Below are 222,845 nucleotides of genomic sequence, written 5' to 3'. Positions count from 1 at the left end.
GATTTAGTGAGGTTCGTCGCCGTTCGGTTCGTCGCTGGTCGGCTCATCGGCCGGCGGGGCGTCGGCCGGAGGCGTGTCCATCGCGTCCGGGGTCGGCTCAGCCGTGTCCGAAGCGATCGGGGGAGCCGACTGGATGTCCGAGGCGCTGGCGTCGACGACGATGTCGGCGCCGTCCTGACGGATGCCGGCCAGCGGCACCGGACGGACCTGGCCGTCGGCGGTGCGGACGGTCAATTCCTGACCGGCGGCGCCGTTCTGGACGCCGACCAGCTTGCCGATCTCGGTCCCGTCGCTGCTCTTGACGGTCGCGCCCGGCGTCAGGGTCAGGCTCTGGGGTTGAGCCGCGGCCGCCTCAGCGGGAGCCGGTTCGGGCGTCTGCGGCGTCGTGGCGTCCTGGGCGAAGGCAGGGGCGGCGATGAGGAAGGCGCCGGCGATGCCGGTCAGCAGGGCGGTCTTGCGGATCATGAGAAACTCCTGGAAGGGCGAGCCCGGCGCTCGCGAAAAAATGAACCCTTGTGAAGGCCGATGGTTTCCCCTGCCCTGAAATGACCTTTTACTCGCCCCAAACGACCGATTCCTGCTCATCGGAGAGCGATTGACCAAACCGGGTGCAAAACACGACCCCTGGCGGATCACGCGTCGTCTGGCCGGACTGGTCTATGAGCTGACGCCGCAGATGTTCGCGGTCGCCACCTTCCTGCTGGGCGGGGCGATGCTGCTGTCGGCGGTGACCCCGGCCTTCAATGACCGGCTCAACGCCTTGGGGCGGTTCTATCCGCCGTTGCTGATCGACCTGTCCCACTTCGCCGCCAGCGTGACGGGCTTCATCCTGCTGCTGATCTCGGCGGGGCTGTGGCGGCGGCGGCGCGGAGCCTACTATGCGGCTTTGGCGGTCCTACTGGTCGGCGCGGTCTTCTCCCTGCTGAAGGGGCTGGATTGGATGCAGGCCATCGAGATGAGCCTGGCGGCGGCCCTGCTGGCGCCGTGCCGCTCGGCCTTCAATCGCCGCTCGCGCCTGGGGGAGCCGCTGCGGCCGGGCTGGCTGCTGATGCTGGCGGCGGCGGTGGCGGCCATGCTGTGGCTGGGCTTCTTCGCCTATCGCGACACGGCCTACACCGACGAGCTCTGGTGGACCTTCCTGGTCGACAAGCAGGCCTCGGGCTTCCTGCGCGCCGGGGCGGTGCTGGCCTTGCTGACCCTGGCGGTGGCGGTGCGTTCCCTGCTGACCGCGCCCGGCGCGCGCAGCCATGGGCCGGCGGCTGCAGCGGACGTCGAGCGGGCGCGCCAGGCGCTGGAGGTCGCCGAGGTCGCCGCGCCCGAGGCGGGCCTGGCCCTGCTGGGCGACAAGGCCCTGCTGTTCAGTCCGTCGGGCCGCAGCTTCATCGCCTATCGCGTGCGGGGGCGTCGCTGGATCGCCATGAGCGAACCCGCCGGGCTGAGGAAGGAGCGGCTGGAGCTTCTGTGGTCCTTCGCTCAGCTGGCCGACAGCTACGGCGGAGCGGCGGTCTTCTATTCCGTGGGCGAGGGACTGCTGGCCGACCTGGCGACGCTCGGCATGGCCGTGCGCAAGGTCGGCGAAGCGGCCGTGATCGACGCCGCTCATTTCACGACCGAGGGCAAGGGCAAGCAGAGCTTGCGCACCGCCGTGAACCGGGCCGAGCGCGAGGGCGCTGGCTTCGAGGTGGCGCCGCCGGGCTCGGCGCGGCCGCTGGAGGCCGAATTGCGCGCTGTGTCCGACGCCTGGCTGAGGCATCACAACGGGTCCGAGAAGGCCTTTTCGCTCGGCCGGTTCGACATCGACTATCTGGACCGACAGGCGCTGGCGCTGGTGCGCGAGAACGGCCGCGTCGTCGCCTTCGCCAACCTGTTGATCGGCGCGGGCGGGCGTGAGGCGATGATCGACCTGATGCGCCATGATCCGGAGGGGCCGCACGGCGTGATGGACTATCTGTTCACCCGCACGGCGCAGTGGGCGCGGGACCGGGGCATGGAGCGGCTGGACCTGGGCATGGCGCCCCTGTCGGGCCTTGAGGACCGCCGCATGGCCCCGGTCTTCGCCCGCGTCGGCGCCCTGGTGTTCGAGGAGGGGGCGCCGTCTACGGCTTCCAGGGCCTGCGCGCCTACAAGGCCAAGTTCGGCCCCGACTGGCGGCCGAAATTCATCGCCGCGCCGCCGACCACGCCCCTGCCCCTGGCCCTGCTGGACGTCGCCCTGTTGACCAGCGGCGGCTGGCCGGGGCTGCTGGGCCTGAAGAGGTAGCCTCGGCGCACAAAAAAGGCGGCCCGCCACGGGCCGCCTTCCTCGTTTGGACAGAACGCCGGGTCAGTCGGCGCGGACGCGCTTCTTGCGGAAGGAGGGGTTCAGGACCTCCTTGCGCAGGCGGATCGACTTGGGCGTGACCTCGACCAGTTCGTCTTCCTCGATATAGGCGATGGCCTGTTCCAGGCTCATCTTGCGCGGCGGGGTCAGGCGCACGGCCTCGTCCTTGCCCGAGGCGCGGACGTTGGTCAGCTGCTTGCCCTTGATCGGGTTGACGTCCAGGTCGTCGGAACGGCTGTTCTCGCCGATGATCATGCCCTGGTAGGTCTTTTCGCCGGCGCCGACGAACATGACGCCGCGATCCTCCAGGTTCCACAGGGCGAAAGCCGCCGTGTCGCCGTCCGAGTTGGAGACCAGCACGCCCTTCAGGCGGCCCTCGATGGCCCCCTTGTGGCCTTCATAGTGGGAGAAGACGCGGTTCAGCACGCCCGAGCCGCGCGTGTCGGTCAGGAACTCGCCCTGATAGCCGATCAGCGAGCGCGACGGGCACTTCAGCTGGATGCGGGTCTTGCCGGCGCCCGAGGGGCCCATGTCGGTCAGTTCGGCCTTGCGGGCCGACAGCTTCTCGATGACCACGCCCGAGAACTCGTCGTCGACGTCGATGACCACGTCCTCGATCGGCTCCTGGCGCTCGCCGTTCTCGCCGGTCTGATAGACCACGCGCGGGCGGCTGATCGACAGTTCGAAGCCTTCGCGGCGCATGTTCTCGATCAGAACGCCCAGCTGCAGTTCGCCGCGACCGGCGACCTCATAGGCGTCCGAGCCCGGCGTCTCGGTGATGCGGATGGCGACGTTGGCCTCGGCTTCCTTCAGCAGGCGGTCGCGGATGACGCGCGACTGCACCTTGTCGCCTTCGCGGCCGGCCAGCGGGCTGTCGTTCACGCCCACCGTCATGGAGATGGTCGGCGGGTCGATCGGCAGGGCGTCCAGCGGCTCGGTGACGTCCATGGCGCACAGGGTGTCGGCCACGGTGGCCTTGGACATGCCGGCGATGGCGACGATGTCGCCCGCTTCCGAACCCTCGTCCAGCGGCTGGCGCTTCAGGCCGCGGAAGGCCAGGACCTTGGTGATGCGGCCCTGTTCGATGGTCTTGCCGTCGCGCGACAGGGCCTTGATGGCCATGCCCGGAACCGCCTTGCCCGAGTGGATGCGGCCGGTCAGCAGGCGGCCCAGGAAGGGGTCGCTTTCGATCAGGACGTTCAGGATCTTGAACGGCTCATTGACGCGCGCCTGGGCGGCGGGGGGCGGAACGTGATCCACGATCAGGTCATACAGCGGGTGCAGGTTCTCGCTCGGCTGGGCCAGGTCCAGCGTCGCCCAGCCCGAACGGCCCGAGGCGTAGATGACCGGGAAGTCCAGCTGCTCGTCCGTGGCGCCCAGGGCGGCGAACAGGTCGAAGGTCTCGTTCAGCACGCGGTCCGGGTCGGCGTGGGCGCGGTCGACCTTGTTGATGCACAGGATGGGGCGCAGGCCCATCTTCAGCGCCTTGGTCAGCACGAACTTGGTCTGGGGCATGACGCCCTCTTCGGCGTCGACCAGCAGGACGCAGCCGTCCACCATGCCCAGGATGCGCTCGACCTCGCCGCCGAAGTCGGCGTGGCCCGGCGTGTCGATGATGTTGATGCGAGTTTCGCCGGCCTTGCCGTTCCACAGGATCGACGTGCATTTGGCCAGGATGGTGATGCCGCGCTCGCGCTCCTGATCGCCGGAGTCCATGGCGCGCTCGGTCGTCGCCTCATTGGCGCGGAACAGGCCGGACTGGGCCAGCAGGGCGTCCACCATGGTCGTCTTGCCGTGGTCGACGTGGGCGATGATAGCGACGTTACGAAGGTTCATGTCGGGCTCGGGCGGACTGTGTTCGGTCACGGATGGGCCGCGCCGCTGCAAGAAGATTGCAGAAAAGGGAAGGGTTCGGCGCGCCTCTTACAGGGATGCGGGCCAAAACGCCAGTCCGGTGCGCGTTCGACTGATCAACCCAGCGGCATGACGGCCAGCACCCCCACGGCCAGCGTCCCGATGAGCAGGGCCGACAGGGCGGCGACGGCGGCCACGCGCGGTCCGGCCCGCAGCACGGCGCGCGGATCGACCATCAGCCCCAGCGCCGCCATGGCGATCAGCGTCAGGGCCGAGACCGAGACGTGCAGCGGCGGCAGGATCGCTTCCGGCAGCCAGCCCAGCGATCGCACGGCCATCAGGGCTAGGAAGACGAGGATGAACCAGGGCGCCATCTGATGCAGCTTCGGCCCGCGCCCGCCTTCGGCCTGTTTCGAGCGCATCAGGCCCAGGATCAGGCAGACCGGCCCCAGCATCAGCACGCGCACCAGCTTGACCACGGCGCCCGTCTGGACGGCGGCCAGGCCGGCGGGCGCGGCGGCGGCCAGCACCTGCGGCACGGCGTAGACGGTCAGGCCCGCCAGCACCCCGACCCGCGTGGCGTCATTGCCCATCACGGCGCCGACGACCGGAACCAGCAGCACCACGGCGATGCCCAGAACGGCGGTGAAGCCGATGGCGGCGGCCACGTCCTGGCCCTCGGCCTCGATGACCGGGGCCACGGCGGCGATGGCCGAGTTGCCGCAGATGGCGTTGCCGCAGGCGACCAGCAGGGCCATGGCGTGCGGCAGGCCGAACGCCCGCCCCAGCGCATAGCCGCCGACGATGGCCACGGCGACGACGCCGACGATGGCCAGCAGCAGCCAGGGCCCCAGCGCCGCCACCGCCGCGCCCGAGACCGTAGCGCCCAGCAGGGCCACGGCGACTTCCAGCAGGGTCTTGGCGCTGAAGGCGACGCCCGGCGTCCACAGCGACGACGGCGTCCAGACCAGGCGCAGTCCGGCCCCGATCAGGATGGCCAGGACCAGGCCCTCGATCCACGGATGTTCGAACAGCCGGGTCTCGACAATCTGCAGCCCATAGGCGACGGCGCCGATGGCGGCGGACAGGGCGACGCCGGGCAGCAGTCGGGCCAGGCCCGTCAGGCGGCGAGAGGGAGCGGCATGATCGAGAGCGACGGTCATGCGGTCCTTATCCGCTCCGTCATCTGATCGATCCAACGCGTAGTTATGGACTTAACAATCGATTTGATCGATCAATAAGCCATGACGCTGGAACAGCTCCGCATCTTCGTCGCCGTGGCCGAGCGCCTGCACATGACGCGGGCGGCCGAGGCGCTGCATCTGACCCAGTCGGCGGTCAGCGCGGCGGTCAATGCGCTGGAGACGCGGCACGGGGCGCGGCTGCTCGACCGGGTCGGGCGCGGCCTGGCGCTGAACGCGGCGGGGACGGCCTTTCTGCCGGAAGCCAGGGCGGTGCTGGCGCGGGCCGAGGCGGCCGAGCGGCTGCTGGACGAACTGGCGGGGCTGAAACGCGGGTCGGTGCGGCTGTTCGCCAGTCAGACCATCGCCGCCTACTGGCTGCCGCCGCGCATGGCCGCCTTCGCCCAGAGCCATCCGGGCGTGGAGCTGCATCTGTCGATCGGCAACACCCATCAGGTGGTCGAGGCCGTGCTGGGGGGCGAGGCGGAACTGGGCCTGATCGAAGGCGCCGAGGACGCGCCCCGGCTGGAGCGGACGCGGATCGGGGCCGACCGGCTGATCGTGGTGGCGGCGCCGGGGCATCCGCTGGCGGAGCGGGAGCAGCCTCTGGCCGCGTCGGATCTGAAGGCTCTGGACTGGGCCTTGCGCGAGGCGGGCTCGGGCACCCGCAGCGAGTTCGAGGCGGCCCTGCCGCGCGGCATGGCCGCGTCGGACCTGAAGACGGCGCTCGTGCTGCCGTCCAATGAGGCGATCCTGACGGCGGTGGCGGCCAGCGCCGGGGACGGCGGCGGGCTGGTCACGGCGATCTCGGAACTGGCCGCCCGGCCCCTGATCGAGGCGGGGCGGCTGGTCCGCCTGCCGCTCGAACTGCCCGAGCGGCCCTTCTATCGGCTGCGCCACCGCGAACGCAGCGCCAGTCGGGCGGCGGAGGCCTTCGCCGCCGCCCTGTAGCCGGCTTGAATCCTGGCCGCCCTAGACCTTGGCCGCGCGGCGACGCACCCAGGCGTAGAGGGCGTAGGTCAGAGCCGCAAAGGCGATCAGACCGGCCCACATGGCGGGCCAGCCGCTGTCGGCGGGCAGCAGGGCGAAAGGCGCCTCGTCGCGCGTGCCGACGATGACGGCGGCGGTGAGGACGCCGAACAGGCTCTCGCCCACGATCAGGCCGGACGCCAGCAGCACGCCCATGCGGCGGGCCACGTCGGCGTAACGGGTCGACTTGACCGCCCGGTCGTACAGCCAGCCGCAGACCGCGCCGACGACCAGCATGGTGGTGACGGCGGCGGGCAGATAGACGCCGATCCCGGCGGCCAGCGGCGGCAGCTTGATCCGGTCGTTCGTCGTGCGACGCAGGATGACGTCGAGGATGATGACCAGGACGCCGACCACGGCCCCGATGCCGATCAGATCCCAGCGCAGGTCGCCCGAGATGACGCCCTTGGCCAGAGCCGAGATCAGGGTCGCCTGAGGCGCCGCCAGGGTCTGCGAGCCCTGGACGATGGCGGGCGGGCCGCCTTCGAAGCCGAAGGCCTGGTTCATCATGTCCAGCACGAAGGGGATGACCAGGGCGCCGGCCACCACGCCGACCAGCAGGGCCGTCTGCTGACGCCAGGGCGTGGCTTCGACCAGCTGACCGGTCTTGAGGTCCTGCAGGTTGTCGTTGGCGATCACGGCCACGGCGAAGACCACGGCGGTGACGATCAGGGCGAAGGCGACGATCGACGGATCGGCCGGAACCCCGGCGATGGCCAGCACGCCCAGCATCAGCAGGGAGGCGATGATGATGGCCAGGATGCCGACGCCCGACACCGGGCTGTTCGACGACCCGATCAGCCCGGCCATGTAGCCGCAGATGGCGGCCACGGCGAAGCCGATGACCACGACATAGACCAGGCCGCCGATCACCAGCAGCGGGGCCGATCCGGCCAGGGCGGTGCCCTGGGCCACCACGGCCAGCAGGACGGCGATGCCGACCAGGGCGGCGACCGAGATCAGACCGACCAGCTTGATGGGCATGTCCTGCTCGGCCAGCTCCAGCGTCTCGCCATGGGCGCGGCGCGCCTGGGCGGAGATGGCCGAGGCCAGGCCGGCGGCCAGGGGTTTGGCCAGCTTGGCCAGGGTCCACAGGGCGGCGACGCCGATGACCCCGGCGCCGATGAAGCGGACCTCCTGGGCCCAGACGCTCATGGCCAGGCCCTCGGCGCCGGCTTCGGCCGCCGTCGTGGCGGCGATGGAGGGCACGCCGTGGGCGACGGCCCAGGCGGCGAACTCGGGGGAGGTCAGGATGGGCACGAAGATCAGCCAGGCCAGGACCAGGCCGAACAACTGGGTCAGGCCGACCGCCAGCCCGATCAGGTGACCGGCGCCCAGCAGCGCGAACTGCATGGAGAAGCCGACCCCGGTCGCCCCGCCGCCCAGCGCCGCGGGCAGGCGCAGGAAGGCGGCGGTCTCGGCCGCGAACACCCGGGCGGCGGCCAGGAAGCCGAAGAGCGCCGAAGCGATCGCCCCGCCGATGACGACGAACAGGCCGGAACGGTTCTCGCGGACCGCCTCCTCGGTCTGGTCCGCGCCGGGCGAACCGACCTTCAGCACCTCGGCGGCGGCGACGCCCTCGGGGTAGGGCAGGCCGCCCTGGACGACCAGGGTCCGGCGCAGGGGAATGGAGAAGGTCACCCCCAGCACCCCGCCCAGGACGCAGATCATCACCGACTCCCAGAAGGGGAAGTTCATCCACCAGCCGATCATCACCAGACCGGGGAGGACGAAGATGATGGCGCTCATCGAGCCGCCGACCGAGGCGACGGTCTGGACCGTCATATTCTCCCAGATGGTCGAACCGCGGAACGCCCGCAGCAGGGCCATGGAGATGACCGCCGCCGGAATGGCCGAGGCGAAAGTCAGGCCGACCTTCAGCCCCAGATAGGTGTTGGCCGCCGTGAAGACCGCCGCCAGCAGACACCCCAGGATCAGGGCGCGGATGGTCAGTTCTATGCGTTTGCCGGTTCCGGCGGGGGTGTCCGTCATGCGGGAGCCTCGTGAATGTGCGGCGAGGCTAAGCCTGAAAGCCGGGCTGTGACAACGGGGCGCAGGCTAGTTCAGGACGCGCCGGGAATCCGGCACGTCCAGACTGAAGGCCGGAATGGCGGCTTCGAACATCCGACCTTCGGCGTCCTGCATGAAATAGGCGCCGACCATGGAGCCCGAGGGCGTCGTCAACGGACAGCCCGAGGCGTAGGCGTAGCTGTCGCCCGGCTCGATCAGCGGCTGCTCGCCGACCACGCCGGGGCCGCGCACCTCCTCGACCCGGCCCAGGGCGTCGGTGATGGTCCAGCGCCGGGCCACCAGCTGCACCGGACCGCCGCTCAGATTGACGATCTCGACCTGATAGGCCCAGACCCAGCGCCCCTCGGCCGGGTCCGACTGGCCCGCCAGGTAGGAGGGGCGGACGCGAACGACGACGCCTTCGGTCTCGGCGGAGTAGGCAGGAGCGGAGTGCATGCGCTATATGCAGCCCGCCGTACGCGGGGTTCAAGCGTCTGTCGTCGCCGACAAGCTACACAGACGAGAAAATCCGTGTGAGAACAGGACGGCATGACCAGCTTTCAGATTCCCGCCCGCTCCGGCATCCTTCCCTTCCAGGGCATTGAGACCCTGATCGCGGCGGGCGCCATCGCCTCCGACACCCCGTTCGACGTCGATCAGGTCCAGCCCGCCAGCCTGGACCTGCGCCTGTCGGACCAGGCCTGGCGCGTGCGCGCCTCCTTCCTGCCCGGTCAGCGCAAGGTCGAGGCGCGCATCGCCGACGTCGCCATGCACGCCATCGACCTGTCGGGCGGCTATGTGATGGAGAAGGGCTGCGTCTATATCGCCCGCCTGCAGGAGCGCCTCAGCCTGCCCAAGGGGCTGAACGCCCGCGCCAATCCGAAGAGCTCGACCGGCCGCGTGGACGTCTTCGTGCGCCTGCTGACCGATCAGGGCGGCAGCTTCGACGATGTGGATGAGGGTTATGACGGCCCGCTGTATCTCGAGATCGCGCCCCAGACCTTCTCCATCCTGGTCAAGCCGGGCACGCGGCTGAACCAGCTGCGCCTCAAGGCGGGCGAGCCGCCCAAGCTGGAGACCCGCAGCGTCGGCGTCGACCTGCGCGCGGGCGACAACGGCGTCGTCGGCTATCGCGGCCGCCGTCACGCGGGCGTGGTCAACATGGACCACATCGACGGCCACGACCCGCGCGACTTCTGGGAGCCGCTGACCCTGCGCCGGGGCGAACTGCTGCTGGATCCGGGCGAGTTCTACATCCTGGCCTCGTCGGACGATGTGGAGATTCCGGTCGATCAGGCCGCCGAGATGACCCCCATCGACCCGTCGGTCGGCGAGTTCCGCGTCCACTATGCCGGCTTCTTCGACCCCGGCTTCGGCACGGACGAGGCGCACGGCGCAGGCTCCAAGGGCGTGCTGGAGGTCCGCACCCACGACACCCCCTTCCTGCTGGAGCACGGCCAGATCGTCGCCCGACTGGTCTATGAGCCGCTGACGGAACGCCCGTCGCGCCTCTATGGCGAAGGCGGCAGCCACTACCAGAGCCAGGGGCTCAAGCTGTCGAAACACTTCCGCCCCTGGGGCTGATCTGCCCTTCTCCCCTTGAGGGAGAAGGTGGGCGCCGAAGGCGCTCGGATGAGGGGTGTGAGCGCCGCGGTCAGCCGATCGCGGCGCTTTTTCTATGCGCCGCACGACGAGCGACGCCGCCGCCACCCCTCATCCGTCATGCTTCGCATGCCACCTTCTCCCACAAGGGGAGAAGGGTCGTTCTGAGCGCATCAGGTCAGCTTGTTCGCCTTCCTCAGACTGGGGAAGACCCTGGCCCAGACCCCGGTCGCGGCCAGGGCGCCGAAGCCGCCGAACACCGCCGCCCCGATGGGGCCGAGCAGGCGCACCATGACGCCGGAATAGGCTTCGCCCAGTTCGTTGGAGGCGCCGATGAACAGCATGGACACCGACGACACCCGCCCGCGCATGTGATCGGGCGTGGCCAGCTGGATCAGGGTCTGGCGGATGTTGACGCTGATCATGTCCGCCGCCCCGCCCAGGAACAGCACCGCCCCTGACAGCCAGACGCTCTTGGACAGGCCGAAGATCAGGGTGCAGACGCCGAACACGGCCACCGCCCCGAACATCCACCGCCCGCCGTGACGCACGATGGGGAAGCGGCTGAGGTAGAGGGCCATGATCAGCGCCCCCACCCCGAACGAGGCCCGCAGTAGGCCGAAGCCGATCGCGCCGACATGCAGGATGTCGCGCGCGAAGATCGGCGTCAGCAACGCCACTCCGGCCAGCAGGACGACGACCAGGTCCAGGGAGATGGCGCCCAGGACGATCTTGGTCTTCCAGACATAGGCGAGACCTTCCCTGACCTGCTGCACCGGGCCCAGTTTGGACGGATCGACCTGGGGCTTGCCTCGGGTGCGGATCAGCAGGAAGCAGGCGACCGCCACCAGGAACAGCCCCATGGCCGAGGCGTAGGCCAGGGGCACCGACAGGCCGACGATGACCCCGCCCAGGGCCGGTCCGGCGATGGCGCCGGTCTGGAAGGCGATGGACTGGGCGGCGATGGCGGGCGGCAGGGCCTTGCGTCCCACCACCATCGGCAGGAAGGCCTGGCTGGCCGGGGCCAGGAAGGCGCGCGCCGCGCCGAAGACGGCGGCGACCGCCAGCAGGCCCCACAGGGGCGGCGAGCCGTGCAGCGCCATCATCAGGAAGGCGCTCGCGCACATCCCCTCGACGATGATCGACAGGGTGACGGTGTGCTTGCGGTCGTGTCGGTCGGCCATGGCCCCGGCGGGCAGGGTGAAGGCCAGCAGGGGCAGGAACTGGCACAGGCCCACCAGTCCCAGATAGAGGCTGGCTTCCTCGATCGGATGGTCGCGCCGGGCGATCTCATAGACCTGCCACAGCAGGGCCGAGGACTGGATCTGGATGCCCAGAACCGCCACCATCCGGCCCAGCCACAGCAGGCGGAAGTCGCCGATGCCCCAGGGGCTGGACGGGCCGCCGTCATGAGAGGAGCCGGGCGGGGGTCCAGGCGGCAGCGGCGGCTGGGGCGGAAACGTCGGGGCGGAATCGATGCTTTCGGTCGTCACGGTCGTGGTGCGTCTTCAAACAAGGGGCGCTGTCGCGGCCGTCGGGCCTTCTCGCGGGTGCGCGATATGCCTAAAGCATAGCGGCATGAGCGCCGCATCACATTCCGTCATCGATCCTGTCGACCTGACCCGCGACCTGATCCGCATCCCCTCCGTCACGCCGGCCGACGAAGGGGCGATGGACGTGTTGGAGCGCGCCCTGACCGGCCTGGGCTTCACCTGCCGCCGCATGGTGTTCGAGGGGCCGAGCGGCGTGGGCCACGACGCCCGGATCGAGAACCTCTACGCCCGGCGCGGGACCGCCTCGCCCAACCTCTGCTTCGCCGGCCACACCGACGTGGTGCCGATCGGCGATCTGAAGGCCTGGAGCGCCGGACCGTTCGAGGGCGAGACCCGCGACGGCGTCCTCTATGGCCGCGGGGCTGTGGACATGAAGGGCGGCGTCGCCGCCTGGGTCGCCGCCGTCTCGCGCGTTCTCACCCAAGGCGAGATCGAGGGCTCCCTGTCCTTCCTGATCACCGGCGACGAGGAAGGCCCGGCGCTGCACGGCACCAAACGGGTGGTCCAGATCCTGGCCGCCGAGGGCGAGGTGATCGACGCCTGCGTGGTGGGCGAGCCCTCCTCGGCCCACCACCTGGGCGACATGATCAAGGTCGGGCGGCGCGGCTCGCTGAACACCTGGATCACCGTCCACGGCAAACAGGGCCACGTCGCCTATCCCGATCGCGCCGCCAATCCGGCCCCGGTCATCGCTCGCCTGCTGGCCCGGCTGGACGCCCATGTGCTGGACGACGGTTACCCCGAGTTCCCGCCGTCGAACCTGGAGATCACCACCATCGACGTGGGCAATCCGGCGACCAACATCATCCCGGCCGAAGCGAAGGCGCGGCTCAATATCCGCTTCAACCCGACCCACACCGGCGACGGTCTGATCGACTGGCTGAACCGCGAGGCGGGCGCGCTTCAGGCCGAGACCGGCCTGCAGATCGAGCTGGAGCACATGTGCTCGGGCGAAGCCTTCCTGACCGAGCCGGGCGTCTTCGTCACGGCGGTGCAGGACGCTGTGGAGGCGACGCTGGGCCGCCGCCCTGAGGCCTCGACCACCGGCGGCACCTCGGACGCCCGCTTCATCCGCGCCCTGTGTCCGGTGTTGGAGCTGGGTCTGGTCGGCCAGACCATGCACCAGGTCGACGAGCGCGTGCCCGAGGCCGATCTGCGCGCCCTGAGCGACGCCTATGAACGCGTCATCACGACAGTGCTGGAGCGTTTGAAGCCCTGATCCGCCGGGTCATGTCACAGCCCGATGGTCTGTCTCGTCATGGAGGGACGCGCACTCAAGCCACAGGAGCCACGACATGACACCGCGCATCGCCAACCCCGCCAAGGCCGCCCCCGACGTCTATCAGGCGATGGTGCGGCTGGAGCAGGCCGTCGCCGCCAGCGGCCTGGAGCACAGCCTTCTGGAACTGCTGAAGATCCGCGTCTCGCAGATCAACGGCTGCGCCTATTGCCTGCACATGCACACCGCCGACGCCCGCAAGGCGGGTGAGAGCGAAGTACGTCTGCATCTGCTCGCCGCATGGCGGGAATCCTCGCTGTTCAGCCCGCGCGAACGCGCCGCCCTGACCTGGGCCGAAAGCCTGACGCGCATCGAACAGTCTCAGGCGTCCGATGCGGACTATGCCGTGTTCAAGGCCGAGTTCAGTGAAGCCGAGCAGGTGAAACTGGCCTTCGCCATCGGGGCGATCAACGTCTGGAACCGGCTCGCCGTCGGCTTCCGCTCGGCCCATCCGGCAGGCCCGGCGCGTGTCGCGGCCTGATCCCTCGACCGAAGTCTTCGAGGTGCATCGGCCCCGGCTGACGCGCCTCGCCTACCGTATGCTCGGCTCCCTGGCCGAGGCGGAAGACGTGACGCAGGAGGCCTGGCTCCGATGGAGCCGGGTCGACCCGGCCGAGATTCTCGAGCCCGGCGCCTGGTTGACGCGCACCACCACCCGCCTGGCGCTGGACCTGCTGAAATCCGCCCGCGTGCGGCGCGAGACCTATGTCGGCGCCTGGCTGCCCGAGCCGCTGATCACCGGGCCGGAGGCGGACGCCGAGGTCTTCGCCGATGATCTGACCCTGTCCCTGATGACCGCCATGGAGCGGCTGTCGCCCCTGGAGCGCGCCGCCTTCCTTCTTCATGACGTGTTCGAGGTCGGCTTCGACGAGGTGGCGACGACGCTGGAGCGCGATCCCGCTTCGGTGCGGCAACTGGCCAGCCGCGCCCGGCGCCATATCCGGGAGGCCCGCCCCCGCTACGCCGTGGAGCCGCAAGAGGGCGAACGCATCGCCCGCGCCTTCTTCGACGCGGCGCGATCCGGCGACATGGCCGCCCTCGGCGCCCTTCTGGCGGACGAGGCGACGCTGAAGTCGGACGGCGGGGGCAAGGTGATCGCCTTCCACAACGCCATTCAGGGCGCGCCGAAGCTGTTGCGGCTCTATGCGGGCCTGCACCGCAAATACGGTCAGGAAGGTTCGGAAATGCTTCGTCCCGTCTGGATCGACGGCCTGCCCGGCTACATCAGCCTGGAGCGCGGCCGCATCCTGCAGACGACGGCCCTGACCATCGTCGACGGCCGGGTGGTCGAGGTCTTCATCACGCGGAATCCGGACAAGCTGGCGCGCATCGCCGCGCTTCTGGACGGTAACTCGCCGCCGGCGTCGGCCTAGCGGCAGGCGTCGACCCATTCGGCGTCGGTCAGCGCCGCCATCCGCTCAGGGGCGATGCGGACGGCCGAATGGATGGCGCCGGCCGCCGGGATCACCACGTCCCAGGCCTTCAGCGAGGCGTCGCAATAGACCGGCAGGGGCGTCGCCAGGCCGAAGGGGCAGACGCCGCCGACAGGGTGGCCGGTCACGCCCTCGACTTCTGAGAGGTCCAGCATCCTGATCTTGCCGCCGAAGGCCGCCTTGGCCTTGGCGTTGTCCAGCCGCGCGTCGCCCGCCGTGACCAGAAGGACGACGCGGTCGCCTGCGCGCAGGGACAGGGTCTTGGCGATCTGGCCCGGTTCGACGCCGTGGGCGGCGGCCGCCTCGGCCACCGTGGCGGTGCTGACGTCCAGTTCGATGACGGCGACGTCGGGCGCCTTTTGCGCGAAGAAGGCGCGGACGCTGTCCAGGCTCACGGCTTTTGCGCCGCTTCCAGCCGGGCGATGCGGCGGTCCATGTCGGCGACCTGATCCTTCAGCCGCTGCGCCTCGGACGCCATGTCGACCGGCGTGCCGTCGTCATAGGTCAGCTGCGCCCCCTTCTCGATCAGGTCGAGGCGATACAGGGCGGTGACGCGGGTCGCCTTGAACCGCTCCAGCTCGCTTTCCGGGGAGATGACGCGGGCCATGTCAGCGCGCCGCCACGACGATGACTTCGACGAGGTAATCGGGCGTGGCCAGCTTCGCCTCGCAGGTGGCGCGGGCGGGCGGGTTGGCCGGGTCGACCCAAGCGTCCCAGACGGCGTTCATCGCCTCGAAATCGGCGATGTCGGCCAGCCAGACCTGGGCCGACAGGATCTTCGTCTTGTCGCTGCCGCATTCGGCCAGGATCGCCTCGACCTCGGCCAGGGCGGTGCGCGTCTGGGCGGCGACGTCCTCGCCCGGCTCGCCGACCTGTCCGGCCAGGTAGATGGTCTGGCCGTGGATCACGGCCTGGCTCATGCGGCTGTCGGGCTGGATGCGGGTGATCATGACGGCTCCTTGCGCTGAGGCCCGGACTTAACGCGGCGGGGCGGCCGCTCCAAGGACAAAGGCCGGACGCCGCGCCGTCTTCCTAAACGCGAAAAGCCGTGTCACAGGAAGCGCCATGGAAACGATCCGCATCGAGAACCGCATCGGCGTGCGCGCCACGGCCGAACGCCTCTGGGAAGTGCTGACGGACTTCGGCGGCTGGAACCGCTGGAATCCGCATGAGGTCGAGGTCGAGGGCGCCCTGGGCTTCGGCGCGCCGATCAGCCTGACGGAACGCCTGCCGGACCTGGGCGAGCGGCAGGTGCAGGCGAGGCTGGGCGAATGGGAGCCCAACGCCCAGCTGGTCTGGATCGAGCGTCGCGGATTCCTGTTCCGCACCCTGCGCTACTATGAGATCGAGGAGCTGGAGCGGGGAGCCTGCATCGTGTCGCACGGCACGGTCTTCACCGGCCTGCGCGCCGAACTGTTCCATGACAAGCACCGCCCTCGCATCCGCCCGGCCTATCAGGCCATCAGCGAGGCCCTGAAGCGGACCGCCGAGGAAGGCTGAAACGCCTAGCCGCCCTTCATCATGTCCTGGATGTTGATGATGGCCGGGCCCAGGATGACCACGAACAGCACCGGCAGGAAGAACAGGATCATCGGCACGGTCAGCTTGGCGGGCAGGGCCGCAGCCTTCTTCTCGGCGGCGGCCAGACGCAGATCACGGTTTTCCTTGGCCATGACGCGCAGGGCCGACCCCAGCGGCGTGCCGTAGGTCTCGGCCTGGGTCATGGCGGTGGCCACGGCCTTGATGCCCGGATGCTGGGTCCGCTTGGCCATGCCCTCATAGGCCATGCGCCGGTCCGGCAGATAGCTGAGCTCGGCCGAGAGCAGGGACAACTCCTCGGCCAGTTCGATCGACTGGCCGCCGACCTCCTGGCTGACCTTCTGGATGGCCGCCTCGATCGACATGCCGGACTCCACGCAGATCAGCAGCAGGTCGAGCGAGTCGGGGAAGGCGGCGACGATCGACGCCCGCCGCTTGTCGATCAGGTTCTTCAGATAGATGTTCGGCGCATAGAAGCCGACGCCCGCCGCCCCGACCACGAAGGCGATCAGGGTGGTCAGGGGCAGGTCCGGCCTGACGACGCCGAACAGATAGAAGGCCGTCAGCGCCATCAGGATGAAGGGAGTGGCGAAGCGGAAGAAGTAGAAGGTGTTCAGCGGCCTCGGCCCGCGGAAGCCCGCCTGGATCATATTGTCGGCGACCTTGGGGTCTTCCAGCAGCTTCATCAGGTTCAGCCGGGCGACCACCCGGCTGCGGAAGCTGTCGTCGGTCTGGCGCAGGCTGGCGCCTTCGCCGCCCGCCGCGCCGCCGCGCATGGCCTGGCGCGAACGGCGCCGCAGTTCCTCGCGGCGCTCGGCGACCGCCTTCATCCGCTTGTCCAGGCGCGGCCCGCCGTCGACGAAGGAGGACAGAAGCGTCAGCACGCTGGCGAAGACGGCCACGCCCACCCCGATGCTGAGCAGGTTCTGCGGGTCGGTGATGAAGCGCATGAAGCCGTTCACGGTCGTCGCTCCCTCGTCAGAACTTGAAGTTGATCATGCGCTTCATCACGAAGACGCCGATCGCCATCCACATGCCCGCCCCCATCAGCATGACCTGGCCGCGGATGTCGGTGAACATCAGCAGCATGTAGCTGGGGCTCGAGAGCATCACGAGGATCATCACCGCCGGAGGCAGGGAGGCGATGATGCCGGCCGAGGCGATGGCCTCGGACGACAGGGCCTTGATCTTCTCGACCATCATCCTTCGCGCCCGCAGCACCGAGGTCAGGTTGCCCAGGGCCTCGGCCAGGTTGCCGCCCGACTTTTGCTGGATGGCGATGACGATGGCGAAGAATTTCAGCTCCGGCGTCGGGATGCGCTCATACATCTTGTCCAGGGCCTGGGCGAGCGTCAGCCCCACCCCCATGCCCTCGACCAGCAGGCGGAACTCCCCGGCCAGGGGCTCGGGACTCTCGCGGGCGATGATCTTGAAACAGTCGTGCACCGGCAGGCCGGTCTTGATGCCGCGCACCAGGATGTCGACCGCATCGGCGAAGGCCAGGGAGAATTTCTTCATCCGCGCCTTGGCCTTGAAGCCGACGATCCAGCGCGGCAGGCCCAGGCCTGCGGCCACGCCGCCGCCCAGGACGATGAGGATGTTGGCCCCCAGCACGAAGGCCAGAAACGCCCCGACCAGGCCCGCGACCACGCTGATGATGACGAAGGTCCGCATCGACAGGGTCAGGCCCGCCTGCTTCAGCTTGGCCGCCATGGTCAGGCGCGCCTTGCGCTCGCGCCGATCGACCTCCTGAAGCTGCTGCAGGATCTGCTTGCGCCGGGCCTCGGGCGTATTGGCCGCAGCGGCGCGCTTGGCGCTCGCGGCCGCCTCGGCCCGAACCCCGCCCATGGTCTTGGCGCGCTTGACCGCCTGGCCTGAGGAATCGTCGCCGCCGACCAGCACCCAGCCGACGCCGCCGATGGTGATGAAGGCCAGGACCGCCGCCAGGATGGGAAGCAGCATCGCCCTACTCCGCCGCGTCCAGGGCTTCGGCCAGTTCGCGTTCCAGCCCGTAGTAGCGGGCGCGGTCCCAGAAGCGCGGACGGGCGATGCCGGTCGAACGGTGACGCCCGGTGATCTTGCCGTGCGCGTCCTCGCCGGTGATGTCGTAGACGAACAGGTCCTGGGTGACGATGACGTCGCCTTCCAGCCCCACCACCTCGGTGATGTGGGTGATGCGCCGGCTGCCGTCGCGCAGGCGCGCGGCCTGGACGATGACGTCGATGGAGCCGACGATCATCTCGCGGATGGTCTTGGACGGCAGGCCGTAGCCGCCCATGGTGATCATGGATTCCAGACGGCTGATCGCCTCGCGCGGGCTGTTGGCGTGCAGGGTGCCCATCGAACCGTCGTGGCCGGTGTTCATGGCCTGCAGCAGATCGAAGGCCTCGGGACCGCGCACCTCGCCGACGATGATGCGTTCGGGGCGCATCCGCAGGCAGTTCTTGACCAGGTCGCGCATGGTGATTTGGCCCTGGCCCTCCAGGTTCGGCGGGCGGGTCTCCAGACGCACGACGTGCGGCTGCTGCAACTGCAGCTCGGCGGCGTCCTCGCAAGTGATGACGCGCTCGGTCGGGTCGATGAAGGCCGTCAGGGTGTTCAGCAGGGTGGTCTTGCCCGAACCCGTGCCGCCCGAGATGACCAGATTGCATCGCGCCGCGCCGATGACGCCCAGCACCCGCGCGCCCTCGGGACTGATGGAGGCGAACTCCACCAGGTTGCGCATCGTCAGCTTGTCCTTCTTGAACTTGCGGATCGTCAGCGTCGGACCGTCGATGGCCAGCGGCGGGGCGATGACGTTGACGCGGCTGCCGTCGGGCAGGCGGGCGTCGCAGATCGGAGAGCTTTCGTCGACGCGACGGCCGACCTGGGACACGATCCTCTGGCAGATGTTCATCAACTGGCCGTTGTCGCGGAAGCGGACATTGGTCAGTTGCACCTTGCCGCCGACCTCGATGAAGACCCGGCCTGCGCCGTTGACCATGATGTCGGCGATGTCGTCGCGCGCCAGCAGCGGCTCCAGCGGACCATAGCCGAGGACGTCGTTCAGGATGTCCTGGACCAGGTGCTCCTGCTCGGCCACCGACATGGAGACGTTCTTGATCGCCACCAGTTCGGAGACGATGTCGCGGATTTCCTCGGACGCCGCCTTCTGGTCCAGCTGCGCCAGCTGGGCCAGGTCGATGGTGTTCATCAGGGCGTTGAAGATGGTGGTCTTCGTCGCGTGATAATAGTCGCTCTGCTCGCGCACGATCTCGGCGACGGCCTGGGCCTTCTTGAGCTGCTCCAGACCCGGCGTGGCGCGCGGCCCGGCGCTCGAAGGGGCGCTGGGCGCAGGCTCGGGCTTGCGGCCCAGCAGTCCGTCCAGGGCGTCCAGCCGGTCGCTGCGCGGGGCGGCGGCAGGCGGCGGCGTCAGAGGGTCCAGGTCGTCGGCGGAGAAGCCGTCGACCGGCTCGGGCGCGGGACGCGGCTGCGCTTCCGGCGCGACGGCTGGGGCGGGCCGCGGCGCGGCGGGAGCGAGGCCCGGTTGTGCTGTCCGCTTGCCGAACACGACCTCAGGACTTCTTGCTGAACAGGGAGCCGAGCAGGGAGCCGCTTCCCTTGGCGGCCGGCCTGGGCCGGCCCGCCGCGCGCGCGGACGCGGCCGGCAGCTCGCGGCGCGAGACGATCTGGGCCAGGGTCTCGAAGGCCTCGGCCGCCTTGGTCCTGGCGGCGGCGTCGACGATCATCTGGCCGTTGTTGGCGGCCGCGCCGAACACCTTGGCGTCGAAGGGGATGCTGAGGCTGGGATGGACGCCCAGGGCCGCGCCGAAGTCCTTGGCCGGAATCTCGGGCCGACCCGGCATCCCCACCTGATTCAGCACCAGGCGCGGCGGGGCGTCGTTGGGACGGCCCTGCTTGATCAGGTCGATCATGTTCTTGGCGTTGCGCAGCGAGGCCAGGTCCGGGGTCGCCACCACCACCACCTCGTCCGCCGCGATCAGCGCCCGGCGCATCCAGCTCGACCACAGGTGCGGCAGGTCCAGCACCACGAAAGGCGCCGTGGCGCGGATGCGGGTGGTGACCTCCTCGAAGGCCTCGGCGCCGATGTCCCAGTCGGTCTCCAGCGTCGCGGGCGCCGCGAACAGGCTCAGCTTGTCGGTGCAGCGGACCATCATTCGGTCCAGCAGGGTGGCGTCCAGGCGATCGGGCTGGCTGAGGGCGTCGGCCACTCCGTTCAGCGGGTCCTGGTTGAAATCCAGCCCCGCCGTGCCGAACGGCAGGTCATAGTCGACGATGACGGTGTTGACGCCGATCCGTTCGCTCATGGCGTAGGCGGTGTTGTGCGCCACGGCCGAAGCTCCCGCCCCGCCGCGCGCGCCGACGAAGGCGATGGTGCGGCCGACGAAGGGCTGGGCCGGGTCGGCGAACAGGCCCCCGATGGCGGCGATCAGCTGCAGCGGCTGGACCGGCGCCACCAGATATTCACTGACGCCGCGCCGCATCAGTTCGCGGAACAGCAGGATGTCGTTGGTCGCGCCGATGATGACGACCTTGGTGCCCGCGTCGCAGACCTGGGCCAGCTGGTCGATCTCGGCCAGCAACTCCTGCGGCGCCTTCAGGCTCTCGACGATGATCAAGGGCGGCGTCGGCTCGGCCTGATAGGCCTCGATCGCCGCCTGAACGCCGCCGAGGCGGATCTGGGTCGTAGCGCGCGCCATGCGGCGGTCCTGGCCTGCGCGCTCGGCGGCGGCGGCCGTGTCCTGACGCTCGGCGAAGATGTGCACGCCGATGCGGGGGATCGACACCTCGACCGAGGCCGGGCCGCCCAGCGTCAGGGCCGTCGACGGCTCCAGCGCGGGCAGGGCCGCCACCACAGGCTCGGCGGCGGCAGGGGCGGACACGGGCGGTTGCGACCGGATGGCCGTCTCGGTCTCGTCGCGCATCCGCCCGACCGGATCAAAGGCGTCCGCCGCCCGGTCCAGGGCCGCAGGCGCGACGTTCGGCGCGGGGTGCAGGTCCATGAAGTCGTCGTCGAGATCGAACCCGTCGAGGGCGTCGAAATCCTGTGTCGGGAAGGGCTTGGGCGCGGACGTCATTGCACCGCCTGCGAAATCTTGGTCTGCGAGATCAGCGCCTCGCGCTGGGCGGCGGTCTGCGCGCCCTCGCGATAGGCGTCGAACACCACGGAGCGACGGCCCGCGTCGGCCGGCGTCATGGCGCGCGGGGCGACGATGTCGCGCGGATCGGCGATCTGGGCGGCCAGGTTGGCGGTGACGGCGCACCCGAAGTTGGAGGCCGATTGATTGTCGCCGGTGCGGCCCAGATTGCCCCATTGGGCTCCACACTGCGGCACGACCGCCTGCACGGTCTCGAAGCCGACCAGGACCGGCGCCCTCGGGTCCGGCGCGGCGTAGCCGACCAGCTGGATGCGCTCGCCGGGCACGCCCGCCGCCTCGAACGCCGCCTTGACGTTCCAGGCCGCCTGGGCCGCCGCCGGATCGCCGCCCGCCGGCGCCTCGATGACCAGGACGGGCGCCCCTTCCATGGCGAAGCGCCCGACCAGGGCGTCCAGGGCGGCGCGCTGATTGGCCGACAGGCCGGTCTCGTGCACCGCCAGGGCGATGCGGTCCAGGCCCGGCTCGACCTGAAGCGAGAAGCGCGAGGTGGGGGTCAGCGGCGGCTCGCCGCCCAGGCTGGCCGGGCCGCCCACGCAGGCCGACAGCGTCAGGCTCAGGCCCAGAACGGCGGAGATGGAGGCGGTGCGGATCATGGCGCTCACTCGATCACATAGCCGACAGGACCGCGCCAGCCGGCGCCGGGCTGGGCCGCCGGGGCGGGCGAGCCGTAGACCTGGTTCAACTGGCCGAAGAAGATGGTCTGGGCGTCCTGGGCGATGCGCAGGCCGTCGGCGGGGGTCTGCATCCGCCCCGGCGACGTCGGGTTGACGATATAGGGTTCGACGATGACCACCAGTTCGGTCTCGCCCATCAGATAGTCTCGCGACCGGAACAGCTGCCCCAGGACCGGCAGATTGGTGGCTCCCGGCAAGGCGTCCACCGTCTGGCGCGTGGATTCCTGCAACAGGCCCGCGATCATCATCGAACCGCCCGACGGAATCTCGATGGTGTTCTCGCTCCGCCGCACGGACAGGCCCGGCAGGGTGATGGAAGACGGGGTGCCTGCGCCGATGGTCAGCCCGCCCTGCGGCGTCAGTTCCGACACCTCGACCTTGACCTGCAGGCTGATGCGTCCCTCGGACAAAACCACGGGACGGAAGGCCAGAGCCACGCCGTAAGGCTTGTATTCAACCGAAATCTGACCTTCGCGGTCGCGTCCCGAAGGCACCGGGAATTCTCCGCCGGCCAGGAAGTTGGCGGCCTCGCCGTTGACCGAGGTCAGGTTGGGTTCGGCCAAGGTCCGCATCAGACCGACGCGCTCAAACGCTTCCAGACAAGCATTGGCGTCGGTGCCGGTCGCTGTCTTCCAAGCGGTAGAGGCGACATTGCTCAGAACATTACTGAGGCTGGTCGATTCCGTCGCGCCCGTGACCGTACTGAGGACATCCGTGATGGTGCTCGCCAGGCTCGAACCGGTCGAGGTGGTGAAATTTCCTGTCGCCATCGCGCTGCTTAGAGCTTCCAGAGCCGTCTGCCCCGTGAGCAGCGTGGGATTCCCCGCAAAATCCGTAACCATGACGGCGCCGGGCGCGAGGCCATTGAACGTCAGGGTACGGCCATCGGACGTGGTCAATGTCGTGATGTTGGATACTGACTCGCTCAGCCCCGCCGTATTGGTGATGTTGCCTGATGCATTGGTGGATGCGTTCGTGCCGCTCGTCTGGCCCTGCATCGTTTCGATCGTCTGCGAATGGTTCGTCGTCCGCGCGCCGTTCTGGCCATAGCAAAGCGCTCCGCCGCCGCCCTGGACGCCGTTCACCCCATAGCTGGAGGCGCGGCCGAAGCCGTAGGAGTGGATGCCGTTGTTGCGAAGAATATCCGTCGAGACGCCTAGCTGTTTCAGGACCGAGCGCTGCACCTCGACCACGCGCACCTTCAGCGTCACCTGGTCCGAGCCGGCGACGGCGATCATGTTCATGACCTTTTCAGGGGCGCTGACGAAGGCGCGCGCCACCTGGGCGGCGCGGTCGGCCTCGGCCGGGCTGGCGGCCACGCCGGTCAGGATGATGCTGTCGTTGACCGCCTCGGCGCGCAGGTTGGAGCCCGGCGCCACGCGCGCCAGCGTGTCCTGAAGCGCACTGACCCCTGCATCGACGCGAACGCGCAGGGCCAGGATGGTGCGTCCGCCCGCATCCAGGAAGACGGCGTCCGTCTCGCCGCCCGCCAGGCCGATCATGGTGATCCGCCGGGGCGAATGCAGCATGGCCTCGGCCACGGTCGGATTGGAGATGATGACGTCGCGTGCATCGGTCGGCAGGTCGACGGCGAAGGAGGTCCCGCGCGGCAGATTGACCAGCTGGGGGGCCGAGCCTGCGGTGATCGCCGCGCGCGTCTGGGCCCTGGCGCCTTCCGACGCCGCCGAACCGCCCAGGGCGATCAGGGCGGCGCAGGCGGCGACGGCGAAACGATTCATGCCCGATAGCCTCGTCCTCATGGCGTCGTCACCGTCTCGACCTGGCCCTCGCGATAGATTTTCACGACCGAACCGCCGCCCGCCGCGCGAGCGCCTCGAACCGCGCCCGGCACATGGCCCGACGGCCCGGCCGTATCGGCGTAGGAGCGCAGCACCAGCGACAGGTCGCCTTCGGACTTGGCCAGGGCCAGGACCTCGGCGTCGCGGCCGGTCAGCTCCAGGGTGGCGGTGGCGCCGACCACCGCCTTCTCGTCCTCGGCGGCGCGGGTGCTCTGGTCGATGGCCAGGACCTTGACGTTGCGCATCACGGTGGCGGCCGAGTATCGCGTTCCGCCGTCGTCGCCCGAGCCCTTGACCTCGCGCGTCAGCAGGACGTCCACCCGGTCGCCAGGCAGGATGAAGCCGCCCGCAGCGGTCTCGACCGTGACGCGGATCGCCATGGCCCGCATCCCCGGCTCAAGATAGGCGGCCATGTAGCCGCTGTCCCCGGCGCGCACGATCTTGCGCGCCACCAGGGGCTCTCCGGCCAGGACGGTTTCGCGCACCACGGCGCCGATGTAGTCGCCCTTGGCTCCCGGCGTGTTCAGCTCGGCGACGGCCTTCATGGCGCGCTCCACCGTGGCGCTCTTGCCGTCAGCGGCGGCGTTCTCGGCGGCTGCGCCTTCCGCCTTGGGCGCCGGCGGCGGGCCGTCGGTGATGAAAAGAGGGTTGAGTTCGTCGACCGGCCAGTCCTTCCAGCTCAGGTCGGCCTCGGTCAGGCGTCGGCCCGGCTCCAGATCCCGCGCGGCGACCAGCACCCGAGCCATGGGCCGCGTCTCGACGGCGGCCGATGCGGTCGCTGTCGGCTGTCCCGACGATCCCATGGCGCGCACGACCAGGGCCAGGCCGATGGCTGCAAGGGCTGCAACGCAGATGACGGCGATCTTGGCGGGTTTCATCCAGTCTCTCCGGCAGACGCGATCGCGCGAACCCGGATGATCCGCCCCCTGCCTGTCAGGGATAATGGCTTGTCATGGTTAACGCGCCCCTAAGCTCGGCGCTTTAACGAACGGCGTCATCAACCCGCGATGAAGGCGGTCATCAAGGGGCTGGACGGATAGGCGAGCAAGGCGCCGATGGCGATGGCGACGCCATAGGGGATGTCGCCCTTGGGCTGCATCAACCGCATGACCCAGCCGGGGCCAGTCTGGGCGAAGAAGGGCAGATGGCTGCGCGCCGTCAGCAGCAGCAGGCAGAAGCCGCCGCCGGCGAGCGCGGTGAAGAGAATGAAGGGCAGGGCGCCTGAAACGCCCATCCACAACATGGCGGCGGCCAGCAGCTTGGCGTCTCCGCCCCCGATCCAGTTCGCCGCGAACATCCCCATGCCGACGATGAGGGCGACGGCCGCCAGAGCCGCTGAAACGCCCACCGTCGCCCAGGGCAGACCCAGCGCCAAGGCCGCCGGAAAGAAGCCGACGATCAAAAGGCCTGAAATCCAGTTCGGAATCTTCATCGTCGTCAGATCATGCAGGGCCGCGACGACGGCCAGAGCGGGCAAGACTGCCAATAGCGTGAAGGAGATCGCGAGCATGCGTAGATCCTACGGCTTCATCTCTTAAGGCGCGGTTTCTGTAGTCGATATGGCGCATGAAAAAGGCCGGGACGTGAACGTCCCGGCCTCTTAGCTTTGTTCAAAGCAGCAAGCTTATTCGGCGCTATTAGCGGCCGTCAGTTCGCTCTCGACCTTACCGAAGGTCGCTTTGAGTTGACCGCTCATCAGGCTGATGGCGCCGATGATCGCCACAGCGATCAGAGCAGCGATCAGGCCGTATTCAATGGCCGTGGCGCCGGATTCGTCTTTAGCGAAGCGCGTGATGAAGTTGCGCATGTCTTGTCTTCCTTTGTTCAGTAACGAGCTGATGACCCACTATCAGGGTCTTCGGTTTTGCCCGCTTGACCCCCGTTTGCATGGCGACAATGCGTCCACGCCTCTTAAGAGCGAGTAAAATCTAGCCGGTCGGCAGAAGAATTGATGGTTACTGCGCCGTTTACTGAAATTCGCGTTTCATTTCGACGTCGATCTCGAATTTCAGGGTTTCTTGACCTTTGAGCGTCAGCTTCGCGTATGGCGCTCGCGCGCGCCCGTTCTGACGCTCTCGGAGGTCTCGCCATGCGCCCTGCTGCTCTTTTCGTCGGCCTGGCCGCGACGCTCGCCCTCGCCATGCCGGCTTCGGCGCAGGACCGGCCGCTCGACGTCAAGCTGGACCAGGCCACGCGGGTGCAGCTTCGCGCCCCGGCCGGTTCGGTCATCGTGGCCAATCCGCGCATCGCCGACGTCGCCGTGACCGACGCGCGCACCCTGTTCATCACGGGCAAGAGCTACGGCCTGACCGAGATCATCGCCGTCGACGCCTTGGGCCGCCCGCTGTTCCAGCGTCAGGTTTCGGTCAGTCCCGGCGAGACTGGCTCCGTGCGCGTCTGGCGCGGAGGCGAGGCGGTCGAGGTCGCCTGCGGGACTCGTTGCGCGCCTGCCGCGCGCCCGTCCACGGCGCCCTGACTCCATGCGACGGGGGCTGGGTTTGATGCGAGGTCGGCGACGCCGTGAGGGCTCCACCGCCGTGGAGTTCGCCCTCGTGGCCTTCCCCTTCTTCGTCCTGTTGTTCGGCATACTGGAGATCGGCCTGATGCTCTTGGTCGACGCCCTGGCCGAAACCGCCGTCTCCGACGCCGGCCGGCAGATCCGCACCGGCCTGGCCCAGGAACAGGAGCTCGAAGCCGAAGACATCAAGGCGCGCCTGTGCGCCAACATGGGCGTCTTCTCGCGCGATTGCCCCGGCCGCGCCTTCATCGACATCCGGGTGGTTGACGGCTTCTCGACGCCGCCGGACGCAGACCCGTTTAAAACGGGGGCCTTCGACCCTGGCGTCCTGACCTATCAGCCCGGCGGTCCCGGCGATCGGGTGCTGGTGCGCGTCTGGTACGAACATCCCATCGTCACCCCCTTCATCGCCCAGGCCGTGTCGCGCACCGCCGATCGTCGCGTGATGCTGACCACCACCCTGGCCTTCCGCAACGAGCCCTACAAATGAGACGCGCCGCGAACATCGGATTGTTGCGCCGCCTGTTGCGGGACCGGCGCGGCGTTTCTGCGGTCGAGTTCGCCCTGATCGCGCCGGTGATGATCATCATCTATTTCGGCCTGGTCGAGTTCAGTCAGGGCTATATGGCCGAGCGTCGCGCCAGCCACGCCGCCTCCATGGTCGCGGACCTGGTGGCCCAGTCCGGCGGCACCAATATCCGGGACCTTGAGAGCACCTTCATGATCGGGGACATGATCATGCGCCCCTTCTCGTCCGCCCCCCTGTCGATCCGCGTCTCAAGCGTCACCGTGGATGCGCGCGGCGTGGCCACGGTCGAATGGAGCCGCGCCAAGAGCGCCAAGGACCCAAAGGGCGGCGACATCATGCCCGCCCGCAAGCGGGGCGATCCCATCGCCGATCTGCCGCCCGGTCTGATCACGGACGGCCAGACGGTGATCCTGGGTGAAACGGACTACCGCTATCGGTTGTTCATCCCGGATGTGATTCTGCCCAAGGATATTGCGTTCAAGCGCAGCTACTATCTCCGCCCGCGCACCACCGACCGGATCGCCTGCGCCGACTGCCCCGTCTGACTGGGCGGCCCTAGCCGACGAGGGCCTCCTTGAGCGCGCGGAACTTGGCCTCGGTCTCCAGTCGTTCGGCGCGCGGGTCGCTGTCGGCGACGATCCCCGCCCCGGCCAGGGCGCGCCAGCCCCAGCCGAGCACCGTCTGCTCAAAGGCCGCCGTGCGGATCAGGACGGAGGCGGTCAGTCGCGCCTCTTCGCCCAGCCCCCAGCCGAACAGGGAGCCGCACCACGGCCCGCGCGGCGGCTCATGGCCTGCGATCACCTTCATGGCCTGATGCTTGGGCGCGCCGGTGATGGAGCCGGGCGGGAAGGCGGCCTCCATCACTTCGGCCGGACCGACGCCGTCCGCCGCCTGAGCGCTGACGGTCGAGACCAGATGGTGCACCGTCGGATGGCTCTCCAGTTCGAACAGACGCTGGACTTGGACCGAGCCGGGCCGGGCCGCCTGCGCCAAGTCGTTGCGCATCAGATCGACGATCATCAGGTTCTCGGCCCGGTCCTTGGCGCTGGCGATCAGTTCCGCGGCCAGGGCCGCGTCCCGGACCGGGTCGGGATCTCTTGCGCGGGTGCCCTTGATCGGTCGGGTCTCGATGCGGCCGCCAGCGCCGTCGAAGGTCAGGAACAGTTCGGGCGAGTTGGACGCCAGCGCTCGTCGGCCCAGCCGCCAGAAGGCGCTGTAGGCCGCGCCCCGCTCCGCCGACAGCCGCAGGAAGACGTCGAAGGGATCGCGCCCCGGCTTCAGCGTTCCGGTCCAGGCGCGGGCGATATTGGCCTGGAACAACTCGCCCGCGCCGATACGGGCGATCACATCGGCGACCGCCGCCTCATAGGCCGCGCCCGAGCCTTCCTCGCCCGCGCGATCGCACGGCGGCGGGGGCGGCGCGACCGACGCCGCCGTCTCCAGCCATCCAGCCGCCCGACGGACCTGAAGACGCGCCGCCTCAGCGTCGATCCCGCGTCCGATGGTCTGCACCCGCCGCTCGCGATGGTCGAAGGCCAGCAGGGCCGGATAGCGGGCCAGCATCAGGTCAGGCCAACCGCCCCCGCGTTCGCCGGTCGCGGGCCGCGCCCCGGCGTCATAGCTCATCAGCCCGACGACGCCGCCGCCCGCATAGGCCGGATCGCGCAGGCGCTTAAACAAGGTCCCGTCGTCGACCCGCCCGACGAAGGTCTGGTCCGGCTCGCAGGCGACGAAGGACCAGCGCCCGCCGTGCGCGTCCGGATCTCCGGCGCCGGCCAGCAAGGCCAGGGCGCCCTCGCGCCGGCTCAGCCCCGCCGCCGTCGCCAGGGGCTCGCGCCAGGGATGCGTCTCGACAAGGCGCGCGGGCAGGGCGTTCACGGCGCCAGCCGCGCCCGGATGCGGTCGGCCAGGGGCGCGTCCACGCCCAGCACATGCTGCAGGTAGCCGCCGACCGAACCGCTGTGCGCCGTGATGGCCCGATAGGCTTCGTTCAGATAGGCCGCCTCGACGCCCAGGAAGGCGACCACGGCCCCGTGCGACGCGGTGCGGCCGGTCATGGCCGTCAGGCGACGGGCCATCTCTTCGGCCCTGCCCTCCAGGTTCACGGCCCTGTTGGTCTCCAGATAATCCGCCATCAGGTCATCCTGCGCCACGCCCAGCAGGCTGTGGGTCAGGGCCGCCAGCAGGCCGGTCCGGTCCTTGCCCGCCGCGCAGTGGATCGGCACCGCCCCCTCGGCCTCGCCCAGCAGGCGGAAGTAGCGGCCGAACAGATCGACATGGGCCGCCTCGAACGGCAGGCGGCGATAGGTCTCGGTCATGAAGGCGCGGCCGGACGCCTCGGTCAGGTCGGCGGTCTTCAGAAAGGTCAGGTGCGGCGCCTCGCCCCCGTCGTCATGACCGCTTTCGATCAGCGTCCCGGCCCAGCCGGGCGGGCGGCGAGACGGCTGGGCGCGTCGCTCGCTGGGACGGCGCAGGTCGACCACGGCGGCCAGCTTCAGCGCCGCCAGCCGCGCCACGTCGGCGTCGGTCGCCCGCGCCTGATGCGCCGCGCGATACAGCCGCCCGCGCGCCAGCAGGCGGTCGTCTACGACGTAGCCGCCGTAGTCGCGGAAATTGTCGATGGCCTCAAACGGCCAAAGGCGGTCGCTCATGACCGCCTTTCTTAGACTGTTCGACGGGGGGCGCCAGTCCGGGCTAGCGCCCCGCCACCAGGACCGACATGGCGTCCAGATAGGCGAGGAAGGCGTCGCGGCCCGTCTCGGTCATGCTGGCCCGCGTCAGGGGTTTGCGGCCCTGGAAGCTCTTGGACACGGCGACGAATCCCGCCTCCTCCAGCTTTCGCAAATGCACGGACAGATTGCCGTCCGTCGTCTGCAGTCGAGCCTTGAGCTCGCCGAAGTCGGCGCTCTCCACACCGGCCAGACAGGCCATGATCCCCAGGCGCACCCGGCCGTGGATCACCTCGTCGATGCGGCCGATGTCGAAGTTCGAGGTCTCGTCCTCGACGTTCATCTCAGCCCGCCTTCTTCGTTGCGCCGCGCACCAGGATCAGTCCGGGCGCGAGGGCGACGGCGATCAGCAGGACCAGATAGACCGGATAGATGAGCAGGGGATCGCCCAGTCCGGCAAGCACCACGGCGCCGGCGTAGGAGATCAGGCCCACGACGTTGAGCCAGGCCTTGCGGCTGATGGCGGCCACCACCATCCAGGCCGAACCGTAGGCGCCCATGACCACCGTCGGCATCAGGGCCATCACGCCCCAGTCGCCGGTGCGCCAGCCGAAGACCATCAGAGCCGTCCAGGTGACGAAGATGCCGTAGCCGATGGCCGACCAGGCCGCGCCGACCGACCGGTTCATGGCGCTGGCGCCGCCGCAGGCGCTTTCGATGCGGCGGATGAGCACGATCAGGGCGATTACGAATACTGCGGCCGCGCCCAGCCAGAGCGACAGGCTTTCCCAGCCGCCGTTGGGGATCTCGGCCCAGCACCATCATCCACTGGCCGACCGTGGCGGCCCCGAAGATTACGGCGGCGGCGACCAGCACCGATCCGCCCAGAAGCGGCGCTCGCCGTCCCTCCTGGGCGAGGGCCTTCATATAGGCGATGTCGTCGTGAACGGATTGAACCTGGTCGCGGGTCATGGCGTCTCTCCCTGCCTGTTGTGCAAAAGGTGAGCCAAGAACTTTATGATGTAAAGTTCTTTTTCTGAGACGGGACGCGCTGGGCGGCCTAGACCTTGGCCATGCGCGTCGCCTTTCATCACATCGCCTATGAACCCCTGGCCATCTGCAACGCCCTGTCGATGGAGCGGCTGGAGGCCTCCGTCGCGCGCGCCGGGCTGAGGTCTGGCGCGACGGTCATGGACATCGGCTGCGCCTATGGCGAAGTCTCCATGCGTCTGGCCCGCGTCTTCGACGCCCGCGTGACGGCGGTGGAGCTGGACCCGGTCATGGCTGACGGCGCCGCAGCGCGTATCGCGCAGGCGGGCCTCCTGGACCGGATCACGCTGCGGCGCGAGACTTCCGCCGCCGCTTTTGATGATCATGCGCCGCTGGACCTGATCGTGGCCATCGGCTCGACGGAACCGGCCGGCAAGGGGCTGCGTGAACCCGTCGCCGTCTTTTCCGCCCTGGCCGAACGCCTGGCTCCGGGCGGCGCGCTGTTGTGGGGCGACCTGTTCTGGAAAGACGAACCGCCCGCGCCGCTTCGCCAACTGGTGGAAGCGTCCGGCTACTATGTCCGTCACGACGAATGGCAGGCGGCGGCGCGCGCTGCGGGTCTGGAGGTCGTTTCGGCCGAAATCTCCGATGAGGCGGAATGGGCGGTCTATCGCGCGGGCATGGAGACGGCGATCGCCGACTGGCTGGACGCCCATCCTGATCATGCCGATGCGCCGACGGTCGCCGCCACGGCGAACCGCATCAAGATGATGTTCGACTTCGGCGCCCCCTACTTCGGCTTCGGCCTCTAACTCTTCCGGAAGACCTGAAGGGCCGACGCCCCTCCCCATGAAGGGGAGGGAGAAGCCGCGCTCAAGCAGCGCGAGACCGCGTCACGAGCGATAGCGCCCTTATCTGAAAGGCGGCTCGTCGAAGGCGCGCAGCTTGCGCGAGTGCAGGCGGGTTCCCTCGGCGCGCAGCAGGTCCACGGCCTGGATGCCGATCTGCAGGTGCTCGGAGATCGAGCCCTCGTAGAAGCGGTTGGCCTGACCCGGCAGCTTGATCTCGCCGTGCAGCGGCTTGTCCGAGACGCATAGCAGCGTCCCGTAGGGCACGCGGAAGCGATAGCCCTGCGCCGCGATGGTGGCGCTTTCCATGTCGATGGCGACGGCGCGGCTCTGGTTGAAGCGCAGGGCCGACTTGGAATAGCGCAGCTCCCAATTGCGGTCGTCGGTGGTGACCACGGTGCCGGTGCGCAGGCGCTTCTTCACCTCTTCGCCCGGCGCGCCCGAGACCTGCTTGGTCGCGTCATAGAGGGCGCGCTGTACCTCGGCGATGTTGGGGATCGGAATGTCGGCGGGCAGGACGGCGTCCAGCACATGGTCGTCGCGCAGATAGGCGTGGGCCAGGACGTAGTCGCCGATGGTCTGGCTGCCGCGCAGGCCGCCGCAGTGGCCGATCATCATCCAGGCGTGCGGACGCATGACCGCCAGGTGGTCGCAGATGGTCTTGGCGTTCGACGGGCCGACGCCGATGTTGACCAGGGTGATGCCCTGACCGTCCGGCCGCGTCAGGTGATAGGCGGGCATCTGATGCTTGCGCCAGGCGGCGTCCATGATGGCCGCTTCCGGGTCGTCGGTGGCGCGCGTCACGACCACGCCCCCGGCGCAGGACAGGCTCTCATACGGGCTGTCGGGATCGGCGATCTGGGCCGTCGCCCAGCGCACGAACTCGTCGACGTAGCGGTGGTAGTTGGTGAAGAGGATGAAGCTCTGCACGTCCTCGACCGGCGTGCCGGTGTAGTGCCGCAGCCGCGCCAGGGAGAAGTCGGTCCGCAGGGCGTCGAACTGGGCCAGCGGATGCTCCTCGCCCGGCTCCCACAGGCCGTCGGAGACTTCGTCGCCGATATGGGCCAGTTCGGTGGTCGGGAACCAGCGGGCGATGGCCGCCGTCATGGTGCGGTCCAGCACCACGTCCGAGCCGTCCAGCACATAGGGGAAGGGGATCTCCTGATCCGACGGCTCGACGGCGAAGGTCGCCCCATACTCCGTCGCGAGCAGGGTCAGCTGATCCAGCAGATAGGTGCGGAACAGGTCGGGCCGGGTGATGGTGGTCGTATAGACGCCGGGCCAGGACAGGCGGCCATAGGCGCGGGTCTCGAGGTTCTGCGGGCGGTCGCCGTACCAGGTCACCGTCAGGCGGGGGTAGGCGAACAGGCCTTGCGCGCGCGCCTCGGGGTCGGCGCGTTCGCCGGTCGCCAGGAAGGTCTTTACGGCCTGGCGCAGGTTGGCGACGGATTGATTGTAGAGGGTTTCGAGGCGGTCCAGCGCCGCCTGGGGGGTCATCTTGTCTGTCATGGCTTCCTCTAGCGGAAAACCGTGACCTTGGCGAGACGGGGGAAACACGCCGACATGACAGTTGACCGCCGAGGGTTAGCTCAACGCCTCGCGCAGGAAGGCGACGGCCTTCGTCAGATCGTCCGCCGCCCCGCGCCAGACCGGCGCCCCGCCTCTCGCCCCCTCGTAGGCTGAAGGATCGGTGAAGGTCGCGTCCGGCTTGTCGGGCGCGCCGAGGGCGGCCGCCGCCCGCACCGCTCCGGGCGCGCCGGCCGCCGCCAGATAGCGTCGGTCCAGCGCCAGCATCAGGGCCGCGCGACCGCCTTCGCCCAGGCCCAGAACGCCGATCCGTCCGGCGTCTCCGCCCAGATCCTCGGCCCGCCGCGCCGCCCAGGCGACGGCTGACGCTCCATCGGCGATGAAGGCCGGATAGGGGCTGCCCGGCGCCGCCCGTCGGTCGGCCAGAGCCACGACGAAGCCTCGCTCGGCCAGGTCGCGCGCCGTTCGTTCATCCGCCGCCCGTTCATCCTCCGCTTGGGGGGCTCCGTCCGACAGCAGGATCAGGATAGGCGAACCGTCCGCCCGCGCCGGACGATAGAGGCGCAACGTCTGACGCGGATCGGCGCCATAGGCCGTGCGCGCCGTACGCCAGCCGGGCGGCCCGAGTGGAACGGGCGCCGACCCGCCCTCGCCGATCAGCGGCGCGCAGGCTGCGGTCGCCACCGTCGCCAGCAGCGGCGCCAGAAGTCCTCGCCTCGTCATGCCGTCTCCCCCGGAAATCAAAGGGGCGCGGCCCTGTCGAACCGCGCCCCGAAATCAGGTCGAACCTTACCGGGCCAGGTGCTTGTCCAGCCAGCCGAAGACCTCATTGTGCCATTGCAGGCTGTTGGCCGGCTTCAGCACCCAGTGGTTCTCGTCCGGGAAGAAGACCAGGCGGCTCTCGATCCCGCGCCGTTGCAGGGCGGTGAAGGTCGACAGGCCCTGCGAGGTGGGGATGCGGAAGTCGAGATCGCCCTGAACCACCAGCATCGGGTCGCGCCAGTTCTGGACGTGATTGGCCGGGTTGAACTTCTGATAGCCCTCCCGATTCTCCCACGGCGTGCCGCCGTATTCCCACTCGGTGAACCACAGCTCCTCGGTGCCGTAGCCCATGCCGAAGGTGTCGAAGACGCCGTCGTGGTTGACCAGGCATTTGAACTCGCCCGGCCAGTTGCCCGCGATCCAGTTGATCATATAGCCGCCGTAGGAGGCGCCGAGCGCGCAGGCGTTCTGGCCGTCCAGAAAGTCATACTTCGACTGGGCGAAGGCCCAGCCCTTCTGCAGGTCTTCCAGCGGGCGGTCGCCCCAGTGCTGGCTGATGGCGTCGGTGAATTCCTGGCCGTAGCCGGTCGAGCCGTGGAAATCGATCATCACCACCGCATAGCCCGCGCCCGCATAGGTGCCGGGGTTCCAGCGGTAGGACCAGGAGTTGCCGAACGAGCCCTGCGGCCCGCCGTGGATCAGGAAGGCGACCGGATACTTCTGACCCTCGACGTAGTTGGCGGGCTTGATGACGTAGCCGTGGACCGTCTCGTCGTTCCAGCCGGGGAAGCTGAACTGCTCGGCCTCGCCGAAGGCCTTGGTCGCCAGCTGCGGGTTCACATCGGTCAGGCGGCGCGGCATCTCGCGGCCGCGATAGGTCTTGAAGAACAGGTCGCTGGGCGAGGTCAGGGTGTCGACCGCCATGACGAAGCCCGAGGGCGTCTGCTGGAAGGCGCCGACGTGGCCTTCGCCCGTCAGCGGCGTCACCACGCCGTTGCGCGCGTCGATGGCGAACAGGCGGGTCTGACCGACATCGCCCGCAGTGGCGTAGAGAGTGTTTCCGTCCTTGGACCATTGCAGCGTATCCGCCGAACGGTCCCAGTTGGCCGCGATCTGGCGCGTCTGGCCGGTGGCGACGTCGCGCAGGAAGATCGAGAACTTGTCCGCCTCGAAGCCCGGACGGGCCATGGCGCGGTAGGCCAGGGTCTGACCGTCCGGCGAGAAGACCGGGCCGGTGTCCCAGGCCGGGTTGGACTCGGTCAGATTGGTCAGTTGGCCTGGCGCCGATACGGCGACGCTGTAGAGGTCGAAGTTCGTGCTCCACGGCTCGCTGTTCCCGGCCTTGCGCGCCGAGAAGACCAGCGACTGTCCATCAGGCGCGAAGGTGAACTCGCTCTCGTCGCCAAACGGCTTGGAGGGCGTGTCGCCGTCAAAGCCCTTGGTCACCCAGACCGGCTCGCCGCCCGCCTTGCCGTCGGCGCCGATCGACTGGACGAACAGGTGGTTCTGGGTGTGGTCGTTCCACGTATCCCAGTGACGCACGAACATGCGGTCATAGACCTGGCCGGTCGACTTGCGCTCGGCCTCGGTCTTGCCGCGCGCGACCGAGGCGTTCAGGTCGGCCGCATCCGGGTAGACGGCCAGAGACACGGCCACGGCGTCGCTCGCTGCGTTGATGCGATAGGCGTTGACGTCGGTCGGCAGGGCCGTGACCTGCGTCGCCGTCGCGCCCCTGTCGGCCGAGACCCAGACCTGGCTCGAACCCGAACGGCCCGACAGGAAATACAGCTTGCCGTCGGCGCCCCAGCGGGCGGTGTTGGCGCCGCCTTCGGAAATCGCCAGCTTCTGCGGCTGAGCCTCGCCCTTCAGGCCCAGGATGTAGAGGGCGCTCGAGCGCTTGTTGGCCGCCACGTCGGTCTGGGTCAGCGAATAGACCACCCACTCGCCGTCCGGCGATACCTGGGGGTCGCCCAGCCGGTTGGCCGAGATCATGTCCTGATAGGTGAAGGCGGCGCGGGCCTGGGTCGTCGCCGGGGCCGTCGCTGCGGCCGGAGCGGCGAGCGCCCCCTCGGCCAGGGCCGGCAGGGCCGTAGCGGTCAGCAGGGCGGCGGCGCTGAGGCCGGACAGGAGGTGGGGCAGGCGGCGCATTCAGGCGCTCCTCATGCGGATGTGAAGTCTGGCCGAAGGCCTAACACCGCCGCGCGCCGCCCGCAAAGCCTCCTGTTTAAGGGGCCGTTTGCTGACCTTCCTTCGTCCAGTCGGCCGTCCAGTCCAGAATCTCCTGCTGCCACTCGACCCAGGTTTGCGGCTTGAGCACCCAATGGTTCTCGTCCGGCACATGGACGAAGCGGCTGGGAATGTTCAGCCGCTGCAGGGCCGAGAAGGTCGCCAGCCCCTGCTCCATCGGCACCCGGAAGTCCTTGGAGCCGTGCAGCACCAGCATCGGCTTCTTCCAGTCGCCGGCGTAGGTCTCGGGGTTGTGCGCGTCATAGACGGCCTTGCGGTCCCAGGTCGCGCCGCCGAACTCATGGATGAAGGTCGAGATGTCCATGGCGTTCATCAGTTGCGGCACGTCGAACACCCCGGCGTGGTTGACCAGGCAGCGCCACGGCTCGTTCCACTTGCCCGCGATCATATTGACCATATAGCCGCCGTAGGAGGCGCCGAGCGCGCAGGCCCGCTGGCCGTCGATCCAGGGATTGGCCGCCAACGCCGCCTGCCAGCCCTTTTGCAGGTCTTCCAGCGGACGATCGCCCCAGTGGTCGTTGATGGCGTCGGTGAAGGCCTGGCCGTAGCCCGGCGAGCCATGGAAGTTGACCATCACCACGGCATAGCCCGCCGCCGTATAGACCTGCGGATTCCAGCGGTAGGACCAGCTCTCGGTCCAGGGCGACTTGGGCCCGCCGTGGATCAGATAGACGGCCGGATATTGGCGGCCCTCGACGAAGCCTGCGGGCTTGAACACCCAGCCGTGCGCCGTCTCGTCGTTCCAGCCGGGGAAACGGATCTCCTCGGGGCGCGGCAGGTCGATGCGGGCCAGCAGCTCGGCGTTGTGCTGCGTCGCCTGACGGGCGGTCTGGCCGTTCTTGGCGATGAAGATCTGCGTCGGGGCCGTGAAGCTCTCATGGGCATAGGCCAGAACGCCGCCGACCTCGTCGAAATCACCGACCGAGCCGATGTCGGTCAGGGCCTTCACCGCGCCGGTTCGGGCGTCGATCTCGAACAGGCGGTTCTGGCCTTCGTCGGCGGCCGTCACGTAGAGCGCACGGCCGTCCGAACGCCAGGTCAGGCCGCCGGGGCCGCGATCCCAGTTCGTCAGGGCGCGAGCGTTCGCGCCGTTCGCATCGGCCACCATGACCACCGGCTGGTCGCCGCCCACGTTCTCGCGCGGGGCGGCCAGCCAGGCCAGGCGCCGTCCGTCGGGCGACAGGGCGGGCGCGCCGTCCGGCCCCGAATGGTCCGGGGTCAGGTTGACGGCGGGACCGCCGTCCAGGCTCAGGCGATACAGGTCGCTGTTGTTGGTGAAGGGCGCGCGGTCGTCCTGCATCCGCGTCGAATAGATCAGGGTCCGTCCGTCGCGCGAGAGCGTCAGCCCGCCTTCGCCCACGCCGACGTCCGCATCCAGTCCGGCGGTCAGATCGCGCGGCGCGCCCTCGGCGAAGCCCGAGCCGTTCAGCGGTTGCAGGAAGAGGTGGCTCTGGCGTCCGTCAGCCCAGCGGTCGAACACCCGCAGCGGCATCCGGTCATAGACCTGCTGGGTCGACTTGGCCCGCTCGGCCAGTCGGTCCCTGGTGCAGTCCAAGGTCTCGCAATCCGTATAGACCGACACGCCCAGCACCAGGGCCTTGCCGTCCGGCGTGAAGCGGAAGCCCGACACGGAGACCGGAAGCGTCGTCGCCTGCGCCGCCGCCAGACCCTCGCGGTCCGCGCGCCACACCTGGTTCGATCCGCCGCGCGACGACAGGAAATAGATCGACTGCCCGTCCGGCGCCCAGCGCGCGCTCGAGACGCCGCCGTCGGAGATCGGCAGGCGACGCGGCGCCGTCGCGCCGTCGACGTCGGCCATCCACAGGCCGGTCTGGTTCTTGTTGCCGGCCCAGTCCGTGGTGGTCACGGCGTAGATGACGCGGCGTCCGTCGGGCGAGACGCGCGGATCGCCGACCCGTTCCATCGTCGCCAGATCCTTCAGGCCGAGACGATCGGAAGCCGGGGCCTGGGCCGAAGTCGCAGCCGCGACCGGCGTTTCCTGCGCCAGCGTCGGCGTCGCCGCCAGGCCGCCCGCCAGCAACAGCATCTGGACGGCCGCCGCCGTCATCCAGTGTGATCGGGTCATTACGCTACACTCCCCCCAAAGAATGGTCAGGCTTCCTGCATAGGGGGCCGTTCCCGCTTCGCCAAGCGGGATGGCGCTTGCCCGCCGCCGCCGCCTCGGCGACAAGCAGGCGATGAGTCCGGCTCTTCACATCGTCGACGTGCTGATCGCCGAGCGCGCGCCCCGGCTGACGGGATCGGCCGCCTGGCCCTGGCGCGGCCCGCCCTCTACGGCCTGCTCGACTACGCCAAGGCGCGACGCATGGCCGACGCCATCGGCCCCATGGCGGGGCGCCAGGCGCTGGACTATGTCTCCGACCTGCTGGAGTTGACCGTGCGGACGGCGCATCTGGATCGCCTGCCCGCCTCGGGCCGCTGTCTGGTGGTGTGCAACCATCCGACCGGCATCGCCGACGGCCTGGCCGTGCATGACGCCCTGCGCACGGTGCGAAACGACCTGATCTATTTCGCCAACGCCGACGCCCTGCGCGTCTCGCCGCGCCTGTCGGAGACCGTCGTTCCCGTCGAATGGGTCACGGCCAAGCGCACGCGCGAGAAGACCCGCGCCACGCTTCAGGCGGCGAAAGAGGCGTTCGAGGCCGAACGCTGCGTCGTCATGTTCCCGGCCGGACGTCTGGCCCGCGTCGGCCCGAACGGTCTGCTGACCGACCCCGAATGGGCCGCCACCGCTGCCTCCCTGGCCCGCAAATACGAGGCGCCGGTGATCCCGATCCACGTCGCCGGTCCGACCAGCCGCCTGTTCCACCTGTTCGACAAGGTGTCGCAGGAGCTGCGCGACATCACCCTCTTCCACGAACTGCTGAACAAGAAGGGCCGCGCCTTCGACCTGATCGTCGGCCGCCCCATCCCGCCGCTGGCCCTGGACGTCGACGCCCAGGCCGCCACTCTGAAACTGAAAACCTTCGTCGAGCGGATCCTGGCCGCCGATCCTGACGCGACCTTCGCCTGATGCCCTCCGCATGACGACTTTCGACCTTCCCGACGCCGACGCCACCACCCGCCTCGGCGAAGCCATCGCCCCCCTGCTGGAACCGGGCGAGGCCGTCCTGCTCTACGGTCCGCTGGGCATGGGCAAGTCGACGCTGGCGCGGGGCCTGATCCGCGCCCTGACGCGCCCCGACGAGGACGTGCCGTCGCCGACCTTCACCCTGGTCCAATTCTATGAGAGCGACCCTCCCATCGCCCATTTCGACCTCTATCGCCTGACCCGGCCCGAGGAAGCCTTCGAGGTCGGGCTGGACGAGGCGCTGGACGAGGGCTGCGCCCTGATCGAATGGCCCGAACGACTGGGCGACGACCCCGGCCGGATGCTCGGCCCCGACCGGTTGACGATCACCATCGCCGAGGACGGCGAGGGTCGCCTTGCGACCGCAACTGGCGCAGGCTCGTGGGAAGCCAAACTGAAGGAACTCCATGTCTGACCGCGAAGCCCTCCGTCTCGACTTCCTGCGCTCGGCCGGGCTGGCCGAGGCCGTCCGCGCGCCCCTGCCCGGCGACGCCTCGACGCGACGCTACGAGCGGCTGACCACGCCCTCGGGCGCCTCCCTGATGCTGATGGATCAGGCCCCCGCCGCCGAAAGCCGGCCCTGCGATCCGTCGTGGACGCCGGAACAGCGCCACGCCCACGGCTGGAACGCCGTCGCCCGCCTGTCGGCCGGACGCATCGAGGCCTTCGCCGCCGTCGCCGCCCATCTGAAGTCGCTCGGCCTGTCCGCGCCCGAGATCGTCGCCGTCGATGCTCCGAACGGCCTGGCCCTGATCGAGGATTTCGGCGACGCCCTGTTCGCCCGCGTCATCGAGGACGGCGCCGACCCCGCCCCCTCTATCGCGCCGCCGTCGAGGCCCTAGCCGTCCTGCACGCCGCCCCGATGCCCGGTATCCTGACCGGCCCGGCTGGCGACTGGCCGCTGCTGCCCTATGACCAGACGGCGCTGCAGGGCGGGGCCGACCTGTTCGTCGACTGGCTGCCGAAACTGATCCCGACCCTCAGCTTCGACGAGGCCGCCGTCGCCGAATGGCGCGCCGCCTGGGCCCCGATCACCGTTGCGGGCGAGGCGGGCGCGACCGTAATGGCCCACCGAGACTATCACGCGGAGAACCTGATCCGGCTGGACGGCAGGACCGGCGCCGCCTCGGTCGGGATGATCGACTTCCAGGATGCGGTGAAGGCCCACCCGTCATGGGATCTGCACTCCCTGCTGCAGGACGCCCGCCGCGACGTGGCGCCCGAGCTGGAGGCGCTCGTTCTCGACCACTATTTCGCCCTGCGCCCCGAGACCGACCGCGAGGCCTTCATGGCCGCCTACGCCGGTCTGGCCGCCCTGAACGAGGCGCGCATTCTGGGGATCTTCGCCCGCCTGATCGCCCGCGACGGCAAGCCCCGCTACGCCGCCTTCATGCCGCGTATGTGGACGCACCTGAACGCCAATCTGCAGGCGCCGGGCCTCGAAGCCGTCGCCGCCTGGATGGACCGCCACGTGCCGGAGGATGTGCGTCGATGAAGACTATCGCTCTCTTCCTTCTCCCCTCGGGGAGAAGGTGGGCCGCGCAGCGGCTCGGATGAGGGGGCTCGTTCGTCCAAGCTCACCCCTATCGTCTGATCGCGCGCCCGACGCCGCCCGCCCCCTCATCCGTCATGCTCCGCATGACACCTTCTCCCCCGAGGGGAGAAGGATCGGAGAACGCGCATGACCGCCCCCACCACCGCCATGGTCCTCGCCGCCGGGCTCGGCACGCGGATGCGCCCCCTGACCAACGATCGGCCCAAAGCTCTGGTCGAGGTCGGCGGCAAGGCGCTGATCGACCATGTTCTCGACCGACTGGCCGAGGCGGGCGTGACCGACGCCGTGGTCAACGTCCACTGGTTCGCCGACCGGCTGGAAAGCCATCTGGCCGCCCGCACGCGTCCAGCCATCACCATCTCCGACGAGCGCGCCGAACTGCTGGAAACCGGCGGCGGCCTGAAGAAGGCCCGCCCCCTGCTGGGCGACGGCGCCGTCTTCGTCGCCAATATCGACAGCGTCTGGATCGACCGGGGCGATGCTCTGGGCGACCTGATCCGCCTGTGGAATCCCGCGCGCATGGACGCCGCCCTGCTGCTGGCCTGGCGCGAAGGCTCCATCGGCTTCGAGGGCGGCGGCGACTTCTTCCTCGGCGACGACGGCGCCCTGACCTTCCGGGACGAGGCCGCCAGCGCGCCCTACGCCTATATGGGCGTCCACATCACCCGGCCGGACTACGCCGACCACGGCCCCGATGGTCCCTTTTCGCTCAGCCCCCTGTGGCGCGCCTCGGCCGCCGAGGGTCGCCTGTTCGGCTGCGTGCTGGACGGCGACTGGATGCACGTCGGCGACCCGCAGGCGCGCGACGAAGCCGAGGCGCGACTGAAGGCGGAGACCTGATCATGACGGGGGGCGCTTCGATCCGTTCGCCGGAAGCGGGCCGCGCTGGCGCGCCGTGCCCGCCTGGCGGCCCTTCCTCGAAGACATGGCGGCGGGGGTGCTGAACTGGCTGGGCGACGCCCCGCCCGAGACCCTGACCGACGCCACCATCCTGTTGCCCAACCGCCGCGCCGCCCGCGCCTTCTCCTTCGCGCTCGGCAAGCTGGCGGGCGAGCGCCCCGTTTTGCTGCCTCAGGTCCGCCCGCTCGGCGATCTGGAAGAGGACGAGCCGCCCTTCGCGCCCGGCGAACTGGGGCTGGACCTGCCGCCCGCCATCGCCCCTTTGACGCGCCGCTTCGAGATGGCGCGCATGATCGCCGAGGATTTCGAGCCGGGGATGAAGCCCCTGCGCGCCCTCGAAATGGCCGATGCGCTCGGCGCCTTCCTCGATTCCTGCCAGCTTGAGGAAGTCTCCGACCTGTCGCGCATCGCCACCCTGGCGGAACAGGATCTAGCCGAGCATTGGCGCGAGAGCGCCCGCTTCCTCGGCCTCGCCGTCGAGGCCTGGCCCAAGCGGCTGGAGGCGCTGGGACTGGTCGATCCCGCCTGGCGCCGCGCCACCCTGCTGCGCCGTCTGGCCGAGGCCTGGGACGCCCGCCCGCCGCAGGCCCCTGTCATCGCCGCCGGGTCCACCGGCACCGTTCCCGCCGCCGCCGACGTGCTGAAGGCCGTCGCCAGCTCGCTGCAGGGCGTGGTCGTCCTGCCCGGCCTCGACCTTGATCTGGCCGCCGATGCCTGGGACCGCATCGACGACCAGCACCCGCAGGCGGCGCTGAAGGCTCTGCTGGCCCGCGCCGAAGTCACGCGCGAGGCCGTCCAGCCCTGGTTCCAGCCATCGCTCGACCCCGCCGTGGAAGCCCGTGGTCTGGCCCGCCAGCGCCTGATCAACGAAGCCCTTCGCCCTGCCGAGGCCACCGACGACTGGCGTCGCGAGATCAAGCGCCTTCGCGCTCGCTCGGCCGAGGCGGGCCGCGCCGCCGACCCCATCGCCGAGGGCCTGTCGGGCCTGACCGTCCTGTCCGTCCGCGCCGAGGAGGAGGCGGCGACCGCCGTCGCCCTGATGATGCGCGAGAGCCTTGAGCAGCGCGGTCCCGACGGCCGCCCGATCACCTGCGCCCTGGTGACGCCGGACCTGCAACTGTCGCGCCGGGTCGAGGCGCGGCTGGCGCGCTGGGGCATTGTCGCCGACTCCTCCACCGGCCAGCCGCTGTCGCGGATGACGGCGGGCGTGCTGGTCGACCTCGGCGCCCGCTTCCTGGCCGAGTCGCTGAAGCCGCAGACCCTGTTGGCCCTGCTGAAGCACCCGCTGGTCCGCCTTGATCTGGGCGAGACCTCGCTGCACGAGGCCGCCGAAGCGCTCGAGGAGCACGCCCTGCGCGGCCCGCGTCCGCGTCGCTGGTCCCAACTTCAAGAACGCCTGCTGAAGGTGGCCGAGCCCCGGCGCGGCGGCCTGCCGTTGGCCGACTGGAAGCTGGCCCGGCTGAAGGGCGCGCAGACCCTCGCCGACCGGCTGGAGGCGCTGGCGACCGCCCGCCCCTGTCCTCCGGACGAGGCCGCCGGCACCCTGACTGCCCTGATCGAGGCGCTGGCGGGTCAGAACGCCTGGGCCGGGCCGGATGGCGAGGCGGCGGCGTCCCTGCTGTCGGCCCTGATCGAGGGCGGCGGCCCGCTGGGCGACACCACGCCCGCCGAGTTCGCCGATCTGATCGCCGCCTTGCTGGCCGAGACGACGGTGCGGACCGGCGGCGCCACCCATCCGTCCCTTCGCATCCTCGGCGCCATCGAGGCGCGTCTGGCGCGGGCCGACCGCATGATCCTGGCCGGGCTGGAGGAGGGCGTCTGGCCCAACGCCGCCCCGGTCGATCCCTTCCTGTCGCGGCCGATGCGCGCCGCCCTGCCCCTGCCCGCGCCCGAGCGGCGTCTGGGCCAGACGGCGCAGGACTTCGTTCAGGCCGCCTGCGCCGACGAAGCCGTTCTGGTCCACTGCGAGCGTCGCGGCGGCCAGCCCGCCGTGCGCTCGCGCTGGCTGTGGCGGCTGGAGATGCTGACGCGCGGCGCCGACGCGCCCGACACCCCGGTCAAGCTCAGCGCCCCCGAGGGCGTCGCCGACTGGACCGAAGCCCTGGACGCCCCGCCGCCCGGCCCGGCCCGGCTGGCCCCGCGCCCGGCCCCCACGCCCCCGGTCGAGCGCCGCCCCCGCAGCCTCTATGTCACCGGGGTCGAGCGCTGGGTCCGCGATCCCTACGCCCTCTACGCCCGCCGCATCCTCAACCTCGAACCGATGGAGCGCCCCGGCGCCTCGGCCGAGGCCCTGGCGCGCGGCAACGCGGTGCACAAGGCCATCGAGCGCCTGACCGAGGACTGGCCCGACCTGCTGCCCGACGATCTAGACGCGGTGATCGAGCGCCTGCTGCTGGAGGAGCTGGGCGCCCACGGCTTCGAGGACGCCGCCATGGCCCGCGAGGCGCCGCTGGCCAGGAACGCCGCCCGCTGGCTGGCCGGGTTCGAGACCGAGCGCCGCGCGCGCGGCGTGACCCTGCTGATCGAACAGCAGGGCGCCCTGACCTTTGAGGCGCCAGGCGGCCCCTTCACCGTCAAGGCCTACGCCGACCGCATCGAGGTCGGCGCCCTGTCCGCCGCCGTCATGGACTTCAAGACCGGCCAGGTTCCGAGCGCCAAACAGATCAAGGCGGGCTTCGCGCCCCAGCTGACCCTGACCGGCGCCATCCTCGCCGCCGGCGGCTTCAAGGAGACGAACGGCCCCGTCGCGCCGGAGGAGCTGACCTATGTCCGCGTCGTCGGCCGCAAGAAGGCGGGCGAGGTCGCCGTGCGCGCCGCCGGGCCGGAAGCGCAGATCCTGTCCGACGCCGCCCTGCAAGGCCTGATGGCCCGCGTCGCCGAGTTCGACCGGCCGGAGACGCCCTACCTCTCGTGGGCCGCGCCTCATCTGATGGGCAGCTACAGCCCCTACAACCTGCTGGCCCGCGTCTGGGAGTGGCACGTCATCGGCGGCGGCGAAGAAGGAGAGGCGGAATGAACCTCCACGTCCGGGACGGCCTCAATCCCCAGACCCGCGCCGCCGACCCGGCCCGCTCGGTCTTCGTCACCGCCAACGCCGGATCGGGCAAGACCACCACCCTCGTCAGCCGGGTGGCGCGCCTGCTGCTGGGCGGCGCCGCGCCCTCGGCCATCCTGTGCGTGACCTACACCAAGGCCGCCGCCGCCGAGATGCAGGCGCGCCTGTTCGAGACTCTGGGCAAATGGGCCGTCATGGACGACGGCGAACTGTCGGCCGAACTGGCCAAGCTCGACGACAGCGACGCCGGCGCCCTCAACCCCGCCCGCCTGTCCGAGGCCCGTCGCCTGTTCGCCCGCGCCCTGGAGACGCCCGGCGGGCTGAAGATCCAGACCATCCACGCCTTCTGCGAAAAGCTGCTGCGCCGCTTCCCCATCGAGGCGGGCGTCTCGCCGCGCTTCACCGTGCTGGAGAACGAGGCGGCGATCGCCCTCAGCCACGCCGCGCGCGAAGACCTGGCCCGCGCTGCTCTGGCCGACGCCGAAGGGCCGATCGGCGAGGCCTACAGCCATTTCGCGGTCGAGCTGGACTGGGGCCGCTTCCAGGATCTGCTGGCCCTGATCGAGGCCAAGCGCGCCGAGCTGACCGACTATGTCGCCCGCGTCGCCGACGGCCGCGCGCCCGGCCCTTACGTCCTGACCGGCGCCGATCCGCAAAAGACGCCCGAGGACATCGAGGCCGACTTCCTGCGCTGGCTGGACCGGGGCGAGGTCCGCCGCATGGCCGAGCTGATGGCGACCGGCTCCAAGACCGACAAGGACCGCGCCGCCGAACTGATCCACGCCCTCGACCACGACTGGAGCTTCCACGGCCTCGGCGTCGTCTTCCTGACCGGCTCCGGCTCGCCACGCAAATCGATGGCGACCAAGCAGGCGCCGCCCGACGCCGCAGGCTGGCTTGCCGATCTTCAGGACAAGTTTCTGGCCGCACGCGACCAGCTGCGCGCCGCCAAGGTCGCCGACGACACCATCAAGCTGCTGACCCTCGCCAACGCCCACGCCGCCCTCTACGAAGCGGCCAAGACGGCGCACGGTGCGCTGGACTTCTCGGACCTGGTGGCGCGCACGGTCGAACTGCTGACCGTGCGTTCGACCGCCGCATGGGTGCTGTACAAGCTGGACGGCGGCGTCGACCATGTCCTGATCGACGAGGCCCAGGACACCGCCCCCGAACAGTGGGCCATCATGCGCGCCCTGACCGGCGAGTTCTTCACCGTCGAGGGGACCGACCGCACCGTCTTCGCCGTCGGCGACGAGAAGCAGTCGATCTACTCCTTCCAGGGCGCCCGGCCCGAGCGGCTGAGGCAGGAAGCTCAGGTCTATGACAGCCTGATCACTGAAGCAGGCGGGGCCTTCGAAGGCGTGCCGCTGGAGACCTCCTACCGCTCGACCGCGGCGGTGCTGTCGTTCGTGGACGCAGTCTTCGCCACGCCCGAACGCGCCCGCGCGCTGGTCGGGGAGGCGGGCGAGATTCCGCACCATACCGCCGCCCGCCTGGGCCAGCCCGGCGCGGTCGAACTGTGGCCCCTGTTCATCGACGAGGCCCCGCCGGAGCGCGACGCCTGGACCGATCCCGTCGATCAGGAAGGAACCGCCAGCGCCCGCAAGCGCATGGCCCAGACCCTGGCGTTGGAAATCAAGCGCCAGGTCGAGACCGGCGCCGTCGTCTTCGACAAGGGCGGGACGCCTCGCCCCTGCGGTTACGGCGACTTCCTGATCCTGGTCCGCCGTCGCGACGCGACCTTCGAGGAGATTATCCGCGCCCTGAAGGCGGCGGGCGCGCCGGTGGCGGGCGCCGACCGGCTGAAGTTGTCGCAGCACATTGTCTTTGACGACCTGAAGGCGCTGGCCCGTTTCGCCCTCTTCCCCGGCGACGACCTGACCGTGGCCGAGGTGCTGCGCGGCCCCTTCTGCGACGTGGACGAGGACAGCCTGTTCGAGCTGGCGGGCCGCGAGAAGCGCGACGGCCTGTGGCGCGAACTGAAGCGCCGGGCGGACGAGCGACCGGAGTGGGGCGGGGCGCTGGACCTGCTGCGCGCGGCGCGGAGCGCCCGCGATCTCGATCCCTTCGGCTTCTTCTCCCGCCTGCTGAATCGGATGGACGCGACCGGCATTTCAGGCCGCGCCCGCATCCTGACCCGACTGGGCCGCGAGGCTGAAGAAGCCATCGACGAGACCCTCAATCAGGTGCTGGCCGCCGAGGGACGCGGCGGGACCGATCTGGAGACCTGTCTCGCCCTGCTGGAAGCCGCCGATGTCGAGGTGAAGCGCGAACTGGAAGGCCCGCGCGGCGAGGTCCGCGTCATGACCGTTCACGGGGCCAAAGGGCTAGAGGCGCCGATCGTCATCCTGCCCGACACGACGATGAAGGCGAAGGCGCAGGGGCCCTCGTTGATGCCCGTCGCCACCGAGAGCGGCGAAGCCTGGCTGATGTGCCCCGGTTCGTCGAAGGAGGACTGCCCCGCCTCGGCCGACGCCCGCGCGGCGCGCGAGATGCGGGTCGCCGATGAATCCCTGCGCCTGCTCTACGTCGCCCTGACCCGCGCGCGCGATCGGGTGATCGTCATGGGACGCGGCTCCAAACGCGCGCCCGAGGCCGGGGACTGGTGGTCGGTGATCGAGAAGACCTTCGACCGACTGGGCGATCAGGTGCGCGAACTGGACGGCGGCGTCCGCCGTTACGGCGCCGATCCTGACAGCCTGCCCGCCGCCGTCGCCGCCGCCGAGATGCGCGCGGAGGCGCCCGACTGGGCGCGGACCAACCCGCCGCGCGCCGCCGCCGCCCGCTTCGCCTCGCCCTCGCAGATGCAGGAACAGAAGCGCATCCCGGCGCCGTCGCCCTTGGCGCGCGGCGAAGGCCCCGGCGCGGGTCTGGGCCGCTTCCGGCGCGGCGACCTGATCCACCGCCTGCTGGAGCGCCTGCCGGACCTGCCGTCGCCTGACCGTCCCGACGCCGCGCACCGGATGCTGGCGCGGGAGCGCGACCTGACCGAGGATCAGCGCGCCGAGATGATCGCCGCCGCCTTCGGCGTTCTGGACGACGCCCGCTTCGCCCCCGTCTTCGGCCCCGGCAGCCGCGCCGAGGTCGCCCTGACCGGGACCGCGCCCGACCTGCCGTCCGGCGTGTCGATCTCGGGCCGCATCGACCGGCTGGTGGTCACGCCCGAGCGGGTGCTGGTCGTCGACTTCAAGTCCAACCGTCCCGCGCCCGATCTCGTCGAAGACGCCGATCCGGCCTATGTGCTGCAGATGGCGATCTACGCTGCCGTGCTGCGCCGCCTCTATCCAGACCGCGCGGTCGAGGCAGCCCTCGTCTGGACCGACGGGCCGAAGCTGATGGCGGTTCCGCAAGCCCTGATGGACGCCGCTCTCGAAAATGCGCGTTGATTTGTCGGGGATTCTGCACCCACATCTGTGCCTGAACGCCGGAAATTCAATTCGGCGCGCCACTAAACGCGCTCAAGCAGCGAGCGACCGCGTCGCGAGCGTAGCGCACCAAAGGAGAGCCATTCATGGCGACTGTGAAAGTCACCGACGACAGCTTCGACGCCGACGTCCTGAAATCCTCGACCCCCGTCCTGGTGGACTTCTGGGCCGAGTGGTGCGGTCCCTGCAAACAGATCGGTCCGGCGCTGGAGCAGATCGCCGACGAACTGGCGGGCAAGGTCACGGTCGCCAAGGTCAACATCGACGACAGCCCCATGGTCCCGTCGAAGATGGGCGTGAAGGGCATTCCGACCCTGATGCTGTTCAAGGACGGCCAGATGACCTCGATGAAGGTCGGCGCCATGCCCAAGGGCAAAATCGTCGAATGGCTGGCCGAAGCCGGCGTGAAGGCGGACTGACACGACATTCTCCCTCCCCTCCATGGGGAGGGTGGCTGAGCCCGCAGGGCGAAGTCGGGTGGGGGCGGCGTTTCGAAAGAGGCGCCGCCTTTTTCTTTGCCCGCTTCGCCCAGACCCTCCCCACCCGGTCGCTTCGCGACCACCCTCCCCATGAAGGGGAGGGAGAGGCGGCGCGTTTGCTTATACGGGCCAGGTCTCGCAGCTGGCGCCCAGCACCTCGCCCGCCAGATACAGCGAGCCGCAGATGACTACCCGCCCGGCGCCCAGGGCCAGCGCGCGCTCCAGCGCGGCGTCCACTGATCCCGCCGCCATGGCGCCGAAGCCGCGTCCCTGGGCGACGGCGGCCAAAGCCTCCGGCTCGGCGGCCGTCCCCTCGAAGCCGACGGTGAAGACCTGGGCGTCGATGCCCTTCAGCGCCTCGAAGAAGCCGCCGGCGTCCTTGTTGGCCAGCATGCCGACGATCAGGGCCGTGGGGCGCGGGGCGCGCGTCTGGCGGTCAGCAAGGGCGCGGGCCAGGGCGCGGGCGGCGTGCGGGTTGTGTCCGCCGTCCAACCACAGTTCGGCGTCGGCCTTCTGGGCCTTGTCGGCATAGGGGCCGGCGGTCAGCCGCTGCATCCGCGCGGGCCAGCGCACGGCCTTCAACCCCTCGGCGATGGCGGTTTCGGGCAGGTCCAGCTCCAGCGCGGCGGCGATGGCGACGCCCGCATTGTCGAACTGGTGCGCGCCGGACAGAGCAGGCGCGGGCAGATCGAAGAAACGCTCCTGATCCTGATAGACGAGGCCGCCGCGTTCGGCCCAGGCGTCGAAGTCCACGCCCATGACGGTCAGGGGCGAGCCGACCTCGGCCGCGCGGCGCGCGATCACGGCCATGGCCGCCTCGGACTGGCGCGCCACGACGCCGCGCGCGCCCGCCTTGAGGATGCCCGCCTTCTCGCCCGCCACGCCTTCGAGGGTCGTGCCCAGGAACTCGGCGTGGTCCAGATCGACGGGGGTGATGACGCTGAGCAGGGGCCGGGTGATGACGTTGGTGGCGTCCAGCACGCCGCCGAGGCCCACCTCGATGACCGCCAGGTCCGCAGGGGTCTCGCTCATGGCCAGAAACCCCGCCGCCGTGGTGCTCTCGAACACGGTGGCCTGCCCGCCCGTTTCGGCCATAGCCGCCTCGACCCGGTCGAGGATGGCGTTCAGAGCGTCATCGGTGATCAGCGTCCCGGCCAGGCGGATACGCTCGTTGAAGCGCACCAGATGCGGCGAGGTGTAGGCGTGGACGCGCAGACCCGCAGATTCTGCAATGGCGCGGATCAGGGCGACCGTCGAGCCCTTGCCGTTCGTGCCCGCGACATGGACGACCGGCGGCAGCTTATCCTGCGGATTCCCGAGCGCCTCGCACAGGGCCCGCATCCGATCCAGCGACAGGTCGATGCGCTGGGGATGCCGGGCGCGCAGGCGTTCCGAAATCGGGTCCATGGAAAGAGCCTGCGGTTAGGCAGCCTTCTTCTGGGCCGCGCCGCTCATCAGCATGGACAGGATCAGGCCCAGCGTCGTCGGCAGGTCGCCGCGCGACACCACCTTGTCGACCATGCCCTTGTCCTTGAGGTATTCGGCGCGCTGGAAGCCCGGCGGCAGTTTCTCGCGGATGGTGGTCTCGATCACGCGCGGACCGGCGAAGCCGATCAGGGCGCCCGGTTCGGCCAGGTGGACGTCGCCCAGCATGGCGTAGGAGGCCGTGACGCCCCCCGTGGTCGGGTCGGTCAGCACCACGACGTAGGGCAGCTTGGCCGCCTTCACTTCCTGAACGGCCAGGGTGGTGCGGGCCATCTGCATCAGGCTGAGGGCGCCTTCCTGCATCCGCGCCCCGCCGGCGGCGGTGTAGCAGACGAAGGGAACATTGCGCTTCACCGCCTCGCGCGCGGCGGCGATGAAGGCCTCGCCCGCCGCCATGCCCAGCGAACCGCCCATGAAGGTGAAGTCCTGCACGATGACCACGGCGGGGGCGCCGCCGATACGGCCGTAGCCGATGGCCATGGTGTCCTTGCGGCCCGCCGCCTTGCGCGCCGCCGACAGGCGGTCGCGATAGGGTTTGCCGTCCGAGAACTTCAGCGGGTCTTCCGGCACGTCGGGCGTGTCGATCGCCTCATACAGGCCGTCGTCGAAGGTGGCCTTCAGGCGCGTCGGGGCGTTGATCCGCATGTGACGGCCCGACGGCGTGACCCACAGGGCCGCCTCCAGGTCCGAGCGGAACAGCATCTCGCCCGTGTCCGGGTCCTTGACCCATAGATTGTCCGGGGTGTCGCGCGGGCTGACGATCTTGCGCACGCCCGGCGCGAAACGCGACAGCCAGCCGCCGCGTGCCTTGTTCTCGGGATTCTTATCGACCATGGGCGGGGCCTTTAAACGGTTTCCGTCACGGAAGCACTAGCGCGGGCGCCATGAACCGCATCAGCCAGGGCCTTCACCTTGGCCAGAACGCGCGGCGCGGCGGGTTCGTTCGCCTCGAGCGCGGCGGCGACCTCGTCCACGAAGACCGAGCCGGCCACCACGGCGTCGGCGACGCGGGCGATCTCGGCGGCGCGTTCGGGCGTCCTGACGCCGAAGCCGACGGCGACGGGGAGGCCGGCCGCGCGACGGACGCGCTCGACGGCGGGCGCCACCTCGGCGGCCACGGCCTCCTTCACCCCGGTCACCCCGGCGACGGAGACATAGTAGACGAAGCCCGACGTGCCCTCGGCTATGACCTTCAGCCGGTCGTCGTCGGACGTCGGCGTGGCCAGGCGGATCAGGGAGACCTCGGCCGCGTCCAGGGCGGCGGCCAGCGGCCCGGCCTCTTCTGGCGGACAGTCGACGACGATGATGCCGTCCACCCCGGCCTCGGCCGCATCGCGGGCGAAGACCTCATAGCCGTAGGATTCCACCGGGTTCAGATAGCCCATCAGGATCAGCGGCGTGTCCTGATCGACCTTGCGGAAGTCGGCCACGAGGTCGAGCGTGCCGCGCAGGGTCATCCCCGCCTTCAGCCCGCGCAGGGCGGCGCGCTGGATCGGCGGCCCCTCGGCCATCGGGTCCGAGAAGGCCAGGCCCAGTTCGATCAGATCGGCGCCTGCGGCGGGCAGGCCCTTGAGGATCTCCAGCGCCTCGTCCCGGCTGGGATCGCCGGTCATGACATAGGGGACCAGACCGGCCCGGTTCTCGGCCTTCAGCTTGGCGAAGCGGGCGTCGATGCGTGCGGTCGTCACTTAGCCGCTCCTCCCGAAGGCGTCGGCGCCGGAGTCTCGGGCGTCGCGGCGCAGACATCACCGGGAATGACGGCGAAGCCCAGGTAGCCCGGAGCGGTCGCCTCGGCGGGCTTGGACACGTCATAGAAGGCGACCATCTGCAGGCCGTCGCAGCCGCCGCCGTCGCGGCGGCGCACGAAGATGACGCGGTTGTCGTCGCCGTCCGCCGCCAGCCAGTTAAGGGTGGAGAGGTGCTCCGTATAGGCGTCGGCCAGGGCGCCGATCTGATCCAGTTGGGCCGTCACGCAGAAGGCCGGACTGCGCAGCAGGCCGCCGCAGTCGGCTGCTTCCGTCGCCGGCGGCAGGACCGGCATTCCCGTAGCCGCCGGACCGGGCGGGATGGCCGGGGCCGCCTGAACCGGCGCCTGGGGCGCTGGAGCGGCCGTGTTCTGCGCCAGGGTCAGGGTCGGAGAGGCAGCCGCCGCGATGGCGGCGATCAGCAGGGTCTTCATCATCACAGCTCCACGTCCAGATGCTTGGCCACAGTGTTGATGTCCTTGTCGCCCCGGCCCGACAGGACGATCACCAGATCGCCGTCCTTGCCGATCTGTCTGGCGACGTCGCCGGCGCGCGCCAGGGCGTGCGAGGACTCCAGCGCCGGGATGATGCCTTCCAGCTTGCACAGGGTCTGGAACGCGTCCAGCGCCTCCTGGTCTGTGGCCGACAGATATTCGCCCCGGCCCAGGTCGTGCAGCCAGGCGTGCTCCGGCCCGATGCCCGGATAGTCGAGCCCGGCCGAGATGGAGTGGCCCTCCAGAATCTGGCCGTCGGCGTCCTGCAGCAGATAGGTGCGGTTGCCGTGCAGCACGCCCGAGCGCCCGCCCTTCAGGCTGGCGGCGTGGTCGGGGGTGTCCAGGCCGAGGCCCGCCGCCTCGACCCCGATCAGACGCACGGCCTCGTCCTGGATGAAGGGATGCATGGCGCCGATGGCGTTCGATCCGCCGCCGATGCAGGCCATGACCGCGTCGGGCAGGCGGCCGATCTGACGCTGAGCCTGGGCCTTGATCTCCTTGCCGATCACCGACTGGAAGTCGCGCACCATGGCCGGGTAGGGGGCCGGGCCCGCCGCCGTGCCGATGATGTAATAGGTGTCGGCGACATTGGTGACCCAGTCGCGCATCGCCTCGTTCATGGCGTCCTTCAGCGTCGCCGCCCCTGCCGTCACCGCCGAGACCTCGGCGCCCAGCAGCTTCATGCGGAAGACGTTCGGCTGCTGCCGGGCCACGTCGACGGCGCCCATATAGACGGTGCAGGGCAGGCCGAAGCGGGCGCAGACGGTGGCCGAGGCGACCCCGTGCTGACCGGCGCCGGTCTCGGCGATGATGCGCGTCTTGCCCATGCGGCGGGCCAGCAGAATCTGGCCCATGCAGTTGTTGATCTTGTGTGCGCCTGTGTGATTCAGATCCTCGCGCTTCAGCCAGATCTTGGCGCCGCCGAAATGCTCGGTCAGCCGCTCGGCGAAATAGAGCGGGCTGGCGCGGCCGACATAGTGCTCCAGGTAGCCGTCCAGTTCGGCCTGGAAGCCGGGGTCCGCCTTGGCCGCCTTATAGGCCGCATCCAGCTCGTGGATCAGCGGCATTAGGGTTTCGGGCACGAAGCGGCCGCCATAGGGGCCGAAGCGGCCTTCGGCGTCAGGCCAAGCGTAGGAATTCGATAGGGCGTTCACAGTCTGGGGCACAACGAAAGTCTTCAGGGAGGAAGGCGACGAAATCAGGACCGCGATGCGGCGTCCAGAAAAGCTTTGATCAGGGCCCGGTCCTTAACACCCGGCGCGCTTTCAACGCCAGAGGAGACATCGACCATCGGCGCCCCGGAAATCCGCACCGCCTCGGAAACATTTTGCGGGTCCAGCCCGCCCGCGAGGAACCAGTTTGCTGGAAGCGCTCGGTTCTGCATCAACGTCCAGTCGAACGAGACCCCCACGCCGCCGGGCAGGTCGGCGCCTTTCGGCGGCCTGGCGTCGAACAGCAGATGATCGGCGACGCCGGTCCAATCGGCGACGCCGGCGAAGTCCGCCTCGTCCCGGATCGGCAGCGCCTTGATGACCCCCGCCCCCGTCAGCCGTCGGGCTTCGCCCACGCGCTGCGGCGTCTCATGGCCGTGCAACTGGATGAAGTCGGGCCGCAGGATCAGGGCGACTTCGCTCAACAGGGCGTCGTCGGGGTCGACCAGAACGGCGACCACCTTCGCTTTTCCGCGCGCCCGGTCGAACAGGGTGGCGGCGTGCAGCGGCGGGATATGGCGCGGGCTCTTGGGAAACACCACCGCCCCGACAAAGGCCGCCCCGCCGTCCAGCGCCGCATCCAACGTATCCGGCGTCGTCAGGCCGCAGATCTTGGTGAGTGTCATGAGACAGGCAGGTGCGCGACTGCGGAGGGCAGGTCAAGCGCCGGCCCTCTACCTGCCGCTCACCCCGGCGGACGCCGGGGCCCAGTGCTTTGGCTGCAAACGCGGCGTATGAGGCTCTTACTGGATCCCGGCGTCCGCCGGGATGAGCGGAACTACTGGACGAAGATCGAAGCGATCTCATCCTCAGTCAGCAGCCGCCACTCGCCAGGCGCCAGCTCATCCGGCAGCGCCAGCCTGCCCAGCCGCTCGCGATGCAGGGCCTCGACGTGATTGCCGACCGCCGCGAACATGCGGCGCACCTGGTGATAGCGGCCCTCCGTCACTGTCAACCGCGCCTCCGTCGGCGAGATCACCTCCAACACTGCGGGCGCCAGCGGCTTGTCCTCGCCCTCCAGCACCAGTTCGCCCGAGGCGAACAGCAGCCCTTCCGTCCCGTTCAGCGGCCGCGCCAGCGTCGCGCGATAGACCTTGGCCACATGGCGTTTGGGACTGATCACCCGGTGCAGCAGGTCGCCGTCGTCGGTCAGCAGCAGCAGGCCGCTCGTCTGCTTGTCCAGCCGCCCGATGGTCGAGATCGCCGGGTCGCGCCGCCGCCAACGGTCGGGCAGGACGTCATAGACCAGCGCCCCGTCCTCCTTGTGCGAGCAGGTCATGCCCAGCGGCTTGTTCAAAAGGATGACGAGGCCGGGTACGGGGTCCAGCGGCTCGCCGTCGATCTCCATTCGCATCAGCAGATCGGACGTCACCGGAATGCGCTTCGACACGTCGGTCAGATCGGCGCCGTCCAGCACGATGCCGCCCGCCTTGCCCAGCCGCGCAATCTCGGCCCGCGAGCCGTAGCCCATCGAGCCCAGCAGCTTGTCCACGCGGGATGTCGGAATCTTCTTGCTCATGCCCTAACGCCCTTCGGGCTGCTTGAGGGCGGGGTCACTTCACCGCCTCGAAAATCTTGTAGCCGCCCTGATCCACGACCATCCGCACCCGCTTGAAGGCACCGTCCAGTTCGGCCTCATAGGGCAGATGGCGGTTGGCGACGATCCAGGCGGTCCCGCCCTTCCTGAGCATCTCGGCCGCCTTGCGGATGAAGGCCTGCCCCAGCCGCCGGTCCTCGGCCCCGCCGTCGTGGAAGGGGGGATTGCTGACGATGAAATCCAGCTCGCCCGCCGCGTCCAGCGTCCGCACATCGGCCCAGTCGAAGCCGGCGCGCGCGTCCTCGACGTTGCGCTTCGCCGCCTCGACCGCGCGCCGGTCGATGTCGACCAGCCTTAGCGCCGTGACGGCAGGTGAGCGCAGCACCACCGTCGACAGCGCCCCGAAGCCGCAGCCCAGATCGGCGCCCGCCCCCTTCAGCGGCGGCAGGACTTCGGCCAACAGGGCTGTGCCCGGATCGATCCGGTCCCAGGCGAAGACGCCCGGCTGCGACCAGGCCTCCAGCCCCGGAACCACGCGCGGCGCGCCCGCCTCGATCGCCGCTTCCAGTCCCTCGACCGTCTCGGGGCGAATGACGACGCAGCGGCGATGGTGGGCCTTGGCCGTCTCGATCACCTCCAGCCCGAACGCCTTCAACTCCTTGCCCAGACGCGAGCCGCCCTTGTCCTTGGGCGCCATGACGTCGAGCCGACCGCCGGGCTTCAGCGCCTTCAGCGCCAGGGCCAGCGTATAGCGCCGCTCCACCGCGCCGGGTGGGGCGTAGAGCATCGCCCCGTCGGCCGATCCGGGCGCGACCGTCTCCAGCGCCGTCGCGCCGGGGATCAGAGGCGAGGTCTGGGTCGCCGTCGTGGGCGGATCGAACACCGCGGGCGGGCGGCCGTAGAGAAGCATGGTCATGAGACGCCCCTTATCCCTTCTCCCCTTGCGGGAGAAGGTGGCTGCCCTCGGGCTCGACCCGAGGGCTGACGGATGAGGGGTCGCTCGCCCCTTAAGGACAGCCGCTGCATCCTGCGTCCCGAAACCCCTCATCCGAGCGCCTTCGGCGCCCACCTTCTCCCACAAGGGGAGAAGGACGCGGTTGGAGAAGGGATCACATCGTGACACCCCCGGCCGAATACGGCACAACGGCCGCCATGTTGGACTTCCCACCGCCCGCTGACTTCTCGCCCACACTGGACGAGGCGCGGACCCTGCTGGAGCGCGTGTGGGGCCATGCCGATTTTCGCGGGCTTCAGGCCTCGGTGATCGAGGAAGTCCTGGCCGGGCGCGACGTGCTGGCCGTGCTGCCGACCGGCGGGGGCAAGAGCGTCTGCTATCAGGTGCCCGCCATCCTGCGCGAGGGCGTGGGTCTGGTCGTCTCGCCGCTGATCGCCCTGATGACCGATCAGGTCGAGGCGCTGAAGCAGCAGGGCGTCGCCGCCGCCCGGCTCGATTCCGGCCTGACCATGGATGAGCGTTCCGCTGTCTGGCGCGCGGCGCGATCGGGCGAACTGGATCTGCTCTATGTCTCGCCCGAAGGCCTGGCGTCGGGGGCCATGCTGGAGCGTCTGGCCGAACTGCCCATCAGCCTGATCGCCATCGACGAGGCGCACTGCGTGTCTCAGTGGGGGCACGACTTCCGCCCGGATTACCGCACCCTGGGCCGTCTGGCCGAGATCTTCCCCCGCGTGCCGCGCATCGCCGTCACCGCCACCGCCGACGCCCGCACGCGCGACGACATCCTGGCTTCGCTGAAGCTGGGCGAGGCCCGCGTCTTCGTCGACAGCTTCGCCCGCCCGAACCTGCAGCTGACTGCCGAGCGCAAGGTCAACGGCTCGCGCGCCCGCACCGACGCGCGCGTGGTCGAACTGGTGCGCGAACGGCGCGGCCGCTCGGGCGTGGTCTATTGCGGCAGCCGCGACGGGTGCGAGCGGGTGGCGGATGCGCTGCGCGACGCGGGGACCAACGCCATCGCCTATCACGCCGGGTTCGACGCCCGCGAGCGCGACCGGCGACTGGAGCGCTTCCTGGCCGAGGACGGGACCGTCATGGTCGCCACCATCGCCTTCGGCATGGGGGTGGACAAGCCGGACGTGCGCTTCGTCATCCACGCCGATCCGCCCGGCAGCCTCGAGGCCTACTGGCAGGAGATCGGCCGCGCCGGACGCGACGGCGAACCGGCTGAAGGCATCACCCTTTACGGCCCGTCGGACATCGCCTGGTCGTTGCGCCGTCTCGACAGCCGCCCGATGGCCGAGGAGGTCAAGCAGGTCCAGACCCGCAAGGTGCGCCAGCTGTTCGCCATGCTGGACGGCGCGACCTGTCGCCCGCAGTCCGTGCGTCGCTATTTCGGCGAGCAGGACGCCGAGCCGTGCGGCGTCTGCGACGTCTGTGGCGATCCGCCCGCCACCTTCGACGCCCTGATCCCGGCGCAGAAGGCCCTGGCGGCGGTGCATCGTCTGGGCGAGCGCTTCGGCCGCACGCGCGTCATCGACCACCTGCTGGGCAAGACCAAGGACGTCCAGCCGTGGGAGGCGGGGCTGTCGACCTGGGGCGTCGGCGCCGACCTGTCGCTGGTCGGCTGGCGCGACGTCATCGACCATCTGATGTTCGAGGGCCTGCTGGTCGAGGATCCCAACGACGGCAAGCCCCTGATCCGGCTGGGCGACCCTCAGGCCGTGCGTGGCGTCTATCGTGGCGAGCGCGAGGTGCGGGTGCGTCAGGCGCCGATCCGGGCCGCGGCCCTGGACAGGCCGCGCCGCAACGCCGGGCGCAATCTGGCGGTCGAGGGGTTGGACGCCGACGTGCGCGCCCGCTTCGAGGCCCTGCGCGCCTGGCGCCGCGAGCGCGCCGTCGAACAGCGCGTGCCGCCCTATGTCATCTTCCAGGACAAGACCCTGGTCGAGATCGCCCTGCAGGAGCCGCGCGGCCTGGATCAGCTGGCCGTCATTCCCGGCGTCGGCGCGGGCAAGCTGGAGCGTTACGGCCCGGCCGTGCTGGAGGCGCTGGAGGCCGTCGCCTGACGGTCGCCATGACCAAAACTTAACTGGCGCGCCGTTCCTCCCCTGTCACCCCTCGGCTGACAGGGACGAGAGGATGCTCATGAACCGGATGTTGGCGGCGGGCGTCGCCTGCCTGGCGATGGCGGGCGCAGTGCAGGCGCAAGAGGCTTCAAACGGAGCGCCAGCGCCGATGGAGCAGCCGCGCGACTGGTCGGCCGCCCTGGTTCAGGACGCGACCGGCCTGCACGACATCATGATCGACAGCCATCCGGGCGTGCATGACCGGCTCAACCCCCAGTTCCGCGACCGTCTGGACCAGGGCTTGGCGACGGCGTTGGAGCGGGCGAAGACCACGACCGACGCGGGCGGCTGGTGGTGGGCGCTGCGCGCCTATGTCGCCGGCTTCGAGGACGGCCACGTCCAGATCAGCCTGGCCCAGAGGGATTTCGGCTTCCCGACCCGCTGGCCCGGCTTCCTGACCGTCTATCGCGGCGCCGATCAGGTGGTGGTCGATCGCGACGAGGCCGACGCCGACGCCGACGTGCCGCCGCTGGGCGCTCGGCTGATCGACTGCGACGGGGTGGACGCCGCCGCCCTGGCCGAACAGCGCATCGGCCAGTTCCGGGGGCGCTGGTTCCTGGAGGCGATCCGGACGCGTTTGGGCGACTGGATGTTCCTGAGTGCGGAAAATCCGTGGCAGACCGAGATGAAGGCCTGCCGGTTCGAGACCGACGGCGCGACCATGACCTACGCCCTCGACTGGCGCGCCGCGCCCGATGATCTGAGCGATCGCCGCGCCCGGTTGATGCAGAGCGCCAGGCCCGACTTCGCCCTGAAGCATTTCGACGACGGCGGCTTCTGGATCTCGACCCCCACGTTCAACGGCGACCCCGCCAGCGAGGCCCACGCCGAACTGACATCCCTGATCGCCGACATGAAGTCCAAGCAGGACGCCCTGCGCGACGCCCCCTATGTGGTGCTGGACCTGCGGGGCAACGGCGGCGGCTCCTCGCACTGGAGCCAGCTGATGGCCCAGGTCCTGTGGGGCGACGACTGGATGGCCACACACCCCGAGCCGGCGATCGAATCCGTCGACTGGCGCGCCTCGGACGGCAACATCGCGGAAATCTCCGCCTTCCTTGACAAGCTGCGCGCCACGAACAGCCAGCCGGAACTGATCGCCTGGGCCGAGGACGCCGTCGACGGCATGAAGGCGGCCCGGGCCGCCGGCGAGATCTATTGGCGCAGCGTCAATGACGAGGAGCCGGCCGACGCCGCCCCGTCGCCGCCCACGCCGCAACTGATGAAGGGCCGGGTCTATGTCCTGACCGATTCCAGCTGCGGCTCGGCCTGCCTGGACGCGGTCGACCTGTGGAAGACCGTGGGCGCCGTCCAGGTCGGACGCGAGACCTCGGCCGACACCGTCTACATGGAGATCCGCCAGGCGTCTCTGCCCAGCGGCCTGGCCGAAATCGCCGTGCCCATGAAGGTCTATCGCGGTCGCGCGCGCGGAAACAACGAACCGCAGCGGCCCCAGTATGTCATCGAAGGCGACATGAGCGACGACGCGGCCCTGCTGGCCTCGATCCGTCGGCTTCAGCCGAACTGAGGCCTCAGCGCAGGAAGCGATCGACCGCCGCCTGAAACTGCCGCGGGCGATCGATCATGACCATGTGCTCGGCGCCTTCGACCCGTTCGAAGGCGGCCGGGCGGGGCAGGGAGCGGTAGCCCGCGCGGAACAGGTCGTCGACGTGGCTGCGCGGGCTGCGGTCGTCCGGGCTCCAGCCGTAGACGACGGTGACCGGCGCCTCGATCAGCGGCAGACGCGAGCGCAGGTCCGTGGTCATCACCTCATACAGGCCCTGGGCCAGGACGCGGCGGTCGCCGCCCTGCCAGCCGAGGCCGCCCAGCACATTGTCGGCGGCGCCGCCCAGCTCCAGCCCCATGGAGGCCGCCTGGGTCCGCAGCGCCTGGTCGCCCAGCAGCATCAGGCCCTGATAGGCGATGCGGGCCAGGGGCTCGACGTCGGCGGCGGTCGATCCGGGGCTGATCAGCGACGGGAAGAAGGGCGAGGCGTCCACCACCATGACCTTGCCGATGCGGTCGCCGGCGTCGGCGGCGACCCGCAGGGCCACCTGGCCGCCCATCGAGTGGCCGATCAGGGCCGGGCGTCGAAGGCCTTGCTCCTCGATGTAGCGGCGGATCTCGGCGGCGACGGGCGCGCTGACCAGACCCTCGGCGTTGCCGCCGGGCGCCGTCTCGCCGAAGCCGCGCACCGTCACCAGATGCACCCGATAGCGGCCTTCCAAAGCCGCCGCTGTGCGCGCCCACACCGCCGAGGTCGAGGCCAGGCCGGGGATGAGCACCACGTCCGGCCCCTGGCCTTTCGTCTCGACCAGGATGCGCGAGGACTGGAACAGCGCCGGCGTCGGCGTCGGCGTCGGCGCCGGGGCGGCCGTCGGGCGCGCCGCCTGGGCGGCGGAGACGCTTTGCGCCGGCGCGCTTGACGGGATGATCGTCAGAACGGCGGAGAGAAGGGCGAAACAGAGCGATTGGCGCATGGTGTCAGCCTGCCCGTGGATAACGGCGAAACCTCGACCGGGCCGGGCCCGTGGCGGGACCATTGTGTTTTCGTCTTAACAGGAGTGAAATCCCCCTGTTCCTGGGGAGGATGAGATGAAACCAACTGTCATCACCATTGTCGCCGCCGTCGCCGTCCTGGCGGCATCGCCCGCCCTGGCCGAAAGCTGGCACGTCGTTTCGCGCAGCTCGGCCACGGTCTTCATGCTGGACGTGGACTCCATCACCGAGGCGAGCGGCGCGCGAACGGCCGTTCTGGCGCGCGTTCCGGCGTCCGGCCCGGTCGACGACCTGTCCTATTCCGCCGGCGAGATCACCATCCGCTGCAGCGCCAACCAGTCCAAGCCGGGCGTGGAGGTTCTTTACGGCCCCGACGGCGCGGAGCAGGAGCGCATCGACGACGGCTACGACTTCGACGCCATCGCCCGGAACTCGCTGGATTCCTACATCAAGGACATGCTGTGCGACGACCAGCGCGGCACGCTCGTCTACCCGTCCGTCCGCGCCTTCATCGAAGCCGGGCGTCCTCGGGCGGACTGAGCCGCCGTCGAAGCGCCCTTGCCGGGGCGCAGCCGGGCGTCTATCGCCTAGCCGCAGGGGCGCGCGCCCCTGTCCGGGCGATCCCTTGCTCCATCCTCAACGCCTGAGGCGGCGTCCAGGCGGCCGGATCCGTAGTGTAAACAGTCAGAGTCGCCGCCTTGCCCCATCCGACGTCGGCCGTCGTCACGTCGCCCATCGCTCTCGAGCCGCCGGTCGACCCGCAGAGCCTGGAGCGTCTGCGCGCCCTGCTCCACGATCAGGCCGACGCCATGGTGGCGGCCTTCTATCAGGTGCTGCTCGACGATCCCGAGGCCCAGACCTTCCTGCACCACTCCATCGTCCAGGAGCGGCTCAGCCCGTCCCTGCGCAACTGGCTGATCGACCTGTTCGCACCCGAACAGGACGTCGAGGGCGAGGTCTTCATCGCCCGCCAGACCAAGATCGGCGAGGTCCACGCCCGCATCAAGATTCCCATGCATCTGGTCATGGCCGGGGCGGCGGTGCTGAAGGCGCGGCTGGCCGATGATCTTGCGGCGGACCCGGCGGCCTTCGATCTGTTGCGCCTGGTCGGTCGGCGCATCGATCACGCCCTTCGCCTGATGAGCCGGTCCTATGAGAAGGGCGCCAGCAACCGGGCGCGCCTGGACGAGGCCTACCGCCTCTTTTCTCTGGATCAGGACATCCACTTCGAGCGCGAGAGCCAGCGCGCCGGCCTGATGGAGTGGAGCCAGAAGACCCTGTTCCGCATCCTCGCCTCGGGCGGGGTCGACGGGGCGGGCGCCCTGGGGGCCTCGCCCTTCGGCCTGTGGATCCGGCATCGGGCCGACTTCCTGTTCGACGGCTCGCCGCACCTGGCGCGGCTGAACGCGACGATGGAACGGATCGACGGCGCGCTCTTGCCTCGCTTCACGCCCGGCGCAGCCCCGGCCGAGCTGGCCGCCCCCCTGAAGGCGCTGGAGGCCGCCGTCGAGGAGGTCGCCTTCCTGCTGAACGAGATGTTCCAGGGGCTGGCGGGCATGGAGGGCGGTCGCGATCCGCTGACCCGCGCCCTGAACCGGCGCTTCCTGTCATCGATCCTGAGCCGTGAGATCGGCTTCGCCAACACCAACCACACGCCGCTGTCGGTGCTGCTGCTGGACGTCGACCACTTCAAGCGGATCAACGACACGCACGGCCATCCGGTCGGCGACGAGGTGCTGCGCCAGGTGGCCGAGGCCGTGACCGAGAACGTCCGCCCCAGCGACTTCGTCTTCCGTTACGGCGGGGAGGAATTCCTGATCGTCCTGGTCGAGACCCATCTGCACCAGGCTGCGACCATCGCCGAGCGCATGCGTCTGGCCCTGGCGGCCAAGCCGATCACGGCGGCGGGCCTGGCGCCCTTCAACGTCACGGCGTCGATCGGCGTCGCCGAGCATCGCGGCCACCCGGACGAGAACTATCTGGTCAAGGCGGCCGACGACGCCCTCTATCGCGCCAAGCAGAACGGTCGCAACCGCGTCGAGCAGGACCGCCGCAGCGCCTGACGGCCCCGCGACGGCTGTCGCAAAGGCGCTTCCCCTCGCTTGAAAAACGGAGTTATCATCCCTGGCGGGCAGGGGGACGCAATGTCGGAATTTGACGCGCTTTTCGCCTTCTACGCCCTGCTGCTCGGGCTGGCGGTCGCCAATGTCGCGACCGCCTTCGCGGAGATGTACAAGGTGCGCGGCCGGGTCGTCATCGGCTGGACGGTCCCGCTGCTGGGCGCCGTCGTCCTGACCGCAGCCTGTCAGCAATGGCTGTCCCTGTTCCGCGCCCAGGCGGATATGAAGCTAGGCCCCGGCGAGCTTCTCATCTGCCTGGCGATGGCCCTGCCCTACATCTTCATCAGCCAGGTCATCCGGCCCCGTCACGACGAAACCGCGTCGCTCGAGGTCTATTACGCCGAACATCGCCGGATCCTCGCCGGGGCCTTGCTGGTCCCCGTGCTCGCCAGCAGCGTCGTCAACGTCATCTATGCGGTGGCGCTGAACGACGGCTTCGTTCCCGCCGCGCTCGGCTTCCTGATCTACCAGGGCGTCCGCTACGCCTGCATCATTCCCATGCTGATCTGGCCGAACGTCGCCGTGCAGCGGGCGGGACTGGTCGTCCTGCTCGCCCACACGGTCTTGATGATGTTCTAGGCGTCAGGTGTCAGGCGTCGACGGCGGCGTCCAGGGCGTTGTCCTGGATGAACTCGCGGCGCGGTTCGACCACGTCGCCCATCAGCTTGGCGAACAGATCGTCGGCGTCGTCGCCGTGCTCGACCTTGACCTGCAGCAGGGTGCGGGCGTTGGCGTCCAGCGTCGTCTCCCACAGCTGTTCCGGGTTCATCTCGCCCAGACCCTTGTAGCGCTGGATGGCGATGCCCTTCTTGCCCGCGTCCAGCACGGCCGCCAGCAGGTCCAGCGGGCCGCGGATGGTCGTGGTCTTGTCCTTGCGGCGATAGACGGCCGGCGCCGAGAACAGGCCGTCGAAGGCGGCGGCGCGCTCGGCCAGACGGCGAGCGTCCAGCGACCGGCCCAGCACCTCGTCCAGCACGATCGTCTCGCTGACGGCGCGGCGCACGCGGTTGAAGGCCACCCCGCCCTGGGCGGCCAGTTCGCCGCTCCACGGGCCGTCGCCTTCCTCGGCGTAGAGGTTCAGCCGCTCGGCCGCGCGCGCGGCGCGGTCGGCCAGTTCGCCGGCGTTCTCGTCGAACAGGCCCGCCAGGGCGCCCTGTTCGATGGCGAAGGCCGGGGCGCGGGCCGCCAGACGGTCGACCAGGGCCTTGAACGCCTTGGCCTCGCGGACCAGTTCCTGCAGATCCATGCTGGCGCGCACCTCGCCCGAGGCCAGCTCCAGCGTCGCCTCGGCGCTGCCTTCCTCGATCAGATAGGCGTCCATCTCCGCCTGATCCTTGATGTAGCGGTGCTGCTTGCCCTTGGAGACCTTATAGAGCGGCGGCTGGGCGATGTAGACGTGGCCGCGCTCGATCAGCTCCGGCATCTGACGATAGAAGAAGGTCAGCAGCAGGGTGCGGATGTGGGCGCCGTCGACGTCGGCGTCCGCCATCAGGATGATCTTGTGATAGCGCAGCTTGTCCGCGTCGAAATCGTCGCGGCCGATGCCCGTGCCCAGCGCCAGGATCAGGGTGCCGATGGTGTCGGACGACAGCATCCGGTCGAACCGGGCGCGCTCGACGTTCAGGATCTTGCCGCGCAGGGGCAGGACGGCCTGGTTCTCGCGGTTGCGCGCCTGCTTGGCCGAGCCGCCGGCGGAATCGCCCTCGACGATGAACAGTTCGGACTTGGCGGGATCGCGTTCCTGACAGTCGGCCAGCTTGCCGGGCAGGGAGGAGATTTCCAGCGCCGACTTGCGACGGGTCAGGTCGCGCGCCTTGCGGGCGGCCTCACGGGCCGACGCCGCCTCGATGATCTTGGAGACGACCAGCTTGGCCTCGACCGGGTGTTCCTCGAACCAGGTCGACAGGCCTTCGGTGCACAGGCTTTCGACGGCCGGCCGCACCTCGGACGAGACCAGCTTGTCCTTGGTCTGGCTGGAGAATTTCGGGTCGGGCACCTTGACCGACAGGACGCAGGTCAGACCCTCGCGCGCATCTTCGCCCGAGATGGAGACCTTCTCCTTCTTGGCCAGTCCTGAGCTTTCGATATAGGCGCCCATGACGCGCGTCAGGCTGGTGCGGAAGGCCGAAAGGTGGGTGCCGCCGTCCCTCTGGTTGATGTTGTTGGTGAAGCACAACATCGTCTCGTGGTAGGAATCGTTCCACCACATGGCCAGGTCCAGCTCGATGCCGTCCTTCTGGCCGCGGATGACGATGACGTCCTTCAGGATCGGCGTCTTGGACTTGTCCAGGTGGCGCACGAAGGCTTCGACCCCGCCCTCATAGTGCAGCAGGATCTCGACCGGCTCCGGCCCGCGCCTGTCGCTCAGCTTGATGACCACGCCCGAGTTCAGGAAGGCCATTTCGCGCAGACGGTGTTCCAGCGTCTTCAGATCGAAGTCGATGTGGCTGAAGGTGTCGATCGACGGATAGAAGGTGACCTCGGTGCCGGTCAGCAGACGGCCCTTGTCCTCGCGCATCGGCGCGTCGCCGATGACGGCCAGCGACCGCACCGTCTCGCCGCGCTCGAAGCGCACGCTGTGCTTCTTGCCCTCGCGATAGATGACCAGTTCGAGCCAGTCCGACAGGGCGTTGACCACCGAGACGCCCACGCCGTGCAGGCCGCCGGACACCTTGTAGGAGTTCTGGTCGAACTTACCGCCCGCGTGCAGCTGGGTCATGATGACCTCGGCCGCCGAAATGCCTTCCTCGGCGTGGGTCGCCACCGGAATGCCGCGTCCGTTGTCGGTCACGGTGACCGAGCCGTCCTCGTTCAGGGTGACGGTCACCAGATCGGCGTGGCCGGCCAGGGCCTCGTCGATGGCGTTGTCCACCACCTCATAGACCATGTGGTGCAGGCCCGAGCCGTCGTCCGTATCGCCGATATACATGCCGGGGCGCTTGCGCACCGCGTCCAGGCCTTTGAGAACCTTGATGGAATCGGCGCCGTACTCTGGCGAGGGAGCAGTCTGTTCGGTCATGAAAACGTCGGCTCAGGGTCCGCGGGCGGACAGGGAAGAGGCGACGCGAAAGCCGCCCGTTTCAGGACCGCAAATCAGCGCGCCCCGAAGTCTCAGATATATAGGAAATTCGACGGAAAAAGCGAGCCTTTAAGCCCTATGCCGACAGCCCGCCGCCTTCCACCGCCACGAACTGCGCGCGGCCTTCCAGGGCGGCGAACAGCGGCCGCTCCGTCCCGGTCATGAAGGCCTGAAGCCTCAGCGCCTCGATCTCGTCGAACAGGGCGGCGCGGCGGGCTTCGTCCAGGTGGGCGGGCGCTTCGTCCAGCAGCAGAACGGGTCGCGCGGGCTGATCCGCCAGTCGCGCCACCTGGGCCAGGATCAGGTTCAGCACCAGGGCTTTCTGCTCGCCGGACGAGCCTTCGGCGGCGGGGCGGTTCTTCTCGCGGTGCAGGGCCGTCAGGTCCGAGCGGTGCGGCCCGAACAGGCTGCGCCCGGCCGCCGCGTCGCGGGCGCGGGCGCGCATCAGGCCTTCGCCCAGCGCTTCGACGATGTCGGCCTCGTCCGCGCCCGCCGCCGCCATCTCCTCGGCCGGACCGGCCAGTCCCAGATCGGCCTGGGGGAAGGGGCGGTCGGCGCGGGCGTCGATCCCGGCCTGAAGCGCCTTCAACGCCCCGGCGCGCGCCATCGCCGCCCGCGCCCCGCTCTCGGCCAGTCGCGCCTCCAGCGCATCCAGCCACAGGGGATCGGGCGGGCGCGTCTCATCGGTCAGCAGCCGCAGCCGCTCGCGCAGGGCCTTTTCATAGGTCGAGACGACGGCGGCATGATCGGGATGGGCGGCGAAGACCAGGCGGTCGAAGAACCGCAGCCGCTCCGCCCGCGCGTCCGAGAACAGCCGATCCTGCTCGGGCGTGGCCCAGACGGGGCGCAAATGATCCAGCAGCCGCCCCGGCGGCGCCGTCTCGCCGTCGATGCGCACGATGCGCCGCGCCGAGGGGCCCATGGTCTGGACGCCGGTGCCCAGGCGCACTTCGTCGCCGTCGGCGGCCTGCAGCGTCGCCGCCACGGCCCAGGGCCGCCCGACCGCCTCGCCCGGCTCGCGCCGTCCCATCTCGGCCGCCGTCGCCCCGCGCAGCCCCTTGCCGGGGGTCAGCAGGCTGATCGCTTCCAGAAGGTTGGTCTTGCCCGCCCCGTTCGGCCCATGCAGCACCACCGTCCCGCCGGAAACCGGCAGGGTCGCGCCCGCATAGGAGCGGAAGTCGGTGAGGGCGAGGGAGGTGAGGCTCAATCGCTAGTTCGCAGCAGAAGGGAGTCCAGCCCAATCCACGAACAGCCGCCCGCGCGTAGAAGAGACGATGCCGACCGTGCGTCCGCCTTCTCTCACGGATATATCTGCAAGCACCAGTCGGTCATTAACCGTAACCATCCGCACCTTCCCATCCGCCCTCCTGACGCCCGCCATCAAGGACGCAAAAGGGACGGAGATGGTCTCACGCACGCTTACAATGTCCTTCCGAGCATAACGCTTGGCGGCGCCGATGACGGGACGAATGCTCATGGTTTCAGCGTCAAGCTGCACCAAGCGCGGCCGCAGCACGCCAATGACGCCATAGAACGCCATAATCGTCGCCAACAGCAGGGCCGTAACGCCGATCCCTGTCGTCGCCGCGGAGCCGAACGATAAAACAAAACCCGCGAGCATGAGCGCCGCCAGGATGAGCAAGCCGTATTCAAACGGACTGGTCGACCATGCAATCGGAAGCTCGCGGGCTTGCACGCTCTACACCCGCAGCGGCATCAGCACGTACTGCACGCCCACGTCCGCCGGGTCGAGGACCAGCGTCGGGCTGGCGGGATCGGCGAACTTGAAGTGGGCCGTCTCGCCGGTGATCTGGCCGGCGACGTCCAGCAGGTAGCGGGCGTTGAAGCCGATCTCGAACGGTTCGTCGGAATAGCCGATCTCGACCTCTTCCTCGGCCTGACCGGCTTCCATGTTGCGGACGGTCAGCTTCACCCGGTCGTTGTCGAAGGCCAGCTTCACCGAGCGGCTCTTCTCGGCCGAGATGGTGGCCACGCGGTCGACGGCCTTGGCGAACAGGGCGTTGTCGATGTCGGCCTGCTTGTCGTTGCCCTTGGGGATGACGCGCAGATAGTCGGGGAAGGCGCCGTCGATGACCTTGGAGGTCAGGCTGGCCTGGCCGAACTCAAAGCGGATCTTCTGGGCCGAGACCTGGACCTCGACCGGGCCGGCGCCGTCGTCCAGCAGGCGGCGGACCTGGTCCACCGTCTTGCGAGGGACGATGACGCCGGGGCCGCCCGCCGCGCCTTCGGGCGCCGGGGTCTCGGCCAGGGCCAGGCGGTGGCCGTCGGTGGCCACGGCGCGCAGCAGCGGAATGCCGCCGTCGGCCACCGTGTGCAGATAGAGGCCGTTCAGATAGTAGCGCGTCTCTTCGGTCGAGACGGCGAAGCGCGTCTTGTCGATCAGACGCGCCAGATCGTCCTTGGGCAGGGTGTAGCGCGCGCCCGAGGCCTCGGTCGACATGACCGGGAAGTCGCCCGCCGGCAGGACCGGCAGGTTGAAGCGCGAACGGCCCGCCGCCACCACCAGACGCGGATCGTCGCCCGAATAGGTCAGCGACACCTCGGCGCCGTCCGGCAGCTTGCGCACGATTTCATACAGGGTGTGGGCCGGGGCCGTGATCTGGCCCTCGACGTTCACCTGGGCCTCGGCCTCGTCGACCATTTCCATGTCCAGGTCGGTGGCGGCGAACGACAGGCGGTCGCGCCCGGCGCTCAGCAACACGTTGGACAGGATCGGAATGGTGTTGCGACGCTCGACCACGCTCTGGACGTGCCCCAGGGCCCGAAGAAGCGCGGAACGTTCGATGGTCAGCTGCATATGGTCTCGCCCGGTCGCGACCCCGCCGAAGCAGCGTCGCCTTAAATATGGGCGGGAACACTAGCGCATTGAGCGAAAGGGGCAACGGGCAGAGGCGTCTCTACGCCGTCTGCCCCCGATTTCCACAGGCGATCGCCCTTAAATCCGCTCATCCCAGCCTTCGGCGGGATGAGCGGGCTAGGGACTTACCCGCGCAGTTTACGCGTCAGGGCCTCGACGTCGCGGGCGATCTGGTCGTCCTTGGGCATCAGCTCCTCGATCTTGCGGACCCCGTGCAGGACGGTGGTGTGGTCGCGCCCGCCGAAGCGGCGGCCGATGTCGGGATAGGAGCGGGTGGTGTGCTGCTTGCACAGATACATGGCGATCTGGCGCGGGCGGGCGATGGCGCGGGTGCGACGCTCGCTCAACAGGTCGGCCTGTTTCAGGTTGAAGTGCTCGGCCACCGTCTTCTGGATCTCGTCCACGGTGATGCGGCGCTCGGGCCCCGTGCGCAGGGCGGCGCCCAGCAGGGATTGAACCTCATCGACCGTCAGGGTCGACAGGCGGCTTCCGGCGACGGCGGCCAGGGTGTTCACGGCGCCTTCCAGCTCACGCATCGAGCCGGGGGTGCGGTCGATCAGATGCTCCAGCACGTCGGCGCGGGCCTCGCCCGTGACGACGCCCAGCTGGGCCAGGGCGTTCAGGCGCGACTGGGCCACGGCGACCTTAAGGTCGCGGTCCGCCGCCTCGACCGGGCAGGTCAGGCCCGCCGCCAGGTGGCTGCGCAGGCGCGGCTCGACGTCGGTCAGGGCCATCGGCGCGCGGTCGGCCGACAGGACGATGCGCTTGCCGTCCTCGATCAGGGCCGTGAGGGTGTTCAGCAGCTCTTCCTGGGTCGAGGTCTTGCCGCCGACGAACTGGACGTCGTCCAGCAGCAGCATGTCGGCCGAGCGCAGGCTTTCCTTGAAGGCGGCGGTCGAGCGGTCCTGCATGGCGCGCACGAAGGTCGACAGGAAGCGTTCGGCGGTCAGATAGACCACCTTGGCGTCCGGACGCAGGCGCTGGGCCTCCCAGGCGATGGCGTTCAGCAGGTGGGTCTTGCCGTAGCCGTAGGGGCCGCAGAAGAAGACGGGGTTGAAGTGGCCGTCGGCCCAGGTCGCCACTTGCTTGGCGATGGCCAGGGCGAAGGCGTTGCCGTGGCCCTCGACGAAGCTGTCGAAGGTCAGGCGCTCCTGCAGGCCTGCGGCGCGCACGGCGCGGGCGCCGTCGGTGGCCGGAGCGAAGGCGGGGGCGGCAGGCGAGGCGGCGGGGGCGGCGCTGATCGAGGCCAGGCGCGGCGCGACGCCCGAGGCGGCGGCCGGCGGGACCGAACCCATCTCGGCGCGGCAGCGGACGTCCAGGCGGCGGGCCAGGCCGTCCAGACCCAGCCACAGCTCGTTCATCCGGCGCAGGGCGTTCTTGCGCACCCAGTCGCGCGCATAGGCGGTCGGCGTCACCAGGATCAGATTGCCCTGTGAGTCCACGCGCACCGCGGAGGGCGCGATATAGCTGCTGAAGGGTCCGTCCCCGATCTCAGCCTTCAGGCGGTCCGCCGCCTCGGTCCAGATACGGTTGGGATCCGTCATTCCCGCCATCGCCGCGCCCCCGATCATTCAGAACACCCGCCACAAGAGTTATCACCGACGAACGCCCTTCGAGATGTCGGGTCCAGGGACGACTTCTCTCGTCTCGCGAAGCAGGCTTCGCAAGCGGGGTCGTACTCGCAGACAGACATCTCGCGCCAAGGGAAACCATTGATTTCCCTCGTCTTCATCCAGAAAGGACGGAAGTGCGTTACCCCCTCAACTTACCCCCGGAGCGGCGGAGATCAACGCTGATCTCGAGTCGAGATTCGCACTTAAATTGATTGACTCCGGCAAACCTCGGCAGGACTTGGGAAAATGGCGATTTCGCCTCATTCCAGAACCGGAATCGTCAAGCGCCACTTAGGCGCAGACAGCAAGACGGCGAGGGAGCTTGCGCTTCCTCGCCGTTGAATTTCTTACATTCTTTTACGAAATGCCTGTTACAGGCCTTCCGTAGCCGTCGCATTGCGCCGTTTGACGAAGCCGTGAAGACCCGTCCGAGCGCCCCTGCGAAATCAGGCGGCCGACAGCTTCTTCAGCTGGGCGGCCAGACGGCTGACCTTGCGCGAGCCGGTGTTCTTGTGAACCACGCCCTTGGACACGGCGCGCATCAGTTCCGACTGGGCGGTGATGAACGCGGCCTTGGCGGTCTCCACGTCGCCGCCCGTGACGGCTTCCTGGAACTTGCGCAGGTAGGTGCGAACGCGGGTGCGGCGGGCCTTGTTCACTTCGGTCCGCGCTTCGATCTTGCGGATCGCCTTGCGGGCGCCTGCATTGTTGGCCATCGGGTAAAAACCTTCGAACGAAAACGCCGTAGACCCACGTCCACGGCGAGAAAATCTCAAGAGCGCGCGGCTATAGCGGAAACCCCCGGACGGTCAACGCGATCCGGCGGGAATTGAGTCGGGGCCGGGGTTTGCGCCCCATATGATCCGGCCCCGACAGGATTCAGCGTCCGGTGAAAGCGGGCTTCCGCTTCTCGACGAAGGCGGCCATGCCCTCCTTCTGATCGTCGAAGGCGAACAGGGAGTGGAACAGCCGGCGCTCGAACACCACGCCCTGCGCCAGGGTCGTTTCGAAGGCGGCGTTGACCAGCTCCTTGTTGGCCATGACGGCCAGGATCGACTGTCCGGCGATCTTGGCGGCGGCGGCGCGCGCCTCGTCCAGCAGAGCGTCGGACGCCACCACGCGCGACACCAGTCCGGCGCGCTCCGCCTCGGCCGCGTCCATCATCCGGCCGGTCAGGCACATGTCCATCGCCTTGGCCTTGCCCACGGCGCGGGTCAGGCGCTGCGAGCCGCCGATGCCGGGGGCCACGCCCAGGTTGATCTCGGGCTGGCCGAACTTGGCCGTCTCGGATGCGATGATGAAGTCGCACAGCATGGCCAGCTCGCAGCCGCCGCCCAGGGCATAGCCCGACACCGCTGCGATGATCGGCTTGCGGAAGCCCGCCACCCGGTCGTGCGCGCGGGCGAAGAAGTTGCCGCGATACATGTCGGCGTAGGCCTGATCCGCCATCTCCTTGATGTCGGCGCCCGCCGCAAAGGCCTTCGCCGAGCCGGTCAGGACGATGCAGCGGACGCTGTCGTCGTCGGCCACGCTTTCGAGGAAGTCGCCCAGTTCGCCGGTCAGGGTGGTGTTCAGGGCGTTCAGCGCCTCGGGCCGGTTCAGGGTGACGACCGCATAGCCGTCGGCGTGCCGTTCAATCAGCAGGGTGGAATAGGCGTCGGCCATGGGGCGCTCCTCATCTGTCTTCGCGGGCAGGTCTAGCCGCTCGGGCGGCCTGCGCAAACACCCGGCTAGCGCTTCTGGCAGACCGGACAGAAGAAGGTCGAGCGCCCGCCCTGCACGATGCGTTTCACCACGCCGCGACAGCCCTCGGTGCGGCACGGCTCATGCTCGCGCCCATAGACGTCGAAGCGGTGCTGGAAATAGCCCTGGCCGCCCTCGACGTTGGCGAAGTCCTTCAACGTCGACCCGCCCGCCGCGATGGCGTCGTGCAGGACGTTGCGGACCTCGAGCGCCAGCCGCTCCAGTCGGGGGCGGCTGACCTCGCCCGCCGCCGTCAGGGGCGAGATGCGCGCGCGATACAGGGCCTCGCATACATAGATGTTGCCCAGGCCGGCCACGATGCTCTGGTCCAGCAGGCTGACCTTGATGTTCTGCGCCTTGCCCGCGAAGGCCTCGGCCAGATGCGCGCCCGAAAAGGCGTTGCCCAGAGGCTCGGGTCCCAGCTTGGCGAACCAGGCGTGACCCTCGACCGCCTCGGTGGGGATCAGGCCCATGAAACCGAAGCGCCGGGCGTCGGCGTAGCCCAGCCGGGTCAGCGCTCCGCCCCGATCGGCCGTCAGGCTCATGTGCTCATGCTTGCCCACGACAGGGGCGGCCGTCTCGAACGCGCCGGGGGCGACGCCCTCCAGGGTGAAGCGCCCGGTCATCCCTAAGTGCGTGATCCAGGTCTCGCCGGTCGACAGGGGAAACAGCAGGTATTTCGCCCGCCGCTCCAGCCGCAGCACGGATGCGCCCTCCAGCCGCTCGACGAAGCGCTCGGGAAAGGGGAAGCGCAGGTCCGGCCGGTTCTGGCGCGGCGCCGTCAGCCGCGCGCCCTCCAGCACCGGCTGCAGGCCGCGACGAACGGTTTCGACTTCGGGAAGTTCAGGCATGGCGCAAATCTAGCCTGTCACGCCTCTCGCCGCATCTCCCGTCTACGCCGGGCGTCCGGCTCGCTCGCAGGGCCGAGGTCCTGAACGGTGTCGGACGGCGAGATGCGCGATGGGCCAAAAGCAAAAACCCCGCCGAAGGCGAGGGCCTGGATGGGACTGCGTCAACCCGGAGAACCGCAGTCCCGCCCCGGAGCCCGCCGGAAAACCGGCGGGGCGGACGGCGGCCCCTCTAGGGACCGTTCGTGTCGGCCATGGGGCCGAAAGTCGACGACGCGGCGGCCCTGCTCAAGCAGCGAGCCGCCGCGCGGCGAGCGCTAGCAGGCTTAGAGCTCAAGCAGCGAGCGACCGCGTCGCGAGCGATAGCGGACTTAGATGTACCGCCGCAGGCTGCGGGCCAAGTCGGACGAGGCGTCCTTGCCGGCGCTCTTGCGGACCTGGGGCTGGTAGGCGACGCGGGCGTGCTCGACGCAGTAGACGCCTTCCGAGGCGCGGCGGCCGCAGAAGCTGAACTCGCTGGTCGAGGGGTCGCCGATCGGCCATTTGCACATGTGGGCGCCCAGCGTCAGCACGGTGGCGGTGCCGGCCAGTTCGGGCGCGGGAGCCGGAGCGGGCGTCTGGGGCGCGGCGGCGACGGGGCGCGGCGCGGCGGCCTCGATGCGGCGCGGCGCCGAGGGGGCCTGCGTCGGCGCGGCCGGGGCGGCGGCGCGCGGACGAGCTGGGCGGAAGGTGGTGCGCGCGGGCTGCGACGGGGCGGCCCGGCCCGACAGGCCCAGGCGGTGCACCTTGCCGATCACGGCGTTGCGGGTCACGCCGCCGCCCAGGGCCTTGGCGATCTGGCTCGCTGACTGGCCTTCCAGCCACAGCTTCTTCAGCGCGCCGACGCGGTCTTCGGTCCAGCCTGGGTTCATGTCGCCCTCCTGCGGAGTCGGATTCAACATCTTGTGCCGGAGTCCGAATTTCGGCCCCTCATCACGCCTCTAATCGTAAATCACCTCTTAAAACACGCAATATGTGGGAATTCACCTGTCCACAGAAACTATATCTAGTATGGTTAATGTCTCGATTTGACTCAATTTCTTGGTCGTCATCCACAGGCCCTACGCCTTGCGAAACCGGCTTGGCTGTCGCATCTGAGGCCGCATGACGCACCTGACCGCCGGTTCCGACGCCTCTTCCGCCCCTCACGGCCTGCCCCAGCCCCGTCGCTATGACGGGATCAACTGGGTGGGCCTGCGCACCCTCTACCTGAAGGAGGTCCGCCGTTTCTGGAAGGTGGGCGCCCAGACGGTGGCGGCGCCGGTGGTGACGACCCTGCTCTACATGATGGTCTTCGTGGTGGCGCTGAAGGGGGCGCGGCCGCCGCTGCACGGCACGCCCTTCGCCGAGTTCGTGGCGCCGGGCCTGATCATGATGGCCATCCTTCAGAACGCCTTCGCCAACGCCTCCTCCAGCCTGATCCAGGCCAAGATCATGGGCACGGCGACCGACTTCCTGACCCCGCCGCTCAGCCCGCTGGAGCTGACGATCGGCTTCACCCTGGGCGCGGCGACGCGCGGGGTGGCGGTGGGCCTTGTGACGGCGATCTGCGTCATGCCCTTCGCCAGGCTGGGTCTGGCCAACATCGCCCTGATCGTCTGGTTCGGCCTGATCGCCTCCTTGCTGATGGGCATGGTCGGGGTGCTGGCGGGTCTGTGGTCCGAGAAGTTCGACCATCTGTCGGCGGTGCAGAACTTCGTGGTCATGCCGATGACCTTCCTGTCGGGCACCTTCTACCTGATCGACAGCCTGCCCGAGCCCTTCGCCAGCATCAGCAGGTTCAATCCCTTCTTCTATCTGATCGACGGGTTCCGGGCGGGCTTCATCGGCCACGCCGAGGGCAGTCTGATGGTCGGCGTGGTCATGAGCGCCGTGCTGACCGTGGTCCTGGGCGCCGCCTGCTGGCTGGTCTTCCGTTCGGGCTGGCGGCTGAAGAGCTGACGTTTTAATCAAGGCGTCGAGCGCGGGGCGAGGGGCCTTCGCGAAAGGGGCCTCGCCATGTCGTTTCGTCTTCGTCTGAATGCCGTCGCCAGCGGCGTCTGCCTGGCCGCCGTCTGCCTGACGGCCGCGCCGTCGCTCGCTCAGAACCGCGCCGCCGATCTGCGCGAACAGGTCGGCGCCTACGTCAAGCCGTCCAACGCCGAGCGTCTGGAGGTGCTGCTGGGCCAGCTTCGGGCCGAGGGCTTCGCCCCGACGGTCGAGACCTTCGAAGGCGGCGGCCGCGCCGGTCCGATGCAGGGCTCAAACGTCGTCGTCACCCTCGGCGAGGGCGAGAAGGAAATCCTGCTCACCGCCCACTATGACGCCGTGAAACTGCGCGACGGAACGATGGCGGACGGCCTGGTCGACAACGCCGGCTCTGTCGTCGCCCTGATCGAGGCGGCCAAGATCCTGCGCGAGGCGCCGCTGTCGCACCGCGTCCGTATCATCTTCTTCGACCAGGAAGAGCTGGGCCTGATCGGCGCCAAGAAGTGGATCGAGGCGCACGGGATCGCCGATGTCGCGGCCGTGGTGAACTCGGACGTCGCCGCCTATGGCGACACCATGATGTACGGCCAGAACAACGGAGCGCAGTCAGCCTTCGTCACCCGCGCGGTGCAGGAGCTGTGCGCCGAGCGCGCCCAGCAGTGCGTCGGCTTCCCCGAATATCCGCCGTCCGACGACCGCGCCTTCTCGGCCGCCGGCGCGCCGGTCGTCTCCCTGGGCTTCCAGGACGAGGTCGGGGCCCATCAGATGTGGCTGGCCTTCAACGGCGGCGAGACCAACGGCCTGGCCGAGGGCTTCGTCCCGCAGGTCTTCCGCCTCATCCATTCCAAGGACGACGCGATCGAGGCGGTCGAGGGCCACACGATCGACCTGGCGGGCCGGACCTATGCGGCCCTGATCCAGAAGCTGGACGCGCAACTGCGCTGAATTCGCGCCCCGCGTGGTGTTGACTAAGCCGGAATAGCGCCCGACAAGTTCGTCGCCCTTTTCCAAAGCGGTCCCGTCGCAGACGCGCCGGGACCGTCTCGCTTTATGGAGTCTGCCAAGTGTCCGGTCATCTGATGGGTGTCTACAATCGCGCGCCGCTGGAAGTGGAGCGCGGCCAGGGCGTCCGCCTGTGGTCCACGGACGGCACGGAGTACCTGGACTGCGTCTCGGGCATCTCGACCAACGCCCTGGGCCACGCTCACCCCAAGCTGGTGCAGGCGGTCAAGGATCAGGCCGAGAAGCTGTGGCACGTCTCCAACATCTTCAAGATTCCGGGGCAGGACGCCCTGGCCGATGATCTGTGCGCCAAGTCCTTCGCCGACGTCGTCTTCTTCACCAACTCGGGCACCGAGGCCGTTGAATGCGCCCTGAAGACGGCGCGCAAATTCCACGTCGCCAACGGCCAGCCTGAGCGGATCGACATCTACGGCTTCGACGGCTCGTTCCACGGCCGCACCTACGGCGCCATCAACGCCGCCGCCAACCCCAGCTACACCGAGGGCTTCGGGCCCAAGATGGAGGGCTTCCATCAGCTGAAGTGGGGCGACAAGGACGCCCTGACGGCGGCGTTCGAGAATCCGACCACGGCGGCGATCATCCTGGAGCCGGTTCAGGGCGAGGGCGGCTGCCGCGCCACGCCGGACGCCGATCTGCGCTGGATGCGCGAGATGGCCGACAAGTACGGCGTCCTGATCATCTTCGACGAGGTTCAGTGCGGCATGGGCCGGACCGGCAAGCTGTGGGCCCACGAATGGGCGGGCATGACGCCGGACATCATGGCCATCGCCAAGGCCCTGGGCGGCGGCTTCCCCATCGGCGCCTGCCTGGCCACGGCGGAAGCGGCCAAGGGCATGACGGTCGGCGTCCACGGCTCGACCTTCGGCGGCAACCCGCTGGCCATGGCGGTCGGCAAGGCCGCCTTCGCCGAGGTGTCGTCGGACGCCATCCTGAACAACGTCAATGAAGTCGCCGGCTATCTGAAGCAGCAACTTCATGGCCTGCAGGAGCGCTTCCCCGACGTGATCGTCGAGGTGCGCGGCAAGGGTCTGCTGCTGGGCGTCAAACTGGTTCCGAACAACCGCGAGTTCATGGGCTGGGCCCGCGACGAGGCCAGGCTTCTGGTCGCCGGCGGCGGCGACAACCTGGTCCGCATCCTGCCGCCGCTGAACATCACGCTCGAAGAGGCCCGCGAGGCCGTCGAGAAGTTCGAGAAGGCCTGCGCGTTCGCTCGCGCCAAGGTCGCGGGCTGACGCTGTTTCTCCCTCCCCTTCATGGGGAGGGTGGCCGAGCCGGCAGGGCGAGGCCGGGTGGGGACGCTTTCTTCTACCTCCAGACTTCCGCAGGGCCGCCCCCACCCGGTCCCTGCGGGACCACCCTCCCCATGAAGGGGAGGGAGAAGGCTTGGTCATGGTTCGTCACTTCCTCGACATCCACCGCCTGGACGCCGCCGATCTGCGCGCCATCCTGGACGACGCCCACGCCCGCAAACGCGCCCGAAAAGGCTGGCCTCAGGGCCGCGCCGACGCCGACGCGCCGGGCAAGGACCGCGTCCTGGCGATGATCTTCGAGAAGAACTCGACCCGCACCCGCTTCAGCTTCGACGCGGCCATCCGTCAGCTGGGCGGCGACTCCATCATCGCCACCGCCTCGGACATGCAGCTGGGCCGGGGCGAGCCGGTCGAGGACACGGCCCGCGTCCTGTCGCGCATGGTCGACGCCGTGATGATCCGCGCCAACGACCATGAGGACGTCGAGCGTTTCGCCCGCGTCTCCACCGTGCCGGTGGTCAACGGCCTGACCGACCGCAGCCACCCGTGCCAGATCCTGGCCGACCTGATGACGATCGAGGAGCATCGCGGCCCGATGGAGGGCAAGACGATCGCCTGGATCGGCGACGGCAACAACGTCTGCCACAGCTTCATGCACGCCGCGCCCAAGTTCGGCTTCCACCTGCACGTCGCCTGTCCGGCGGAATACCACCCCGACCTGCGCGATCTGGAAAAGGGCGGCGCCCACGTCCACCTGACCAGCGACCCGCGCGAGGCGGTCAAGGGCGCCGACGTCGTCGTCACCGACACCTGGGTGTCGATGGGGGATCAGGACTATGAGGCCCGCCTGGCCGCCTTCGAGCCTTACGGCGTCGACGAGGCCCTGATGGCCGAGGCGGCTGACGACGCGGTCTTCCTGCACTGCCTGCCGGCGCACCGCGGCGAAGAGGTGACCGACGCCGTCATCGACGGCCCGCAGTCGCTGATCTGGGACGAGGCCGAGAACCGCCTGCACGCCCAGAAGGCGGTCCTGGCCTGGTGCTTCGGGGCTTTCTAGGTTGCCTTAACGCCCTTCGCGCTGCTTGAGGGCGAATTAGGCCTAGCGCAGGTTGACGTCGACCACGTCGCCGGCGTCCGGCTCCTTGCCGGTCAGGTTGGCGCGGGCGATCTCGAAGGCGAACTTCATCAGCCCGCCGTCGCTGACCCAGACCCGGCCGTCGTCGGCGTCGAAGCGCAACAGGGTCAGGCGGGGATCGTCCTTGCCGTCCGGATACCAGGCCGACAGCACCGGGTTCCAGTAGCGTTCGATGACGTCCCGGTCGTGGCTGTGCACCGACAGGGCGCCGTGGATGCAGGCCCAGACCTTCTGGTCCTTCGAGCCATAGCTGAACATGGCCGTCTGACCCGGCGTCGCCGCGTCGCGCGCCAGGTCGGTGTCGTCGCGGGTGAAGAACCAGATGGTTCCGGTCTCGGCCTCGCGAAAGGCGGTCATCGGCTGGCTGTGATAGCCGGGGCGATCCAGTCCCAGCATCCCGGTGTTGCTGGACTTCAGGTTTTTCCAGAAGGCGTCTTCGGCTTCGGCGGGCGTCAGGTCCTTGTCGGTCACGATCGTCTCCTGTCTCGTCGGTCGGGGAGACAGGACAACCGGCCGGGGGACGGACCGTTCCCGCCTAGAAGGGCGCGGCGCCCGGCAGCGGCCGCCCGCTGACTTCGGCCAGCAGGTGGATCAGCAGGAAGAAGACCAGGGCGGCCGCCAGCAGCATGATGAAGCGCCAGGGCATCATCCGCGGGCCGCGCGTGATGTCTGTCGGTCGCGACCCGCGCCATCCGGCGAAGACGACGACCGCCACGGAGGCGACCAGCAGGATCAGGGTCAGCAAAGCGTCCATGAAGGCGCCAGTTGGGACATCGGCGGGCGCGTTGCAAGCGCCTGGACCCCGGCTTTCGCCAGCGTGGCCGTATTTCTTGATGCGGGGTTAATCTAAACGCGGCATTAACCATGTCGGGCGCATCAGCGCCTGGTCGGCTGCCGTCGGCGCTTCGCCGTGAGGCGCCACATCTAGCGGTTAACGACACGTTTACACGCTTTATCTGGAAGGATACCGTTCGCGCCATGGGTCGGGAGGCGAATCAGTGACCGCAGCGGCGCCGTGGAGCGTGAAGGGCATCGATCCGAAGGCGCGCGAGATCGCCAAGGATCTGGCGCGACGCTCGGGCATGACTCTGGGCGAGTGGCTGAACTCCATGATCATGGATGAGCCGGACGAGGACGACGGCGTCGCCACCCTGCCGCGCCGGTCGCCCATTCCTGATCCCTATGACCGCCGCAGCCGCTCGCGCCGTCTGGACGACGTCTATGGCGAGGATGGGCGCGGGCGCGAGGGGCCGGGGCGCCATGAGAATCTGGGGCGCCATGAGAACCTGGGCAGAATGGGCGCCTCGCTTGAGGTGATCGCCGAGCGTTTGGAGGCGGCCGAGCGCCGCTCGACCCTGGCCATCCAGGGCATCGATCAGGCCGTGGCCGGCCTGGTGCGTCGTCTGGAGACGCAGGACGAGGCCGAGGCGGCCAAGGCCCGCCGCATCGACGACATCGCCGAGGAACTGCGCGAGGGCCACCGCCGCCTGCGCCGTCTGGAGCAGGACGCCGGGACCGAGGCGCGCGAAGGGCTGGACAGGCTGGACGCGGCCCTGACCGCCGTCTCCACCCGCCTTTACGAGATGGACGAGCGCCAGCGCGCCGGCGTCAGCGAACTGCGCGACCGTATCGAAGCCGTTGAAAAGGCGGCCGGGCCGGGCGCCGGAACCAACCTGCTGTCGCAGGTCGGGGTGCGTCTGGACGACGCCCAGTCGCGCACCTCCGAGGCGTTGAGGGGGTTGGAGCGGTCGTTCGCGGCACTGGATCTGCGGATGCGCGACGCCGAACGCCGCATCGAGCCGGACCATGCGCGCGAAGCCTCGCGCTTCGAGAAACTGGCCGAGAGCCTGACGCGGCAGGTGGAATCCAGCCGCACCGAGATGATCCGCCGCCTCGACGCGGTCGAGACCGAGGGGCGCGTCGACCGCATCGAGCGCGCCCTGGCCGCCATCGGCGATCAGGCCCGCGCCGCCGAGCAGCGCTCAGCCTCCGCCGTCGAAGGCATGGGCCGCGAGATCATGCGCATCGCCCGCAACCTCAACGGTCGGCTGGAGACGGTCGAAGCCGGCGGCGCCGGTCCGTCCGACGCCCGCGTCGCCGCGCTGGAGCAGAAGCTGGAGCGCGATCTGGCGCGTCACGCCGAAGCCGTGGATCAGCGTCTGACCCAGGCCGACGACCAGCACGCCCTGGCGCTGGAGCGGCTGGGCGGCGAGATCGCCCGCATCTCGGACCGCCTGAGCGAACGCATCGCCCAGTCCGAGCGTCGTTCGGCCCAGGCCCTGGACGACATCGGCCGCCGCTTGTCGGAAAGCACCGACAAGATGCACCAGCGCCACGAGCGCGCCTCGGGCGATCTGGCCGAACGGATGCGCCAGAGCGAGGAGCGCACGGCGCGCCTGCTGGCCGACGCGCGCGACAGCATGGAGCAGCGCGCCGATCGCGACGTCCGCCGCGCCCCGCCGCTGGAAAGCCCTGACCCCGCGCCCTGGACTCCGGCGGAAACCGCCGGGGGCGACTGGCGGGCGACGGCCTTCGCCGATCCGATCGACGACTGGAGCGCCGAGCCCCTGACGGGCGCCGACGCTGCGCCGGGACAGCCGTTCGCCTCGGGCGCCGGGAGCGTCTTCGGCGATCCGCTGGACGCCGAACTGCTGGACGCCGGGCCGACGACGGCGCCCTTCGGCCGGATCGCGGACGACGCCTGGCCGCACGCCGCTCCGGCGGCTGCGTCCTCGGCCGATGAAGATCTGTTCGGCGGCGCCGACGTCAGCGACATCCTGAACGCTGCAGCCGATCTGGACGCCGAGCGCCCGCTTGAACTGGACCGCGTCGGCGACGACGACGGCTTCTCGGCCGATCTGGACTTCGTCTCTCCGCACGCCTCGGCGCAGGAGCCGACTGCGAGCTCGACGCGCGACGTGCTGGAGGCCGCACGCGCGGCCATGACGCCGGAAGAGGATGCGGCCCCGCGTCAGGCCTTCGGCCTGGCCAAGCGCGGCGGCAAGTCCAAGCTGCAGGAGCGGCTGGACAAGCAGGCCGGCCGTCAGAGCTCGACCATGCGCACCGCCCTGGGGGCCATGGCGGTGGCGGCTCTGGGCGTGGTCGGCGGCTACGCCACCTTGCAGGTCGTGGGCGGTTCGGGGCTGAGCCTGCCGGGCGGCTTCGCCCTGGCGCCGACTCCGACGACCGGTACGGCGCCGGCCGAGGCGGCGACGCCGATCGCCGCTCTGGCGCTGGACGCCTCCCCGACCGACGCCGTGCCGTCGCCCGACGCGGCGGCGACCGAGGGCGCAGGCCTGTTCGCCCGCGCCGTGCAGATGCTGGACAACGGCGACGACGGCGGCCTGGAGCCCCTGACCCGCGCCGCCAACCTGGGCTACGCCCCGGCGCAGCTGCGTCTGGCCAGCCTGTATCAGGACGGCGCCGCAGGCCTGACGGCGGATGAGGCCGAGGCCCGCGCCTGGGCCCGTCGCGCGGCCGAGGCGGGCGACGCCAAGGCCATGCATTTCTACGCCATGCAGCTGTATGACGGCGTCGGCGGCGCGCGGAACCGCGCCGAGGCCCTGGCCTGGCTGACCAAGGCCGCCGGCGCCGGCCGCGTCGACAGCCAGTACAACGTCGCCCAGCTGCTGGAGAAGGGGGACGAGGGCGTGGCCCCCAATCGGGTCGAGGCGTTCAAGTGGTACATGATCGCGGCGCGCCGCGGCGACCAGCAGGCGCTGGCCTCGGTTCAGCGCATGACGTCGGGCCTGTCGGTCGTCGACCGCCGCAAGGCGCGCGAGGCGGCCGACGCCTTCACCGTCGAGCCCGTCGCCTGATCGGCGACGCCCGCGTGCAACCGGGGGTGGCGGTTCGCCGCAGGGGCGGCTAAGACCGAAGGCCTAGTCGCCTTTCCGGCGCTGATTGCCTGTCCTTCCAGCCGAAGGCGCGTGCCGTGGATATTTACCTGCCGATCGCCGAAGTCTCGGTGAACTGGCCGCTCCTGGTCATGCTGGGAGCGCTGGTTGGATTCGTGTCGGGTCTGTTCGGCATCGGCGGCGGCTTCCTGATGGCGCCGGTCCTGGTCTTTCTGGGCATTCCTCCGACGGTGGCGGTGGCCAGCCAGGCCAGCCACGTCGTCGCCTCCTCGACCTCGGGCGTCATCCGCTATTCCGGCATGAAGGCGGTCGACTACCGCATCGGCGGCATCATGGCGGTGGGCGGCGCCCTGGGCGCGCTCGTGGGCGTCGAACTGTTCCGCTACCTGCGCCTGCTGGGTCAGGCCGATCTGGTGGTGGCCCTGTCCTATCTGCTGTTCCTCGGCTCGATCGGCTGCATGATGCTGTACGAGAGCCTGACGCAGATTCTGCATCGTGTCCGGGGCGAGACCCCGCCGCGCAAGGAGCGCCGTCGTCCCATGTGGCTGTACGGCCTGCCGTTCAGGATGCGCTTCCCGCGCTCGGGCCTCTACATCAGCGCCATTCCGCCGTTCGGCCTGGGCGTGTTCGCAGGCGTCCTGTCGGCCATCATGGGGGTGGGCGGCGGCTTCATCCTGGTGCCGGCCATGCTCTATGTGCTGCGGATGAAGGCCAGCGTGGTGGTCGGCACCAGCCTGTTCCAGATCATCATCACCACCGCCATCACCACGGTGCTGCAGGCCGGGCGCAACCAGACGGTGGACATCGTCCTGTCGACCATCCTGCTGCTGGGCGGGGTGGTGGGGGCGCAGTACGGCGCTCGCCTGTCGGGCCGGTTCCGCGCCGAAGAGATGCGCGCGGCCCTGGGCCTGATCGTGCTGCTGGTCGGCATCCAGATGGGGCTCGAACTGTTCGTGCGGCCCAGCGACCTGTTCCTGCTGGCGCCGGGGGTGGCGGACTGATGTTCCAGGTCCTGCCGCCTGAACCGCCGCCCCAGGCTGCGGCGCCCGAGATCATCATCGAGCGCTCGGCCGCTACGAACGAGGAGGTGCGGGTCGCCGCCGCCCTGACCGACGCGCGGGTCGATGTGGATTCCGGCTTCCGGGGGGCGTCCATCGTCCTCTACGGTGCCGTGTTCAACCCGACCGACACGCCCGCCGACGTGGTGGTGGTGGTGCGCGGTCCTGACGCCCCGGTGCGCCTGGTCAAGAAGACGCGCAACATGGGGGTCTGGCTGAACAGCCGCCCGGTGCTGTTCGAGGGCGCGCCGGGCTTCTACATGACCGCCTCGACGCGGCCGCTCAGCGACATCGCCGACTTCGGCCAGCTGCGTCGCCTGGGCGTGGGCGTCGACCACCTGCGTATCGACGCGCCGGAAGAGGCGCGCACCGTCACCCGCTACGGCGTGCGCGACGTGGTCGTCAGCCGTCTGGGCGAGGACTATCTGGACTGGCGCCGCGCCGTCATCCGGCTGAAGGAGGCGGCGGCCCTCTACGACACCGATCCCAAGGGGGTGGAGTTCGTCGACCGGGGCCTGTTCCGCGCCGAGGTCAAACTGCCCGCCGTGGCGCCGACGGGGAAGTACTACGCCGAGGTCTGGCTGTTTCAGGAAGGGGCGCCGGTGTCGGTGTCCAACCTGACCCTGACCGTCGAGAAGGTGGGGCTGGAGCGCGACATCTATGAGTTCGCCCACAACCGCCCGTGGAGCTACGGCGTGCTCTGCGTGATCCTGGCGGCGATGACCGGCTATGCGGCGTCGCGGGTGTTCCGGAGCAGATAATACCCACCCGCTCGTCCCGGCGGACGCCGGGATCCAGTGAGAGCCATGCGCTCTGCCTTTGAAGAAGGCCAGGATTTCCACGTGCGAGGATGCGGCCAAAGAACTGGGTCCCGGCGTCCGCCGGGATGAGCGGAGGTTGGGGCTGCGCTCAAGCAGCGAGCAATCGCGTTGCGAGCGATAGCGCCCAAAAAACATGCTCAAGCAGCGAGCGACCGCGTCGCGAGCGATAGCGCAAAAAGAAAGGGCGGCCCGCGAAGGCCGCCCTTTCCGTTCAGTCTGTGGCTGCGCCTCAGGCCGCCTTCTTCTCCGGCGCGAAGCGGCCGTAGAAGGTCTCGTCCTTGGCCGCCATGTCGCGCAGAAGCTGCGGAACCTTGAAGCGGTCGCCGTATTTGGCGGCCAGGTCGTCGGCCTTGGCGACGAAGGCCTTCAGGCCGGTCTGGTCCATGAAGGTGATGGGGCCGCCGGTCCAGGGCGCGAAGCCCCAGCCCAGGATGGCGCCCAGGTCGCCCTCGCGCGGGTCGTCGATGACGCCCTCTTCCCAGCAACGGGCCACTTCCACCGCCTGGCGATACAGCAGGCGGGTTTTCAGTTCATCGACGGCGGCCAGGGCCTCGGGGCTTTCGCCGAAGGCCTCGCCCTTGGTGGTCGGGGCCAGGTCGTAGAGGCCCGGCCAGATGACCTTGGGCTTCTGGTCATAGTCGTAGAAGCCCTTGCCGTTCTTGCGGCCGTAACGGCCCTGCTCGACCATGGTGGCGACGATCTGCTCGCCCTCGTTGGCGACGTACTTGTCGCCCAGATCCTCGCGGGTCTGTTTGGCGATCTTGTAGGACAGGTCGAGCGCCACGTCGTCGTGCATCTCCAGCGGGCCGCGCGGCATGCCGGTCATGCGGCCGACGTTGTCGATCAGCACGGGCGAATAGCCCTCTTCCAGCATGGCCATGCCTTCCATCAGGAAGGTGGAGAAGCAGCGCGAGGTGTAGAAGCCGCGGCTGTCATTCACGACGATCGGCGTCTTCCTGATCTTCAGGACATAGTCCAGCGCCTTGGCCAGGGCCGCGTCGCCGGTCTTTTCGCCCATGATGATCTCGACCAGCATCATCTTGTCGACGGGCGAGAAGAAGTGGATGCCGATGAAGTCTTCCGGCCGCACGCTGGCCTCGGCCAGACCCGAGATCGGCAGGGTCGAGGTGTTGGAGCCGAACACGGCGCCTTCAGCCAGCTGGGCCTCGGCGCGCTTGGTGACGTCGGCCTTGATCTCGCGGTTCTCGAACACGGCCTCGATGACCAGGTCCGAGCCCTTGATCAGGTCATAGTCCGTCGTCGCCGTGACCAGGGCCAGGGTGGCGTCATACTTCTCTTGCGTCATCTGACCGCGCGACAGGCGCTTCTTCAGCAGCTCCTCGACGTGGGCCTTGCCCTTGTCGGCGGCTTCCTGGGTCTGGTCGATCAGCACGGTCTCGATGCCGGCCATGACCTGAACATAGGCGATGCCCGCGCCCATCATGCCGGCGCCCAGGACGCTGACCTTCTTCGGGTCGGACTTGGGTACGCCCGCCGGGCGCACGGCGCCCTTGTCCAGCTCCTGCTTGGACAGGAACAGGCTGCGGATCATGGCCTGGGCCTGCGGCGTCATCAGGGTCTTGATGAAGTAGCGCGTCTCGATGCGCAGGCCCGCCTCGATCGGCACCTGAACGCCTTCATAGACGGCCTTCATCATGTTCAGCACGGCCGGGTAGTTGCCGTAGGACTGCTTGCGCAGGATGGCGTTGCCCATGATGAAGACCTGGGCGCCCGCCGGGTGGTAGGGGCCGCCGCCGGGGATCTTGAACTTGGGATCGTCCCACGGCTGGACGGCCTTGCCGCCCCCCTTGATCCAGGCCTTGGCGGCCTCGATCGACTGGCCCTTTTCGACGACCTCGTGGACGACGCCGGCGCCCTTGGCGTCGTTCGGACGCCAGGACTTGCCCTCGGCCATCTGCATCAGGGCGTTCTGCACCCCGATCAGGCGCGTCAGGCGCTGGGTGCCGCCGCCGCCGGGGAAGAGGCCGACCTTGATCTCGGGCAGGCCCAGCTGGATCTTCGGGTCGTTCTCGACGACGCGATAGTGGCAGGCCAGGGTGAACTCCAGCCCGCCGCCCAGCGCCAGGCCGTTGATGGCCGCCGCCACCGGCTTGCCCGAGGTCTCAAGCGCGCGGAAGGCGCCGTTCAGCGCCCAGCCGGTGTCGAACGCCTTCTGCAGGTCGCCGCCGCCGGCCAGCATCCCGGCGGCCATGTCGCCCAGGTCCGCCCCGGCGCAGAAGCCGGTCGTCTTGCCCGAGGTGAGGACCACGCCCTTGATGGCGTCGTCGGTCTTGATCTTCTCGACCAGCGCCGGGATCTCGGCGATCACGGCCGAGGTCAGGGTGTTCATCGAACGGCCCGGCACGTCGAAGGTGACGAGCGCGACGCCGTCGGCGTCGATGTCGATCTTGAAGTTTTCCATCGTCATATGCTCCCGGATCAGACGCGTTCGATGACGGTGGCGGTGCCCATGCCGCCGCCGATGCACAGGGTGGCCAGGGCCGTCGACTTGTCCGAGCGTTCCAGCTCGTCCAGCACCGTACCCAGGATCATGGCGCCGGTGGCGCCCAGCGGGTGCCCCATGGCGATGGCGCCGCCGCAGACGTTGATCTTGTCGTGCGGGATGTCGAGCGCCTGCATGTAGCGCAGCACCACGGCCGCGAAGGCCTCGTTCAGTTCATACAGGTCGATGTCGCCGGGCTGCATGCCCAGCTTGCCCAGCAGCTTGCGGGTCACGGGCTCGGGGCCCGTCAGCATGATCGACGGCTCAGAACCGATCGAGGCCCCGCCCAGGATCTTCGCGCGCGGCTTCAGGCCCAGGGCCTCGCCCATCTCCTTGGAGCCGACCAGCACGCCCGCCGCGCCGTCGACGATGCCGGACGAGTTGCCGGGGGTGTGGACGTGGTTGACGCTGGCGACCTCGGGGTAGCGCTGGCCGATCACGGCGTCGAAGCCCATGCCGCCCATCATGACGAAGGAGGGATTGAGCCCGCCCAGGATCTGCATGTCCGTGTTCGGACGAATGGTCTCGTCGTGGTCCAGCTGGGTCAGGCCGAGCTGGTTCTTGACCGCGATCACCGACTTGTCGAAACGGCGCTCGGCCCAGGAGCGGGCGGCGCGCTTGTGGCTTTCGACGGAATAGGCGTCCACGTCGTCGCGGCTGAAGCCGTATTTGGTGGCGATCATGTCGGCCGAGACGCCCTGGGGCACGAAATAGGTCGGGAAGGCCGAGGACGGGTCGGTCGGCCAGGCGCCGCCGTCCGAGCCCATCGGCACGCGGCTCATGGCTTCCACGCCGCCGCCGACGGCCATGCCCGCCTCGCCTGACTTCACCTTGGCGGCCGCCACGTTCACGGCCTCCAGGCCCGAGGCGCAGAAGCGGTTGATCTGGAAGCCCGCGGTCGCCTGGTCCCAACCCGCCGCCAGGACGGCGGTGCGGGCGATGTCGGCGCCCTGCTCGCCGACCGGCGAGACGCAGCCCAGGATCACATCGTCGACCTTGGCGGTGTCCAGGCCGTTCCGATCGCGCAGCGCCTCCAGCACCTGACTGGCCAGGCTCAGCGCCGTGATCTCGTGCAGGCTGCCGTCCTTCTTGCCCTTGCCGCGCGGGGTGCGCACGGCGTCGTAGATGTAGGCGTCGGCCATGAGGCGTCTCTCTCTCGTTGTGTCCCTATCGTTCGCTGCGCGGCAGCGAACTGCATGAGGGACGGGTTCTTGGTGTCCCTGTCGCTCGGCGCGCGGCGCCTCGCTGCATGAGGGACGGTTGGCGTCTTGGTTGGGAGGCGGTGGGCGGACGGAATCCGATCATCGCGTCTGGGATTGAAACTCAGGTCGTTAGAAAGCCGACGTTTACGTCAACGTCAAGTAACAAGGCGCGTGAGGTCGCCGGATGTGAAAAGGGCGGGCCGTTGTGCGGCCCGCCCCGTCTTCTCAGTCTCAGCGGCGCGCCAGCCGCACCAGCTTGCCGTTCTCCTCGTCCGTCACGACCCAGACGGCGCCGTCAGGCCCGACCGCCACGTCGCGGATGCGTTCGCCCAGGCCGGTCAGCAGGCGCTCCTCGCCGACCACGCGGCCGTCCCGCAGCACCAGACGAACCAAGTGCTTGCCGCCCAGGCCGCCGATCAGGGCGTTCCCCTTCCAACCGGGGAACATGGCGCCCTCATAGAAGACCATGCCGCCCGGCGCGATCACCGGGTCCCAGTAGTAGACGGGCTGGACCGTCCCTTCGCGGGTCGTCGTCGCGTCGGGAATGGCGTCGCCGCTGTATTCGATGCCGTAGGCCGCGTCGGGCCAGCCGAAATTGGCGCCGGCCTTCTCCAGGTTCAGCTCGTCGCCGCCGCGCGTGCCGTGCTCGATGCTCCAGACCGCGCCGGTTTCCGGCTGGACGGCGATGCCCTGCGGGTTGCGATGGCCGTAGGACCAGATTTCGGGCAGGGCGCCTTCACGGCCGACGAAGGGGTTGTCGGACGGGACCGAGCCGTCGGCGTTGATGCGGATGACCTTGCCGTGGTGCGAGGCCAGGCTCTGGGCCGTCGGCCGCATCGGCTTGTCCGACCGCTCGCCGATGGTGACGTACAGCTTGCCGTCCGGATCGAAGACCAGGGAGGAGCCGAAATGCTTGTCCCCGTCATAGGTGTCCTTGACCTGGAAGACGACCTGCACGTTCTCGACTCGGCTCAGGTCGTCCGACAGGCGACCGCGCGCCACAGCCGTGCCGTTGCCGCCGTTCCGCGGCTGGGCGTACGACCAGTAGATCGTCCGGTCCTCGGTGAAGGTCGGGCTCAGGATCACGTCCAGCAGGCCGCCCTGGCCGCGCGCCGCCACGGCGGGCAGTCCGCTGATCGGGGCGCCGATCTGGCCCTGCGCGCTCACGACGCGCATACGGCCGGGACGTTCGGTCACCAGCCATTGGCCGTCCGGCAGCAGGGCTAGGCCCCAGGGATGCTCCAGCCCTTCCGCCACGACGGCGTGCTGCATGGCCACGGCGGTGCTGACCGAGGGCGCGCGGGTCTGGCCTTCGATGGCCGGCTTCTGGTCCGGGTTGTTCGGCGGACGGGTTTCGACCGGGGCGCCCGTGGCGGCGGGCGCTTGTCCCTCGTCCTGTCCATTGGCTCCGCAGGCGGCGAGAACCAGGGCGGCGGCGGAAACGGCGAAGAGGGCGGGACGCATGGCGGCTCCTGAACAGCGTGGCGTGGAAGGGGGCAGGATGCAGCCACATCGCGCTTTACGCGAGCCGAAAGGCGCCGCGACCGATGGTCTCGCACGAAATCCCTGTCGAAGCGGCTTGAACCGGACGAAAGGCGGCGATATACGCACCCCTCTCGCGCCCAAGGGTCCTTCAAGGACTCGCGCGAAACTCCCGTGTGGGGTTGGGTAGCTCAGATGGTTAGAGCGGTGGATTCATAACCCACAGGTCGGCGGTTCGATCCCGCCTCCAACCACCACGGTTTTTCTCGGAGATCTTCAGAAGACCGCCCGCGCCTCATCCCTGAGGGATGCGCGAGGCGCCGCCGGTGATCTTGCAGATGTAGTCGGTCTGCGGACGGCCGGTCTGGCGGCCCGAGGGCGAGAGGATGCCGCCGCGGTCGCGGCACTCGGCTTCCAACTGGTCCATTTCCTGCTGATAGGTCGGCAGGGGGCGGCCCGAGGCGCAGGCGGCGAGCGCCAGCGGGGCGGCGATGACGGCGGCGAGGAACAGGGGGGCGCGCATGGTGGTCTCCTTCAGCCGGTGAAACGAGCCGTGAGACGGAATGATCCCTCTGAACCCGCCTCGGAGCAAGGCCAGGCTACAGGCGGCCGGATCAGCCGGCCAGCACGGCCAGGTGCTCCAGCAGGATCTTCAGGCCCAGGGCGATTAGGGCGACGCCGCCGATCAGTTCGACGATCTTGCCCAGGCGAACGCCCACAGCCTTGCCCACCAGCAGGCCCAGCGTCGCCAGGGCGAAGGTGGTGAAGCCGATGCAGGCGGCGATCAACCAGATGTTGGCCTCCAGCAGGGCCAGGCCGACCCCGACCGCGCCCGCGTCGATCGACGTTCCCACGGCGGTGGCGACCAGGGCCACAAGGCCGCGCGACGCCGGCTTGGCGTCCTCCTCCGCCTCATCCCGCTGCAGCGCTTCCCAGATCATCTTCAGGCCTACGGCGCCCAGCAGGCCGAAGGCGATCCAGTGATCGATGGCCTGGACGAAGTCGGCCGCGGCTACGCCCAGGGCGAAGCCGATCAGGGGGTGATCGCCTCGATCACGCCGAACACCAGGCCTGAGCGCAGGGCCTGAGGCACGGTGGGGCGATGCTGCGCCCCGCGCCCGATGGCGGCGGCGAAGGCGTCGGCGGACATGCTGACGGACAGGATGGCGATGGCGACGGGGGACATCATGGGGAAAACGCACTCAGCCGGACGCATGACAGCACGCTCCATCCACGGGCCGGCCCCGTCGATGCAGCATGCTGGTCTCGCTAGGCGGAGGTGATCCGCTGGCCGCGCCATGCCCGCAGGCAAGTGTGTTGACGCGACCCCGGCTGGGATATGCCGGAAGCTACTCCCCAACGGCCGCCCCTCTAACGCCTCGTTCCGAGTCTATCAACCCGCACATGGCCAAAGGCGACAAGACGCCCCATCTGTGCTAGACGCCGCCGCTTCACCCTTCGCCGCAGGACATCCGCCCTTGAGCATTTCGCTCGATCTCACGCGCGCCAGCGCCCCCATTCAGGGCATGGCGAAGACGCCCGTCAACCTCAGCGGTCTGACGCGCGACGAACTGCGCCAGGCCCTGATCGACGCCGGAATCTGCCCGCCGGAGAAGGCCCGGATGCGCGCCTCTCAGGTGTGGCGCTGGATTCACCACTACGGCGTGACCGACTTCGCCCTGATGAGCGACGTGGCCAAGGACACCCGCGCTAAGCTGGCTGAGGCCTTCACCCTGGCCCGCCCCGAGATCGTCGAGCGCCAGGTGTCCAAGGACGGCACCCGCAAATGGCTGATCCGCACGGCGCCGGGCATCGAGATCGAGACCGTCTACATCCCCGACGTGGGCCGGGCCGGCGCCCTGTGCGTCTCGTCCCAGGTCGGCTGCACCCTGAACTGCACCTTCTGCCACACCGGCACGCAGAAGCTGGTCCGCAATCTGACGACGGCCGAGATCGTGGCCCAGGTCCAGGTGGCCCGCGATGATCTGGACGAGTGGCCCTCGCCCAAGGAAGACCGCCGCCTGTCCAACATCGTCTTCATGGGCATGGGCGAGCCGCTCTACAATCTGGACCACGTCGCCAACGCCATCGACATCATCTCCGACAATGAGGGCATCGCCCTGTCGCGTCGCCGGATCACGGTGTCCACCTCGGGCGTCGTGCCGCAACTGAATGCTCTGGGCGAGCGCACGGCGGCCATGCTGGCCATCAGCCTGCACGCCACCAACGACCCCTTGCGCGACCAGTTGGTGCCGCTGAACAAGAAGTATCCGCTGGATCAACTGATGGCCGCCATCCGCGCCTATCCCGGCCTGTCCAACGCGCGTCGGGTGACGTTCGAATACGTCATGCTGAAGGGCGTCAACGACAGCCCGGCCGAGGCGCGCGCCCTGATCAAGCTGATCGAGGGCATCCCGTCCAAGGTGAACCTGATCCCGTTCAACCCCTGGCCCGGCACGGATTATCAGTGCTCGGACTGGAAGACGATCGAGACCTTCGCCGCCATCCTGAACAAGGCCGGCTACGCCTCGCCCATCCGCACCCCGCGCGGCCGCGACATCCTGGCCGCCTGCGGCCAGCTGAAGTCCGAGAGCGAGAAGCTGAGGGCCTCGGCGCGCCTGAAGGCCGAGCGCGAAGAAGCCGACGCGGCCTGAGCGACCATCCGGATGGACGCTTTGTCCGCCGACTGTGGCGCGGGCGCCCTAGCGGAAGCGCCGAGCTTTCGGGCAAGGGTGTTTTGGTTTCGTTCCCCTTCAGGCTGGGAGGCTAGGGTTCGTCGTCATGGAGACCTCGTCGTTGCCGGGCGTTCTGTCGACTCCTGAACTCCAGGCGTTCGCGACGGGCTTTCCGATCCTGATGCTGCACCTGGCGGTGACGTTCGGCCTGCTGGCGGCGGGGGCGGCGGTCTACGCCCTGCTGACGCCGTGGCGCGAGATCGCCCTGATCCGCCAGGGGAATCCGGCCGCCGCCGTGGCCTTCGCCGGGGTGCTGGTCGGCCTGGCCATTCCGCTGGCGGTGTCCCTGTCGGTGTCGACCTCGATCCGCGACATCGCCATCTGGGGCGTGGCGACGGTGGTGCTGCAACTGCTGGCCTTCCGCGTCGTCGACTTCCTGCTGCACGGCCTGCCGCAACGCATAGAGAAGGGCGAGACCTCCGCCGCCGTGGTCCTGGCCGGGGCCAAGCTGTCGACCGCCCTGATCCTGGCGGCCGCCCTGACGGGTTGAGGGGGCGGCCTTGCGCTTTCCCCACCTTCCCGACTGGACCATCTACGCCGCCGTCATCGGCGTGATCCTGATCGCCTCCCTGAACCGGGGCGAGCGCGCCGATGCGCCGCACGACTTGCCTGAAGATGAAACGGCGGGGCCTCTGCTGGGGCCGATCACGCCCTTCGATCCGTCCGTCACGGTCGACACCTCGGATGAGCATGAGCCGGTGTCGGGCACGGCCTTCTCCATCGCCGGGGACGGCCGCTGGATCACCGCACGCCATGTGGTCGAGGGCTGCCGCAAGCCGGCGCTGGTGATCGACAAGACCCGCGCCCTGGCCGCCGACGTGCGCCTGGCCGCGCGGGCCGACGTGGCCCTGCTGCTGACCGACGGCGGTCCGCCCGCCCTGCCGATCGCGCCCCAGGCGCCGCTCTACAAGGGCCAGCGCGCCTTCCACCCCGGCTTCCCTCAGGGCCAGCCGGGCGAGGTGGCCTCGCGCCTGATCGGCCGCGAGACGCTGAAGATTCGCGGCCACCGCTCCTATGACGAGCCGGTGCTGGCCTGGGCCGAGGCCGGACGCACGCGAGGGCTGAAGGGCACGCTGTCGGGCCTGTCGGGCGCGCCTGTGCTGGACCGTCGCGGGCGGGTGCTGGGCGTGACCATCGCCGAGTCGCCCCGGCGCGGCCGCATCTACACCACGGCGCCCGACACCTTCGTCCCCACGGTGGGCGCCCAGCAGCGCGCCGACGAAGCGGCCCTGGGCCAGGCCGTGACGACCCAGAACTACGGCGCCGTCTCCGACCGCCTGCGGCAGGACCTGCGCGTCGCCCAGGTGGTCTGCCTGACGACGTGATCCAGGCGACCAGACCGGCGTAGCCTGAACGAGAAACGCCTCCCCATGCGATGGGGAGGCGTTCTGTCTTTTACTTCAGCGAGGCGCTGTCCAGGTTCAGGTCGGTCAGCGGGATGACCTCGACGTCGGGGTATTTCGCCCGCAGACCGTCGATGAACTTCGAGGCGTCCCCGACCACGACCAGGCTGGCCCGGTCGGTCGGCAGATGCTCGGCGAAGGCCGCCTCGACCTGTTGCGGCGTGACCGCGCGGACGCGCCCGGCGTAGTCGGCCAGGTCGCTCATCGGCAGGTCGTAGAGGGCCAGGTTGGCGACCAGGTCGCCCAGGCCGTCGACCGTCTCCAGCGAGCGGCCGAAGGCGCCGATCAGGGTGGCGCGGCGCGGGGCCAGTTCGGCCTCGGTCGCCGGGGCGTCGCCCAGCTTGCCGATCTCGGCCAGCATCAGCTCGACCACCTCGGTCGCCGACTCGTTCTTGGTCTGGGTCGAGGCGGTGAAGACGCCCGTTTCGGCCCGCGCGCCCAGCGACGATCCGGCGCCGTAGGAGAGGCCCTTCTCGATGCGGATCTTCTGGTTCAGCCGCGAGGAATAGCCGCCGCCCAGCAGGGTGTTGCCGACCGTCAGCGGGAAGAAGTCGGCGTCGGTGCGGCTGACGCCGCGGATGGCGGCGACGACCGCCGCTTGACCGGCGCCCGGCTGGTCGATGACGACGACGCGCGGGGCCAGGGCCTGGCCCGCCTTGTCGATGGCGGCCGGTGCCGGACCGGCGTCGCGCCAGTCGCCGAAGGCTTCATCCGCCAGGGCGCGGGCCTCGGCCGGGGTTACGTCGCCCGAGAAGACCAGGGTCGCCTGCGATGGGCGGAAGCGGTCGGAATGGAACACCGCCACGTCGTCGCGGGTCAGGGCGGGGATGCTGTTCACCGTGCCCGAGCCCGGCGCGCCGTAGGGGGCGTCGCCGTAGATCACGCGGCCCACCGACTGGGAGGCGATGGAGCCGGGCTGGCTCAGCGCCACGCGCAGGCCGTCCAGGGTCTGGGACTGCTGACGTTCCAGTTCCTCGGCGGCGAAGGTCGGGTTGCGCACCAGATCGGCCATCAGGGTCAGGGTCCGGCCGAACACGTCCTTGGGCGCATTGGCGTAGACATTGGTGAAGTCGGCGCCCGCGCCTGCGCCGATGCTGGCGCCCAGCTGTTCGATGGCGGTGGCGATTTCCGGGGCGGCCTTGGTCGTCGTGCCCTGGGTCAACAGGGCGGCGGTCATGGAGGCGACGCCCGGCTTGCCTGCCGGATCATGGGCCGAACCGGCGTTGAAGTTCAGCCGCGCCGAAACCAGGGGCAGGCCCTGTGTCGGGGCGACCAGGACGCGCAGGCCGTTGTCCAGACGGAAGTCGGCGATGGCGGGGGTGGCGGGCGACACTTCCGGCCCCGGCTGGGGCAGGCGCGCGCGCTCGGCTTCCGGCAGCAGGACGGCGACCGGACCGGCCGGGGCCAGAGACGCGACTGTGACGGGAGCATCGACGTTCTTCTTCTGCTCGCTGGGCGCATTGGCGTCGTCTGCGGGCAGGTAGTTGATGGTGATCTGACGCTGCGGCGTCAGATAGCGGCGGGCCACGCGCTGCACGTCGGCGGCGGTGACGGCCTGAATCTCGGCGATCTCGCGGTCGGCGGCGGTCGCGTCGCCGGTCATGATCAGCGCCATGCCCAGGGTGGTGGCGCGATCGTCGATGCTTTCACGCCCGCGCAGGGCGTCGGCGACCAGCTCGTTCTTGGCCTCGGCCAGTTCGGCGGCGGTGACAGGCTCGTCGCGCAGACGCGCGATCTCGGCCTCCAGCGCGGCCTTGCCGGTCTCGACCGTCTCGCCGCCCGCCATGATGGCGTAGGCGGCCAGATTGCCCGCCTGCTGGGCGAAGTCGGGGTTGGAGCCGGCCGAGGCGGCGATCTGCTTGTCATAGACCAGCGAGCGGTAAAGACGGCTGCTCTCGCCGGTTGACAGGATGCCGTCCAGCACCGTCAGGGCCGCGCGGTCGGCGTCCTTGTAGGCCACGGTGTTCCAGGCCAGGGCGACGGCGGGCAGGGGCACGTTCGGCGCATAATAGGTGGCGGTGCGCGGGCCGGTCGGCTCGGGCTCCTTCACATCATTGGCGGGCATGGGCGTCGACGGACGCTTCAGCGGGGCGAAATATTCGTCGACCCAGCCGTCCAGCTGCGCCTGATCGAAATTGCCCGCCACGATCAGCATGGCGTTGTCCGGCCGGTAGTAGGTGGCGTGGAAACGCAGCACGTCGTCCAGGGTCGCGGCGTCCAACTCCTCGATCGAGCCGATGCCTGGGCGGCGATAGGGGTGGTCCTGATAGATGGTCTCGGGCGCGAACAGATTGAACAGGCGGCCGTAGGGGCTGGCCAGGACGCGCTGGCGGTATTCCTCCTTCACCACGTCGCGTTCGGAGGCGAAATTGGCCTCGTCGACGACCAGCGAGCCCATGCGGTCCGCCTCGGCGAACAGGATGCGCTGTAGGTGGTTGGCCGGGACCACTTCATAATAGGCGGTCACGTCGTCGGCGGTGAAGGCGTTGTTGAAGCCGCCGACGTCCTCGGTCAGACGATCGAACGTCTCGGACGGCATGTTCTTCGTCGCCTTGAACAGCAGGTGCTCGAACAGGTGGGCGAAGCCCGAACGGCCCGCCGGATCATCCTTGGACCCGACGCGATACCAGACCTGGACCGTGACGTTCGAGGTCGAGGCGTCGCGCGCCGTATAGACCTCCATGCCGTTGGCCAGCACCCGCTTGTTGAAGCCCAGCGGCGGCACTTCGACCCCGCCCTGGACGGCGGCTGCAGAGGCGGAGGTTGCGGCCGGCGGGGCCTTGGCCCAGGCGGGGGCGGCGGCGGGCAGGCTGGCCAGCAGCGCCGAGGCGCAGGCGGTCAGGATCAGGCGATTCTTCATGAGGGGCGGCTTTCCAACGCCCGCAGTCGAAGAAACGGGCGCCGAAAGCCTAGCAGGGCGAAGAGCCGCCGCGCACCTTACGGAGCTGTAATGAAGCCGGGCTCTTATTCCCCGCCTCCGCGGGGATGAGCGGGATTCGGAGGTTACCGCCCGAACACCTCGACGCCGACGCCGCCGTCGGTCGCCAGCCAGGCGCGCTTCATGCCCTGGCTGTTGTAGGGCTGGGCGATGTTGCCTTCGCGATCCAAGGCGATCAGGCCGCCGTCGCCGCCCAGGGCGCCGATGCGGTCGATGGTCGCCTGGGACGCTTCGGCCAGCGTCTGACCGGCGGCGACGCCGAAGGCCGTGCGCGCGGCGGCGGCGATGCGGATGAAATACTCGCCCTGGCCGGTGCAGGAGACGGCGGCGTGCTCGTCGGCCCAGGTTCCGGCGGCGGGGATGGGGGTGTCGCCGACGCGGCCCGGCATCTTACCGAACACGCCCGCCGTCGAGGTGGCGGCGGCCAGGCGGCCCTGGCTGTCCAGCACGCAGCAGCCGACGGTGCCGTGGCTCAGGCCGCTGGGCGGATGGTTGTCCTCGCCCTGACCGGCGCGGGTGAACCAGGCCTCGGGGTCCTCGACGCGCGCCAGACCCTGTTCGGCGGCGAAGCGGGCGGCGCCGTTCCCGGCCAGCATGACGTGGGGGGTGCGGTCCATCACCGCGCGGGCGGCGACGACCGGGTTGCGGAATCCCTGCAGGGCGGCGACGGCCCCGGCCTTGCCCGATGCGCCGTCCATGAGGCTGGCGTCCAGCTCATAGTCGCCCGCCAGATTGGGCGAGGCGCCGCGCCCGGCGACATAGAGGCCGGAATCCTCCAGCATGACGACCGCCTCGAACGCCACGTCCAGGGCCGAGGCCCCGGCGTCCAGCCGCGCCTTCATCGCCTCCACTACCTCGCGCATGTGCACGACCTCGGCGTCGTAGTTGCGCTCGCGCCGGGCGCCGGCGCCGCCGTGAAGGATGAGGGCGGGTTTCGCCATGATCGTCTCCTCAGAACCCATTCGGCCTCTTTGCATCGGGCCGCAGGCTGATTAGCGTCGCCGGCGTGTCGGCGCCATGGCCGATGGGGGATAGCTGAAAAGAGTTCCTATGCGCGCAGTCCTGTCCAAGGCCCCCGGCGGCCCGGAATCGCTCGTCGTCGAGGAGGTCATGGACCCCACGCCCGGTCCGGGCGAGGTGGTGATCGAGGTCAAGGCCGTGGGCGTCAACTATCCCGACGCCCTGATCATCGCCGACAAATACCAGTTCAAGCCTGAGCGCCCCTTCGCGCCGGGGGCCGAGGTCGCGGGCGTGGTCGACGCCGTCGGCGAGGGGGTGAAGGGCGTGTTCCGGGGCGATCGGGTCGTCGCCGTGCCCGGCTGGGGCGGCATGGTCGAGCGGTTGAAGGTCAAGGCTGACACCTTGATCCCGATCCCCGACGGCATGGACTATGAGACCGCCGCGGCCTTCATCATGACCTACGGCACCAGCTACTACGCCCTGAAGGACCGGGCGAACCTGCAGCCGGGCGAGACCCTGCTGGTGCTGGGCGCGGCGGGGGGCGTCGGCGCGGCCGCCGTCGAACTGGGCAAGGCGATGGGCGCGCGCGTGGTCGCCGCCGCCTCGACCAACGACAAGGTCGAGTTCGCTCTGGAGCTGGGCGCAGACAACGGCCTGATCTACCCCTCCGGTCCGATGGACAAGGCGGCTCAGAAGGAACTGTCGGGCGAGTTCAAGCTGTCGACCGGCCGCGACGGGGCGGACGTTGTCTTCGACGGCGTCGGCGGCGACTACGCCGAACCGGCCCTGCGGGCCATGGACTGGAACGGCCGCTATCTGGTGGTCGGCTTCCCGGCGGGGATTCCGTCGCTGCCGCTGAACCTGACCTTGCTGAAGTCGGTGTCGGTGGTCGGCGTCTTCTGGGGCGCGGCCGTCGCCCGCGATCCCAAGGCCCACGCCGCCAACATGGCCGAACTGATGCAGCTCTACGCCGAGGGCAAGATCAAGCCGCGCGTCAGCCGCACCTTCCCTCTGGAACGCGCCCATGAGGCCATCCAGGCCCTCAGCGACCGCACGGCCGTCGGCAAGATCGTGGTGAAGGTCGAGGATTGATCGGAACATCCTTCTCCCCTTGTGGGAGAAGGTGGCCCGTCAGGGCCGGATGAGGGGTCTCTCCGAAATCGGATGAGAGGCTGCGAGGTCGACGTCCCGCAACCCCTCATCCGTCAGGCTTCGCCTGCCACCTTCTCCCGCAAGGGGAGAAGGGCTTACTCCTCTTCCTCCCGCAGCCGCTTCAGCGCCTGCGCCGCCTGATCGTGGTGGCGGGGTTTCAGGTGGGCGCCAAGAGTCGCCAGCACCGCGGCGATCACCGCCGCGTCGTCGGTGAAGCCGATGCCGACGAAGACGTCGGGAATGGCGTCGACCGGCATGACGAAATAGGCCAGCGCCCCCAGGATCAGCCCCTTGGCCGCCAGCGGGGTCTTGGGGTCCTGGGCGGCGTACCAGGCGGCGACCGCCTGCTGGGCGAAGGGGATACGGGCGGCGGTGCGCCGCATCTTGGGCCAGAAGCCCTTGCGCACGCGCATCTCGTTCACCTTCTGCACGGCGGGAACCAGGGCCGTTTCAGGATTGATGGCGTCATCGGGCGACACCCCGTTGGTCTTTGCGGTCATGGCCGCTAAATCCTCGCACGAGCACTCGGTTCAATCGAATATAGGACGACTTTCATGAAACTCGACGCTTCGATCGCAGCAGTGGTGACGGGCGGGGCTTCGGGCCTCGGCGAAGGCACGGCGCGCGCCCTGGCGGCCAAGGGCGTCAAGGTCGCCCTGTTCGACCTGAACGAAGAGCGCGGCGAGGTCATCGCCCAGGAGATCGGCGGCGTCTTCTGCAAGGTGGACGTGACCTCGGACGAGAGCGTCGCCGCCGGCTTCGCCAAGGCTCGCGCCGCCCACGGCCAGGAGCGCCTGACCGTCAACTGCGCCGGCATCGCCACCGGCCAGAAGACCGTCAGCCGCAAGCGCGACACCGGCGAACTGCGCGCCCATGACATGGCGTCCTTCGAACGCACGGTCTCGATCAACCTGTTCGGCACCTTCCGCGTCCTGTCGCAGTCGGCTCTGGGCATGGTGCAGGCCGAGCCGATGGCCGACGGCGAGCGCGGCCTGATCGTCAACACCGCCTCGGTCGCGGCCCAGGACGGCCAGATCGGCCAGGCGGCCTACTCGGCGTCCAAGGGCGGCGTCTACGCCATGACCCTGCCGGTGGCCCGCGACCTGGCCCAGGAAGGGGTGCGGGTGAACACCATCCTGCCCGGCATCATGTGGACGCCGATGATGGCCGGCATGGACCAGAAGGTTCAGGACAGCCTGGCCGCCGCCATCCCCTTCCCCAGCCGCCTCGGCACGCCCGCCGACTACGCCGCCCTGGCCCTGCACCTGGCCGAGAACGTCTACATCAACGGCGAGTGCATCCGCCTGGACGGCGCTATACGTCTCGCTCCTCGCTAAAGCGAGGAGCGGAAGGCCGCTAACGCTCGCCGCGCGGCGGCTCGCTGCTTGAGCGGGTTGGGCGCATAAGGGGCTGACGGCGCTGTTTTGCAACGGCCTCCGGGGCGTCCTTGCGGGCGTTTCGGGGGCCGTTTTCGTGTGGAGTTTCAGGGCTGTTCGAAAAAAATCGGCGGATTGGCCGAAAAACGAAAAAGGGGCTTGCGCGATCCGAAGTCGGTCCGCTATACGCCCCTTCCTCGACGGGGAGCAGCACATCGCTCCCAACGGAGTGCGGGCGTAGCTCAGGGGTAGAGCATCACCTTGCCAAGGTGAGGGTCGGGCGTTCGAATCGCCTCGCCCGCTCCAGTCGAAACGGAAAACGGGGTCCGGCCGCAAGGTTGGGCCCCGTTTCCTTTTGCGCCCAGATCAGCGACGCACATGAAAAAGGCCCGGCGTGATCGCCGGGCCTTTTCGCGTTCCGTCCTCCGACCTTACAGCCCCAGCGCCGCGCGGATGTCCCGCCAGTCGACGTATTTGAAGTTCTGGGTTCCGGTGTCGTTGACGTCGTCCTGGATCACCACCAGGCCCTCGGGGAAGGGGCCGACTGGACCGCCTAGAGCGGCCAGGCCGTCGGTGCCCGTCACCCCGTCGACCGTCCCGTCCACGACAACGAAGCGGCCCTTGTACTGCGGCTCGGCGCCGTCGATGCGCCAGACGGGGAAGGTCGAGTCGCCCTGGCTGGAGGCGATCAGATAGCGCGCCTCCCCGTCCGTCAGCGTCGTCAGCCCCTCGGCGTCGGCGACCAGCACGCCCGGCGCGACCGGCTGGACCAGGGTGCGCGCCCCGCCCGAGGCCGGGTCCAGGCTGTAGCGCCACAGGCCGACGTTCTCCTCATTGACGTACAGGGCGTCGGTCGCCGGATCGGCGGCGCAGCCTTCGGAGATGGAGCCGATCTCGGCGCGGCGGACCAGTTGCGCGGAGGGGCGGCCGTCGGGTCCGGCGGCGACGACGAACTGGCGCAGTTCGCCTTCATGGCCGACCAGTATGGCGTGGACCTCCTCGCCGCGTCGGGCGAGGCAGAAGCCGTAGGGCTCGACCACGTCGGTCGTGATGGAGCCCCAGTAGCGCACCTTGTTGTCGCCGGTCCCGGCCGGGTCGAACAGATAGAGGGCGATGCCCATGCGGCCCGGCGTGCGGTCGCTGGCTCCGATCAGCAGCTGGGGGCGGCCGTCGACGTTCAGGCCCTCGGCCACATCGACGTTGTTCAGCAGCCCCTCGGGCATGAACTGCAGGATCGCCCCGTCGAAACCGTAGACGTAGAGGCCCGCCTTCTTGTCGGTGCCGACGACGAAGCCGGGGGTCTGGACCCCCTCGACGGTCACGGGGGTTTTGGAGGCCCAGACGGCGGGGTCGTCGGCCGCGTCGTCGCCGACCGTGCCGACCGAGGGCGTCTCCAGCACGGCGCGCACGGGCGCGCCCTGGCCGACGACGCCGTCGCCCTCGCCTTGGAAGTCGACTTCATGTCCGGCGCAGGCGGCCAGCAGCAGGGCGGGGATCAGAAGGCCGGCGAGCATGGCGGGGCGCGAGCGCCGGGGCGGGATGGCGGGCATGGCGGGGCTTTCGGTCCAGGTTGGTCTATCCGCCCGAAACACGCGCGCGAAGGCCCGGTCAACGGCGTCCCTGCGACGCTTTGGCGATGGTTCGACAACGGATGATCCGAACGGGGATCAACTGTCGCGATCCCGTGTTCCGCTCGCAGATTCCTTTTCGTGAAATCGTCGCGGCCGCGTCGCCGGGACGTATTAGCCATCCCGCCGGAACCGGGCCGCCAGAAGCGGCGCCGGCCTTCGGGGATATGGACATGAAGCTCGGACTTCTTCTCAGCGCGGCGAGCCTGCCGCTGGTTTTCGCCGGGGCCGCCCAGGCGGCCGATGTGACGGTTGACGCGGCTCCGGCCGTCGCGGCCGCTCCGGCGGGCGACGGCCTGATCGGCCGCGTCGTCAACGCCGACGGCTCGCCCCTGCCGGGCGCCGAGATCATCGACCGCGCCAGCGGCCGCCGCGCCGTCAGCAACAGCCAGGGCGAGTTCAACCTGGGCGGCGTTTCGGGTCAGGTGACGCTGGAGGCCCGCTACATCGGCCTGCCGACCGCGACCCAGACCGTCGCCGTCGCGCCGGGCCGCCTGACCTCGGTCACCGTCATGATGGGTTCGGGCGATGCGGTCGCCGTCGCCGACGTCATCGTCAACGGCGTCATCACCGAGGGCGTGGCCCGCTCGCTGAACCAGCAGAAGAACGCCGACGGCGTAATCAACGTCCTGTCGGCCGACGCCATCGGCCGCTACCCCGACCCGAACGTGGCGGAATCCCTGCAGCGCGTGCCGGGCATCGCCATCCAGCGCGACCAGGGCGAGGGCCGCTACATCAACGTGCGCGGCGCGCCGTCGGCCTTCACCGCCGTGTCGGTGGACGGGGTGACGGTTCCGGCCGTCGATCCGGGCACGCGCGCGGTCGACCTGGACACCCTGCCCAGCGACATCGTCTCCAACATCGAGATTTCCAAGACCCTGCTGCCGAGCCAGGACGCCGACTCCATCGCCGGCGCCGTCAACATCAAGACCCGCTCGCCCTTCGACCAGCGCCGCCTGGCCGTCAGCGGCTATGCGGGCGGCAGCTACAACGACTACGGCGGCGAGGACATCCGCGCGGGCGCCACGGCGTCGAACGTCTTCGGCGCGGACCAGACCTTCGGCGGCCTGCTGTCCTACTCCTACTCCAAGACCAACCGCCGTCCCGACAACGTCGAGTCCGGCTGGACCAAGATGGAGACGCCGGAAGGCGGCGAGGTCTTCGCCCTCGAGGAAACCCTGTTCAAGGACTACGACACCGAGCGCACGCGCCAGTCGCTCAGCGGCTCGCTGGAGTTCCGCCCCTCGGAGTCCCTGCGGGCCTGGGTCCGCGGCTCGTTCGCCCAGTTCGAGGACGACGAATACCGCAACCAGCTGCTGCTGACCTATGACGAGGAGAATCTTCAGGCCGGCGCGACCGACCGCAAGGCGACCTTCGACGAGGTGACGGTCGAGCGCCAGATGCGTCACCGCACCCAGAAGAACGAGATCATGACCCTGACGGCGGGAGGGGAGCGCATCTTCAGCAATGGCGCGGTTCTGGACGCCAGCCTGTCCTGGGCTGACAGCGAGCAGACCTATCCGAACCGCAATGAGCTGCTGTTCCGCTCGCGCCTGAAGCCGTCCGTCGCCTATGACTTCTCCGGCAGCCACTACGAGCCGACCTATTCGATCTTCTCGACCGGGGAGCATATGAACGCTGCGGAATATCGTTTCCGCGAGAACGCTTTCCGCTCAAGCACGACACGGCAGGAAGAGATGACGTTCCAGACGAACCTGGAACTGCCGTCGGTGCTGGCGGGGCGTGAAGTCACCTGGAAGGTCGGCGGCAAGTACCGCACGCGGGACGTATCGGCCGACGAGGAGCGTTTCCGCAGTCGCGACGCCGCCCATGCGCCGTTGCAGTCCTATGGAGACCTGCTGACCGACAGGGAGTCACGCAACTACGACTATCTGTTGGGCTACAAGTTCGACAACGGCCTGGTTGACGACTACTTCGCCCAGATGCGCCCGCTGTCGGGGCGCCGACTGCCGGACTCCATCGCCGCCGACTACACGGCCAAGGAAGATATCCTGTCAGCCTACGCCCAGGCGCGCTTCGACATCGGCGCGACGAACGTCACGCTTGGCCTGCGCGTCGAGAACACTCAGTTCGAAGGCGAAGCCGCCAGCCTGATCGACAATGACGGATCCGATCCGTTCGACATGGCCCGGGTCGATCGCGACGACACCGAGTTCTTCCCGAACCTGACGGTTCGCCACAGCTTCTCGGACAATCTGATCGGCCGCTTCGCCCTGACGCGCTCGATCTCGCGTCCGGAGTTCAACCAGATCGTCCCGCGTCGCATCGAGGAGACGGACGGTTCGGACATCTCTTACGAGATCGGCAATCCGGACCTGCAGCCTACGCTGTCGAACAACGTCGACTTCGGTCTGGAGTACTACTTCGCCTCCCTGGGCGTGGTGTCGGCCAACGCCTTCTACAAGGACCTGACCGACTATCGCTACATCCTCAAGTACGAGGACAAGGTGACGATCGACGGGACCGAGTTCGACGCCGAGTTCGAGACCCCGATCAACGCTCCGAACGGCCACTTGATGGGGCTGGAGCTGAACTGGCAGCAGAAGTTCAGCTTCCTGCCGGGCTGGGCCTCGGGCTTCGGCGTCTTCGCCAACTACACCTGGACCGACGCCGAGATCGAAACGGCCCAGGCCTATGGCGGCCGCACCAAATTCTCCCTGCCGGGCCAGTCGGAGAACAACTACAATCTGGCCCTCTTCTACGAGATGGCCGGCTTCAGCGCCCGCCTCAGCTACACCAAGCGCAGCGACTATCTGGAAGAGATCAACGCCGACGATCCCGACTTCGACCTGTTCGTCGAGGGCCGCGAGCAGCTGGACTTCACCGCCTCCTACGATTTCGGCAACGGGGTCGAGGTGTTCGGCGAGGCCAAGAACCTGACCGACTCGGCGGGCGTCCGCTACTACGGCTCGCGCGAGCGGACCTATGAGTACGAGAAGTTCGGCTACAACGTCTTCATGGGCGTCCGCTTCAAATACTGATCGGCCCCCCAGCCGCTGAAAACGAGAGGCTGAAAACGGAAGGCCGGGCGGCGACGCCCGGCCTTTTGCTTTCGTCGGCATGGCCCCCGGAGCGATCCGCGCCTATATGGACCGTGGCGGTTGACCCCGCCGGGGTCGGCGCTAGTGTCCGCGCCGCTTCATTTTCAGCGCCTGAACGATCAGAGGACCTCATGGCCGACGCCGCTTCCCAGACCTACGACGTGGTGATCATCGGGGGCGGGCCGGGCGGCTACAACGCCGCCATCCGCGCCGGACAACTGGGGCTGAAGACCGCCCTGGTGGAAAAGCGCGCGACGCTGGGCGGCACCTGCCTCAACGTCGGCTGCATGCCGTCCAAGGCCCTGCTGCACGCCTCGGAACTGTATGAGGCCGCCAACGTCGAATTCGCCGGCATCGGCATCGAGGTGAAGCCCAAGCTGAACCTGGCCCAGATGCACAAGGCCAAGGACGACAGCGTCGAGGCCCTGACCAAGGGCATCGAGTTCCTGATGAAGAAGAACAAGGTCGACGTGGTGAAGGGCTTCGGCCGCATCGCCGGCGCCGGCAAGGTCGAGGTCGAAGCCGAGGGCGGCGCCAAGACCACGCTCGACACGAAGAACATCGTCATCGCCACCGGCTCCGAGCCGACCCCCCTGCCGGGCGTCGCCTTCGAGGACGGCAAGGTCATCGACTCGACCGGCGCCCTGTTCCTGCCCAAGGTGCCCAAGCATCTGATCGTCATCGGCGCGGGCGTCATCGGCCTTGAGCTCGGCTCGGTCTGGCGTCGTCTGGGCGCCCAGGTCACGGTCGTCGAATTCCTCGACAAGGTCGGCGCGGGCATGGACGGCGAAGTCGCCACCGCCTTCCAGCGCGGCCTGACCAAGCAGGGCATGACCTTCCGCATGGGCACGAAGGTCACGGGCGCCAAGACGTCCAAGGACGGCGTTGAGCTGACCCTCGAACCCGCCAAGGGCGGCGAGGCGGAGACGCTGAAGGGCGACGTGGTTCTGGTCGCCATCGGCCGCCGCCCCTACACCGAAGGTCTGGGGCTGGAGACGGTCGGCGTCACGCCGGATCAGCGCGGCTTTATCGCCAACGACCACTTCAAGACCTCGGCGCCGGGCGTCTGGGTCATCGGCGACGTGACGCACGGCCCGATGCTGGCTCACAAGGCCGAGGAAGACGCCGTGGCCGTGATCGAGCTGATCGCGGGCAAGCCGGGCCACGTCGACTACGACCTGGTGCCGTCGGTCATCTACACCGGCCCGGAAGTGGCCTGGGTCGGCAAGACCGAAGAGGCGCTGAAGGCGGCGGGCGTCAACTACAAGAAGGGCAAATTCCCCTTCGCCGCCAACAGCCGCGCCAAGATCAACCACGAGACCGAGGGCTTCGTGAAGGTCCTGGCCGACGCCGCGACGGACAAGGTTCTGGGCGTTCACATCTATGGCCCGCAGGCGGGTGAACTGATCGGCGAGGCCTGCATGACCATGGCCTTTGGCGGCGCCTCGGAAGACGTGGCCCGCACCTGCCACCCGCACCCGACCCGCTCGGAGGCCTTCCGTCAGGCCGCCATGGGTGTCGAAGGCTGGACGATGCAGGCTTAAGAGCCTCACCGTTTTTCAGACTGCGATCAGAACGGCGCGCTCCGCACAGGCCGCGCCGTTTTTCGTTGCCGAAACTTAACTTGCTGGCCTCGGCGGCCGTCTTCAGTTTCACCGCGAAACGATGGGAGCGAGGGTGAAGCGATGCGTTTGGCGATTGGATTGGCGGCGGCGGCCTGGGCGGTGATCGGTTCTGTCGCCTCGGCGCAGGACTATCGACCCACGTTTCACCCTGACCAGTTGAAAGGCCCTCCGGCAGGCGCGTTCAATGAGGTTCTGGTGCTGGGCTCGCCGCACCTGTCCGCCCTGCCGGACAGCTTCCGGCCCGAGCAGTTGGAGCCCTTGCTTGATCGGTTGGCGACTTGGCGACCGACGGCGATTGCGGTCGAGAACCTTTCGGGTCTGCAGTGCGATGCTATGAAACGCCAGCCGACACGCTATGCCTCAACGATTAGAAGCTATTGCTATGATCCGGCCAAGGCCGGTGAAGCCGCTGCATTGGATGTTCCGGACGCCAATGTCGAAGTCGAGCGCGTTCTGGCGGACTGGCCGGAGACGCCTTCGTCAGCACAGAGGCGACAGCTCGCCCTACTTTTTCTGGCCGCCGGAGAAGCGCCGTCCGCCGTGGTCCAGTGGCTGCGTCTGCCTGAAAGCGAGCGGTTGGCCCAGGACGGGCTGACGGAGGAGTTGGTTGCCGAACTGAACCGTCGGATGACGCGTCGCAATGAGACCGAGCTGATCGCCGCGGCTCTGGCGGCGCGTCTGGGCCTGGAGAGGTTGTGGGCCGTTGATGACCACACGGCTTCTTCCGACATTCGACCGGACGAGCAGGAGGGCTATCGCCAGGCCATCATGGGATCTTGGGACAATCCGAATTCAAAGGCGCGAAAGGAAGCCTCAGCGGCGCTGAGCGCGGGTCTGGAGCGTCCAGGCGGCTTGTTGGCGATGTATCAGGCCTACAATGATCCGGCTGAAGCCGAAGCGGCCTATCGCTCCGATTTCGGCGCGACCCATGTGGAGCCGTCGCCCGAGGCGTTCGGGCGCCGCTATCTCGGCTATTGGGAGACCCGCAACCTGCGCATGGTCGCCAATATGCGCGATGTGCTGGGGCGCTATCCGGGCACGCGGATGCTGACCATCGTCGGCGCCTCGCACAAGGGCTACTACGAAGCCTATCTGAATCAGATGCACGACGTGTGGCTGGTCAGCTCGGATGAGGTGCTGCGCTAGTTTCCGTCCCTCGCCCGCGACTTTGGTCGACGGGCCTCGCAATCGGCCGCGCCTGCGCCCATGTCAGCGGCGAAAGCTTCATGAGGCAGGGGAGAACAGCATGGACCTTCGACTCACCGGCAAACGCGCCTTGATCTGCGGCGGCTCCAGCGGTCTCGGCCGCGCGGTGGCGACGGCTCTTGTGGCCGAGGGCGCGCATGTGGCTCTCCTGTCGCGCGATGCGGTCAAGCTGCAGGCCGTGGCCGATGACCTGAACGCCATGGGGCCGGGCCGGGCGGTCATCGCCCCGGCCGACCTGGCCGATCACGAGGCCCTGCTGAAGGCGGTGGACATCGCCGAGGCGGGTCTGGGCGGGCCGATCCAGATCCTGTTGAACAACACGGGCGGGCCGCCTCCCTCGGGCGTGGCGGGGCTGGACCCGGCGCTGTGGCGCGAGCAGTTCGAGGCCATGGTGCTGTCGGTCTTCCGCCTGACCGACCGGGTCATGCCGGGAATGCGGTCGATGGGCTGGGGGCGGGTGCTGAACGTCGCCTCGACCAGCGTGATCGAGCCGATCGGGACGCTGGGCGTGTCCAACACCCTGCGCGCCTCGGTGGCGGCCTGGGCCAAGACGCTGGCGGGCGAGGTCGCGGCCAACGGGGTGACGGTCAACACCCTGCTGCCGGGCCGCATCGACACGCCGCGCATCGAACGGCTGGACGCCGCCCGCGCCGCCGCGACGGGCGCGACGCCGCAGGACGCACGCGCCGAGTCGGTCAAGTCCATCCCCGCCGGACGCATCGGCGCGACAGAGGAATTCGGCGCCGTCGCCGCCTTCCTAGCCAGTCCGCTGGCGGGCTATGTCACCGGCTCGCTGATCCGGGTGGACGGCGGAGCGGTCAGGGCGATCTGAGGTCGGGAACGGCGGCGGGCCGCCGCACCAGGCCGCCCAGGGTCACGGCCCCGCGCCCATAATCCAGCGTCACCTGGCTGAACCGGGTCAGGATATCCGCGCCCAGCAACAGGGCGGGGCGTTCGATCAGGTTCAGGATGCGAAAGGCGTGCAGATCGCCGAACAGCAGGGGCGTCGGCCCCAGATCGCGCCGCGCCAGCCTTAGATCAGCCAGTTCGCCGGACCGCACCAACAGGGATTGGCCGATCACGCCATAGACGCGCAGCAAGGGGCGCTCGACCCGGCCCAGCCGCGAATCCAGCGCCCGCATCAGCGCGCGATTGCCGATCGAATACTGGGCGCCGCTGTCGATGAAGGCGACGGCCGGAACGCCGTCGGCGGCGACCTGGGTCAGGATCAACTGGCTGAAGCGCCCCGAGCGGACATCGGTGATGTCCTGGCCCACGCGGCTGGCCCGCCCGCCGAAGGACAGGCCGCGCCGCACGACGTCCGCGCCCGAGGCCGCCAGCATGACGCGCCGCCGCCGCAGGTCCAGTGTCAGCCGAAAGCGCGACAGCACGTCCAGCCCCAGAAGGCCGTCGGCGCCCAGCAGCCCAGAGGGAAAGACCGGCAGGACCAGGTCGGCGAAACGCCGCCCGGAAAAGGCCAGATGCGGCAAGCGCACGGTCGGCGTCATCTGGGCGGCGGTGATGCCGTGCACCAGGACGGGCGGGCCGGGGGAAAGGTCCAGCGCTTGCGCCAGCCGGTCCGAGACCGCGCTGCGTTCCGCGCCCGTGTCGATGACGAACAGCGCCTTGCGCCCGTCCAGATCGACCTCGACCCCGATGCGCGTCAGAAGGTTCGTCAGCAGACGCGCCTCGGCGTCGGGCGGAGGCGCCGGACCCGCCGCTTCCTGCGCCCAGGCCGGGCCTGCTAGAAGAAACCCTGTCTGGGCCAGCAGGCTCAAGGCCATGCGACGGCTGGGGGCGAGGTAATCGGTCTCAGGAACGAGAATCGGCCTGCGCACGCGCGTGAACTCCCGTTCCGCGATCGATCCCCAAGGAGGAAACTGGCGCCTTTTCGCTGCGCTGAACAGTCCGCCTTCAGACGGTCATCCGCGCGGGTGGGCTTGGGCGTAGGCGGCCAGCAGGCGGGCGGCGTCGACCTGGGTGTATTTCTGCGTCGTCGACAGGCTGGCGTGACCCAGCAGCTCCTGGATCGAGCGCAGGTCGGCGCCGGCGCCCAGCAGGTGGGTGGCGAAACTGTGCCTCAGCGCGTGGGGCGTGGCCGAGGCGGGCAGGCCGAGGCGCCCGCGCAGCCGCTGCACCGTCGCCTGCACATGGCGGGCGCTCAGGGGACCGCCGCGCCGCGCGCGGAACAGGGCCTGATCGGCGTCGATGACGAAGGGCTGCAAGGCCAGATAGGCGTCCGTCGCCTCGCGCACCTGCGGCAGGACGGGGACCATGCGCGTCTTGTCGCCCTTGCCGGTGATGCGAAGGCTGTCGGGCAGGGGGGCGTCGGACCGCTTCAGCGACAGGGCCTCGGAAATCCGCAGGCCGCAACCGTAGAGCAGGGTCAGGACGGCGCGGTCGCGGGCGGCCTCCCACGGCTCCATGTCGGGATCGGCTTCGGGTTCGTGCAGCAGGCCCTTCGCCTGATCCTCGCTGACCGGCCGGGGCAGGGAGGCCTTGACCTTGGGTCCGCGCACCAGGGCCAGCTGCGGCGTCGCCACGCCCAAGCGCCGGTCGAGGAAGGCGTGAAAGCCCCGGATGGCGGCCAGGGTCTGGCTGAGCGAGCGGGCGTTGAGCGGGCGATCCCCGCTGCGGCGCTCGGCAAGATGGGCGCGCGCCTCGGCCGCCGTGACGGACCCGAGGTCCGCCGCGCTCTGCGGCCCGCCGCGATGGCGCTCCAGAAAGGCCAGATACAGCCGGCCGATGTGGCCGTAGGCCTCCAGCGTGCGCGGCGACAGGCGGCGCTCATGGGCCAGATGCTCCAGCCAGGCGGCCAGAGCGTCCTGCGAAGTCATGGAGGGGGCGCTCAGGCTTCCAGCGGCCATCGCTCGGCCATGCGTTCGACGACGCGGGCGACGAAGGCCACCAGTTCGCAGCCCATGGCGGGGGTGAAGCCGTCGTCCTCGCCCGAGCCGAAGGCGCACAGGGCGGCGCGGGGCGCAGCCTCGCCCGGCGCGCGCAACGTCATCCGCACCAGGGCGACCGAGGCGACCTCGCCCTCGGAGGGGCCGAACAGGCTGAGGCCGGTGAAGTTGGGGCCGAGCCAGTGCAGGCCGTCCTCGCCCAGCAGGGCGTCGACGCGGCCCGGCTCCAGCGCTTTCCAGCCGAAGGGGACGGCGCCCGGCTTCTCGATCGCCACGGCGGCGCCCGCCAGACCGAAACGGCCTTGCGCCACGGCGTCCAGCTGCCGCGCCAGTTCGGCGTGAGTGCGGGCCTCCATCAGGTCCAGGGCGGCGACGTGGGTCTGGGTCTGGGCGGCGAAGTTGGCGCGGGCGATCTCTTCGATCAGCTTGCGGGCGCCCGCCTCGCGCTGGGCGACGGCCTCCAGCCGCGCCAGGGCGGCGCGGCCGAAGTCGACGACGTTGCGGCCGGTGGCGGCCAGGCCCAGCTCTTCCAGCAGGGCGCGATCATCCAGCAGGTGTTCAGCGTGATCGCCCAGCCAGGCGCGCACCTCAGGCCAATGAAGGCTCGCCGCCGGGTCGGTAGAGAGGTCCAGGGAAGTGCTCAAGCGGACCTCTCATCGGGTCTAAATTACAGAATCGACTGACCGGTCTTTCCCCAGTCCGCCAGAAACGCATCCAACCCCTTGTCGGTTAACGGGTGCTTGACCAGGGCCTTGAAAACGTCGGCCGGAATGGTCGAGGCGTCGGCGCCGGCCAGCGCCGCGGCGGTCACATGGTCCGCATTGCGCACCGAGGCGGCCAGGATTTCCGTGCTGAAGTCATGGATGTCGTAAAGGGTGCGGATGTCCTCCAGCAGGCCCACGCCGTCGGCGCCGACATCGTCCAGACGACCGACGAAGGGCGAGATGAAGGTCGCGCCCGCCTTGGCCGCCAGCATGGCCTGGGCCGCCGAGAAGCACAGGGTGACGTTGGTCTTGATCCCCTTGTCGGCGAAGGCGCGGGTGGCGCGCAGCCCGTCCCAGGTCAGCGGCAGCTTGACCACGACGTTGGGGGCGATGGAGGCCAGCTTGTCGCCCTCCTTGACCATGGTCTCGAAATCGGTGGCCACGGCCTCGGCCGAGATCGGCCCCTCGACCAGGGCGCAGATTTCGGCGATGACCTCGGCGATGTTGCGACCCGACTTGGCGATCAGGCTAGGATTGGTGGTGACGCCGTCCACCATCCCGGTGGGCAGCAAGTCCTTGATGACGGCGACGTCGGCGGTGTCGAGAAAGAGTTTCATGAGACCAGGTTTAGCGCCGAGTTGTGACGGAAGCGACCGTCTTTCACGGACAGGGATATTTCAGACTCCGTGACCAAAAAAACAGAGTCCAATTCGTCTGAATCGTCTGAAATCGCTTCGCCGGGCGTGGCGAAGGGCGGCGATCATGGCAGGGCGCGACGTCGGTATCGGACGTCGGCGGTGCGGGCGTGCGAGGGCGCGCGGTGAAGGTCGCCTCCGTCCTCATCCCCCTGCCCGTGCCGGAAGCCTTCGACTATGCGGTTCCCGAGGCGCTGGCGGTCGCGCGCGGCGATCAGGTCGCCGTGCCGCTGGGGCCGCGCCTGATCCGGGGCGTGGTGGCCGAGGTGTTCGAGACGACCGGCTCCAATCGCAAGCTCAAGGCGGTCGAGCAGGTGCTGGACGATCCGCGCCTGCCGGAACGGACGCTGGACTTCGTCGAATGGGCGGCGCGCTGGACGCTGAGCCCGCCGGGCGAGATGGCGGCGACGGCGCTGAAGGGCCTGCGCGCGCCCCGGCCCCGGCCCGAGCGGCGGGTGAAGCGCGTCGAGGGGCGCAGTCCCGCTCGCCCGACCGCGGCGCGCACGGCGGTGCTGGAGGCGCTGGGCGCGCGGGCCATGTCCGGCCCCGATCTGGCGCGGGCGGCGGGCGTCTCGTCCGGCGTGGTCAAGGGACTGGTCGACGAAGGCGTGCTGGAGGCGTTCGAGACCCCGGCCATCGCCGCCTTCGATGCGCCCGATCCCGACCATGCCCCCGCGACCTTGAACCCGGATCAGGCGGCCTCTGCGGCGGCCATCGCCGACGCCGTCGCGGCGGGCGGCTTCGCGCCCTTCCTGCTGGACGGGGTGACGGGCTCGGGCAAGACGGAGGCCTATCTGGAGGCGGCGGCGCGGGCGCTGCGGGCCGATCCGACGGCGCAGGTGCTGATCCTGCTGCCCGAGATCGCCCTGACCCAGGCGGTGATCGAGCGCATCACCGCCCGCTTCGGCGTCGCCCCGGCCGAGTGGCATTCCGGCGTCGCTCCGCCGCGCCGCCGACAGGCGTGGGAGGCGGTGGTCGCCGGGCGCAGCAACATCGTGGTCGGCGCGCGTTCGGCCCTGTTCCTGCCCTACGCCAACCTGCGCCTGATCGTGGTGGACGAGGAGCACGACGGCTCGTTCAAGCAGGAGGAGGGGCTGGTCTATCACGGCCGCGACCTGGCCGTGGCGCGGGCGCGGATCGAGAGGGCGGCGGTGGTGCTGGCCTCGGCCACCCCGTCGCTGGAGACGCTGTGGAACGCCCATCAGGGGCGGTATCGCTGGCTGAAGCTGGCGGCGCGACACGGGGCGGCGGTGCTGCCCGAGATCGGGCTGATCGACCTACGCGAATGTCCGCCCGATCCCCAGACCTGGTTGTCCCAGCCTTTGCGCGAAGCCATCGGCGAGACGCTGGCGCGCGGCGAACAGAGCCTGCTGTTCCTCAACCGACGCGGCTATGCCCCGGTGGTGCTGTGTCGCGCCTGCGGGCACCGGCTGACGGCGCCGGATACGGATTCCTGGCTGGTCGAGCATCGCTACACCGGGCGGCTGGTCTGCCACCTGACCGGCTTCTCCATGCCCAAGCCCAAGGCCTGCCCGTCATGCGGGGCCGAGGACTCCCTGGTGCCTGTCGGGCCGGGCGTCGAGCGGGTCGAGGAGGAGGTGCGCCAGCTCTTCCCTCAGGCGCGCACCGCCGTCTTCAGCTCCGACACCGTGCCGGACGGCAAGTCGGCCCGCGCCCTCATACAATCCATGGCCGACGGCGAGATCGACATCCTGGTCGCCACCCAGGCTGCGGCGAAAGGCCACAACTTCCCGCGCCTGACGCTGGTCGGAGTGGTCGATGCGGACTTAGGGCTTCGCGGCGGCGACCTGCGCGCGGCCGAGCGCACCTATCAGCTGCTGGCCCAGGCCACGGGCCGGGCGGGGCGGGCGGACAAGCCGGGCCGCGCCCTGCTGCAGACCTGGACGCCCGAGCATCCGGTGCTTCAGGCCCTGGCGGCGGGCGACCGCGACGCCTTCGTCGAGGCCGAGATGGCCGAGCGCGAGGCCGCCTCCCTGCCGCCGCACGGCCGTCTGGCGGCGCTGATCCTGTCCAGCGAGAACGCCATGGCGGTCGAGAAGGTCGCCCGCGATCTGGCCGAGGCCATCCCCAACGCCGAACGGCTGGAGGTCTACGGCCCCGCCGACGCGCCCCTGGCGCTGGTGCGCGGGCGGCGACGCAAGCGGCTGCTTGTGCGGGCCGATCGAGATGTGAACCTGCAGGCCTTCCTGCGCGCCTGGCTGGCGCGGGTGAAGGTTCCGGCCTCGGTGCGGCTGACCGTGGACGTGGATCCCTATAGTTTCTTGTAGGGCGCTATCGCTCGCCGCGCGGCGGCTCGCTGCTTGAGCGCAGACCGTCCCTTCCGCTCACCCCGGCGGTCGCCGGGGCCCAGTGAGAGCCTCAGACGCGGTCGTTTTCAGCCAGAGGACTGGATCCCGGCGTCCGCCGGGATGAGCGGGAAGAAGGGGCCTACCTCGGCCCGGTCAGCCGGATCTCGAACAGGCTGGGCCAGTTCTTGCCGGTGACGAACAGGCGGCGGTTCTGCGCGTCCCAGGCGATGCCGTTCAGCACGTCGTCGACCGGATCCTTCACCTGATCTTTCGGCAGCAGGCCGCTGAGGTCGATGACGCCGACCACCCGGCCGGACTCAGGGTCGATGCGAAGGATGTAGTCGGTCTGCCAGACGTTGGCCCAGACCTCGCCGTCGATCCATTCCAGTTCGTTCAACTGGCGCACCGGGCGGCCGTTCAGGGTGACGGAGACGCGGCCGGTCTCGGCCTGGGTGTCGGGGTCGAGAAAGCGCAGGGCCGCCGATCCGTCGGACAGGATCAGGCGCGTCCCGTCGTGGGTCAGCCCCCAGCCTTCGTCCGCATAGGCGAAGCGGGAGACGGGCTTCAGGTCGTTCGCATCCCAGATGAAGCCGACGCCGTTGATCCAGGACAGGGAGAAGACGCGGCCGTCCTTCTCGGTCAGGCCCTCGCCGAAGAACTCGGGCTCGAGCTCGCGCTTCTGCAGCACGACGCCGTCCTCCAGCCGCACGCGGCGCACGCTGGAAGGGTTGCGGCCGGTGCTCTCGATCAACACGCCGTCGCGGATGACCAGGCCCTGGGTGAAGGCGGTCGGATCGTGGGGGAAGGTCCGCACCACCTCATAGCCGTAGACCGGAACCCGGGCCGGTGCGGGCTGAGAGGAAGAAGAAGGGGCCGGCTCCGGCGCCTGCGCCGCCGCCGCCGACGCGGGAAGCGCCAGCAGAAGCATCGCCAGGACCGGCCCGATACGCACGTCTAGACGCCGGGCTCGGCGGTTTCGGCCTTGTTGAGGGCGGCCTTGGCGGCTTCCTCGGCCTGGTTCTTTCTGATCTGGGCGTTGCGCGACCACATGTTCAGGCCCTCGACCAGGGCCGAGAAGGCCATGGCGGCGTAGATATAGCCCTTGGGCACGTGGACGCCGAAGCCGTCGGCGATCAGCACGGCGCCGATCATCAGCAGGAAGCCCAGGGCCAGCATGACCACGGTCGGGTTCTTGTCGATGAAGTTGGCCAGAGGGTCGGCGGCCAACAGCATGACGGTCACGGCGATGATGACGGCGACCATCATGATCGGCACGTGATCGGTCATGCCCACGGCGGTCAGGATGGAGTCGACCGAGAACACCAGGTCCAGCAGGATGATCTGGACGATGGCGGCGCCGACATTGTTGATGACGACGTCCTTCTTGTCCTTCTCCAGCATGTCGTTCGACGGAGTGACGTCGACGGCGTGGTGGATTTCCTTGGTGGCCTTCCAGACCAGGAAGAGGCCGCCGGCGATCAGGATCAGGTCGCGCCAGGAGAAGGCGGTGTCGAAGGTCTCGCCGTGGAAGCCCAGGTCGAACACCGGCGTGGTCAGGCCGACGATCCAGCCGATCGTGGCCAGCAGGCCCAGGCGCATGATCAGGGCCAGGCCGATGCCGATGCGGCGCGTGCGCTGGCGGTGTTCGGGCGGCAGCTTGTTCGACAGGATCGAGATGAAGATCAGGTTGTCGATCCCCAGCACCACCTCCATGACGACCAGGGTCACGAGGGCCGCCCAGGCGGCGGGATCGGTCAGCAGCGGGGTTATGCTTTCAAGCATCGGGGTTCCTGATGGAGGTTAGGATTTTTCGGTAACGGGAGCGTGAGCGCGCATCAAGCGCCCAGCCGCGTCGTCATCGTCGCAGGCTCTTCTGATCGCTCCAGCTTGGCCGGTCCATCTTAGACCAAAGAGAGCGCGGGTGCGGCGTTATCGTTCCGCGCCCCTTGGTTGCGGGTTTCCGCCTTGCATGGTATCAGCCGCGCGGCTTTAGCGAAGGGCGTATCGAAAGATGCGTCCCCAGCGTGCTTTCTACAAGCATTTCAGGCCCTTGACTGGCGCGGGCGACTGCGGCCGGTCTTGATCCAAACGCTTCAGACGCGGACCAAATATAAGTGGCGGACGAATTCAGGACGACGGAAGTCGGCGGACGGTATGCACAGGCGCTGTTCGACCTGGCGGATGAGACGGGGGCGCTGGACGCCGTGCGCGCCGATCTGGCTTCGCTCAAGGCGGCCTGGATCGACAGCGCCGACCTGCGCCGTCTGGCGACCTCGCCGCTGATCTCTTCGGACGATCAAGCCAAGGGTCTGGCGGCCATCGCCGACAAGGCCAAGTTCAAGGCGACGACGCGCAACTTCCTCGGGTTGGTGGGCCAGAACGGCCGTGCGGCCGACCTGCCGGGCGTGATCGCCGCCTTCGAGGCGCTGTACGCCAGGAAGACGGGCGTCGTGGCCGCCGAGGTGGTCTCTGCCGTGGCGCTGAGCGCCGCCCAGACCAAGAAGATCCAGGCCGAGCTGCGCGCCGCCCTGGGCCGCGACCCCGAGCTGACCGCCCGCGTCGATCCGTCGATCCTGGGCGGCCTCAAGGTCAAGGTGGGCTCGAAGCTGTTCGACGCCTCGCTGAAGACCAAGCTCGACCAGATGACCTTTGCGCTGAAGCGCGCCTAAGCCCCGAATTTCAGATCAAGCCGGGCCAGCGGGCCCGCACCGAAGACGAAAGCCGAAAGAGCCCATCATGGATATCCGCGCCGCCGAAATCTCGGCCATCCTCAAGTCGCAGATCGCCAACTTCGGCGTGGAAGCCGACGTCTCGGACGTCGGCCAGGTGCTGTCGGTCGGCGACGGCATTGCGCGCATTCACGGTCTGGACAACGTCCAGGCCGGTGAAATGGTCGAGTTCACCAAGGCCGGCGTGAAGGGCATGGCCCTGAATCTGGAGCGCGACAACGTCGGCGCCGTGATCTTCGGCGCGGACGCCGCCATCGCCGAGGGCGACGACGTGCGCCGCCTGGGCGAGATCGTGGACGTGCCGGTCGGTAAGGGCCTGCTGGGCCGCGTCGTCAACCCGCTGGGCGAGCCGATCGACGGCAAGGGCCCGATCCAGTTCACCGAGCGTCGCCGCGTCGACGTGAAGGCCCCCGGCATCATCCCGCGCAAGTCGGTTCACGAACCGATGCAGACGGGCATGAAGGCGATCGACACCCTGATCCCGGTCGGCCGCGGCCAGCGCGAGCTGATCATCGGCGACCGTCAGGTCGGCAAGACCGCCGTCGCCATCGACACCATCCTGAACCAGAAGACGGTCAACAAGTCGGACGACGAGTCGGCCAAGCTGTACTGCATCTACGTCGCCATCGGCCAGAAGCGCTCGACCGTGGCCCAGATCGTCAAGACCCTCGAAGAGTCGGGCGCGCTGGAATACACCATCGTCGTGGCCGCCACGGCGTCGGAACCGGCCCCGCTGCAGTTCCTGGCCCCGTTCGCCGGCACCGCCATGGGCGAGTATTTCCGCGACAACGGCATGCACGGCCTGATCATCTATGACGATCTGTCGAAGCAGGCCGTGGCCTACCGCCAGATGTCGCTGCTGCTGCGCCGTCCGCCGGGCCGTGAAGCCTATCCGGGCGACGTCTTCTACCTGCACAGCCGTCTGCTGGAGCGTTCGGCCAAGCTGAACGAGGACTACGGCTCGGGTTCGCTGACCGCCCTGCCGATCATCGAAACCCAGGCCAACGACGTGTCGGCCTACATCCCGACCAACGTGATCTCGATCACCGACGGTCAGATCTTCCTGGAATCGGACCTGTTCTATCAGGGCATCCGTCCGGCCGTGAACGTCGGCATCTCGGTGTCGCGCGTCGGCTCCTCGGCCCAGATCAAGGCGATGAAACAGGTCGCCGGTTCGATCAAGGGCGAGCTGGCCCAGTATCGTGAAATGGCCGCCTTCGCGAAGTTCGGCTCGGACCTGGACGTCTCGACCCAGCGCCTGCTGGCCCGCGGCGCCCGCCTGACCGAGCTGCTGAAGCAGCCGCAGTACTCGCCGCTGGCGGTCGAGGAGCAGGTCGTGTCGATCTACGCCGGCACGCGCGGCTACCTGGACGCCATCGCCGTTTCGGACGTCGGCCGCTTCGAGAGCGAACTGCTGGCCCGCATCCACGCCAACCACGCCTCGCTGCTGGACGGGATCCGCACCAAGAAGGCCCTGACGCCCGAGCTGGAAGCCGAGCTGAAGGACATCCTGGCGGCCTTCGCCAAGACCTTCGCCTGATCGTTCGGCCCTGTAGTCAAAGGAAGAGCAGAGCCGGATGGCTAGCCTCAAGGAAATGCGCGATCGGATCGGAAGCGTCAAAGCGACGCAGAAGATCACGAAAGCCATGCAGATGGTCGCCGCGGCCAAGCTGAAGCGCGCCCAGGAGCAGGCGGAGAACGCCCGCCCCTATGCGACGCGGATGGCCTCGGTCATCGCCAACCTGGCGGCCGGCGTCGGCGACGACGGCCCGCGCCTGATGACCGGAACCGGCGCCGACCAGAAGCACCTGGTCGTCGTCGCCACGGCCGACAAGGGTCTGGCGGGCGGGTTCTCGACCAACGTCATCCGCGCCGCGCGGGACCACATCAACAGCCTGATCGCCAACGGCAAGACGGTCGAGATCGTGGCTGTCGGCCGCAAGTCGCGCGACCAGCTGACCCGCCTGTTCGGCGACAAGGTCGTCAGGACCTTCGAGCTGAGCGAGCACAAGACGGTGGGCCTGCACGCGGCTCAGCCGATCGCCGAACTGCTGGCCGAGAAGTTCGAGGCGGACGAGGCGGATGTCGTCACCCTCTTCTACAGCCAGTTCAAGTCGGTGATCTCCCAGGTCCCGTCTTCGCGTCAGCTGGCCCCGGCCGAAGTCGACGCCGACGCCTCGTCGGACGCCGGCGCGCTCTATGAGTACGAGCCGTCGGAAGAGGACATCCTCGAGACCCTGCTGCCGCGCAACCTGACGACGCAGATCCTGGCCGCTCTGCTGGAGAACCAGGCCGGCTTCTTCGGCGCCCAGATGGCCGCGATGGACAACGCCACGCGCAACGCGGGCGATCTCATCAGCGCTCTGACGCTGCAGTACAACCGTTCCCGCCAGGCTCAGATCACCACCGAGCTGATCGAGATCATCGCCGGCGCTGAAGCGCTCTGATCCCGACACAGCTGACATTCGACACGGACAAGCACCGATGACCGACACCACCGCCCCGAAGAAACCCGCCGCCAAAAAGCCGGCCGCTCCCAAGAAGGCCGCCGCTCCGAAGGCCGCCGCCGCCGTCACGGCCCAGGGCAAGATCGCCCAGGTCATCGGCGCCGTCGTCGACGTCGAGTTCGACGGCCACCTGCCGGGCATCCTGAACGCTCTGGAAACCCAGAACGTCGACCAGAAGACGGGCGAGCCCTTCACCCTGGTCCTGGAAGTCGCCCAGCACCTGGGTGAGAACATGGTCCGCACCATCGCCATGGACACGACCGAAGGTCTGACGCGCGGCCAGGCCGTCGTCGACACCGGCAAGTCGATCATGGCCCCGGTCGGTCCGGGCACGCTCGGCCGCATCATGAACGTCGTCGGCCAGCCGATCGACGAAGCCGGTCCGATCAAGACCACCGAGTTCCGCCCGATCCACCGCGAGGCGCCTTCGTTCGAAGAGCAGTCGACCTCGTCGGAAATCCTGGTCACGGGCATCAAGGTCATCGACCTGATCTGCCCCTACACCAAGGGCGGCAAGACCGGCCTGTTCGGCGGCGCCGGCGTCGGCAAGACCGTGACCATGCAGGAGCTGATCAACAACATCGCCAAGGCTTACGGCGGTTATTCGGTTCTGGCCGGCGTGGGCGAACGCACCCGCGAAGGCAACGACCTGTATCACGAGATGATCGAGTCGAACGTGAACGTCGCCGGCGGCGGCGAAGGCTCCAAGTGCGCCCTGGTCTACGGCCAGATGAACGAGCCCCCCGGCGCCCGCGCCCGCGTCGCCCTGACCGGCCTGGCCCAGGCCGAATACTTCCGCGATGAAGAGGGCAAGGACGTCCTGCTGTTCATCGACAACATCTTCCGCTTCACCCAGGCCGGTTCGGAAATGTCGGCTCTGCTGGGCCGCATCCCCTCGGCCGTGGGCTATCAGCCGACGCTGGCCACCGAGATGGGCAACCTGCAGGAGCGCATCACCTCGACCAAGAAGGGCTCGATCACCTCGATCCAGGCCATCTACGTCCCGGCCGACGACCTGACCGACCCGGCGCCCGCCGCCTCGTTCGCCCACTTGGACGCGACCACGGTTCTGAACCGCGACATCGCCGCCCAGGCCATCTTCCCGGCCGTGGACCCGCTGGACTCCACCTCGCGGATCATGGACCCGCTGGTCATCGGCGAGGAGCACTACACCGTCGCCCGTCGCGTTCAGGAAATCCTGCAGCAGTACAAGGCGCTGAAGGACATCATCGCCATCCTGGGCATGGACGAGCTGTCGGAAGACGACAAGCTGGTCGTGTCGCGCGCCCGCAAGATCCAGCGCTTCCTGTCGCAGCCCTTCTTCGTGGCCGAACAGTTCACCGGCTCGCCGGGCAAGTTCGTCGAACTGGCCGACACCATCCGCTCGTTCAAGGCCATCTGCGACGGCGAATACGACCACCTGCCGGAAGCCGCCTTCTACATGGTCGGCGCCATCGAAGAGGCCGTCGAGAAGGCCGCCAAGATGGCTGCGGAAGCCTAAGCCATGGCCGGTAAGCTGAACTTCTCCCTCGTCGCCCCGGAACGCGAAGTCTTCGCCGGTTCGGTCGATCAGGTCGATGCGCCGGGCGTCGAGGGCGACTTCGGCGTCCTGCCGGGCCACGCGCCCTTCATGACCACGCTGCGCGAAGGCGTGGTGACGGTCTATGACGGCGCCCAGCGCCGCCGCTTCGAGGTCAAGGGCGGCTTCGCCGACGTCAACGGCGAAGGCCTGACCATCCTGGCCGAAGAGGCTTCGGAGCTGACCGCGAACTAAAGGTTCGCACGGCTGAAACGATTGAAGGCCCCTCGCTTGCGGCGAGGGGCCTTTTTCGTGCGACAGACCCGACGCTGCCTCCGTCGTCGTCACTTCTCTCGCCGTTACCCTCTACTCTGCCGTCATCCTCGGGCTTGACCCGAGGATCCAGTGCGGGACGCGCTCCACCTGGCCAAGGTTTCGCACGCGGACGGCTGGATCCTCGGGTCAAGCCCGAGGATGACGGCAGTGGGATCAGAAGGGCGATGGGGGCGCCTAGAGAGGCGTCAGTGCGTCAGGCGGCCCATTCCCCAAACGCCCGCACCACCTGCTCATAGACCGGACGCTTGAACGGCACGATCAGGCCGGGCGCCTCTTCCAGCCGCCCCCAGCGCCAGGCGTCAAATTCGGGCTCGCCGTGGCCGTTCAAGTCGATCTCGTCCTCCCCGCCGGTGAGGCGAAAGGCGAACCATTGCTGGCGTTGCCCCTTCAGCCCCTTCCAACTCTTCGGGCTCGGCAGGCCCTCGGGAAAGTCATAGGGAATCCACTCGGTCGTGCGGCCCAGCAGGGTGATGGAGCGCACGCCCGTCTCTTCATGCAGTTCGCGGCGGGCGGCGGCTTCCAGGTCTTCTCCGTCGTCGACGCCGCCTTGCGGGAACTGCCAGTTCCACGGCTCGGGCGTGTCGGCGCGGCGGCCGAACCAGACCTGGCCGGCCGGGTTGAACAGGACGACCCCGACGTTGGGGCGATAGAGGGACAGATCGATGGTCATGTCCTTCGCATACGCCGCCGTCTCGACGCGGGCTAGGCGTCAACGTCCGGGAAAGGCCGCGCGGCTAGGGTGGCGTCATGGACAGACGTCAACTGATCGCCCTGGCTCTGAACGGCGCGGCTCTCGGCGGCCTCGCGGCGGCCGGCGCCGCTCATGCCTCTGCGGAGAAGAGCGGGGGCGGCAAGGGCGGCTATCTGTCCATGCCGACCGCAACGGCCACGGTGCTGCGTCGCGACGGGCGACGCGGCGTGTTGACGGTCGAGACGGGGCTCGACATCGCCGACGGCGCCTTGATGGAGCGGGCGCGCCTGTCCCAGCCGCGTCTCAGCGCCGCCTACAACGAGATCGCCCGCATCGCCGCCGAGCGGCTGCTGCCGGACGCGCCGCCGAACGTCGAATGGCTGGCGGTCGCCCTGCAACACGCCACCGACGCCATTCTGGGCAGGCCGGGAGCGAAGCTTCTGCTCGGCACGGTGATGGCGGCCTGAGGCGGTAACCGCTGACGTTCCTACATATCCGCCCCCCACACACATGCCGTCATCCTCGGGGCTTGACCCGAGGATCCAGCGCAGGGCGCGCTCGACCTCGCCTATGTCGTGCAGGCGGATGACTGGATCCTCGGGTCAAGCCCCGAGGATGACGGCGTGGGGAAGGCAGCGGGAAGAAGAGCAGGAGGAGCGGGAGAGGCAGGAGCGGCGGGCGAGGGGGCGTCGCGACGCCCGCGCCTCAGTCCTGCGTCGGATCGGGGCGGCTCGTGTCGCCGTAGGTCATGGCCAGGAAGACGTCTTCCAGATCCGGGTCCTCGGTGGCGATGTCCTTGATGGTCACTCCCGCTGCGCGGACGGCGGCCAGCACCTGCTCGACGCTGGATTCGCCCGTGCGATAGGTGACGACGAAGGCGCCGTTGGCGCGCGGGGCGACGGTGAAGCCGTTCAGGGCGGGTAGGGTCTCGGGCGCCGTCTCGGGCGTCACCACCACATTGCGGGTGTCCAGCCGCTTCAAGAGCTGTTCGGTCGGCTCGCAGGCCACGACCTCGCCCCGGTTGATGATGGCGATGGTGTCGCACAACTCCTGCGCCTCTTCGAGGTAGTGGGTGGTCAGGATCACCGTCACCCCCTCCTCGTTGATCTTGCGGACGTAGTCCCACAGCTGGCGGCGCAGCTCGACGTCCACGCCCGCCGTCGGCTCGTCCAGGATCAGCACCGGCGGATTGTGCACCAGGGCCTTGGCCACCATCAGGCGCCGCTTCATGCCGCCCGACAGGGCGCGGACATAGGCGTTGGCCTTGTCCGACAGGCCCAGGGCCGCCAGCAGCTCGTCCGAGCGGCGCTCGTCCGCCGGCACGCCGTAGAAGCCGGCCTGCACCTCCAGCGCCTCGCGCGGGGTGAAGAAGACGTCGGCGACGATCTCCTGCGGCACCACGCCCAGGGCCGAGCGGGCGTCGCGCGCCTCATGGTCGATGTCGCGGTCCCAGATGCGGACCGTGCCCTCGGACTTGTTCACCACCCCGGCGATGATGTTGATCAGGGTCGACTTGCCCGCGCCGTTCGGCCCCAGAAGGCCGAACATCGAGCCGCGCGGCACCGTCAGGTCGACCCCGCGCAGGGCCGTCTTCGGCGGCGACTTGCGCGAGCCCTTGTAGGTCTTCTTCAGCCCCCTGACCTCGATGGCGTTGACGGGCAGGCGAGGCGTTTGTGTCATGGCGCGGACTTCAACTCAGGCAGGTGTCGGGGAGGCGGGGCCGGACGGCATAGGTAGGGGGCCAAGGGCCGTTCGCCAAGCGTCTCAGGGCGCTGAGCGAGACAAGTCTGCGAGACGATATGTCAAAGTTGCTTGACGACTGTATCGGTTGTGTCTAGCGTGCTTGTCAGAAAGACAACTTCCCTTGGATAAGGACACGCCATGACCGCCGCCGTCTCCGCCCGCAAGCCCCTGACCCGCACCCGCCTGATCGGCTTCATCGCCATGGGGTTCTGCGTCGTCGGCTATGCCGGCTTCACCCTGGCCCTGCTGGCGGGCAAGCTTGAGTATCTGCCCATGGCCCAGGCGGCGGTCATCGCCGCGGTCGCCGCCGTGGTCGGCGAGATCGGCCTTTGGGTCGGCGCGGGGTGCCTGGGCTTGACCCTGTTCAAGAAGCGCAAGGCCCTGTTCGATCGGGTGATGGGCCGCAAGGCGCCGGCCTCGGACGTTTGACCTGACGGTCCGGTCCGCCTAGGAACGGCGCAAAGCCTTTCCAGACCGGACCGGATCATGCCTCCCCGCCATCTCGAAGCCGTCATTCCTCCGCCCGAAGAGATCGTGGTCTCGACCAAGCGCGTCGCCTGCGACGGCGGCGGCGGGGCCCTGGGCCACCCGCTGGTCTACATGGACATGGGCGAGGACGACTTCATCGAGTGCGGCTACTGCGACCGCCGCTTCGTGCTGTCGGCCCATCCGCACCCCGAGAGCGAATATCTCGATCCGGCGGCCCGCCCGCCCGAGGCGCACTGAGTCCGGTCATGCGTTATCTGCACGCCATGGTTCGGGTGAAGGATCTGGACGCCTCGATGCGTTTCTACCGCGACCTGCTGGGTCTGGAGGAGACGCGCCGCGCCGACTATGAGGCGGGCCGCTTCACCCTGGTCTATCTGGCCGCGCCCGCCGACAAGGCCCGCGCCGAGGCCGAGAAGTCGCCCGAGGTCGAGCTGACCTACAACTGGGACGATCAGGACTACGACGGCGGCCGCAACTTCGGCCACCTGGCCTTTCAGGTCGACGACATCTACGCCGCCTGCCAGCGCCTGATGGACGGCGGCGTGATCGTCAACCGCCCGCCGCGCGACGGCCACATGGCCTTCGTCCGCTCGCCGGACGGCATCTCGATCGAGCTGCTGCAGGCGGGCGAGCGCCTGGCCCCGGCCGAGCCCTGGGCCTCCATGCCGAACGTGGGGGCCTGGTGAGCGTTTCGGCGCGGCTGATCCTGGGTCTGGCGGTCCTGAGCCTGGGCGCCTGCGCCTCGGTGACGGAGACCAATCCGGCGCGGACGGCCACCGACATGCTGCTGGTCAACCGCGCCGCCGACCGGGCGGTCGAGGGCCTGACCCTGCCGATCCCGCAGGGCGCGCGCGTCTTCGTCGACGAGACCTATTTCCAGGCCGAGAACGCCCGCTATGCGCTGAGCGCCATCCGCGCCGCCCTGTCGGAAGCGGGCTACGCCATCGTGCGCGAGCGCGGCGAGGCCGACGCCATCTTCGAGGTGCGCGCCGGGGCGTTATCGCTGGACCAGCTGCGCCGGGTGGTCGGCATCCCCGACATGCGGGTGCCGATCAACGAGAGCCTGAACGTCGTCTCCCTGCCGGAGCTGTCGCTCTACTCCAACCGCGACCGCATGGGCGTGGCCGAGTTCTCGGGCTTCCTCTACGACGCCCGCACGGGGATGCCGCTGGGCGCCGTCACGCCGATGATCGGCCAGTACAAGATCCGCAGCCACAAGGCCTTCATGATGATCACCTGGGGCCAGCAGCTGGCCCAGCCGGGCGAGCGTGATCCGGGTTCGAGCTGGAAGGAATTCTAGCGCGAGCGCTCGCTCCGCTCGCGGAGCGAGACAGCCGCTTCGGACCGTGTTAGGGCGCAGGTGAGCATAAGGCGTTGGCCGCGCTCATTCGTTCGCCGCCGCCGCAAGAGACGCCCTTGTCCTTCTTCCACGCCGGTCCTGCGCCGAAAGGCTCCGGTCTTCGCCGAGGCGCCCTGCGCGACGGGCTGGACCTGGCGCCGGGGATGAAGGTCGGCCTGTTCGGCGGCTCGTTCAATCCGGCCCACGACGGCCACGCCCATGTGGCGGCCACCGCCATGCAGCGGCTGGACCTGGACCGGGTGGTCTGGCTGGTCTCGCCGCAGAACCCGCTGAAGTCCGAGCACGAGACTGCGCCGCTGGCCGAGCGCATGGCCTCGGCGCGCGCCGTGGCGGCGAGCGTCGGCCCGGCCATGATCGTTTCGGACTTCGAGACGCGGGCGGGCACGCGCTGGACCGTCGACACCCTGCGCGCCATCGTCGCCCGCCATCCGGGCGTGCATTTCGTCTGGCTGATGGGATCGGACAATCTGGCGGGCTTCCACCGCTGGAGGGGCTGGACCGACATCATGCGGCTGATGCCGGTGGCGGTGATCGCGCGGCCGGGCAGTCTGCTGGACAGCCGTACGGCCCCGGCGGCGGCGCGCTTCGCCCGCTATCGCATTCCCGCCGCCCAGGCCGGACTGCTGCCCAATCTGGAAGCGCCGGCCTGGACCTATCTGACCGCGCCGCTGAATCACCGCTCCTCCACCGCCATCCGGGCCACGCGCGCGGCGGGGTGAAGAGTCGTCGCAGGCCGGGTGACCTTTCACGCCGGGCGTGCTAGACTGGAGTTTTAGTAATCGCCTCGGAGCCCTCCGCTGACCCCCTCGACCGCGCATGATGCGCAAGACGCCGTTTCGAACGCGGCGCACGAAATGGACCTGATGGATTCCGTCCATTCCGAAGACGGTCAGGCCGAGGACGGCCCCAGTAGCGACGAGCGCCAGCCCCTGCCGGTCGGCGCGACCGAGCTGGAGCAGGCCATCCTCGCCAAACTCGACGAAGACAAGGCCCAGGACATCGTCCTGATCGACCTTCGCGGCAAGAGCCCCATGTCTGACGCCATGATCGTGGCCTCGGGCCGCTCGCACCGCCACGTCGGCGCCGTCGCCGACCACCTGCTGCGCCTGTTCAAGGAGCAGGGGCTGGGCAAGGTGAAGGTCGAAGGCCTGCCGCATTGCGACTGGGTGCTGCTGGATGCGGGCGACGTCATCGTCCACCTGTTCCGCCCGGAAGTGCGCACCTTCTACAACATCGAGAAGATCTGGGCGGTCGACAGCGCCCACCGCGGCGGCCCTGTCCGCGGCTGATCCTTCCTCTGACGGCGGGCTGACCTCATGAAGCTGGCGATCGCGGCCATCGGCAAGCCGGGCCGCGGTCCTGAGGCCGCCCTGGCCGACGACTACGCCCGGCGGGCCACCCTTTCGGGGCGGCCGCTGGGCCTGGGTCCCCTCGAACTCATCGACCTTGAGCCGAAGAAGCCCGGCAAGGCGCCGGAGGCCGAGCTGCTGCTCGCCGCCGCCGAGGGCGCGCATCTGATCGCCTGCGACGAGCGGGGGCGAACCTATTCCTCGCGCGCCTTCGCCGACCACGTGGCCGCCTTGCGCGATCAGGGCGAGCGGCGGCTGGTCTTCGTCATCGGCGGGGCCGACGGTCTGGACGAGAGCGTGCGCCGCGCCGCGCGCTCGACCCTGGCCTTCGGGCCTCAGACCTGGCCCCACGCCCTGGCGCGCGCCATGCTGGCCGAGCAGCTGTATCGGGCCGTGACCATCCTGGCCGGTTCGCCCTATCATCGCGACTGATGCGATCCGGGGCCGTTCTTCTTCTGACCTCCTCCAGCCTGCTGCTGGCCCTGGCCGGGCCGGCGGCCAGCCAGCGCGCGACCCAGCCGAACGCTGAGCTGACCCGGCTTCAGGCCGAGTATCGCGACGAAACGGCCCGCGCCCGCCGCCTGCGCGCCGAGGCCGCCGCCGCCGCCGAGGAGATCGTCGACCTGGACCGCCAGCTGCGCGAGCTGCGTCGCGCCGAGGCCGAGGACGACGTGCAGATGGAGGCCCAGCGCGCCCGTCTGAAGGAACTGGGCGATCGCGAGGCCGCTCTGCTCGCCGCCCTGTCGCGCGAACGCGCGGCGCAGGGACGGCTGCTGTCCGCGCTGCAGATGATGAGCCGCAAGCCGCCGCCGCCCCTGCTGATCCCGGCGGATCAGGCGGTGGATACGGTGCGCGCCTCTATCCTGATCCGCGCCATCACGCCCGACCTGCAGAAACGCGCCGAGACCCTGGTCGAGCGCCAGGCCGAGATCGGCCGCATCCGCCGTCTGGCCGCCCTGTCCAGCGAGCGCCTGTTCACCGTCGAAAGCGCCCAGAACGACCGCCGCGCCGAGATCGAGGGGCTGACGGCCCGCAAGACCGCCCTGCGTTCGGTCCTGCGGGCGGAGGCGGCGCGGGCCGAACGCGCGACCAAGGCGCTGGAGGCCCGTATTCGCGACCTGGGCGGGCAGACGCCCCAGATCGCCGAAGCGCCCGAAGAGGCTCCGGCGGCCCGCCTGCCCGCAGGCCGCAGCCGCCTGACGCCGCCCATCGCAGGGACGCCCTCGCAACGCTTCGGCGGCCGCTCCGCCGGATGGAGCTGGCGCTCCAGCCATGAGGCGGTCGGCGCGCCCGCGGCGGGCCGCGTCGCCTACGCCGGTCCCCTGAAGGAATGGGGCGAGGTGGTGATCCTCGACCTCGGCCCCGGCTGGCGCGCCGTGATCGCGGGCCTCGACCGGCTGGAGGTCGAGACCGGCCAGCGCGTGTCCGACGGCCAGACCCTGGGCCGCACCGGCGAGGACGGCGAGGCCTATTTCGAACTGCGCCGCCAGGAACGGCCCATCGATCCCGCCCCCTGGCTGCAGTAGCGGGCCAACCGCGCGAAATTCCTTTCAAATCGGCGCGGACGCTGTTTGTATCGGCGCAACTGTCGTGCGCGCCGTCGTGGCGCCTGCGCCGCCCTGGACGACCGGAGCCGAAAGCGGATCCGATGGAAAGAGACCGAATGCGTAAACTGCTTCTCGTGGGCGCCGCCGCCTTGGCGCTGGGCGGATCGGCGGCGGCCGTGGCCAGCCAGACCCCGCGCAACGAGACCTTCCGCATGCTCGAGATGTTCGGCGACGTGCTGGGCATCGTCGAGCAGGCCTACGTCGTTCCGGTCGACAACAAGAAGCTGATCGAGGCCGCCCTGCAGGGCATGATGACGGCGCTCGACCCCCACTCCAACTACCTGCCGCCCAAGGGCTTTGACGACCTGCGCGAACGGACCACGGGCGAGTATTCGGGCGTCGGCCTGACCATCACCTCCGAAGGCGGTCTGGTGAAGGTCATCTCGCCGATGGACGACAGCCCGGCCGGTCGCGCCGGCGTCCAGGCGGGGGACGTCATCAGCGCCGTCAACGGCCAGAACGCGGCGGGCCTCAGCGTGTCCGAGGTCTCGGACAAGCTGCGCGGCGCCACCGGGACCAGCGTCACCGTCACCTTCCTGCGCGACGGCGAGGAGCCGCGCGAGGTCGTGCTGACGCGCGAGGTCATCAAGGTCGAATCCGTCACGGGCCGTCTGGAAGGCGACTTCGGCTATTTGCGCATCTCGACCTTCAACGAGAACACCGGCCGCGAACTGACCGAAACGATCGAGCGGCTGAAGACCGAGAAGCCGGGCCTCAAGGGCTATGTGCTGGACCTGCGCAACAACGGCGGCGGCCTGCTGACGGCGGCCATCGACGTGTCGGACGCCTTCCTGGAGCGGGGCGAGATCGTCAGCCAGCGCGGGCGCAAGCCCGAGGACATCGAACGCTACGCCGCCAAGCCGGGCGACCTGACCGGCGGCCTGCCGGTGGTGGTGCTGATCAACTACGGCTCGGCCTCGGCGTCCGAGATCGTGGCGGGCGCCCTGAAGGATCAGGAGCGGGCGACGGTCGTCGGCCTGACCAGCTTCGGCAAGGGGTCGGTGCAGACGGTGATCCCGCTGCGCGGCGGCCAGGACGGCGCCCTGTCGATCACCACGGCGCGCTACTACACCCCGTCGGGCCGTTCGATCCAGAAGATCGGCATCGAGCCGGACCTGGAGGTCGCCCGTTCCGAGGCCGAGGCGCGCATCGTCTCGCGCTCCAGCTTCATCTATTCCGAGGCGGCCTATTCGACGGCGCTGGACTCCTCCATCGGGGCCGAGCGCAAGGGGCCGCACACCCCGCGCGAAGCGCCGGGCGCCGACTACGCCAAGGACAAGGACTATCAGCTGGAACGGGCGCTGGACGTGCTGCGCGCCGGGGGCGACCTGACCAGGCTGGCCGCCGCCCCCGAGGGGATCGTCATCACCGAGCCGGGCGAAGACAAGGTCGAGACGGCCGAGGCGGAGACCGACACGCCCGAAACGCCGACGGTCACGGTCAAGCCGGACAAACCGAAGACGGACTGACCGCCGCGTCCCGCAAACGTGGTGAACGCGCCGTTAGGCTTTCTTAACCGGCGCAGGGCTTAACTGAGGCTGAGGGGCGCCGCGTCTGTGCGGCGCCTGCCAGCCCGAGCCGCCGCCCTGACCATGTTCGCCAAGCGCCAGTCCGCCCTCGCCGCCGCCGCAGGCGCGCCGCCGGAGCCCCGGTCGCGCCTCGCCATGGAGCCGGTCCTGAACGCCCTGAAGAAGCCGCCCGTCGCGGCGGGCGCGGCCGGGGCCTTCGTCATCGGCGCCGCCGCCCTGTTCGTCGCTGTCCTGGGCGACCCGCGCGCGGGCGCGCCGACGGCCAGCGCCGTGCTGGAGCGGCCCGCCGCCGCCGACACGGCCCCGACCGGGGCGGAAGCCTTCGGCTTCAGCGGTCTGGACATCTATCAGGACCTCGGCCCCATCGACCCGGCGCTGATGGGCGAGGGCGCGATGGGCGGCGAGGCCCTGATCACCCTGCCGGAGGGCGCCAGCGTGGCCTCGGGCCAGGGCTTCAGCGCCCCGGTGCGCGCGCCGTCCAATCCCCTGCCCAAGGCGCCGATCGCGGGCCTGTTCCAGCCCGGTCCGAACGGCCCCCTGCCGCGCATCGCCGCCGACGGCCGCGTTCCGGCCCAGGCCTACGCCCGGCCTTTCCGCTCGAACGGCAAGCCGATGGTGGCCCTGGTGGTCGGCGGGCTGGGCCTGAACAGCGCCACCACCCGCGCGGCGATCGAGCGTCTGCCCGCCGAGGTGACCCTGTCCTTCGTGCCCTACGCCGAGGGCTTGCAGACCTGGATCGACATGGCCCGCGCCCACGGCCATGAGGTGATGATCGAACTGCCGATGGAGCCGACCGGCTATCCCGACAACGACCCCGGCCCCTACACCCTGCTGTCGTCCGGCGGCGCCGACGATGTGGCGGTCAAGCTGGACTGGCTGCTGGCGCGCGCCACGGGCTATTTCGGCGTGACCAACTATCTGGGCGACCGCTTCGCGACCTCGGACGAGGGGGTGAGCGCCCTGATGACCAACCTGCGCCAGCGCGGCCTGGCCTTCCTCGACGACGGCTCCATGCGCCGCCGTCCCGGCGCCTTCGCCCGCGCCAGCGCCGACCGCGTCGTCGACGAGGAACAGACCCCCGCCGCCATTCTGCGCCAGTTCAACGCCCTGGAGGCGGCCGCCAAGACCAACGGCGCGGCGCTGGGAACCGGCTTCTCCTACCCCGTCACCGTCGAGGCCGCCGCCCGCTGGACGGCGGGTCTGGAGGCCCGCGGCCTGCAACTGGCCCCCGCCTCGGCGATGACCCGACGACCGGGGCGTTAAACGTCGTCATCTGACCCAACGCCGCGCGCGCATGGGCTTCCGTCTTAAAAACCGCGCTCTCAAAGTGGGGCGAGGCGAGAACCTCGCCGCAAAAGTCGCCGCCGCAGATGACAAAATGGTGGACGATCCAGTGGTCGGCGCAGTCGTCGCCGCCGCGCAGTTTCATGACCGCATCACGCAAGGGGCTGGTCTCGACGCGGTTAAGCAAATGGCGGGGTCTGTCCGCGGTTTCCGCATGCGACCAGTAGAGGGTTTCGTCAAAGGCGCTGAACACCTGCACGTCGCGGAAGACGAACATCTGAACGAATGGAGCGCCTCGGTCGATCTGGTTGCCCCTCGCCAGCACGCCCAGCGCGCACGGCCTCTGGATGAACTCGAGGCTAGGGAAGAACAGGGCGTCGCCCGGCGTCGGCTCGCCGATCCAGACGGTGCCTTTGCTGGTTTGCATGCCGACCCTCGTGGTTTCGAACAATGAGATAAGCGGCTTATGTGCGAGCCTGTCTATACCCTTGGTCGTCGTGGGCCGTGGACGTGCTACAGAAGCGGCATGAGCACTGATGATGAGCACACGCCCGCCGCCGAACCTGCGGACGCCGTTCCCGGCGAGACGCCCGTGCAGCGGGCGCTGCGGCTCAAGAAGGCGGCGATCGACGCCCGACCCAAGCCGCCGCGCGGCGGCCGTTTCCAGCGCGAACAGGCGGCTCGCATCAAGAGCGGGGCTTCGCGACCCTGGATGAGTAAATAGGCGTCAGAGCTTGAGGCGCATGGCGACGCGGTCGGTCAGGCCGTGTTCGGCTTGTGCGGCCAGTACCTCGCGCAGATAGGCGGGCATGGTTTCCGCTGTCAGCGCTGTATAGCCGAGGCGGGCGTAAAAGGGCGCGTTCCACGGGACGTTCGCGAACGTCGTCAGCGTCAGGGCGGACAGGGCGCGGGTCTCGGCCTCGCGCCGGGCGGTCTGCATCAGCGCCCGCCCGGCGCCGCGTCCCTGATGGTCGGCGGCGACGGACAACTCCAGAACGTGAAGGTCTGCGCCGTCCTCTACGGCGGCGATCAGGAAGCCGACCGGGTGATCCTCTTCGTCCACGGCGACCCATGACAGGCCCTGTGCGACGGCGCGCGCATGGGCTTCTGGCCCGGCGGTGCGGTCGTCCGCCAGCCAGGCCAGATCAGGCAAGGAGCGGAACAGCGTCGCTGACGACCGCTCTATGATGTCGAGGTGGACGATGTCCGCCTCACGCGTCGGGCGGACCCGGATCAATGGGCGTCGTAGCCCTTGGCGGGCATGGGCTTGAGATCCAGCAGGGCGAACAGTTTGGCGTCGTCGTCCTCTTCCGGGTTCGGCGTCGTCAGCAGCTTGCCGCCGACGAAGATGGAGTTGGCGCCCGCCAGGAAGCACAGGGCCTGCATCTCCGGCGTCATGCCTTCGCGACCGGCCGACAGGCGGACCATCGACTTGGGGCAGACCAGACGGGCGACGGCGACGGTGCGGACGAACTCGATCGGGTCGATCTCGCCCTCCTTCAGCACCCGCTCGCCCAGCGGTGTGCCGCCGACGGGAACCAGGGCGTTGACCGGCAGGCTGTCGGGGTGGACGGGCAGGGTCGCCAGGGCGTGCAGCAGGCCGGCGCGATCGCGGCGCTTCTCGCCCATGCCGACGATGCCGCCGCAGCAGGTGTTCATCCCTGCGTCGCGGACGTGCTGCAGCGTCTCAAGCCGGTCCTGATAGGAGCGGGTCGTCACCACCTCGGCGTAATACTCAGGCCCGGTGTCGAGGTTGTGGTTGTAGTAGTCGAGGCCCGCGTCCTTCAGCTGTTTCGCCTGGTCGGCGTTCAGCATTCCCAGGGTGGCGCAGGTCTCCAGACCCAGCGCCTTCACGCCCGAGATCATGGCCGCCAGCTTGGGCGTGTCGCGGTCCTTGAGCTCGCGCCAGGCGGCTCCCATGCAGAAGCGGCTGGCCCCGCCGGCCTTGGCAGCCATGGCCTCCGCGATGACGGCGGTCGGCTCCATCAGCTTCTCGGCCTTCAGCCCGGTCTTGAAGCTGGCCGACTGGGAGCAGTAGCCGCAGTTCTCGGCGCAGCCGCCGGTCTTGACCGACAGCAGCTGGGATTTCTGCACCTCGCTGGGGTCGAAGGTGCGCCGGTGCACCGTCGCCGCCTCGAACACCAGCTCCATGAAGGGGCGGGCGAACAGGGCCTCGACCTCCTCCATCGTCCAGTCGTGGCGAGGGATCGAGAAATCGCGGGCGGGTCGGATCGAAGCGTCGTCAGCCATGGGACGACGGCTTAGACGACTTGCTCCCGATCCGCCAAGCCTGTGTTGATCGCACGACGTTGTGCCATTGTGCGGACTGGACCGAGCGGAGGGGGCAGGATGAAACGCGCAGGGTTTGCGGCGGTCGCGACGGCGCTCGTCGCCTTAGGAGCGAACGGAGAGGCTGAGGCGCAGGCGGCCTATCGTCTCTCGCCGATCATGGAGCAGGGGGCGGTGCGCGCCCTGGCGGTCGAATTGCGCTTCATCGGCGAAGCCGACGGCGACACCCTGCTGAACCTGCCGACGGGCGGGGGGCGTGAAGCGACGCTGTTCCGTCATATCGCCGATGTGAAGGCGTCGGGCGCGCAGGTTCAGGCTACGGATGCGCCCGATCGCCTGCGGCTGGTCCACGCCCCAGAGGCCGAGATCCGCGTGACCTACCGGCTCAACTCGGCCTTTGAGGTCGCGCCGTCTGCGGGCGCCGCTGAAGACCGCTATCATCCGATGATCGTGGGCGACTGGTTTTCGGTGCTGGGCCGGGCGGCCTTCATCCGGCCCGACTGGAGTTCCGACACCCCCGCCAGCTTCGCCTGGCGCGGCTTCTCTTCGGACTGGACCCTGGCGTCCGATCTGGAGCATGGCGATCTGCGTCTGGGCGATATCGACCAGGCGATCCTGCTGGGCGGGACGGACCTGGCGGTGACGCGGTTGGGGGCGGAGACGGCGTCGACGCGGATCGCCCTTCTGGGCGATTGGGACTTCGATCGCGCCCGTTTCACGGATGACCTATCCCGCATCATGACCGCGACACGCGCCTTCTGGGGCGTGGAGGCCCGGCCCTTCCTGGTCGCCTTGACGCCGCTGCGAGCCGAGGCCGGGGCCTATAGTTTGAGCGGGACGGGACTGGCTGACGCCTTTTCGGTCTATGCGTCCACGGACGCCGAGGCGGAGGATCTTGCACCGTTGCTGGCCCATGAACATTTCCACAGTTGGATGCCGCTGGCCGTGGGCGGGCTGGATCAGGAGCCGGAAGCGCTCGGCTATTGGCTCAGCGAAGGCTTCACGGATTTCTATACCTTGCGGATGTTGGTGCGCGCCGACGTCGTGTCGGTGGAGGAGGCGGTGCGCCACTTCAACGACGGGCTGGAGGCCTATTGGACCTCGCCGGTCCGCGCACGGCCCAACGCCGAGATTCCGGCGCATTTTTCATCCGACACGGGGTTTCAGCGCCTGCCCTACCAGCGGGGCGCGGCGCTCGCCGCCCTCTGGGATCATCGCCTCAGGGTCAGCGGGACGGCAGCGGGCCTCGACGATGTTCTGCGCGCCATGGCCGTCGATCAGGCGGGCGGCGACGCGGTCAGCCGCTTCACCCGGGCCATGGCTGCGCGCGGCGTCGATGTGGCGCCGGACCTGAAGCGTCATGTCGAGAACGGCGAAATGGTCGTCCTGCCGTCGGATCTGCTTGAACCATGCGGGCGACTGGAGATGGTCGAGCGCGCCCTGTTCCATCGCGGCTTCGATATCGACGCGACCATGGCGGCCGATAGCGTCGTGCAGGGCGTCGACCCGTCGGGACCCGCCTTCGGCGCCGGCCTGCGCGACGGGATGAGACTGGTGCGACGCGAGGGCGTGCTGCGCAACGATCCTGATCTGGAGATCATCTATCGCGTCGCGACCGCCGAGGGTGAGAAGGTCGTCGCCTGGCTGCCCCAAGGACCCGAACGCGTGACGATGCAGAGGCTCGTCGCCTCGCCTGAGGCGGAGGGCGAGCGGCGTGCGCAATGCCGCCTCGCCCTGGCGGGTCTTCAGGAGGCGAGCCCGCCCCGTTGATCAGGCGACCAGGCGCGGCCCTCGTGAGGCGCCGGCGGCGACGGAGCGGTCCAGGCGGAAGCGGCCGACCTGCTGGTTCAGGCTGACGGCTTCATTGGCCAGCTGACGGGCGGCGGCGGTGGCCTCCTCGGTCATGGCGGCGTTCTGCTGGGTGATGTCGTCCATCTCGCCCATGGCGCGGCGGACGCGGGCCAGGCCGTCGGACTGTTCCTGGGCCGAGCCGGCGATGCCGCCCGCCAGGCCGTCGACGGCCGAGACCTTGGCGCCGATGCGCTCCAGCGCCGCGCCGGTGCGCTCGACCAGGTCGACGCCGCGCGCCACCTGGGCCGAGGAGGTGGAGATCAGCGTGCGGATCTCGCCGGACGCCTCGGACGAGCGCTGGGCCAGGGCGCGCACTTCCTGGGCCACCACGGCGAAGCCGCGCCCGGCGTCGCCGGCGCGGGCGGCCTCGACCCCGGCGTTCAGCGCCAGCAGGTTGGTCTGGAAGGCGATCTCGTCGATCAGGCTGGTGAAGCGGCCGATCTCGCTCGAGGATTCGGCGATGGCGTGGATGGCGCTGACGGCGTCGCCGACCACCTGGGTCGTGTGCTCGACATCGGCGCGGGCGGCGGCCAGGGCCTCGGCGGTCTGACGCGCGCCGTCGGCGGTCGAGGCGACCTGGCGGGCGATGGCGTCGGCTTCGGCGACCGTGCGCTCCAGGTTGGCGGCCTGACGCTCGGTGCGGCTGGCCAGATCTTCGGAGGCGACGGCCAGTTGGCTGGAGCCGGCGCTCAGGCTTTCGACGCTGTCGGCCACGGCCCGGACGGCGGTGCGCAGGGCGCGGGTCGCGGCGTGGAAGTCGTTCTGCAGCGAGCGGTATTCCTCGGGGAAGACGTCCGGGATGGTCACGGACAGGTCGTTGTCCGCCAGGCTGTGCAGGGCGGCGCCCAGGGCGCGCACGACCTCGGCCTGACGCGCTTCGGCGGCGGCGTGTTCGGCCTGCACCCGGTCGCGCTCCTCCTGCAGGGCGTCCAGGTAGATGGAGATGGCCAGATCCATGTCCAGCATGACCCGCTGGTTCAGTTCGGCCACGGCCTCGGCGGTGATGCGGTCGTGTTCGCGGCGATTGGCGAACAGCTTCCTGGGCCGCTCGATGATGGCGCGGGTCAGATGGGCCAGGAGGATGCTGTAGCCGCCGATGTACCAGCGCGGTTCCAGACCGATGCGGGCGTGGACGCGGCCGATGGTGCGCACCGAGGCGGCGTAGTCCTCGTCCGCGCGGCCCTCGATGATGGCGTCCCAGTGCTGCTGCTGGGCGTTGCTGGCGGCGGCGACATGGCCTTCGTCACGGAAGAAGCGGCGGGTCTCCGGCTCGGCGCGCACCCTGTCGTAGAAGGCGGCGAGGGCCAGGGGGATGGAGCGGCGCAGCAGGCCCGAGATGGCGCTGTAACCGGCGGACGGCCGACCCAGCCCCATGAAATGCATGCGGCGGTCGATCTCGTGGGAAGCCATGACGCAGACTCGTTTCAACGACGGGGCGAGGGGAGAGCCCCAATACCCCTTGTCGCCAAGAGGGTATTGTCCGGGTTAAGCCGAGATTGCGTAGATTTCCTTAATCCGCGCCGAACCGGCGACGGCGTCATCGGCGGCCGTCATATAAAGACATCCTTATGTCTTGATTGCTCCCGTGGCCGCGCCGCGCTATAGCGGCGACAATCCCCCGACAGTGGCCGAAAGACATTTCAGCATGACCGACTACATCGTCCGCGACATCTCCCTGGCCGATTTCGGCAACAAGGAAATCGCCATCGCCGAAACCGAAATGCCGGGCCTGATGGCGCTGCGCGACGAATACGGCGCCGCCCAGCCGCTGAAGGGCGCCCGCATCGCCGGCAGCCTGCACATGACCATCCAGACGGCGGTGCTGATCCAGACGCTGGAAGCCCTGGGCGCCGAAGTGCGCTGGGCCTCGTGCAACATCTTCTCGACCCAGGACCACGCCGCCGCCGCCATCGCCGCGTCGGGCACGCCGGTCTTCGCCTTCAAGGGCGAGACCCTGGTGGAGTACTGGGACTATGCCCACAAGATCTTCGAATGGGCCGACGGCGGCTACCCGAACCTGATCCTGGACGACGGCGGCGACGCCACCCTGCTGTGCGTGCTCGGCCCGAAGGCCGAGAAGGACGCCAGCGTCCTGGACAACCCGCAGAACGAGGAAGAGGAAGCCCTCTTCTCGGTCATGAAGCGCTATCTGAAGGAGAAGCCGGGCTTCTACTCGGCCATCCGCGACGCCATCGGCGGCGTGTCGGAAGAGACGACCACGGGCGTCCACCGCCTGTATCAGATGGCCGAGCGCGGCGAGCTGCCCTTCCCCGCCATCAACGTCAACGACAGCGTCACCAAGTCGAAGTTCGACAACCTGTACGGCTGCCGTGAATCGCTGGTCGACGCCATCCGTCGCGGCACCGACGTCATGCTGTCGGGCAAGGTCGCCGTGGTCTGCGGCTACGGCGACGTGGGCAAGGGCTCGGCGGCCAGCTTGCGCAACGGCGGCGCCCGCGTGATCGTCACCGAGATCGACCCGATCTGCGCCCTGCAGGCGGCGATGGAAGGCTATGAGGTCCAGACCCTCGAGGACGTCGCCGACAAGGCCGACATCTTCGTCACCACCACGGGCAACAAGGACGTCATCCGCGTCGAGCACATGCGCGCCATGCGCAACAACGCCATCGTCTGCAACATCGGCCACTTCGACTCCGAGATTCAGGTCGCGGGCCTGAAGAACTTCAAGTGGGACAAGATCAAGGATCAGGTCCACCACGTCGAGTTCCCGGACGGCAAGAAGATCATCCTGCTGTCGGAAGGCCGTCTGGTGAATCTGGGCAACGCCACGGGCCACCCGTCGTTCGTGATGTCGGCGTCCTTCACCAACCAGACGCTGGCCCAGATCGAGCTGTGGACCAACGCCAAGGCCTACGACAACAAGGTCTACACCCTGCCCAAGCACCTGGACGAGAAGGTCGCCTTCCTGCACCTGGCCAAGCTGGGCGCCAAGCTGACGACGCTGAACCAGGAACAGGCCGACTACATCAATGTGCCGGTCGAGGGTCCGTTCAAGCCGGAACACTACCGCTACTGATCAGGCGAGCGCCTGAATGAAGGACCCCCGCGCCGGCGACGGTGCGGGGTTTTCTTTTCTGGCCTGCCTGCCGCCCCGCGCACCGCGCTCCTACGCCGTCATCCTCGGGCTTGACCCGAGGATCCAGCAAACGCGACATCCTTCACGACCGGCGCGCGGAAGCTTTGCGCATCCATGCTTGAGCGTCGAAGGGCTGGGTCCTCGGGTCAAGCCCGAGGATGACGGTGGGAGGGGATGACGGGCGGAGCCCTAGGCCGCGACGTCGCGGGGATCGAATTCGTCGGGCCCCCGGCCCATCAGGCCGGTCTCGAAGTCCATGAAGATGTCGATCAGCTCCTCGACGCCCACCGGGGGCGCCTTGGGGCTGAATCGGAAGCGCCAGAAGCTGACGATGTGCTGCACCGCCCCCAACTGGTCGCCCAGCCGGGTGAACAGGGCCGGCGCCTCCAGCAGGAAGTCGCGGAAGGCCAGCGGATTGCCCTCGCGCGTCAGCCCCGCATAGGCGTCGTCGTAATAGCGCAGGGTGCGGCTGACCTCTTCGCAGGTCTTCATGATGCGGCCGCGCAGCACGGCCCGGCCCCGGGCGATATAGTCCTTGGCGGCCTGGTCGCTGGGGCCGGCGGGCCGGATCGTTCCCACTTCATCGGCGACATGGACGATGTCGGCCATCAGGCTGCTGAGCGACCACTTGTAATAGAGAAAGCCCTTCCAGCAGAAGACGCCCTCCTGATACTGCTCGGGCTCCAGCTTCAGCGTCAGGCGCAGCGCTTCCAACCGGTCGCCGGGGGCGTTGGACAGGATCTTCGAGGCCATGCGGGCGGTCGATCCGGCGGCCACGACTCCGTCGCCGATGCTGAGGGTGACCAGGGGCTCGATCTCCTTCTGGACGAACTCCAGCATCCGCTCCAGGTCGGCTTCGCTGAGGGCGAAATAGCAGGGCGCCGCGTCCACCCCGCCGCGCCGCAGCTGTTCGCGCAGCAGGAAGGGGTCCAGCGACGGCAGCTGATCCATCAGCCGCAGGGTCTTCAGATCCGGATGGTCGGGATCGACGCCGAAGGCTTCGTGCATGGCGCGCTCGAAGCCGATCTGATTGACGAAGATGAAGCGGCCGCCGGTCTTCAGATCGGTGCTGTCGATCGGCACCACGATCTTGGTCGCCACCTGACGGCGGCCGGGGAAGGCGTCGGTCTCGTTGCGCCGCAGCCGGTGCTTGATGATCAGGCAGCGATTCAGCGCCGGATTGCGCAACATGGGCCGCTCGGCCCAGTCCTCGCTGTCGCCGTGCTCGTCATAGACCTTGAGCAGGTTCAGCACGCGCGCGGTCGAGGCGGTGCGGCGCAGGTGTTCAAGATTGCGAATGGCGCGATCGGTCATGGCGGCCACCCTGCCAGCCAAAAATGACCAACGGCTTAGTTTGGCGCAGGTCAAAAAAACGGGCCGCTTCCTTCAAGGAGGCGGCCCGGTCAGTCGGGGAGGAAACTGAAAAGGGATCAGAAGGTCGTCGTCACAGACAGCCACAGACGACGCGGCTCCTGGTTGTTGGCGTATTCCGGCGAATAGGCGACGGGCGTCCCGTAGGGGGCCAGGCGCACGAAGTCCTTGTCGAACAGGTTGTAGATCGCCGCATTGACCGTCACGCGGTCGTTGACCTCGTACGAGCCGCCGATGTGGAACAGCTCATAGGCCTTGAAGTCGCCCAGGGCGTCGCGAGCGGCGCCCGCGCCGCGCCAGCGCTCCGAGCGGTACTCCCCGCGCACCCAGGTCGACAGGCGGTCGGTGGCCTGCCAGCGCAACTGGGCGTTGACCATGTGCTCGGGCGTGTCGGTCAGGGGCTGGCCGGCCTGCGAACCGGTCTTCTGCTCGCTGTCGGTGTAGGTGTAGTTGCCGTGCAGGCTCCAGGCCTCAGCGAAGCGCCAGCGGGCGGCGAGCTCCAGACCCTGGGTCGTGGCCTCGTCGATGTTCACGCTCTGGCCGAACTCGGGAATGGCCGACCAGAAACCGACGTCGACGCAACCCGTCTTGGAGTAGTCGCTGGCGTCATACTGGGCCTGGGTCAGGCCGAAGGTGCAGTTGGCGACCGGCTGGCCCGAGGCGATCTTGTCCTCGAAGTCGTTGCGGAAGACGGTGGCGTTGGCGCGGAAGGTCGAGCCGTTGTCGAAATAGACGCCGAACTCATAGGCCACGCTGGTTTCCGGGGTCAGGCCGGGGCTGCCGATCAGCGGCAGGGCGCCCTGGCGGCCGAAGCCGTTGATGCCGGGGGTCAGCTGTTCCAGGCGCGGGGTCTTGTAGCCGCCGCTGACGCCGCCCTTCAGGGTCCATTGCTCGTTGGCGTTCCAGACCAGATAGGCGCGCGGGCTGACGTGGTCGCCGAAGCTGGAGTGGTCGTCGTAACGAAGCCCGACCGTCAGGGCCAGGTCGTCGCGCAGCCGCCATTCGTCCTCGGCGAACAGGGCCCACTGCTCGAAGGTGAAGTTGCCGGCCGCCACGCCGTCGGTCATTTCAGCGTCCATATACTGGCCGCCGACGGTGAAGGTGTGGTTGCGCCACTGGCTGTTCAGCTTGGTGTCGAACAGGGTGGTCGTGGTCTCCAGGGTGCGGTCGTCGCCGGCGCCGGGAACGCCGCGCGGGATCAGGCGGCCCAGCGTCTCGGTCTTGTTGTGCGACAGGGTCGATTCCAGCGTGCCGAAGCTGAGGCGCCAATTGTGCGCCAGCAGGTACTGTTCGCGGTTGAACTCCAGGAAGTCCTTGTAGCCGCCGGCGACGGTGTTGGTGCCCATCTGGCCCTTGGCGTTGTCGTACCACTGGCTGGCGGCGTCGACGTCCAGCCACAGGTCGTGGTCGGCGTTCGGCGTCAGGCTGAGGCGGGCGCCCAGGGTCCAGATCTCATAGGCGGTGGCGCTGCGGCCGAAACCGGTGACGTCGACCTCATCGCCGTTCACGTCGCGGTATTTCAGGTCCGACTGCTCGCGTTCGGACCACGAGCCGCGCAGGGCCAGGCCCAGGCGGTCGGCGATCAGCGGACCCGAGGCGTAGCCGTTGATCCCCCAGAAGTCGCCGAACTCGTCGTCGCCCTGCAGCGTGTAGTTGGCCGAGGCGGAGCCGGTCCAGGCGTCGCCGACCTTGCGGGTGATGATGTTGACCACCCCGCCCATCGCGTCCGAGCCGTAGAGGGTGGCGACCGGGCCGCGCACCACCTCGACCCGCTCAATGGCTGAGACCGGCGGCAGGAAGCTGGTCGAGGTCTCGCCGAAGCCGTTGGGCGTGACGCTGCCGGCCGTGTTCTGGCGGCGTCCGTCGATCAGGATCAGGGTGTAGTCCGAGCCCATGCCGCGGATGTTGATGGTCTGGCCGCCGGTCTTGCCGACGCCCGAACCCGTGTCGACGCCCTCGATGTTGTTCAGGATCTCGGCGATCGAGGTGGCGCGGATCTCTTCGATCTCCTCGCGCGGCAGGACGCTGATCGAGGCGGGCGCCTGGGTGATCTTCTGCTCGAAGCCCGAGGCGGTGACGACCACGTCGGCCACCTGATGGCTCTGCTCCAGGATGTCAGCAGCCTCGTCGGCCAGGGCGGGCGCCGCGGCCCCGACGGTCATCAGGGCGGTGGCGGCCAGCAGGGACGAGCGGCGGGACGTGCGGAAGCAGGACATGGGAGCGGGGCCTTTAGAAATGAGAACGCCTCTCAACAGCGTTCGCATTCTCAGCGCAATGGGGGTGTGCGAATAGGTCGCATTTGCGCCGCGCTTCCGACACGTCTGGCGCGGAAATGCGGTCGGGCCTAAGAAGCGGGCATGGACATCATCGACATCCTGATCCTCATCGCCGTGGCCGCCGTCGCCGTCACCCTGGGCCTGGGCCTCTACAATCTGAAGCGCGGGGGCGAGGGGGCCAGCGTCCGGTCCAACAAGCTGATGCGGTTGCGTGTCGCCTTGCAGGCGGTGGCGGTGCTGCTGCTGATGATCGGCATGTGGCTGAAGCGCACCCACGCGGGCTGAGGTCGGACAGGAACAGGGGAGGGCGCGCCATGGTGACGCTGAACAAGATCTACACCCGCACCGGCGACGCCGGTCAGACGCGGCTGGCGTCGGGCGCGCCCGTGTCCAAGACCGATGCGCGGGTCGAGGCCTATGGGACGGTGGACGAGCTGAACGCCGTCATCGGCGTGGCGCGCCTGAACAGCGGCCAGAACGATCGCATCGACGCCATGCTGGGCCGCATCCAGAACGAGCTGTTCGACCTGGGCGCCGACCTGGCCACGCCGATGGAGCCGGCGCCCAAGTGGGAGGCCCTGCGCATCATCGCCTCCCAGGTCGAGCGGCTGGAGAACGAGATCGACTGGATGAACGACTGCCTCAAGCCGCTGGACAGCTTCATCCTGTCGGGCGGCTCGCCCCTGTCGGCGCATCTGCATCTGGCGCGCACGGTCTGCCGCCGGGCGGAACGGGACGCGGTGCGCCTGGTCGAATCGGGCGAGGCGGTGAACCCGGACGCCGTCCGCTATCTCAACCGCCTGTCGGACCTGTTGTTCGTCGCCGCGCGGCGCGCCAACGCCAATGGGGCCGGCGACGTCCTGTGGCGCCCCGGCGCGACGCGCTGAGGCGAAGGCCTTATTGAGACTGCAGCGCCTGGACCCGCTTGCGCTCGGCCTCGGTGGCGGCGGTGCGGGCGCGCTTCTCGGCGTTGACCTGGTCTTCCAGCACCAGCAATTCCTGATTGGCCTTGTTCGAGGCCTCGGCCCGCGTCGTCCCGGCCGGGCGGCCGGTGATGTCGGGGATGTAGATGGGCTGGGCGCAGATCCGGGTCTCCAGATCGTACCAATAGCCCTTGGCGGCGCAGCGATCGCCCGGATCGACCCAGAAACGCTGGAGGACGAATACGCCCGCCAGCGTCACGGCGAACAGGCTGAAGAAGATGATGCTGAGGCGACGGATCGTCAGAAAGCGTTTCATGCGGGTCTCATAACCGAAAATTGGCCGCTGGACACGAACACAGTTCACGTAGCGTTACGTTGACAGGCCGGTTTCGTCGGTCCAATCCCTCGGCCGACATTTCGACGACCAAGTGGATAGGCTCATGAAGGTACTCGTCCCGGTGAAACGGGTGATCGACTCCAACGTCAAGGCGCGCGTCAAGGCGGACCAGACCGGCGTCGACCTCGCCAACGTCAAGATGAGCATGAACCCCTTCGACGAAATCGCCGTCGAAGAGGCCGTGCGCCTGAAGGAAGGCAAGGAACACCATGCCGCAGGCACGGCGACGGAAATCGTCGTCGTCTCCATCGGCGTGACCCAGGCCCAGGAAACCATCCGCACGGCCCTGGCCATGGGCGCCGATCGCGGCATCCTGGTGCAGTCGGACACGGACCTGGAGCCGCTGGCCGTCGCCAAGGTGCTGAAGGCCGTGGTGGACGAAGAGAAGCCGGACCTGGTGCTGCTGGGCAAGCAGTCGATCGACGGCGACAACAACGCCGTGGGCCAGATGCTGGCCGCCCTGCTGGACTGGCCGCAGGCCACCTTCGCCGGCAAGCTGGCGATCGAAGGCGGCAAGGCTGTAGTCACTCGTGAAGTCGACGGCGGCCTGCAGACCGTCTCGGCCGAGCTGCCCGCCGTGGTCTCGGTCGACCTGCGCCTGAACACGCCGCGCTATGCGTCGCTGCCGAACATCATGAAGGCCAAGAAGAAGGAGATCGCCGTCAAGGCGGTCGCCGACTACGGCGTCGACACGGCCGACCGCCTCAAGGTGCTGAAGGTGACGGAGCCGCCGAAGCGTTCGGCGGGCGTCAAGGTCGCCGATGCGGCCGAACTGGTTTCCAAGCTCAAAGACGCAGGGGTTCTGTAATGGCCGTTCTCGTCATCGCCGACCACGACGGCTCGGTCGTTCGCGACACTACCCACAAGACCGTGACGGCCGCCCTGGCGCTGTCGTCCGACGTGGATGTTCTGGTCCTTGGCAAGGGCGCGCAAGGCGTGGCTGACGCCGCCGCCAAGATTTCGGGCGTGCGCAAGGTGCTTCTGGCCGAAGGCGACGCCGTCGCCCACGGCCTGGCCGAGGCCGTCGAGGCCACCGTCCTGCCGCTGGCCGGGAACTACGACGCCATCCTGACCCCGGCCAACACCGACGGGAAGAACTTCGCCCCGCGCATCGCCGCCAAGCTGGACACGGCGCCGATCTCGGACATCGTCGAGGTCGTCTCGGCCGATACCTTCGTGCGCCCGATCTATGCGGGCAACGCGCTGGAGACGGTGCAGTCGGCCGACGCCAAGAAGGTCATCACCGTGCGCCCGACGGCCTTCGCCGCCGCCGCCGAAGGCGGTTCGGCCCCAGTCGAGAGCGTCGCCGCCGGCGAGGCGCCCAAGACCGCCTTCGTCTCCGAGGAAATGGTCAAGTCGGACCGCCCCGAACTGGGCGCCGCCAAGATCGTCGTCTCGGGCGGCCGCGCCCTGGGCTCGGCCGAAGAGTTCCACGCCGTCATGGACCCCCTGGCCGACAAGCTGGGCGCCGCCGTCGGCGCCTCGCGCGCGGCGGTCGACGCGGGCTACGCCCCCAACGACTATCAGGTCGGCCAGACCGGCAAGGTCGTGGCCCCGGCCCTCTACATCGCCATCGGCATCTCGGGCGCCATCCAGCACCTGGCCGGGATGAAGGACTCCAAGGTGATCGTCGCGATCAACAAGGACCCCGACGCCCCGATCTTCCAGGTCGCCGACTACGGCCTGGTCGCCGACTACAAGACCGCCGTGCCGGAACTAATGGCCGCCTTGGGCTAAGGGCGCCGCAGACTGAGTTGAAGCGCGCCGGATGGGAAACCGTCCGGCGCGTTTTCTTTTATCGGCCTTCTACATCCGCTCATCCCGGCGGACGCCGGGATCCAGTAAGAGCTACGCGCTCAACCGTGGAAATCCCCCTAGGCTTCCTGCCCGGCGCCTGAAGCCAAAGCACTGGATCCCGGCGTCCGCCGGGATGAGCGGAGAGGGGTTGGCCAAAGCTGTGGATGGGGCCAAACACGTCCCATGACCGCCCGCATTCCCGTCAAGCTGACCCCGCGCGCCGCCGCCGACCGCATCGACGGCTGGGACGTCGACCCGGACGGCCGTCCGGTGCTGAAGGTCCGCGTCCGCGCCCAGCCGGTGGAGGGCGAGGCCAACGCCGCCCTGACCGCCTTCCTGGCCAAGACCCTGGGCGTGCCCAAGCGCGACGTGACCCTGGCGCGCGGCGGCCAGTCGCGTCTGAAGATGATCGAGGTCGACGGCCTGACCGACGCGGAGGTCCGCGCGCGCCTGCCCGCCGACTGAGCGCGCGACTGACTTTGCCGCGAGCGCGGCTTTTAGAGCTTTACCCTGACGGAAACACGGGATTGTATACGCGCCGTTGTCTGCCCGCAGTTCGCGGGCGCGAGGGGGCTCGCCCATGTTGTTCAGTCGCCTGCGGGGGCCAAGCCTCGCTGTTCTCACCTGCGCGCTCGGCGCGCTCAGCCTGTCGGCCTGCGCCACGACCGGCGACGCCGCGCCCAAGACCGAGACGGCCTCCGCCTCTTCGTCCAGGGATCGGACCATGGCGCCGGGCCTGGACGGCTGGGCCAATCAGGACCCCTATCCCTCGACCTATCGCGGCCTGCCGCGCCAGAACATGGCCATCGTCGGCGCCACGGTGCTGACCGGCGCGGGCCAGAAGATCGAGGGCGGCGTCGTCGTCGTCACTGACGGCCGCATCGCCGCCGTCGGCGGCGCGGACACCCCGGTCCCGGCGGGTCACCAGGTGGTCGACGCGCGCGGCCGCTTCGTCACGCCCGGCATCATCGACATTCACAGCCACCTGGGCGTCTATCCCTCGCCCGGCGTGCAGGGCATGAGCGACGGCAACGAAGCCACCAACCCCAACACGGCCCAGGTCTGGTCCGAACACTCGATCTGGCCCCAGGACCCCGGCTTCAACACCGCCCGTGCGGGCGGGGTGACGACGATGCAGATCCTGCCTGGTTCGGCCAACCTGTTCGGCGGCCGCGGCGTGACCCTGCGCAACGTGCCGTCGGTGACGATGCAGGGGATGAAGTTCCCGAACGCCCCCTACGGCCTGAAGATGGCCTGCGGCGAGAACCCGTCGCGTGTCTACGGCTCGCGCAACCAGTCGCCGGCCACCGGCATGGGCAATGTCGCGGGCTATCGCGCCGGCTTCATCGCCGCGCGCGACTACAAGGCCAAGTGGGACAAGTGGCGCGAGACGGGTGAGGGCGCGCCCCCGACCCGCAACCTCCAGCTTGAGACCCTGGCGGGCGTGCTGGACGGTTCGATCCTGATCCAGAACCACTGCTATCGTGCCGACGAAATGGCGGTGATGCTCGATGTGGCCAAGGAGTTCGGCTACAAGGTCACCACCTTCCACCACGCGGTCGAGGCCTACAAGATCGCGCCCCTGCTGGCCCGTGAAGGCGTCTGCGCCGCCATGTGGACCGGCTGGTGGGGCTTCAAGATGGAGGCCCTGGACGGCATCGAGGAGAACGCCGCCCTGACCGACGCGCCCGAGGGCTCGTGCGCCGTCATCCACTCGGACGACGCCGAACTGATCCAGCGCCTGAACCAGGAAGCCGCCGCCGCCCTGTCGGCCGGTCGGCGCGCCGGGATGAACATCTCCGAAGAACACGCCATCGGCTGGATCACGCTGAATGCGGCCAAGTCCATCGGCATCGACAAGGAAACCGGCTCGCTGGAGAGCGGCAAGCGCGCCGACGTGGTGATCTGGAGCGCCGATCCCTTCTCGATCTACGCCCGCGCCGATCAGGTCTTCATCGACGGCGGCCTGGCCTTCGATCGCCAGAACCCCGCCTTCCAGCCCGTGTCCGATTTCGAACTGGGCCAGCCCGGCTTCGGCCAGGCCGCCGCCGGCGTCGCCCAGGGAGCTCGCTGAACCATGCGTATCAAAACTCTCCTCGCGGGCGCTGTCGCGGCCCTGGCCCTGACCGGCCCCGCCCTGGCGCAGGACGTCGCCATCACCGGCGGCCAGGTGCTGACCGGAACCTCGGTGATCGAGAACGGCACCGTCGTCATCCGTAACGGCAAGGTCGTTTCGGTCGGAACCGGCGGCGCGCCGGCGGGTCTGCGCGTCATCGACGCGCGCGGCAAGATCGTCACGCCGGGCTTCGTCGCCGTGGATTCCGGCCTGGCCGGGACCGAGGTCGGCTCGGTGCGGGGCTCCAACGACCTGTCGAACCGCGCCAACACCCTGACGGCGGCCTTCGACCTGTCCTATGGGCTGGACCCCTGGTCCTTCACCCTGCCGACGGCGCGGCTGGGTGGCGTCACGCGCGCCGTCGTCACGCCGCAGCACGGCGGCTCGGGCGGCGGTCACAGCCACGACGATTCCGACTTCGCCGGCGCCGGCGCGGGCGGCTTCCAGACGCCGGGCCTGTTCGCGGGCCAGGCGGCGGTCATCAAGCTGGGCGGCGCCGACATCCTGGTGAAGCCGCGCGTGGCCATGGTCGCGCCCTTCGGCGAGGCCGGCAAGGCGGTGGCGGGCGGCGCGCGCGGCGCCGAGTTCGTCCTGTTCAAGGAGACCCTGGCCGAGGTTCGGACCTACGCCCGCAACAAGGCCGCCTATGACCGGGCGGCGCTTCGCGACTTGTCCCTGTCGCGCGCCGATCTGGAAGCCCTGATCCCGGTGGCCGAGGGGCGCATGCCGTTGATCGTCACCGTCAACCGGGCGGCGGACATCCAGCAGGTGCTGCGCCTGGCGCGCGAGGAAGGGGTCAAGATCATCCTCGACGGCGCCGCCGAAGGCTGGCTGGTGGCCGATGAGATCGCGGCGGCGAACGTGCCCGTCCTGCTGCACCCGATCACCAACCTGCCCTCGAACTTCGAGATGCGGGCGGCGCGGATGCAGAACGCGGCGGCGCTGAACGCGGCGGGCGTCGTCATCGCCATCAAGGGCAACGAGGGCTCGGCCCACCGCGCCCGCGACATCCGCTACAATGCGGGCAACGCCGTGTCGCACGGCCTGCCCTTCGCGGCGGCCATCCAGGCGATCACGGTCAACCCGGCCCGCATCTTCGGCTTCGACGGCCAGTTCGGCGAGCTGAAGGCCGGAGCGGCGGGCGACGTCGTGGTCTGGTCCGGCGATCCGCTGGAGCCGCTGAGCCAGCCCTCGGCCGTGCTGATCGACGGGGTGGAGCAGCCGCTGCAGGCCCGCAACCTGCTGCTGCGCGACCGCTACCGCACCGGCGGCGAGGGGGCGATGCCGCCTGCCTACGGGAACTGAGGTTCACGGCCTGAAGACGGAAGGGCGCTGCGGGAAACCGCAGCGCCCTTTTTCATTGCTCCCCACTTCCGCTCATCCCGGCGTCCGCCGGGATGAGCGGGATATATAGCCCGCGCCCCCTACTGCGCCGTCAGTCCGCCGTCGATCTTGAACTCGGCTCCGGTCACGAATTTGGACTCGTCCGAGGCCAGGTAGAGCACGCAATAGGCCACGTCGTCCGGTTCGCCGATGCGCTTCAGCGGAATGCCGCGCGCCAGCTTTTCGTGCGCGCTCGCCTCGTCCCCGCCCGCCATGGCGACGAAAGGATCGAGGATCGGCGTCTTGATGAAGACCGGGTGCACCGAGTTGGCGCGCACGTTCCAACCAGCCCTGGCCGCCTCCAGCGCCACCGTCTTGGTGTAGAGCCAGACCGCCGCCTTGGTGGCGTTGTAGGCGCCCATGCCCGGCGCGGCCGCCAGTCCCGCGATCGAGGAGATGTTGACGATCGACCCCGCGCCCGAGGCCCTGAGCGGCGCCATGGCGTGCTTGCAGCCCAGCATGACGGATTCCAGGTTGATCGCCTGAACCTTGCGCCAGTTCTCCAGCGTGTCCTGCTCGGCCCACAAAAGCTGGCCGCCGATCCCGGCGTTGTTCACCAGGATGCTGAGCCCGCCCATGTCCTGAACCGCCGCGCCGACCACGCGGACCCAGTCGTCCTCGCGCGTGACGTCGTGCTCATAGGCGAAGGCCATGCCGGGGTGGTCGGCGTTGATCGCCTCGGCCAGGGCGCGGACGCCGTTCAGGTCCAGATCGCTGAGCGCCACTTTGGCGCCTTCGCGGACCAGCATCCGGGCCATGGCCTGGCCCAGACCCCCGGCGGCGCCGGTGATCAGGGCCGCCTTGCCCGCGACGCGCCCGCCCGTCACTCGACCAGACCTTTCACGGCTTCGTCGATGAAGCGGGCCATCGCCACGTCGCGTTCCGTCACCCCGTCGGCGTCATGGGTGGTCAGCAGCACCTCGACGCGGTTGTAGACGTTCGACCACTCCGGATGGTGATCGACCTTGTCGGCCAAGAGGGCGACGCGGGTCATGAAGCCGAAGGCGGCGTTGAAATCGGCGAAGCGCAGGGTGCGCGCGATGGCCGGGCGCGGATCGTCGGCGCGGCGCCAGTCGGGCAGGCCCGCCAGAACTTCGGTCACGTCGAGGGCGGCGGTCATGGGCGTCTCCTTATGCTTTCGTCAGGCGTATCGCGCGCCCTGAGGCGCGACAAGCCGCCAGCCTGCGTCAGATGCGGCGCTTCCCCGGATGACGGCGGCGACGGGAGGCGTTACACCCCCATCCATGACCCAGGCCGATCCCTCCTCCGACGCTTCCGGCAAGACCTCCTCCTTCGGCTTCCGCGACGTGGACGCCAGGGAAAAGGTGCAGATGGTGCGCGGCGTGTTCAACTCCGTCGCCTCCAACTACGACCTGATGAACGACCTGATGAGCGCGGGGGTGCACCGCATCTGGAAGGACGCGACGGCGGCCAAGCTGAACGTCCGGCCGGGCGAGGTAGTGCTGGACATGGCCGGGGGCACCGGCGACATGGCCCGCCGCTATTCCAGGATGGCCCGCGCGGCCCAGGAACGGCGCGGGGGCGAGGACGCCACCGTCATCGTCATGGACTACAACGCCGAGATGATCCTGAACGGCGTGGCCAAGGGCGGCGAGCCCGAGATGGCCTGGGGCGTCGGCGACGCCATGAACCTGCCGCTGCCGGACGCCTGCCTGGACGCCTATTCGATCAGCTTCGGCATCCGCAACGTGGCCGACATTCCGCAGGCCCTGCGCGAGGCGCGCCGCGCGCTGAAGCCGGGCGGCCGCTTCATCTGCCTGGAGTTCTCGCGCCCCACCACCGGCGCGTTGAGGAAGGCCTATGACGCCTGGTCCTTCCACGCCATTCCGCGCATCGGTCAGTTGGTCGCCAAGGATCGCGATTCCTATCAGTATCTGGTCGAAAGCATCCGCCGCTTCCCGGATCAGCAGACCTTCAAGCGGATGATCGAGGAGGCGGGCTTCAGCCGCGTCAGCGTCACCAATCTGTCGGGCGGCATCGCCGCCATCCACCACGGGTGGGCGATCTGAGCCGGCTGACCTTCAACGCCCCGCCGCCGACGCCCAAGGCCCAGCCGGTGCGCCATCCGGTCGGCGCGGCCTTTCGCATGGTGCGCTGGGGCTGGGTGCTGGCGCGCCACGACGCCCTGATCCCGCGCGAGGCCAACCCCCTCCTGCCCGCCTGGGGCCGCCCCTTCGCCCGTCTGATCCAGCTGTTCGCCAGCCGCAGACACCGCGCCGGACGGCCCGGTCAGCGCGTCGGCCAGGCCTTCGAGCATCTCGGCCCCGTCGCCATCAAGCTGGGCCAGGTGCTGGCCACCCGCGCCGACATCTTCGGCCTGCAGTTCGCTCAGGATCTGGGGCGTCTGAAGGACAAGCTGCCGCCATTCCCGCTGGAAGAGGCCAAGCGCGAGATCGAACGCTCGCTGGGCCGCCCGGCCGAGAGCCTGTTCATCGATCTGACCGAACCGATGGGCGCCGCATCGCTGGCTCAGGCGCACCCCGCCTGGCTGGCTGACGGGCGCAAGGTGGCTGTCAAGGTGCTGCGTCCCGGCGTCGAACGCCGCGTGGCCCAGGGGTTGGACGCCATGCGTCTGGGGGCCAAGCTGGTCGACCGCTTCGTCGAACCCGCCCGTCGGCTGGAGCCGCGCGCCTTCGTCGAGATCATCGCCCAGTCGCTGCAGCTTGAGCTGGACATGCGGCTGGAGGCCGCCGCCGCCTCCGAACTGGCCGAGGTCATGGCCAAGGACGGCTATATGTCCGCCCCCGCCGTCGTCTGGGACGGGGTGGGCAAGCGGGTGCTGACGCTGGAGTGGGCGCCGGGCCTGCCGATGACCGACCCGGCCCTGGTCGATCTGCCCGGCCTCGACAAGGACGCCCTGGCCGACAAGGTGGTGCGCGCCTTCCTGGTGCAGGCGCTGGATCACGGCGTCTTCCACGCCGACCTGCACGAGGGCAATCTGTTCGCCGACGCGCCTGCGCAACTCACGGCCATCGACTTCGGCATCGTCGGGCGGCTGGGCCCCGCCGAGCGGCGCTACCTGGCCGAGATCCTGTGGGGTTTCATCAGCCGCGACTACGACCGCATCAGCCGGGTCCATTTCGAGGCCGGATACGTGCCGCCGCACCATTCGGTCGACACCTTCGCCCAGGCCTTGCGCGCGGTCGGCGAGCCGGTGATCGGCCGTCAGGCCAGCCAGGTGTCGATGGGCCGCCTGCTGGGCCAGCTGTTCGAGATCACCGCCCTGTTCGACATGCATATGCGCCCCGAACTGGTGCTGCTGCAGAAGACCATGGTCTCGGTCGAGGGGGTGGCGCGCCGCCTCAATCCCGATCACGATCTGTGGGAGGCCGCCAAGCCGGTGGTCGAACGCTGGATCAAGCGCGAGCTGGGACCGCAGGCCCAGATCAAGGAGACGGTCGAGGAGGCGATGGCCGCCCTCAAGGCCCTGTCGCGTCTCGTGCAGAACCCGCCGCCGTCTCAGACGTTGGTGATCGAGAAGGCCGGAACGCGGCCCTGGGTGGTCGCCGCCGTCACCGTCGCAGTCTGCGCGTCGGCGGCCGCCTTGGTGCTGACGCTTTGGCCGATGATCGTCGCCTGACGTTTCTTCGGAGCCTGCGTTTCATGAAGACCACTTCCTTCGCCGCCGTCCTGTTGGGCGCCCTCCTGCTGGCCGCCCCGGCGCTGGCCCAGACCACGGCTCCGAGCCGGGCGCCGGCCCAGGGCGCGGCTGCGGCGACCCTGCCCGACGCCTTCGAGGGGGATGCGCCCGCCGCTTCGACGGCGCCCGCGTCGCCGCCGGTCGCCGGTCCCGCCGCCCAGGCGCCGGACATCGCCCGCTCGGAAGAGGCCCTGCGCCGGGTCATCGCCGCCTTCCAGGCCAATCAGATCGACTATTCGGTGTTCAGCACGGACATGGCCGAGCAGATCTCGCGCCCAGTCCGGTGCGGTAGCGCCCCTGATCCAGCAGTTCGGCCCGCTGAAGACGATCGAGCATCGCGGCCAGCAGAGCGGCGCCGACATGTTCCGCGTGGTGTTCGAGAAGCAGGCCACCGACTGGGTCATCGCCTTCGACGACCAGGACCAGATCGCGGCCCTGCTGTTCCGCCCGGCCCAGGACTGAGGGCGCTCTGCGCACAGCCGTCCTCCCCCGTCCCGTCGCCGTCATCCTCGGGTCAAGCCCGAGGATGACGGAGGGTGTGGAAGGCTAATCCAGCGACGGCTTGCCGCGTCCGCTCTTGATCGAGGCGCGGCTGGACTTGGCCTGCAGCCGACGCTCCTTCGACGCTCGCGTCGGCCGGGTCGGCACGCGATAGACGGGCTTGATCGAGGCCTCGGCCACCATGGCCTCCAGCCGCTCGACGGCGTCCGCCTTGTTGCGCTCCTGCGTGCGGAAGCGCACGGCGCTGATGACAATCACCCCGTCCAGCGTCAGGCGGCTGCCCGCCAGCTTCATCAGCCTCGCCTTCACCGGCTCGGTCAGGCTGGGCGAGTTCTTCACGTCGAACCGCATTTGCACGGCGGTCGAGACCTTGTTGACGTTCTGGCCGCCCGGTCCGCCGGCGCGGAAGAAGCGGAACTCCAGTTCGTCTTCAGGAATGCGGCTCATGACGCCTCTCTGCGCGCCCGTACCACGGCCGCGTCCAGCGCCTGCAGGAAGCGCGAGCGGTCGGCGGCGGAAAAGGGCGGCGGCCCGCTGGTCGGCACGCCCATGGAGCGCAGATGCTCGCCGATCATCCGCCCGGCCAAAGCTGACCCGATGGAGTCCGCCGTGAACGGCTGGCCGTTGGACTTCAGCGCCTGGGCGCCCGATTTCAGCACCCGGTCGGCCAGCGGAATATCGGCGGTGATGACGATGTCGCCGCGCGTGGCGCGCTCGGCGATCCAGTCGTCGGCGACATCCGGCCCGGCGTCGACGACCACCTGTTCGATCAGCGGTTCGCGCGGGGTGTTGATCCAGGCGTTGGACACCACGAAGACCTTCAGCCCGCAGCGGCGGGCCACGCGGTACACCTCCTCCTTCACGGGGCAGGCGTCGGCGTCGATGTAGAGGGTGGTGGACATGACAGGCTTATGGCCCGAGACGGGCGAGGGGAGAAGGCGCGAGGCCTTCTCCCGGCCGTCATATCAGGCCGCGCCGTCGCGGAGGCGCTTCAGGTCCGGCGCCAGGGCCTCGTCGGTCAGCATGGCGATGGCCTCATCCACCGTGACGATGGTCTGGGCCTGGGAGCCGAAGCGGCGAATGGCGACCTTGCCTTCTTCGGCCTCCTTGCGGCCGACGACGGCGATGGCGGGCACCTTGGCGACCGAGTGTTCGCGGATCTTGTAGTTGATCTTCTCGTTGCGCAGGTCGATCTCGGTGCGCAGACCCGCCGCCCGGAACTTGGCCAGAACTTCCTCGGCGTAACCGTCGGCGTCGGACGTGATGGTCGCCACCACGGCCTGCGTCGGCGCCAGCCACAGCGGGAAGGCCCCGGCGTAGTTCTCGATCATGATGCCGATGAAGCGCTCGAACGAGCCCAGGATCGCGCGGTGCAGCATGACCGGGCGGTGCTTCTGACCGTCCTCGGCGATATAGGTCGCATCCAGACGCTCGGGCAGCACATAGTCCAGCTGGATCGTGCCGCAGGTCCATTCGCGGCCGATGGCGTCCTTGACGATGAAGTCCAGCTTGGGCGCGTAGAAGGCGCCGTCGCCTTCGGTTACGACCGGCTCGGTCCCGGCGGCGCGGGCGGCTTCCAGCATCTGGGCCTCAGCCTTGTCCCAGAATTCCTCGGTGCCGGCGCGCAGCTCGGGGCGGGTGCCCAGGCTGATGTATTTGGTCTCCATGCCGAGGTCGGCGTGGACCGAATAGGCCAGCTTGATGAACTCGGCCGTCTCCTCGACGATCTGGTCCTCGCGGCAGAAGATGTGGGCGTCGTCCTGCGTAAAGCCGCGCACGCGCATCAGACCGTGCAGCGAACCCGACGGCTCATAGCGGTGGCAGGCGCCGAACTCGGCCATGCGCAGCGGCAGTTCGCGATAGGACCGCTGGCCCTGATCGAAGATCTGCACGTGACCGGGGCAGTTCATCGGCTTGAGGCTGAGCGTCTCGCCCTCGACCGTCTCGCAGACGAACATATTGGCGCGGTACTTGTCCCAGTGGCCCGAGGCCTCCCAGAATTTGCGGTCCAGCACCTGCGGCGTCTTGACCTCGACGTATCCGGCGGCGTCCAGACGGCGGCGCATATAGGCCTCAAGCACGCGCCACAGCACCCAGCCCTTGGGGTGCCAGAAGACCATGCCCCGGCCCTCTTCCTGCATGTGGAAGAGCTCCATCTGGCGGCCCAGCTTGCGGTGGTCGCGCTTCTCGGCCTCCTCGATGCGCAGCAGATAGGCGTCCAGATCCTCCTTGGTCGCCCAGGCCGTGCCGTAGATGCGCTGAAGCTGGGCGCGGTTGGAATCGCCGCGCCAATAGGCGCCCGCCAGCTTGGTCAGCTTGAAGGCCTTGCCCACGAACTTGGTCGTCGGGAAGTGCGGCCCGCGGCACAGGTCGGCCCATTCGCCCTGCTTGTAGACGGTGATCGTCTCGCTCTCGGGCAGGTCGCGGATCAGTTCGGCCTTATAGGTTTCGCCGAGCGTCTCGAAGTGGGCGATGGCCTCGTCGCGGTTCCAGACCTGACGCTCCAGCGGGGCGCCTCGGTCGATGATCTCGGCCATCTTCTTTTCGATCTTCGGGAAGTCGTCGGTCGAGAAGGGCTCGTCGCGGGCGAAGTCGTAATAGAAGCCGTCCTCGATGGCCGGGCCGATCGTCACCTGGGTGCCGGGGAACAACTCCTGCACCGCCTGCGCCAGCACGTGGGCGGCGTCGTGACGGATGGTCTCCAGCGCCTCGGGGTCGTCGCGCATCAGCAGGCGGAAGTCGCCGTTCCCGTCGATGACGCGGTCCAGGTCGCGCTGCTCGCCGTTCCAGACGACCAGGGCCGCCTTCTTGGCCAGCGAGGGCGAGATGGCGGCGGCCACGTCGCGGCCCGTCGAGCCGGCCGGATACTGACGCACGGCGCCGTCGGGGAATTTCAGTTCGATCATGACGGTCGTTCTTTTTCGGTCTTGGCGGGCGGAACGGGATCATAGCCCGAACCGCCGAAGGGATGGCATTTACAGAGGCGCCGCACGGTGAGCCATCCCCCCGCACCGGACCGTGCTCGATCAGGGCGTCGCGCCCGTAATCCGAACAGGTCGGCATGAACCGGCACTGCTGGCCGATCAGGGGGGACAGCGTCAGCTTATAGCCCCGATGGGCCGCGCGGACGCTGCGTTCGTAGAGAGACATTAGAGAGACCGGGGTCCCTTCGCCGGGGGCTCTGTTTCGGGTTCGTCGCGCTTATCCCTCTTCACAGCAGGGGGATCAACCGACGCGCCGTTCAGGCCGCGCCGGCGAGGCGAGTTCGCGTATCGCTGTGGTGTTTGGCCAACGCCTGCTTCACGGCGTCCAGCGTCGCCTCCAGCGCCACCATGGTCGAGGCGTGGCGGGCGGGATAGTCCGCGACCTGCTTCAGGACGCGCAAGGCCTCGAAGCGGCCCTCAGGACCGTCGCCGCCGGACTTCAGCATGGCGGACATGGCGTCGCGCGCGGCCTCGATCTCCTGAACCGAGGCGCCGAGGACGTTCTCCCCGACCACGCCCGCCGCCGCCTGACCCAGGGCGCAGGCCTTGACCGTCTGGGCGAAGTCGCCGACGCGGCCGTCGGCGTCCAGCGTCACATCGACGATCGCTTTCGACCCGCACAGCTTGGCCACCCGCTCGGCCGAGCCTTCAGGCGCAGGCAAGCGCCCGCTGTGCGGCAGGTTGGCCGCCAGCGACAGAATGCGCGCGCTGTAGAGGTCGTCGATCACGGGATGAAGATAGGCCTTCGCAGGCTGAAGGTGAAGAGACGCAAGGCTTCTCCCTCCCCTTCATGGGGAGGGTGGTCGCGCAGCGACCGGGTGGGGAGGGCTGGGTCATGGACGCGGCGCTTGAATAGCCTCGCCGCCCCCACCCGACTTCGCCCTACGGGCTCAGCCACCCTCCCCATGAAGGGGAGGGAGAAAGTCGCGTTCTATCCGCCCTGCAGCGACGACCACGTCCGCGCGGTCGGGGACGCCTCGACGACCGCCGCGCTCTGCCCCGGCTGCATCCGCGCGGCCAGCCAGCGCAGGTTCTGGTCGGCGGCATCGGGCGGCAGGTCGCGGCGCAGGATGGCTTCAGCCTCGGCGGTCTTGCCTTGCAGCCCAAGCGCCAGGGCCAGGTTCTGGCGCACCTGCAGCCCGGCGCCCGGCTGGGCCGCCGCGCGACGCAGCAGGATTTCGGCGGACGGCGCGTCGCCTTCGCCGATACGGGCGATGGCGGCGTTGGTCAGGACGTTGGCGTTGTCGGGCGACAGGCGCAGGGCCTCGTTCCACGCGGCGCGGGCGTCGTCGGGACGGCGCACCTGCTGATAGGCCACGCCCAGCAGCGACAGGGGGCGCCAGTCGCGCGGCGCCGCCGCCTTGGCCTGCTCCAGCGCGGCGATGCCGTAGAAGGCCTGACCGCGCGCGATGTGGGCGCGCCCGACCTCCAGCATGGCTTCGACGTTGGCGGGCTGGACGACCAGCACGCCCTGCGCCGTCTCGGCCGCCTGATCGAACTGGCCCAGTTCGCGCAGAGCCTGGGCCAGCCGGACCCCGGCGACCGGGTCCATCGGATTGATCTGCTGTTCCTGAGTCCAGAACACCGAGCGGCTGAGGGCGTCGGCCCGATCATAGCCCGCGCGCGTGGCGGCGTCGGCGGGCGCGCGCGACGCGGGCGCGGTCTGGCTGAGGGCCGGGGCGGCGAGGGCCAGAAGCGTCAGGCTGACGGTTGCGGCGAGGGCGGCGTTGCGCGACATGGAAGGGTCCGTGGCGGTTCTGCCCTTATGGTCGCGCCGACGGGTCAAGGTTTGGTTAATCGGCGTTAAGCGTCGGAAAGGTCGCCCCATGTCCCCTCAGTCCGAACTGCTGATCGCCGCCGCTGAGGCCGCGCGTCCGGTCCGCATCGTCAAGGCGGGTGCGGCGCTGGAGGGACCCATCGCCGCCTGGGCCGAGGCCAACGGCTTCACCGGCAATGCGGGACAGTTGCTGGTGGTCCCCGCCGCCGACGGCGCGCCGGAGCAGGCCCTGTTCGGCGCGGGCGAGGCGTTCGACCCCATGACCGCGCGCGGCCTGCCGACGCGGCTGCCCGCAGGCGATTGGCGGCTGGAGGGCGTCGAGGGCGAGGCGGCGCATTCGGCGGCTCTGGCCTTTGCGCTGGGGGGCTATCTGTTCGACCGCTACAAGGCCCGGCCCGAGCGCGGCCGCGCCCGTCTGGTCGCGCCGGACGGCCTCGACCTGACGGCGACGCTGAACATCGCCGCCGCCTGCGCCCTGACGCGCGAGATGGTCGACACCCCCGCCGCCGACATGGGGCCGCTGCAACTCGAAACCATCGCGCGCGAGATCGCCGAGGGCGCGGGCGCGAGCCTGACCGTCACGACCGGCGAGGCCTTGCTGGAGGAGAACTATCCGGCGGTCCACGCCGTCGGCCGCGCCGCCGCTCCGCACCGCGCCCCGCGCGTGCTGGAAATCGGCTGGAACCTGGACCAGGCGGCCCTGCCGCTGGTGGCCCTGGTCGGCAAGGGGGTGGTGTTCGACACCGGCGGCCTGGACCTCAAGGGCGCCGCCGGGATGCGCAACATGAAGAAGGACATGGGCGGCGCCGCCCACGCCCTGGCCCTGGGCCGCCTGATCATGCAGGCCGGTCTGCCGGTGCGGCTGGTGGTGCTGGTCGCGGCCGTCGAGAACGCGGTGTCGGCCGACGCCTTCCGGCCGGGCGACATTCTGAACAGCCGCAAGGGACTGACCATCGAGATCGGCAACACCGACGCCGAAGGACGCCTGATCCTGGCCGACGTCCTGACGCGGGCGGGGGAGCATGAGCCGGATCTGACGCTGGACTTCGCCACCCTGACCGGGGCGGCGCGCATCGCGCTGGGGCCGGAACTGCCGCCGCTCTACACCGACGACGACGCCCTGGCCGAGGGCGTGCTGAACGCCGGTCGGGCCGAGGGCGACCCCCTGTGGCGGATGCCGCTGTGGGCAGGGTATCGCGCCTCGTTGGACAGCGAGATCGCCGACGTTCGCAATGATCCCGCCGCCTGGGCCCAGGCCGGGTCGGTGACGGCGGCTCTGTTCCTGCAGAAGTTCGCCCCGACGACGGGCAGCTGGGCGCACATGGACGTCTTCGCCTGGAATCCTCGCGCCCGTCCCGGCTGGCCCGAAGGCGGCGAAGCCCAGGCCATCCGCGCCTGCTTCCGCTACCTCAGCGAGAAATTTTCCAAATAGCCAAGGCTGTTAACGCCCCCTTCGGGATCGGCGCCTAGGGTAGGCGGCTCGAATTATCCGAGCCGTCGAGAGACCGCCGCTTGACCGATGTCCTGGCCCTGCTGCCGCCTGGCGCGCCCCTGATCCTTCGGGACGGGGACCGCGTGGTGCTGGCCGAACAGGCGCTGGAAGGCCTGATGCGGGCCGAGGCCTATCGCCGGACCGATCCCGCTCACTGCCGTCTGCCGGTCGCCGACATCGTCGCCGACGACGGTCAGCGCATCGACCAGCTGCTGTTCGGCGAGGCCTTCGATGTTCTGGAACGCCGTCAGGACCGCGCCTGGGGCCGCGCCCGACGCGACGGCGTGGTCGGCTGGGTGACGCTGGAGGCCCTGGCGCCCGGCGCGCCCCTGGCGACGCGCCGCGTCGCCTCCGTCTCCGCCGCCCTGCCGCTGAACGCCCTGATCGGCGACGATGCTCAGGGCCTGGCCGACAGCGACCTGCAATCCATCGGCGCGTTCGAGCGCGACCTGGTCGCCGTGGCCGAGCGCCTGCTGGGCCGCCCGCACGCCCTGGGCGCCCGTTCCTCGCTGGAGACGGACTGCTCGGGCCTGGTGCAACAGGCTCTGCTGGCCTGCGGCCGGCCCGGCCCGCGCCGCGCCGCCGATCAGGCCGGTCTCGGCCGCGCCGTGTCGCGAGAGGACGCTCAGCGCGGCGACCTGGTGATCTGGCTGTCGTCGGCCGAAGGCGACTGGACCGGCCATTCGGCCCTGATGCTGGACGCCGAGCGCATCATCCACGCGACGGGCGCGCGCGGCGGCGTGGTGGTCGAAACCCTGGCCGAGGTTGAGGCCCGCCTGGCCGCCGACGGCTTCGCCTCCGCGCTCTTCCGCCGGGTCTAGGGCCGGTTTCGACGGCGTTGACGCTGGATCGGCTGTCCGCTCATAAGTTGCTAATGAAGCCAGAGACGCCTTCCGACGAGATCATCACCGAATGGCGCGGCAGGTTTGATAACATCGAGGTCAACGCTCTTCACGCCGAATGCTTCGAGCACCGGCTGTTCGAGGACGACTGGTGGGCGCAGGTCAATCGATACAGCCTGGGCTGGGTGTGCCTTCGACAGAAGGCGCGGTTGATCGGCTTCGTGAACGTCGCCTGGGACGGGGGCGTTCATGCTTTCGTTCTGGACACCATGGTGACACCGGGCCGCCAGCGGCAGGGTCTGGCCCGGACCTTGATCGAGGAAGCGGTCGCCCGTTCGCGAGCCGCGGGTTGCGAATGGCTGCACGTCGATTTCGACCCGCACCTTCGACCCTTTTATTTCGACGCCTGCGGATTCACGCCCACCGACGCCGGTTTGATCGCCCTGAAATAGGCCGCAGAATGAAGAAAAGCGGCCCGAGAGCCGCCTTTCCGTCGTCTGTCCTGTCCGTCGGCCCTCAGGCGTCGGGCGCCGGGTTCGTCGCCTGGGTCGCAGGCGCGTCGACGGCCGGGGCGTCAGCCGGAGCCGAACCGGCTTCGGTCGCGGCGGCGCCTTCAGCGGCCGGGGCCTCGCCTTCGCCTTCGGCCGGAGCGGCGGCGCCGGGTTGGCGCGCGGGGTCCGGCGCCGGGATGGCGTAGCCGCCCGAGCCTTGCGAGCGCAGCCAGGCGATCAGGTTGATGCGGGTCTTCTCATCGCGGATGCCGGCGAACGACATCTTGGTGCCCGGCACATAGCGGCCCGGCGCGTTGATGAAGTGGTCCAGCTCGTCGTAGTTCCAGGTCGGGGCCTCGGCCTTGTGCTTGGCCATGGCGTCCGAATAGGCGAAGCCCGCGCGGTGCATGGCGGGGCCGCCGACCACGCCGAACAGGTTCGGGCCGATGCCGTCGGCGCCGCCCGAGTTGACGGTGTGGCAGGCCTGGCAGCGCGCGAAGGCGGCCTCGCCGGCGGCCAGGTCGGCGGTCGGCAGGACCGTGCCCCAGTCGATCGGCAGGACGGCTTCGGCCGCGCCTGCGGCCGCTTCATCCGGCGCGTCCACGAAATAGCCCATCTTTTCGGGCTGCTTGGTGTGGTAGACCATGCCCGAAACCTGCTGGACCACCAGGATCGCAAAGGCGGTGCCCAGGCACGCGCCCATAATCTTGTTCCACTTCAGATCGCCGCTCATTCCGCGTCGTCGCATCCCGTCTCTAGATGAGCCCCCCGACCGCGAAGCGGCGTTCAGGCGTATTCTTGCGTGGGCGTCTCTTACACGCTAGCGCGACCTTCGCAACCGGCCCGGACGTTTCCGGGCGCTTTCAAGGCGCTGGGCGACCATGAATCCGCTGATAATGATACCCGCTCGCATGGCGGCAACCCGTCTGCCCGGAAAACCCCTGGCGGACATCGGCGGCAAGCCGATGATCGTGCGCGCCTGGGAGCAGGCCATGGCCTCGGGTTTCCGCGTCGCCGTGGCGGCGGGCGACCCGGAGATCGTCGCGGCGGTGCAGGCGGCGGGCGGCGAGGCGGTGCTGACCGATCCCGACCTGCCGAGCGGCTCGGACCGCATCCTGGCGGCCGCCCAGGCGGTCGATCCCGACGGCGCCCATGAGGTGGTCATCAACATCCAGGGCGACATGCCCTTCGCCTCGCCGGACCTCGCCAGGGCCTGCGCCGAACTGCTGGCGCGCGAATCAACCTGCGACATCGCCACCCTGGTCGCGGCCGAGGCGGATGTCTCGGACCGGACCAATCCCGATGTGGTCAAGGCGGTGCTGGCCCTGCCGGACGGCGGGACCAGCGGCCGCGCTCTCTACTTCACCCGTTCGACGCTGTACGGGGAGGGCCCGGTCTGGCGTCACGTCGGCATCTACGGCTACCGCCGCGAAGCCCTGGCCCGCTTCTGCGTCGCCCCGCCGTCGCCGCTGGAGAAGCGTGAAAAGCTGGAGCAGCTGCGCGCCCTGGAGATGGGGCTGCAGATCTGGGCCTCGGTGATCGACGAGGCGCCGCTGTCGGTGGACAATCCGGCGGACCTGGAGGCCGCGCGGGCGCTGGCCTGACTATACGCTCCGTCACCCTCGGGCTTGTCCCGAGGGCCCAGGGCGGAGCCAGCCATGATCGTGGCCGCATTGACGCCGTGCTCAAACGTTCAGACGTCGGCGGCACGCCCGACGATGGGCCCTCGGGACAAGCCCGAGGGTGACGTGGAAAGGGGATCAGTCGTCGTCGCTCGTCTCGCCGTCGTCGGGGATGGCGGGCATCTCGACGGCCGGGGCCAGGGTGACGATCTCCTTGATCTCGGCGCCGGGAAAGGCCTGCATGATCGACACCACGAAGGGGTCCGCCTCGACCGCCGCGCGGCGGGCGGCGCGGGCCTTTTTCTCGACCTCGATCAGGGTTTCGCCGCCGCCCTGCCCATTGGCGGCGATCAGCCAGGTGCGGCCGGTCCATTCCTTCAGCCGCCCGGCCAGACGCCGCGCCAGATCGTGGGGCGAGCCATCGGCCGGTTCATAGGTGATGGCGCCGGGGCGGAAGCTGACGACGCGGACGTAGCGTTCCACGTCCATCTGCAGGGTGATCTCGCGCTTTTCGCCGATCAGGGCGACCACGGCCTCGAAGCTCTGCGGATCGGGCACGGCGGGCGCCGCCATCGGCCGCGCCGCCAGCATGGCCGAGGCGCCGCCGCCCCCGCCGCCGGAGCCGCCGCCGCGAGGGCCAGCCCCGCCGCCGGGGACGCCGCCCGACTGGATCGCCTTCAGCGCCTCTTCCGGTCCCGGCAGGTCGGCGGCGTAGGCCAGCCGCACGATGGCCATCTCCACCGCATCGGCCGGATTGGGCGCGCGCCGCACCTCTTCCAGCGCCTTCAGCAGCATCTGCCAGGTCCGCGACAGGGTTCCGGCCGAAATGGCCGCGCCCAGGGCCGCCAGCTTCTGCGCCTGATCGCCGGGCAGGCGAGTGGCGTTCGGCCCCAGCATCTTGGCCACCGAGGCCGCGTGGCAATGCTCCAGCAGGTCGTTGGCCACCTGCACCGGATCGGCGCCGTAGCCATAAAGGGTGCGGAAGGTCGTCAGGGCCTCGGCCGTCTTGCCCGCCATCGTCTGCTCGAACAGGGCGATGGTCTGGGTGCGGTCGGCCAGACCCAGCATGTCGCGCACCGTGGCCGTCTCGACCACCGCGCCGCGCTCGGCCTGAACCAGCGCCTGATCCAGCAGGCTGAGGCCGTCGCGCACCGAGCCTTCGGCCGCGCGCGAAATCAGCGCCAGGGCCTCCTGCTCGATCTTCATGCCTTCGCGTTCGGCGACGCGGCCCAGATGGCCGACCAGAATCTCAGGCTCGACCCGGCGCAGGTCGAAGCGCTGGCAGCGGCTGAGGATGGTCACCGGCACCTTGCGGATCTCGGTGGTGGCGAAGATGAATTTGGCGTGGGGCGGCGGCTCCTCCAGCGTCTTCAGCAGGGCGTTGAACGCCTGCGTCGACAGCATGTGGACCTCGTCCAGCACATAGACCTTGTAGCGGGCCTCGACCGGCGCGTAGCGGACGCTTTCCAGGATGTCGCGGATGTCGTTGACGCCAGTGTGGCTGGCGGCGTCCATCTCCATCACGTCCATGTGCTGGCCCGCCATGATGGCGGCGTCGTGCCGCCCTGTGGGGCTCAGGGCCAGGGACGGCTTGTCGATCGTCTCGGTTTCGTTGTTCAGCGCGCGGGCCAGCAGGCGCGCCGTCGTCGTCTTGCCGACGCCCCGCACCCCGGTCAGCATGAAGGCGTGGGCGATCCGGCCGGTGGCGAAGGCGTTGGTCAGGGTGCGGACCATGGCCTCCTGGCCGATCAGATCCTCGAACGCGCGCGGCCGGTATTTGCGGGCCAGGACGGTGTAGGCCTCGCCCTCGGCGGGCGGCGCCTCGAACGCCTTGGGAGCGGGCGCAGGCGCGGGCTCCGCCTTCGGTTCAGGCGCGGGGTCGGCCGCAGCGGCAGGCGCAGCGGACGGCGGCGGGGCGCCGAACATGTCGTCGGTGTTGGGGTCGCGCTCCTCGACTTCGGGCGCGTCTTCCTCCCACGGAGGACCATCGAGACTGTGATCGGCGTCGCTCATGGTCCTGTCTTAGCGCGAAGGGGCGCCGTCGCGCACCCCTCGCGCCGCAGAGAGGTTCAGAGATCGGTGGGCAGTTGGCCGCCGTTGTCGCGGATCTTCTGGATCACCTGCTTGTGCAGCCAGATATTCATGCTGGCGCTGTCCGACTTGTCGCCGGTGTAGCCCAGTTCGTCGGCCAGCTCCTTGCGCTCGGCCAGCGAGGATTCCAGGCCGATCAGCTTCATCAGGTCGACGATGGAGGTTCGCCAGTTCAGCTTCTGCGCGCGCTGCTCGTTCATGAAGTCGAGGATGCCGGCGACATCGACCTCGGCCGCGGGCTGGGGCGCGACGGCGGCTGCGGTGGGCGCGGGCGCCGGGGTCGGCGCCGCCGCTTCGGGCGCGGGGGCTGCGGGCGCCGCCGCCGGGGCCTCCTTCTTCCTGAAGACGCCGCCGAGAATCTTGCCGAGAATGCTCATTCGCCTGCTCCTGATGAGGGGATCGAAGCCCTTTCAGCGAATGAGGCGCGGCCCGGTTCCGTGAAGCTTGCGCGACGGGCCTTCCACGCCGCCGTTCGCCCCTCCCTCGCCATCCTCGGGCTTGACCCGAGGATCGGGCCATCTGTCTGCGGGCATCGGCAAGACAGAGCACGCCGTTTAACTCGATCCTCGGGTCAAGCCCGAGGATGACGGCGGAGATGCGGGTGCGGTGGAGATGTAGGGGACGGCGCGCTCAAGCAGCGAGTGACCGCGTCACGAGCGATAGCGCACTAAAAAATCAGGAAAGGTGGAGACCGCGACCCGAAGGGGAATTCGTTGTGGCTGCTGCCTTCCGGCCCTGACCAGGTTGGCGAAGCCTTCGCCCGCGATCTCCGAGAGGGGATATGACGGCGGACGGCGCGGGAATCAAGCCCTCCCCTGCGCGCGCTGTCGGGGCTATGAAGCGCCATGCCCTATCGCAACGCCTTTTCCGGCAATCCGCTCGACCGCTCCGGCGACCTTCGCAACGACGCCGCCTGGCTGGCCGAGCAGGAGGCCAACCCCGAAGCCCTGGCCATGATCCTGTGGGAGGGCCGCCCCTTGGTCGAAACCCATGAAGGGGCCGAGCGGCTGGTCTGGCTGTCGCTGGCCCACGCGCGCGACATGGCGCGCGACCGCGACGTCTTCCTGGGGCTGTGGAAGGGCGCGCCGGTCTTCGCCGCCGAATTCGAGGGCTCCATCGACCCGACCAGCGGTCCCGCCGGGGGGCTGGGCCGCTTCGTCGAGATGCGCGAGGCGGCGGTCGTCCTGCCCGAGGCGGACGCCGCCATCGCCGCCACGGCCAAGAGCCTGTTCGACTGGCGCCGTCGTCACGGCTTCTGCGCCGCCTGCGGCAAGGCGTCGGACCAGGCCTCGGGCGGCTGGAAGCGCGTCTGCCCGGCCTGCGGGACCGAGCATTTCCCGCGCGTCGACCCCGTCGTCATCATGCTGCCGGTCTATAAGGGCGGCGCCGAACCCGTGTGCCTGCTGGGCCGTCAGGCCGCCTGGCCCGCCGGCCGCATGTCGGCCCTGGCCGGCTTCATGGAGCCGGGCGAATCGATCGAGGAAGCCTGCGCCCGCGAGGTGATGGAGGAGGCGGGGCTGACGGTGTCGGCCGTCGCCTACCACTCCAGCCAGCCCTGGCCCTTCCCCGGTCAGTTGATGATCGGCCTGATCGCCGAGGTCACGACCGACGAGGCCGCCCCCGACCAGACCGAACTGGAGGCCGTCGCCTGGCTGACCCGCGGCGAGGCGCGGGCCGTTCTGGACGAGACCCACCCGACCATCCACGCCCCGCCGCCCTACGCCATCGCCAGGCGGCTGCTCGAGACCTGGGCTCGGGGCGAGGACTAGGCCCTCGGGACAAGCCCGAGGGCGCGGGCCTTACGGCAGGAGTCTTACAGGATCTGGGCCGCTTCCTCGAAGTCGAGGCGGGGCGAGCGGGGGAACAGGTTCTCGTCCGTGCCGTAGCCCAGGTTCATAATGAAGTTCGGCTCCACATTGCTGTCGGGGAAGAACTCGGCCTTCACGCCCGCCGTGTCGAAGCCCGACATCGGACCCACGTCCAGACCCAGGGCGCGCGCGGCGATGGTCAGATAGCCGCCCTGCAGCGAGGCGTTGCGGAAGGCGGCCTCGCGGCGGCCCGCCTCTTCCGGGAACCAGTCGCGGGCGCCCGGCGCGTGCGGGAACAGCTTGGGCAGGGTCTCGTGGAAGTCGATGTCCTGGGCGATGATCAGATTGACCGGCGCGGCCAGGGTCTTGGCGCGGTTGCCCTCGGCCATGTGCGTCGACAGCCGGGCCTTGGCCTCGGGCGAGGTGATGAAGACGAAGCGAGCCGGGGTCATGTTGACCGCCGTCGGGCCGAACTTGGTCAGGTCGTAGAGCTTGCGGATCAGGTCTTCGGACACGGGCCGGTCGCTCCAGCCGTTGCGCGTGCGCGCCTCGGTGAACAGCTGGGCCAGAACGGCGTCGGAAACCGGAAGGTCGCGGGCGGAAAGGGCGTCAAAGGCCATCAGGGCTTCTCCAGAAAACTGAATGGTAACTTCAATGGTGGCTAATTAGTTTTGCGAGCCGTCGCCGTCAAGGGATCAGCAACCGATTTTGTGACGAATTTGCAGGGAGGCGAGCGCGACAGGCTTTCTTCGCCAGGGTCTGGAGCCGCGCGGCGCTTGGCCCTATCTAGGGCTCATGAAAGACCTCAACGCCCTGATGCAACAGGCCCAGGCGATGCAGCAGAAGCTGCAGGACGCCCAGGCGAAAATGGCCGAATCTACCGCCGAGGGCACCTCGGGCGGCGGCCTTGTGACCATCTCCCTGAAAGGCCCCGGCGAGATCACTTCGGTGAAGATCGACGACAGCCTGATGGCCCCCGGCGAGGGCGAGATCCTGGCCGACCTGATCGTCGCCGCCCACGCCGACGCCAAGCGCAAGCTGGACGAGGTCAACAACGCCCTGATGCGCGACGCCGCCGGACCGATGGCCGGGATGAACATCCCCGGAATGCCGAAACTCTTCTGATGGCCGCCTCCGCCGGGCCGGAAATCGAACGGCTCATCAGCCTGTTGGCCAAGCTGCCGGGCATGGGCCCGCGCTCGGCCCGGCGCGCGGCGCTCGCCCTGCTGAAGCGGCGCGAGCAACTGCTGGTCCCGCTGGCGGCCTCCCTGGCCGAGACGGCGGACAAGGTGGTCAACTGCTCGGTCTGCGGTTCGCCCGATACGCGCGACCCCTGCTCGGTCTGTTCGGATCAGACCCGCGACAACGCCCTGATCTGCGTGGTCGAGGAGGCGGGCGCCCTGTGGGCCATGGAGCGCTCGGGCGCCTTTCGCGGCAAGTATCACGTGCTGGGCGGCCTGCTGTCGGCGCTGGACGGCGTCGGCCCTGAACAACTTCGCATCGCCGAACTGATCGGCCGGGCGAAAGGCGGAGAGGCGAAGGAAGTGGTCCTGGCCCTGCCCGCCACCGTCGACGGCCAGACCACGGCCCACTACCTGGCCGAGCGCCTGTCGGCGGCGGGGGTGCAGGTCACCTCCCTCGCGCGCGGCGTCCCCGTCGGCGGCGAGCTGGACTGGCTGGACGACGGCACCATCATCCAGGCCCTGCGGGCGCGCCGCCCGGCCTAGCGAGCGTCTAGCGCCGCTTCTTCATGCGCCGCCGCATCACCCGGTCGCCCAGCGCCTCGGCGTATTTCAGGGTGAATGCCAGGGCGGCGGGATTGCCGCGCCGAGGGCCGACTGAGTCGGCCATCACCGCCCCGCGCTCGCCGATCGGCAGGGGCGCGCCCGTGGTGGTGTCCAGCGCGGTCTGGTGCTCGATCTCGGCGTTCAGCCGCGCGCCCATCAGGATCACCTGCACCGAGAACCACGTCCACAGCAGGAAGCCCATGGCCGCCGCCAGCGGGCCGTAGGAATCGGTGCGCACGAAGGTGGTCAGGAACCAGCTGAACAGGAAGGACACCAGCAGGCTCAGGCTGGCCGCGAACAGGGCTCCCGGCGTCAGCCAGCGCCAGCGCGCCCGCGACCGGCTCGGCCCCAGCCGATAGATCAGGGCCAGCGCCCCGACATAGCCGAAGAACAGAAGCGGCCAGCGCAGCGGCGCCAGATAGGCCCACTCGTCCTGCAGGCCGAACACCGCCAGCACCACCGGCACGCCCACCACCAGGGCCGAGCTCAGCAGCACCGCCGCCATGGCCGAGACGGTGAAGCCCATGCACATCAGGTTGTAGACGACGATGTTGCGCCGCTCGACCTCGTGATAGGCGAGATTCAGTCCGTAGAAGAGGGTCTTGACCCCCCCGTTGGCCGCCCACAGCGTCAGCAGCAGGGTCCAGACCAGGGTGAAGGTCAGCTGGCCGGTCGAGATTGCCCGCCAGCCGCGTCATCTCCGTCCCCAGGAACTGGGCCACATTGGCGGGCAGCACCTCATAGAGGAAGCTCAGCTGTCCCCAGGCGTCGGCCGGATCGGCGAACAGGCCGTAGATGGTGACGAAGGCGCCCAGCGTCGGGAACAGGGCCAGCAGCATGAAGAAGGTCACGCCCCCGGCGACGAAGCCGACGCGGTCGCCGAAATAGCCCATGACCGTGCGCCACAGGATGTCGACCCAGCCCTTGTGCGGGATCTCCAGGGGGCGGCGCGCCAGGCGGCCCCGGCCGGGTTCGTCGGCGTCATAGTCCTCGGGCGTGGGATCGCGCGGGGGCAGGGGCTCGGGCCGCTCGGGCCGCAGCTCCAGGCCGAAGCGGTGGCCCTGGGTGTAGAGCAGGTGCGCCGCCGTCGCGCCCGTCGCCAGCCCGCCCGCGGCGGCGGCCAGATAGCGCAGCAGCCCGCCCCCCGCGCCGTGTGATCCCCGCGCAGCACGACGTTTCCCGGCGCGCGAGGCGCGATGACTGGACTGTGGTTTCATCCCCATTCGCCCTTCAACGGCCACGCTGTCGGGCCGTTCCGTCTTGAAATCATGCGTTACAGACCCCAATCACCGGGAATGTCCGATCAGAACACCCAACCGACCCTGCTGACCGCCTGGAAAGGCGCCCAGGCGCGCCTGAAGGCCGCCGGCATCGACAGCCCCTCCATCGACGCGCGCCTGATGCTTGAGGCGGCGACCGGAGCGGGCCGCGTCGATATCCTGAACGACCCCTACCGCGCGCTCAGTCCTGAGCAAACCCTGGCGCTGGACGCCATGGTGGACCGCCGCCTGCGCCGCGAGCCGGTGTCGCGCATCCTGGGGCGCAAGGGCTTCTGGAAGATCATGCTGAACGTCACCCCCGACGTGCTCAGCCCGCGCCCGGACACCGAGACGGTGGTGGACGTCATCGTCCGCGCCTTCCCGCCGAACTCGACCTTCGAGATGGCCGACCTGGGCACGGGGTCGGGCGCCATCCTGCTGGCCGCCCTGGCCGAGCGGCGCGGCGCGCGCGGCGTCGGCACCGACATCTCGACCGAGGCCATCGCCGTGGCGCGCGAGAACGCGGCCAACCTGGACCTGAACCACCGCTGCACCTTCATGCGCACCGACTGGGCGGCGGGCTTCGCCGACGCCAGCTTCGACCTGGTGGTGTCCAACCCGCCCTACATCCCGACCGGCGACATCGCCGGCCTGGACCCCGAGGTGCGCGAGCACGACCCGCACCTGGCGCTGGACGGCGGCCCGGATGGGCTGCAGCCCTATCGCGACCTGGCGCCCGAGATCGCCCGCATCCTGCGTCCCGAAGGCGTCTTCGCCGTCGAGATCGGCTGGGATCAGGGCCAGGCGGTCAAGGCCCTGTTCGAGGCGGCGGGCTTCACCGACGTCAAGGTGGTTCAGGATCTGTCGAACCGCGACCGCGTCGTCACCAACGGCCCGGACCCGCGCGTCGGACCCATCCCCGAGGTCGAAGGTCCCGTTCAATAAGTCTGCGGCGATAAAAACCCTTGGAAAGCGTCTCGCTGCGCGCTAAGTCCGTGGTGTTCCCCACTCAAACGCATCCTTTTCGGGCCGGTTCGCCTGAACAAGCGCGTCGGAGTTCAGTGACGGTCGCGCCCCTAAGACGGACGTGGCGGACCACGGGGAACGCACGGTTTTCCGAACAGATCGCACCGGGGATAGGCCCCGAACGAACGGAACGACGAACAGGGTCCCGCCCGTCTTCTTCGACGGCGGCCCGCACCAGCACGGTAAGCTCCGATGAGAGATTTCAAGGGCATGAAGCGTCAACGCGGACGCAACCGTAAGCCCGGCGGCGGCAATAACGCCAACGCGACCAATCCGAACCGTTCCTGGGACTCGCAAGGTCCCGAGAACATCAAGGTCCGGGGCAACGCCCAGACCGTCTATGAACGCTACATGCAGCTGGCGCGCGACGCCGCGGCCGCCGGCGACCGCGTTCTGGCCGAGAACTACACCCAGCACGCCGAACATTATTTCCGCGTCCTGCGCGCGCTCCAGCCGCAGCGCTCGGTCAGCGAGATCGCCCAGCGCGAACAGGCGGGCCAGGGCTTCGACATCGACTTCGAGGACGAGTCGGGCGCCCAGGCGGCGGCTATCATCGCAGCCCAGCAGGCCGAGGAGCGCCGGGTCGAGGAAGAGGCTCGCCGTCAGGCCGAACGCGCCGAGCGCGACGCCAACCGCGATCGCGAACCGCGCGAGCCCAGAGAAGCACGCGAACCGCGCGAACCGCGTGAAAACGGCGACGGCGACAACCGCGAGGGCGGCCGTCGCGAATCCCGCCGCGAGCGCTGGGAGCGCCGCCGCGAGGAGCGCAATCGCCGCTTCGAGAACGGCGAGTCCGACGACGCCTCCAGCGACGACGCCGCGACGGCCCAGGACGAGGGCCGTCCGTTCGGCGAGCCCGCTCCCGAAGCCGCCGCGCCTGACGTCGCCGATCACGCAGCCGACGCGCCCTCGGCCGATGTCGCGCCCGACGCCGGCGATGAACCCGTCGCCAAGGCTCCACGCACGCGTCGTCCGCGCGCCGCCGCTGCTGCTTCGGCCGCCGCGGATGACGCCGCTGCGGCCTTGCCGGGCTTCCTGACTCGCCCCACGGCGATCGAAGACGCCGCGCCGAGCGACGAAACGCCCGCCCCCCGCGCGCGCCGTCCGCGCCGCAAGGCCGAGGCGGTCGCCGACGACGAATAGGGCGTGATCGCAACCTAAGCGGGTGCGTTCATATTAATGCAACCAGTTGTGCGTCACTCTCGAGCCATCGGGAGGACGTGTGATGGAATTCGTTCTACTGGCGGTCGCCCTCGGTCTGGCGACGGGGATCGCCGGCGTCAGGCTGTCGATCGGCGCCCACGGGCGCATAGGCGCGGCGCAGAGGCTGCATGACCGTCAGGCCGCCGTCGCCCGACGCCGCATCGTCGAACTGGAGGGCGCGGTCTGCGACGTCGAGGCGCGCCTGCTGCGGGCCCAGGCGGTCGAGGCCGCCGGCCGACGCACCCACGCCGCCCTGCTGAGCGCCGCCAGTCGCGAGATGCGCGGCCCCCTGGACGCCGTTCTCGGTTTCGCCGACCTGCTGCGGATCAACGCCGTCAACGACCCCCTCAGCCATCGCCAGGCCCAGGCCGTCGATCAGATTCGCGAGGCGGCGGTCCGGTTGCGGACCCTGGTCGAGGGCCTGACCGTCTTCGCCGGCGCCGCCTCTGCGGGTGCGGCGACCTCCGAGCGTCTGGACCCTCTGCTGGTCGCGCGCCGCATCTGCCAGGCCCTGGCCGATCAGGCTCGGGCGGCGGGGGTCGACCTGCGCCCGCCGCCGTTCCAGGCCGGTCTGACCGTCCATGCCGAGGCTCGCGCCCTCGACCAGGTGATGACCGGTCTGATCGGCAACGCCGTCCAGCACAACCGGTCGGGCGGGACCGTCCTGATCGAGGGACGCCGTGTCGACCACGAGGTCTGGATCACCGTGCGCGACACGGGGCCGGGCCTGTCGCCTGCCCGGATCAAGTCTCTGTTCGACCCCTTCGTCCCGCGCCGGCGGCCCGCCGCCTCGACCGACGGCGCGGGGGTCGGCCTGGCCGCCGCGCGTCGTCTGGCGGCCGCCATGAACGGCGATCTGGCGGTCGAGAGCCGCGAGGGCGAGGGGGCCGCCTTCACCCTGCGTCTGCCCGCTGCGCCGCCCTCCGAGCCGCAGGCCGCCTCTCGTCCCCAGCTTCAGGCCGCCCCGCCCCTGCCGCGCCTGCCGAACGCCGTCCTGCTCTACATCGCCGAGGATCCGGCCGCCGTCGCCCTGATGCGTCGGCTGCTGCACGCCCTGGGTCCGATCCAGCTTCACGTCGCCGCCACCGCGCAGGAGGGGACGGATCTGGCGCGCGATCTGCAGCCCGACGCCGTGGTTCTCGACCTCGATCTGCACGGCGCCGAGGGATTGTCCGTCAAGACCGCCCTGGCCGAGGAGCCCCTGACCCGGGACCTGCCCGTCCTGGCCTTGTCGGCGGCGGTCGACCCGGACTGGGTGGGCCGCGCCCAGGCGGCGGGCTTCGCCGAATACCTGACCAAGCCGGTCGCCCTATCCGAACTGGCGGGGGCCCTGGCGCGTCTTCTGACGCCCTCTTCCCCGCCCGAAACGGCGATACGCGCTTGACGACCTCACGCGGTCGCGACGACGGGCGGGGTTGACGCCGCGCCTCATGGCGGCTTCCTAAGAGAAACGGGGCTTTCGATCCTCGTCGCGTGAGAAGACCGAGATGCCGCCTATGCCGAACCGACCTCTGACGCCCCTGTTCAAGGCCTGGGTCGGCCCGGCCCTGGCTGCGGCGGCCCTGGCGGCCTGCGCCACGACGCCGCCGCCGCCTCCGCCGCCCCCGGCGCCGCCGCCCGTTCCGCCGGCGCCCGAGGCGCCGGTCGGCGTCGTGCTGGACGACTGGCGCGGGGTCATCACCCCGGCCGACCGCGATCGCTACCAGCGCCGCGCCGCCGCCTGGACCCTGGCGCTGGAGCAGGCCCGGCGTCAGCCCGGCTCGGGCGACCTGTCGGGCCTGGGCGCCTTGATCGATCCTGACGCCGGCCGTCCCGGCGTCGCCCCGCCGCCCGGCGCCTACCGCTGCCGCACCGTCAAGCTGGGGTCCCAGGGCGACGAAGGCGGCCTGGGCTATGTGGTCTACGGCTGGTTCGCCTGCCGCATCGAACAGACCCCGGCCGGGCTGAAGCTGGTCAAGCGCACGGGCTCCCAGCGTCCGGCGGGCCTGCTCTTCCCCGAGAACGACCGCGAGATGGTCTTCCTGGGCTCCATGGCCCTGGCGTCCGAACCGACCGCGCGCAGCTATGGCCAACGCCCGGAACGCGACATGGTCGGGGTGCTGGAGCGCGTCGGCGAGGCCCGCTGGCGCCTGGTCACGCCCTGGCCGGCGACGGAATCCAACCTCGACCTGCTGGAGCTGGTCCCCGCGACTCCTTCGCGCTGAACGGGCGCGCTGCAAAGGGGGCACTGAACGGGCGCGCTGAACCGTCGCCGTTCCCGGCCGTTAGGAGGGGATGATGTTGGAGACTCCCATGCGCCTCGGACCCGCCTGCGCCGTTGTCATTCTCAGCGCCGCCGCCCTGACCGGCTGCGACCGCGCCGCCGCGCCCGATCGGCCGGCCTCGCCCGCGCCGGCCCCCGTCGAGGCGGCCCCTGAGGCTCCCGCTCCTGCGCCCGAGGCGCCGGCCGCGACCCCGTCTCCGGGCGAGCAGGGCGGGGGCGACGACTGGCGCGCGGTGGCCACGCCCGCCGACGCCAGTCTGCTGGGCCGTCTCGATCAGGCCTGGCGCCTGGCTCGGGCCGAGGCCGAGGAACGGGGCTTCGCCGATGAGGTGGAATCCCTCGGCGTCCTGGTCGACCCCAGCGCCGGTCAGGCCGGCCGTCTTCAACCCCCGCCGGGCGACTACCGGTGCCGGACCATCAAACTGGGCGCGCGCGATTCCGGCCAGGGCGGTTCAGGGGGGCTGGCCTACGTCGCCTATCCCGCCTTCCGCTGCCGCGTCGAACTGACGCCGGGCGGCGACCTGATCCTGGAGAAGACGACCGGCAGCCAGCGCACGCGCGGCCTGCTCTACCCCGACACCGACCGGCGCCTGGTCTACGTCGGCGCCCAGGCCTGGGGCGACGAGACCGGCTTCCCGGCCTACGGCGTCCGGGCCGAGCGCGACCAGCTGGGCGTGTTCGAGCGCATCGGACCCCAGCGCTGGCGCCTGGTCATTCCCTTCCCCAAGCAGGAATCCAAGCTCGACATTCTGGAGCTGACGCGCTGATCGCGGCTTGACCGGGCGGGGCCGCGCCCGTCACCCTGTGCGCTTCCTCGCCTTAATTCGGGAGCACGCGCATGCGCGGCGTCGGCCTCACGCTCGGATCCATCATCGCCATCGCCGTCGTCCTGGCGGTCGTGCTGATCGGCTTCCCGACCTACAACGTCTATACCAAGCAGATGGCCGGGCGCGCCGCCTATGAGGAGGCGGTGCAGAACCGCCGCATCCGCGTGCTGGAGGCCCAGGCCGCCCTGGACGCCGCCAAGCTGACCGCCCAGGCCGAGATCGAACGCGCCAAGGGCGCCAATGAGGCCAACCGCATCATGGCCGAGGCCCTGGGCGGCCCCGAGGCCTATCTGCGCTGGTCCTACATCAACATGCTGCAGGAGACGGCCGGCAAGGAAGGCCGCCAGACCATCTACATCCCCACCGAGGCCGGGATGCCGATCCTCGAGGCGGGGCGGCGCCCGGCGACCCGTTAGGTCGAAGGCGACGGAACCGGGTGCGCCGCTCAGGCCTTCTGTCGATCACGAACGATTGAAGGAAGGGATGTTTCATGAAGTTGCGGCCGTCAGTACGGGGCCTGCCCGTTCTTCTCGGACTCATGATGCCGGCTCTGGCGGCGTGTGGTCAGGGCCAGGCCGAGAAGGCCGAGGACGCGGCGCCGCCGCCCGCAGCCGCCGCGCCTGAAACGGCGCCGTCCCCGACGGTCGCGGCGTCTCCGGCTCCTCCTCCGGCGGCGGCGGCGCTCCGCTCCTCGCCAGGCCCTCGAGGGTCGACCGTGGACCTGACGCGGGTCCAGGTCACGGGCTCCATCCTGACGGTGGAGCTGCGCTACACGCCGCCGCCTGGCGAAGCGGTCTCCCAGTGGTTCTTCAACATCAGCGACGTCAGCGTCATCGACGACGCCACCTCGCAGCGCTACGGCGTGTTGCAGGACGAGGAGAAGAAGTGGATGGCCGCGCCGCTCTCAGGCGGGCGGATCGGCGTCAGCACCGGGCGGGACAAGCCGGCGATCATCTGGTTCAAATTCCCTGCGCCGCCCGCCGACAGCGCCACCATCTCCCTGAACATGCCCGATGTCAGTCCGTTTGACGGCGTGCCGGTGCAGCGGTGAGGCGAGTGCGCGTCGCCGCCGCGGCGGCGGGGCTGGTCGCGGCTTTGGCCGCCTGTTCCGGCGAGCGGTCCGACGAGTCTGGCCCGTCGCCCGCCGCTGCGCCGACGCCCTCGCCGCAGGTCGAGACGAACCCCGTCACGCCGCCGACGGCGGGGACCGGCGCCCAGAACGGCGCCCTGGGCGGCGGCGCTCGCCTGACCGGTCAGGTCAGCGGCCTCACCGGCCGGATCAGCGGCTTCGCCATGCGCCAGACCGAGACGCAGACCATTGTCGAACTGGCGTCGGACGTGCTGTTCGCCTTCGATTCCGCCCGGCTGACGGCGGAGGCGGAAGCGGCGCTGCGTCGCACGGCCGAACTGGCTGCGCAGGCGGAATCGGGCCGCATCACCGTGGTCGGCCATACCGATACGGTCGGCGAGGACGCCTATAATCTCGCGCTTTCCAGACGACGGGCCGAGGCGGTGGCGCAGTGGCTCGCGGCGTCGGGCGGCGTCCCGGCGGATCGCCTGCACGCCGAGGGGCGCGGCGAGGCCGAACCCGCAGCGCCCAATGCGACGACCGACGGCCAGGACGACCCCGAGGGCCGCGCCAGGAACCGCCGCGTCGTGGTCGCCATTCCGCGCGCCTGAGCCGTCGGCTCAGACCCGCGTCAGCCGCAGGTCCTGATAGTCGTAGCTGAAGTCGATGTCGGGCGAGACGCCCTTGACCGTGGCCGTCGCGGGCTTGGCCGTGGCGATGCTGAAGGTGACGAAGGCGTCCTCCTCGCGCTTGTCGGGGAAGCGGGTGCGGAAGGTCTCGCCGTCATAGGGCTCCAGCCAGCCCTGCAGCGCCGGGGTGTGGGTGAAGCGCAGCCACAGGCCGGACTTGCGGTTGCGGCCGCGCCCCTCGGTCTTCGGCTCGATGACGATGTCGCCGTACCAGGGATCGCGCCAGGTTCCGGCGTAGGCCTCCAGCGGCAGGGACGGGGCCGCGCCCGCCGCCTGTTTGGCGTCGATCTCGACGGCGGCCTTCAGCGACTTCTCGATCCCCTCGGCCTCGCGCTTTTTCGAGATCCGCGATCCAGTCGACGTCGACCTTGTTCATGGCGATGTCGGACAGGCCCGAGCGCAGGGCGCGCAGCAGGAAGCTCTCCTCGGCGTTGGTGAAGACCGAGAATCCGATCTTGCGGCCGGGGATCAGCACCGTGGCTGAAATGCCGCCGGGCGAGCCGCCGCCGTGGGTCGCCAGCCGTTCGCCGCGATAGTCCTGCACCTGCAGCCCCATGGCGTAGGTCGAGGCCACGGCCCGGTTGGGCAGCTCCGCCGTCGGTCCGTTGGACGAGGAGACCACGATGTTGGGCTTGTACATCTCGCGCGCGGCGGCTTCGGAGAACAGGCGCGTCCCGTCGGCCAGCCTGCCTTCGTTCAGGCGCACGGCGATCCATTTGGCCCAGTCGGTCGCGCTGGCGCAGATGCCCCCGGCGGCCGCCGCCGAATCCCAGTTCCACACCTCGACGATGGATTCGGCGATCTGGGTCATCGGCCCCTGATAGCGCAGGGGCGGCCCGACGCGGCCGTGCGGCAGGGCGGACTTCGCCGGATCGGCCAGGCGGGCCAGGGGCACGCTCTCGCTCATGCCGACCTTGTCGAAGATGCGGGTCTGGACGAAGTCCTCCCACGACAGGCCGGATGCCTTTTCGATCACCGCGCCCGCGACCACGAACATCAGGTTGCAGTAGTCGTAGTCCTCGCGGAAGCCGTCCTCGATCGGCACGAAGGCGGCCTGGGCCAGCACCTGCGCGCGCGTCCGGTCGCTGTTGGGCCAGAACAACAGGTCGCCGGCGCCCAGGCCGAAACCGGCGCGGTGGCTCAGCGTATCGCGCACGGTGATCTGCTGGCTGACCAACGGGTCCGACAGGGTGAAGCCCGGCAGATAGGTGCGGATCGGCTCGTCCCACTTCACCTTGCCTTCATCGACCAGGATGGCCAGGCAGGCGGCGGTGACGTTCTTGGAGTTCGACGCGATGGCGAACAGGGTGTGTTCGTCGGCCGGTTCGGCCTTGCCCTGGCGGCGCACGCCGTAGCCCTTGGCCAGCACCGTCTTGCCGTCGCGGACCAGGGCCAGTGACACGGCGGGCTGCTCCGGCCAGGCGGCCATGCAGCGCTGCACCCAGGCGTCGGCGGCGGCGGCGATCTCCTCGTCGGAGCGCGTATCGGCGCTGGTCTGGGCCCAGCCGGTCGCGGGCAGGGCCGCGCCCGTGGCGGCGACGGCGGAGGAAATCAACGCCGCGCGGCGCGACAGGCGGATGGACATCAAGGACGCTCCCGAAGACTGAACGGCGACGCTACCGCCGCCGGTTCGCCGGGCCAAGGGGCGCCCACCCATTCATCCCGCTCATCCCGGCGGATGCCGGGATCCAGTGCTTTGGCTTCAGGCGCGACGGTTCATACTGCGAACGCGGCTCTTACTGGGCCTCGGCGTCCGCCGGGGCGAGCGGAGATTTCACAGACCCTACGCCGCCAGCCGCCACCTTTGCAGGTGCTCCAGCACGTCCGCCACGATCTGGGCGCGGGTGAAGCCGGTCACGTCGCGCGGGCGCGTGCCGTCGCCGGTCACGGCGCTGAGCCGCCATTCCAGGGCGCGGCGGCTTTCGGGCGCCTCCAGCGCGGTCAGGGCCGGGCGAGGCCGCGACCGGGCGCCCAGCCGATACAGGAAGTCCCGCCCGTTGGCGTGCTCGACCCTCAGCCAGACGCCGTTGTCGTCGCTCTGGACCTCGCTGTTCTCCAGACCCTCGGCGGCCACCGCCGCGCGCACCTCTTCCAGCGCCGGGGCGCCGTGGCGGGCGATCTGGCGGTCGATGTCGCGGCGGCTGGCGGGGGCCAGGATGCGCTTGAGCTGTTCGCGCAAGGGCGCCGCCTCGGTCTCGACGGCCTCGCCCCTCAGGTCGGCGCCCATCTGCCGCGCCAGGCCGAAACAGGCCAGGATCATGATGACGGCGAAGGGCAGGGCCGCCACCAGGGTCGCCGCCTGCAGGGCGCCCAGACCCCCGCCAGCAGCAGCAGGGCCGCCGCCAGCCCCTGCAGCACGCACCAGTAGATGCGCTGCCAGCGCGGCGTGTCTTCGACGCCGCCCGAGGCCAGGGTGTCGATCACCAGCGATCCTGAATCCGCCGAGGTGACGAAGAAGACCGCCACCAGGGCGATGGCCAGGGTCGAGGTGATCGCCGTCCCCGGCAGATACTCCAGAAAACGGAACAGGGCGGTCGACAGGTCCGCCTGAACGGCGTCCGAGATCGCGCCGGCGGCCGCGCCCAGATCCAGGCTCATGGCCGTATTGCCGAAGACCGTCATCCACAAAAAGGTGAAGCCCGACGGGACCAGCAGCACGCCGATCAGGAACTCCCGCACCGTGCGCCCGCGCGAGATGCGGGCGATGAACATGCCCACGAACGGCGACCAGGCGATCCACCAGGCCCAGTAGAACAGCGTCCAGTCCGCCATCCAGGCGCGCGGCTCATAGGCGTAGAGGGTGAAGGTGCGGACGAAGAAATGATCCAGATAGAGGCCGAAATTCTGCACATAGGCCCGCAGCAGGAACAGCGTCGGCCCCGTGATCAGCACGAACAGCATCAGGCAGACGGCCAGCACCAGGTTCAGCTCCGACAGACGCCGAACCCCCTTGTCCACGCCCGACAGGACGGACAGGGTCGCCACGCCCATGACCACGACGATCAGGGCCACCTGCATGGTGACGCTGCTGGGCAGGCCGAAGACGTAGTTGAGGCCCGAGTTCATCTGGGCCACGCCCAGCCCCAGGGAGGTGGCGATGCCGAACAGGGTGCCGCAGATGGCGAAGATGTCGACCATGTCGCCGATCGGGCCGTTCACCCGCTTGCCCAGCAGGGGATAGAGGCTGGACCGCATGGTCAGGGGCAGGCCCTTCCGGTGCGCGAAATAGCCCAGGCTCAGCCCCACCACGGCGTAGATGGCCCAGGCGTGGACGCCCCAGTGGGTATAGGTGATGACCATGGCCTCGCGCGCGGCGTCGATGGTGCCGGGCTGGGCCTCGGGCGGGGCGATGTAGTGCTGCACCGGTTCGGCCACGGCGAAATACATCAGGCCGATGCCCATGCCCGCCGCGAACAGCATGGCCAGCCATGAGACATAGGGGAAGTCCGGCTCGGCGTCGTCCGGCCCCAGCTTCAGCCGCCCGGTCGGACCCACGGCCAGCACGGTCGCGAACAGCAGGAACCCGGCCACGGAGGCGACGTAGAACCAGCCGAAGGTCTCGATCACCCAGGCCTGGGCGCGTCCGAACAGCAGGCCGGACGTGGCGGGCGCCAGCAGGGCGAGCAGCAGCAGTCCGCCTGCGATCGCGCTGGCCCCCCAGAAGACACGGGGGTTCATCTTGGTCGTCAGCATGGGCCGCAAGCGCACGGCGACGCTTATGGTTCCATAGCTGGGCCACAGAGCCGCCTTCGGGATGAAAAAGATGTAACTCGGTTACGTCGGATGGCGCTGATATCGGCGAAGCAGGACGTTGAGGGACGTCCGTGCGAGGACGCCTGTCATGACGAAATACAAGTTCGGGCCCCTGCTGGGCGTGGTCCTGGCGCTGCCTGCGGCGGGCGTCCTGGCGCAGACGCCGCCGGCTGGGCCGCAGCAGATCCAAAGCACGTCTGCTCCGACGCCGCCCGAGAAGAGCGACAAGGATGATCAGCCTGCGGCCGTGGGCGACGTCGTCGTCAGCGCTCGCGCCAACGACGTGCGCACCTCGATCGATTCCATCAGCTACAGTCTGGCCGACGACCTGCAGGCGGCGACGGGCTCCCTGGCTGAAGCGCTGCGCAACGTGCCTTCCGTCGACGTCGATCCTCAGGGCAACGTCGCCCTGCGCGGCGACGGCAACGTCACCATCCTGGTCGACGGCCGCCCCTCGGCCATCCTGTCGGGGCCGAATCGCGCCGACGCGGTCCTGCAACTGCCCGCCGACCGCTACGCCCGTATCGAGGTGATGACCAATCCGTCGGCGGCCTACAGCCCCGAAGGCTCCGGCGGAGTCATCAACCTGATCACCAAGCCGGTTCCGGCGGCGGTGGCGGCCGCCGCAGCCGCGGGGACGCCGGGCGCGACCGTCACGACGGGATCGCTGCGCGCCAACGTCGGCGACAACGGACGCTGGAACATCGGCGCAAGCGGCTCGCGCCAGCGCGGCAAGCTCACCTTGACCGGCGACGTCAGCTATCGCCACGACGAGCAGAACTTCGCCTTCGACCGCCTGCGCGAACAGCTGAACCCTTCCGGAGCGATCGTTTCGACCACCGCCACGGCTCAGAACAGCGATTCCATCCAGAAGGGCGTCTTCGGACGAATCGCCGCCGAATACCGGCTGACGGAAAAGACCATGCTGACGGGCGAAGTCCGGGCCAACCGCTTTGACGTCGAGGGTCAGGTGCGGGGCCTGTTCGAGACTCGTGGCGCCTCGGGCGACCTCGCGCGCGCCTACAGCCGCGACGGCGTCAGCGAGTTTTCCATGGACGGATGGGGCGTCACTGGGCGCCTGCTGCGCCAGTTCGACGCCTCGGGACACGAGTGGTCGAACGAACTGCGCTATGACCGCAACGACAACGAGAGCCAGTCTCTGATCGCCAATGTCTTCCGGACGCCTGTCGAGCCGACGCTGTATGAACGGTTGCGCTGGCTGAACGCGCAGGAGACGATCGGCTTCACCAGCGCCTACGTCCGGCCGATGGGCGAGGGGGCCAAACTGCGCGCGGGCTATGAGCTGACTGTCGCCCGGCCGGACCAGAACAATGTCGTGCTGCGAGGCTCCTCCGAGAGCGCCCTTGCGCCCGTGCCGTCGCTCAGCAACCGGTTCGAGGCGGAGCAGACCGTTCACGCCCTCTACGCCACCTATGAGCGTCCGTTCGGCGAGAAGCTGTCCGGCCAGTTCGGGCTGCGGCTGGAGCAAGCGGACATCGAGGTCGAGGACGTCACCAACGCCGTGCGCGCCTCTCAGGACTATTTCCGCGCCTATCCGACCTTCCACCTTCAGTATCAGCTGACCGAGACTCAGACCCTGCGGGGCAGCTATTCGCGGCGCATCCAGCGGCCCCAGCCGTCGCAGCTGAATCCCTTCGTCACCTATGGCGATCCGCTGAACCTGCGTTCGGGCAACCCGGACCTGGAGCCGCAGGAGACCGACAGCTTCGAGGCCATGTGGCAGATGCGCCGGGGCCAGAGCTTCTATCAGGCCACCGCCTATTTCCGCGATACGACCAAGGCCTTCACCGATGTGGCGACGGACGTGGGCGGCGGCGTCCTGCTGACCCGGCCCGAGAACCTCGGCGCCCGCCGCGACCTGGGGATCGAGCTGACCGCCAGCGGCCGTCTGCATCCGACCCTGCGCTACAACGCCAGCGTCAACGCCTTCCGCCAGGAGATCGACGCCGCAGGCATCGCCGGCGGCCGCGACCGCGAAGGCGAGATGCTGACCGGGCGCCTCAGCCTGAACTGGCAGGCCACGCCCAAGGATTTCGTCCAGCTGATGGGCTTCTGGCAGGGCGATCAGCTTCTGGCCCAGGGCAGGCGCGAGAGCGGCGGCATGCTGAATTTCGGCTATCGCCGCAAGCTGAACGACACCCTGTCGCTGCAGTTCACCGCCCGCGACATCCTCAACTCCTTCGGCGGGGCCACCACCTACGACACGCCCCAGTTCCGCGAGCGTTTCGATCAGGATCTGAACCTGCGCGCCTTCTACCTGGGCCTGACCTGGTCGTTCGGCGGCCCGCGCCGCCAGCCCGAGCAGTTCGACTTCTCGACCGGCCCGACCGGGGGCTGACGCCCTTCCTCGATCGCGTTCCGACGCCCGTCGCTCCCCCTGTGGCGGCGGGCGTTCTCGCGTGGCCCCTTGCGTGTCTCATCGGCCACACCCACCTCGTTTGCGACAGCTCAAGGCGTCGCTTCCTGTAAGGGCGCATTGAGTCGACATCCGCCTCCCGAGGGGAAACCGAACGCCATGAATCTCGACCTCTATTCCGACCGCGCCAAACAGGCCGTCCAGTCCGCCCAGTCGCTGGCCCTCGCCCGCCGTCACCAGCAATTCGCGCCCGAACACCTGCTGAAGGTGCTGCTCGAGGAGCGCGACGGCCTGGCCCGCAAGCTGATCGATCAGGCCGGGGGCGACCCGGCCACCGCCGAAGCCGTCACCGAAGGCCTGCTGAAGAAGCGGCCCCAGGTCGAGGGCGGCTCGGGCCAGCTCTACCTCGACGGCGACCTGGCGCGCGTCTTCAACGCCGCCGAAGAGGCCGCCAAGAAGGCGGGCGACGCCTTCGTCACGACCGAACGCCTGCTGGCCGCCATCGCCAGGGAAGGCGGCGCCGCCGCCGAGGCGCTGAAGTCCGCCGGGGTCACGCCTAAGAAGCTGGACGACGCCGTCGCCGAAATCCGCAAGGGCAAGACCGCCGACAGCGCGGGCGCCGAGGACAGCTTCGACGCCCTGAAACGCTACGCCCGCGACCTGACCGAGGCCGCGCGCGACGGCAAGGTCGACCCCGTCATCGGCCGCGACGAGGAGATCCGCCGCACCATTCAGGTCCTGGCCCGTCGCACCAAGAACAACCCCGTCCTGATCGGCGAACCCGGCGTCGGCAAGACCGCCATCGTCGAAGGACTCGCATTGAGGATCGTCAACGGCGACGTGCCCGAAAGCCTGAAGGACAAGAAGGTCCTGTCGCTGGACATGGGCGCGCTGATCGCGGGCGCCAAATACCGCGGCGAGTTCGAGGAGCGCCTCAAGGCCGTGCTGAACGAGGTCGCCGCCGCCGAGGGCCAGATCGTCCTCTTCATCGACGAGATGCACACACTGGTCGGCGCCGGAAAGACCGACGGCGCCATGGACGCCTCCAACCTGCTCAAGCCCGCCCTGGCGCGCGGCGAACTCCACTGCGTCGGCGCCACCACGCTGGATGAGTACCGCAAATACATCGAGAAGGACGCCGCCCTGGCCCGTCGCTTCCAGCCGGTCTTCGTCGAGGAGCCGTCGGTGGAGGACACCGTCTCCATCCTGCGCGGCCTGAAGGAGAAGTATGAGGTCCACCACGGGGTGCGCATCTCCGACAGCGCCATCGTCGCCGCCGCCACCCTGTCGAACCGCTACATCACCGACCGCTTCCTGCCGGACAAGGCCATCGACCTGATCGACGAGGCCGCCAGCCGCGTGCGCATGGCCGTCGACTCCAAGCCCGAGGCCCTGGACGAGATCGACCGCCGCCTGGTCCAGCTCAAGATCGAGCGCGAGGCGCTGAAGAAGGAGAGCGATCAGGCCTCTCAGCACCGTCTTGAGAAGCTGGAAGACGAGATCGACGACCTGCAGGGCCAGTCGGACGAGATGACCGCCCGCTGGAAGTCCGAGAAGGACAAGGTCGGCCAGGGCGCCCAGGTGCGCGAGACCCTGGACCGCCTGCGCCTCGAACTGGCCGCCGCCCAGCGCGCCGGCGACCTGGGCCGCGCGTCCGAGATCGCCTACGGCCAGATCCCCCAGCTGGAGAAGCAACTCGCGGATTCAGAGTCCCAGGCGGCGGTCGCCGCCCCGCTCACGCCCGAAGTCGTCGACGCCGAACAGATCGCCGCCGTGGTCAGCCGCTGGACCGGCGTGCCCGTCGACAAGATGCTGGAGGGCGAGCGCGAGAAGCTGCTCAAGATGGAGGACGAACTGGGCCGCCGCGTGGTCGGTCAGGACGAGGCCCTGGCCGCCGTCTCCGACGCCGTGCGCCGCGCCCGCGCCGGTCTGAACGACCCCAACAAGCCGCTGGGCAGCTTCCTCTTCCTCGGCCCCACGGGCGTCGGCAAGACCGAGCTGACCAAGGCCCTGGCCGGCTTCCTGTTCGACGACGACAACGCCATCACCCGCATCGACATGTCGGAATACATGGAGAAGCACTCGGTCAGCCGCCTGATCGGCGCCCCTCCGGGCTATGTCGGCTATGACGAGGGCGGCGCCCTGACCGAGGCGGTGCGTCGCCGCCCCTATCAGGTCGTTCTGTTCGACGAGGTCGAGAAGGCCCACCCCGACGTCTTCAACGTGCTGCTTCAGGTGCTGGACGACGGTCGCCTGACCGACGGTCAGGGCCGCACCATCGACTTCAAGAACACCCTGATCATCATGACCTCCAACCTGGGCAGCCAGTATCTGGCCGACCAGCCCGAGGGCGAAGACGTCGAGGCCGTGCGCCCGCTGGTCATGGAGCAGGTCCGCGCCCACTTCCGGCCCGAGTTCCTGAACCGCATCGACGAGATCATCCTGTTCCACCGCCTCGGCCGCGAACAGATGGGCGGCATCGTCCGCATCCAGCTGGCGCGCCTGGAGAAGCTGATGGCCGACCGCCGCCTGACGCTGGCCCTGGACGACAGCGCCCTGACCTGGCTCGCCGACAAGGGTTACGACCCGGTGTACGGCGCAAGGCCGCTGAAACGCGTCATCCAGAAGGAGCTGGTCGACCCGATGGCGCGCAAGCTGCTGGCTGGAGAGATCGAGGACGGCAGCGTGGTGGCCGTGTCAGCGGGCGCCGATGGGCTGGAGATCGGGAAGGCGCGGGTGCACTAGGGGGAAGGTAAAGAACCGTTGTTCGTCGAACTTGAGTGCGGTGGTGAAGTGTTGCATGTTCACTGGAGTTGAGGGAACTCCAAATGCCAACCACAAGTCGATATCTGGCCTCGGTTACGAACCTAGCTGCAATTTTTCAGAAGATTCGGGACGGCGTTCCGCCAGATAAGTTCAACACCGACCACCTAAAGGCTATCGGATTCGGCGGAAGTAATGATCGTGCGGTCGTCCCGTTACTTAAAGATCTTGGATTTTTGTCGACCGATGGGGTGCCAACCCAGCGATACCGAGATTATAGAGACCCGTCGCGCAGTCGGGCTGTGATGGCGGAGGCATTGCGGGACGCGTACCCTGACTTATTCGTGATTAATGAAGAGCTTAGCAAGAGCGACCGTGAAGCGGTGGTCGGTCGATTTAAGTCGCTTCACGATTCCTCTGACACCGTAGCAGGGGCGCAGGCGCGGACATTTTTTGCGCTGCTTGATCTTGCTGATCTCAAGGCCAAGCCCGCCGCCCCGACGGTGGAGGCGAAGACCACACAAACTAGAGAGGCCGAGAAGGAGAGTGATCCTCCTACAAAGAAATCATCTCAGGGCGTAACTTTAACCTACCGCTTTGAAATCCAACTCCCTCCGACACGCGATGTCGATGTCTTTCGCGCGATCTTCCGTGCTATGCGGGAAGAGCTGTTGAATGAGTGACGCTCGTGAAGTCCGCGATTTTGTCTTCAAAGGTATGCTCTTCGACGCTGAATGTGAGCGCTTTCGGGAAGCTGGCCTCCGTGTCGGTGTCCCGGCGGAAGAGGCAGAACAGGATTTACTTCGCGAAGGCATAGCTGAATTTAGTCTCGCTTTGCGTGGGCCTGCACTCCGCATGGCGAGATTATACTCTATTTTGTATTGCTTTGAGAACAGTGTTCGCGATCTTATAACCGCAAAACTTTTAGAAAATCATGGTTCAGACTGGTGGAGTAAGTGTGTCCCACCAAAGGTTCGTGCACTAGCCGAAAGCCGAAAGCAGACGGCGGAAAAAAATTCTTGGCTGGAAGGGGCTCCTGTGTCTCTTCTTCACTACGTTGAATTCGGACACCTTTCGGATACAATAATACATAATTGGGATGCGTTTGCTGATCTTGTTCCATCTCAACATTGGTTGAAACAGAGATTTGACGAACTTGAAAAAGTTCGTAATTTTATCGCACACAATCGCCTTCTACTGGACAACGAGTTTGAGAGAATTGAGATTTATGTGAAAGATTGGAATAAGCAGGTTGGATTTTAGACCACGTCTCTAGACCTCGAAGGTGGACGGATGAATTTTTCGGGTGCGTTTGCAGCATTGGGTTACGAATTGAAGTCGCCTCGCATTGACTGGAGCGCGGAGAATAAAGGTGGAGTCTGCCTGTCACTTTGGTCAAAGGAGATAAAGTGGTCCCCTGGCGAAGGGGCGTTCGACACGACGCGGGATGCTCAGCCGATAGAGCAGTGGAATCGCAAGCCCGGCTTCAAGAAACGGTTGCAACATCTCCAACGAGTGATGACCGAACTCGAGGGGCGTGTGGATGTGGTTCTAGTTTCAGGGAAGCCCGGCGCTAGCTACGAAGACGCGCATCCTTGGAAGCCGGAGGTCCGGAAAGCGGAATGGGTTGTTGATAACTTCGACCCCGAAACTGGTCACTTCAGCGTTCGGACTCGTCCCATCTAGTCCTCATCGCTCTTCACCCCAGCACCGGCATCACCTCCACCCCGTCGCAAGGGAAGGGGTTCATGTGCGGGTGCCCCTCGAACAGGCGGGCCGCCGCCTCGTGGCTGTCGGCGCGCACGACCATGAAGACGGTCAGCAGGTTGACCACGTCGGTCACGGCGCCGTTGTCGTCGATGCGTTTGGTCGGGCCCAGCGGGCCGCCCTGAAAGACGATGGAGTCGCGGTGCGCCTCCTCCCAGGCGGCGACGGCGGCGACGCCGAGGCGGGCCGTCTCGGCCTGCTCGGCCTCGCTCATGGCGCGCCAGGCCCGCCATTTGGGGCCGGTCTTGTCGCTGGTGAAGACGGCCAGGTAATGGGTCTGCGCGCTCATCGAAGCCTCCCGTTTGCGCCAAGGGTCGGTCTTTCGTCGGCCGTGGGCAAGCGGGCCTGTCTATTCCTTCTCCCCTTGTGGGAGAAGGTGGGCCCGAAGGGCGCGGATGAGGGGTCTCTCCGCCGTCTGACGAGAGGCTCCGTTTCGAACGTCCCGCCACACCTCATCCGACCTCGCTCCGCTCGGCCACCCGTCGTCAGCTCGCAGTGCGAGCTTCCTCCACCCGCAAGGGGAGAAGGATAAGGCGCGCGCCTTCACATCAAGGTCTCGCAGCGCCTGATATTTCCCGCCTCCGCGCCCCGCTCGTCCTCATCTCCCCGCCCCACCTCCCGCCTCCTGCATCCTGCCCCTCGTCCCGTCGCAGGGGAGGGCTCGCTCGGCCGGCGAACCGAAGCGGCGGCGGGAGCGGAGAGAACGGGGTCCGTGTCGGACCGTCGGCCTCCCATCGCGCGCGCCGGGCAAGGGGAACCCCAGCGGAAGGCGGCGACGGTTCGGGCGGGCGGTTCAGGATGTCCTGCGGGCGGCGGAACGAGGCGAACGCCTCCAACGTCGTTCCGCGGCCTCACGCCGCGCGCAAGCGCGACAGGCCGCAGACACCAGGACGCGGAGCCGACGGGGCCTAGCGACGGGGCGTTCGACCCGTCCGCCAGAGAGGCTCCGGCCAGGGTCGAGGGGGTTACTCGGACCGTTCCAGGACCGCGTCGTCGCGCGGCCTGCCCGTCATGGGCGCCGGGGGTAGCCGCGAACAACGGCGCCTGCCCCGAGCTCATGTCCAACTCTTCGCGCGGGGCGTCGGCCTTCGTCGAAACGGTAAATCACATCTTCTCCGGGCGAAGCCCCGGCGCCCCGCCCAGCCCTTCCGCCGCCCGGTCACGCCGAGGCGGGTAAAGCTGTTCCTTCTCCCCTTGTGGGAGAAGGTGGGCGAGCGGAGCGAGGTCGGATGAGGGGTTTCGCGACCTCAAATCCCCGGCCTTCATCCAGCTTCGGAGAGACCCCTCATCCGGCCCTGACGGGCCACCTTCTCCCACAAGGGGAGAAGGGCTCAGGCCGCGTCGGGTCGGGAGGTCCCGAAGGGCCGATGATCGCGGCCTGCTCGACTGCGCTCAAGTCGCGAGGGTCCGCGACCCGAGCATAGCGCCCTCAGCTGCGCTCAAGCAGCGAGCGACCGCGTCGCGAGCGATAGCGCCCTCAGATATGTATGGCGTGGCCCAGCGCGCGCAGGGACGCCTCATGGAAGGCCTCGCCCAGCGTCGGGTGGACGTGGATGGTTCCGGCCACGTCCTCCAGCACCGCGCCCATCTCCAGCATCTGGGCGAAGCTGTTGGACAGCTCCGACACGTGCTGGCCGACGGCCTGAACGCCCAGCAGGCGGTGATCCGACTTCGAGGCGATGACGCGGACGAAGCCGCCGTCCTCGCCCGCCTCGATGGCCAGGGCGCGGCCGATGGCGGCGAAGGGGAAGACCGCCTGGATCACGTCGTCGCGGCCCTTGACGTCGTCGGGGCCGAGGCCCGCCGAGACGATCTCCGGCTCGGTGAAGCAGACGGCGGCGATGGTGGTCGGATCGAACACGCGGGTCTTGCCGGCGATGATCTCGGCCACGACTTCGCCCTGGGCCGAGCCCTTGTGCGCCAGCATGGGTTCGCCGGTCAGGTCGCCGATGGCCCAGACGTTCTTCATGCTGGTGGCGCAGCGCTCGTCGATCTTCACGAACGGGCCGTTCATGGCCACGCCCATGTTCTCCAGGCCCCAGCCCTTCGTCCGCGCGCGGCGGCCGACGGTGACCAGCACCTTGTCGGCGTCCAGCTGCATCGGGGCGCCGTCCTTGTCGGTGACGTTCAGCTTGCCGTCTCCGAACCCGCCTGCGCGGGCTCCGAGCAGCAACTGGACGCCGTGCTTCTCCAGCCATTTTGCGACCGGGTCGGTCAGGGCCTTGTCGTAGAGCGGCAGGATGCGCTCGGCCATCTCGACGATGGCCACTTCGGCGCCCAGTTTGCGGAAGGCGATGCCCAGCTCCAGGCCGATGTAGCCGCCGCCGACGACGACGAGCTTCTTGGGGACTTCCGGCAGGCTCAGGGCCTCGGTGGACGAGATCACATCGCCGCCGAAGGGCAGGAAGGGCAGTTCGACCGGCTCCGACCCCGTGGCCAGGATGACGTGCTCGGCGGTGATGCGGATGTCGCCGTCGTCGGTCTTCACCGTGCAGGTCTTGGCGTCCGAGAAGTCAGCCCAGCCCTTGATGACCTTGACCTTGGCCTTCTTCAGCAGGGCGGCGACGCCGGCGTTCAGCTTCCTGACCACGCCGTCCTTCCACTCGACCGTCTTCGACAGGTCGATGGCCGGGGTCGAGGCGGTGATGCCCAGCGTGCCATTGCCGGCGGCCTTGGCCACCGTCTCAAACTTGCCCGCCGCGTGGATGATGGCCTTGGACGGAATGCAGCCGACGTTCAGGCAGGTGCCGCCGAGGCCGGGGGATGCGTCCACCAGCACGGTCTCCAGCCCCAGCTGGCCGCAACGGATCCCCGCCACATAGCCGCCGGTCCCGGCGCCGATGATCAGGACTTTGGTCTTGAGGGTCTGCATCAAACTCTCCGCTCATCCCCGCGGAGGCGGGGACCCAGGTTTCGGCTACGCGCTCAACGTCTCGGTCAGATCGCGCCAGCCGGGTTCATGTCTTCAATCAGCCGCAGTTTCCACTGGCGGTTCCACTTCTTGATCTGTCGTTCCCGCTGAAACGCCGCCTCGCGGGTTTCGTGGACCTCGAACCAGACCAGCCTTTCGACCTCATAGCGGGCCGTGAACTTGGAGCCCGCCCCTTCCTTGTGCTGCCAGGCGCGCAGACCGATGTCGTCCGTCGAGCCTGTGTAGAGCGTCCCATTCCGTCGGCTGGCCATGATGTAGGTGAAGAAGGCCAAGGGCGGGATCCGAAGCTAAAGCCTGGGTCCCCGCCTCCGCGGGGATGAGCGGAAGGAAAAGGCTGGGTTCTCAGTTCATCCAGAGCGTGGCCGGGTTCTCCAGCAAGTTTTTGATCTTCTGCACAAAGATCGCCGCGTCGTGGCCGTCGACGATGCGGTGATCGAAGCTGGAGGACAGGTTCATCATCTTGCGCACGACCATCTGGCCGTTCCGCACCACGACGCGCTCCTCGATCTTGTTCGGACCGACGATGGCGACTTCGGGATGGTTGATGATGGGCGTGTGCACCACGCCGCCGAGCGTGCCCAGCGAGGTGATGGTGATGGTCGAGCCGGACAGTTCCTCGCGCTTGGCGCTGCCGTCCTTGGCGGCGCCCGAGACGCGGGCGATCTCCTCGGCCGTGTCGTAGGCGTCGCGCGCCTCGGCGTGGCGGACGACCGGGACCATCAGGCCGTTCGGCGTCTGGGCGGCGATGCCCAGATGGACGGCGTTGTGCTGGGTCAGCACGCCCGCCTCGTCGTCATAGGTGGCGTTGATGTTCGGCTGGTCCTTCAGGGCCACGACGATGGCGCGGGCGATGAAGGGCAGGACGTTCAGCTTGGCGCGGCCCGTGCCCTTGTTCTGGGCGTTCAGGTGGGCGCGCAACTCTTCCACCGCCGTCATGTCGATATCCTCGACATAGGTGATGTGCGGAATGCGACGGACGCTCTCGGCCATCTTCTCCGCGATCTTGCGGCGCAGGCCGATGATGCGGACTTCGTTGGTTCCCTCAGCCTTGGCGTAGAGCGAGCCGCCCGAGGCTGTGGCCGGGGCGAACGTGCCGCCGCGCGCGACGAAGGCGTCCAGATCGGCGTGCTCGATGCGGCCTGCGGGGCCGCTGCCCGGTACGAAGACCAGATCGATCCCCAGATCACGCGCGCGGTTGCGAACGGCGGGGGGAGCCAGCGGGCGCTCGCCCGGCTGGCGGCCGGTCAGGGCCGGAACGGGCTTGGCGTCGGCCTTGGGCGCAGCAGCAGGCTTGGCGGCCGGTGCGGCGACAGGAGCCGGCGCGGCCTTCTCGGCCTTGGCGGCGGGCGCCGGAGCGGCGGCGGGAGCTTCGGCGACATTGCCCTTGCCTTCGACCTTGAAGCTGACCAGCGGGCCGCCGACGGCGATCTGTTGACCGGCTTCGCCGTGCAGGGCGACGACGACGCCGGAGACCGGGCTGGTCAGTTCGACCGTCGCCTTGTCGGTCATGACCTCGGCCAGAATTTGGTCTTCCTGAACCGCGTCGCCGACCTTGACGTGCCAGCCGACCAACTCGGCCTCAGCCGTGCCTTCGCCGACGTCGGGCAGTTTGAAGACGTGGTTCGCGCCGGCGGCGGCGACCGGGGCCGGGGCAGCTTCGGCCTTCGGCGCTTCGACGGCGGCCGGAGCGGGCTCGGAAGCGGCGGCCACGGGCGCAGGGGCCGGTTCATCGGCAGCGGCGTTGCCTTCGCCTTCGACCTCGAACTCGGCCAGGGGGCCGCGCACGGCCATCATCTGACCGGGCTCGCCGTGCAGGGCGGTGACGACGCCCGCAACCGGGCTGGTCAGTTCGACCGTGGCCTTGTCGGTCATGACGTCGGCGACGATCTGATCCTCGGCGACCGTATCGCCGACCTTGACGTGCCAGCCGACGAGCTCGGCCTCAGCGGTGCCTTCACCAACGTCAGGAAGCTTGAAAACAAAACGACCCATCTTAGCGACCTCCCGACATGACGGCTTTCAGCGCGTCGGCGACCCGCTGCGGTCCGGGGAAATATTCCCATTCAAAGGCGTGCGGATAGGGCGTGTCCCAGCCGGTCACGCGCGCCACCGGCGCCTCCAGGTGATAGAAGCAGCGCTCCTGAACCAGGGCGCTCAGTTCGCCGCCGAAGCCCGAGGTTTTCGGCGCCTCGTGCACGATGACGCAACGGCCAGTCTTCTTGACCGAGGCCTCGATGGCTTCGATGTCCAGCGGAACCAGGGTGCGCAGGTCGATGACCTCGGCGTCGACGCCCGCATGTTCAGCGCCCGCCAGCGCCACCCAGACCATGGTGCCATAGGCCAGGATGGTGACGTCGGCGCCTTCCTTCATGACGCGGGCCTTGCCGATCGGCTCGACGTATTTGCCGGTCGGGACCTGGGCCAGGTCCTGCGCTTTCCACGGGCTGACCGGCTTTTCGTGCCAGCCGTCGAAGGGGCCGTTGTAGAGGCGCTTGGGCTCGAAGAAGATGACGGGATCGTCGTCCTCGATCGCCGCGAGCAACAGGCCCTTGGCGTCATAGGGGTTGGACGGGATCACCACCTTCAGGCCGGCGATGTGGGTGAACAAGCTTTCCGGCGACTGGCTGTGCGTCTGGCCGCCGAAAATGCCGCCGCCGTAGGGGCTGCGGATCACCATCGAGGAGGTGAACTGGCCGCCCGAGCGATAGCGCATCTTGGCCGCTTCGGAGACGATCTGGTCGTAGGCTGGATAGATGTAGTCGGCGAACTGGATCTCGACGACCGGGCGCAGGCCATAGGCGGCCATGCCGATGGCGGTGCCGACAATACCGGTTTCCGAGATCGGCGCGTCGAAGCTGCGGCTCAGGCCGTGCTTCTTCTGCAGGTGGTCGGTGACGCGGAAGACGCCGCCGAAATAGCCCGCGTCCTCGCCGTAAGAGACGACGGTCGGATCTTCGGCCATCTTCACGTCCAGGGCCGAGTTCAGGGCCTGGATCATGTTCATCGGCGCAATGGCGGGGGCGTCTGGGGCGACCGACGCCGGGGCGTTCTTCTGGTCGACCATGTCGGCTTCAATCTTGTCGTTGATCTCGGCCATCGTTCAGACTCCTACTTCGCGGCGCTGTTCGACCAGACGCCAGTCCTCGGTCGCATAGACCTCCTCGAACATGGTCTTCACGCTGGGGCGCGACTGGCCGAGCGTGCCGATGGCCTCGGATTCACGGGCGGCGGCGCGGACCTTCTCGACCGCTTCCTTTTCGGCCTCTTCCTGCTGTTCGTCGGACCATTCGCCCAGCGTGATCAGGTGCTGTTTCAGGCGGGCGATCGGATCGCCCAGCGGCCACTTCTCGTGCTCGTCGCCGGGGCGGTAGCGGCTGGGGTCGTCCGAGGTCGAGTGCGGGGCGCCGCGATAGGTGAACAGTTCGATGATCGTCGCGCCCTGATTGGTGCGGGCGCGTTCCTCGGCCCACTGGGTCGCGGCCCAGACGGCCAGGAAGTCGTTGCCGTCGACGCGCAGGGCGGGCAGGCCGTAGCCGATGCCCTTGGAGGCGAAGGTGGTCTCAAGCCCGCCGGCGATCCCCTGGAAGGACGAGATGGCCCACTGGTTGTTGACGATGTTCAGGATGACCGGCGCGCGATAGACGGCGGCGAAGGTCAGGGCCGAGTGGAAGTCGCTCTCGGCGGTCGAACCGTCGCCGATCCAGGTGATGGCGATCTTGTCGTCGCCGCGGATGGCCGAGGCCATGCCCCAGCCCACGGCCTGGACATACTGGGTGCCCAGATTGCCCGAGATGGTGAAGAAGCCGTAGTCCTTGGCCGAATACATGATCGGCAGTTGGCGGCCCTTGATGGGGTCTTCGGCGTTCGAATAGATCTGGTTCATCATGGTCGCGAGCGGATAGTCGCGCGCGATCAGAAGGCCCTGCTGACGATAGGTGGGGAAGCCCATGTCCTCGCGGCTCAGGATCATCCCCTGCGCGACCGCGATGGCCTCTTCGCCGGTGCACTTCATATAGAAGCTGGTCTTGCCCTGGCGGTGGGCGCGGTGCATCCGGTCGTCGAAGGCGCGCGTCAGGATCATGGCCTTCAGGCCGCGACGCATTGTCTCGGGGTCCAGCTTGGGATTCCAGGGGCCGACGGCCTTGCCTTCATCGTCCAGAACGCGGATCAGGCGGAAGGCGTGATCGCGCATCTCGGCGGGGGCCGTGCTGACGTCGGGGCGGTCGACCGCGCCCGGCGCATCGAGCTTCAGGTGGCTGAAATCAGGCGTGTCGCCCGGCCGGCCCGAAGGCTCCGGGACGCGCAGCGACAGCGTCGGGGTGTTCTTCATCAATGCCTCCCGTCCGGTTGAACCGGCCGCGTTTCCTTATGAAGCAGGGCATAGCATGTCGGCTCACTGTTAGCTCTCCCAAAAACACCCTTGCCAAATGCTGATTTGGGGTATTTTATTGCGCAGAAAGCTAATTCGGAGAAAGCCTTTGGCCGACGAACTCGACCCCATCGACGCACGCATCCTCGACATCCTTCAACAGGACGCAGGCCTGTCCGTCGCCGAGGTCGCCGATCGCGTCGGCCTGTCGGCCTCGCCGTGCTGGCGCCGGATCAAGAGACTGGAGGACTCTGGCCTGATACGCAAGCGTGTCACGCTCTTGGACGCCGGACTTCTGGGCCTGGACTTCGAAGTCTACGCCATCGTCAAGCTGAGCCTGCCGACGCGCGACAACCTGCAGATCTTCGAACAGGCCGTCGAAGGCTGGCCCGAAGTCGTGCAGTGCGCCACCATCACCGGCCGCGAGGACTATGTCCTGCGCATCATCACCACTGACATGCACGCCTTCGATCAATTCCTGCGCGACAAGCTGCTGACGCTGGGAATCGTCTCCAATTGCGAGAGCCACATCGTCACCCGCGGGGTCAAGAACGTCACCACCCTGCCGCTGGGCATCATTACGCCGCACGTCAGCTGAGAGGCGTCGCCTTTCGGTCAGGCGGAACCTCCATTTCACGCGGCTCGTTGGCCTGAGGTGAAAAGCGGAGGTTTCCGACATGCTGAAATGGGCGCTCATCTTCGCCGTCATCGCCCTTGTCGCCGGTCTGCTGGGTTTCGGCGGGATCGCGGGCGCGGCGGCGGGCATCGCCAAATTCCTGGCCATCCTAGCGCTGATCGTCTTCGTGGTCTTCCTCGTCCTGGGCGTGACCGTAGCCAAGAAGGTCACCTGAGGGTTTCGAACGCCACCGCGTGAACCTTGTCCCGCCCTAGAAGCGCGGCCAGGGGCGGGGTTGGGAACAATCCCGCGATCGCCGGATCGCGCACATCCAGGCCGCCGGTGAAGGCGCCGAAGGCGGGCATGATAAGCCGCCGTCCGTCGGTGATGAAGCAGGGACGGCGCACGCCTCGTCCATAGGCGGCGACGCGAGCGGCGGGATGCAGGTGGCCCGCCACCTCGCCCGGCGCGGGGTCGGGCTGCGGCTCGTGGATCAGGAACAGGCCGCCCAGCGCCAGGGTTTCGACCACCCGCCCGGGCAGGCGCTTGAAGGGATTGGCCAGCGCGCCGGCTAGGGCGTCCAGGTCGTGATTGCCCTCCAGCCAGATCCAGTCGCGACCCGCGGCCAGCCTCTCCAGCCGCGCCAGTTGGGCGCCGTCCATGCGCGACACAGCCTTTGAATCATGGAAGCTGTCGCCCAACAGGACGACCGCGCGCGGGTCCAGCGCGTCGATCTCGGCCTCCAGCCGGGCCAAGGTGGCGGGGCTGTCGTAGGGCGGCAGCATCTGCCCGCGCGCCGCGAAGGCCGAGCCTTTCTCCAGATGCAGGTCCGAGGTGATCAGGGCCTGACGCCCCGGCAGCCATAGGGCGCCGGAGCAGCGCAGCACGCAGGCTTCGCCGTTGACCGTCAGCTTCAACCCACCGCACGGATGACGATAGGGCGACAGGGTTGCGCGCAAGGCGTCGTTCATCGCCCTTCTCCCCTTGGGGGAGAAGGTGGCTCGCGCAGCGAGACGGATGAGGGGGCGGCCGGCCTCACCCTCATCGTCTGGCGTTCAGCTCGCTGAAGCCGCCCCCTCATCCGAGCGGCTCCGCCGCCCACCTTCTCCCCCGAGGGGAGAAGGACGCGCCTTATCTTCACGCCGCCCCCTTCAGCGCTTCGGGCGCGTCTTCCATGACCTCGGCGATCAGGGCCTCGGCGGTCTCGTCCAGAATCATCTCCGCCGCGTCTCCCCCGACCCGTTCGCGCCCGATCTGCACCAGCACCGGCACGCAGAAGGGCGAGGGGCGGTCCAGCGCCTTGTGCACGATCCGGCCGTGGATGCGGCTCAGGAGCTGGCCCAGCCGCGCCACGTCCAACAGGCCCGTCGCCGCATCGGCCCGCGCGGTGCGCAACAACAGGTGATCCGGCTGGTGTCGACGCAGCACGTCGTAGATCAGGTCGGTCGAAAACGTCACCTGCCGCCCCGTCTTCTCCGCCCCCGGCTGGCGCTGCTCGATTAGGCCCGAGATCAGGGCGCCGTTGCGGAAGGACCGCTTCATCATGAAGCTTTCCTCCAGCCAGGCCTCCAGATCGTCGCCCAGCATGTCCGGCTCGAACAGGGCGTCCAGATCGAGGTCGTCCATCGGCCGGATCGACCAGATGGCCAGCGAGTAGTCGGTGACCACAAAGCCCAGCGGCCCGACGCCCATCCGGTCCAGCCGCCGGGTCAGCAGCATGGCCAGGGTCGTGTGCGCCAGCCGCCCCTCGAACGGATAGGCGACCAGGAAATGCCGCGTGCCCCTCGGAAAGGTCTCGATCAGCAGGGTCTGCGCTTCGGGGATGGCGCTGAGCAACGCCTGAAGCTCCAGCCACTCCTGCACGTCGGGCGGCAGGACGCGCCAGTGGTCGCGGTCCTGCACCATGCGCCGCACCCGCTCGGCCAGAGAGGTGCCCAGCGGGAATTTCGAGCCGCCGTATGAGGGGATCTTCGGGTCTTTATCCACGGCAGGCGAGACGAGGGCGTCCGTCTTGACGATCCCCTGAAAGGCCCAGACCTGGCCGGCGAAGACGAAGGTGTCGCCCGGCGTCATCTGTTCGAAATACCACTCCTCGGCCTCGCCGATCTTGCGGCCTGCGATCAGGTGTTTTCCGCCCCCGCGCCGCCCCGCGACGCGCACATTCAGATTGGCGGCCGAGACGATGGCGCCGACGTTCATCCGGTGTCGCTGGGCCATCTGGGCGTTGCGGACCGTCCATTTGCCGTCGCGGGTCCGCACGATGCGGGCGAAACGGTCGTAGGTTCGCAGCGCATAGCCGCCGGTGGCGACCAGATCGACCACCTCCTCGAAGGCTTCATAGGTCAGGCCGCGATAGGGCCCGGCCGTCGTCACCTCGTCGAACAGTTCTGTCAGGTCGAACGGCTCCGAACAGGCGCAGCCCATCACGTGCTGGGCCAGCGTATCCAGCGTGCCGGTATGTTCCGGCTCCCAGTCGAAGGCGTTCTCGGCCACCGCCTCGCGCGCGGCCTGACATTCCAGCATCTCGAAGCGGCTGGCCGGGACCATCAGGGCGCGGCTCGGCTCGTCCAGCCGGTGATTGGCCCGGCCGATGCGCTGGACCAGACGGCTGGCCCCCTTCGGTGCGGCCAGCTGGATCACCAGATCGACATCGCCCCAGTCGATGCCGAGGTCCAGCGTCGAGGTGCAGACTACGGCCTTCAGGTCGCCGCGCGCCATGGCCGCCTCGACCTTGCGCCTCTGCTCGGCGGCCAGGGAGCCGTGATGCAGGGCGATGGGCAGGTCGTCCTCATTGATCGCCCACAGCGACTGGAAGACGAACTCGGCCTGCCAGCGGGTGTTGACGAAGATCAGGCTGAGGCCTGCGCGCCGGATGGCGTCATAGACTTCCGGGATGGCGTGGACGCCGGTGTGGCCGGCCCACGGCACGCGGCCTTCCGACACCAGAACGTCGACCACCGGCGGGGCGCCGGGATCGCCGAGGACGATGCATATTCCTTCTCCCCTTGCGGGAGAAGGTGGGCCCGAAGGGCTCGGATGAGGGGTTTTTCTGTTGTCGGGCGGGATGATTTCGGGAATGTCGCGAGACCCCTCATCCGTCAGGCTCCGCCTGCCACCTTCTCCCCCAAGGGGAGAAGGGGAGAGCCAGTCGGCGATCTTTTGCGGATCATCCACCGTCGCGCTCAGGGCCACCCGCCGCATCGTCGGCGCGAACGTCTGCAACCGCGCCAGCCCCAGCGCCAGCAGGTCGCCGCGCTTGCCGCTCCAGATGGCGTGGACCTCGTCCAGCACCACGCACTTCAGATCGGCGAAGTATTTCTCGCCCCCTCCCAGGCGCAGAACAGCGCCAGTTGCTCCGGCGTGGTCAGCAGGATGTCGGGCGGGAAGTCGCGCTGGCGCTGCTTCTTCGACTGTTTGGTGTCGCCGGTGCGGCTCTCGACGTGGATGTTGAGCCCGATCTCGCGGATCGGCGTCATCAAGTTGCGCTCGACGTCGGTGGTCAAGGCCTTCAGCGGCGACAGATAGAGGGTGTGGACGCCCGACCCTGGTCCGGTCTGCGGCCTCAGCCCCCGTTCGGCCAGATCGATCAGGCTGGGCAGGAAGCCCGCCAGCGTCTTGCCCCCGCCCGTCGGCGCCACCAGCAGGGCGTGCTGTCTGGCCTGCGCCGCCGCGACCATTTCCAGCTGATGCCGACGCGGCGACCAGCCCCGACCGGCGAACCAGTCGGCGAACAGGGGCGGAAGCGTTGCAGTGATCGGCGTCGTCACGTCCAGCCTATAACATGTTCCCGTTCCGTTTCGTCATCTCTGGCGCTATCTAATGAGGGTGACTGTCGAATCCGCCGAGATCAGCACCGCGTCGTCCCTGACGTTCGACCTGCCGCCCGCGCTGGCCACGCCGCCGGGGGCCGGGGCCGTGTGCGACGATCAGGGCGCGAGAAAGATCGGGCGCGGCGCCGCCGAGGGCCTGTTCACGGGCGGCGACGTCATCGTCGCTCACGCCGGGCTGACGGCGCGGCGTCTGGGGCTGGCGCCGCCGCCGCGCTCGGCCGAGATGCTGGACGCGCTGGAGCTGTTCGCCTTCGTGCGCCCCGCCCGGTTCTGCGCCCCGTCGGCCACCGGGCTGGCGTTGGCGCTCGGGCGCGAGGAGCCGAGGGGCGCCGAGGCCCAGGCCGCCGCCCTGCGCGCCGCCGCCGCCGATCTGCTGGCCGAGCTGGCCGCGCCCGCCTATCCGGGGCGAGAGGAGGCCTATACGCTGGCCCTGACGCTGGAGCGCGCAGGCTGGGGTTGGGCGTCGCGGGTGCTTCAGGCCCTGCGCGCCGGGCCGTTGCGCAGCCGCCAGCAGCGCGGCTCGGGCCTCGACGTCTGGGCGCGTTTGCAGGAGTGGGAGGACGAGGCCCCGCGCGGCGAGGCGGGGTCCGCCCCCGTCGATTCCGAGAGCGCCCGCATCCGTCTGGACAAGCTGCTTCAGGCCTCGGGTCTGGATGAGACGCGGCCTGCTCAATCCGATTATGCGGCCGAGGCGGCCTACGCCTTCTCGCCGCGCAACGAGGAGGGCCGCCCGCGCGTCCTGCTGGCCGAAGCGGGGACCGGCACCGGCAAGACCCTGGGCTATCTGGCGCCCGCCAGCCTGTGGGCCGAGCGCAACGCAGGCGCAGCGTGGATATCCACCTACACCCGCGCCCTGCAACGCCAGATCGACCGCGAGAGCCGCGCCCTGTGGCCCGACGAGGCCGAACGACGCCGCAAGACGGTGGTGCGCAAGGGGCGCGAGAACTATCTCTGCCTGCTGAATCTTCAGGACATGGTGCAGGCGGCGCAGCTAGGGAACGGCGACCTGATCGGCATGGCCCTGGCCGCGCGCTGGGCCGCCCACACCCGCGACGGCGACATGACCGGGGGCGACTATCCGGGCTGGCTGCCTGGCCTCTATGCGACCGCGCCCATGCATCAGGCGGGACCGGCCAATCTGGTCGATCGGCGCGGCGAATGCGTTCACGCCGCCTGTCCCCACTATCGCCTGTGCTTCGTCGAAAAGACCATCCGCGCCAGCCGCCGCGCCGATCTGGTGGTGGCCAACCATGCGCTGGTGATGACGCAGGCGGCCTTCGACGGCGCCCGCACCGCCCGCGGTCTGAAGCAGGACGGCGAAACGGCGGCGCTGAAACGCATCGTCTTCGACGAGGGCCACCACCTGTTCGACGCCGCCGACAGCGCCTTCTCAGCGTGTCTGTCGGGGCAGGAGGCGGCCGAACTGCGCCGCTGGATCAGAGGGCCCGAGGGGCGCGGCCGTCGCGGACGCGGGCTGGAGCAGCGGCTGGGCGATCTGACCGCCGACAACGAAGCCGCCGCTAAGGCTCTGAAGGACGCGCTGCAGGCCGCCGCCCAACTGCCCGGCGAAGGGGTGTCGGGCCGTATCGCCCCGGCGTCGGGCGAAGTGAACCCCATCGGGCCGATCGAGCGGTTTCTGGTCGCGGCGCTGGAGCAGCTGCGCGCCCGCGCAGCCGAGACCGGCGGCGCCGAGTTCGGCCTCGAATGCGCCCTGCGTCCCGTCGCCGAGCCGGTGCTGGAGGCCGCGCGCGAGGCCGCTCGCGCCATCGCCGCCGTCGAGGCGCCGCTGCTGGCCCTGTCGCGCCATCTCGAAGACATTCTGGATGAGGAGGCGGCCGAACTGGACGGCGCCGCCCGCGCCCGCATCGAGGGCTCTTTGCGCGGACTGGACCGGCGCGCGCGCATGACCCTGCCCGGCTGGCGCTCCATGCTGGCGGCGCTGGAGGAGGGCGGGGACGAACCGGACCCCGATTACGTCGACTGGCTGTCGGCCGAGGCCGCTTTCGGCCGCATCCACGACGTGGCCCTGCGCCGTCACTGGATCGACCCGACCGTGCCGCTGGAGGCGGCGGTGGTCATGCCCTCGCACGGGGTGCTGGTGACCAGCGCCACCCTGTCCGATCCGGCGGCGGAAGACCCGTTCGACCTGGCCCGTCTGCGGACCGGGGCGGCGCGTCTGATCGAACCGGCGCGGACGCTGAAGGTCGACAGCCCGTTCGACTATGCGACCAACAGCCGGGTCATCGTCGTCAACGACCTGGTCAAGGACGACCCGCGCCAGATCGCGGCGGCCATGCGCGAACTGTTTCTGGCGGCGGGCGGCGGAGGTCTGGGCCTGTTCACCGCCATCCGGCGGCTGAAGGCGGTCTATGAGCGGCTGGGGCCGGAGCTGGCGCGGGCGGGCCTGCCGCTCTACGCCCAGCACGTCGATCCGCTGGAGGTCGGAGCGCTGGTCGACGTCTTCAGGGCCGAGCGCGACAGCTGCCTGTTGGGCACCGATGCGGTTAGGGACGGCGTGGACGTGCCGGGCCGGTCCCTGCGCGTTCTGGCCTTCGACCGCGTGCCGTGGCCGCGCCCCGACCTGCTGCACAAGGCGCGGCGCGAGCGGTTCGGCACGGGCTCGGGCGGTCGTTCGTGGGACGACGCCCTGGCGCGCGGGCGCATCGCCCAGGCCTTCGGCCGCCTGATCCGCCGGGCGGATGATCGGGGCGTCTTCGTCATGCTGGACGCCGCCTGCCCGACGCGCCTGTTCGCCGCCCTGCCGCCGGGGACGGAGGTCCTGCGCCTGGGCCTGGCCGAGACGGTGGAGTTGACCAAGGGGTTCCTGGCCTCCTCTTCGTCATCCTCCGGCGAAGCGTAGCGGCGCCCGGTAGGGCGAAGCTCCACGTACGGCGCTCGCGCCTTCAGCGCCGCTGGGTCCCCCGGTCGGCACCGCTGCGCGGCTTGCTGGAGGATGACGAAAGGTGAGATGGGGACGCCATGTCCAAGACCACCCCCGCCACCGTCGCCCTGACTAAGGCCGGCGTCGCTTTCGAACTGCATCCCTACGACTACGACCCCGATGCGCCGCGCGTGGGCCTGCAGGCGGCCGAGGCCCTGGGCTGGGCGCCCGAGCAGGTGTTCAAGACGCTGATGACTCTGGTGGACGCCAAGCCCGTCTGCGTCGTCGTGCCGTCCGACTGCGAGGTCAGCATGAAGAAGCTGGCCGCCGCCGCCGGGGGCAAGTCGGCCCAGATGATGAAGCCCGCCGACGCCGAGCGCCTGACCGGCTTCAAGGTCGGCGGCGTCAGCCCCTTCGGCCAGAGGAAGGCCGTCCCGACCTTCATCGACGAGACGGCCATCCTGTTCGACCGGGTGCTGATCAACGGCGGCCAGCGCGGCCTGCTGCTGGAGCTGGCGCCGGACGAGGCGGCGCGCGCTTGCAGGGCGACGTGGGCGGATCTGACGGCCTGACCGGCCTAGCTCTCGAACGTCACGACCACGCTGCCGGCGGAACGCTCGGCCTCGCCGTGGAACACCGCCTCGATGTTGTTACCGTCCGGATCCAGCAGGAAGGCGGCGTAGTAGCCGGGGTGATAGGGCCGCTCGCCCGGCGCGCCGTTGTCGGTTCCGCCCGCCGCCAGCCCCGCCTTGTGGAAGGCTTCGACCATGGCGCGGTCCTTGGCCTGGAAGGCCAGGTGGCAGCGGCCCGTCGGCCGGCCCTGCGCGGCGATGCTGTCGACCGCCGAGACGAACAGTTCGTCGGCCCAGAAGAAACGTTCGGCTTCGCCGCCGATCGGCACGCCCAGGGCCTCCAGCACCGCGCCGTAGAAGCGGCGGCTGGCCTCCAGGTCCGGCGTCACCAGTTGCAGATGGTCGATCAGCCGGCCGCGATGAAGCTGCTGCGTCTCCATGGTCCTCGTCTCCTGTCAGATTGCGATTCGAACGGGCGGCAGCCTGGCCTGTTCCTGCTGACAGGACGTGTCAGCAGCCGCTCATCCTGCTAAAGCGCGCTCATGACCGACGCCGTCCCGCATCACAGCCGTAAGGGCTTGATCATCCCCTTCGCCATCGTCGCCGTGGGCCTGGTCCTGTGGACCGGCTGGTGGTTCTTCCTGACCCAGCAGATCGAGCGGCGCATGGAGGCCAAGATCGCCGGGCTGCAGGAGGGCGGCTGGACCATCCAGCATGCCGGGATATCCACCACCGGCTGGCCGATGCACGCGCGGGTGACGATCAAGCATCTGGACGTCGTCGCCCCGTCCGGTCATGCGATCGCGGCGCCGGAGATGATCGCCCAGGCCAACGCCTACAATCCTACGCGCTGGGTGCTGGCGGCGCCGGACGGCCTGACCGTCACGCGCGCAGAGAAGGGCAAGACCGCCATCCGCGCCGAGGGCATCCGCATGAGCGTGCACGGCCTGACGCAGCGCTGGCCCAATGTGGCGCTGGAGCTGGAGAAGCCGGTCTTCACCGCCCTGCCGGACGCCGAGCCCTTCCCGCTGAAGCAGGCGCGTCTGGTGCAGTTATACATGCGGCCGCACTTGGTCGGCTCGGACACGCCGACCGATGATGTGGACGTGCTGTTCCGTCTGGTCGACGGCGAGGGCCGCCCGAACGGCCCGGTCGAAGGCTTCACCCAGTCGGGGATATTGAACGCTCAGATCGAGGCGGTGATCGAAAAGGCCTCGGCCCTGCGCAAGGGTGCGGACGCCAAGGGACTGCTGACCGCCTGGACGGCGGCGGGCGGCCGCTTCATCGACGTGAAGGGCCAGCTGCAGGCCGGCGAGAGCAAGGCCTTCGTCTCCAGTGACGCCCTGTCGGCGGACGGCAAGGGCCGGCTGGAAGGCGAGGTCTTCGTGCGCGCCGAGAAGCCGCTGGCGGCCATTGTCGGCCTGGCGGGCGCCCAGCAGGGCGGGGCGCTGGACCGCGCCGCCGCCGCCAGGGCCGCCGCCGCCACGCCGCAGGGCGGGACCGGCGACGACGGTCAGGGCGTGGAGCTGGCCATCCTGTTCCGCGGCGGCCGCACCTATCTGGGGCCGTTCGCCCTGGCCCCCGCGCCGCAGCTGTTCTGATGCTGATCGAGCCGCCCGCCGATGAGGAACGCCTGTCGCTGGAGCGGGCCGTGGCCGAGGCCGTCCGCGCCCGGCTGGCGGCGGGGCCGCGCGGTTCGGTCGACGGCGACGCCATCGCCCTGCGCGCGATTCTGCAAGGCGCGAGCCTGGCGGAAAAGTCGGCGGTGCGCGCCGTGCAGGGACGGCTGGAGGCGGCCGACGGACGGCCGTTGATCGCCTGCGGATCGTTGTCGCAGATGCTGGCGGCTGACCGCTGGGGTCTGGCGGCGCGGCCGATGGCGGAGGCGGATCAGGCCCTGATCGCCGTGCGCGACGGGGCGGCGCAGAAAACGCGGGCCCTGATCGATCTGTCGGCGCGGCCGTGGTGGGGGCGGCTGCTGGCCCTGCCCATGCTGAAGGTCATCGCCGCCCTGCCGGATGACGCCGCCGGGGCTCCGCGCGCCCTGATGGTCTCGACCGAGGCGCCGGGACCGACCGGCGACGACCGCACCTTCTGGGTCACGGACAGCGGTTGGCCGGACGCCCGCATCGTCGAAGCCCTGTCTCAGGCCGGTCTGGCGGCCGAATTTCTATCGGGCGGAGGCGGGTTGAAGCTATTCGTCCTGACGGGCTATGTGCAGGCGGAAGACATCAGGCTGGACGGCGCGCCCGGCGGCCTGACCGGCGTCATCGGCGCCGCTCCCGTCTTCTGACAAATTGCGGCTTATAGACTTCGACTGGCAGGGGATGACGCGCGCATGACCGAAGCGAACCAGGCGCCGTCCGACGGCGCGCCTCAACCCAAACGCGGCGTGCTGGAGATCGCCCCCTATGTCGGCGGCAAAAGCGCCATCGCCGGGGTGGCCAAGCCCATCAAGCTGTCGTCCAACGAGAACGCCCTGGGCGCGGGCGAAAAAGCGCGCGAGGCCTTCGCCGCCGCCGTCGCCTCGATCCACCTCTATCCTGATGGCCGGGCCGACCGCCTGCGCGCGGCCGTGGCGGAGGCGCATGGACTGGAGCCGGAGCGGCTGATCTTCGGCAACGGCTCGGACGAGGTCTTCGCCCTGCTGAACCAGACCTATCTGGAGGCCGGCGACAACATCGTCACCAGCCAGTACGCCTTCGTCGCCTATCAGATCTCGGCCCGCGCCTGTCAGGCCGAAGTCAAGCAGGCGGCTGAGCCGGCCTTCCGCGCCGACGTCGACGCCATGCTGGCGCTGGTCGATGAGCGGACCAAGCTGGTCTATCTGTCGAACCCGGCCAATCCGACCGGCAGCTTCGCCACGGGCGAGGAGATCCGCCGCCTGCACGCAGGCCTGCCCGCCCACGCCATTCTGGTGATCGACGAAGCCTACGCCGAGTTCGTCACCGAGCCGGACTGGGAAAGCGCCTTCGATCTGGCGCGCACCGCGCCCAACATCGTCGTCACCCGCACCTTCTCCAAGCTGCACGGCCTGGGCGGCTTGCGCGTCGGCTTCGGCTATGCGCCGTTGGCGGTGGAACAGGCCATCGACCGCATCCGCCTGCCGTTCAATGTCTCCCTGCCGGGGATCGAGGCGGCCATCGCGGCGCTGGGCGATGAAGCGCACCAGAAGGCCTCGCGCGATCTGGTGGCCGAATGGCGGCCGCGCCTGATCCAGGCCGTCAAGGGCTTCGGCTTCGAGGTGTTCCCCGCCTCGGGCAACTTCATCCTGATCCGCTTCCCGGATGCGAAGCGCCCGGCCTCGGCGGCGCAGGACTATCTGCAGTCCAAGGGGATCATCGTGCGCGGCGTGGCCAGCTATGGCCTGCCGGACTGCCTGCGGGTGACGGTCGGGACCGAGGATCAGAACCGCGCCGTCATCGACGCGCTCAGCGAGTTCGCGGCGGGCTGACGCCTCAGTCGCCGCTGTTGAAGCGCACCACGCCGATCACGCCTGCGCGCCAGACATGGTCGTCCTCGATCAGGGGGCTGTCCTTGATGTCGCCCAGGCGCTGTTCGTAGTTGAAGAAGGCGCCGACGCCGTAGCGGTCGCCGATCGGCACGGCCAGCAAGGCCGCCGCGCCCGCCGCCGACAGGCCGCCCGAAGGCGTGAAGGCGGCGTAGTCGGTGTTGGCCGCCTCCTGGGCGGTGACGCCGTAATAGCGCTGGACCCGCTCGTCGCTGCCGCCGCGCATATAGGCCATGGTCTGCAACAGGCCGATGGGCGTCACGCGCTGGTGGCTGACCGAGCCGTAGTATTCCAGTCCGGCGTCGTCGCCCGTGGCGTCATGCTGGATGCGGCCGCCGACCACGATGTTCCCCGGCAGGCGCTTGAAGGCGTAGAGCGCCGCGTCGGCGCCCAGGTCCGGCCGGTCCATGCCGTCGATATCGCCCGCCGCGAAACGAGGGCGAAGCTGGACGCCCGCATGGAAGCCGTCGCGCTTGATGGCGTTCCAGCCCAGGCCGTCCAGGCCGTTGGCGTAGACGATGTCGCGATAGGAGGCCGAGCCCCAGGCGGTGAAGTTGAAGTCTTCGGCCTTGTCGCCCGACACGCTGAAGCCGCGCACGAAGCCGCCGCCGACATCGACCTTCCACGTCTGCGGCGCCTCGACCGGCTGGAACGGCTGCGACTGCGCCAGGGCGGCGGCGGGCAGGCCGGCGAAGGCGGCGGTCAGGAGCGCGAGGCGAAAGGCGGAGCGGAAAATCATGAGCGGGTCCCAGGTCAACAACTGATGATATAGGGGCCCGTCCTGCAAAGCCTAGGTTTGGGGCGGCAACAAGGCGATCGAAGCGCCTTCGATCCGGCTCTCCAACTGCTTCATGAACTCGGCGCGCTTCAGCCCGGCCGGAATAGGCGGCAGGAATTCGAAAACGACCGTACCCGGATAACGTTTGAAGCCATGCGCCGGCCAATGGACGCCCGAGTTGGTGGCGATCGGCCAGCAGGGCGCGTCCACGTCGCGATAGATGGCGGCCACGCCCGGCTTGTAGTCCGCCGGCTCGCCCGGCGCCGTGCGGGTGCCTTCGGGGAAGATCAGAATCTGGCGGTCGTCGGCCAGACGGGCGCGGGTCTGGCGCACCATGTCCTTCAGCGCCTTGGCGTGGGCGGCGCGGTCGACGGCGATCATCTTCGTCTTCCAGGCGAACCAGCCGAAGAAGGGCAGGGGCATCAGCTCCTTCTTCAGGACGAAGCACGGATCGTCCAGAAAGGCGAAGGGCGCGACCACGTCCAGCATTCCCTGATGCTTGGCGGCGATCAGAGCCGGGCCGGTCGGGCGGTGCTCCAGCCCGCGCACCTCGACCTTGATTCCCGCGATCCACCGCAGGCCGAACAGGACGAAGCGCGCCCACAGCTTGATCACTCCCATGGCCGCCTTGTGCGGCATCAGCAACGCCGGCGACAGGAGGACCGCGAACAGCGGCATCGACAGATACAGCCACAGGGTGAAGAGCAGGGATCGAACGGTCGTCATGCGGCGGCCTTGGCGAAGGGGGACGGGCGAAGCGTTAGGGAACGGCGGGCTGTGGAGCGGTCGTTTCGGCAGGCCGCTCGGGGTGGCGGCCGGTCAGGCGATGCATCCCTTCGCGGCCCAGAACGGCCAGGTATTTCATGTATTCCAGCGTCATACGCCGGGCGGTCTCGGTGGCGCGCCACCAGGACGGCGTGTCCAGCGACGGCGTGGAGACGGCGTAGGGCGTCAGCCGCACGCCGGGCGCGGCCCCGCGAATCTCCATCAGGCTGCGCGGCATGTGATAGTCGGAGGTCACGACGATCAGGTCGTCATAGCCCTTGGACCGCGCCCAGGCGGCGATCTCCTGGGCGTTGCCGACGGTGTTCTCGGCCTCGAAGCCCAGATCGACGCAGCAGTTGAACAGCTTCTTCGACCCCGGCGTCAGGGCGCGCAGCTCCTTGCGGCGAACCTCGCGGTTGACGCCCGAGATCAGCAGGCGGTCGCCCTTGCCCTGCTCCAGCAGGCGGACGGCGGCGTTGACCCGCTCGGCCGAGGGGCCGGTCAGGGAGACGATGGCGTCCGCCCGCGTCGGCTCGGGCGCAGGCGTCAGTCCTCGCACCCGTTCGGCGAAGACGAACAGGCCCGTCAGCCACATCAGCGCCACCACGGCGATCAGCGTCAGGAACTTCATGCCTAACTAACTAGCGACGCCCGCCCAGCTTCGCCAGCGCCGTCAGGCGTGCGGCCAGCACCGCGACCGCCCCCGCCAGCAGGGGGCAGGCGGCCAGCGTCAGCAGGTCCGGCCAGGCCAGCGGCAGGGCCGGCGTCAATCCGCCTTCGCCGCCGATCAGACGCAGCGCGGCCAGCATCAGCGCCGCCAGTCCGGCGCCCGCCGCCCCCGCCCCGGCGGCCAGCAGGCCGAAACGCTTCTGGAACAGGGAGGCGACAGCGCCGTCCGAGGCGCCGTTCAGGCTCAAGGTCTCGATCACCGCCGCCTGGGCCGCCATGCCCGCGCGGGTGGCGTAGGCGATGGCCGCCGCCGTCGCCGCTGCGATCAGCAGGAAGGCCGCCCCCGCCAGGGCCGTGATCAGGCCCGCCGAACGCTCGACTTCGCCGCGCCACAGGCTGTGGTCGTCGACGGTGGCGTCCAGTCCGGCCTCGGCCAGGGCGCGGCTCAGGCTGGGCGCGCTGGCGGGCGCTTTCGGGTCCAGATGGACGATGACCAGATAGGGCAGGGGCAGGTCGGGCAGGGCCGCCTCGCCCACCCAGGGACGCAGCAGGGCCTCGGCGGCCTTGCGGTCCATCGCCTGGGCCTCGGCCACGCCGTCGACTCCGGCCAGGGTCTCGGCGGCGCGGGCGGCGGCGGCGGGGCCGGTCTCGTCGACGCGCGGCCGCACCTGCACGGTCGCCTCGGCCCGCAGCTGACGCGCCCAGCCGTGCGCGGCCCGGTCGGCGGCCAGGGCGCCGACGGCGGCGATCGAAGCCAGGAAGCACAACACGGCGATGACCACGATCAGCCAGCGCTCGCCGCCCGCCTCGCGCGGCAGAAGTTCGGGTTGGGCGCTGCCGAAGCGGCCGATCATGTCTGATCCTCCGATGCGGTCGGGGCGACGGCGGGCGCGATCTGCTCCAGCCGCCCGCCTTCCAGCCGCAGCACGGCGGCGCCGCTGCGCGCGGCCAGGGCCTCGTCATGGCTGGCGATCAGGATCGTGGCGCCCAGCCTGTTCAGGGACTGGAACAGCCGCATCAGCTTCTCGCCCATCGGCCGGTCGACGCTGCCGGTTGGTTCGTCGGCCAGGATCAGGCGCGGCCGCGCCACCACGGCGCGGGCGATGGCCAGCCGCTGCTTCTCACCGCCTGACAGCGTCGGCGGCAGGGCGTCCAGCCGCCCGCCCAGGCCGACCCAGCGCAGCATTTCCTGCACGTCGGCGGCGTATTCGGCCGGACGTTCGCCCGCCAGGCGCAGCGGCAGGGCCGCATTGTCGAAGGCCGACAGATGATCCAGCAGGCGGAAGTCCTGGAAGATCACCCCCATGCGACGGCGAAGCGCCGGAACCTCGCGTCGGGGCAACTGGGTCACGTCCTGGCCGAACAGGCTGATTCGCCCCGCCTGCGGTCGGGCGGCCAGCGTCAGCAGCCGCAACAGCGAGGACTTGCCCGCGCCCGAGGGTCCGGTAAGGAAGTGGAAAGAGCCGTTTGGCAGAGTAAGGTTAACGTCCCGCAGCACGGCGGGCCTGCCCGCATAGCCGAAGCCCACGCCTCTGAGGCGGACGGCGTCAGGCGCGGAATCAGGGTCGGCGGCGCGGCGGATCGGATCGGGCATCGAGTTTCGTATTGGACCGGGGCGTTGCGCCGCGACAGGAGGGGGCGATAAGCCTCGCAGTCAGCTGACATGATACTGACCTGCCCCGCCTGCGCCACTAGCTATTTCGTTCCCGACGAGGCGATCGGTCCGAACGGCCGTCGCGTGCGCTGCAAGGCGTGCGGCCAGGACTGGCGCGCGACCCTTGAGGACGCCCCTCTCGAACTGGAGCCGGAAGCCGCCCCGACCGAGGAGGTCGAGACCGCGCCCCGCTACGACACCTTCGCCGAGACCCCGGCGCCGGAGTTGCCGCGCGCCTTCCGCGCCAAGGCCGAGCGCAAGCGCCGCGTGCGTCAGGCGGCCGCCGCCGGGGCGGCCTGGGCGGCGGCGGCGGCCGTGGCGCTGGGCCTGCTGACCGGGGCCGTCCTGTTCCGCGAGGAGATTGCTCGCGCCTTTCCGTCGGCGGCGGGGGTCTACAGGTCGCTGGGGCTGGACGTGAATACGGTCGGTCTGGAGGTCGAGGCGCTGCGAGGCCGCACCACGCCGCACGACCCTGGCCGCACCCTGGTTTCGGGCGCGCTCCGCAACATTCGCGACATTGAAATCGTCCCGCCGCCGCTGGTGGTCGTCCTCAAGGATGCTGGGGGCGTCGAGGTGACGCGCCGCATCGTGCGTCTGGACGGACCGCCCATCCTGCCGGGGAAGGTTCAGGGCTTCGCTGTCGTCATTCCCGATCCGCAAGGCCGGGTGGCGAAGTTGAGCGTCGACTATCTGCTCGAGCAAGCGCCCGGGCCCGCCGCCAAGGCGCCATCCGGGTCGGTTTCTGCGACCTCGCGCGCAAGGACTGCGGCCGATAGCGCCGTGCGCGAGGACGGCGGCCTGCGCCGCTGAGCCCCTCGACCTTCGTCCAGCCGCTTCGCCTCTCGACTCCGGCCGTGCGAAAAGGGTATCGCCGGGGCATGGCTGACACCCGACCGACGCCCGCCCCCACGGTTCTTCTGTCCCAGGCCGAGATCGAGGCCGTCGTGGCCGATCTGGCGCGCCGCATCGCTCCCCATGTCGATGACGAGACGGTAGCCTCTGTCCTGCTGACCGGCGGCCTGTGGTTCGCCGCCGACCTGACCCGCGCCCTGGCGCGCGAAGGCAGAAATGTCCGCTTCGACGCCCTGTGGCTGGCCTCCTACGGCGACGAACAGACCAGCCGCGGCCGTATCGAGGTCCGCGCGCCCTATCAGCGCTCGCTGGAAGGACGAAGGGTGCTGATCCTGGACGACGTGTTCGACACCGGCCTGTCGCTGGCGGAAGCCGTGCGGATCACGCGCGAGGCGGGCGCCGCCGAGGTGCTGACCTGCGTCTTTGCTCGCAAGCCTTGGCCCAAGCCCCGCGCGCCCGAGCCCGACTTCGTCGGCTGGGAGGCGCCGAACCGCTTCCTGGTCGGCTACGGCCTGGACCACGCGGGCGGCCTGCGCGGCCTGCCGGACATCTGCGCTCTGGATTGAGGGCTGTGCAGGCCGGGGGTCAGACCGGCTCCGGCGCGGCGTCCGTCTTCTTCTGGAAAAACCGATCCGGGTAGGGGTCGTCGTTGAAACGCGCAATCTCCTGCCAGCCCGTGTTGGCGTACAGGGAGACGGCCTCTTTCAACGCGCTGTTGGTGTCCAGCCGCAGCAGGCCGATGCCCAGTTCGACCGCGATCCGCTCCAGTTCGTCCATGAGCCGTAGCGCCAGCCCCAGCCCGCGCGCTCTGGGCGAAACCCACAGCCGCTTGATCTCCGCATAGCCCAGGTCCGTGCCTTTCAGGCCGGCGCAACCGACCGCCATCCCATCGGATATCGCGACCAGAAAGGCGCCGCGCGGCCGGAGCATGTCGCCGGCGTCAGGGTCCTTGGACAGGGCGACGTCGAACCCCCGCTCCAGCCGCTCTGAGAGTTCGGCGTAATAGGCCTCCATACACGCCTGTGCATTCGCGTCCTGCGGCGGAACCTCATGCAGGGTGATGCGATCCCGGCCCAGAGTGGAGGCGATCAGATCCATCGCCTCCAGCAGACGTCGGGGTGAGGCGTGCCGGTCCAGCATGGCCCGTGCCTGCGCGTTGGCCAGCGCCTCATAGGCGGCATACTCCTGCGCGCCTTCGACGGTCAGGCGAACCCGGCGTCGACGGTTGTCGGCTTCATCGGCGTCAATCTCGATCAGACGTTCGGTCTCAAGCGTGCGCAGGAGACGGCTCATCAGCCCGGAATCCAGCCCGAGATAGCGGCGCACTTCACTGACGTCTGTTTTTCCGCCGCCGATCGCGTTCAACACCCGAGCGACGCCCATGGGACGGCCCCTCCCGAGAAAGGACTCATCCAGCGCTCCCACCTCTGTTGTGACGGCGCGCTGGAAACGGCGGATACGGGCTATGGAGTCCGGCATCATCTGATCCATTATTGCCTGACCAAAGTCAGGCAATTTCGGCGATCATGCAAGACCTCTTGCAGGGAAGGCTTCGGACGAGGCGCCGGATTATGGCGCGGGTCGCACGAAGCTCCCGGCTTCAGCGCGACGCCGAGACCTCAGAGCCAGTCCGCCATCGGCTCGCGGGCGAACATCTCGTCATAGGTCGGGCGCGGGCGGATGATCGCATTGCGGTCGCCGTCGACGAGGACTTCGGCGGCCAGGGGACGGGTGTTGTATTCGCCGCTCATGACCGCGCCATAGGCTCCGGCGCTCATGAAGACGACCAGATCGCCCGCCTTCAACGACGGCAGGTCGCGGTCGCGCGCGAAGGTGTCCCCCGTCTCGCAGACCGGTCCGACGACGTCGTAAGGCAGCGCCTCGCCTGCGACCGGGCGGACCGGCTTCAGGTCGTGGAAGGCGTCATAGAGGGCCGGGCGCATCAGATCGTTCATCGCCGCGTCCAGGACCAGGAAGCGGCGGCCGTCTGTCCGTTCATTGACCTGGATGACGCGGCTCAGCAGCACGCCCGCATTGGCGGCCATCAGGCGACCGGGCTCGAAGGCGGCCTCGACGTTCAGGCCATCCAGCACGCGCGCGGCCATGGCGACGTATTCGGCCGGAGCGGGCGTCGCCGCCTCGCCGTAATAGGGTACGCCCAGCCCGCCGCCGAGGTCGAGGCGGGTGACGCTGTGCCCCTCGGCGCGCAGGTCCTCCGTCATCTGGCGCAGCACGCGGAAGGCGGCCTCCAGCGGGCTCAGGTCCGTGATCTGGCTGCCGATGTGGCAGGCCAGGCCCACCGGCGTGACGTGGGGCGAGGCGGAGGCGCGAGCGTACAGCGCCATCGCCTCCTCGACCGGGACGCCGAATTTGTCGCCGGCGCCGCCGGTGGTGATCTTGGCGTGGCCGCCTGCGCCGATCTTCGGGTTGACCCGAATGGCGATGGCTGGAGACGCCGACTTCTCGGTGGCGACGGCGATCAGCCGGTCCAGTTCGGCCGAGGACTCGACGTTGATCTGACGCACGCCCTGCTCGATGGCGAAGGCCAGTTCGGCGTCGGTCTTGCCCACGCCCGAGAAGATGATGCGTTCGCCCGGAATGCCGACCGCCAGGGCGCGGCGGATCTCGCCTTCGGATACGGTGTCGGCGCCGCAGCCGAGTTTGGCCAGCGTCGCCAGCACGGACAGGTTGGAGTTGGCCTTGACCGCGAAGGCGATCAGGGCCTCGCCCAGCGCGCTCTTGTGCGCGTCGCACGCCTCGCGCAGCAGGCCGTAGTGGCGGCGCAGGGTGGCCGAGGAATAGACATAGGTCGGCGTGCCGACGCTGGCCGCCAGCGTCTCCAGAGAGACGCCCTCGGCATGCAGGACGCCGTCCTTGAGGTCGAAATAGTGCACCGGCGGGGAGTCCAGTCAGAGAGAGGAGCGCGAAGGCTCAGTTCATCGGCGGCGGCTTGCCGAACGGGTCGGACGTGCCGTTGTCGATCGGCATCTGGCGCGGCGGCAGGTTCTGCATCGCCGGTTCCGGCAGGTGCTCGGCCGAGCGGTCGCGGATGGCGCGCTCGGTCTGCTTCTTCGGCGTAGCGCCCTGCGGCGGCTCCAGATCGGCCATGCGGCCGCAAGCCGAGAGCAGAAGGGCGGCGGCGCCCGCCAGGATCAGGGTCTTTTTCACAGGCGGCTTCTCCAGTCGGCGATGCGCGCGCGGACCTGTTCCGGCGCCGTGCCGCCGAAGCTCTGGCGGCTGGCGCAGGAGGCTTCGGGCGTCAGCACTTCATACACGCCTTCGGTGATCCGGCCATCCAGGGCCTGCAATTCGCTCAGCGGCAATTCGCCCAGACCCAGGCCCAGCGCCTCGGCCCGCTTCACGGCGGCGCCGGTGACGTGGTGCGCCTGACGGAAAGGCAGGTTCAGTTCGCGCACCAGCCAGTCGGCCAGGTCGGTGGCCGTCGAGAAGCCCGCGCCGGCGGCGGCGGCCATCTTCTCGGTATTGGGACGGATCACGGCGACCATGGCGGTCATGGCCGTCAGCGCCAGGTCGAGCGCATCAAAGGCCTCGAACACCGGCGGCTTGTCCTCCTGCATGTCCTTGGAATAGGCCAGCGGCAGGCCCTTCATCACCGTGGTCAGGGCGATCAAGGCGCCGTTGATGCGGCCCGTCTTGGCGCGCACCAGCTCGGCCGCGTCGGGGTTGCGCTTCTGCGGCATGATGGACGAGCCGGTGGTCAGGTCGTCGGGCAGGGTGGCGAAACCGAACATCGGCGTCATCCACACCACGATCTCTTCGGCCAGACGCGACAGGTGGCCCGCCGCGATCGAGGCGGCGGCCAGGCTTTCCAGCGCAAAATCGCGATCCGATACGGCGTCCAGCGAGTTCGCCATCGGACGATCGAAGCCCAGCGCCTGCGCCGTCATGTGACGATCGATGGGGAAGGGCGAACCGGCCAGCGCGGCGGCGCCCAGCGGGTTCTCGTTCATGCGCGCGCGGGCGTCGGCGAAGCGGCCCGCGTCGCGGCCGAACATCTCGACATAGGCCATCAGGTGGTGGCCGAAGGTCACCGGCTGGGCCGTCTGCAGATGGGTGAAGCCCGGCATCAGGTCGCCCGCGTGCTGCTCCGCCCGGTCCAGCAGGGTCCGCTGCAGGTCCTTCAGTTGCGCCACGGTGCGGTCGCAGGCGTCGCGCACCCACAGGCGGAAGTCCGTCGCCACCTGATCGTTGCGGCTGCGCGCCGTGTGCAGGCGCCCCGAAGGCTCGCCGATCAGCTCCGATAGGCGGGCCTCGACGTTCATGTGGATGTCTTCATAGGCGTCACGGAAGGGGAAGGTCCCGTCCTTGATCTCGCCCTCGATGACGTCCAGCCCGCCCAGAATGGCCTGCGCGTCCGCAGCGGCGATGATGCCCTGCTTCTCCAGCATGCGACAATGGGCCCGCGAACCGGCCAGGTCCTGCGCCCACAGGCGTTTGTCGACGCCGATGGAGACGTTGATGGCCTGCATGATGTCGGCGGGCTTGGCGCTGAAGCGCCCGCCCCATAGAGACTGCCCGTCAGACCCTTTCGAAGGGGAATTGTCAGACTGTGGTTTGGAAGGCGTATCAGACATGAGCGGCTCTGGACGGACTTGGGCGGGCGTGGCGACGTTCGCCCTGATCAGCGTGATCGGCGTGGGCGCGGCGTTGCTATACGTCAATCATCATAAGGGGCGCAAAGACTCGGCGCCCGTTGCGGCTGCATCGAAACAGCCGAGCACCCGCCTGATCGCGTATGCGCGGGGCTCCCTCGCCCGCCTGCAGGCGCCGCCGCCCGCCCCGGCCACCGACTACGCCTTCCGTGACGCGGCCGGGCGGGAGGTCCGCTTCGCCGATTTCGCGGGCAAGGTGACAGTGGTGAACCTGTGGGCCACCTGGTGCGCGCCGTGCCGGATCGAGATGCCGACCCTGGCTGCGCTGGCCGATCATTATAAGGGGCGCGACGACTTCGCCGTGGCAGCCATCAGCATGGACGCGGAAAAGACGGCTGACGAGGCGCGCGCCTTCATCGCCGACCATGCGCCGCTGCAGTTCTACATCGACCCGAAGTTCCAGCTGGCCTTCGAATTTCCGGGCAAGGGCGCCATGCCCCAGACGATGGTGCTGGATCGCCAGGGCCAGGTTCGCGCTGTCCTGGTCGGCGAGGCTGACTGGGCCAGTCCCGAGGCTCGGGCGCTGATCGACGACCTTTTGGCAGGCCAGTGACCCTTCTCCCACAAGGGGAGAAGGGATTGGATCAGTTCTTGGCCGGGACGCGCTGGTCGGTGGCCGGGTCGACGGCGCCGGGGCGGCCCTCGGCGGCGGCCTGGGCCTGTTTGTCTTCCAGCTTGTCGGCGACTTTGCCGGCGCCTTCCTCGACCGCCTGAGCGGCCTTCATGGCGCCGGATTCGACGACTTCGCCCGTTTGGGCGGCGACGTCGGCGGCCTTGTCGCCGGCGGCTTCGGCGTTGGCCTCGGCCTTGTTCTGCTCGGCCTGGGTGCAGGCGGCGGCGCCGAGCGCCAGGACCGAGACGGCGGCGATGGTCAAGGTGCGGATACGCATGGGTGATAGCCCCTCTGAAATTTGAACCTTGGCCTTAACGCCGCTGACCCGCTGCGGTTGCGAACCGCGTCAGTCGAGGTCGACCGGAAGGGTCTGGCTGGCCAGCAGACGCTCCGTCGTCTTCCAGTGGTCCGGCCCCTGCCGCTCGACCCAGGCCTGCACCATGTCGCGGCCCAGGCCGTAGTTGATGACATAGGAGCGGTAGGTCTCGATGAAGCTCAGCCGCTGCGCCGCCCGGTCGCGCGCGACGAGGTTGTACTTCTGCAGCTGGTCCAGCGCCGTCTCTCGGTCGATGCGCCCGGCCAGATAGTCGTCGGCCACCGTGTATTCCGCCCGCGCCAGTTCGCGGGTCAGGGCCAGAAGCTGCGTCTGCGCCTCGGCCGTCGCCGGGTCCAGCCCCGCCAGCGGATACAGCACCCGCGCCTCGAATTCGGTCCGCTCATGGCCGGGGAAGGCCAGGTCGATGCCGTAGTTGGCGCTGCCCTCGGCGATGAAGGACATGGGGCTGAACAGCGGATAGACGCTCATCTCGACCCATCCCTTGTCCCTGACGAAGGTTTGCTCCAGCAGGGCGTTGTAGACGTGGTGGCCGGGGTAGCCTTCGTGACAGCCCAGATCGACCGCCCGGTCGATATAGATGGGCAGGTCGGTGTTCACCTGGATCAGGCTGAAGGCGCCGCCCTTGAACCAGTTATAGCCGGACCACGGCTTGTCGTTGACGAACTCCAGCGTGAAGGTCTCGCTGGCAGGCAGGGTGATATGACGCTCAGTGCGCGCCTTGCACTCCTTGATGGCGGCGCGCATCACCGTATCCAGCCGGTCCTTGGGGATCACATAGCGGGCGCGGAAGGCGGCGACCCGCTCGGCCAGCGGCCCCTCGCCGGGGACCAGGGCGTCGATGCGCGCCAGCACCGGATCATAGGACGACAGCGGCCGCAGTTCCGGCCGCACGCCGAACAGGGCCTCGGCCTCGTCGGCGAAGCTCAGCGTTTCGCCCTGCAGCATCCGCAGCCGCGCCGAGGCCGCCGAGACATGGGCCTTGAGATAGGCGCGGCGCTGGCGGCTCTGGGCGTCCAGTCCCCGCTCCGGCAGGGTCTCGAGGCGTCGGGCCAGGTCCGCCGCGTCTTCGGCCAGCTGGGGCAGGGGGCGCGGATTGGCCTTGGCCGCTTCGGCCCATTCCGCCGGTCCGTAATAGGCGTCGACATAACCCGGCTCTCGCTCGCCGATCTCCAGCGTCAGGGCGACATAGTCGCGCGCCACGTCGTCCAGACTGTCGGCGTCCTGTTTCTGGAACGCGGCGCAGCCGGTCAGAACAACGACAGCGCCGGCCAGGGCGGCGAAGGTGATGGCGCGCATGGAAATTCCCTCTTCCCGATCCGCGACGCTAGGCCGACGGAGCCCCCGCGCCAAGAAGGAAGGCGCGGCCAGATTCGGGATTGAGACCGCCTCGCCCATGCTGTAAGCACCGCCGTCCGGCCTCAACGCCGCGCACGCACCCGTAGCTCAGCTGGATAGAGTGCTGCCCTCCGAAGGCAGAGGTCACAGGTTCGAATCCTGTCGGGTGCGCCATCTCTCCCTATATCTCGGAACACGCTGAGGCGTTTGCTGGAAGCTGTTCGCCCGCCTGTCGCCGCCGGGAGCTGATACAAAAACATCATCAAGACGTTTTAAAGCGGACTCCAAATATTCACTTCCATTGTCGAGAAAGCTTCAAACCATTCTGAAAAGGGTCGCATTGCTACACCTGCGACTGGAGACCGGTTGAGATGCGTCATGATGACAAAGGTTCACGCTAAGCTTGCTGTAGCTGCCTCGCCAAAACAACGCCGCCCCTATGCGCGTGAACTCGAGCGAGCGTTTCAAAATCTCGGGAAGGATTTCGGATGGAGGGGCATTCAGGGAATCCTGTTTAAGGAAATAAACCAATGGTTCGTCACCTGTTACCTTGAAACGAGCCTGCTGTCGCAGCAAACATCCCTGATTGTATCAACCAAGCCCATGGCGATTGATCCCATTTTTTGGGGCATCTGCGGATTTCCCGAGAACAAGGATAAGCCCTTATCTTTTCGCGCTCTCGGGGCTTGGACATGTCCCGCGCTGGAAATGGTGTCCGCTGACGTGGCCGAAGCGGCTGATGCGAGTGATACCGCGACGACGGCCCTGAACATGGCCAGTGAGCTTCTGGGAGCCGGTACTCCGCCGTCTCTGGCCTGGTTCGAGGCCGAATGCCGCAAGGCTTGGGAGCATCAGCCCGCCATTCTGGCCAGCATCATCACCACCCTAGTCGCAACCGAGAGGCGGCGAGAAGCGCTGGAACTCTGTCTGGAGGCGAAAGCCAGAGGTGAAACAGGCGGCTTTGTGAATGCTGGCGACTCGTTTGTGCAGGCCGCCATTCGGTGTCTCCAGACTTCCCTTTCCGCTTGAGATCTTCCAAGGCAGGAGCGCCATCATGACTCTTTGCGTGTGTGGGACGGCATGAAGCAGTCCTTCTGGTTCGCAGCGTCGGTTCAAGCTCGCGCAGGCGACCTGGTCCGCGTTTTCATAACCGCGCCTTCAGAAAAATCCGGGCTCAGCCGCTGGCTGGGTCTGGCTCGACAGATGAACGCCTCTCGGTCGCCCTTCATCTATAATGAGACGTCGAAAGCGTGGTTCATGGCGAACCACCACGCCAGGATCACAGATGAAATGGTTCTGGCTCCGCGCGAAGCTCCAAGAGTCTATCAGTCATCCCCCGATCCCGACCTGCCCGTCATAAGGGTCGTGCATGGGAAGGTTCTGGGGTCCGCCGTCATCCGAAAGATAAGCAGCGAAGACAGCGGGGTCGACTCAAGGCTGGACCTGGAGATCCTGTCGGAACGCAGCATCGCGCCAGGAGAACCATGGCTGCCTGATGAAGAATGACCGCGCCTGATCGGATTCCACGCTCGATAGCGCCACGACGAACAGGCCTTGAGCATTTAAAGGAAGATGGCGCACCCGAAGAGATTCGAACTCCTGACCCCCAGATTCGTAGTCTGGTGCTCTATCCAGCTGAGCTACGGGTGCGCACCGCCTTGCGGGCAGGGCCGGGTATCTAGCGGGTCGTTCTGGCGCTGGCAAGCAGGTTTTCTCAGAAAATCTTGAGAAAATGCGGGGTTGGCCTCGGGGGCCTGCGGGCCTAGGCATAAAGCCTCCCTCAAACGTGCCGGAGTGCTTGAGTGCGCGCCTTGTCCTTCTCCCGTCTGCGTCCTGCGCGCAGGATTTCGTCTCTCGCAGCGGGGACGGCCTTGGCGGCCCTGATGCTGGCCGGGTGCGCGACGACGGCCGAGCACGTCCAGGCCGGAGCCGCGCCGGTTCCGGTCGAGAGCGCGGCCGCAGCCCAGGCGTCCGTCGCCAGGGGGCCGTTCGTGTCGGCGGCCAATCCCCTGGCGGTCGAGGCGGGGATGAAGGTGCTGGCGCGCGGCGGTTCGGCCGTGGATGCGGCGGTGGCGATCCAGGCGGTGCTGGGTTTGACCGAGCCGCAGTCGTCGGGCCTGGGCGGCGGCGCCTTCATGATGGTCTATGACGCCCAGAACGGCGCCGTCACCGTCTATGACGGGCGCGAGACGGCGCCGGCCGCCGCTACGCCCGAGCTCTTCTATGAGAACGGCAAGCCTCTGGCCTTTGTCGATGCGGTTCTGAGCGGGCGCTCGACCGGGGCGCCGGGCGTGATGCCCATGCTGGCCCTGGCCCAGAAGCAGCACGGCGCCCTGGCCTGGTCCGAGCTGTTCGGCGACGCCGAGACGCTGGCGCAGGACGGCTTCGTCGTCAGTCCGCGCCTGGCCGGCATGATCAACGGCGACGCGCCTCAGGCGAAGACCCGCTGGGCGACGGAGTATTTCACCAAGCCGGACGGCGCGCGCTATCAGGCGGGCGAAACCCTGCGGAACCCGGCCTACGCCGAGACGGTGCGCCGCATCGCGGGCGAGGGCGCGGCCGCCCTGCAGCAGGGGCCTCTGGCCGAGGCTATCGTCGAGGCGGTGCATGAGGGGCTGCGTCCCGGCGCCCTGAGCGCCGCCGACCTTGCCGGCTATCGCCCCGTGGTGCGCGAGGCCGTGTGCGGGCCTTACAAGATCTACACCATCTGCGTGCCGCCGCCGCCGTCCAGCGGGGCCTCCATCCTGGAGCTGTTGGCCATGGCCGAGCGGACGCCGGACATCGACAAGGGGCCGGACAGCCCGGAGGCCTGGGCCGCCTTCGGCCAGCTTCAGCGGCTGATGTACGCCGACCGCGACCGCTATTTCGGCGATCCCGCCTTCGTCTCCGTGCCGGTGGCGGGGCTGCTGGACCCGGCCTATGTGGCCGAGCGGGCGGCCCTGGCGCCGGGCCTTCGCGGCGCGGCGCCCTATGGCGTTCCGACTGGGGCGCCGAACGTCGGCGCGGACGCCACGCGCGAACCGGCGGGGACGTCGCATCTGGTCGTGGTGGACGCCCAAGGGAACGCCGTCAGCATGACCACGACCGTCGAGAGCCTGTTCGGCTCGGGTCGGATGGCAGGCGGTTTCTTCCTGAACAATCAGCTGACCGACTTCTCCCTGGTCCCCACGGCGTCGGACGGCACGCCGGCGGCCAACGCCGTGGCGGCGGGCAAGCGGCCGCGTTCGTCCATGTCGCCGGCCTTGATCCTGGATCGCGAAGGGCGGCTGGTCGGCGCGTTGGGCTCGCCGGGCGGGTCTTCCATCCTGGCCTATAACGCCAAGGCGCTGATCGGCGCCCTGGCCTGGGGGCTGCCGCTGCAACAGGCGTTCGACCTGCCGAACCTGGTGGCTAAGGGGGACGGCTTCGGCGCCGACACCGAGGGCTTCCCCGCGGCCGTGCGCGAAGGCATGGCGGCGCGCGGCGTCGCCTTGCAACCCAACACGACCGAGACTTCCGGCCTGCATGGGGGCTTGTGGCGGAACGGGCGCTGGGACGGAGCCGCCGACAGCCGCCGCGAAGGCGTGGCGCGGACGCAGTAGGGCGGCGAGCCTACTCGCGGGGGCGGATCGTCAGTTGGAAGGCCACCAGGCCTTCCGACACGTCCGTGTTGATGCCCTGATAGCCGCGCAGGCCCTTGGCCTCGATCTCGCGATAGACGACGCCGAAGGAGCTTTGCACCGCGCCTCGGCGATAGGCCACGCCGATGGAGGCGTCGCCGAGATAGGCGCCGGCGTCCTGGCTGACGCCCGAACGCGCGAAGTCGCCGTCGCGCGTGCGCGCGAAATTGTAGCCGACCGCCCGCTTGGAGCCTGCCGCGTACAGATACCAACGCGGGCGCTCGCCGAAGGCCTCGTCGCCGTTGGGGGCCAGGCGGTCCAGGCCCTCGCCGATACGCAGGGTGGCGCCCGCCTCGGCCGAGGGGCCGTCGCTGCCGACGCCGAAGCCGGCGTGGGGCGTCAGCGACACTTCCAGCCCCGAGGCCGTGCGGCCCTTCGCCGCCGTCCAGCCGCGCGTATAGGTGACATCGTAGCTCTCGCCCGAGAAGGCGGCCGGGTCGAGGGCGCGCGGCGGCAGGGGCGCGCCATCGGCGCGGCGCAGTTCGCCCGTGGTGACGATGCGCAACCGGTCGGTGAAGCCGTCCCCGGCGAACCAGGCTTCCTGGCGCAGTTCGCCCTCATCGGCGCTCAGTCGGGCGACATCGTTGAACTGCACCGGGGCGCCGAAGGCGGCGTCAGGTTCGGTCGAGAAGGGCAGGCGGCTGTCCAGCCGGGCCGCGGCGTCCTCGAACCGGACGGCGTCGCCGCCACGAACGGCGACGGAGCCTTCGGCCATGGTCTGCGGCATGGCGAAGACGGTCGTCGGGGCGACCGCCGCGATCATCCATCCTGCCCATGCCATCGGTCGCATCAACGGTCCCTCCCGATCCGTTAACGCCTCCACAGTGCACGAACGCCAGGGAACCGCAACGGACTCTTTTACGCCTTAATCCTTGTCAGACGAACGAAGCCGCCCGGAGAGGGTTCCCGCGGGCGGCTTGAAGGCGATGGCGATGACCTTGCGGGCCGGCCTTACTGGCAGGCTAGGCACTCGTCGTAGTCGGTGCGGGCGATGGAGAAGAGGTCCGGCTGGTTCGGATCGATCTCTTCTTCCTTCTTGTCCTCGGCGCCGGCGAAGGCGGCGCGCTGCACCGACTTGGAGCGCAGGTAGTAGAGGGACTTCAGGCCCCGCTCCCACGCCGACCAGTGCAGCATGTGCAGGTCCCACTTGTTGACGTCGCCGGGGATGAACAGGTTCAGCGACTGCGCCTGGCAGATGTCGCCGGTGCGGTCGGCGGCCAGTTCGATGACCCAGCGCTGATCCAGTTCGAAGGCGGTCTTGTAGATGGCCTTCTCGTCGTCGCTGAGGGCGTCCAGGTGCTGGACCGAGCCTTCGTGCTCGAGGATCGAGGACCAGACGGCCTCGGTGTCGATGCCCTTCTCGCCCAGCAGGTCCTGCAGATAGGGGTTCTTGACGGCGAAGGAGCCCGACAGGGTCTTGTGGGTGTAGATGTTGGCAGGGATCGGCTCGATGCCCGCCGACGTGCCGCCACAGATGATCGAGATCGAGGCGGTCGGGGCGATGGCAAGCTTGTGGCTGAACCGCTCCATCACGCCGCGATCGGCGGCGTCGGGGCAGGGGCCCTTTTCTTCGGCCAGGGTGCGGCTGGCCTTGTCGGCCTCGCGGCGCAGGTGCTTGAACAGGCGCATGTTCCAGCTCTTGGCCATGGCCGACTCAAAGGCCACGCCCTGCGACTGCAGGAAGGAGTGGAAGCCCATCAGGCCCAGACCCACCGAACGCTCGCGCTGGGCCGAATAGACGGCGGCGGCCATCGACGACGGAGCGCGGGTGATGAAGTCCTCGAGCACATTGTCGAGGAAGCGCATGATGTCCTCGATGAAGCGGGGCTCTTCGCGCCACTCCAGGAAGGTCTCGGCGTTGACCGACGACAGGCAGCAGACGGCGGTGCGCTCGACGCCCTTATGGTCGAGCCCCGTGTGCAGCATGATTTCCGAGCACAGGTTGGACTGCTTGACCGATAGGCCCAGGTCCTTCTGGTGCTGCGGCATCTGCCGGTTCACCGTGTCCGAGAAGATCAGATAGGGCTCGCCCGTCTGCATCCGGATTTCCAGGATCTTGGTCCACAGGTTGCGGGCGTCGACGGTTTTGCGGACCTCGCCGTTCTTGGGCGAGATCAGGTCGAACGGCTTGCCTTCGCGGACCGCCTCCATGAAGGCGTCGGTGATGTTGATGCCGTGGTGCAGGTTCAGCGAGCGGCGGTTGAAGTCGCCCGACGGCTTGCGGATCTCGAGGAACTCCTCGATCTCCGGGTGGTGGATGTCCAGGTAGACGGCGGCCGAGCCGCGACGCAGCGAGCCTTGCGAGATCGCCAGGGTCAGCGAATCCATCACGCGGATGAAGGGGATGATGCCCGAGGTCTGGCCCGCGCCCTTGACCTTCTCGCCGATGGAGCGGACGCCGCCCCAGTAGGTGCCGATGCCGCCGCCGTTCGAGGCCAGGGAGACGTTCTCGTTCCAGACGTTCTGGATGCCGTCCAGGCTGTCGTTGACCGAGTTCAGGAAGCAGGAGATCGGCAGGCCGCGATCGGCGCCGCCGTTCGACAGCACCGGCGTCGCCGGCATGAACCACAGCTTGGACATGTAGTCATAGACGCGCTGGGCGTGCTCGGCGTCGTCGGCGTAGGCTGTGGCGACGCGGGCGAACATGTCCTGATAGCTTTCACCCGGCAGCAGGTAGCGGTCTTCCAGGGTCTTCTTGCCGAAATCGG

At 69.1% G+C, this 222,845-nt stretch carries 205 protein-coding genes, 4 tRNA genes, 1 other RNA gene, 7 pseudogenes and 1 riboswitch (1 of these 218 cut by a window edge); of the genes and pseudogenes, 105 read left to right on the top strand and 112 right to left on the bottom strand.

All coding sequences use genetic code 11. The features are described from left to right. Positions 1 to 3: 3 nt before the first annotated feature. On the bottom strand, positions 4 to 465 hold the full coding sequence (locus AC52GN_RS14640; protein ID WP_312221019.1) for a superoxide dismutase: 462 nt from the start codon (positions 463 to 465) through the stop codon (positions 4 to 6). Between the two features lie 211 nt (positions 466 to 676). On the opposite strand from AC52GN_RS14640, the pseudogene AC52GN_RS14635 reads away from it, so the two are divergent. Continuing rightward, positions 677 to 2,259: pseudogene (locus AC52GN_RS14635) on the top strand (GNAT family N-acetyltransferase). 63 nt (positions 2,260 to 2,322) lie between these two features. On the opposite strand, the gene typA reads toward AC52GN_RS14635, so the two are convergent. Together typA and AC52GN_RS14625 are read right to left on the bottom strand one after the other, a co-directional pair. Continuing rightward, positions 2,323 to 4,155, bottom strand: coding sequence for a translational GTPase TypA (typA, locus tag AC52GN_RS14630; RefSeq protein ID WP_291780900.1), 1,833 nt, complete (start codon positions 4,153 to 4,155; stop codon positions 2,323 to 2,325). Positions 4,156 to 4,289: 134 nt separating this feature from the next. Next, complete coding sequence (locus AC52GN_RS14625) at positions 4,290 to 5,336, bottom strand: YeiH family protein (protein ID WP_496527555.1); 1,047 nt, start codon at positions 5,334 to 5,336, stop codon at positions 4,290 to 4,292. 81 nt (positions 5,337 to 5,417) lie between these two features. Here AC52GN_RS14625 and AC52GN_RS14620 point away from each other — a divergent pair, with 81 nt between their 5' ends. Beyond that, entirely contained in the window at positions 5,418 to 6,305 is an 888-nt protein-coding gene (locus AC52GN_RS14620; protein ID WP_496527554.1) for a LysR family transcriptional regulator, read from the top strand. A gap of 21 nt (positions 6,306 to 6,326) precedes the next feature. On the opposite strand, the gene AC52GN_RS14615 is transcribed toward AC52GN_RS14620, so the two are convergent. Together AC52GN_RS14615 and apaG are read right to left on the bottom strand one after the other, a co-directional pair. After that, a complete protein-coding gene (locus AC52GN_RS14615) occupies positions 6,327 to 8,375 on the bottom strand; it encodes an OPT family oligopeptide transporter (protein WP_496527553.1) in 2,049 nt (682 codons plus the stop codon). Between the two features lie 66 nt (positions 8,376 to 8,441). Next, entirely contained in the window at positions 8,442 to 8,849 is a 408-nt protein-coding gene (apaG, locus tag AC52GN_RS14610; protein WP_291780909.1) for a Co2+/Mg2+ efflux facilitator ApaG/CorD, read from the bottom strand. Positions 8,850 to 8,942: 93 nt separating this feature from the next. On the opposite strand from apaG, the gene AC52GN_RS14605 reads away from it, so the two are divergent. Continuing rightward, on the top strand, positions 8,943 to 9,977 hold the full coding sequence (locus AC52GN_RS14605; RefSeq protein ID WP_343830123.1) for a 2'-deoxycytidine 5'-triphosphate deaminase: 1,035 nt from the start codon (positions 8,943 to 8,945) through the stop codon (positions 9,975 to 9,977). Between the two features lie 191 nt (positions 9,978 to 10,168). Here the strand turns inward: AC52GN_RS14605 and AC52GN_RS14600 are convergent, their stop codons facing one another. Continuing rightward, a complete protein-coding gene (locus AC52GN_RS14600; protein ID WP_346485641.1) occupies positions 10,169 to 11,437 on the bottom strand; it encodes an MFS transporter in 1,269 nt (422 codons plus the stop codon). Between the two features lie 136 nt (positions 11,438 to 11,573). Between AC52GN_RS14600 and dapE the strand changes: the two genes are divergently transcribed. The 3 genes from dapE (at position 11,574) to AC52GN_RS14585 (ending at position 14,200) form a co-directional block, all read left to right on the top strand. Beyond that, a complete protein-coding gene (gene dapE / locus AC52GN_RS14595) occupies positions 11,574 to 12,767 on the top strand; it encodes a succinyl-diaminopimelate desuccinylase (RefSeq protein WP_496527552.1) in 1,194 nt (397 codons plus the stop codon). A 76-nt stretch (positions 12,768 to 12,843) separates the two neighbouring features. Next, positions 12,844 to 13,308: a carboxymuconolactone decarboxylase family protein gene (locus tag AC52GN_RS14590; protein ID WP_496527551.1), complete on the top strand. Its 465-nt coding sequence runs from the start codon at positions 12,844 to 12,846 to the stop codon at positions 13,306 to 13,308. Beyond that, a complete protein-coding gene (locus AC52GN_RS14585; protein ID WP_291780924.1) occupies positions 13,295 to 14,200 on the top strand; it encodes a sigma-70 family RNA polymerase sigma factor in 906 nt (301 codons plus the stop codon). The genes AC52GN_RS14590 and AC52GN_RS14585 overlap by 14 nt, the downstream gene beginning before the upstream one ends. On the opposite strand, the gene AC52GN_RS14580 is transcribed toward AC52GN_RS14585, so the two are convergent. The 3 genes from AC52GN_RS14580 to AC52GN_RS14570 are packed head-to-tail and all read right to left on the bottom strand — an operon-like array spanning position 14,197 to position 15,210. Further along, positions 14,197 to 14,655, bottom strand: a complete 459-nt coding sequence (locus tag AC52GN_RS14580; protein WP_338577298.1) for a YbaK/EbsC family protein — start codon at positions 14,653 to 14,655, stop codon at positions 14,197 to 14,199. The genes AC52GN_RS14585 and AC52GN_RS14580 overlap by 4 nt on opposite strands. After that, positions 14,652 to 14,867: a hypothetical protein gene (locus AC52GN_RS14575; protein WP_346519482.1), complete on the bottom strand. Its 216-nt coding sequence runs from the start codon at positions 14,865 to 14,867 to the stop codon at positions 14,652 to 14,654. Before AC52GN_RS14575 ends, AC52GN_RS14580 begins: the two co-directional genes overlap by 4 nt. A gap of 1 nt (position 14,868) precedes the next feature. Further along, positions 14,869 to 15,210 (bottom strand): RidA family protein, encoded by a 342-nt coding sequence (locus tag AC52GN_RS14570; RefSeq protein WP_346507870.1) that lies wholly within the window; start codon positions 15,208 to 15,210, stop codon positions 14,869 to 14,871. 115 nt (positions 15,211 to 15,325) lie between these two features. On the opposite strand from AC52GN_RS14570, the gene AC52GN_RS14565 reads away from it, so the two are divergent. Beyond that, positions 15,326 to 15,760 (top strand): SRPBCC domain-containing protein, encoded by a 435-nt coding sequence (locus tag AC52GN_RS14565; RefSeq protein WP_291780938.1) that lies wholly within the window; start codon positions 15,326 to 15,328, stop codon positions 15,758 to 15,760. A 5-nt stretch (positions 15,761 to 15,765) separates the two neighbouring features. Here AC52GN_RS14565 and AC52GN_RS14560 read toward each other — a convergent pair whose 3' ends face one another. The 9 genes from AC52GN_RS14560 to AC52GN_RS14520 form a co-directional block, all read right to left on the bottom strand. Further along, positions 15,766 to 16,761 carry a type II secretion system F family protein gene (locus tag AC52GN_RS14560; RefSeq protein WP_496527550.1) on the bottom strand — a complete coding sequence of 332 codons (996 nt, stop codon included), beginning with the start codon at positions 16,759 to 16,761 and terminating at the stop codon, positions 15,766 to 15,768. A gap of 16 nt (positions 16,762 to 16,777) precedes the next feature. After that, a complete protein-coding gene (locus AC52GN_RS14555; protein ID WP_496527549.1) occupies positions 16,778 to 17,761 on the bottom strand; it encodes a type II secretion system F family protein in 984 nt (327 codons plus the stop codon). 4 nt (positions 17,762 to 17,765) lie between these two features. Continuing rightward, complete coding sequence (locus tag AC52GN_RS14550) at positions 17,766 to 19,349, bottom strand: TadA family conjugal transfer-associated ATPase (protein WP_496527548.1); 1,584 nt, start codon at positions 19,347 to 19,349, stop codon at positions 17,766 to 17,768. A 4-nt stretch (positions 19,350 to 19,353) separates the two neighbouring features. Beyond that, positions 19,354 to 20,877 (bottom strand): CpaE/TadZ family protein, encoded by a 1,524-nt coding sequence (locus AC52GN_RS14545; protein ID WP_496527547.1) that lies wholly within the window; start codon positions 20,875 to 20,877, stop codon positions 19,354 to 19,356. Further along, the gene (locus AC52GN_RS14540) at positions 20,874 to 21,551 is read right to left on the bottom strand and encodes a CpaD family pilus assembly protein (protein WP_338577293.1); all 678 of its coding nucleotides are present in this window, start codon (positions 21,549 to 21,551) and stop codon (positions 20,874 to 20,876) included. Before AC52GN_RS14540 ends, AC52GN_RS14545 begins: the two co-directional genes overlap by 4 nt. 5 nt (positions 21,552 to 21,556) lie before the next feature. Beyond that, complete coding sequence (locus AC52GN_RS14535; protein WP_496527546.1) at positions 21,557 to 23,371, bottom strand: secretin GspD/PilQ domain-containing protein; 1,815 nt, start codon at positions 23,369 to 23,371, stop codon at positions 21,557 to 21,559. A 17-nt stretch (positions 23,372 to 23,388) separates the two neighbouring features. Further along, a complete protein-coding gene (cpaB, locus tag AC52GN_RS14530) occupies positions 23,389 to 24,309 on the bottom strand; it encodes a Flp pilus assembly protein CpaB (protein ID WP_312220532.1) in 921 nt (306 codons plus the stop codon). A gap of 119 nt (positions 24,310 to 24,428) precedes the next feature. Further along, on the bottom strand, positions 24,429 to 24,941 hold the full coding sequence (locus tag AC52GN_RS14525) for an A24 family peptidase (RefSeq protein WP_496527545.1): 513 nt from the start codon (positions 24,939 to 24,941) through the stop codon (positions 24,429 to 24,431). A gap of 114 nt (positions 24,942 to 25,055) precedes the next feature. Then, positions 25,056 to 25,238, bottom strand: coding sequence for a Flp family type IVb pilin (locus tag AC52GN_RS14520; protein WP_346519500.1), 183 nt, complete (start codon positions 25,236 to 25,238; stop codon positions 25,056 to 25,058). A gap of 282 nt (positions 25,239 to 25,520) precedes the next feature. Here AC52GN_RS14520 and AC52GN_RS14515 point away from each other — a divergent pair, with 282 nt between their 5' ends. The 3 genes from AC52GN_RS14515 to AC52GN_RS14505 all read left to right on the top strand — a co-directional run bounded on the left by AC52GN_RS14515 (position 25,521) and on the right by AC52GN_RS14505 (position 27,023). Further along, a complete protein-coding gene (locus tag AC52GN_RS14515; protein ID WP_453988042.1) occupies positions 25,521 to 25,907 on the top strand; it encodes a pilus assembly protein N-terminal domain-containing protein in 387 nt (128 codons plus the stop codon). A gap of 61 nt (positions 25,908 to 25,968) precedes the next feature. Continuing rightward, positions 25,969 to 26,439: a TadE/TadG family type IV pilus assembly protein gene (locus AC52GN_RS14510; protein WP_453988041.1), complete on the top strand. Its 471-nt coding sequence runs from the start codon at positions 25,969 to 25,971 to the stop codon at positions 26,437 to 26,439. Continuing rightward, entirely contained in the window at positions 26,436 to 27,023 is a 588-nt protein-coding gene (locus AC52GN_RS14505; protein WP_496527544.1) for a TadE/TadG family type IV pilus assembly protein, read from the top strand. Before AC52GN_RS14510 ends, AC52GN_RS14505 begins: the two co-directional genes overlap by 4 nt. A gap of 10 nt (positions 27,024 to 27,033) precedes the next feature. On the opposite strand, the gene AC52GN_RS14500 is transcribed toward AC52GN_RS14505, so the two are convergent. The 4 genes from AC52GN_RS14500 to AC52GN_RS14485 are packed head-to-tail and all read right to left on the bottom strand — an operon-like array spanning position 27,034 to position 29,836. Next, on the bottom strand, positions 27,034 to 28,356 hold the full coding sequence (locus tag AC52GN_RS14500) for an anthranilate synthase component I family protein (protein WP_496527543.1): 1,323 nt from the start codon (positions 28,354 to 28,356) through the stop codon (positions 27,034 to 27,036). After that, positions 28,353 to 29,129: a tyrosine-protein phosphatase gene (locus AC52GN_RS14495; protein WP_496527542.1), complete on the bottom strand. Its 777-nt coding sequence runs from the start codon at positions 29,127 to 29,129 to the stop codon at positions 28,353 to 28,355. The genes AC52GN_RS14500 and AC52GN_RS14495 overlap by 4 nt, the downstream gene beginning before the upstream one ends. Positions 29,130 to 29,172: 43 nt before the next feature. Continuing rightward, the gene (locus AC52GN_RS14490; protein WP_496527541.1) at positions 29,173 to 29,490 is read right to left on the bottom strand and encodes a winged helix-turn-helix domain-containing protein; all 318 of its coding nucleotides are present in this window, start codon (positions 29,488 to 29,490) and stop codon (positions 29,173 to 29,175) included. 1 nt (position 29,491) lies between these two features. Continuing rightward, positions 29,492 to 29,836 (bottom strand): hypothetical protein, encoded by a 345-nt coding sequence (locus AC52GN_RS14485; RefSeq protein WP_496527540.1) that lies wholly within the window; start codon positions 29,834 to 29,836, stop codon positions 29,492 to 29,494. Between AC52GN_RS14485 and AC52GN_RS14480 the strand changes: the two genes are divergently transcribed. Continuing rightward, on the top strand, positions 29,802 to 30,152 hold the full coding sequence (locus tag AC52GN_RS14480; protein WP_496527539.1) for a hypothetical protein: 351 nt from the start codon (positions 29,802 to 29,804) through the stop codon (positions 30,150 to 30,152). The two genes, AC52GN_RS14485 and AC52GN_RS14480, sit on opposite strands and share 35 nt — an antisense overlap. A gap of 68 nt (positions 30,153 to 30,220) precedes the next feature. Continuing rightward, the gene (locus AC52GN_RS14475; RefSeq protein ID WP_496527538.1) at positions 30,221 to 30,949 is read left to right on the top strand and encodes an SAM-dependent methyltransferase; all 729 of its coding nucleotides are present in this window, start codon (positions 30,221 to 30,223) and stop codon (positions 30,947 to 30,949) included. 99 nt (positions 30,950 to 31,048) lie between these two features. Here the strand turns inward: AC52GN_RS14475 and AC52GN_RS14470 are convergent, their stop codons facing one another. From AC52GN_RS14470 to AC52GN_RS14455, 4 genes are all read right to left on the bottom strand, one after another. Continuing rightward, positions 31,049 to 32,494: an AMP nucleosidase gene (locus tag AC52GN_RS14470; protein WP_291780988.1), complete on the bottom strand. Its 1,446-nt coding sequence runs from the start codon at positions 32,492 to 32,494 to the stop codon at positions 31,049 to 31,051. A 75-nt stretch (positions 32,495 to 32,569) separates the two neighbouring features. After that, positions 32,570 to 33,235: an alpha/beta hydrolase gene (locus tag AC52GN_RS14465; protein ID WP_496527537.1), complete on the bottom strand. Its 666-nt coding sequence runs from the start codon at positions 33,233 to 33,235 to the stop codon at positions 32,570 to 32,572. Between the two features lie 66 nt (positions 33,236 to 33,301). Continuing rightward, positions 33,302 to 35,422 (bottom strand): S9 family peptidase, encoded by a 2,121-nt coding sequence (locus tag AC52GN_RS14460; protein WP_496527536.1) that lies wholly within the window; start codon positions 35,420 to 35,422, stop codon positions 33,302 to 33,304. A 76-nt stretch (positions 35,423 to 35,498) separates the two neighbouring features. Continuing rightward, entirely contained in the window at positions 35,499 to 37,607 is a 2,109-nt protein-coding gene (locus AC52GN_RS14455; RefSeq protein WP_496527535.1) for a dipeptidyl-peptidase 5, read from the bottom strand. A 70-nt stretch (positions 37,608 to 37,677) separates the two neighbouring features. On the opposite strand from AC52GN_RS14455, the pseudogene AC52GN_RS14450 reads away from it, so the two are divergent. The 7 genes and pseudogenes from AC52GN_RS14450 (at position 37,678) to trxA (ending at position 47,966) form a co-directional block, all read left to right on the top strand. Next, positions 37,678 to 38,555: pseudogene (locus AC52GN_RS14450) on the top strand (GNAT family N-acetyltransferase). Between the two features lie 10 nt (positions 38,556 to 38,565). After that, on the top strand, positions 38,566 to 39,027 hold the full coding sequence (tsaE, locus tag AC52GN_RS14445) for a tRNA (adenosine(37)-N6)-threonylcarbamoyltransferase complex ATPase subunit type 1 TsaE (RefSeq protein WP_496527534.1): 462 nt from the start codon (positions 38,566 to 38,568) through the stop codon (positions 39,025 to 39,027). Next, a pseudogene (amgK, locus tag AC52GN_RS14440) lies at positions 39,020 to 40,107 on the top strand (N-acetylmuramate/N-acetylglucosamine kinase AmgK). Before tsaE ends, amgK begins: the two are co-directional and overlap by 8 nt. A gap of 186 nt (positions 40,108 to 40,293) precedes the next feature. Then, positions 40,294 to 41,007 carry an N-acetylmuramate alpha-1-phosphate uridylyltransferase MurU gene (murU, locus tag AC52GN_RS14435; RefSeq protein WP_496527533.1) on the top strand — a complete coding sequence of 238 codons (714 nt, stop codon included), beginning with the start codon at positions 40,294 to 40,296 and terminating at the stop codon, positions 41,005 to 41,007. A 55-nt stretch (positions 41,008 to 41,062) separates the two neighbouring features. Further along, positions 41,063 to 44,083 carry a double-strand break repair protein AddB gene (gene addB / locus AC52GN_RS14430; protein ID WP_496527532.1) on the top strand — a complete coding sequence of 1,007 codons (3,021 nt, stop codon included), beginning with the start codon at positions 41,063 to 41,065 and terminating at the stop codon, positions 44,081 to 44,083. Continuing rightward, a complete protein-coding gene (addA, locus tag AC52GN_RS14425) occupies positions 44,080 to 47,508 on the top strand; it encodes a double-strand break repair helicase AddA (RefSeq protein ID WP_496527531.1) in 3,429 nt (1,142 codons plus the stop codon). Before addB ends, addA begins: the two co-directional genes overlap by 4 nt. A gap of 125 nt (positions 47,509 to 47,633) precedes the next feature. After that, complete coding sequence (trxA, locus tag AC52GN_RS14420; RefSeq protein WP_003168818.1) at positions 47,634 to 47,966, top strand: thioredoxin; 333 nt, start codon at positions 47,634 to 47,636, stop codon at positions 47,964 to 47,966. Positions 47,967 to 48,146: 180 nt separating this feature from the next. Here trxA and AC52GN_RS14415 read toward each other — a convergent pair whose 3' ends face one another. From AC52GN_RS14415 to AC52GN_RS14380, 8 genes are all read right to left on the bottom strand, one after another. Continuing rightward, positions 48,147 to 49,433: a bifunctional folylpolyglutamate synthase/dihydrofolate synthase gene (locus tag AC52GN_RS14415; RefSeq protein ID WP_496527530.1), complete on the bottom strand. Its 1,287-nt coding sequence runs from the start codon at positions 49,431 to 49,433 to the stop codon at positions 48,147 to 48,149. 15 nt (positions 49,434 to 49,448) lie between these two features. Continuing rightward, complete coding sequence (locus AC52GN_RS14410) at positions 49,449 to 50,345, bottom strand: acetyl-CoA carboxylase carboxyltransferase subunit beta (RefSeq protein ID WP_312220894.1); 897 nt, start codon at positions 50,343 to 50,345, stop codon at positions 49,449 to 49,451. Between the two features lie 11 nt (positions 50,346 to 50,356). Further along, positions 50,357 to 51,199, bottom strand: coding sequence for a tryptophan synthase subunit alpha (gene trpA / locus AC52GN_RS14405; protein WP_291781030.1), 843 nt, complete (start codon positions 51,197 to 51,199; stop codon positions 50,357 to 50,359). After that, positions 51,196 to 51,693: a hypothetical protein gene (locus tag AC52GN_RS14400; protein ID WP_496527529.1), complete on the bottom strand. Its 498-nt coding sequence runs from the start codon at positions 51,691 to 51,693 to the stop codon at positions 51,196 to 51,198. Before AC52GN_RS14400 ends, trpA begins: the two co-directional genes overlap by 4 nt. Next, positions 51,693 to 52,916 carry a tryptophan synthase subunit beta gene (trpB, locus tag AC52GN_RS14395; protein WP_496527528.1) on the bottom strand — a complete coding sequence of 408 codons (1,224 nt, stop codon included), beginning with the start codon at positions 52,914 to 52,916 and terminating at the stop codon, positions 51,693 to 51,695. Before trpB ends, AC52GN_RS14400 begins: the two co-directional genes overlap by 1 nt. 32 nt (positions 52,917 to 52,948) lie before the next feature. Then, positions 52,949 to 53,587: a phosphoribosylanthranilate isomerase gene (locus AC52GN_RS14390; protein WP_496527527.1), complete on the bottom strand. Its 639-nt coding sequence runs from the start codon at positions 53,585 to 53,587 to the stop codon at positions 52,949 to 52,951. A 152-nt stretch (positions 53,588 to 53,739) separates the two neighbouring features. Continuing rightward, positions 53,740 to 54,480, bottom strand: a complete 741-nt coding sequence (locus AC52GN_RS14385; RefSeq protein WP_496527526.1) for a 16S rRNA pseudouridine(516) synthase — start codon at positions 54,478 to 54,480, stop codon at positions 53,740 to 53,742. A 34-nt stretch (positions 54,481 to 54,514) separates the two neighbouring features. Then, positions 54,515 to 55,414, bottom strand: coding sequence for a class I SAM-dependent methyltransferase (locus tag AC52GN_RS14380; protein ID WP_496527525.1), 900 nt, complete (start codon positions 55,412 to 55,414; stop codon positions 54,515 to 54,517). Positions 55,415 to 55,650: 236 nt separating this feature from the next. Between AC52GN_RS14380 and recQ the strand changes: the two genes are divergently transcribed. Together recQ and AC52GN_RS14370 are read left to right on the top strand one after the other, a co-directional pair. Further along, positions 55,651 to 57,519 carry a DNA helicase RecQ gene (gene recQ / locus AC52GN_RS14375; protein ID WP_496528823.1) on the top strand — a complete coding sequence of 623 codons (1,869 nt, stop codon included), beginning with the start codon at positions 55,651 to 55,653 and terminating at the stop codon, positions 57,517 to 57,519. 79 nt (positions 57,520 to 57,598) lie between these two features. Then, positions 57,599 to 59,107 (top strand): S41 family peptidase, encoded by a 1,509-nt coding sequence (locus AC52GN_RS14370; protein WP_496527524.1) that lies wholly within the window; start codon positions 57,599 to 57,601, stop codon positions 59,105 to 59,107. Positions 59,108 to 59,111: 4 nt separating this feature from the next. On the opposite strand, the gene AC52GN_RS14365 is transcribed toward AC52GN_RS14370, so the two are convergent. Then, on the bottom strand, positions 59,112 to 60,059 hold the full coding sequence (locus AC52GN_RS14365) for an alpha/beta fold hydrolase (protein WP_496527523.1): 948 nt from the start codon (positions 60,057 to 60,059) through the stop codon (positions 59,112 to 59,114). A gap of 115 nt (positions 60,060 to 60,174) precedes the next feature. On the opposite strand from AC52GN_RS14365, the gene AC52GN_RS14360 reads away from it, so the two are divergent. The 3 genes from AC52GN_RS14360 (at position 60,175) to AC52GN_RS14350 (ending at position 62,777) form a co-directional block, all read left to right on the top strand. Then, on the top strand, positions 60,175 to 60,618 hold the full coding sequence (locus tag AC52GN_RS14360; protein WP_496527522.1) for a hypothetical protein: 444 nt from the start codon (positions 60,175 to 60,177) through the stop codon (positions 60,616 to 60,618). A 158-nt stretch (positions 60,619 to 60,776) separates the two neighbouring features. Further along, the gene (locus AC52GN_RS14355; protein WP_496527521.1) at positions 60,777 to 62,141 is read left to right on the top strand and encodes a GGDEF domain-containing protein; all 1,365 of its coding nucleotides are present in this window, start codon (positions 60,777 to 60,779) and stop codon (positions 62,139 to 62,141) included. 81 nt (positions 62,142 to 62,222) lie between these two features. Then, positions 62,223 to 62,777 (top strand): hypothetical protein, encoded by a 555-nt coding sequence (locus AC52GN_RS14350; RefSeq protein ID WP_338577267.1) that lies wholly within the window; start codon positions 62,223 to 62,225, stop codon positions 62,775 to 62,777. A gap of 10 nt (positions 62,778 to 62,787) precedes the next feature. Here the strand turns inward: AC52GN_RS14350 and gyrB are convergent, their stop codons facing one another. The 9 genes from gyrB to gcrA form a co-directional block, all read right to left on the bottom strand. Next, a complete protein-coding gene (gene gyrB, locus AC52GN_RS14345; RefSeq protein ID WP_496527520.1) occupies positions 62,788 to 65,217 on the bottom strand; it encodes a DNA topoisomerase (ATP-hydrolyzing) subunit B in 2,430 nt (809 codons plus the stop codon). Positions 65,218 to 65,353: 136 nt separating this feature from the next. Beyond that, on the bottom strand, positions 65,354 to 66,484 hold the full coding sequence (gene recF, locus AC52GN_RS14340) for a DNA replication/repair protein RecF (protein WP_496527519.1): 1,131 nt from the start codon (positions 66,482 to 66,484) through the stop codon (positions 65,354 to 65,356). A gap of 3 nt (positions 66,485 to 66,487) precedes the next feature. Continuing rightward, positions 66,488 to 66,973 (bottom strand): hypothetical protein, encoded by a 486-nt coding sequence (locus tag AC52GN_RS14335; RefSeq protein ID WP_496527518.1) that lies wholly within the window; start codon positions 66,971 to 66,973, stop codon positions 66,488 to 66,490. Between the two features lie 3 nt (positions 66,974 to 66,976). Continuing rightward, a complete protein-coding gene (gene dnaN / locus AC52GN_RS14330; RefSeq protein ID WP_312220873.1) occupies positions 66,977 to 68,095 on the bottom strand; it encodes a DNA polymerase III subunit beta in 1,119 nt (372 codons plus the stop codon). A gap of 185 nt (positions 68,096 to 68,280) precedes the next feature. After that, positions 68,281 to 69,699, bottom strand: a complete 1,419-nt coding sequence (dnaA, locus tag AC52GN_RS14325; protein WP_496527517.1) for a chromosomal replication initiator protein DnaA — start codon at positions 69,697 to 69,699, stop codon at positions 68,281 to 68,283. A gap of 515 nt (positions 69,700 to 70,214) precedes the next feature. Further along, a complete protein-coding gene (gene rpsT, locus AC52GN_RS14320) occupies positions 70,215 to 70,484 on the bottom strand; it encodes a 30S ribosomal protein S20 (protein WP_024355020.1) in 270 nt (89 codons plus the stop codon). Between the two features lie 163 nt (positions 70,485 to 70,647). Next, positions 70,648 to 71,433, bottom strand: coding sequence for an enoyl-CoA hydratase (locus AC52GN_RS14315; protein WP_496527516.1), 786 nt, complete (start codon positions 71,431 to 71,433; stop codon positions 70,648 to 70,650). Positions 71,434 to 71,498: 65 nt separating this feature from the next. Further along, a complete protein-coding gene (mutM, locus tag AC52GN_RS14310; RefSeq protein ID WP_496527515.1) occupies positions 71,499 to 72,362 on the bottom strand; it encodes a bifunctional DNA-formamidopyrimidine glycosylase/DNA-(apurinic or apyrimidinic site) lyase in 864 nt (287 codons plus the stop codon). A gap of 368 nt (positions 72,363 to 72,730) precedes the next feature. Next, positions 72,731 to 73,270, bottom strand: coding sequence for a cell cycle sigma 70 cofactor GcrA (gcrA, locus tag AC52GN_RS14305; protein ID WP_343830185.1), 540 nt, complete (start codon positions 73,268 to 73,270; stop codon positions 72,731 to 72,733). A 232-nt stretch (positions 73,271 to 73,502) separates the two neighbouring features. Between gcrA and AC52GN_RS14300 the strand changes: the two genes are divergently transcribed. The 4 genes from AC52GN_RS14300 to argF all read left to right on the top strand — a co-directional run bounded on the left by AC52GN_RS14300 (position 73,503) and on the right by argF (position 77,696). Then, positions 73,503 to 74,339 carry an ABC transporter permease gene (locus tag AC52GN_RS14300; RefSeq protein ID WP_496527514.1) on the top strand — a complete coding sequence of 279 codons (837 nt, stop codon included), beginning with the start codon at positions 73,503 to 73,505 and terminating at the stop codon, positions 74,337 to 74,339. Between the two features lie 57 nt (positions 74,340 to 74,396). Beyond that, complete coding sequence (locus AC52GN_RS14295; protein WP_291781093.1) at positions 74,397 to 75,311, top strand: M20/M25/M40 family metallo-hydrolase; 915 nt, start codon at positions 74,397 to 74,399, stop codon at positions 75,309 to 75,311. A gap of 134 nt (positions 75,312 to 75,445) precedes the next feature. Continuing rightward, positions 75,446 to 76,621 carry an aspartate aminotransferase family protein gene (locus AC52GN_RS14290; protein WP_496528822.1) on the top strand — a complete coding sequence of 392 codons (1,176 nt, stop codon included), beginning with the start codon at positions 75,446 to 75,448 and terminating at the stop codon, positions 76,619 to 76,621. A 157-nt stretch (positions 76,622 to 76,778) separates the two neighbouring features. Beyond that, on the top strand, positions 76,779 to 77,696 hold the full coding sequence (gene argF / locus AC52GN_RS14285) for an ornithine carbamoyltransferase (protein WP_496527513.1): 918 nt from the start codon (positions 76,779 to 76,781) through the stop codon (positions 77,694 to 77,696). A 42-nt stretch (positions 77,697 to 77,738) separates the two neighbouring features. Here argF and AC52GN_RS14280 read toward each other — a convergent pair whose 3' ends face one another. After that, complete coding sequence (locus AC52GN_RS14280; RefSeq protein WP_496527512.1) at positions 77,739 to 78,245, bottom strand: pyridoxamine 5'-phosphate oxidase family protein; 507 nt, start codon at positions 78,243 to 78,245, stop codon at positions 77,739 to 77,741. Positions 78,246 to 78,309: 64 nt separating this feature from the next. Further along, positions 78,310 to 78,528, bottom strand: coding sequence for a hypothetical protein (locus AC52GN_RS14275; RefSeq protein ID WP_496527511.1), 219 nt, complete (start codon positions 78,526 to 78,528; stop codon positions 78,310 to 78,312). 244 nt (positions 78,529 to 78,772) lie between these two features. On the opposite strand from AC52GN_RS14275, the gene AC52GN_RS14270 reads away from it, so the two are divergent. The 3 genes from AC52GN_RS14270 (at position 78,773) to AC52GN_RS14260 (ending at position 83,450) form a co-directional block, all read left to right on the top strand. Then, positions 78,773 to 81,592: an SEL1-like repeat protein gene (locus AC52GN_RS14270; RefSeq protein WP_496527510.1), complete on the top strand. Its 2,820-nt coding sequence runs from the start codon at positions 78,773 to 78,775 to the stop codon at positions 81,590 to 81,592. A 116-nt stretch (positions 81,593 to 81,708) separates the two neighbouring features. After that, positions 81,709 to 82,632: a sulfite exporter TauE/SafE family protein gene (locus AC52GN_RS14265; RefSeq protein WP_346485112.1), complete on the top strand. Its 924-nt coding sequence runs from the start codon at positions 81,709 to 81,711 to the stop codon at positions 82,630 to 82,632. Next, positions 82,632 to 83,450 (top strand): TIGR02186 family protein, encoded by an 819-nt coding sequence (locus tag AC52GN_RS14260; protein ID WP_291781110.1) that lies wholly within the window; start codon positions 82,632 to 82,634, stop codon positions 83,448 to 83,450. Before AC52GN_RS14265 ends, AC52GN_RS14260 begins: the two co-directional genes overlap by 1 nt. 289 nt (positions 83,451 to 83,739) lie before the next feature. On the opposite strand, the gene AC52GN_RS14255 is transcribed toward AC52GN_RS14260, so the two are convergent. From AC52GN_RS14255 to AC52GN_RS14245, 3 genes are all read right to left on the bottom strand, one after another. Beyond that, positions 83,740 to 85,932, bottom strand: coding sequence for a 3-hydroxyacyl-CoA dehydrogenase NAD-binding domain-containing protein (locus tag AC52GN_RS14255; protein WP_496528821.1), 2,193 nt, complete (start codon positions 85,930 to 85,932; stop codon positions 83,740 to 83,742). A gap of 17 nt (positions 85,933 to 85,949) precedes the next feature. Then, positions 85,950 to 87,155 carry an acetyl-CoA C-acetyltransferase gene (locus tag AC52GN_RS14250; protein WP_291781114.1) on the bottom strand — a complete coding sequence of 402 codons (1,206 nt, stop codon included), beginning with the start codon at positions 87,153 to 87,155 and terminating at the stop codon, positions 85,950 to 85,952. A gap of 291 nt (positions 87,156 to 87,446) precedes the next feature. Then, a complete protein-coding gene (locus AC52GN_RS14245) occupies positions 87,447 to 88,679 on the bottom strand; it encodes a PQQ-dependent sugar dehydrogenase (RefSeq protein ID WP_496527509.1) in 1,233 nt (410 codons plus the stop codon). Positions 88,680 to 88,877: 198 nt separating this feature from the next. Between AC52GN_RS14245 and AC52GN_RS14240 the strand changes: the two genes are divergently transcribed. Beyond that, positions 88,878 to 88,954 (top strand) — tRNA-Met (locus tag AC52GN_RS14240). A gap of 38 nt (positions 88,955 to 88,992) precedes the next feature. On the opposite strand, the gene AC52GN_RS14235 is transcribed toward AC52GN_RS14240, so the two are convergent. From AC52GN_RS14235 to AC52GN_RS14225, 3 genes are all read right to left on the bottom strand, one after another. After that, the gene (locus AC52GN_RS14235) at positions 88,993 to 89,220 is read right to left on the bottom strand and encodes a hypothetical protein (protein ID WP_346485107.1); all 228 of its coding nucleotides are present in this window, start codon (positions 89,218 to 89,220) and stop codon (positions 88,993 to 88,995) included. 91 nt (positions 89,221 to 89,311) lie between these two features. Further along, entirely contained in the window at positions 89,312 to 89,686 is a 375-nt protein-coding gene (locus AC52GN_RS14230; RefSeq protein ID WP_496528820.1) for a manganese efflux pump MntP, read from the bottom strand. Between the two features lie 44 nt (positions 89,687 to 89,730). Then, complete coding sequence (locus AC52GN_RS14225; protein ID WP_496528843.1) at positions 89,731 to 89,913, bottom strand: hypothetical protein; 183 nt, start codon at positions 89,911 to 89,913, stop codon at positions 89,731 to 89,733. Further along, positions 89,893 to 90,057: riboswitch (yybP-ykoY riboswitch) on the bottom strand. Its footprint overlaps the gene before it by 21 nt. Positions 90,058 to 90,175: 118 nt before the next feature. Between AC52GN_RS14225 and rlmN the strand changes: the two genes are divergently transcribed. The 3 genes from rlmN (at position 90,176) to AC52GN_RS14210 (ending at position 92,757) form a co-directional block, all read left to right on the top strand. Continuing rightward, positions 90,176 to 91,351, top strand: a complete 1,176-nt coding sequence (gene rlmN / locus AC52GN_RS14220) for a dual-specificity RNA methyltransferase RlmN (RefSeq protein ID WP_496527508.1) — start codon at positions 90,176 to 90,178, stop codon at positions 91,349 to 91,351. A gap of 127 nt (positions 91,352 to 91,478) precedes the next feature. Then, positions 91,479 to 91,922, top strand: coding sequence for a DUF350 domain-containing protein (locus AC52GN_RS14215; RefSeq protein ID WP_286951707.1), 444 nt, complete (start codon positions 91,479 to 91,481; stop codon positions 91,920 to 91,922). A gap of 10 nt (positions 91,923 to 91,932) precedes the next feature. Next, positions 91,933 to 92,757: a S1 family peptidase gene (locus AC52GN_RS14210; protein WP_291781144.1), complete on the top strand. Its 825-nt coding sequence runs from the start codon at positions 91,933 to 91,935 to the stop codon at positions 92,755 to 92,757. Between the two features lie 70 nt (positions 92,758 to 92,827). On the opposite strand, the gene AC52GN_RS14205 is transcribed toward AC52GN_RS14210, so the two are convergent. After that, positions 92,828 to 95,695: a M16 family metallopeptidase gene (locus tag AC52GN_RS14205; protein ID WP_496527507.1), complete on the bottom strand. Its 2,868-nt coding sequence runs from the start codon at positions 95,693 to 95,695 to the stop codon at positions 92,828 to 92,830. A gap of 143 nt (positions 95,696 to 95,838) precedes the next feature. Beyond that, positions 95,839 to 96,714 carry an isoaspartyl peptidase/L-asparaginase family protein gene (locus AC52GN_RS14200; RefSeq protein ID WP_496527506.1) on the bottom strand — a complete coding sequence of 292 codons (876 nt, stop codon included), beginning with the start codon at positions 96,712 to 96,714 and terminating at the stop codon, positions 95,839 to 95,841. 109 nt (positions 96,715 to 96,823) lie between these two features. On the opposite strand from AC52GN_RS14200, the gene AC52GN_RS14195 reads away from it, so the two are divergent. Continuing rightward, positions 96,824 to 97,825: an NADPH:quinone oxidoreductase family protein gene (locus tag AC52GN_RS14195; protein ID WP_496527505.1), complete on the top strand. Its 1,002-nt coding sequence runs from the start codon at positions 96,824 to 96,826 to the stop codon at positions 97,823 to 97,825. A gap of 155 nt (positions 97,826 to 97,980) precedes the next feature. On the opposite strand, the gene AC52GN_RS14190 is transcribed toward AC52GN_RS14195, so the two are convergent. Then, positions 97,981 to 98,385, bottom strand: coding sequence for a YkvA family protein (locus AC52GN_RS14190; protein ID WP_496527504.1), 405 nt, complete (start codon positions 98,383 to 98,385; stop codon positions 97,981 to 97,983). A gap of 54 nt (positions 98,386 to 98,439) precedes the next feature. Here AC52GN_RS14190 and AC52GN_RS14185 point away from each other — a divergent pair, with 54 nt between their 5' ends. Together AC52GN_RS14185 and AC52GN_RS14180 are read left to right on the top strand one after the other, a co-directional pair. Then, positions 98,440 to 99,222: an SDR family oxidoreductase gene (locus tag AC52GN_RS14185; RefSeq protein WP_496527503.1), complete on the top strand. Its 783-nt coding sequence runs from the start codon at positions 98,440 to 98,442 to the stop codon at positions 99,220 to 99,222. 270 nt (positions 99,223 to 99,492) lie between these two features. Next, positions 99,493 to 99,567, top strand: a tRNA-Gly gene (locus AC52GN_RS14180). 125 nt (positions 99,568 to 99,692) lie between these two features. On the opposite strand, the gene AC52GN_RS14175 is transcribed toward AC52GN_RS14180, so the two are convergent. Next, positions 99,693 to 100,811, bottom strand: coding sequence for a phytase (locus AC52GN_RS14175; RefSeq protein WP_496527502.1), 1,119 nt, complete (start codon positions 100,809 to 100,811; stop codon positions 99,693 to 99,695). A 251-nt stretch (positions 100,812 to 101,062) separates the two neighbouring features. On the opposite strand from AC52GN_RS14175, the gene AC52GN_RS14170 reads away from it, so the two are divergent. The 4 genes from AC52GN_RS14170 (at position 101,063) to AC52GN_RS14155 (ending at position 107,614) form a co-directional block, all read left to right on the top strand. Beyond that, positions 101,063 to 103,891, top strand: coding sequence for a TonB-dependent receptor (locus AC52GN_RS14170; protein WP_496527501.1), 2,829 nt, complete (start codon positions 101,063 to 101,065; stop codon positions 103,889 to 103,891). A 191-nt stretch (positions 103,892 to 104,082) separates the two neighbouring features. Further along, the gene (gene lpdA, locus AC52GN_RS14165; RefSeq protein WP_343830217.1) at positions 104,083 to 105,495 is read left to right on the top strand and encodes a dihydrolipoyl dehydrogenase; all 1,413 of its coding nucleotides are present in this window, start codon (positions 104,083 to 104,085) and stop codon (positions 105,493 to 105,495) included. Between the two features lie 141 nt (positions 105,496 to 105,636). Continuing rightward, complete coding sequence (locus AC52GN_RS14160) at positions 105,637 to 106,722, top strand: DUF5694 domain-containing protein (RefSeq protein WP_496527500.1); 1,086 nt, start codon at positions 105,637 to 105,639, stop codon at positions 106,720 to 106,722. A gap of 100 nt (positions 106,723 to 106,822) precedes the next feature. Continuing rightward, the gene (locus tag AC52GN_RS14155) at positions 106,823 to 107,614 is read left to right on the top strand and encodes an SDR family oxidoreductase (RefSeq protein WP_496527499.1); all 792 of its coding nucleotides are present in this window, start codon (positions 106,823 to 106,825) and stop codon (positions 107,612 to 107,614) included. Here the strand turns inward: AC52GN_RS14155 and AC52GN_RS14150 are convergent. The 4 genes from AC52GN_RS14150 to fsa form a co-directional block, all read right to left on the bottom strand. Continuing rightward, positions 107,601 to 108,620 carry a pepsin/retropepsin-like aspartic protease family protein gene (locus tag AC52GN_RS14150; RefSeq protein WP_496527498.1) on the bottom strand — a complete coding sequence of 340 codons (1,020 nt, stop codon included), beginning with the start codon at positions 108,618 to 108,620 and terminating at the stop codon, positions 107,601 to 107,603. The genes AC52GN_RS14155 and AC52GN_RS14150 overlap by 14 nt on opposite strands. An 84-nt stretch (positions 108,621 to 108,704) precedes the next feature. Further along, positions 108,705 to 109,619: a tyrosine recombinase XerC gene (locus tag AC52GN_RS14145; RefSeq protein WP_496527497.1), complete on the bottom strand. Its 915-nt coding sequence runs from the start codon at positions 109,617 to 109,619 to the stop codon at positions 108,705 to 108,707. An 11-nt stretch (positions 109,620 to 109,630) separates the two neighbouring features. Further along, entirely contained in the window at positions 109,631 to 110,332 is a 702-nt protein-coding gene (locus AC52GN_RS14140; RefSeq protein ID WP_496527496.1) for a DUF484 family protein, read from the bottom strand. A gap of 23 nt (positions 110,333 to 110,355) precedes the next feature. Further along, on the bottom strand, positions 110,356 to 111,009 hold the full coding sequence (gene fsa / locus AC52GN_RS14135) for a fructose-6-phosphate aldolase (RefSeq protein ID WP_003166309.1): 654 nt from the start codon (positions 111,007 to 111,009) through the stop codon (positions 110,356 to 110,358). A gap of 203 nt (positions 111,010 to 111,212) precedes the next feature. Here fsa and AC52GN_RS14130 point away from each other — a divergent pair, with 203 nt between their 5' ends. After that, a complete protein-coding gene (locus AC52GN_RS14130) occupies positions 111,213 to 113,375 on the top strand; it encodes a primosomal protein N' (protein WP_496527495.1) in 2,163 nt (720 codons plus the stop codon). Between the two features lie 160 nt (positions 113,376 to 113,535). Here the strand turns inward: AC52GN_RS14130 and AC52GN_RS14125 are convergent, their stop codons facing one another. Next, the gene (locus AC52GN_RS14125; protein WP_496527494.1) at positions 113,536 to 114,348 is read right to left on the bottom strand and encodes a glutaminyl-peptide cyclotransferase; all 813 of its coding nucleotides are present in this window, start codon (positions 114,346 to 114,348) and stop codon (positions 113,536 to 113,538) included. Positions 114,349 to 114,350: 2 nt separating this feature from the next. Next, entirely contained in the window at positions 114,351 to 115,178 is an 828-nt protein-coding gene (locus tag AC52GN_RS14120) for a TerC family protein (protein WP_291782620.1), read from the bottom strand. Positions 115,179 to 115,510: 332 nt separating this feature from the next. Here AC52GN_RS14120 and AC52GN_RS14115 point away from each other — a divergent pair, with 332 nt between their 5' ends. The 5 genes from AC52GN_RS14115 (at position 115,511) to AC52GN_RS14095 (ending at position 120,406) form a co-directional block, all read left to right on the top strand. Continuing rightward, a complete protein-coding gene (locus AC52GN_RS14115; RefSeq protein ID WP_343830232.1) occupies positions 115,511 to 116,065 on the top strand; it encodes a F0F1 ATP synthase subunit delta in 555 nt (184 codons plus the stop codon). Positions 116,066 to 116,132: 67 nt separating this feature from the next. Then, on the top strand, positions 116,133 to 117,665 hold the full coding sequence (atpA, locus tag AC52GN_RS14110; protein WP_291782628.1) for a F0F1 ATP synthase subunit alpha: 1,533 nt from the start codon (positions 116,133 to 116,135) through the stop codon (positions 117,663 to 117,665). A gap of 37 nt (positions 117,666 to 117,702) precedes the next feature. Continuing rightward, positions 117,703 to 118,572 (top strand): F0F1 ATP synthase subunit gamma, encoded by an 870-nt coding sequence (locus AC52GN_RS14105; RefSeq protein WP_346519708.1) that lies wholly within the window; start codon positions 117,703 to 117,705, stop codon positions 118,570 to 118,572. Positions 118,573 to 118,609: 37 nt separating this feature from the next. Next, positions 118,610 to 120,133 carry a F0F1 ATP synthase subunit beta gene (atpD, locus tag AC52GN_RS14100; RefSeq protein WP_453987961.1) on the top strand — a complete coding sequence of 508 codons (1,524 nt, stop codon included), beginning with the start codon at positions 118,610 to 118,612 and terminating at the stop codon, positions 120,131 to 120,133. A gap of 3 nt (positions 120,134 to 120,136) precedes the next feature. Then, the gene (locus AC52GN_RS14095) at positions 120,137 to 120,406 is read left to right on the top strand and encodes an ATP synthase F1 subunit epsilon (protein WP_003167474.1); all 270 of its coding nucleotides are present in this window, start codon (positions 120,137 to 120,139) and stop codon (positions 120,404 to 120,406) included. Between the two features lie 274 nt (positions 120,407 to 120,680). Here AC52GN_RS14095 and AC52GN_RS14090 read toward each other — a convergent pair whose 3' ends face one another. Then, positions 120,681 to 121,157: an RNA pyrophosphohydrolase gene (locus AC52GN_RS14090; protein ID WP_496527493.1), complete on the bottom strand. Its 477-nt coding sequence runs from the start codon at positions 121,155 to 121,157 to the stop codon at positions 120,681 to 120,683. 77 nt (positions 121,158 to 121,234) lie between these two features. Between AC52GN_RS14090 and AC52GN_RS14085 the strand changes: the two genes are divergently transcribed. Then, positions 121,235 to 121,645: a Tat pathway signal protein gene (locus AC52GN_RS14085; RefSeq protein ID WP_312219564.1), complete on the top strand. Its 411-nt coding sequence runs from the start codon at positions 121,235 to 121,237 to the stop codon at positions 121,643 to 121,645. Positions 121,646 to 121,883: 238 nt separating this feature from the next. On the opposite strand, the gene AC52GN_RS14080 is transcribed toward AC52GN_RS14085, so the two are convergent. Further along, positions 121,884 to 122,858 (bottom strand): ABC transporter ATP-binding protein, encoded by a 975-nt coding sequence (locus AC52GN_RS14080; protein WP_496527492.1) that lies wholly within the window; start codon positions 122,856 to 122,858, stop codon positions 121,884 to 121,886. Between the two features lie 201 nt (positions 122,859 to 123,059). Here AC52GN_RS14080 and AC52GN_RS14075 point away from each other — a divergent pair, with 201 nt between their 5' ends. The 12 genes from AC52GN_RS14075 (at position 123,060) to AC52GN_RS14020 (ending at position 131,263) form a co-directional block, all read left to right on the top strand. Continuing rightward, entirely contained in the window at positions 123,060 to 123,350 is a 291-nt protein-coding gene (locus AC52GN_RS14075; RefSeq protein ID WP_291782648.1) for a hypothetical protein, read from the top strand. 57 nt (positions 123,351 to 123,407) lie between these two features. Continuing rightward, the gene (locus AC52GN_RS14070; RefSeq protein ID WP_040346318.1) at positions 123,408 to 123,647 is read left to right on the top strand and encodes a zinc-finger domain-containing protein; all 240 of its coding nucleotides are present in this window, start codon (positions 123,408 to 123,410) and stop codon (positions 123,645 to 123,647) included. 8 nt (positions 123,648 to 123,655) lie between these two features. Further along, positions 123,656 to 124,096, top strand: a complete 441-nt coding sequence (locus AC52GN_RS14065; RefSeq protein ID WP_343830241.1) for a VOC family protein — start codon at positions 123,656 to 123,658, stop codon at positions 124,094 to 124,096. Continuing rightward, the gene (locus AC52GN_RS14060; protein ID WP_125900381.1) at positions 124,093 to 124,710 is read left to right on the top strand and encodes a DUF6655 family protein; all 618 of its coding nucleotides are present in this window, start codon (positions 124,093 to 124,095) and stop codon (positions 124,708 to 124,710) included. The genes AC52GN_RS14065 and AC52GN_RS14060 overlap by 4 nt, the downstream gene beginning before the upstream one ends. Positions 124,711 to 124,826: 116 nt before the next feature. After that, the gene (locus AC52GN_RS14055) at positions 124,827 to 125,489 is read left to right on the top strand and encodes a nicotinate-nucleotide adenylyltransferase (protein ID WP_496527491.1); all 663 of its coding nucleotides are present in this window, start codon (positions 124,827 to 124,829) and stop codon (positions 125,487 to 125,489) included. A 135-nt stretch (positions 125,490 to 125,624) separates the two neighbouring features. Beyond that, the gene (gene rsfS / locus AC52GN_RS14050; protein WP_291782663.1) at positions 125,625 to 126,059 is read left to right on the top strand and encodes a ribosome silencing factor; all 435 of its coding nucleotides are present in this window, start codon (positions 125,625 to 125,627) and stop codon (positions 126,057 to 126,059) included. 27 nt (positions 126,060 to 126,086) lie between these two features. Then, on the top strand, positions 126,087 to 126,551 hold the full coding sequence (rlmH, locus tag AC52GN_RS14045; RefSeq protein WP_125900384.1) for a 23S rRNA (pseudouridine(1915)-N(3))-methyltransferase RlmH: 465 nt from the start codon (positions 126,087 to 126,089) through the stop codon (positions 126,549 to 126,551). Next, positions 126,551 to 127,645, top strand: a complete 1,095-nt coding sequence (locus AC52GN_RS14040; RefSeq protein ID WP_453987950.1) for a murein hydrolase activator EnvC family protein — start codon at positions 126,551 to 126,553, stop codon at positions 127,643 to 127,645. Before rlmH ends, AC52GN_RS14040 begins: the two co-directional genes overlap by 1 nt. Before the next feature lie 137 nt (positions 127,646 to 127,782). Next, complete coding sequence (locus AC52GN_RS14035; protein ID WP_496527490.1) at positions 127,783 to 129,195, top strand: S41 family peptidase; 1,413 nt, start codon at positions 127,783 to 127,785, stop codon at positions 129,193 to 129,195. Between the two features lie 123 nt (positions 129,196 to 129,318). Then, positions 129,319 to 130,518, top strand: a complete 1,200-nt coding sequence (locus tag AC52GN_RS14030; protein ID WP_496528819.1) for a divergent polysaccharide deacetylase family protein — start codon at positions 129,319 to 129,321, stop codon at positions 130,516 to 130,518. A 31-nt stretch (positions 130,519 to 130,549) separates the two neighbouring features. Next, positions 130,550 to 130,993: a hypothetical protein gene (locus AC52GN_RS14025; RefSeq protein ID WP_496527489.1), complete on the top strand. Its 444-nt coding sequence runs from the start codon at positions 130,550 to 130,552 to the stop codon at positions 130,991 to 130,993. Between the two features lie 72 nt (positions 130,994 to 131,065). Next, a complete protein-coding gene (locus AC52GN_RS14020) occupies positions 131,066 to 131,263 on the top strand; it encodes a hypothetical protein (protein WP_496527488.1) in 198 nt (65 codons plus the stop codon). Between the two features lie 3 nt (positions 131,264 to 131,266). Here the strand turns inward: AC52GN_RS14020 and AC52GN_RS14015 are convergent, their stop codons facing one another. Both AC52GN_RS14015 and bioB read right to left on the bottom strand, forming a co-directional pair. Next, positions 131,267 to 131,776, bottom strand: coding sequence for a GNAT family N-acetyltransferase (locus AC52GN_RS14015; protein WP_496527487.1), 510 nt, complete (start codon positions 131,774 to 131,776; stop codon positions 131,267 to 131,269). Beyond that, positions 131,773 to 132,789: a biotin synthase BioB gene (gene bioB, locus AC52GN_RS14010; RefSeq protein ID WP_496527486.1), complete on the bottom strand. Its 1,017-nt coding sequence runs from the start codon at positions 132,787 to 132,789 to the stop codon at positions 131,773 to 131,775. Before bioB ends, AC52GN_RS14015 begins: the two co-directional genes overlap by 4 nt. A 99-nt stretch (positions 132,790 to 132,888) precedes the next feature. On the opposite strand from bioB, the gene AC52GN_RS14005 reads away from it, so the two are divergent. Beyond that, on the top strand, positions 132,889 to 134,598 hold the full coding sequence (locus tag AC52GN_RS14005; protein ID WP_496527485.1) for a M61 family metallopeptidase: 1,710 nt from the start codon (positions 132,889 to 132,891) through the stop codon (positions 134,596 to 134,598). On the opposite strand, the gene AC52GN_RS14000 is transcribed toward AC52GN_RS14005, so the two are convergent. Further along, positions 134,599 to 136,089, bottom strand: a complete 1,491-nt coding sequence (locus AC52GN_RS14000) for a methyl-accepting chemotaxis protein (RefSeq protein ID WP_338577147.1) — start codon at positions 136,087 to 136,089, stop codon at positions 134,599 to 134,601. Between the two features lie 235 nt (positions 136,090 to 136,324). Here AC52GN_RS14000 and ahcY point away from each other — a divergent pair, with 235 nt between their 5' ends. Beyond that, positions 136,325 to 137,716 (top strand): adenosylhomocysteinase, encoded by a 1,392-nt coding sequence (gene ahcY, locus AC52GN_RS13995; RefSeq protein WP_496527484.1) that lies wholly within the window; start codon positions 136,325 to 136,327, stop codon positions 137,714 to 137,716. A 249-nt stretch (positions 137,717 to 137,965) separates the two neighbouring features. On the opposite strand, the gene AC52GN_RS13990 is transcribed toward ahcY, so the two are convergent. Next, positions 137,966 to 139,090, bottom strand: coding sequence for a hypothetical protein (locus AC52GN_RS13990; RefSeq protein WP_496527483.1), 1,125 nt, complete (start codon positions 139,088 to 139,090; stop codon positions 137,966 to 137,968). A gap of 116 nt (positions 139,091 to 139,206) precedes the next feature. Beyond that, the gene (locus AC52GN_RS13985) at positions 139,207 to 141,363 is read right to left on the bottom strand and encodes a TonB-dependent receptor domain-containing protein (RefSeq protein ID WP_496527482.1); all 2,157 of its coding nucleotides are present in this window, start codon (positions 141,361 to 141,363) and stop codon (positions 139,207 to 139,209) included. A gap of 141 nt (positions 141,364 to 141,504) precedes the next feature. Here AC52GN_RS13985 and AC52GN_RS13980 point away from each other — a divergent pair, with 141 nt between their 5' ends. Beyond that, the gene (locus AC52GN_RS13980; protein ID WP_312219866.1) at positions 141,505 to 141,708 is read left to right on the top strand and encodes a twin transmembrane helix small protein; all 204 of its coding nucleotides are present in this window, start codon (positions 141,505 to 141,507) and stop codon (positions 141,706 to 141,708) included. Between the two features lie 29 nt (positions 141,709 to 141,737). Further along, positions 141,738 to 142,310 carry a cob(I)yrinic acid a,c-diamide adenosyltransferase gene (locus AC52GN_RS13975; RefSeq protein ID WP_338577138.1) on the top strand — a complete coding sequence of 191 codons (573 nt, stop codon included), beginning with the start codon at positions 141,738 to 141,740 and terminating at the stop codon, positions 142,308 to 142,310. 10 nt (positions 142,311 to 142,320) lie between these two features. Here the strand turns inward: AC52GN_RS13975 and AC52GN_RS13970 are convergent, their stop codons facing one another. Next, complete coding sequence (locus AC52GN_RS13970) at positions 142,321 to 142,662, bottom strand: hypothetical protein (RefSeq protein ID WP_452112279.1); 342 nt, start codon at positions 142,660 to 142,662, stop codon at positions 142,321 to 142,323. A 124-nt stretch (positions 142,663 to 142,786) separates the two neighbouring features. Between AC52GN_RS13970 and AC52GN_RS13965 the strand changes: the two genes are divergently transcribed. The 5 genes from AC52GN_RS13965 to AC52GN_RS13945 all read left to right on the top strand — a co-directional run bounded on the left by AC52GN_RS13965 (position 142,787) and on the right by AC52GN_RS13945 (position 147,961). Next, a complete protein-coding gene (locus AC52GN_RS13965; protein WP_496527481.1) occupies positions 142,787 to 143,551 on the top strand; it encodes an electron transfer flavoprotein subunit beta/FixA family protein in 765 nt (254 codons plus the stop codon). Continuing rightward, positions 143,551 to 144,480 carry an electron transfer flavoprotein subunit alpha/FixB family protein gene (locus tag AC52GN_RS13960; protein ID WP_496527480.1) on the top strand — a complete coding sequence of 310 codons (930 nt, stop codon included), beginning with the start codon at positions 143,551 to 143,553 and terminating at the stop codon, positions 144,478 to 144,480. The genes AC52GN_RS13965 and AC52GN_RS13960 overlap by 1 nt, the downstream gene beginning before the upstream one ends. A gap of 243 nt (positions 144,481 to 144,723) precedes the next feature. Next, positions 144,724 to 145,005, top strand: a complete 282-nt coding sequence (locus AC52GN_RS13955) for a DUF167 domain-containing protein (protein ID WP_496527479.1) — start codon at positions 144,724 to 144,726, stop codon at positions 145,003 to 145,005. Between the two features lie 115 nt (positions 145,006 to 145,120). Then, a complete protein-coding gene (locus AC52GN_RS13950; RefSeq protein ID WP_496527478.1) occupies positions 145,121 to 146,614 on the top strand; it encodes an amidohydrolase in 1,494 nt (497 codons plus the stop codon). 3 nt (positions 146,615 to 146,617) lie between these two features. Next, positions 146,618 to 147,961 carry an amidohydrolase family protein gene (locus AC52GN_RS13945; RefSeq protein ID WP_496527477.1) on the top strand — a complete coding sequence of 448 codons (1,344 nt, stop codon included), beginning with the start codon at positions 146,618 to 146,620 and terminating at the stop codon, positions 147,959 to 147,961. 119 nt (positions 147,962 to 148,080) lie between these two features. Here the strand turns inward: AC52GN_RS13945 and AC52GN_RS13940 are convergent, their stop codons facing one another. Both AC52GN_RS13940 and AC52GN_RS13935 read right to left on the bottom strand, forming a co-directional pair. Then, entirely contained in the window at positions 148,081 to 148,866 is a 786-nt protein-coding gene (locus tag AC52GN_RS13940; protein ID WP_496527476.1) for an SDR family oxidoreductase, read from the bottom strand. Beyond that, positions 148,863 to 149,159: a 4a-hydroxytetrahydrobiopterin dehydratase gene (locus tag AC52GN_RS13935; protein WP_024355112.1), complete on the bottom strand. Its 297-nt coding sequence runs from the start codon at positions 149,157 to 149,159 to the stop codon at positions 148,863 to 148,865. The genes AC52GN_RS13940 and AC52GN_RS13935 overlap by 4 nt, the downstream gene beginning before the upstream one ends. 124 nt (positions 149,160 to 149,283) lie before the next feature. On the opposite strand from AC52GN_RS13935, the gene AC52GN_RS13930 reads away from it, so the two are divergent. Both AC52GN_RS13930 and ubiB read left to right on the top strand, forming a co-directional pair. Further along, on the top strand, positions 149,284 to 150,069 hold the full coding sequence (locus AC52GN_RS13930) for a class I SAM-dependent methyltransferase (protein ID WP_496527475.1): 786 nt from the start codon (positions 149,284 to 149,286) through the stop codon (positions 150,067 to 150,069). Further along, positions 150,057 to 151,640, top strand: a complete 1,584-nt coding sequence (gene ubiB / locus AC52GN_RS13925; RefSeq protein WP_496527474.1) for a 2-polyprenylphenol 6-hydroxylase — start codon at positions 150,057 to 150,059, stop codon at positions 151,638 to 151,640. The genes AC52GN_RS13930 and ubiB overlap by 13 nt, the downstream gene beginning before the upstream one ends. A gap of 606 nt (positions 151,641 to 152,246) precedes the next feature. Here the strand turns inward: ubiB and arfB are convergent. The 6 genes and pseudogenes from arfB to AC52GN_RS13895 form a co-directional block, all read right to left on the bottom strand. Next, complete coding sequence (gene arfB / locus AC52GN_RS13920) at positions 152,247 to 152,648, bottom strand: alternative ribosome rescue aminoacyl-tRNA hydrolase ArfB (protein WP_313041270.1); 402 nt, start codon at positions 152,646 to 152,648, stop codon at positions 152,247 to 152,249. Then, positions 152,645 to 153,103 (bottom strand): YaiI/YqxD family protein, encoded by a 459-nt coding sequence (locus tag AC52GN_RS13915; protein WP_496527473.1) that lies wholly within the window; start codon positions 153,101 to 153,103, stop codon positions 152,645 to 152,647. The genes arfB and AC52GN_RS13915 overlap by 4 nt, the downstream gene beginning before the upstream one ends. A 63-nt stretch (positions 153,104 to 153,166) precedes the next feature. Next, a complete protein-coding gene (gene thrS, locus AC52GN_RS13910) occupies positions 153,167 to 155,107 on the bottom strand; it encodes a threonine--tRNA ligase (protein ID WP_343830295.1) in 1,941 nt (646 codons plus the stop codon). Beyond that, a pseudogene (yidD, locus tag AC52GN_RS13905) lies at positions 155,104 to 155,351 on the bottom strand (membrane protein insertion efficiency factor YidD). The gene thrS and the pseudogene yidD overlap by 4 nt, the downstream one beginning before the upstream one ends. 91 nt (positions 155,352 to 155,442) lie before the next feature. Further along, positions 155,443 to 155,913 (bottom strand): iron-sulfur cluster assembly scaffold protein, encoded by a 471-nt coding sequence (locus AC52GN_RS13900; protein WP_496527472.1) that lies wholly within the window; start codon positions 155,911 to 155,913, stop codon positions 155,443 to 155,445. Positions 155,914 to 156,116: 203 nt separating this feature from the next. Then, positions 156,117 to 156,923 carry a tetratricopeptide repeat protein gene (locus tag AC52GN_RS13895; RefSeq protein WP_496527471.1) on the bottom strand — a complete coding sequence of 269 codons (807 nt, stop codon included), beginning with the start codon at positions 156,921 to 156,923 and terminating at the stop codon, positions 156,117 to 156,119. An 88-nt stretch (positions 156,924 to 157,011) separates the two neighbouring features. Between AC52GN_RS13895 and AC52GN_RS13890 the strand changes: the two genes are divergently transcribed. The 3 genes from AC52GN_RS13890 to AC52GN_RS13880 all read left to right on the top strand — a co-directional run bounded on the left by AC52GN_RS13890 (position 157,012) and on the right by AC52GN_RS13880 (position 159,748). Then, positions 157,012 to 158,394: a leucyl aminopeptidase family protein gene (locus tag AC52GN_RS13890; protein ID WP_496527470.1), complete on the top strand. Its 1,383-nt coding sequence runs from the start codon at positions 157,012 to 157,014 to the stop codon at positions 158,392 to 158,394. Between the two features lie 80 nt (positions 158,395 to 158,474). Beyond that, positions 158,475 to 159,275, top strand: coding sequence for a C40 family peptidase (locus AC52GN_RS13885; RefSeq protein WP_496527469.1), 801 nt, complete (start codon positions 158,475 to 158,477; stop codon positions 159,273 to 159,275). A gap of 17 nt (positions 159,276 to 159,292) precedes the next feature. Continuing rightward, entirely contained in the window at positions 159,293 to 159,748 is a 456-nt protein-coding gene (locus AC52GN_RS13880; RefSeq protein ID WP_496527468.1) for a GNAT family N-acetyltransferase, read from the top strand. Positions 159,749 to 159,812: 64 nt separating this feature from the next. Here the strand turns inward: AC52GN_RS13880 and AC52GN_RS13875 are convergent, their stop codons facing one another. Beyond that, the gene (locus AC52GN_RS13875; protein WP_291782756.1) at positions 159,813 to 160,520 is read right to left on the bottom strand and encodes a c-type cytochrome; all 708 of its coding nucleotides are present in this window, start codon (positions 160,518 to 160,520) and stop codon (positions 159,813 to 159,815) included. A 148-nt stretch (positions 160,521 to 160,668) separates the two neighbouring features. Here AC52GN_RS13875 and AC52GN_RS13870 point away from each other — a divergent pair, with 148 nt between their 5' ends. After that, entirely contained in the window at positions 160,669 to 161,391 is a 723-nt protein-coding gene (locus tag AC52GN_RS13870) for a 3-deoxy-manno-octulosonate cytidylyltransferase (RefSeq protein ID WP_346485033.1), read from the top strand. 156 nt (positions 161,392 to 161,547) lie between these two features. Here AC52GN_RS13870 and AC52GN_RS13865 read toward each other — a convergent pair whose 3' ends face one another. The 3 genes from AC52GN_RS13865 to ffs all read right to left on the bottom strand — a co-directional run bounded on the left by AC52GN_RS13865 (position 161,548) and on the right by ffs (position 164,274). Next, on the bottom strand, positions 161,548 to 163,422 hold the full coding sequence (locus tag AC52GN_RS13865; protein ID WP_496527467.1) for a DNA polymerase III subunit gamma/tau: 1,875 nt from the start codon (positions 163,420 to 163,422) through the stop codon (positions 161,548 to 161,550). A 56-nt stretch (positions 163,423 to 163,478) separates the two neighbouring features. Then, positions 163,479 to 163,877 (bottom strand): DUF3597 domain-containing protein, encoded by a 399-nt coding sequence (locus tag AC52GN_RS13860; protein WP_128718926.1) that lies wholly within the window; start codon positions 163,875 to 163,877, stop codon positions 163,479 to 163,481. Positions 163,878 to 164,180: 303 nt separating this feature from the next. Next, positions 164,181 to 164,274: signal recognition particle sRNA small type (gene ffs, locus AC52GN_RS13855), an RNA gene on the bottom strand. A gap of 71 nt (positions 164,275 to 164,345) precedes the next feature. Here ffs and nudC point away from each other — a divergent pair. After that, entirely contained in the window at positions 164,346 to 165,269 is a 924-nt protein-coding gene (nudC, locus tag AC52GN_RS13850) for an NAD(+) diphosphatase (RefSeq protein ID WP_496527466.1), read from the top strand. Positions 165,270 to 165,313: 44 nt separating this feature from the next. Here the strand turns inward: nudC and AC52GN_RS13845 are convergent, their stop codons facing one another. Continuing rightward, positions 165,314 to 165,928 (bottom strand): malonic semialdehyde reductase, encoded by a 615-nt coding sequence (locus tag AC52GN_RS13845; protein ID WP_496527465.1) that lies wholly within the window; start codon positions 165,926 to 165,928, stop codon positions 165,314 to 165,316. Positions 165,929 to 166,103: 175 nt separating this feature from the next. On the opposite strand from AC52GN_RS13845, the gene AC52GN_RS13840 reads away from it, so the two are divergent. Together AC52GN_RS13840 and recR are read left to right on the top strand one after the other, a co-directional pair. Beyond that, positions 166,104 to 166,433, top strand: a complete 330-nt coding sequence (locus AC52GN_RS13840; protein WP_312220791.1) for a YbaB/EbfC family nucleoid-associated protein — start codon at positions 166,104 to 166,106, stop codon at positions 166,431 to 166,433. After that, positions 166,433 to 167,035 carry a recombination mediator RecR gene (recR, locus tag AC52GN_RS13835; protein WP_291782778.1) on the top strand — a complete coding sequence of 201 codons (603 nt, stop codon included), beginning with the start codon at positions 166,433 to 166,435 and terminating at the stop codon, positions 167,033 to 167,035. The genes AC52GN_RS13840 and recR overlap by 1 nt, the downstream gene beginning before the upstream one ends. Positions 167,036 to 167,042: 7 nt before the next feature. Here the strand turns inward: recR and AC52GN_RS13830 are convergent, their stop codons facing one another. After that, positions 167,043 to 167,723, bottom strand: a complete 681-nt coding sequence (locus AC52GN_RS13830) for a YihY/virulence factor BrkB family protein (RefSeq protein ID WP_496528818.1) — start codon at positions 167,721 to 167,723, stop codon at positions 167,043 to 167,045. Positions 167,724 to 167,835: 112 nt separating this feature from the next. Further along, positions 167,836 to 167,934 (bottom strand): annotated as a pseudogene (locus tag AC52GN_RS13825) (YihY/virulence factor BrkB family protein); the annotation flags it as partial. A gap of 456 nt (positions 167,935 to 168,390) precedes the next feature. Between AC52GN_RS13825 and prmC the strand changes: the two are divergent. The 8 genes from prmC (at position 168,391) to AC52GN_RS13785 (ending at position 175,353) form a co-directional block, all read left to right on the top strand. Then, positions 168,391 to 169,299, top strand: a complete 909-nt coding sequence (gene prmC, locus AC52GN_RS13820; RefSeq protein ID WP_343830311.1) for a peptide chain release factor N(5)-glutamine methyltransferase — start codon at positions 168,391 to 168,393, stop codon at positions 169,297 to 169,299. 291 nt (positions 169,300 to 169,590) lie between these two features. Then, entirely contained in the window at positions 169,591 to 170,523 is a 933-nt protein-coding gene (locus AC52GN_RS13815; protein ID WP_496527464.1) for a DUF4167 domain-containing protein, read from the top strand. A gap of 82 nt (positions 170,524 to 170,605) precedes the next feature. Next, positions 170,606 to 171,967, top strand: a complete 1,362-nt coding sequence (locus AC52GN_RS13810; RefSeq protein WP_496527463.1) for a hybrid sensor histidine kinase/response regulator — start codon at positions 170,606 to 170,608, stop codon at positions 171,965 to 171,967. Positions 171,968 to 172,079: 112 nt separating this feature from the next. Continuing rightward, on the top strand, positions 172,080 to 172,787 hold the full coding sequence (locus tag AC52GN_RS13805) for a DUF4893 domain-containing protein (protein WP_496527462.1): 708 nt from the start codon (positions 172,080 to 172,082) through the stop codon (positions 172,785 to 172,787). 88 nt (positions 172,788 to 172,875) lie between these two features. Beyond that, the gene (locus AC52GN_RS13800; protein WP_496527461.1) at positions 172,876 to 173,613 is read left to right on the top strand and encodes a DUF4893 domain-containing protein; all 738 of its coding nucleotides are present in this window, start codon (positions 172,876 to 172,878) and stop codon (positions 173,611 to 173,613) included. A gap of 71 nt (positions 173,614 to 173,684) precedes the next feature. After that, the gene (locus AC52GN_RS13795) at positions 173,685 to 174,089 is read left to right on the top strand and encodes an SPFH domain-containing protein (protein WP_291782798.1); all 405 of its coding nucleotides are present in this window, start codon (positions 173,685 to 173,687) and stop codon (positions 174,087 to 174,089) included. A gap of 122 nt (positions 174,090 to 174,211) precedes the next feature. Further along, positions 174,212 to 174,724 carry a hypothetical protein gene (locus AC52GN_RS13790; RefSeq protein WP_453987916.1) on the top strand — a complete coding sequence of 171 codons (513 nt, stop codon included), beginning with the start codon at positions 174,212 to 174,214 and terminating at the stop codon, positions 174,722 to 174,724. 5 nt (positions 174,725 to 174,729) lie between these two features. Next, complete coding sequence (locus tag AC52GN_RS13785; protein WP_496527460.1) at positions 174,730 to 175,353, top strand: OmpA family protein; 624 nt, start codon at positions 174,730 to 174,732, stop codon at positions 175,351 to 175,353. A 9-nt stretch (positions 175,354 to 175,362) separates the two neighbouring features. On the opposite strand, the gene AC52GN_RS13780 is transcribed toward AC52GN_RS13785, so the two are convergent. From AC52GN_RS13780 to AC52GN_RS13765, 4 genes and pseudogenes are all read right to left on the bottom strand, one after another. After that, positions 175,363 to 175,677: a DUF3471 domain-containing protein gene (locus AC52GN_RS13780; protein WP_496528817.1), complete on the bottom strand. Its 315-nt coding sequence runs from the start codon at positions 175,675 to 175,677 to the stop codon at positions 175,363 to 175,365. Between the two features lie 232 nt (positions 175,678 to 175,909). Further along, positions 175,910 to 176,860: pseudogene (locus AC52GN_RS13775) on the bottom strand (serine hydrolase domain-containing protein); the annotation flags it as partial. Between the two features lie 354 nt (positions 176,861 to 177,214). After that, positions 177,215 to 177,718: a hypothetical protein gene (locus AC52GN_RS13770; protein ID WP_496527459.1), complete on the bottom strand. Its 504-nt coding sequence runs from the start codon at positions 177,716 to 177,718 to the stop codon at positions 177,215 to 177,217. Next, complete coding sequence (locus tag AC52GN_RS13765; protein WP_496527458.1) at positions 177,688 to 179,139, bottom strand: BCCT family transporter; 1,452 nt, start codon at positions 179,137 to 179,139, stop codon at positions 177,688 to 177,690. The genes AC52GN_RS13770 and AC52GN_RS13765 overlap by 31 nt, the downstream gene beginning before the upstream one ends. Positions 179,140 to 179,272: 133 nt before the next feature. Between AC52GN_RS13765 and AC52GN_RS13760 the strand changes: the two genes are divergently transcribed. The 4 genes from AC52GN_RS13760 (at position 179,273) to AC52GN_RS13745 (ending at position 185,587) form a co-directional block, all read left to right on the top strand. Continuing rightward, positions 179,273 to 181,543: a TonB-dependent receptor domain-containing protein gene (locus AC52GN_RS13760; protein WP_496527457.1), complete on the top strand. Its 2,271-nt coding sequence runs from the start codon at positions 179,273 to 179,275 to the stop codon at positions 181,541 to 181,543. 177 nt (positions 181,544 to 181,720) lie between these two features. Beyond that, complete coding sequence (gene clpB, locus AC52GN_RS13755) at positions 181,721 to 184,306, top strand: ATP-dependent chaperone ClpB (RefSeq protein WP_496527456.1); 2,586 nt, start codon at positions 181,721 to 181,723, stop codon at positions 184,304 to 184,306. 83 nt (positions 184,307 to 184,389) lie between these two features. After that, on the top strand, positions 184,390 to 185,007 hold the full coding sequence (locus AC52GN_RS13750) for a DUF5343 domain-containing protein (RefSeq protein ID WP_496527455.1): 618 nt from the start codon (positions 184,390 to 184,392) through the stop codon (positions 185,005 to 185,007). Beyond that, positions 185,000 to 185,587, top strand: a complete 588-nt coding sequence (locus AC52GN_RS13745; RefSeq protein ID WP_496527454.1) for a Swt1 family HEPN domain-containing protein — start codon at positions 185,000 to 185,002, stop codon at positions 185,585 to 185,587. Before AC52GN_RS13750 ends, AC52GN_RS13745 begins: the two co-directional genes overlap by 8 nt. A gap of 436 nt (positions 185,588 to 186,023) precedes the next feature. On the opposite strand, the gene AC52GN_RS13740 is transcribed toward AC52GN_RS13745, so the two are convergent. The 6 genes from AC52GN_RS13740 to AC52GN_RS13715 form a co-directional block, all read right to left on the bottom strand. Next, the gene (locus AC52GN_RS13740) at positions 186,024 to 186,380 is read right to left on the bottom strand and encodes a hypothetical protein (protein WP_496527453.1); all 357 of its coding nucleotides are present in this window, start codon (positions 186,378 to 186,380) and stop codon (positions 186,024 to 186,026) included. Between the two features lie 1,188 nt (positions 186,381 to 187,568). After that, positions 187,569 to 188,963: a dihydrolipoyl dehydrogenase gene (gene lpdA, locus AC52GN_RS13735; protein ID WP_496527452.1), complete on the bottom strand. Its 1,395-nt coding sequence runs from the start codon at positions 188,961 to 188,963 to the stop codon at positions 187,569 to 187,571. A 65-nt stretch (positions 188,964 to 189,028) separates the two neighbouring features. Then, entirely contained in the window at positions 189,029 to 189,295 is a 267-nt protein-coding gene (locus tag AC52GN_RS13730; RefSeq protein ID WP_496527451.1) for a GIY-YIG nuclease family protein, read from the bottom strand. 70 nt (positions 189,296 to 189,365) lie between these two features. Further along, positions 189,366 to 191,015 (bottom strand): dihydrolipoyl dehydrogenase family protein, encoded by a 1,650-nt coding sequence (locus AC52GN_RS13725; protein WP_496527450.1) that lies wholly within the window; start codon positions 191,013 to 191,015, stop codon positions 189,366 to 189,368. A gap of 1 nt (position 191,016) precedes the next feature. Further along, on the bottom strand, positions 191,017 to 192,120 hold the full coding sequence (locus AC52GN_RS13720; protein WP_496527449.1) for an alpha-ketoacid dehydrogenase subunit beta: 1,104 nt from the start codon (positions 192,118 to 192,120) through the stop codon (positions 191,017 to 191,019). 3 nt (positions 192,121 to 192,123) lie between these two features. After that, positions 192,124 to 193,353, bottom strand: a complete 1,230-nt coding sequence (locus AC52GN_RS13715) for a 3-methyl-2-oxobutanoate dehydrogenase (2-methylpropanoyl-transferring) subunit alpha (RefSeq protein ID WP_496527448.1) — start codon at positions 193,351 to 193,353, stop codon at positions 192,124 to 192,126. 148 nt (positions 193,354 to 193,501) lie between these two features. On the opposite strand from AC52GN_RS13715, the gene AC52GN_RS13710 reads away from it, so the two are divergent. Next, complete coding sequence (locus AC52GN_RS13710) at positions 193,502 to 193,990, top strand: Lrp/AsnC family transcriptional regulator (protein ID WP_291782849.1); 489 nt, start codon at positions 193,502 to 193,504, stop codon at positions 193,988 to 193,990. A 79-nt stretch (positions 193,991 to 194,069) separates the two neighbouring features. After that, complete coding sequence (locus AC52GN_RS13705; RefSeq protein ID WP_343830340.1) at positions 194,070 to 194,243, top strand: DUF1328 family protein; 174 nt, start codon at positions 194,070 to 194,072, stop codon at positions 194,241 to 194,243. Here AC52GN_RS13705 and pdeM read toward each other — a convergent pair. Both pdeM and AC52GN_RS13695 read right to left on the bottom strand, forming a co-directional pair. After that, the gene (pdeM, locus tag AC52GN_RS13700; RefSeq protein ID WP_496527447.1) at positions 194,236 to 194,979 is read right to left on the bottom strand and encodes a ligase-associated DNA damage response endonuclease PdeM; all 744 of its coding nucleotides are present in this window, start codon (positions 194,977 to 194,979) and stop codon (positions 194,236 to 194,238) included. The two genes, AC52GN_RS13705 and pdeM, sit on opposite strands and share 8 nt — an antisense overlap. Before the next feature lie 166 nt (positions 194,980 to 195,145). Next, a pseudogene (locus AC52GN_RS13695) lies at positions 195,146 to 197,775 on the bottom strand (ligase-associated DNA damage response DEXH box helicase). Positions 197,776 to 197,827: 52 nt separating this feature from the next. Here AC52GN_RS13695 and AC52GN_RS13690 point away from each other — a divergent pair. Beyond that, complete coding sequence (locus tag AC52GN_RS13690; RefSeq protein WP_496527446.1) at positions 197,828 to 200,698, top strand: ATP-dependent DNA helicase; 2,871 nt, start codon at positions 197,828 to 197,830, stop codon at positions 200,696 to 200,698. Between the two features lie 119 nt (positions 200,699 to 200,817). Next, on the top strand, positions 200,818 to 201,291 hold the full coding sequence (ybaK, locus tag AC52GN_RS13685) for a Cys-tRNA(Pro) deacylase (protein WP_496527445.1): 474 nt from the start codon (positions 200,818 to 200,820) through the stop codon (positions 201,289 to 201,291). A gap of 5 nt (positions 201,292 to 201,296) precedes the next feature. Here ybaK and AC52GN_RS13680 read toward each other — a convergent pair whose 3' ends face one another. Beyond that, on the bottom strand, positions 201,297 to 201,731 hold the full coding sequence (locus AC52GN_RS13680) for a VOC family protein (RefSeq protein WP_496527444.1): 435 nt from the start codon (positions 201,729 to 201,731) through the stop codon (positions 201,297 to 201,299). A 102-nt stretch (positions 201,732 to 201,833) separates the two neighbouring features. Between AC52GN_RS13680 and AC52GN_RS13675 the strand changes: the two genes are divergently transcribed. Genes AC52GN_RS13675 through hisC form a run of 3 tightly spaced genes read left to right on the top strand, consistent with a single transcriptional unit; the run spans position 201,834 to position 204,745 of the window. Further along, positions 201,834 to 202,892, top strand: coding sequence for a DUF2125 domain-containing protein (locus tag AC52GN_RS13675; protein WP_496527443.1), 1,059 nt, complete (start codon positions 201,834 to 201,836; stop codon positions 202,890 to 202,892). Beyond that, entirely contained in the window at positions 202,892 to 203,584 is a 693-nt protein-coding gene (locus tag AC52GN_RS13670) for a hypothetical protein (RefSeq protein ID WP_496527442.1), read from the top strand. The genes AC52GN_RS13675 and AC52GN_RS13670 overlap by 1 nt, the downstream gene beginning before the upstream one ends. 45 nt (positions 203,585 to 203,629) lie before the next feature. Continuing rightward, positions 203,630 to 204,745: a histidinol-phosphate transaminase gene (hisC, locus tag AC52GN_RS13665; protein WP_496527441.1), complete on the top strand. Its 1,116-nt coding sequence runs from the start codon at positions 203,630 to 203,632 to the stop codon at positions 204,743 to 204,745. A 4-nt stretch (positions 204,746 to 204,749) separates the two neighbouring features. On the opposite strand, the gene AC52GN_RS13660 is transcribed toward hisC, so the two are convergent. From AC52GN_RS13660 to AC52GN_RS13640, 5 genes are read right to left on the bottom strand one after another with little or no spacing between them, the layout of a single operon-like run. Next, the gene (locus AC52GN_RS13660) at positions 204,750 to 205,541 is read right to left on the bottom strand and encodes a MipA/OmpV family protein (protein WP_346519820.1); all 792 of its coding nucleotides are present in this window, start codon (positions 205,539 to 205,541) and stop codon (positions 204,750 to 204,752) included. 51 nt (positions 205,542 to 205,592) lie between these two features. Beyond that, on the bottom strand, positions 205,593 to 206,306 hold the full coding sequence (locus AC52GN_RS13655) for a lysophospholipid acyltransferase family protein (RefSeq protein WP_343830358.1): 714 nt from the start codon (positions 206,304 to 206,306) through the stop codon (positions 205,593 to 205,595). 34 nt (positions 206,307 to 206,340) lie between these two features. Further along, positions 206,341 to 206,976: a YdcF family protein gene (locus AC52GN_RS13650; RefSeq protein WP_496527440.1), complete on the bottom strand. Its 636-nt coding sequence runs from the start codon at positions 206,974 to 206,976 to the stop codon at positions 206,341 to 206,343. Positions 206,977 to 206,986: 10 nt separating this feature from the next. Then, positions 206,987 to 207,868, bottom strand: coding sequence for a cell division protein FtsX (locus AC52GN_RS13645; protein ID WP_291782888.1), 882 nt, complete (start codon positions 207,866 to 207,868; stop codon positions 206,987 to 206,989). Continuing rightward, entirely contained in the window at positions 207,865 to 208,608 is a 744-nt protein-coding gene (locus AC52GN_RS13640; protein WP_291782891.1) for a cell division ATP-binding protein FtsE, read from the bottom strand. Before AC52GN_RS13640 ends, AC52GN_RS13645 begins: the two co-directional genes overlap by 4 nt. Positions 208,609 to 208,677: 69 nt before the next feature. On the opposite strand from AC52GN_RS13640, the gene AC52GN_RS13635 reads away from it, so the two are divergent. Both AC52GN_RS13635 and AC52GN_RS13630 read left to right on the top strand, forming a co-directional pair. After that, positions 208,678 to 209,478: an MJ0042-type zinc finger domain-containing protein gene (locus AC52GN_RS13635; protein ID WP_496527439.1), complete on the top strand. Its 801-nt coding sequence runs from the start codon at positions 208,678 to 208,680 to the stop codon at positions 209,476 to 209,478. Between the two features lie 68 nt (positions 209,479 to 209,546). Next, on the top strand, positions 209,547 to 210,086 hold the full coding sequence (locus tag AC52GN_RS13630) for a phosphoribosyltransferase (RefSeq protein ID WP_496527438.1): 540 nt from the start codon (positions 209,547 to 209,549) through the stop codon (positions 210,084 to 210,086). Between the two features lie 19 nt (positions 210,087 to 210,105). Here the strand turns inward: AC52GN_RS13630 and AC52GN_RS13625 are convergent, their stop codons facing one another. The 4 genes from AC52GN_RS13625 to argH form a co-directional block, all read right to left on the bottom strand. Further along, positions 210,106 to 210,903 (bottom strand): bifunctional helix-turn-helix transcriptional regulator/GNAT family N-acetyltransferase, encoded by a 798-nt coding sequence (locus tag AC52GN_RS13625; protein ID WP_496527437.1) that lies wholly within the window; start codon positions 210,901 to 210,903, stop codon positions 210,106 to 210,108. 236 nt (positions 210,904 to 211,139) lie between these two features. Continuing rightward, positions 211,140 to 212,414 (bottom strand): diaminopimelate decarboxylase, encoded by a 1,275-nt coding sequence (lysA, locus tag AC52GN_RS13620; protein WP_496527436.1) that lies wholly within the window; start codon positions 212,412 to 212,414, stop codon positions 211,140 to 211,142. A 37-nt stretch (positions 212,415 to 212,451) separates the two neighbouring features. Next, positions 212,452 to 212,688 carry an LPS translocon maturation chaperone LptM gene (gene lptM, locus AC52GN_RS13615; protein ID WP_046652811.1) on the bottom strand — a complete coding sequence of 79 codons (237 nt, stop codon included), beginning with the start codon at positions 212,686 to 212,688 and terminating at the stop codon, positions 212,452 to 212,454. Continuing rightward, positions 212,685 to 214,115, bottom strand: coding sequence for an argininosuccinate lyase (gene argH / locus AC52GN_RS13610; protein ID WP_496527435.1), 1,431 nt, complete (start codon positions 214,113 to 214,115; stop codon positions 212,685 to 212,687). The genes lptM and argH overlap by 4 nt, the downstream gene beginning before the upstream one ends. Here argH and AC52GN_RS13605 point away from each other — a divergent pair. Continuing rightward, complete coding sequence (locus AC52GN_RS13605) at positions 214,114 to 214,746, top strand: TlpA family protein disulfide reductase (protein ID WP_496527434.1); 633 nt, start codon at positions 214,114 to 214,116, stop codon at positions 214,744 to 214,746. The genes argH and AC52GN_RS13605 overlap by 2 nt on opposite strands. Before the next feature lie 31 nt (positions 214,747 to 214,777). On the opposite strand, the gene AC52GN_RS13600 is transcribed toward AC52GN_RS13605, so the two are convergent. Further along, positions 214,778 to 215,083 carry a hypothetical protein gene (locus tag AC52GN_RS13600; protein ID WP_496527433.1) on the bottom strand — a complete coding sequence of 102 codons (306 nt, stop codon included), beginning with the start codon at positions 215,081 to 215,083 and terminating at the stop codon, positions 214,778 to 214,780. Positions 215,084 to 215,152: 69 nt separating this feature from the next. Then, positions 215,153 to 216,439 (bottom strand): hypothetical protein, encoded by a 1,287-nt coding sequence (locus AC52GN_RS13595; protein ID WP_496527432.1) that lies wholly within the window; start codon positions 216,437 to 216,439, stop codon positions 215,153 to 215,155. 136 nt (positions 216,440 to 216,575) lie between these two features. Here AC52GN_RS13595 and AC52GN_RS13590 point away from each other — a divergent pair. From AC52GN_RS13590 to AC52GN_RS13580, 3 genes are all read left to right on the top strand, one after another. After that, positions 216,576 to 216,652: transfer RNA gene (locus AC52GN_RS13590), tRNA-Arg, on the top strand. A gap of 204 nt (positions 216,653 to 216,856) precedes the next feature. Further along, positions 216,857 to 217,507: a hypothetical protein gene (locus tag AC52GN_RS13585; RefSeq protein WP_496527431.1), complete on the top strand. Its 651-nt coding sequence runs from the start codon at positions 216,857 to 216,859 to the stop codon at positions 217,505 to 217,507. 51 nt (positions 217,508 to 217,558) lie between these two features. Further along, on the top strand, positions 217,559 to 217,984 hold the full coding sequence (locus AC52GN_RS13580; protein ID WP_453987889.1) for a hypothetical protein: 426 nt from the start codon (positions 217,559 to 217,561) through the stop codon (positions 217,982 to 217,984). Between the two features lie 67 nt (positions 217,985 to 218,051). Here the strand turns inward: AC52GN_RS13580 and AC52GN_RS13575 are convergent. Beyond that, a tRNA-Arg gene (locus AC52GN_RS13575) sits at positions 218,052 to 218,128 on the bottom strand. Positions 218,129 to 218,361: 233 nt separating this feature from the next. Between AC52GN_RS13575 and AC52GN_RS13570 the strand changes: the two genes are divergently transcribed. Further along, on the top strand, positions 218,362 to 220,059 hold the full coding sequence (locus AC52GN_RS13570; protein WP_496528816.1) for a gamma-glutamyltransferase family protein: 1,698 nt from the start codon (positions 218,362 to 218,364) through the stop codon (positions 220,057 to 220,059). Positions 220,060 to 220,069: 10 nt separating this feature from the next. Here the strand turns inward: AC52GN_RS13570 and AC52GN_RS13565 are convergent, their stop codons facing one another. Continuing rightward, positions 220,070 to 220,900 carry a lipid A-modifier LpxR family protein gene (locus tag AC52GN_RS13565; RefSeq protein WP_343830376.1) on the bottom strand — a complete coding sequence of 277 codons (831 nt, stop codon included), beginning with the start codon at positions 220,898 to 220,900 and terminating at the stop codon, positions 220,070 to 220,072. Positions 220,901 to 221,088: 188 nt separating this feature from the next. Continuing rightward, positions 221,089 to 222,845: the 3' portion of a ribonucleoside-diphosphate reductase subunit alpha gene (locus tag AC52GN_RS13560; protein WP_496527430.1), read on the bottom strand. The gene runs 133 nt beyond the window's last position; 1,757 of the gene's 1,890 nt are visible here — the last part of the coding sequence; its start codon lies off the right edge, out of view — the gene reads right to left on this strand; its stop codon occupies positions 221,089 to 221,091.

Source organism: Brevundimonas sp. SS2672, assembly GCF_059579685.1.
Note: the sequence above shows the minus strand (reverse complement) of the source record. Positions and strands in the feature narration are given on the sequence as shown.

Coding starts and splice junctions, on each gene's coding strand:
- AC52GN_RS14640 (WP_312221019.1), bottom strand. CDS start 465: ATGATCCGCAAGACCGCCCTGCTGACCGGCATCGCCGGCGCCTTCCTC.
- typA (WP_291780900.1), bottom strand. CDS start 4,155: ATGAACCTTCGTAACGTCGCTATCATCGCCCACGTCGACCACGGCAAG.
- AC52GN_RS14625 (WP_496527555.1), bottom strand. CDS start 5,336: ATGACCGTCGCTCTCGATCATGCCGCTCCCTCTCGCCGCCTGACGGGC.
- AC52GN_RS14620 (WP_496527554.1), top strand. CDS start 5,418: ATGACGCTGGAACAGCTCCGCATCTTCGTCGCCGTGGCCGAGCGCCTG.
- AC52GN_RS14615 (WP_496527553.1), bottom strand. CDS start 8,375: ATGACGGACACCCCCGCCGGAACCGGCAAACGCATAGAACTGACCATC.
- apaG (WP_291780909.1), bottom strand. CDS start 8,849: ATGCACTCCGCTCCTGCCTACTCCGCCGAGACCGAAGGCGTCGTCGTT.
- AC52GN_RS14605 (WP_343830123.1), top strand. CDS start 8,943: ATGACCAGCTTTCAGATTCCCGCCCGCTCCGGCATCCTTCCCTTCCAG.
- dapE (WP_496527552.1), top strand. CDS start 11,574: ATGAGCGCCGCATCACATTCCGTCATCGATCCTGTCGACCTGACCCGC.
- AC52GN_RS14590 (WP_496527551.1), top strand. CDS start 12,844: ATGACACCGCGCATCGCCAACCCCGCCAAGGCCGCCCCCGACGTCTAT.
- AC52GN_RS14575 (WP_346519482.1), bottom strand. CDS start 14,867: ATGGCCCGCGTCATCTCCCCGGAAAGCGAGCTGGAGCGGTTCAAGGCG.
- AC52GN_RS14570 (WP_346507870.1), bottom strand. CDS start 15,210: ATGATCACCCGCATCCAGCCCGACAGCCGCATGAGCCAGGCCGTGATC.
- AC52GN_RS14565 (WP_291780938.1), top strand. CDS start 15,326: ATGGAAACGATCCGCATCGAGAACCGCATCGGCGTGCGCGCCACGGCC.
- AC52GN_RS14555 (WP_496527549.1), bottom strand. CDS start 17,761: ATGCTGCTTCCCATCCTGGCGGCGGTCCTGGCCTTCATCACCATCGGC.
- AC52GN_RS14545 (WP_496527547.1), bottom strand. CDS start 20,877: ATGACGTCCGCGCCCAAGCCCTTCCCGACACAGGATTTCGACGCCCTC.
- AC52GN_RS14540 (WP_338577293.1), bottom strand. CDS start 21,551: ATGATCCGCACCGCCTCCATCTCCGCCGTTCTGGGCCTGAGCCTGACG.
- AC52GN_RS14535 (WP_496527546.1), bottom strand. CDS start 23,371: ATGAATCGTTTCGCCGTCGCCGCCTGCGCCGCCCTGATCGCCCTGGGC.
- cpaB (WP_312220532.1), bottom strand. CDS start 24,309: ATGAAACCCGCCAAGATCGCCGTCATCTGCGTTGCAGCCCTTGCAGCC.
- AC52GN_RS14525 (WP_496527545.1), bottom strand. CDS start 24,941: ATGCTCGCGATCTCCTTCACGCTATTGGCAGTCTTGCCCGCTCTGGCC.
- AC52GN_RS14520 (WP_346519500.1), bottom strand. CDS start 25,238: ATGCGCAACTTCATCACGCGCTTCGCTAAAGACGAATCCGGCGCCACG.
- AC52GN_RS14515 (WP_453988042.1), top strand. CDS start 25,521: ATGCGCCCTGCTGCTCTTTTCGTCGGCCTGGCCGCGACGCTCGCCCTC.
- AC52GN_RS14505 (WP_496527544.1), top strand. CDS start 26,436: ATGAGACGCGCCGCGAACATCGGATTGTTGCGCCGCCTGTTGCGGGAC.
- AC52GN_RS14495 (WP_496527542.1), bottom strand. CDS start 29,129: ATGAGCGACCGCCTTTGGCCGTTTGAGGCCATCGACAATTTCCGCGAC.
- AC52GN_RS14490 (WP_496527541.1), bottom strand. CDS start 29,490: ATGAACGTCGAGGACGAGACCTCGAACTTCGACATCGGCCGCATCGAC.
- AC52GN_RS14480 (WP_496527539.1), top strand. CDS start 29,802: ATGGCCGACCAGGCCGCGCCGACCGACCGGTTCATGGCGCTGGCGCCG.
- AC52GN_RS14485 (WP_496527540.1), bottom strand. CDS start 29,836: ATGAACCGGTCGGTCGGCGCGGCCTGGTCGGCCATCGGCTACGGCATC.
- AC52GN_RS14475 (WP_496527538.1), top strand. CDS start 30,221: ATGCGCGTCGCCTTTCATCACATCGCCTATGAACCCCTGGCCATCTGC.
- AC52GN_RS14470 (WP_291780988.1), bottom strand. CDS start 32,494: ATGACAGACAAGATGACCCCCCAGGCGGCGCTGGACCGCCTCGAAACC.
- AC52GN_RS14465 (WP_496527537.1), bottom strand. CDS start 33,235: ATGACGAGGCGAGGACTTCTGGCGCCGCTGCTGGCGACGGTGGCGACC.
- AC52GN_RS14460 (WP_496527536.1), bottom strand. CDS start 35,422: ATGCGCCGCCTGCCCCACCTCCTGTCCGGCCTCAGCGCCGCCGCCCTG.
- AC52GN_RS14455 (WP_496527535.1), bottom strand. CDS start 37,607: ATGACCCGATCACACTGGATGACGGCGGCGGCCGTCCAGATGCTGTTG.
- tsaE (WP_496527534.1), top strand. CDS start 38,566: ATGACGACTTTCGACCTTCCCGACGCCGACGCCACCACCCGCCTCGGC.
- murU (WP_496527533.1), top strand. CDS start 40,294: ATGACCGCCCCCACCACCGCCATGGTCCTCGCCGCCGGGCTCGGCACG.
- addA (WP_496527531.1), top strand. CDS start 44,080: ATGAACCTCCACGTCCGGGACGGCCTCAATCCCCAGACCCGCGCCGCC.
- trxA (WP_003168818.1), top strand. CDS start 47,634: ATGGCGACTGTGAAAGTCACCGACGACAGCTTCGACGCCGACGTCCTG.
- AC52GN_RS14415 (WP_496527530.1), bottom strand. CDS start 49,433: ATGGACCCGATTTCGGAACGCCTGCGCGCCCGGCATCCCCAGCGCATC.
- AC52GN_RS14410 (WP_312220894.1), bottom strand. CDS start 50,345: ATGGTCGATAAGAATCCCGAGAACAAGGCACGCGGCGGCTGGCTGTCG.
- AC52GN_RS14400 (WP_496527529.1), bottom strand. CDS start 51,693: ATGATGAAGACCCTGCTGATCGCCGCCATCGCGGCGGCTGCCTCTCCG.
- AC52GN_RS14390 (WP_496527527.1), bottom strand. CDS start 53,587: ATGACACTCACCAAGATCTGCGGCCTGACGACGCCGGATACGTTGGAT.
- AC52GN_RS14385 (WP_496527526.1), bottom strand. CDS start 54,480: ATGAGCAAGAAGATTCCGACATCCCGCGTGGACAAGCTGCTGGGCTCG.
- AC52GN_RS14380 (WP_496527525.1), bottom strand. CDS start 55,414: ATGACCATGCTTCTCTACGGCCGCCCGCCCGCGGTGTTCGATCCGCCC.
- recQ (WP_496528823.1), top strand. CDS start 55,651: ATGTTGGACTTCCCACCGCCCGCTGACTTCTCGCCCACACTGGACGAG.
- AC52GN_RS14370 (WP_496527524.1), top strand. CDS start 57,599: ATGAACCGGATGTTGGCGGCGGGCGTCGCCTGCCTGGCGATGGCGGGC.
- AC52GN_RS14365 (WP_496527523.1), bottom strand. CDS start 60,059: ATGCGCCAATCGCTCTGTTTCGCCCTTCTCTCCGCCGTTCTGACGATC.
- AC52GN_RS14360 (WP_496527522.1), top strand. CDS start 60,175: ATGAAACCAACTGTCATCACCATTGTCGCCGCCGTCGCCGTCCTGGCG.
- AC52GN_RS14350 (WP_338577267.1), top strand. CDS start 62,223: ATGTCGGAATTTGACGCGCTTTTCGCCTTCTACGCCCTGCTGCTCGGG.
- gyrB (WP_496527520.1), bottom strand. CDS start 65,217: ATGACCGAACAGACTGCTCCCTCGCCAGAGTACGGCGCCGATTCCATC.
- dnaN (WP_312220873.1), bottom strand. CDS start 68,095: ATGCAGCTGACCATCGAACGTTCCGCGCTTCTTCGGGCCCTGGGGCAC.
- dnaA (WP_496527517.1), bottom strand. CDS start 69,699: ATGACGGATCCCAACCGTATCTGGACCGAGGCGGCGGACCGCCTGAAG.
- rpsT (WP_024355020.1), bottom strand. CDS start 70,484: ATGGCCAACAATGCAGGCGCCCGCAAGGCGATCCGCAAGATCGAAGCG.
- AC52GN_RS14315 (WP_496527516.1), bottom strand. CDS start 71,433: ATGGCCGACGCCTATTCCACCCTGCTGATTGAACGGCACGCCGACGGC.
- mutM (WP_496527515.1), bottom strand. CDS start 72,362: ATGCCTGAACTTCCCGAAGTCGAAACCGTTCGTCGCGGCCTGCAGCCG.
- gcrA (WP_343830185.1), bottom strand. CDS start 73,270: ATGAACCCAGGCTGGACCGAAGACCGCGTCGGCGCGCTGAAGAAGCTG.
- AC52GN_RS14300 (WP_496527514.1), top strand. CDS start 73,503: ATGACGCACCTGACCGCCGGTTCCGACGCCTCTTCCGCCCCTCACGGC.
- AC52GN_RS14295 (WP_291781093.1), top strand. CDS start 74,397: ATGTCGTTTCGTCTTCGTCTGAATGCCGTCGCCAGCGGCGTCTGCCTG.
- AC52GN_RS14290 (WP_496528822.1), top strand. CDS start 75,446: ATGGGTGTCTACAATCGCGCGCCGCTGGAAGTGGAGCGCGGCCAGGGC.
- argF (WP_496527513.1), top strand. CDS start 76,779: ATGGTTCGTCACTTCCTCGACATCCACCGCCTGGACGCCGCCGATCTG.
- AC52GN_RS14275 (WP_496527511.1), bottom strand. CDS start 78,528: ATGGACGCTTTGCTGACCCTGATCCTGCTGGTCGCCTCCGTGGCGGTC.
- AC52GN_RS14260 (WP_291781110.1), top strand. CDS start 82,632: ATGTTCCAGGTCCTGCCGCCTGAACCGCCGCCCCAGGCTGCGGCGCCC.
- AC52GN_RS14255 (WP_496528821.1), bottom strand. CDS start 85,932: ATGGAAAACTTCAAGATCGACATCGACGCCGACGGCGTCGCGCTCGTC.
- AC52GN_RS14250 (WP_291781114.1), bottom strand. CDS start 87,155: ATGGCCGACGCCTACATCTACGACGCCGTGCGCACCCCGCGCGGCAAG.
- AC52GN_RS14245 (WP_496527509.1), bottom strand. CDS start 88,679: ATGCGTCCCGCCCTCTTCGCCGTTTCCGCCGCCGCCCTGGTTCTCGCC.
- AC52GN_RS14235 (WP_346485107.1), bottom strand. CDS start 89,220: ATGCGCGCCCCCCTGTTCCTCGCCGCCGTCATCGCCGCCCCGCTGGCG.
- AC52GN_RS14225 (WP_496528843.1), bottom strand. CDS start 89,913: ATGCGTCCGGCTGAGTGCGTTTTCCCCATGATGTCCCCCGTCGCCATC.
- AC52GN_RS14215 (WP_286951707.1), top strand. CDS start 91,479: ATGGAGACCTCGTCGTTGCCGGGCGTTCTGTCGACTCCTGAACTCCAG.
- AC52GN_RS14205 (WP_496527507.1), bottom strand. CDS start 95,695: ATGAAGAATCGCCTGATCCTGACCGCCTGCGCCTCGGCGCTGCTGGCC.
- AC52GN_RS14200 (WP_496527506.1), bottom strand. CDS start 96,714: ATGGCGAAACCCGCCCTCATCCTTCACGGCGGCGCCGGCGCCCGGCGC.
- AC52GN_RS14195 (WP_496527505.1), top strand. CDS start 96,824: ATGCGCGCAGTCCTGTCCAAGGCCCCCGGCGGCCCGGAATCGCTCGTC.
- AC52GN_RS14190 (WP_496527504.1), bottom strand. CDS start 98,385: ATGACCGCAAAGACCAACGGGGTGTCGCCCGATGACGCCATCAATCCT.
- AC52GN_RS14185 (WP_496527503.1), top strand. CDS start 98,440: ATGAAACTCGACGCTTCGATCGCAGCAGTGGTGACGGGCGGGGCTTCG.
- AC52GN_RS14175 (WP_496527502.1), bottom strand. CDS start 100,811: ATGCCCGCCATCCCGCCCCGGCGCTCGCGCCCCGCCATGCTCGCCGGC.
- AC52GN_RS14170 (WP_496527501.1), top strand. CDS start 101,063: ATGAAGCTCGGACTTCTTCTCAGCGCGGCGAGCCTGCCGCTGGTTTTC.
- lpdA (WP_343830217.1), top strand. CDS start 104,083: ATGGCCGACGCCGCTTCCCAGACCTACGACGTGGTGATCATCGGGGGC.
- AC52GN_RS14160 (WP_496527500.1), top strand. CDS start 105,637: ATGCGTTTGGCGATTGGATTGGCGGCGGCGGCCTGGGCGGTGATCGGT.
- AC52GN_RS14155 (WP_496527499.1), top strand. CDS start 106,823: ATGGACCTTCGACTCACCGGCAAACGCGCCTTGATCTGCGGCGGCTCC.
- AC52GN_RS14145 (WP_496527497.1), bottom strand. CDS start 109,619: ATGACTTCGCAGGACGCTCTGGCCGCCTGGCTGGAGCATCTGGCCCAT.
- fsa (WP_003166309.1), bottom strand. CDS start 111,009: ATGAAACTCTTTCTCGACACCGCCGACGTCGCCGTCATCAAGGACTTG.
- AC52GN_RS14120 (WP_291782620.1), bottom strand. CDS start 115,178: ATGCTTGAAAGCATAACCCCGCTGCTGACCGATCCCGCCGCCTGGGCG.
- atpA (WP_291782628.1), top strand. CDS start 116,133: ATGGATATCCGCGCCGCCGAAATCTCGGCCATCCTCAAGTCGCAGATC.
- AC52GN_RS14105 (WP_346519708.1), top strand. CDS start 117,703: ATGGCTAGCCTCAAGGAAATGCGCGATCGGATCGGAAGCGTCAAAGCG.
- atpD (WP_453987961.1), top strand. CDS start 118,610: ATGACCGACACCACCGCCCCGAAGAAACCCGCCGCCAAAAAGCCGGCC.
- AC52GN_RS14095 (WP_003167474.1), top strand. CDS start 120,137: ATGGCCGGTAAGCTGAACTTCTCCCTCGTCGCCCCGGAACGCGAAGTC.
- AC52GN_RS14090 (WP_496527493.1), bottom strand. CDS start 121,157: ATGACCATCGATCTGTCCCTCTATCGCCCCAACGTCGGGGTCGTCCTG.
- AC52GN_RS14085 (WP_312219564.1), top strand. CDS start 121,235: ATGGACAGACGTCAACTGATCGCCCTGGCTCTGAACGGCGCGGCTCTC.
- AC52GN_RS14080 (WP_496527492.1), bottom strand. CDS start 122,858: ATGACACAAACGCCTCGCCTGCCCGTCAACGCCATCGAGGTCAGGGGG.
- AC52GN_RS14075 (WP_291782648.1), top strand. CDS start 123,060: ATGACCGCCGCCGTCTCCGCCCGCAAGCCCCTGACCCGCACCCGCCTG.
- AC52GN_RS14070 (WP_040346318.1), top strand. CDS start 123,408: ATGCCTCCCCGCCATCTCGAAGCCGTCATTCCTCCGCCCGAAGAGATC.
- AC52GN_RS14065 (WP_343830241.1), top strand. CDS start 123,656: ATGCGTTATCTGCACGCCATGGTTCGGGTGAAGGATCTGGACGCCTCG.
- rsfS (WP_291782663.1), top strand. CDS start 125,625: ATGGACCTGATGGATTCCGTCCATTCCGAAGACGGTCAGGCCGAGGAC.
- rlmH (WP_125900384.1), top strand. CDS start 126,087: ATGAAGCTGGCGATCGCGGCCATCGGCAAGCCGGGCCGCGGTCCTGAG.
- AC52GN_RS14040 (WP_453987950.1), top strand. CDS start 126,551: ATGCGATCCGGGGCCGTTCTTCTTCTGACCTCCTCCAGCCTGCTGCTG.
- AC52GN_RS14035 (WP_496527490.1), top strand. CDS start 127,783: ATGCGTAAACTGCTTCTCGTGGGCGCCGCCGCCTTGGCGCTGGGCGGA.
- AC52GN_RS14030 (WP_496528819.1), top strand. CDS start 129,319: ATGTTCGCCAAGCGCCAGTCCGCCCTCGCCGCCGCCGCAGGCGCGCCG.
- AC52GN_RS14025 (WP_496527489.1), top strand. CDS start 130,550: ATGGGCTTCCGTCTTAAAAACCGCGCTCTCAAAGTGGGGCGAGGCGAG.
- AC52GN_RS14020 (WP_496527488.1), top strand. CDS start 131,066: ATGAGCACTGATGATGAGCACACGCCCGCCGCCGAACCTGCGGACGCC.
- bioB (WP_496527486.1), bottom strand. CDS start 132,789: ATGGCTGACGACGCTTCGATCCGACCCGCCCGCGATTTCTCGATCCCT.
- AC52GN_RS14005 (WP_496527485.1), top strand. CDS start 132,889: ATGAAACGCGCAGGGTTTGCGGCGGTCGCGACGGCGCTCGTCGCCTTA.
- AC52GN_RS14000 (WP_338577147.1), bottom strand. CDS start 136,089: ATGGCTTCCCACGAGATCGACCGCCGCATGCATTTCATGGGGCTGGGT.
- ahcY (WP_496527484.1), top strand. CDS start 136,325: ATGACCGACTACATCGTCCGCGACATCTCCCTGGCCGATTTCGGCAAC.
- AC52GN_RS13990 (WP_496527483.1), bottom strand. CDS start 139,090: ATGACCGATCGCGCCATTCGCAATCTTGAACACCTGCGCCGCACCGCC.
- AC52GN_RS13985 (WP_496527482.1), bottom strand. CDS start 141,363: ATGTCCTGCTTCCGCACGTCCCGCCGCTCGTCCCTGCTGGCCGCCACC.
- AC52GN_RS13980 (WP_312219866.1), top strand. CDS start 141,505: ATGGACATCATCGACATCCTGATCCTCATCGCCGTGGCCGCCGTCGCC.
- AC52GN_RS13975 (WP_338577138.1), top strand. CDS start 141,738: ATGGTGACGCTGAACAAGATCTACACCCGCACCGGCGACGCCGGTCAG.
- AC52GN_RS13970 (WP_452112279.1), bottom strand. CDS start 142,662: ATGAAACGCTTTCTGACGATCCGTCGCCTCAGCATCATCTTCTTCAGC.
- AC52GN_RS13965 (WP_496527481.1), top strand. CDS start 142,787: ATGAAGGTACTCGTCCCGGTGAAACGGGTGATCGACTCCAACGTCAAG.
- AC52GN_RS13960 (WP_496527480.1), top strand. CDS start 143,551: ATGGCCGTTCTCGTCATCGCCGACCACGACGGCTCGGTCGTTCGCGAC.
- AC52GN_RS13955 (WP_496527479.1), top strand. CDS start 144,724: ATGACCGCCCGCATTCCCGTCAAGCTGACCCCGCGCGCCGCCGCCGAC.
- AC52GN_RS13950 (WP_496527478.1), top strand. CDS start 145,121: ATGTTGTTCAGTCGCCTGCGGGGGCCAAGCCTCGCTGTTCTCACCTGC.
- AC52GN_RS13945 (WP_496527477.1), top strand. CDS start 146,618: ATGCGTATCAAAACTCTCCTCGCGGGCGCTGTCGCGGCCCTGGCCCTG.
- AC52GN_RS13935 (WP_024355112.1), bottom strand. CDS start 149,159: ATGACCGCCGCCCTCGACGTGACCGAAGTTCTGGCGGGCCTGCCCGAC.
- AC52GN_RS13930 (WP_496527475.1), top strand. CDS start 149,284: ATGACCCAGGCCGATCCCTCCTCCGACGCTTCCGGCAAGACCTCCTCC.
- arfB (WP_313041270.1), bottom strand. CDS start 152,648: ATGAGCCGCATTCCTGAAGACGAACTGGAGTTCCGCTTCTTCCGCGCC.
- AC52GN_RS13915 (WP_496527473.1), bottom strand. CDS start 153,103: ATGTCCACCACCCTCTACATCGACGCCGACGCCTGCCCCGTGAAGGAG.
- thrS (WP_343830295.1), bottom strand. CDS start 155,107: ATGATCGAACTGAAATTCCCCGACGGCGCCGTGCGTCAGTATCCGGCC.
- AC52GN_RS13895 (WP_496527471.1), bottom strand. CDS start 156,923: ATGTCGCGCAACGCCGCCCTCGCCGCAACCGTCAGCCTGACGCTTCTG.
- AC52GN_RS13890 (WP_496527470.1), top strand. CDS start 157,012: ATGTCCCCTCAGTCCGAACTGCTGATCGCCGCCGCTGAGGCCGCGCGT.
- AC52GN_RS13875 (WP_291782756.1), bottom strand. CDS start 160,520: ATGAGCGGCGATCTGAAGTGGAACAAGATTATGGGCGCGTGCCTGGGC.
- AC52GN_RS13870 (WP_346485033.1), top strand. CDS start 160,669: ATGAATCCGCTGATAATGATACCCGCTCGCATGGCGGCAACCCGTCTG.
- AC52GN_RS13865 (WP_496527467.1), bottom strand. CDS start 163,422: ATGAGCGACGCCGATCACAGTCTCGATGGTCCTCCGTGGGAGGAAGAC.
- AC52GN_RS13860 (WP_128718926.1), bottom strand. CDS start 163,877: ATGAGCATTCTCGGCAAGATTCTCGGCGGCGTCTTCAGGAAGAAGGAG.
- nudC (WP_496527466.1), top strand. CDS start 164,346: ATGCCCTATCGCAACGCCTTTTCCGGCAATCCGCTCGACCGCTCCGGC.
- AC52GN_RS13845 (WP_496527465.1), bottom strand. CDS start 165,928: ATGGCCTTTGACGCCCTTTCCGCCCGCGACCTTCCGGTTTCCGACGCC.
- AC52GN_RS13840 (WP_312220791.1), top strand. CDS start 166,104: ATGAAAGACCTCAACGCCCTGATGCAACAGGCCCAGGCGATGCAGCAG.
- recR (WP_291782778.1), top strand. CDS start 166,433: ATGGCCGCCTCCGCCGGGCCGGAAATCGAACGGCTCATCAGCCTGTTG.
- prmC (WP_343830311.1), top strand. CDS start 168,391: ATGTCCGATCAGAACACCCAACCGACCCTGCTGACCGCCTGGAAAGGC.
- AC52GN_RS13815 (WP_496527464.1), top strand. CDS start 169,591: ATGAAGCGTCAACGCGGACGCAACCGTAAGCCCGGCGGCGGCAATAAC.
- AC52GN_RS13810 (WP_496527463.1), top strand. CDS start 170,606: ATGGAATTCGTTCTACTGGCGGTCGCCCTCGGTCTGGCGACGGGGATC.
- AC52GN_RS13805 (WP_496527462.1), top strand. CDS start 172,080: ATGCCGAACCGACCTCTGACGCCCCTGTTCAAGGCCTGGGTCGGCCCG.
- AC52GN_RS13800 (WP_496527461.1), top strand. CDS start 172,876: ATGCGCCTCGGACCCGCCTGCGCCGTTGTCATTCTCAGCGCCGCCGCC.
- AC52GN_RS13795 (WP_291782798.1), top strand. CDS start 173,685: ATGCGCGGCGTCGGCCTCACGCTCGGATCCATCATCGCCATCGCCGTC.
- AC52GN_RS13790 (WP_453987916.1), top strand. CDS start 174,212: ATGATGCCGGCTCTGGCGGCGTGTGGTCAGGGCCAGGCCGAGAAGGCC.
- AC52GN_RS13760 (WP_496527457.1), top strand. CDS start 179,273: ATGACGAAATACAAGTTCGGGCCCCTGCTGGGCGTGGTCCTGGCGCTG.
- clpB (WP_496527456.1), top strand. CDS start 181,721: ATGAATCTCGACCTCTATTCCGACCGCGCCAAACAGGCCGTCCAGTCC.
- AC52GN_RS13750 (WP_496527455.1), top strand. CDS start 184,390: ATGCCAACCACAAGTCGATATCTGGCCTCGGTTACGAACCTAGCTGCA.
- AC52GN_RS13745 (WP_496527454.1), top strand. CDS start 185,000: ATGAGTGACGCTCGTGAAGTCCGCGATTTTGTCTTCAAAGGTATGCTC.
- AC52GN_RS13740 (WP_496527453.1), bottom strand. CDS start 186,380: ATGAGCGCGCAGACCCATTACCTGGCCGTCTTCACCAGCGACAAGACC.
- lpdA (WP_496527452.1), bottom strand. CDS start 188,963: ATGCAGACCCTCAAGACCAAAGTCCTGATCATCGGCGCCGGGACCGGC.
- AC52GN_RS13725 (WP_496527450.1), bottom strand. CDS start 191,015: ATGGGTCGTTTTGTTTTCAAGCTTCCTGACGTTGGTGAAGGCACCGCT.
- AC52GN_RS13720 (WP_496527449.1), bottom strand. CDS start 192,120: ATGGCCGAGATCAACGACAAGATTGAAGCCGACATGGTCGACCAGAAG.
- AC52GN_RS13715 (WP_496527448.1), bottom strand. CDS start 193,353: ATGAAGAACACCCCGACGCTGTCGCTGCGCGTCCCGGAGCCTTCGGGC.
- AC52GN_RS13705 (WP_343830340.1), top strand. CDS start 194,070: ATGCTGAAATGGGCGCTCATCTTCGCCGTCATCGCCCTTGTCGCCGGT.
- pdeM (WP_496527447.1), bottom strand. CDS start 194,979: ATGAACGACGCCTTGCGCGCAACCCTGTCGCCCTATCGTCATCCGTGC.
- AC52GN_RS13690 (WP_496527446.1), top strand. CDS start 197,828: ATGAGGGTGACTGTCGAATCCGCCGAGATCAGCACCGCGTCGTCCCTG.
- ybaK (WP_496527445.1), top strand. CDS start 200,818: ATGTCCAAGACCACCCCCGCCACCGTCGCCCTGACTAAGGCCGGCGTC.
- AC52GN_RS13680 (WP_496527444.1), bottom strand. CDS start 201,731: ATGGAGACGCAGCAGCTTCATCGCGGCCGGCTGATCGACCATCTGCAA.
- AC52GN_RS13675 (WP_496527443.1), top strand. CDS start 201,834: ATGACCGACGCCGTCCCGCATCACAGCCGTAAGGGCTTGATCATCCCC.
- AC52GN_RS13670 (WP_496527442.1), top strand. CDS start 202,892: ATGCTGATCGAGCCGCCCGCCGATGAGGAACGCCTGTCGCTGGAGCGG.
- hisC (WP_496527441.1), top strand. CDS start 203,630: ATGACCGAAGCGAACCAGGCGCCGTCCGACGGCGCGCCTCAACCCAAA.
- AC52GN_RS13660 (WP_346519820.1), bottom strand. CDS start 205,541: ATGATTTTCCGCTCCGCCTTTCGCCTCGCGCTCCTGACCGCCGCCTTC.
- AC52GN_RS13655 (WP_343830358.1), bottom strand. CDS start 206,306: ATGACGACCGTTCGATCCCTGCTCTTCACCCTGTGGCTGTATCTGTCG.
- AC52GN_RS13650 (WP_496527440.1), bottom strand. CDS start 206,976: ATGAAGTTCCTGACGCTGATCGCCGTGGTGGCGCTGATGTGGCTGACG.
- AC52GN_RS13645 (WP_291782888.1), bottom strand. CDS start 207,868: ATGATCGGCCGCTTCGGCAGCGCCCAACCCGAACTTCTGCCGCGCGAG.
- AC52GN_RS13640 (WP_291782891.1), bottom strand. CDS start 208,608: ATGCCCGATCCGATCCGCCGCGCCGCCGACCCTGATTCCGCGCCTGAC.
- AC52GN_RS13635 (WP_496527439.1), top strand. CDS start 208,678: ATGATACTGACCTGCCCCGCCTGCGCCACTAGCTATTTCGTTCCCGAC.
- AC52GN_RS13630 (WP_496527438.1), top strand. CDS start 209,547: ATGGCTGACACCCGACCGACGCCCGCCCCCACGGTTCTTCTGTCCCAG.
- AC52GN_RS13625 (WP_496527437.1), bottom strand. CDS start 210,903: ATGGGCGTCGCTCGGGTGTTGAACGCGATCGGCGGCGGAAAAACAGAC.
- AC52GN_RS13605 (WP_496527434.1), top strand. CDS start 214,114: ATGAGCGGCTCTGGACGGACTTGGGCGGGCGTGGCGACGTTCGCCCTG.
- argH (WP_496527435.1), bottom strand. CDS start 214,115: ATGTCTGATACGCCTTCCAAACCACAGTCTGACAATTCCCCTTCGAAA.
- AC52GN_RS13600 (WP_496527433.1), bottom strand. CDS start 215,083: ATGCGTATCCGCACCTTGACCATCGCCGCCGTCTCGGTCCTGGCGCTC.
- AC52GN_RS13595 (WP_496527432.1), bottom strand. CDS start 216,439: ATGCGCGCCATCACCTTCGCCGCCCTGGCCGGCGCTGTCGTTGTTCTG.
- AC52GN_RS13585 (WP_496527431.1), top strand. CDS start 216,857: ATGATGACAAAGGTTCACGCTAAGCTTGCTGTAGCTGCCTCGCCAAAA.
- AC52GN_RS13580 (WP_453987889.1), top strand. CDS start 217,559: ATGAAGCAGTCCTTCTGGTTCGCAGCGTCGGTTCAAGCTCGCGCAGGC.
- AC52GN_RS13570 (WP_496528816.1), top strand. CDS start 218,362: ATGCTGGCCGGGTGCGCGACGACGGCCGAGCACGTCCAGGCCGGAGCC.
- AC52GN_RS13565 (WP_343830376.1), bottom strand. CDS start 220,900: ATGATCGCGGCGGTCGCCCCGACGACCGTCTTCGCCATGCCGCAGACC.